A 230,686-nucleotide genomic window follows, 5' to 3' on the forward strand; every position below is an offset into this window, starting at 1 on the left:
TTACCATGCGTCATCGCGTAGGCGGCCGTAAGCTGCAACGTACCTCCAGCCATCGCGCGGCCCTGTTCCGCAATATGGCCGCTGCTCTCATCAAGCATGAGCAGATCACCACCACGGTGGCGAAGGCCAAGGAACTGCGTCCCTACGTTGAGAAGCTGGTGACGCTGGCGAAGAAGGGCGGCTTGTCCAACCGCCGCCTCGCGCACTCGCGCCTCTTGGACGACGCGCAGTTGGTCAAGCTGTTCGACGTGCTGGCCGAGCGCTACAAGGATCGCGCTGGCGGCTACACGCGTGTCATCAAGGCTGGCATTCGCGCATCGGATGCTGCCCCGATCGCGATCATCGAGTTCGTCGACCGTGACGTGGACGCCAAGGGCCAGGACTCCGGCCCGGTCCAAACGGCTGATGAGGACGAATACGAAGCCGCATAATGTGCCTGCCGGCGTTTTAGTCCGGCACGACATCGCTTCACAAACGGGCCGCCGCTTTCTAAGCTGGCGGCCTGATTTGTTTGGGGAGAGCAATCATGTCGTTCCGAAGCGCGCTACGCGCGCTCGCCCTTACCCCTGCGTTATTCGCGCTGTCACCGGCCTATGCTGAAGCGCCTTCCGACAAGCCCGATACGACTGTCTTGATAAAGGAAGCCATGCTCTCCTACCCGCAAACTCGCCGCCTGGATCTGACTGAAGATCACTTTGGCGCGAAGGTCATCGATCCTTATCGCTGGCTCGAGAACGACGTGCGGCAGGACGATGCCGTGCGCCAATGGGTGACGGCGGAAAACGCCGTGACGGAGGATTATCTCAAAACAGTGCCCGGCCGCGAGATATTCAAAAAGCGCATGGCCGCACTGTACGATTATGGCCGCTATTCCGCGCCCACAAAGGCTGGCAACCGATATTTCTTCACTTACAACACGGGCCTGCAAAACCAGTCCCCCTTGTTCGTCCGTGAAGGTCTGAGGGGAAAGCAGCGGATGCTACTCGATCCCAATGCGTTCTCCAGAGACAATGCCACGGCGCTTGCGGAGTGGAAGCCGTCGCCGAATGGCCGCTATCTGCTTTATGCCGTGCAGGACGGGGGCACCGACTGGCGTACGCTGGCGCTGATAGATGTGGCTTCGGGCAAGGCGCTGAGCGATCGAGTGGAATGGGTGAAGTTTTCAAACCTGAGTTGGGATGCAGAAGGGCAGGGGTTCTTCTACTCGCGTTTCGCGGCTCCCGAACAGGGCGCGACATTCCAATCGCTCAACGAGAATCAGCAAATCTATTATCACCGTGTCGGCTCTGAACAGACTGAAGACCGGCTGATCTACGAAACGCCCGACCAGCCGAAACTGGGCCACAGCGCAAAGGTGACAGACGATGGCAAATGGCTGGTCATCACGTCGCGGGCCGGGACGGACGAGAAGAACGATGTCACCTTGGTTTCGCTTGCCGGCAGCTGGCAGAATATGCCTATCACGCCACAGAGCCTCATCAGGGGCCGCGCGAATGAGTGGACGCTCGTTGGCAGCCGGGGCGACACTTTGTGGTTCATCACCGACAAGAGCGCGCCGCGCTCGCGCATTGTGACGCTGGATGCCGGGAACCCACGGCAGCCCGCAAGCGAGATCGTGCCGCAGGGCAAGGACACGCTGGCGGCCGGATCGCTCGTCGGCGACAGGATCATCCTAGCCTATCTCGAAAACGCGCGCACGGTCGCGCAACTTGTGGAGCTGAACGGCAAGCCCGTTGGGGATGTGCCGATACCGGGCGTGGGTACAGCGGCGGGTTTTGGCGGCAAAAGTGGCGACCCAGAGACGTTCTTTAGCTTCTCCAGTTTCACCCGGCCTTCCACCGTCTTTCGCTATGACACGGCGACGGGCAAGATCGAGATCTTCGCGCAACCCGATCTTGCCTTCGATCCGGACAACTTCGTCAGCGATCAGGTTTTTTACCCGTCCAAGGACGGCACGAAGATCCCGATGTTCGTGATCCGGCGCAAGGATATCGCGGCATCGGCGCGTCCCGCCCCGACGCTGCTATATGGCTATGGCGGCTTCAATATCTCGATGACGCCAGGCTTTTCGCCCACCCGGCTGGCGTGGCTGGAGCAGGGCGGGGTGCTGGCGATCGCCAATCTGCGTGGCGGCGGCGAATATGGGAAGGCTTGGCATGATGCCGGACGGCGCGAGAACAAGCAGAACGTGTTCGATGACTTCATCGCGGCTGGCGAATTTCTGAAAGCCAGTGGCATTACCGGACAGGATCAACTCGCGATCGAAGGGCGCTCCAATGGCGGCTTACTGGTCGGTGCGGTGGTCAACCAACGGCCGGACCTGTTCGCGGCGGCGCTGCCCGGCGTAGGCGTCATGGACATGTTGCGTTTCGACCGGTTCACGGCGGGGCGCTATTGGGTGGACGATTACGGCTATCCCTCGAAGCGGAAGGATTTCCGGGTACTCTACAGCTACTCGCCCTATCACAACATTGCACCCGGCAGGGAGTATCCTGCGATCTTGGTGACAACGGCTGATACTGATGACCGGGTGGTGCCCGGCCACAGCTTCAAATATGCGGCGGCCTTGCAGGCGGCCGATATCGGCCGCAAGCCTCATCTGATCCGCATTGAAACTCGCGCCGGGCACGGATCGGGAAAGCCGACGGACAAGGTGATCGAGGAGTTCTCTGACATGTACGCGTTTATCGCGCAATGGACGGGGTTGAAGATCACCGATCCGGCGAGCTAAGCTTTGGCTGCATGTTCAGCCTCGCGACAGCAGTCGCCTGCTATGTTGATAATCTTGCCGTCACAAAGGACCGGACAATGAAGATCAAGCGCGCTGTCATGGGAATGTTGTTGGGGGCGAGCCTGATCGCCGGCAGCGTCCAGTCGGCCGAAGCCCGTCCGCGCGGCTGGCATGGCGGGGGCGGGCATCACGACAACTGGCGGCGGCATCGCGGGAATGGTTTCGGCTTTGGCGACGCCATCGGCGTAGCGGCTCTCGTCGGAGCCGTCGCGATCGTCGCCAACTCCATGTCCAAGGATCGCGCAGCAACCCGCTCCGGCAGGAATGACGGCCCGCCCGATGATCTGCCGGAAATAAACCGAGGTGACGATTACCGCTTATCCGACACGGATTTTCTCGCGAGCGAAGGCCACGCCATCGACACCTGCGCCAACGCGGCGCGAGAGGAGGCTACCGTCAGCGGCGGCTATGCGGAAATCCGTACCATCGGCGCGCCGCAGCCGATTGGTGGCGGCTACAACATCGACGGTGAAGTGGAGCGTCGCGACTCCTATCGCGATGCCGCCGGGGAGACGCGCCGCTTCACTTGCACTGTGCATGGCGACAAGGTGACGGACGTGTATCTCAGCCGAGATCTGGTCAGCAACTGACGCCGCTGGACACATCGCGCGGCTCTCTTTATCGCGCAGCCATGACAGACCAGCATCCCGACTCCATCCTGATCGTCGACTTCGGCAGCCAGGTCACGCAGCTCATCGCCCGCCGCGTGCGAGAAGCGGGAGTATATAGCGAGATCGCGCCCTTCAACAGCGCTGCCGAAGCGTTCGAGCGCCTGAAGCCGAAGGGCATCATCCTCTCGGGCGGGCCTTCGTCAGTCATGTGGGACGACAGCCCCCGCGCCCCGCAGGCGGTGTTCGATGCAGGTGTGCCGGTCCTTGGCATTTGCTACGGCCAGCAGACGATGATGCAGCAGCTTGGCGGCAATGTCGAAGGCGGAGAGAGCGGCGAATTCGGCCGTGCCTTCATCGAAGTGCATAAATCCTGCGCCCTCTTCGACGGCCTATGGCAAGCCGGCGAACGGCATCAGGTGTGGATGAGCCATGGCGACAAAGTCACGCGCCTCGCCGAAGGCTTCGAGGTCGTCGCTACCAGCGAAGGCGCGCCCTACGCGATCGTCGCCAACGAAGCCAAGCGTTTCTACGCGATGCAATTCCATCCCGAAGTCGTCCACACCCCTGACGGTGGCAAGCTCATCGCCAACTTCGCGCGTCATGTCTGTGGCCTCGCGGGTGACTGGACCATGGCGGAATTCCGCGCGACGAAGATCGCCGAGATTCGCGCGCAGGTAGGTTCGGGTCGCGTCATCTGCGGTCTGTCGGGCGGCGTCGACTCCGCTGTGGCGGCTGTGCTAATCCACGAAGCCATAGGCGACCAACTCACCTGCGTGTTCGTGGACCACGGCCTGATGCGGCTGGGCGAGGCGGAGCAGGTGGTCTCCCTCTTCCGCGAACATTATGGCATTAAGCTTGTCCATGTGAACGCGGAATCGCAGTTCCTGAGCGGCCTCGCGGGTCTCACTGACCCGGAAAAAAAGCGCAAGTTCATCGGCGGCGCCTTTATCGCATTGTTCGAGGAACAGGCGCGCGCAGTCGGGGGCGCGGACTTTCTGGCACAGGGCACGCTCTATCCCGACGTGATCGAAAGCGTGTCCTTCACCGGGGGACCCAGCGTCACCATCAAGAGCCACCACAATGTCGGCGGCCTGCCCGAACGCATGAACATGAAGCTGGTCGAACCGCTGCGCGAATTATTCAAGGATGAGGTTCGCGTATTGGGCAAGGAACTGGGCCTGCCCGACATCTTCGTTGGCCGCCATCCGTTCCCCGGACCGGGCCTCGCCATCCGCATTCCCGGCGAAGTGACCAAAGACCGCTGCGACATCCTGCGCAAGGCCGACGCGATTTATCTGGAGGAGATCCGGATGGCGGGGCTATACGATGCTATCTGGCAGGCGTTCGCCGTACTGTTGCCGGTCCGCACCGTAGGCGTGATGGGCGACCTGCGCACCTATGACAGCGTATGCGCCCTGCGCGCTGTTACCAGCACCGACGGCATGACCGCCGACATCTACCCCTTCGATGCGACCTTCCTCAGTCGCGTAGCCACCCGCATCATCAACGAGGTGAAAGGCATCAATCGCGTCGTTTACGACTATACGTCGAAACCACCGGGCACAATCGAGTGGGAATGATTTAGGCCCCTCCAGAGGGGTCCGGGGCTACGCTATTGCACGACGTAAGTAACTGATAAAATAGACTGTTGCCAGCCCTGGTTCACCCATGACCGTGCCACCTTCGATTTCGGCACTTTCGACGCGCATGGCGTGGGATGCCTTTGAGGGGCGAGTAGGTGTGTGCCGCGACTATGCGCATCTCGCAATTGCGCTGTGTCGCTGCATGAACGTGCCGGCACGCTATTGCACTGGCTATATGGGCGACATGGATCTGCCCGCGCTCGAAAGTGAAATGGATTTTTCAGCTTGGTTCGAAGCCTATCTCGGCGGCCGTTGGTATGTTTTCGACGCCCGTCATAACCGGCCTCGTAAGGCCGTATTCTGATGGCGCGGGGGCGTGATGCGACGGATGCTGCACTGACGACGGCTTTTGGTTCCGCGATCCTTACTCGGTTTCAGATTTATACGGACGAAAATCGACTGCCCTACCCGGACCTGGCGGTGATCTCATGACGACCGGCGGAGGGAACGAATTTTCCCTGGAAGATGAGAGCTCCGCCGATGCTGCCGACATCCTAGTCGGCGATATTGTTTCCTGGGAGGGCGACGATCGCCATGAAGTGATCTCGACCAATAGCGTGCAAGGCCAGCGGCCGACGCTGATCGAAATACGCTGTCTCCAGCCATCGGCAGGTTGGCTGAATGATGAAGCAACGGCGCGTGACGCGCCTTGGGCGACGGACGGGGACGTTAATTCGCTGGGCGCAGACGAGGTCGACCTCGTTTTGCGATTACCACTTCCGGTTCAGACGTCAGACTTATCCGATTGACCCATTAGTCGCCGACGACCATCTGAACTGTTTCCAAAAAGGTCGGCCGCTAAGTACGCCAGTTACTGAGAGGCAAAGCGCATCGCCGCGTAACCTGAGACCCCTTTGATGACCGCGAGCAGCCACCGCCTATTTCGCGGCGTAATCGCCAACTGCTGCTCCGAAATTGTCGCGGGCATGTACTTTGGCCGCCGACGCCGTTTTGAACGTTTCGGCTTGCAGTGTTGCGGTGACCAATGGGTAGCCTTGCGAGTTATAGCGCGTTTCCCTGACCGTGAGGCGGAACAGGCCGCTCTCATCTTTGCTGACAAGGAAGGGGCGAACTGGATGTTTCGACATGGTATTCTCCGGTGGACCCAAACAGATCCTATGTTGAGGCAGGACATCCGCTTCAGAATTGCACAGCCAGTTTTTGAAGAAGACTGCCAATGCGCGAACGCTGAAGTATCGCGGGCTTACGCTGCCTATAACGCATATGGCCGACTTAACAACTACTGGAGGCCATCGCTGCACCGCGATCGCGGCGATCAATGCCCCAGTATCTGCCGGTATAAATTGATATAGGCGTCCGCCATATGATCGATCGTGAATTTGTCTGCGACGGCCTGACGCACGGCAACCCGATCAATCTCGTCCACGCGCTCGATCGCTGCAAGAACCTCCCCCGGACTGTCAACCAGAAAGCCGGTAACGCCGTGTTCGATGAGCTCGCGCATCGATCCCCGCCGCGTCGCAATCACCGGCGTCCCCGACGCCATGGCCTCGACGACGGAAAGCCCAAAAGGCTCATCAAAGTTGATGAGGTGCAGAAGCGAAAGAGCCGATCCCAGAGCGCGCAAGCGTGCCTCGCCGCCAATGGCGCCATGGTAGCGGATGGAAGCTCCATCGACAGCAGGGGCGACGTCCCGTTCGTAATAGCTCTGATCCTGCACGATACCGTAAAGGTCGAGTGCACGGCCCGACGCCCGTGCCGCAGCAATCGCTTCCTTTGCACCTTTGTCGGGATGGATACGTCCGAAGAACAGCAGGTCATCGCTGCCCTGTGCGTTGAAGTGGAAGGCGTCGAAGGGGATGCCATGGTGGATGGTCGCGGCATAGCGCAGGGCCGGGTGCCGGTCTGCGGCGCTGATCGCGACATAGTGCACACGATCCTGGAACGGCACATACATTGGCAGGATACGGTCGGACGAGAAGCCGTGGATGGTGGTAACTATCGGCGTATCTACAAGCCCGGCAAAGGCGTGGGCAGGGAAATCGGCTTGGTTGTGGATGATGTCAAAGCGATCAGCTTGCCCGAACACATGCGCAAGATGCCGGAATTCCCAGACCTTCGCATCGACCGAAGGATCTTCCGAATAGGGTGCAGGGACCACCGCGTCGAGCTTCGCTGTCGTGATGCTGTCGCAGGTCGCGAACAGCGTGACATCTATGCCTCGGGCGACGAGGGCTTCGGTCAACATGCTGGTGACGAGTTCCCATGGACCATAGTGGCGCGGCGGCGTGCGCCAGGCGATCGGCGCGAGCATGGCAATCTTCACTTCAGCCGGTTTCCTTCAGGCGCAGCACTAGCCCCTCGTTGCCGAGCAATCGGCCCTCTAACGGGCGTGGGTCAAGTGTGGAAGCAAGCACGTCTACTACCTCCGTGTGAGATGGAAGCATTAACTCACGCGGCTGTGCAGAAAGGTTGAGCGCGATCAACAGCCGGTCCCCGTCATAGGCTCTTTCATAGGCCAGCACGTCGCGTTTGGCAGCGCCAGCGGCATAGCTACCGATAGAAAGCGCGGGCGTAGATCGTCGCAGGGCGAGCAGGCCGCGGTACAGCGTAAGCATCGATCCTGGATCGGTGGCTTGCCTTGCAACATTGCGGACCGGCCAGTCGGCATTGATCGGCAGCCACGGCTCGCCGGTCGTAAACCCCGCGTTGGCGGAAGAATTCCACGGCATCGGCGTGCGCGATCGATCGCGTCCTATGTCGAGTGCCGGTTGACGCAGATGTTGGGGATCGCGAATGCGCTCGGGCGGTATATCCACCTTCCCGATCCCGATTTCGTCGCCTTGATAGAGCGTAGGCGTGCCTCGTAGGGTGAGAAGCAACATCGCGGCGACGCGAGCCTGCGCCTCGCCGATCCGCGCGGCGATGCGCGGCGCGTCGTGACTTCCCATGACCCAATTGGGCCAGCCGGATATCGGCAGGGACGCCTCATATTCCGCAATCACGCTGGCCAGCCGTGCGGCGTCCCAGGCATTCTCGATAAGCTGAAAGTTGAAAGGCAGATGGACCTCGGGGCGTTCGGCAGTTCCGTACCAGCGCGCATGACGATCGTTCGGCAGGAATATCTCGCCTATCAAGACGCGATCCCCATAGCTATCGGCTAGGCCACGCATATCAGCAGCAATGGCATGGGCCTCGGGCTGGTCTGTCGAATAGAGTTGGATCAAGCGGTCGCGCTCGGTCTGGGCGGGTGTCCAGTCCGGATTGAGCGGATTGTCGGGAAGTCCCTCCGCCTTCACGATATGCCACAGCACGTCGATGCGAAAGCCGTCGACACCGCGATCCAGCCAGAAGCGTAGGACGTCCATCATCGCCGCACGAAGCTCTGGATTGCGCCAGTTAAGATCAGGCTGTTCCTTCAGGAAGGCATGCAGATAATATTGCCCGGTGGCCTCATCCCATTGCCAGGCAGACCCGCCAAAGTCGCTGATCCAGTTGTTAGGCGGCCCGCCATCGGGCGCTGCGTCTCGCCATATGTACCAGTCGCGCTTCGGATCGCTTCGCGAGGAGCGACTGGCGACGAACCAAGGGTGTTGGTCCGAACTGTGATTGGGGACGAAGTCCAGGATAAGCTTCAACCCTCGTGCATGAACGGCGCTAAGCAGGCGGTCGAACGCATTCAGATCCCCAAATATTGGATCGATGGCACAGTAATCTGCAACATCGTACCCGAAGTCCGCCATTGGCGAGGGAAAGATCGGTGAGAGCCAAATGGCGTCCACGCCAAGCGAAGCGATGTGATCAAGACGCGCTTCGATGCCAAACAAATCGCCCACGCCATCTCCACGGCTGTCCTGAAACGACCGCGGGTAGATTTGATAAATGACGCCCCTTTTCCACCATGCGGTAGCGGACTGCTCATCCCCAACTGACACCGACGATATAATCTGCAAAACTCCGATTGGACCACCACGGTTGCCGCCAACCACGGCCCGCCGCTCAATGTACGACGCATCCTCCTGCCTAGCTCGGTTCATGGTGGGAGGAAACCACCTACTCCTAGAAGTGGCATATGCGACTGCAACAGCCTGACAGCGCAACCGCTTCGCCACTTCATCTCTGCACAAACGATTGTTGACGCCAGCGGATAGAATTACGGACTGTCCGCTACCCGGAAGCTGGATTCGTCGTCTAATTGACCGCGATGGGGCGACCGATAGACCAGCGCAGCACGTTAGCATCACCACTCAGCAGTCATCTGGGCATTGTGCAGCTTCAGGTTTATTGCTGCGTTTGTAGTGGATGGCTCTGCGAGCCGTCGTAGCGAGAGGGATGCGTTGCTCAATTTGCACCAGAGGTTTGCCGAAGCCATTGGCATCAAAGTATCGACAGCCACCTCTATTCCAGATGGTCCCGTTAACGAAGACTGGTTTGTGCAGGATGTGTGTCGTAACTGTGGTGTGGCGATGTCGACACCCTATTGCCCACATTGCGAACAGAAGGCTGCGAAACGTTTCGCTTGGGGCGACATAACCGGCGAAAGCTGGGACAGGGTCCCACTATTTAAAAAATTTAGTTGATCCGCACGCTTGGTAATTTGTTGTTGTCACCTGGCTAATACCGCTCTCCGATGAGCCTGACTCATTTGGAGGATTTCCAGAGCGATGAATTTCTGAATCTATGTGTGCCGTTTGGAGGGTATTGCTATGGGTGCAGCGATTGTATTGCGGGACGACTTTGATGCGGCAGGCTTGAGACGACTAGCGCGCGGGACCAGAAGCGCAAACCAGGGTCGTCGGCTAGTGGCCCTTGGCGGAAATTTATGGTGGCGGGAGCCGCAGCGATGCGGCGCGGATCGGCGGGGTGACGCTACAGATCGTGCGGGATTGGGTCGTGCGGTTCAATGCCCAAGGCCCAATGGACTGTTTGATGGCAAGGCACCGGGCAAGCCCCCCTTGTTGAATGATGCCCAGCGCCAAGCTCTTTTAGAGATCCTTGAAAGCGGCCCGATCCCGCGATCCATGGGGTTGTCCGCTGGCGACTGATCGACCTGGCGCGGTGGCTCCATGACGAATTTGGGGTTTCCCTGACGGAAACGACCGTGGGGCGGGAGTTGAAGAAGTTGGGTTATGTCAAACTGACCGCGCGCCCACGCCACCACACCCAGAATGAATATGCTATGGAGGACTTCCAAAAAAAGGGGCTTTGCAGCCGAGTTGGCAAAGATAAAAGCAGCCCTCCCGCCCCGGCACTCGACCGTCGGCGCTGAAGGATCAGAGGACGAAATCAGCCTATATCTTTGGCGCTATCTGCCCCGAACTCGGCAAGGGGGCTGGCCTGATCCTTCCGTTCTGCAATACCCAGACCATGGCGCTGCACCTAGCAGAGATATCGCTCGCTATCGAGCCGGGCGCCCACGGCGTGCTGCTGATCGGTCAGGCCGGATGCACATGACCGGAAAGCTGGAAGTGCCCGAGAATACCAAAATCGTTCCGCTGCCGCCGAAATGCCCTGAGCTCAACCCGGTAGAAAATGTCTGACAGTTCATGCGCGAAAACTGGCTATCCAACCGTATCTTCACATCCCATGACAATATCATCGACCTCTGCTGCGAAGCTTGGAACAGGCTTGTCGATCAGCCGTAGCGCATCATGACAATAGGACGCCGCAAATGGGCACAGGTCGTGATCAATGCAGAGTGGTATTATGGGGCGGGTTCATGCTGCGCGCGGCTGGCAAATTGATCTATTTCGCGGGTGATACCGGCTATGGCACGGGCAGTATATTCCGGGCGATGCGCCAGCAATTCGGGCCGGTCGACCTGGCGTTGCTTCCCATCGGCGCTTACGATCCCCGGTGGTTCATGGCTGCCCAGCACGTCGATCCCGAAGAAGCGGTGCAGATCATGCTAGACCTGGACGCAAAGGCCGCCTTGGGCATCCATTGGAGCACGTTCAGACTGACCGATGAGGACCGCGATGAACCTGCCACACGGCTCGCGGCCCGAATGGCGGAGATCAATGCTGCGCCGGGCCGCTTCGTCGCCATGGCACCTGCGGACGTTTTTCAATTCGTTTGAGGACATCCGCATGGCGGCGCCAATCAGCGCGCCGCGTAGCTCTCCATGATATCCCGGCGCAGCGCTGCGCCACTGTCGTCGCGTGAATAGAACATGTGGCCACCCGGATACACGTGCAGCTTGACACGATCTGTGACGCCATAGCCCGGCATCTGGTCGATCAACAGGCGCGATCCGAAATAGGGGCACGACAAGTCGTTCCACCCATGCACAATCGCGACGTGCATCTTGGGATCGATCGAGATCGCCTTTCGCAGGTCGGTGACGGGGCTGTCGCTGTTGTCCCGATCCCACTGCCGGTTCACGTCGTATGAGAGAGCATTGTAACGGCCATCGACTTTCCATCCTACCTGGTTGGTGACGAAGTCGACCATAGCCGAAGTGGTCGGCGCGATCAGCGTATCGAGCAGTGGGTCGTTGTAATTGGCCTGCGCGCTGGCCGGAAAGGGATCATAGGCAGTGACGTTCGAGTCATAAACCGAGCCGATCTTGCCCTCTGCACGATGAATTTCGCGTAAGTAGGTCGCGATATCGACCCGGCCGTTCATCCGCCGAACCAGTACGGGATCGAGACCAGTCAGCTCGGCGACCTTGGACGAAAGCCGATCCGTTGCTTGCTTGTCTCTTGGGCCTGCAAGGAAGTCCGCAACAAACTCCGTGCGATCATATTGCTCAACCGCAGCCATGGTCTGCTCGTTCAGCGGCGTGCCTTTCCGCTCGAAATTGCCCGCCGCCATGGCCGTGAGGTTAATCATCCAGGGCAGGGGCGAAAGCGCGTCGGCCTCACCGATCGCCGGCGGGTCGAGATACGGCGACACCAGCGTCATGCCCGAAATTCCGACGCCAAGCTGGGTCTGAAGATAGAAAGCCAGCCGGGGAACGCGATAGCCGCCATAGCTCTCCCCGACGAGATACTTCCGGCTGGTCATGCGCTTATTGGCGAGCAGCCAGTCATAGACAATGCGGCTGAGATAATGAATGTCCTCGTCGGACTTGAAGAAGGCTTTCTTCGTCGCTTCCTCATCCACCCGGCTGCGGGAGAACCCCGTGCCGATGGGATCGATGAAAACAAGGTCTGTGAAGTCCAGCCAAGAATTATTATTGTCGCGCAGCACAGCCAGATCAGAGGGCGCGTCTCCCGCGTCGCCGAAGCGGACCTTCTTCGGCCCGATTGCACCCAGGTTCAGATAGACCGACGATGCGCCGGGTCCACCATTGAACGCGAACGTCACCGGGCGGTCGGGCGCGGCGCGGCCGGGAACCGTGTATGCGGTGTAGACTACTTCGCCGAGAACCTTACCCTTGGCGTCTTTGATGGGGAGTGATCCGACCGTCGCGACATATTCCAGCCGCCGTCCGCCGATCGTTGCAGACTGCCTGGCGGATTTTGGAGCAGGAAAGTCGGCGAGGTCAGTGTCGGCTTTCGCGGCTTCCTTAGCCGCTGTTTTGACCTCGTCCTTCCCCTCGTTATCGGCAGCGTAGGCGGAGAGCGATCCTGACACTGCAAGGAGGGCGGCACAGGAAGCGAACATGGTCTTCAGCATCGGAAACAGGCTCTTAATGAATGGGTTATGGAATTTGACTGAGTGAGTGACCTTAATCATGCAAGGCGGCGGCTTGCAACTGCCGATCGAGTGATCGACCTTATACCAAGCAACCCGTGGTTAGTTTCGTTAGCGATCGGCAAAGATGCTTAGGAATAGCAACTTACTCGCGCATCGATCGTTACTTGGTGATCGTGACAGGTCGGACATGAAATGCCCTCAATCAGAAAATGTCGCGCCCAAAAGCCTTAGGAGCCGAAATGCCGAAAAAGATAGCGCCCAAGAAAAGCTCCAACACGTCCAAGGCACCTAAGGACATCGCCCCCGGCGCCCCACTTTCCGGGGAGTCTTTACAGAAATCATCGCCCATCCCTGCAGACGCCGAAATATCGATGTCCTACGCGGAAGCTCAGGCTTCGGGCGGTGAGACACATCAGGTCGCGGGCGGGGGCGTCCCTGCTCTTACGACGCAGCAGGGCGTGCCGGTAGCGGATGACCAGAACAGCCTGAAACAAGGCGCGCGCGGTCCGACACTTCTTGAGGATTTTCACTTCCGCGAAAAGATATTCCACTTCGATCATGAACGCATCCCTGAACGGGTGGTCCATGCACGGGGTTATGGCGCGCATGGTTACTTCGAACTGACCGACAGCCTGTCGGACGTCACACGTGCGGATATCTTCCAGCGAGTAGGCGAGCGTACGCCTGCTTTTGTCCGTTTTTCGACCGTTGCAGGCTCAAAGGGGTCCGCCGATCTCGCGCGTGATGTCCGCGGCTTTGCCGTGAAGCTTTATACAAAGGAGGGCAATTGGGATCTTGTCGGCAACAATATTCCCGTCTTCTTCATTCAGGACGCGATTAAATTTCCCGACTTGATCCACGCGGCCAAGCCTGAGCCGGATCGTGCGTTTCCGCAGGCGCAGACGGCGCATGACAATTTCTGGGACTTCATCAGCCTGACGCCAGAAAGTATGCACATGGTCATGTGGATCATGTCGGATCGGACTATTCCGCGCTCCTTCCGTACTATGGAGGGCTTTGGCGTCCATACCTTCCGCCTCGTCGATGCTGAAGGTCAATCCACGTTCGTGAAGTTCCACTGGAAGCCAAAACAGGCGCTTCAGTCCGTGCTTTGGAACGAAGCGGTCAAAATCAATGGCGCAGACCCGGATTTCCATCGGCGCGATTTGTGGGACGCGATCAATGCCGGCGATTTTCCCGAATGGGAACTGGGCGTCCAGTTATTCGACCAGGCGTTTGCCGACCAGTTCGCGTTCGATGTTCTGGACGCGACCAAGATCATCCCTGAAGAGATATTGCCTGTCCGCCGCGTCGGGCGCCTCGTGCTCGACCGGGTGGTCGATAATTTCTTCGCTGAGACAGAACAGGTCGCTTTCTGCACCCAGCATGTGCCACCCGGCATCGACTTTACGAACGACCCGCTGCTTCAGGGCCGCAACTTCTCCTATCTCGACACTCAGTTGAAGCGGCTCGGCGGCCCTAACTTCACGCATATCCCAATCAACGCGCCGAAATCCCCGGTCGCGCATTTCCAGCAGGATGGGCATATGGCGATGGCCAATCCGCGAGGACGGGCGAATTACGAACCTAATAGCTGGGGCGCTTCCATGGGTGGCCCACGGGAGGATCCGGTCCGCGGCTTCACCAGCTTTGCCGCAAGCGAGGATGGCCGCAAACTGCGAATCCGGCCGGAGAGCTTTGCCGACCACTACAGCCAGGCCAGGCAATTCTATGTCAGCCAGCTTCCTATTGAACAGAAGCATATCGTCGATGCGCTGGTGTTCGAACTGAGCAAAGTGGAGCGTCCCGATATTCGTGCACGCATGGTCTCGCACTTGCTCAACATCGACGAGACACTTGCAGCAAAAGTCGCGGATGGCCTCGGTCTGCCGGAATTGCCTACCCCTGCACAGGCGGCGAGTCCCACTATTACCGATCTCCCACCTTCGGATGCACTCTCGATTGTCAAAAACGGTCCTCCAACCTTCAAGGGCCGGAAGCTTGGCATATTGCTAAGCGACGGTGCGGATGCGGCCTTGTTCAATGGTCTGGTCAAAGCGATCGACAAGGTGGGAGCGATGTACGAAGTCGTGGCTCCAAAGATAGGCGGGGTGAGCCTGTCCGACGGGACCAAGGTCGCCGCCAAGCAGAAGATCGATGGCGGTCCGTCGATATTGTTCGACGCGGTGGCGGTGGTGGTATCAGAGGCGGGTGCCGGTCTGCTGGCGTCCGATGCGGCTACGCAGGATTTTGTGCGCGATGCCTTTGGACACTGCAAATTCATCGGGTTGACGAAGGAAGCCGAGCCAATCTTCGTAAAAGGCGGCATCCGGGATGACCTCGATGAAGCCTGTATTCCGCTCGCAACAGCCAAGGACGCTTCCGCATTTGTCGATGCAATCGCGGCTCTCCGCTTCTGGCCGCGTGAACTGAAGGTTGATCTTGATGCTAAATGACGCGCGGACGGGCGAGGTGGCGGACGACCCGGTTCTGCCGCCTCTGCCGTCAACCGGACGCCTTCAGGAACTGTTGTTCGACGCTGCGCGTCTGGGGCGGGTCGATGTCATACCGGCGCTGCTCCAGGCCGGGGCTGACATAGGCGCGAGCGATGCCAAAGGATACACGCCTCTCATCCTCGCCAGCTACAATGGTCATGAAGCAGCCACTGCGCTTTTGCTGTCAAATGGGGCCGATGTCGATCAGGCTGATGAGGGGCGGGGCAACACCGCGCTAATGGGCGTCGCGTTTAAAGGGTATGAGCACGTAGCTGCATTACTTCTCGACGCCGGCGCACTTCCAGACGCGAGGAATAATGCTGGGCAGACGGCGCTGATGATGGCCGCTCTGTTCGGCCATCATGCGATCGTGGATCGCCTGCTTGCAAGTGGAGCCGACCCGCACGCGAGAGATATAGCCGAAAACAGCGCGATCACTGTGGCTAAGGCGCAAGGAAACGACGCGATGGTATCAAGGCTGATGTCCGTTCAGATACTTTAGTGAGCAATCGCTCCAGTTGCCCAGAACTGGTCCATTCCTAAAGGCGCCGCTTTCCACTAGATTTAATCATGTGACCGCTGGAGGAGAGCTATGGGCGACATTCGTGTGGGTATCGGCGGCTGGACGTTCGAGCCGTGGCGGGGAACATTCTACCCCGCAGATCTTCGTCAGAAGGACGAGCTTGCCTACGCGTGCCAGCACTTGACGACGATAGAGATCAACGGCACCTATTATCGCTCGCAGAGTCCCAAGACCTTCGCAGGTTGGGCGGATACTGCGCCGGATGGCTTCGTGTTTGCCGTCAAAGCTTCACGATATTGTACCAATCGGAAGGTGCTTGGAGAGGCCGGCGAGTCCGTCGACAAGTTCGTGAAACAGGGCATTGCGGAGCTTGGAGCGAAACTCGGGCCGATCCTTTGGCAGTTCGCACCGACAAAGGCCTTCGACGCGGAGGATATGGGTGCATTTTTAGCGCTGCTGCCAACCAGCGTCGACGGTGTACCTCTGCGACATGCGCTTGAGGTGCGGCACGAAAGTTTCCGCGATCCTATTTTTATCGATCTGGCTAAGAATGCCGGAGTTGCCATCGTTCTTGCCGATCATGAGACCTATCCGTTGATCGACGCAGCCACTACCGATTTCACTTATGCGCGGCTGATGAGATCGGTGGAAGAGCAACCGACCGGCTACACTCCGGACGAGATTAATCACTGGGTCGACCGCGCTAAGGAATGGGCGACCAAAGGCGATGTCTTCGCCTATTTCATCAGCGGCGCGAAGGTGCGGGCACCCGCCGCCGCGCAAGCCCTTATCGGCAAGCTCGGCGGCGTGTGAGTATCAGACCCTAGCGAGTCCGCCCAAAACCTTGTCCAGCGTCATCGGATATTCGCGGAGGCGAACGCCCGTAGCATTATAGATCGCGTTGGCGATCGCTGCCCCCGCGCCGCAAAGCCCCAGTTCGCCCACACCCTTCGCCTTCATCGGCGAGGATTTGTCGTCCAGTTCATCGATGAACAGCACGTCCTGCTCCGGAATGTCGGCGTGCACGGGCACATGATATTCCGCCATGTCATGATTGACGAAGTAGCCGAAGCGCGTATCGACGACGAGTTCCTCCATCAGCGCTGCGCCGACCCCCATCGTCATCGCGCCGATCACCTGGCTCCGCGCCGTCTTGGGATTGAGGATACGCCCTGCCGCGAAGGCGCCACTCATCCGGCGCACGCGCGTTTCGCCAGTGTAGATATCGACACCGACTTCGGCGAAATGCGCGCCGAAGGTTGCTTGCGCGTACCGGTCGCCCAAATCACCGAATTCGATTTTGTCCTCGACAGTGAGGCCTTCACGTCCGGCCGCTTGGCCAATCGGAATGGCTTTGCCAGCGGCCTTTATCATGCCGTCTTCGAACACGGCATCCTGTGCATTGAACCCGGCGCGCTGCGCCAATAGACCGCGCAGGGTGTCGCACGCCGCATACACGCCCGCCGTCGAGCTGTTCGCGCCCCATTGGCCGCCGGAACCCGCAGACGCAGGGAAGCTGCTGTCGCCCAGGTTCACCGTGACCTGATCGATGCCGACACCCATCATCTCCGCAGCCGTCTGCGCGATGATGGTATAGGTGCCGGTCCCGATGTCGGTCATGTCGGTTGAAACGGTGATGTGCCCCTTGCCGTCAATGGCGACGCGCGCGCCGGACGTATTTGTAAGGTTGTTCCGAAATGCCGCCGCGACGCCCATGCCCACCAGCCATTGTCCATCGCGCACTTGGCCGGGCTTCGGGCTGCGTTTTGCCCAACCAAAGCGCACAGCGCCCTCACGAAGGCATTCGACGAATTTACGGCTGGAGAAGGGGCGTTCAGGGCCTGCTTCCGGATCGAATTGAACATCGTTCCTGATGCGCAGTTCGACCGGATCGACGTTACAGGCTTCCGCTAGTTCGTCCATCGCGACCTCCAGCGCGAGCAGGCCTACTGCCTCGCCGGGCGCTCGCATCGCATTGGCTTCCGGCAGGTCGAGCACCGCGAGGCGGTGCTTCGTCATCCGGTTCTTGCCCGCATAGAGAAGGCGCGTCTGCATAGCAGCGCTCTCCACATCGCCACCGGGCAAATCGCCTGCCCAAACCTCATGTCCGATTGCCTGAATGATGCCATCGTTCGATGCGCCGATCCGCAGCCGCTGGATCGTGGCGGGGCGATGCGTAGTGTTGTTGGGGATCTGCGGTCTCGCCAAGGCGACTTTCACGGGACGGTTCACAGCGCGCGCGCCAAGTGCCGCCAGCAGGGCGTCTGCTCGAAGAAACAGCTTCGATCCGAACCCACCGCCGATATAGGGGGACACGACGCGCACGTTTTCTGGCGGAATTTTGAGCGTCTTGGCAAGTTCCTTCACCGCCCACGTCACCATCTGGTTCGATGTCCAGACCGTCACCTTGTCGCCCGACCACGCCGCTGTCGTTGCGTGAGGCTCCAGCATGGCATGGCTCTGATCGGGCGTGGTGTAGGTCTGATCGACTTTCACTGGAGCGCTTTTGAACGCCCCGGCAAAGTCTCCAACTTCGGTATCTGCGGGCGAACCCTGAACCTTCTTTGGCGCGAGCGCAGTTGACTTCTGCGCTTTCAAGTCGAACTTTCCGGTGTCCAACGCATAGTCGATCCGAACCAACTTCGCGGCGTCGCGCGCCTGTTCGAATGTCTCCGCAATAACGAGGGCGACTGCCTGATCGTAATGCTGGATATCCGGCCCGCCGAGCAGGCGGGCTGTGTTCATATTCCCCTGACCTAAAGCGCCTGCGTTTGCGTGCGTGACTACGGCCAGCACGCCGGGCGCGGCTTCAGCATCCTGGGTGTCCATCGCGCTGATCGTTCCCTTGGCAATGGCCGAGCCGACCATGAAGCCGTAAGCTGCGCTTGGCGCGACGTCATGCCGTTCATAGGCGTAGGGAGCGGTGCCGCTGACTTTCAAAGGCCCGTCGATGCGGGACAACGGCTGGCCCACGACACGGGCACGGTCGATAGGGTTTTCCGCTGCGGCTGGTTGATCGAACTTCATGCTACGGCGTCCTTCTGCGCAAACACCGATGCAAGGGTGCGTTGCGTCAAATCTATTTTGAAGGCGTTGAGCGGCGTCGGCTTCGCGCCGGCCAGCGCCGTTTCGGCAACAGCCGCCGCGCCCCGTGAAGCCACGGCGTCCGCTGCTTCGACGCGCCAGGGCTTGTGCGCAAGGCCGCCAAAAGCGAAGCGCGCGCCGCCGTCTTTATCGAAAACCGCTGCGACCGAGATCACCGCGAAGGCGTAGGACGCTCGATCGCGGACCTTGCGGTACATCTGTATCCCGCCAAGCGGCTTGGGCAGCGCTACCGAAGTGATGAGTTCGCCGGGCGCAAGCGCCGTGTCTATATACGGCGTATTGCCGGGCAGGCGATGGAAGTCCGCCATCGGGATCGCCCGCGTTGTGCCATCCGCAGTGACTGTTTCCACCGTAGCGTCGAGCAGACGCATCGCGACCGCCATGTCGGAGGGATGCGTTGCAATACAATCCGCGCTGGCGCCCAGGATCGCCATATTGCGATTATACCCAGCGAGCGCCGCGCAGCCGCTGCCGGGCTTGCGCTTGTTGCACGGTTTGGTCGTGTCGTAAAAATAGGGGCAGCGGGTGCGCTGGAGCAGGTTACCCGCAGTCGTCGCCTTGTTCCGCAACTGTCCTGATGCGCCCGATAGCAGTGCCCGGCTTAATACGGCGTAATCCCGCCGCACGACCTTATTAGCCGCAAGATCGGTGTTGCGAACGAGCGCGCCAATGCGCAGACCGCCGTCTTTCGTTTCCGTCACCTTATCCAGGCCAAGGCGATTGACGTCAACCAAGTGCGTCGGCGTCTCGATCTGCAACTTCATCAGGTCGAGCAGATTGGTGCCGCCCGCGATGAACTTCGATCCGGGGTTCCGGACCGCAGCCGCAGCCGCTTCAGCGGGATTGGAAGCGCGCTCGTAAGTGAAGGCCTTCATGCCTTTGTTCCCTGCGCTACGTCGCGGACCGCCGCGATGATGTTGGGGTAGGCGGCGCATCGACAGATGTTGCCGCTCATGCGTTCGCGCACTTCGGCGTCGGAATAGCTGACTTTGTCCAAATCGGCGGTGACGTGACTTGGAATGCCAGCGTCTATCTCGCCCAACACCGCTACGGCGGAGCAAATCTGGCCTGGCGTGCAATATCCGCATTGATATCCGTCATGCTGCACGAATGCGGCTTGCATCGGATGGAGCTTCTGCGGCGTTCCCAGCCCCTCGATTGTCGTAACCTCATCGCCATCATGCATGACGGCCAGCGTAAGACAGCTATTGATGCGTCGGCCTTCGACGATGACAGTGCAGGCGCCGCACTGGCCATGATCGCAGCCCTTCTTACTGCCGGTCAGGTGCATATGCTCGCGCAGGGCATCAAGCAGCGTGGTACGCGGGTCGAGTGACAAGCGAACGTCCTTGCCGTTCACCTTCAACGTTGTGGGTATAAGGTCCATCTTGCCCTCTGCTGGCTTCGGCGCGGCTGCGGTGGCAAAGCCGGGCGTGGCACACAACGCGGCGCTACCTCCGAGCATCGCCCTGCGTGACACGGTGATCGAACTGTCTGTCATTTCAATTCCCCCCAAATCTGATGCAGATGCATTAACGTAACAAAGCGGAATATTATCCATGCAGAGCGTAAAATGCAGGTGCGGGCATGATGCCCCCTTTGTGAGCTGTCGTCGAGTGCGCCGCATTGTGGAAGGCGGTTGCGCGAAATGAAATCTCCGGCCAGAAGTTATGGCGGGATATCTGATGGTATGTAAGCCGATGATTATGAAAAGGCGCGAACTGCTGGCGGGGATGGGCGCCTCCGCGTTGCTTGGTACGCGTGCCGCGGCAGAGATGGTCAAGCTTCCGTTCGCCAATGGGGAGCGCCCACTCGTGCAGTATCCCGGCAAGCGGCCCATGATCGGTCTGACCGCTCGCCCGCCGCAACTTGAAACGCCGTTCAGCGTATTTGACGAAGGAGTGCTGACGCCGAATGATGCCTTCTTCGTGCGCTATCATCTTTCGGATATACCGTTGTCGATTGATATGTCGGCTTATCGTCTGGAAATTGGAGGCCATGTCGAGAAGACACTGTCGCTTTCACTGGCTGATCTGAAACGTATGGCTGCTGCTACGGATTTGGTGGCAGTCAACCAATGTTCGGGGAACAGCCGCGGCTTTTTCGAGCCGCGCGTTGCGGGCGGCCAGTTGGCAAACGGCGCGATGGGCAACGCCCGCTGGACAGGCGTGCCGCTGAAAGCCGTGCTGGAGCGGGCAGGGGTCAAGCCCGGCGCACAGCAGGTCAGTTTCAATGGTCTCGACAACCCGCCGGGACAGGGCGTAGCGGACTTTGTAAAGGCGCTTGCAATCGATCATGCACGCGATGGCGAAGTGATGCTGGCTTGGGCGATGAACGGGGAGGATCTGCCGTTCTTAAACGGCTATCCGCTCCGGCTGATCGTGCCGGGTTACTTCGGCACATACTGGGTCAAGCATATTTCCGAAATCCGAGTGCTCGATGCGCCATTCGACGGCTACTGGATGAAGACTGCGTATCGCGTGCCTGACAACGACTGTCAGTGCGTCCCCGTCGGCACCAAGCCTGCCAGCACGCGGCCGATCGGCCGGTTCGCCGTGCGCTCCTTTATCACCAACCATAGCGATGACGCGCGCATGACAGCAGATAAGCCGACCCCGTTTCGTGGCATCGCCTTCGACGGGGGCGCTGGCATAACGAAGGTGGAAGTGTCGCTGGATGCCGGGAAAAACTGGACGACGGCGGAGTTGGGCGAAGACCTCGGCCGCTATTCGTTCAGGCCTTGGACGGCGACGCTGAAGCTTCCTCGTGGCGAGCAGACCGTGCATGTCCGCGCCACCAGTCACAGTGGCGAGACGCAGCCAATGGAAGCGCTCTGGAATCCCGCAGGCTATCTCCGCAACGTTGTCGAGAAGGTAAGGGTGCAGGTCGCATGAATGCCCGGTTCCTGATGCTCGCTTTGCCCGTCGCGGCTATAGCGTCGATGGCGGCGACACCGGCCAAGGTCATGACGTACACACTTCCGGACACGGAGGATCTCACACTTCCGGCAGGAGAGGGATCGGACCTGGCGGCAACCAACTGCGCCGCATGTCATTCGCTCGACTATATCCGTTCCCAGCCGCGGGGGAAGGGCGCGCAATTCTGGGCCGACGAGGTGCACAAGATGATCGCAGTCTATGGTGCGCCGATCGAACCGGCTGATGAGAAGATCATCGCAGCCTATCTGGTCAAGACTTACGGCGAGCCGACCTCCTAAGCCCTATTCTACGTCTTCCGTCTGCCGCACCTCGGCGGCTTCCTCCAGCCGTTGCGAGAAGGTGGCGCGCCACCAGGATACATCCTGCTCCTGCACGGATTGCATCATCGCGGTCCAGCGGCGTTTGCGTTCTTCCAGCGGCATCGCCAGCGCCTTGCTGATTGCGTCGGACATTTCCTCCGGCGAATACGGATTGATGAGGAGCGCATCCTTCAACTGATGCGCAGCGCCCGCAAATCGCGACAGGATGAGAACCCCAGGATCAGCCGGATCTTGGGCCGCGACATACTCCTTCGCGACCAAATTCATCCCATCGCGCAAGGGCGTCACCAGACCGATCCGCGCGGAGCGATAAATACCCGCGAGCTTTTCGCGTGGATACCCTTGGTTGACGTAACGAATGGGCGTCCAGTCGACATCGCTATACTCGCCATTGATCCGGCCAGCGAGCGAGTCCAGCGTTGCGCGTATCTCCTGATAGCTCGCGACGTCACTGCGCGAGGGCGGCGCGATCTGCACCAGCACGACTTTCCCCTGCATCTGCGAATTGTCTTTCAGGAACCGCGCATAGCCGTTGAAGCGCTCTTCAAGACCCTTGCTGTAATCGAGCCGGTCGACCCCGACGATCATCGCGCGCTCCTGCAGCGAGTCGCATACGCGCTTGTACATTTCTGCCGCAACCGTCCCGTTGCTCGCTGCGACAAATTCCGGCGCATCGATGCCTATCGGGCAGGCAATGGCCTGTATTGTTCGGCCCCCGGCCGTGATGAAATCGCCATCGACGCGACCGCCCATCTCCTTCTCGACATAATGGCGGAAGGATTCGAGCCATTCTTCGGTATGGAAGCCCACCACGTCGTAAGCGAACAGCGCCTCTACCAGCTTGCTATGGTGGGGAAGGGAAACCAGCAGGCGGGTAGGCGGCCAGGGGATGTGGAGGAAGAAGCCTATCCTGTTTTTAAGCCCCTTCTTCCGAAGCAATTGCCCAAGCGGGATCAGATGATAGTCGTGAATCCAGACAACATCGTCAGACTCGATCAAAGGGCTGGCCGTATCCGCAAACCGCTGGTTTACGCGGTTATAGCCCCCCTCGAAATCGCGGGCATATTCGGCCAGGTCGATGCGGAAGTGAAATAACGGCCACAGCGTCCGGTTGGCATAGCCGTTGTAATATTCGTCGACGTCCTGCTCTTCCAGGTCGATGGTCGCAGTCCTGACGCCTTCATCCTCGTTGAACGCAATCTGGCCGGTGAACTTGTCGGTCGTATCGCCTGACCAGCCAACCCAGATGCCGCCCCTCTGCCGCAGCGCAGCCGCCAAAGCGACAGCCAGCCCACCCTGTTCGCCGTTCTTGTTGGGGCGACTGACGCGGTTGGATATGACAATCAGGCGGCTCATCGACATTCACTCCAGGGCTTGCTCAGCAGAACTGCGCAATTGATAATCCCGACCAACGAATAGGTCTGCGGATAATTCCCCCATAATTCACCGGTTTCCGGATCGATGTCCTCCGACAGGAGGCCAGCCGGCGTCCGGCGCGACAGCATTTCTTCGAACAATGTCCGCGCCTCTTCCCTTCGACCTGTACGATGCAGCGCCTCGATCAACCAGAAGGTGCAGACGTTAAACGCGGTGACAGGTGCACCGAAGTCGTCCGGCGCACTATAACGTAGCATATTGGAACCCCGGCGCAGGTCCGCCTCCAGCGCTTTCAGAGTGCCGAGGAACTGCGCATCGTCTGGTGCAAGGAAGCGCAGATCCAGAAGTTGCAGTAATGAAGCATCGCGCGCGTCGTCTTCGAAGTTCGCCGACAAGGCGTTGCTACCGGGCCGCCACGCCGCCTTCAATATGTCCTCACGCATGATGCTCGCGCGTTCCGACCAATGGGCTTCGCGATCCTTCAGGCCGAGCGCATTGGCGGCGTGCGCCAACCGGTCGCACGCCGCCCAGCACATGACGGCGCTATAGCTGTGGACATGCGTGCGATTACGTAGCTCCCAAAGCCCGGCATCAGGCTTGTCGTAGACAGCCCATGCCCGTTCGCCCACAGCCTCCAGCGCTTCGAAATCGGACTCACCCGCCATGCGCAGAAGACGGTGATCGATGAAGCCCTGCACGGACGACAGCACGATCTGTCCATAGGCGTCATGCTGGATCTGCTCGTAAGCGGCATTGCCGACGCGGACCGGTCCCATGCCGCGATAGCCCGGCAGCGACTTGGCTTCCCATTCATCGAGACGCGCGTTTCCGCGCACATCGTAGAGCGGCTGGATATGCCCGCCCTTGGCGCCGTCGACAATGTTGCGCAGATAAACGAGATAGCTTTCCAGCACGTCGAGCGCGCCGAGGCGGTTCAACGCCTCGACAGTATAATAAGCATCCCGCACCCAGCAGTGCCGATAATCCCAGTTCCGTCCACTATCGGCATGTTCGGGAATGGAAGTCGTCAGCGCAGCTACGATCGCGCCGGTCTCCTCATGCTGGCACAACTTTAGAGTAATGGCGCTACGGATCACTGCTTCCTGCCACTCAGGCGGGATCGCCAGCCCCCGCACCCACATGCGCCATTCAAGGACGGTGTCCTCCATCATCCGCTGCACGGCGGGACGAAGCGCGTCGGAGAAACTCTCGTCCGGTCCCAAAAAGAAATGCACGTCCTGCTCCAGCCGGAACCAGCTTTCCTGATTGATGAGGCCGATCGGCGCGTCGGTGCTCAGCCGCATCGCCATATAGGACAGGACCATCCGGATATGGTTCGACCCGTAGCTGACCGGCACTTCTTCGCTGTTCCACGCAGTGGTGGGGCGCAGGCGGACGCGGATACGCGGGCTGCCGGACACCACCCGGACGATCCGCGCGAACGCGACCGGACGGTACATGCGGCCCTTATGTTTGAACCTAGGGCAGAAATCGAGCGTCTCTATGGCATTGCCGGATGCGTCAGATTGCCGTGTCAGCAGCACCGCGCTGTTGCGGACATAAGATTGATCGACGGTCACGCAACCTTCAAGATCAATGCTCCAAAAACCGCGCGCCTCCGGGGAATCCCAACCCTTGTCATCCAGCAGTGCGGAGAAGACCGGGTCACCATCCACTCGTGGAACACAGGCCCAGACGAACCGGCCCTTGCTGTCTATCAAGGCCGAGGCTTGGCAATTGCCAATCGGCCACAGGTTCAAATCTCGATGTGTCATATATCCCCCTGAATGTGAAAAGCGTCACGCATCAAGAGGACGTAAGAGCAACCTTCCCGCAAAGGTGTGCGACACTTGTCGATAGGTAATGCCGGACGGCATCGACATGTTCCAGATGCCATTGCGCATCGGTTCTGCGATCCGGCCCAACTAAGACACCATTACCGCCCAGCCCTGCCGCAGCGGCAAAGCCATCTTCGTCAGTAACGTCGTCGCCGAAAAACAAAGGCAAGCCTGTTGAGAGCGGGAGTTCTTGCATAAGCAACCGGATCGCTGTTCCCTTGTCCGCTCCACCGGGCCGCAATTCGTAAACCATTTTGCCAGCCTGAAGATACAGCCCGGTCTCTTGCGCCAGAGCCTCTGCGATCGTTCTGCACGCGTCTGCGAAGCCTGGCGCCTTACGGAAATGAAGCCCGACGCTCAGCGTCTTGCGCTCGACACGCAGGCCGGGTTTGTCGGCAATGAAGGCCTCCAGTTCCGCTTCGGCAATGTCGACTTCATGCTGGCGAGTTGGTGCTCGTGTGGGTTCACCGGGGTGCGCGAACTCCAGCCCGTGACTGCCCGAAAGGATGAAGCCGCCAAGCCCAAACCGATCACGAAGCGTCTCCACCGACCGCCCGCTGACAATGGCGAGCCGACCGGACAGCGCCTCCGCCAAATCTGCGAGTAAAACCCGCAGCTCGTTATCTACCACTACGCTGTCAGGTTCATCGGTAAGCGGCACCAATGTGCCGTCAAAATCCAAAAAGAGCGTCGCTCCGTCCAGCAACGTCATCGGGGGCGGGGTCAAAGGTCTCTCGATTTCGGCCATGGCACCATAATGGCGTTGGCAGGCGATATCGCAACCCCGTCACCCGATGTTTCGTCGATCAGCATCTGCCCTTACGCCACGGCGCAGACCATTCGATGCGATGAAGTACCCGGAAAGCCTGCATAATCTTCTGGAAAAGCTCTCCTATCTCTACCGTAAATGCATGGCCATGTTCCTGCCACATCCGCATCTCCTGTTCGTCTCTCATCTTTGCCTCCTGTTTCGCAGTCACGATGACCGCCGTGCAGTGATGCCCCACATGACGTTACGGAAGCCAACAAAGAGATAGACGATGAGATAAGGCACGCTTATGGATGGGGAATGGCTAATCTCCCACCCCTTGCCGCCATCCGCGTGTTCGAATCAGCCGCACGGTTGGAAAATTTCACTGCTGCAGGGCAGGAACTCGGCATGACACAGGCGGCTGTCAGCTATCAGATCAAATCGCTGGAAGACCGCCTCGGTGTGTCGCTCTTTCAGCGCGTCGGACGGCGCATTGTTCTAACGGAGAAGGGGCGGATGCTCGCGCCGTTCCTAACCCGCGCCTTCAACGAAATGCGGTCCGGATTTGCGGCCCTGGCCGGAGAAGACTCGTCCGTACTTACCATAAGCACGACCGATAGTTTCGCGACGCTGTGGCTCGCGCCGCGCCTCGGTGCGTTCCAGATGCAGCACCCCGATCTCGCGGTGCGTCTCCATACGTCCGACAAATGGGTGGACTTTGCGCGGGACGGCATAGATCTTGCGATCCGGGGCGGGCAGGAAGGCCAATGGCCCGGCCTCGACAGCCGCAAGCTCATTTCGATCCGGGTCGCCCCCCTTTGCAGCCCGACCTTCCTTGCCGAGCGGGGGCCATTCACGCATCCGCAAGACCTTCACGATCTGCCGCGCATGACGCCTGACGATATATGGTGGCATTATTGGTTTAAGGAGATGGGCGCACCTCTGCCGGGCGAAGGCACTCGCGGCGGCATCCAGTTGGACTCGCAAATAATGGAAAGCCGCGTCGCTCTTGCAGGGCAGGGGATTGCGATCCTTAGTTCATTTTTATGGAAAGCGGAACTCGATGCGGGGCTGCTCGTGGAGGCTTTCCCGTCGGACGCTATTTATCCGATGTCTTATTGGACCGTGCATCCGTCACACAATCGAAACGTGCCAAAAGTGAAGGCCTTTCGCGACTGGATCAGCGCCGAATTCGTGGCGCACGCCGCCTGACCGGCCGATCAAAAGCGCACTGGCGGGACACGCATTTTTCCCTATGCTGATCGCAGTCAAGGGAGACTGAAATCGATGCGCATCAACACGGCCGTTCTGGCCGCAATACCGCTTTTGTTTGTTGCGCCCGCTTTCGGGCAGGACATCGCCTCCACGATCAAGGCCGACACGCCGGCGATGATGACGCTATATCGCGATCTCCACAGCAACCCGGAATTAAGCGGTCAGGAAGTAAAGACAGCCGCTAAACTCGCCGGGCAGGTAAAGGCTCTGGGCTTTACCGTGACGGAGAAGGTGGGCGGCACTGGAGTTGTAGCCGTCATGAAAAATGGCAATGGCCCGGTCCTGCTGATTCGCGCTGACATGGACGGCCTGCCGGTAGTCGAGCAAACCGGGTTGCCCTTTGCGTCCAAGGTTCGCGCTTCGACGGAGGGCGGCATAGAGAGCGGCGTCATGCATGCCTGCGGTCATGACACGCACATGACCGCTTGGCTGGAAGCCGCCAAGCTGCTGTCCGCTCGTAAGTCCGAATGGTCGGGTACGCTCGTCATGATCCTGCAACCTGCGGAGGAAACCGGCAGGGGTGCGCGGATGATGCTGGAGGATGGTCTCTTCAGGCGTTTCCCCAAGCCCACACATGCGATCGCCTTTCACGACGCCGCTAATTTCGAAGCGGGCAGGATCGCCTGGACGCCAGGATTTGCGCTGGCCAATGTGGATAGCATCGACATCATCGTGAAGGGCGTAGGCGGTCACGGCGCCTATCCGCAGACAACTCGCGATCCCATAGTGTTAGGTTCAAAGATCGTGATGGCGCTTCAGACGCTCGTAAGCCGGGAGCGTGATCCGCAAGACCCTGCGGTGGTGACGGTCGGCAGCTTCCGCGCAGGTGCGAAGCACAACATCATTCCGGACGAAGCGACGCTGTTGCTTACCGTCCGCAGCTATTCTGACCAGACACGTGCGCAGTTGATCGACGGCATCAAGCGGATCGCCCGTGGGGAAGCGATTGCATCGGGCGTGCCGGAGGATCGGATGCCGGTTGTCACCGTGAAGGACGAGTTCACGCCCGCCACCTACAACCCGCCCGAGTTCGCACAGGAAATGGCAAAGTTGTTCACTATGCATTTTGGCGTGCAGCGCGTGCTGCAGGCTCCCGCCGTCATGGGTGGAGAGGATTTCGGCCGATATTACCGCGAAGACAAATCGATCAAGAGCTTCATCTTCTGGGTAGGAGGCGTGCCTGCGCCGTTGATGGCCAAGGCGGCGAAGGGGGAAGCCTCGCTTCCATCGTTACACAGTGCGTTCTGGGCGCCAGACGCGGAAAAGGTCGTGACCACGGCGTCGGAGGCTTTGACCATCGCAGCGCTGAATATCCTGAAGAAGTAGGTCAGCTATCCGGTCGATCGTCGTTGGAAGAGTCCGGCACCTCAACTGGTGCGGTTTCGGAAGCTGGCGTGTCACTACTGGTTTCGCTGCCTTCAACGGCTTGCGGCGTGGGATCTATTCCCCGAGGGTCAAGCATGGGAGCTGCAGTGGCGAGAGCCGCGCCATCCGCCACGGGTGGCGGCGAAGGCAAAGGTTCGAACGCTGGCGCTGTAACTGGAGCGCTGGGCGGCACCGTAACTGTTTCGACCGGTGAAGACGCCACAACCGGAGCAATTGCCGTTTCGGTCGAGGGTACAAAACTTGATACCAGGGTCACGGCAATCGGCGCTAGCATCAGAACGACGAGGGCGAATATCTTGTACATCATGGCCTGCTGAACATGTCAGCGGCCAGTTTAGCAGGGCATGGTTAATCAAAAACTATGATCGCCTGAAAGTACAAACCCGTCGCAATGCATTGAAGCATTGCGACGGGCTGCCTTCCTCCCCAGGAAGCTCGAACGTCGGGTTGGCTGTTAGCCCAGGCGGCCCAGACGGTGATACAGGTTGCTGAACTTCGATGATTCCGGCTTATCCTGAATCTTCTTGATGTAGTCGGCGATCGCTTCCTTCATCAGCGAAAAATCCTCAGTCGAAAAGACTGCGCGAGAACGGGTGGGTTCGGTCATTGCCTTCTCTCCTTGATGGCGTTGCACCGTATCTACGTATGAGAACCCATTGCAGCCATACCTTTTGTAAAAATTAGAAGTCGATCCGTGCGGCAAAATGCCAATAGCCTTGTCATCTTGTAAATTATATGACAAGCATTGGATATGGCAGACAAACTTCTGGCGGGTCATGCAGTTCGGCGATTGCGGCGCGGGGCGGGACTGACGCAAGTCGCGCTTGCGGCGGCGCTCGACATCTCACCCAGTTACCTGAACCTGATCGAACGAAACCAGCGCCCCTTGTCGGCGGGCCTGATGCTGCGCCTCGCCGATCGGTTCGACTTCGATCCTCGCGCGCTTGGGGCCGATGAACCCGGCGGCGGGATGGAGGGTATGCGCCGCCGCCTGAGCGATGCGATGTTCAGCGATCTAGCGATTGATCGAACTGAGATCGAGGAATGGCTCGCCGCTGCCCCACGGGGTGCCGAAGCCTTCGCGCGCGCCTTCGATCGCGTGGCGCAAAACGGTGGCGATGTGTTGAGCGACGAAGCCGCGCCTATCGCGCTGGTCCGGCGCGAGATTGAACGCTGGCGCAACCACTTCGCCGATCTGGACACGCAAGCCGAAGAGCTTGCCGATGAATTACGCCTCAGTTCGGGCGATCTCTACGGTGCCATTGCGGAGCGGCTGCGCGTCAAGCATCAGTTCGCGATCCGCATTCTGCCCGCGGACGTGATGCCTGACCGCGTGCGGCGGCTCGATCTGCACGCGCGCCAGCTCCAGATTTCGGAGATGCTGGATGGGCCGTCACGGTGCTTTCAACTCGCCTATCTGCTTGGCGATCTTGAGGCGAAGAAGGAGATTGGAGCGCTCGTCGCAGGCGCAAGCTTTACCGACCGGACGACCGACAGGCTTTTCCGCAGGCATCTGACCGGCTATTTCGCCGCCGCGCTGATGATGCCCTACGCGCGCTTTTTGCGAGCATGCGAGAGCAGCGGTTATGATCTGCTTCTCTTGCAACGCCGCTTCAATGCAGGGTTCGAGCAGGTAGCACACCGCTTGACCACTTTGCAGCGCGTGGGCGCGCGCGGCCTGCCATTCTTCATGCTGCGCATTGATCGGGCCGGACAGTCCTCAAAGCGGTATGCCGGCGCCAGTGCGTCGCTACTGGTGGAGGCGGAGGGCCGCTGCCCCCTTTGGGACATTCACGCCGCGTTCGGCCGACCCGGTGAGATCGTGCGACAATTGGTCGTGCTGCCCGACGGCGACCGCTGGTTCACCGTCGCCCGCACGGTCGCGGCGCAGGGTGCTGCATTGCAGGGCGGCAATGCGATGTTCACCGTGGCCGTGGGTCTGAAGGCGGAGTTTGCCGCGCCCTTGCTGGCGGCGCGGGGTCTCGATCTGGTGGGCGGAGAGGCGCAGCCAGTAGGGCCGGGTTGTTCGGCGTGCGTCCGGGATTTGTGCGCGCAGCGCAGCGCTCCGCCACGCGGGCGCACCTTGCGTTTTGACGATCGGGAGCGCGGACTGTCGCCTTTTACTTTCGCGGCCGATTAACAATGACTTACAGAGTGGAACGACGAAGCTCCCCAACCGTTGATGTTAGTATTGTGCCGGGAGAATTTCGATGGCCCATCCTCTATTCAGGTCGCGCACCAGCGATGCGCATCCTCACTCGCTAAGCCTGAACGACCAGCGCGGTGTGCGTCTGGTGGTGCCGGCTATCGTCGCCCTGTCGCTGGTCGTGGCCGTAGGCTATTTCCTGGCGATGCCATAAGACCTGTCGACAAAAGAAACAGGATCAGGAGGTCGTTCAGCAAATCTTTGTGATTTTGCGAGAGACTGCTTTGCGTGTCGGGAATATTGACAGTCTGCTGTAAAGCGCAGGGGCTGGCCTTTTTCCGTCGTTGCCGACCGGATCACGGCTCCGGATGAACGCAAGCAGGGAAGTGCGCCGCGAATGGTCCGGTTGTTCAAACATTACGTCCCGCACGCCGTGCTACTGTTGGGCGTCCTCGACTTTCTGATGCTGTTGTGCGCGGCCGAGTCTGGCTGGGTACTCCGCGCGCAGCAGATCGGGATGGAAGTCGATTACATAACTACGCGCGCCGCGCCGCTTTTGAGCTTCGCATTAGCGCTTCAGGTCGCGATGATCGCAGTGGGCGTCTATGGAGTGGAATCGCTCCAGTCGCTCCGCTTCGCTTTTGTGCGCATCGTCGTCGCGATATCGCTCGGCGTCATCTTCCTGTCCGTCATGCACTTTCTCCTGCCCGGTATCACGCTGTGGCGTTCCAACTCGCTTTACGCCATGGGCTTTGCCGTCCTGTTCCTGATCGTGTTGCGGATGCTGCTGGGTTCGATGCTGGGCGGGGAAAGCTTCAAGCGTCGGCTCGTGGTGCTTGGCGCAGGCAGTCGCGCCGATCGCATCCGCCAGTTGGAGCAGCGCAAGGGCGCGGGGTTCCTCGTGGTCGGCTACATCGGCATGAACGACGGTCCGCAACAGATCCCCGAGGCCATCAACCGCAGCGCGATCTACAACCTCGCCGATTTCGTGATGCGGCTCGCAGCGACCGAAGTCGTGCTTGCGCTTGAGGAGCGGCGCAACTCGGTGCCTATGTCGGATCTGTTGCGGATCAAGACGACGGGCGTCCATGTCAACGACCTCTCCACATTTCTGGAGCGCGAAACGGGCCGCGTCGATCTCGACAGCGTCAATCCAAGCTGGCTGATCTTCTCGGACGGATTTTCCGCAGGCCGCCGTTTGTCGTCCATGGCCAAGCGGCTGTTTGACGTCATCGCCAGCGCCATTCTGTTGATCCTGACGGGACCAGTCATTCTGCTCGCCGCGCTCGCGGTGAAGCTCGACAGCAAGGGGCCTGCTTTCTACCGCCAGCAGCGCGTGGGACTCTATGGCCAGGAATTCTGGATATTGAAGCTGCGCACCATGCGGCAGGACGCCGAGGTGGCGGGTCAAGCGCAATGGGCGGCGCAGGACGATCCGCGCATCACGCGTCTTGGTTACTGGCTGCGCAAGCTGCGCATCGATGAACTGCCTCAGACTTGGACGGTGTTGAAGGGTGAAATGAGCTTCGTCGGTCCGCGCCCTGAACGGCGGCAATTCGTCGAGGATCTGGAACAGCATCTGCGTTATTATGCCGAGCGGCACATGGTGAAGCCGGGGATCACAGGCTGGGCGCAGATCAATTATCCCTATGGCGCGTCGATCGAGGATAGCCGGCACAAGCTGGAATATGATCTTTACTACGCCAAAAACTACACCCCGTTCCTCGATATACTCATCCTTATCCAGACGCTGCGGGTGATTTTGTGGCCCGAGGGCGCACGCTAGGTCGTGGCGATGCTCTACCAGTTCATGGGAGATGGTGGCCACGCGCTTGCGGCGGCGATGTTCGCGGCGCTCACCATCTATATCCTCCGCAGTCATGCGGCTACGCTGGAGCGTAACCTCCTGTGCGCCGCGATATTCATGACGGCGTTCTGGGCACTGCATACGGCTTTCGGCGGTGTTACCGAACCTTTGTCCGGCATCTCCGAAAGCGTCCGCAACGCCGCATGGCTCCTGTTCATGTTCGTGATGCTGCGGCGGGGGGAGGGGCGGCTTTCGGATCATCCGGCGTCCATCACGGTCATTTACGCGATCCTTGGATGTGTGCTCCTGCTTCAGATGACGGCAGAATTTGCGCCGCGCGAATATCTCGCCTCCTCCTTCGAAGCGTTGGTGATGGCGAGCCTGATGCTGCACATGGTGTTCGCCGTGGGCGCGCTGGTGCTGGTCCATAATCTTTACACTATCTCTGCCCCCGAAGGGCGCGCCCGCATCGCGCTTATCATGGCCGGGCTGGCGGCGATGTGGACCTATGACCTCAATCTTTACACGCTGACCGCGATCACGCAGGGCAGTTTCGCCGAACTCTACGCCATGCGTGGGCTGTTCATGACGATGGTCGCGATGGTGATGGGCCTTGGGCTGCGCGGCGGTGGAGAGTGGCGGCTGCGCGTTTCCCGTACAGTGGCGTTCCGTTCGTTCTCCCTCGTGGCGGTCGGCGTATACCTCAGCCTGCTGGGATTTGTCGTGGCGGCGATCGAGTGGATATTCGGCCCGCAGGCGCACCTGATCGAGACGGGCATATTGTTTGCCGCGCTCGTCACATCGCTCGTATTGCTGCCTGCGCATCGTGTCAGGGCGCGGGTGCATGTGCTGATCTCCAAGCATTTCTTTCAGCATCGCTATGACTATCGCGTCGAGTGGACGCGCTTTATCGATACGATCGGCGCATCCGGCGCGCCCCTGCACGAGCGCGTTGTCAAGGCAGTTGCCGACATCACTGAGTCCTCCTCGGGACTTCTCCTCCTGCGCGACGACAATGGCGGCCTGTCAGTCGAATGCCTCTGGAATTGGCCCGAGATGGCCTGTGCTTACGAGGCGCTCAGTCCGCATGATGCCGCAGCGCTGGAGCATAGCGGGTGGATCGTTGACATCGATGCGGCACGTATCGGCGGGAGTCCGCTTAAGGTCGCACCATGGATGCTCGCGGATCACGGCGCGTGGGCGCTGGTGCCACTCATTCACTTCAATCGCTTGGCTGGAGCCATATTGCTGGGCCGCCCGCTCGTGGATCGCCGCCTCGACTGGGAGGATTTCGACATGCTCCGCGCTGCCGGACGGCAGGTCGCGAGCTACATCAGCGAGGCGCAGGGGCAACAGGCGCTGGAGGACGCGCGCCGCTTCGACGAATTCAACCGGCGCTTCGCGTTCATCATGCATGACGTCAAAAATTTGGTGAGCCAGCTATCGCTCTTGTCCCGCAATGCAGAGCGCCATGCGGAAAACCCGGCTTTTCGCGCCGACATGCTGCTCACCCTGAAGGACTCGGTTGGCAAGATGAACGATCTGCTCGCGCGTCTTTCGCAGCACAACAAAGGGCGGCAGGAAGAACCGACAGCGATCGACATAGCACCCATTGCTCGCGCCGTCGCGGCGACGCGCGCGCGGCAGCACCCGGTGGAAATCATGGGAACGTCGCCGGACGCGCTGGCGGACCCGCAACGCGTCGAGCAGATACTCCTACACCTCATCCAGAACGCCATCGACGCCAGTCCTGCCAACGTGCCCGTGATCGTCCATCTGGGGGAACGCGACGGCGGTGTCACCGTGCGTATCGCTGACAAGGGCTGCGGCATGACCGCCGACTTCGTGCGCCGCGACCTGTTCAAGCCCTTCGCCTCCAGCAAGGCGGGCGGCTTCGGCATCGGCGCGTTCGAAGCGCGCGAGCTTGCGCACAGTATGGGCGGACGCATCGACGTGGAAAGCCGCCTTGGCGAAGGCAGCAGCTTCACACTCACGCTGCCGCGTGCGCCGCAGCGACATGCACTACAGGAAAGGGCAGCTTGATGGCGGACACGCGTCCCAAATTGCTCATCGTCGAGGATGATAGAGGGCTTCAGCGGCAGTTGCGCTGGGCCTATGACGATTATCAGGTCTTCATTGCGGGCGACCGAGAAGAAGCCATCGAATTGCTTCGCGCCGAAGCGCCCGATGTCGTGACGCTGGATCTTGGCCTTCCGCCGGACCCCGATGGCACCACCGAAGGCTTCGCCACGCTCGCGGAAATCCTGCGCGTGAAGCCGGATACGAAAGTGATCGTCGCCTCCGGCCATGGCGCGCGTGAAAGCGCGTTGAACGCGATTTCGGGCGGTGCATACGACTTTTACCAGAAGCCAGTCGATATCGACGAATTGGGCCTCATCGTCAGCCGCGCTTTCCATGTGCATGCACTGGAACGCGAAAATGCGCGGCTGGTCGATCAGCCCGGAGCCGACAATCGCGTGCTGGGGAGCCTCATCACAGGTGCCCCTGAAATGCTGAAAGTCGCGCGCACGGTGGAACGCGTAGCTTCCGCCAACGTGTCGGTCATGTTGTTGGGGGCAAGCGGAACAGGCAAGGAACTGCTCGCACAGGGCCTGCACGACGCCAGCCCGCGCAAGCATCAGCCTTTCGTCGCGATCAACTGCGCGGCCATTCCGGAAACCCTGCTCGAGTCAGAACTTTTCGGCCATGAGAAGGGCGCGTTCACTGGTGCGGTGAAGGCAACACCGGGCAAGATCGAGATGGCGCAGGGCGGCACGCTGTTTCTCGATGAAGTCGGCGACATTCCCCTGCCGGTACAGGTAAAGCTGCTCCGCTTTCTTCAGGAACGCGTGATCGATCGCGTGGGGGGCGGCAGGCGATTCCCGTCGACACGCGAATCGTATGCGCCACCCATCAAAACCTGGAGTCGATGATCGCTGCAGGCACTTTTCGCGAAGACCTTTACTACCGCCTCGCCGAAATCGTCATCGCGATTCCCGCTCTGAAAGACCGCTCGGGCGACCCGCCCCTGCTGGCCAAGCATTTCCTCACGCGATTTGCACGCGACATGAACCCTTTGGTCAAGGGTCTCGCGCCTGATGCGCTGGCGGCGCTGGACGCATGGCACTGGCCCGGCAATGTCCGGGAACTGGAGAACCGGATGAAGCGCGCCGTCATCATGGCCGACGGCAAGCTGGTGACGGCCGCCGACCTCGACTTGCCTGATGACGGGCAGGGCGTCGAACTCGTTAACCTGCGCGCTGCTCGCGAAGTCGCTGACCGGCGCGCGATCCGCCGCGCCATCGCAACGTCGCAGGGCAACATCTCGAGCGCTGCAAAGATTCTCGGGATCAGCCGACCGACGCTCTACGACCTCCTTAAACAATACGAAATCCAGGCGTCATGAAGCGGCGCTGGATTGTTTCGGCGGGTGCAGCGTTGCTCGGGGCCGTCGCCCTTATTGCGCCAATCCAGACGCTGCTCGCCGGGAACAGCGACGATGCGCGCGCCATGGTCCAGCGTGGGATCGCGGCTCTTGCGAAGGGCAATCCGCGCACCGCGCGCGTCGAACTGATGAACGCCATCCGCGCCGATCCCGACTGGGCCGACGCGCGCGTCGCACAGGCGCGCGTGCTGCTGGCGCTGGGCGATGGCGCGGGCGCAAAGGGTGAACTCGACCGCGCCAGAACATTGGGCGCGCCGCCGCGCAATACGCGGCACCTGATGGCTCATGCCTTACTGTTGAGCGGCGAACCGGAAGCTGCCCTGAAGGAAGCGCAGGCAAACGACGTCATTCCGCAGCAGGCCGCCTATGCTGCGCGCATCGCCGCCTGTGCGTTCCAGGCGCTCAGCCAAATCCCGCAAGCCGCCGCCGCGTTCGACAAGTCGATCGCTCTTGATTCCAACGACGCCGACACATGGATCGACCTTGGCCGCTTTCATTTGAGCACCGGAGATCGTGCGGCGGCGCTCGTCGCCAGCGATCGTGCCATGGCGCTTGCTCCACGGCGGCCTGCGGCCCTAACCCTGCGTGCGGAACTGATCCGCGATCAATATGGAGCGAAGGCTTCGCTTCCCTGGTTCGAACAGGCGCTGGCATCGGACGCCCACTATCTGCCTGCGCTGGTCGAATATGCCGCAACGCTGGCCGACATGGGTCAAGCGCAGCGGATGCTCTCCCTGACGCGCCGTATACTCGCACTCGACCCGAACAATCCTCGCGCTTATTTCATGCAGTCCGTGCTGGCTGCGCGCGCGGGGAATATGGACCTTGCGCGACAGATGTTGGAGAAGGTCGGCAACAGGCTCGACGATCAGCCTGCCACCCTATTGCTGCGCGGTGTCCTTCATCTGGACAGTGGGAATGCGAGGCTGGCGGCCGACCAACTCGCATCCCTTGTCCAGTGGCAACCCTTCAACTTTCAAGCGCGGCTGCTTTATGCGCGCGCGCTGTTTCAGGCCGGCGAATTCGGCGAGGCTGATGCGACGGTGACGCCGCTTGCATCGCGTGCGGATGCCGACAGCTACACCCTGCTGCTCGCAGGCCGTGTGCACGAGGCCTTGGGCGATGCCGGTGCGGCGCAGTCTCTGCGCGCGCGGGCATCGCGTCCAGATCTCGGCTCATCGGCGTTGCTGCCGCTTGACCCCGACCTGCCTTCTCTTGCCGTCGCCGCCAATGCGGACATGCGGGTCGCGCCCACCAATATCTCCTATGTGCGCGTGCTTCTGGCGCAGGGCGACGCGAGCGTTGCATTGTCCCGTGCAACGATCCTGCGCGACGCCAACCGGGGTGCGCCGGAAGCCTATGTCGCGGTCGGCGATGCGCAGGCGGAGGCGGGACGCTGGGATCAGGCCGCGCGCAGCTATGCCGCCGCCGCCAATCTGAGTTATTCTGAGGGCATCGCGTTGCGTCTTGCGGCAGCATGGAACCGCGCCGGACAAACCGCACAGGCGGAGGAGGCGCTGGCGCTGTACCTTGAACAGAACCCGGACAGCATTGCGGCCAATCGGCTGGCGGCTACAGCATGGATGCGGGCGGGCGACTGGAAGCGCGCCGCCGCTGCTCTTGAGTCCGTTCGGGCAAAACTGGGCAATAACGATGCTTATTTGCTGACGGATCTTGCATGGGCGTATCTAGGGCTAGGGGACGCGCGGCAGGCAAGCGTCTACGCCGCCCACGCCTACCGAATGTTCCCCTCATCGCCCGTGACGAGCGATGCCTATGGCTGGATGCTGTTCAAGGCCAGGGGCCGCAATCAGGCGAGTTTGGACCTGCTGGAAAAGGCAGTCGCTTTATCGCCGGGAAATACAGTCGTCAGAGGCCATCTCGCCACGATAAACGCCGCGACACGCCGCAAATCTTAAGCATTTTCCTCGATCGACAGATCGTTGAGCGACACCCCGATTCGTCGCATCTGCGCCGCCACAGGGGGCCAGACATTCTCGAGGAAATGCGCCCGCTCCGCGCGGCGCAGCCGTCTGGAAGCGCCTTCCGCTACGAACATGCCCACGCCACGCTTCACCGTAATCAGTCCGTCATCCTGAAAACTTTGATAGGCTTTTGCAACAGTTAGGGGGTTCGCTCCCTGCTGGGCGGCAAAGGCACGGACCGAGGGAAGCATGTCCCCGTCTCCATATGCACCGTCCAATATCGATGCGGAAATTATCTCTCGAAGGCGCAGATAGACGGGTTTAGTTTCATCAGCCATAACTGATGCAGTGCCATAATACAGCCGCTCACGTCAAGGTAGGATTGCTATCAAATCCCAATATTGAAGGTAATTATCTGTCCCATTCCGTGACGATTTTATCATATTCTGGCCGTGGCCGTTCTTCCAGCGCGCGGCTAGGTGTTCCGATGAAAACAAACCCGGCGATGCGTTCATTTCCCGCTCCAAACGCATCACGCACGGCCGTGCTATAGCTCGGCCAGCCGGTCAGCCATCCGCCCGCAAATCCGCTGGCATGGGTCGCGTTCAGCAAATTCATGATCGCGGCACCGACCGACAGCTCCTGCTCCCAGACGGGAATCTTGCTCCCCGCCTTCGGGCAAGACAGCACCACGACCAAGGCTGGGGCTTGCTTCGCGAACTGCTCCATTGAGTCCAGTTCCAGTCGCCCCGCCGAGGGGTTCTCCACACGGTAGGCCTGCCGCAACAGATCACTGAGCGCTTCGCGCTGGTCGTCGCGCACGATGACGAACCGCCACGGCGCAAGTTTTCCATGGTCCGGCGTCCGCATGGCCACTTCGAGGATGGACTTAAGCTGCCCCGCATCGGGACCGGGGGCCACCAGATCGCGCGGCTTGCCGGACCGGCGCGTTCTTAACAAGGCGAGCGGGGAAGAGGTGTCGTTGAACATCCGCGCTAAATGGGGAATGCTACATCGGCGCGCAAGCGTACCCTTGCTCTTGGAATATTATTCCCAACTAAAGCAACATTTTGACAGACAGCGATTCCTTGCGTTAGGCTGCATACACATGCCGCTATCGAGCAAGCGGCAAATCACAAGAACAGGGTTTAGCCGCATGGCGACGCAATATGATCTGACCGGAAAGTCGCAAGCGACATTTCTCGGCCACCCGACGGGCCTCTTCGTCCTCTTCTTCGCGGAGATGTGGGAGCGCTTCTCCTACTACGGCATGCGGGCGCTCCTGATATTCTATCTGACAAAGCACTTCCTGTTCGGCGACGACAAAGCCTATCTGATCTACGGTGCCTATACGTCACTGGTGTATATCACCCCGGTGATCGGGGGATATCTGGCTGACCGCTATCTCGGCGCGCGCAAGGCTGTACTCTGCGGCGGCATCTTCATTGCCATCGGTCATTTCCTGATCGCGATTACCGAGGGGCCGACCGGGCAGAACATTTTCCACCTCAATGGCTTCTATCTCGCACTATCCTTCATCATTATCGGCACTGGCTTCCTAAAGGCCAATATTTCCGTGATGGTGGGGCAGCTTTACCCGCGTGACGATCTGCGCCGCGATCCGGCCTATTCGATCTTCTACATGGGCATCAACATCGGCGGCATGCTGGGGCCGATCGTGTGTGGCGTGCTGGGCGAGACGATGGGTTGGGCCTGGGGCTTTGGTGCCGCGGGCGTCGGGATGTTGCTGGGTCTCGTTGTGTTCGTCCTCTGTCGCCCCACATTGCGCGGTGCGGGCGAACCGGGCCAGCCGCTCCGCCTGAAAGAGCGATCGGGCCTGGGCATTAGCCAAGAATGGACCATCTATCTCGCCGCTGCCCTGTCGGTGGTCGGGATTTGGGGCCTGATCCGTTATCAGGACGTGGTCGGCTATGCGTTGCTCGTCTTCGCTTTGGCAACGGTAGTCTATATCCTGTACCGGATATTCACGACTATGACCAAAATCGATCGAGACCGCATTCTCGCCGCGCTTTTCCTGATCGCCCTCAATCCGCTGTTCTGGGGCCTCTTCGAACAGGCAGGCTCCTCACTGAACATCTTCACCGACCGGCGTGTCGATCGCAGCATCCTTGGCTGGGACGTGCCTGCCTCGGTATTCCAATCAGTGAATTCGCTCTTCATCATCCTGCTCGCGCCCCTGTTCGCCGTGTTGTGGACATGGCTAGGCCGGCGCGGGAAGGAACCCAACACTGCCGCCAAATTCGGTATCGGCCTGATCCTCATCGGCGTCGGCTTCCTGGTGCTGGTAGGCGGCGCGGCGGCGGCTGGCGCGAACCTGACGCCAGTCATCTTCATCCTTGGCATCTACCTTTTCCACACCATGGGCGAACTCTGCTTCTCGCCCGTCGGCCTTTCGGCCATGACGCGCCTTAGTGTCGGCGGCATCGCAGGCTTGATGATGGGCACCTGGTTCCTGGCGACTGCGGCGGGCAACTTTGTCGCGGGACTGATCGCGCGCGCTACCGGCGGCGAAGGAGCAGGCCCCGACACGGTTCTGGAGGTCTATAGCCGATTGGGTTGGGCGGTCATGGTCGTGGGCGTCCTCGTGGTGCTCGTCTCTCCCGTCATTCGGAAGATGATGCATCTCGATACTTTGACCGAGACTGGCCCTCTGCCCGGCGCAAACGAAATCGCCGAACCGGCGGCCGTCGGCTATTCCATCAACGGAGAACAACGTTAATGCGCCTTCCGGCAATATCACTGGTCCTGCCGATCCTGCTCGCCGCCTGCGCCACTACTGGCGAAGAGCCAAGGACTGCCAACTCCAAAGCGCCCGGCTCCTCGACCGAACCGGAAAATCCCTATCCCTCTACTTACGTCGCCTATCCAGGTGTGCCGACAGCGATCAGGGGCGCGACTATCCTCGACGGAGAGGGTGGCCGCATCGAGAACGGCGTCGTGTTCCTCTCCGGCGGGAAGATCACGTCGGTGGGTGGTTCCGACACACCGATCCCCGCCGATGTCGCGGTGTTCGATGGCACGGGCAAATATGTGACGCCCGGCGTGATCGATATCCACAGCCATCTCGGCGACTATCCTTCGCCGCAGGTCGATGCGCTGAGTGACGGCAATGAAGCGACCTCACCTGTCACCGCAGACGTGTGGGCGGAACACAGCATCTGGCCGCAAGATCCCGGCTTCTCCCGCGCGCTGGTCAATGGCGGCGTCACCTCGCTGCAGATATTGCCCGGCTCGGCGAACCTGTTCGGCGGGCGCGGCGTGACACTCAAGAACGTGCCTGCCCGCACGCAGCAGGGCATGAAGTTCCCCGGCGCACCTTACAGCCTCAAAATGGCGTGCGGCGAAAACCCAAAGCGCGTCTATGGCCGCAAGGGGCGCGAACCCAGCACGCGGATGGGCAACATCGCCGTCGATCGCCAGACATGGATCAAGGCCCGCGCCTATCAGATCAAGCGCGCCGCCAACAAGGACCAGACGCGCGATCTCGCCATGGAAACGCTGGCCGACGTTCTGGAGGGCAAGATCCTCGTCCACAACCACTGCTATCGTGCCGACGAAATGGCCAACGTCATCGATATGAGCAAGGAGTTCGGCTATCATGTCACGGCGTTCCACCACGCCGTCGAAAGCTACAAGATCGCCGACCTCCTGAAGCAGAACAACATCTGCTCGGCACTGTGGGCCGACTGGTATGGCTTCAAGATGGAAAGCTATGACGGCATTCGTGAGAATATCGCCCTCGTCCACAATGCGGGCGCCTGCGCCATCGTCCACAGCGATGACGAAAACGGCATCCAGCGTCTCTATCAGGAAGCGTCCAAGGCCCGCGCCGCAGGAAAGCGCATGGGCATCGACATCCCCGAGGAGATCGCGTGGGAATGGCTGAGCTATAACCCTGCCAAAGCCATGGGCATTGCCGACAAGACGGGTAGCCTCAAGCCCGGCAAGATGGCCGACGTGGTCCTGTGGAACGGGAACCCCTTCAGCATCTACACGCGCCCCGAACGCGTCTGGATCGACGGCGCGCTGATGTATGACGCCAACGATCCCAAACGCCGTCCGGTGAGCGACTTCGAACTCGGCCAAGTCGGCGCGGGAGACACGAAATGAACCGCAAGACTCTTATCGGGCTCTCCTGCGCCGCGGCGCTTTCGGCATTGTCACTGCCGCTCATGGCGCAGACTATTGCCATCACCGGCGGAAAGCTGGCCATTGGCGATGGCTCCGAACCGATCGACAACGGTACGGTCGTCATCATAAATGGCAAGGTCGCTGCGGCAGGTGCGAATGTCGCCATACCCGCCGGCGCGCAACGCATCGACGCATCGGGCAAGTGGATTACGCCGGGCATCATGTCGGGCTTTTCGCGCATCGGGCTGGTCGAAGTGGACGCCGTAGACGAAACCGAAGACAGCGATTCACCGAAGTCGCCATTCTCGGCCGCGATCGATGTCGCAACGGCGATCAATCCGGAAGCAAATCCGATTGCCATTAACCGCACCAGCGGCATCACGCGCGCAGTCGTCGTCCCCACCGCAGGCGGCAACATCTTCGCGGGGCAGGGCGCCGTTATCGATCTGGGCGCGGATATGGATGCCGTCACGAAGGCGCAGGCGTTCCAATATGTCGAACTGGGCGAGAGCGGTGCGGCCAAGGCAGGGGGCAGTCGCGCTGCTGCTCAATTGCTGTTCCGCAGCCTGCTTGGCGAGGCGCAGGATTACGCACGCAATCCCGCCAGCTACGACGGCCGATCAAAGGACAGCCTGCTGCTCCGCGCAGACGCGAAGGCGCTGGTGCCGGTTATTCAGGGCAAGGTGCCGTTGCTGGTCCATGTCGAGCGGAGCGCCGATATCCTGAGCGTCATCGCCCTGCGAACGGAGTTCCCGACGCTGAAGTTGATCCTCGTGGGCGCGTCCGAAGGCTGGCGCGTCGCACCACAGATCGCCGCTGCGAAGATCCCGGTCATCACGGCGGGCCTTACCGATCTGCCCGCCAGTTTCGAGAAATTGGCCGCCACGCAGTCGAACGTCGGCCGGATGGTGGCCGCTGGCGTGCTGGTCGCGCTCGGCATGACGGAGGGCAACGACGCCACACAACTGCGTTGGGCCTTGCAGCAGGCAGGGAACATGGTCGCATTGCAAAAGATCCCCGGTGCGACGGGCCTTAGTTGGGGACAGGCGCTCCGCGCCATCACCTCCGCACCTGCCGAAGCCATCGGCATGGGCGATCGCTTGGGGTCGCTGAAAGCAGGGCACGTCGGTGATGTGGTGATATGGGACGGTGATCCGCTGGAACTCACATCCGCGCCGACAGCGGTGTTCATCGACGGCCAGCAACAGCCGCTCGACAATCGACAGCTAAGGCTGCGCGACCGTTATGCGACGCCTGCTCCAGGCGAATTGCCCAAGGCTTACCAGCACTGATTGGTGAAGCGGTGGCGGCGCGAGCCTATCGCGCCGCCACCGCTTTGCCGCGCACGCGCATCCAGTAATCCCGCACGTCGCGCCGCAATTCGCCCGCGCAGAGATACAGCGCAACCACATTGGGAATGGCCATCAGGAAGAAGCTGCAATCGACGATGCTGATGACGCGGCCTAAGTCGATCACGGCGGCGGGCGGCAGCGCGACGATATAGAGTATCTTGTAGGTCAGTTGCGTACCCGGCTTGTGGCCGAACAAATAGCCCCACGCCTGCAATCCGTAGAAGCCCCATGCTACCAGCGTCGAATAGGCGAACAACACCACCGCGACGGCCAGCACATAGGGAAACCATCCCGCCACGCCCGCAAAGGCGGCGGTGGTGATGTTGATCCCCTCCAGTCCCGTATTCCACGTCCCTGCGACCACCAGCGCCAGGCCACCGAAAGCGCAGACGATCATGGTGCCGAGCAACGGCTCCAACAGGGCGACCATGCCCTCCGACACTGGCTCATCGGTGCGGGCGAGGCTATGCGCCACCACTGCCGATCCAACACCTGCTTCGCTCGCGAACACGGCGCGGCGCATACCTGCAACGAATGCGCCAATGGCGCCGCCCGCCGCCGCTGTGCCGTTCCACGCCCCGTCCCAGATTTGCGCCAATGCACCCGGAACAGCCGTCCAGTTCAGGATCAATATCGCAAACACGCCGACAAGGTAGACCGCCACCTTGAGCGGCGTCAGTCGGCTCGCCACGCACCCCAGCCATGCCGCGCCGCCCAACGTGACCAGCGATACCGCCAGCGCCAGCCCGATCCCGTACACCCAGCCGTTGGTAAATCCCGTCACCGCCGAAACCGCCGCATAGCTCTGATTCACCTGCACCATCGGGATCGCGCCGAACAACGCGAAGAACGCATAGAGCGCGCCGATTGCAAACCCTGCGCGCGGCCAGCCCTTGCGCGCCAGCACGGCCTTCAGCACATACATCGGCCCGCCATGCGCATGGCCTCGCGCGTCCAGCACGCGATATTTAAGGCCAAGCGTCACCTCCGCCATCTTCACCGTCATCGCGAACCAGCCGATGACGAACATCCACAGGATCGCGCCCGGCCCCCCCATCGTCAGCGCAACGGCAACGCCCGCGATATTGCCCAGGCCGATCGTGCCCGCCAATGCCGTGGTAAGCGCCGCGAACTGGCTGACGTCGCCCTTCGCCTCTCCCTCGCGCGGTTGCGTCCGCAGCACATGAAACGCATGGCCCACGGCCCGCAAATTGGGAAAGCCCAGCCACACCGTAAAGAACAGCATCGGCAGCGCCAGATAGAGGACGATCAACTCGATCTGCACGCCGAACATCGGGATTTTGAAGAAGACGGCGGCAGAGAGCGCGTCCACGGCGCGGTTGAACGATTCCATGCCATCTGAATGGCCGCACGGTGGTGGATTGTCGATCCGGTTTCGGTATAGGCTATTGAAAGACCGGCTATGTTGCGCCTGTCGAGCGACACGAATTGCGGAGCGTCCATGAGCAGGCAGTATTTCGGCACCGACGGTATCAGGGGCCGCACGAACGCATGGCCGATGACGCCGGACCTCGCCATGAAGGTCGGCATGGCGGCGGGCACGCACTTCCTGCGCGGCAAGCATCGCCATCGCGTGGTGATCGGCAAGGATACGCGGTTGTCGGGTTATATGGTGGAGAATGCCCTCGTCGCCGGGTTCACAGCGGTCGGCATGGACGTGGTGCAATTCGGGCCGATCCCGACGCCTGCCGTGGCGATGCTGGCCCATTCGATGCGCGCGGACCTTGGCGTGATGATCTCGGCCAGTCACAATCCTTATTATGATAACGGCATCAAGCTGTTCGGCCCCGATGGCTACAAACTCTCCGATGCCGACGAGATGAAGATCGAGGCGCTGCTTCAGGGCGATATCGCACTCGCGCCCTCCGCCGACATCGGCCGCGCGCGCCGCGTGGAAGATGCGCGGGGCCGCTACATTCATGCCGTGAAGTCGAGCTTTCCGGCGGAACTGCGCCTCGATGGCTTGCGCATCGTCGTGGATTGCGCCAATGGCGCCGCCTATCAGGTCGCGCCGTCCGCACTCTGGGAACTTGGTGCGGAGGTCATCGCTGTGGGTGTGACGCCGAATGGCATCAACATCAACGATGGCTGCGGCTCCACGTCGCCGCTGCTGTTGCAGGAAACGGTGCTGACGGCGGGCGCGGATATCGGCATCGCGCTGGATGGCGATGCGGATCGTCTCATCATCGTGGACGAGAAGGGCAAGATCGTCGACGGCGATCAGATCATGGCGCTGATCGCCGCCAATTGGGCACGCGAAGGCACGTTGCGCGGCGGCGGGCTGGTCGCGACGGTCATGTCCAACCTCGGCCTCGAACGATTCCTGGGCGGCCAAGGGATCACATTAGAGCGTACCAAGGTAGGCGATCGCTACGTGCTTGAAAGAATGCGCGAGGGCGGGTTCAATGTCGGCGGCGAACAGTCGGGCCACATGATCCTGTCGGACTATGCGACCACCGGAGACGGCACCATTGCCGCGTTGCAGGTTCTCGCTGCCCTCGTGCGCAGCGGCAAGCCCGCCAGCGAATTGCTGGACCAGTTCGATCCCGTGCCGCAACTTCTCAAGAACGTCCGATTCTCCGGTGGCAAGCCGCTGGATCATCAGGACGTGCAACGCACCATCGCGCAGGCTGAAGTCGAACTGGAAGGCACAGGACGGCTGGTCATCCGCCCGTCCGGCACCGAACCCGTCATCCGCGTCATGGCCGAAGGCGACAGCGAAGCGCAGGTGAAGGATGTCGTGGACCGCATTTGCGCCGCCGTGGAAAAGGCGGCCGCCTGAGATGCTGGACATGCGTCCCGATTGCGAACGCTGCGGCACGGACCTGCCTGCCGATGCGCCCGGTGCGTTCATCTGCTCGTTCGAATGCACCTTCTGCGCGCCCTGTGCGGAGGCGCTGGACGATCGCTGCCCCAATTGCGGCGGCGAATTGATGGATCGCCCGACGCGCATGGGCAAAGCGCTCGCCGCCAATCCTGCCTCCACGAAGCGTATGTTCAAAGGCTGATGATCCCGCGCGTCCTCATCATTGCCGGGTCGGACAGCGGCGGCGGCGCGGGTATTCAGGCGGACGTCAAGACCGTGACGATGCTCGGCGGCCATGCGATGACGGCTATCACCGCCATCACGGCCCAGAATACCCTGGGCGTGCAGGGCGTCCACGCCATTCCCGCGCCCATGGTGATCGACCAGATCGACAGCGTCGCCAACGATCTTGGCATCGACGCAATCAAGATCGGCATGATCGGCTCGCCGCAGACCGCGCATGCCGTGGCGGATCGCCTGGCCGATTTGCGCGACATTCCCATCATTTTCGATCCCGTAATGGTCGCGACCAGCGGCGCTACGCTGGCGGATACCGCCACGGTTGCCGCGTTCGAGAGGCTGATGGGCATGGCGCTGCTCATCACGCCCAATGTGCCGGAACTCGCCGCGCTGACAGGCATGGACATCGAGACTGTCGACGCGCTGGAGGAAGCTGGGCAGGCACTGGCCCGCCGCTTCGGCTGCGCAGTGCTGGCCAAAGGCGGCCATCTTCCCGACCAGCCGCAGGACGATGAACCCAGTGTCCACGACCTCCTGATCCGCGCGTCGGGCGTGTCAGAATATCGCATGGCGCGGATCGAAACCCGCCACACGCATGGCACCGGCTGCACTCTCGCAAGCGCTATCGCGACCGGGATAGCGCGCCGGCTGTCGGTTGAAAACGCAGTGGACCGTGCCGAAGCCTTTGTTGCCGGAGCCTTGCACCATGCACCGGGCCTTGGCAAAGGCCACGGCCCCCTTGGTCATGCGATGGGCACGACGCCCTTTTACTACACCCTTGCTACGACCAACGAGCAGGGCTTCGATGCAGCGGCATTGGCCGCGCAATGGGACGACCATGCCTGATTTCTCCCATGAATCGCGCCATGCGGGCCATGTCGCCGGCGTCGATGAGGCGGGAAGGGGGCCGCTCGCCGGGCCTGTGGTCGCCGCCGCCGTGATCCTCGACCCGGCGAATTGCCCCGATGGCCTGGACGACAGCAAGGTGCTGTCCCCCGCGCGCCGCACCGCCCTCGAAATCGAAATCCGGGCAAGGGCGATATGTTTCGGCATCGGCATGGCCAGTGTCGAGGAAATCGACAGCCTCAACATATTGTGGGCCAGCATGCTTGCCATGACGCGCGCGGTCGAGGCGCTCAGCCACCATTGCGTCCACATATTGGTCGATGGCAATCGCTGCCCGAAATGGCACTATCCATCGACACCCGTGATCGGTGGCGACGCGCTGTGCCTTTCCATCGCCGCCGCTTCGATTCTTGCCAAGGAGGAACGGGACCGCATGATGGTCGCCGCCGCCCGCGAGCATCCGCATTATAGCTGGGAGAGTAACAAGGGCTATGGCAGCGCGGCGCATCTGTCCGCGCTACGCGAACATGGACCTACGCCGCTGCACCGCCGCAGTTTCGCACCCGTGGCGCAGCTTCTCCTGCTGTAGCCCCATAAAAAAATGCGATCGGCGGCGAAGTGAGTCCTGCCAGTCACACCACGACATATGGAGTCCCGCTAGCCACACCGGACTCAACATCTCGTGGCTACCGCTTTCGTTCCTGCGCGTTCCTCCATAGTATGAACACCGACGCTTAAGTTTTTGAACTTGACGGCGACTCCGGGAGGACTCATCCATGCCTCACGACTAAACGGGGGCAGTAAGATGGGTGTGATGGAGCGCGTAGCTACGCGGCAGAAGAAGAGCGTTGCGCAGCCCGCCGTCGCCGCACCGATCGAAGCCGATCGCCTGATCCGGGGCGATTGCATCGCGGAAATGGCGAAACTGCCCGACGCCTGCGTGGACATGATCTTCGCCGATCCGCCGTATAATCTGCAACTGGGCGGCGACCTGTTCCGGCCTGAAGGCGGCCGCGTCGATGCCGTTGACAATGACTGGGACAAATTCGATACGCTCGCGGCCTATGATCGTTTCACGACGCTCTGGCTCAAGGAAGCCCGCCGTATCCTGAAGCCCAATGGCACAATCTGGGTTATCGGCAGCTATCACAACATCTTCCGCGTTGGCGCGACATTGCAGGATCAGGGCTTCTGGATTCTCAACGACATCATCTGGCGTAAGGCCAACCCGATGCCCAATTTCAAGGGCACGCGGTTCACTAATGCACATGAGACGCTGATCTGGGCCAGCCAGGGCGAGGACGCGCGCTATACATTCAACTACAAAGCAATGAAGACGCTCAATGACGAGTTGCAGATGCGCTCCGACTGGGTTCTCCCAATCTGCGGCGGGCAGGAGCGACTGAAGCGCAACGGCACCAAGGCGCATCCGACGCAAAAACCCGAAGCGCTGCTCTATCGCGTGTTGCTCGCCTGCACGAAGCCGGGCGATGTCGTGCTCGACCCGTTTTTCGGCACCGGCACTACTGGCGCGGTCGCCAAGCGTCTGGGCCGTAAGTGGATCGGTATCGAGCGTGAGGACAGCTATATCGAGGTCGCGCTGCAACGCATCGAAGAAGCGCTGCCGCTCGATGAGTCCGCGCTCACCATCATGCAATCTTCCCGACAGGCACCCAAGGTGGCGTTCGGAACACTGGTCGAGACCGGCTATCTTGCGCCGGGGACAATCCTGACGGACGCAAAGCGGCGCTGGCAGGCAGCAGTCCGTGCCGATGGCTCGTTGATGGTCGGCACCGAAACGGGGTCGATCCACAAGATCGGCGCTACGCTACAGAATGCGCCGTCCTGCAATGGCTGGACGTTCTGGCATTGCGAAGTCGAGGGTAAGTTGAAGCCGATCGACACGCTGCGTCAGACATATCTGCTCGCGACACAGCCCTGACGTCGGGCCGCGCCAGGGCCTCGACCTTTAGCAACTAATCCTGATCGCCGGCATTTTGCGCTGCGGGAGAGGCTGGGCGTTTGTCCAGCATCTCGGCGGCGTCGTTTAGTGCGCGCGCCTCACCCGCCGTCACCCCGCCCACGCCATCGCCCGAGGCGCTCTCACCGCAGGCGGCGAGCATGAGCGGAAGTCCGATGCCAAGCAAAATCCCTAAGCGCATTTTCACGACCCTCCGCATGTCTTGAACCTAACCACCCTATGGCGAAGATTTCGCCCAATAAAAAAGGAGCCGCTTCCCAAAAGAAGCGACTCCTTTTTAGCGTCATCCGTCGCCGGACGACGGCGAATTACATCGCGTTGGACGCATTCATGGCGTTCGCCGCGTTGGTAGCGTTGCCAGCCGCATTGGTCGCGTTCTCGGCCGCATTCATGGCGTTCTCGGCTGCGTTGGAAGCATTTTCCACTGCGGCGTTGTTGGTGGCGGCGGTGTTGTTTTCCGCGGCACCCGAGCAAGCGGCGAGGCCAAGCGAAGCGGCAAGAACGAGCGACAGAGAAATAGACTTGGACATGGGCAAACCCCTCTAATGATAAAAACCGTGCAGGTTCGCTAAATGGTAGCTCACCCCCGAAGCCTGCAACAGCGTTATCTACTGGCTTGCTTAGCTTAAGGCAATCCCTATCCTGCACTGCACCATCAATATGGTTGCAGCCCGAGATAACAGGCTCGTTTGCAGATTGACGCATATAAAGAAATCTTTATATAGCCATTATGGCTTTGCTGGATCTCTTTCACGCCTTGGGCGATCCGACTCGTTTGCGGATCGTGCATCTTCTGCGCGCCATGGAACTCGCAGTGGGGGAAATCGCGCAAGTCGTTGGGCAGAGCCAGCCTCGCGTATCCCGCCACGTTCGTATCCTTGTCGAAGCGGGCGTAGTGGAGCGCCGCAAGGAAGGTAATTGGGTGTTCCTGGCGCTCAGCCGCGACGAAAATCTTACGCCGCTCTTTGCGCTGTTCGGCAAGGTGACGCCATCGGACGGCGAAGCCTTATGGCAGGCGGCGGATCTCGCGCGGCTCGCAGCGGTCCGTAACGATCGCGCCCGTGCGGCGGACGAATATTTCACGCAACATGCAGAGGAATGGGATGCGATCCGCTCGCTCCACATTTCCGAGGGGGAAGTAGAGGCGGCGATGCGCAGCGCGCTTTCCGGCGAAGCGATCGGTCATCTGCTCGACATCGGCACCGGGACCGGCCGGATGATCCAGCTTTTCGGGCCGGAGGCCGAGCGCATCACGGCGATCGACCGCAGCCCCGACATGCTCCGGCTCGCCCGCGCGAAGCTGCCCGGCGACACGCCCGATCGATATCGCCTCGTCATGGGCGATTTCACGGCACTGCCGCTGGAGAATGCGGAGGCCGATACGGTGATCTTCCATCAGGTGTTGCATTATGCGCAGGCACCCGAGACCGTGATTGCGGAAGCCGCGCGCGTGCTGAGCGACGATGGCCGCCTGCTGATCGCCGACTTCGCACCGCATCAGCGCGAGGATTTGCGCGTGCGTGACCAGCATGCCCGTCTCGGCTTTTCCGACGCACAGATCAAAACATGGTTCGCGGCGGCGGGCCTCGATATGGTATCCGAACGCACGCTGCCCGGCGGCGAACTGACAGTGAAGATTTGGTTGGGGCGCAGGCATAGGGCGCAAGTGGTGCCCATCGATGCCGCTGCCCTGAAAGGACGTACAGCATGACATTCTCGCTTTCCCAGATGGAGGAAGCCCGCCGCGCGCTCGATGTGCCGTTGTTCGCCGATCTCTCCGGCGACGCGCAGGTCAGCTTCGAATTCTTCCCGCCCAAGAGCGAGAAGATGGAGCAGCAGCTTTGGAGCAGCATCGAAACGCTCGCGCCGCTGGGGCCGCGTTTCGTCTCCGTGACCTATGGCGCGGGCGGTTCGACGCGGGAGCGTACGCATGCGACCGTTGCCCGGATCGCAAAGGAAACAGGCCTTTCGGCTGCGGCGCATCTCACCTGCGTCGGCGCGAGCAAGGATGAGATCGCCGAAGTCGCCGACGCCTATTGGCAGGCGGGCGTGAGACACATCGTCGCGTTGCGTGGCGATCCGCCGGAGGAAGGGCAGGCGTTCGTTCCGCATCCCCATGGCTATTCCAGCGCCGCTGATTTGGTGACGGGACTTAAGGCGCTGCATCCGTTCGATATTTCCGTGGCGGCCTATCCCGAAACACATCCTGAGGCCTCTACTTCACAGTCCGACCTGGACAATCTGAAGCGCAAGATCGACGCTGGCGCCAGCCGCGCCATCAGCCAGTTCTTCTTTTCCGCCGACGCCTATTTCCGCTTTCGCGACGCCGCCGCAGCAGCAGGGATCGACGCGGAGATCGTACCCGGCATCCTGCCCGTGTCCAACGTCAGCCAGACCCGCAAATTCGCCGCGATGTGCGGCGCGGCGATCCCGCCATGGATGGACCGCCTGTTCGAAGGGCTGGACGATCACCCGGCTACACGACAACTCGTGTCCGCCACGATCGCGGCTGAGCTTTGCCGCAAACTTTATGCAGGCGGAGAGCGGCATTTCCACTTCTACACGCTGAACCGAGCTGAATTGAGCTACGCCATCTGCCATTTGCTCGGCCTTCGCCCGACCGTGGCCGCGAAACCGAAGGAACTTGTCGCATGAGCATTCGCGAAACATTCCTCGCCGCCGCCCGCGAACGCATCCTGATGACCGACGGGGCATTTGGGACCGAGATCCAGAACTGGAAGCTCTCCGAAGCCGATTACGCAGGCACCCTTGGCCTTACCAAGGACCAGAAGGGCAACAATGACATCCTGGCCCTGACCAAGCCGCAGGTGCCCGAGAAGATCACGCAGGATTATCTCGATGCGGGATCGGACATCGTCTCGACGAACACCTTCAGCGCCAATCGTATAAGCCAGGCCGATTACGCCGCCGAGCATCTGGTGGCCGAGATCAACATCTCGTCCGCGCAGATCGCCCGCCGCCTCGCCGATGCTGCCGCCGCAAGGGACGGCAAGCCTCGCTTCGTCGCCGGCGCGATCGGGCCGACGAACAAGACGCTCTCGCTCTCCCCGGACGTCAACGATCCGGGCTATCGCGAAATCGATTTCGACGAACTGACGGCCGTCTATCGCGAACAGTGCGATGCGCTGATCGTCGGCGGAGTCGATTTCATCCTGATCGAAACGGTGTTCGATACGCTGAATGCCAAGGCCGGAATCATGGCCGCGCAGCAGGCTGCCCAAGCCGCTGGCAAGGACGTGCCAATCATGATGTCCATGACGTTGACCGACCTGTCGGGCCGCAATCTTTCCGGGCACACCGTCGAGGCATTCTGGTATGCGGTGCGCTACGCCAAGCCGATTACCATTGGCCTCAACTGCTCGTTCGGCGCGGAGCAGTTGCGGCCGCATGTGAAGACGCTCTCCGGCATTTGCGACACGCTGATCATGGTCTATCCCAATGCGGGCCTGCCCAATGAACTAGGCGCATATGACGAGTTGCCGGAAGAAACGGCGGGCCTAGTGCGCCAATGGGCCGCCGAGGGGCAGGTGAACATATTAGGTGGCTGCTGCGGATCGACACCCGCACATATTTCGGCGATCGCCAAGGCGGTGTTCGACTTATCTCCTCGCGCTATACCGGTGCCGCCCGTGTTCACGCGCCTTGCGGGCCTGGAGCCCATGAACATCGCTGCCTGAGTTTTCGCACTTCGCGCTACAGCTTATTGAAAAGATTGCCTGAATGAACCAGCCTGCCACCGCCCAATTCGTCAATATAGGCGAGCGCACGAACGTCACCGGATCGGCGAAGTTCAAGAAGCTCATCATGGCGGGCGACTATACGGCCGCCGTCGAAATCGCGCGGCAGCAAGTGGAGAGCGGCGCGCAGATCGTCGACGTCAACATGGACGAAGGCCTGCTCGACGCCGAGTTCGCAATGACGACGTTCCTCAAGCTGATCGCGGCCGAACCGGACATCGCCCGCGTCCCGCTGATGGTCGATAGCTCGAAATGGAGCGTGATCGAGGCGGGGCTAAAATGCGTGTCCGGCAAGCCTATCGTCAATTCGATCAGCATGAAGGAAGGCGAGGAGGCTTTCCTGCATCATGCGCGCCTCTGCATGGCGTATGGCGCTGCCGTGGTCGTGATGGCGTTCGATGAAGTGGGCCAAGCGGACACCAAGGAACGCAAAGTCGAAATCTGCGGCCGCGCGTACGACTTGCTGACCGGCATCGGCTTTCCGCCCGAAGACATCATCTTCGATCCCAACATCTTCGCCGTCGCAACCGGCATTGACGAGCATCGCCGTTACGCCATCGACTTCATCGAGGCATGCCGCGAGATCAAGGTGCGCTGCCCGCACTGCCATATCTCGGGCGGCGTCTCGAACCTGTCGTTCAGCTTCCGCGGCAACGAACCCGTCCGCCGCGCGATGCACAGCGTCTTCCTCTACCACGCCATTCAGGCGGGCATGGACATGGGCATCGTCAATGCGGGCCAGCTCGACGTATATGACGCCATCGATGCGGAACTGCGTGAGGCGTGTGAAGACGTCATCTGGGACAAGCGCGAAGACTCTACTGATCGCCTGATCGCGCTGGCCGAGAAATATCGCGGTACCGACGCGGTTGCCGAAAAAGCCGCCGAGGAATGGCGCGGATGGGTGGTCGAAAAGCGCCTCGAACATGCGCTCGTCAAGGGCATCGACATGTATGTCGTCGACGACACTGAGGAAGCGCGATTGCGGTTCGCCAGGCCCATCGAAGTCATCGAAGGTCCGTTGATGGACGGCATGAATGTTGTCGGCGACCTGTTCGGATCGGGCAAGATGTTCCTGCCGCAGGTCGTGAAATCCGCGCGCGTGATGAAGAAAGCCGTCGCGCATCTGCTCCCTTACATTGAGGCCGCGAAGGAACCCGGCGCCAAGGGCAAGGGCAAGATCATCATGGCGACCGTCAAGGGTGACGTGCATGATATCGGCAAGAACATCGTCGGCGTGGTGCTTCAGTGCAATGGCTTCGATGTAGTCGATCTGGGCGTCATGGTGCCCTGGACGACGATCCTTCAGGCGGCGAACGAGAATAATGCGGACATGATCGGTCTGTCCGGACTAATCACGCCGTCGCTGGACGAGATGGTCACGGTCGCCGAGGAGATGCAGCGTTCCGGCATGACGATGCCGTTGCTGATCGGCGGCGCGACTACGTCGAAGGTGCATACCGCGTTGCGTATCGCGCCGGCTTTCACTGGGCCGGTCGTGCATGTTCTCGATGCCAGCCGCGCCGTGGGTGTCGCAACCGCACTCGTGAGCGATACCCAGCGTGACGATTTCGTGGCGAAGGTCGCCGATGAGTATGAGCATGTCCGCATCGCCCGCGCGGGCAAGGCGCAGAGCGCGCTCATCAGTATAGAAGACGCCCGCGCCAATGCATTCGAGATTGACGAGGCGCTGAAGCCGCCGCCGCCGATCAATCCTGGCGTCCATGCCTTCCCCAATTGGGACTTGGCGGACCTGCGCGAGTATATCGACTGGACGCCATTCTTCCGCGCCTGGGAGTTGGCGGGCAATTATCCCGCTATCCTGACCGATCCGGTTGTCGGCGAAAGCGCGAGCAGCCTGTTTGCCGATGCGCAGAAGATGCTCGATCGGATCATCGAGGAGAAGTGGCTGGTCGCTAAGGGCGTCGCTGCGCTTTGGCCGTGCCGCCGTGAGGGCGACGATGTCATCATCCATGTCGAGGATGAGAAGCATATCCGCATGCCGTTCCTGCGCCAGCAGATCGCCAAGCGGGAAGGCCGGGCCAATATGTGCCTGGCCGACTTCATCAGCCATGACGGCGATTGGATCGGAGGATTTGCGGTAACGACAGGACATGGCATCGAGCCGCACCTCGCCAATTTCAAAGCGCATTACGACGATTATTCGGACATCCTGTTGAAGGCTTTGGCGGACCGTCTGGCCGAAGCCTTCGCCGAGCGGCTACACAAGCATGTCCGCACCGATCTGTGGGGCTATGCGGCGGGCGAGCAGCTCGACAATGAAGCGCTGGTGCGCGAGCAATATCGCGGTATTCGCCCTGCGCCGGGCTATCCTGCCTGTCCGGATCACAGCCAGAAGCCGATATTGTTCAAGATGTTGGACGCGGTTCATAACACCGGCATCACGCTCACCGACAGCTTTGCGATGCTCCCAACGGCGGCGGTCAGCGGCTTCTACTTCGGTCATCCGCAGTCGGAATATTTCGGCGTCGCGCGCGTTGGCCGCGATCAGCTTGAGGAATATGCGACACGGCGGGGCGTTGATGTGCCGACTGCCGAGCGCTGGCTGCGCCCCAATCTCGACTAGGCATTGCTCCCAATGGTTAACAGGAAAGATGGTTAAGTCATTGGATAGGAACTGACATCACGCGCTATGGTGGCGACATGAAATTGCCAGCCATAGCCCTTGTGATCGTCACGGCCCTCGCCTCCACTGCGCTAGCGCAACAGCGGAGCGGTCCCTTCGTCGTAGCGGAGAGCGGAAGCGGGTTCGGCAGTCTGGCAGACGCCGTCACTGCCATTGGCGGCGGTTCCGGCACGATCGTCATTGCACCGGGCACCTATCGCGACTGCGCGGTGCAGACCGAAGGCGCGATCACCTATCGCTCCGCCACGCCCGGCAAGGCGATCTTCGACGGCGGCATTTGCGAGGGCAAGGCGGCGCTCGTCCTGCGCGGACAGTCCGCCAGCGTGGACGGGATCATCTTCCAGAACATGCGCGTGCCCGACGGCAACGGTGCGGGCATCCGCCTTGAAAAGGGCGATCTCACCGTCGACAACAGCCTGTTCCGCAATAGCGAGGAGGGCATCCTCAGCGCTGACGATCAGGCCCACACCGTCCGCATCGACCGCTCGACCTTCTCACACCTCGGACGCTGTGATCGCGATCTGGATTGCGCGCACGGCATCTACATTGGCCAATATGGCAGCCTCACCGTCACGCGCTCGCGCTTCGAAGCCGGCAATGGCGGCCATTATCTGAAAAGCCGCGCCGCCCGTGTGACGATCCGCGACAACAGCTTCGATGATAGCAAAGGCCACCTCACCAACTACATGATCGACTTGCCCAATGGCGCGGCGGGCACGATCAACGGCAACGAGATGGTGCAGGGGAAGGACATGGACAACTGGTCCGCGTTCATCACCATTGCCCCGGAAGGCCGCGCGCATGATTCCTCCGCGCTGGAAGTAAGTGGCAACAGCGCGTCCTTCGTGCCCGGCGTCCAGCGGCAGAGCACCTTCGTCGCCAACTGGACCGACGATCGCGTGCGCATCGGCGCGAACAAGCTGGCGGCCGGGATCAAGATAACCGACCGCCGATAAGCGCCTTACCGGCCAGCGCAGCTATCCCCCGCCGTCGCGTCGATATCCAGGCACCGCCCGTCGATCTCGTTCTTCGGCACGGCGAGGCCAATCTGCGCCGCCAGCGTTGGCAGAATGTCCACCGTCTCTACGCCCAGCGCCTGCTCGAACGGCACGATGCCCTTGCGCCAGAACAGGATCGGCACGCGCCGGTCATAATCCCATGGGCTGCCATGCGTCGCGACATAGCCCTTGGTCGGGTCGGAGATCGGCGTTACGCGGGGTTTCAATATCACCAGAAAATCGCCGGAACGCGGTTCATAATAGCTCGCCCGCGCTTCCTGGATCAGCGACCAGCGCTCGGGCGGGCCGGAGGGGGAGGGCGTCGCTGCGATCTGCTCGGCGGTGAACACCGCCTCCACCTGCGGCTGCGCACGGATCATCGCCAGCGCTTCGGCCTTCACCTTCGCGCGCTGCGGCGCGGTCAACGCCTTCGAGATGTAGAAATCGCCCGCCGCGCCGTCGCCATAGAGCAATTGCCCGCTCAGCCCCAGCTTCGCGCCGATCGCTGCGCTTAAAGCTTTCGGTGCCAGCGCTTCGGTGACCCGCTGCGCGTCGGGAGCGCCATGCTGGCGGTTCCGTTCCGGCAGGTCATGTCCGCCATGGTCGGCGGTCAGCACGACTTCATAATCGACGCCGCTTTTGTCCAGCCGATCGAAGAATGCGCCGAGTTCCCGGTCCGCTGTCGCCACTTGCAGGCACATCTCGGTGCCTTCGGTGCCATAGGTGTGGCCGACATAATCGGTCGCGGAGAGCCCGATGGAAATTATGTCCGTCTGCGCCTGCCTGCCAAGGCCCATATCCTCGATCAGCGCCGCCGCCAACACGAGGGTCGCGGCGTCCATCTCGGGCGAAGCGCGGAACGCCTTCGTGTCTCCAGCGGCGCGCGCAAAGCGTCCCGTGCCGACGGTCTTGCCGCCGCCAATGTCGATGGCGACGTCCTTTGGCGCGCAGAAGTCGGGCAGTTCCATAGGCGGGCGATCCTGCGCGAGCAACGTCGCGACTCCGGCATTCACCTTCGCCACCAGCGGCGTTTCGGCTACGCCTTTCAGGCCCACATAGTTCTTGCCGCCCCAATACCAGAGCTGATCGGCAGTCGAACCGCCCATCATGATTGCCGCGCGGTCCTTGCCCGCCACGGAAACGACGCGGGTCGCCGGGTTCGCCTTCTTCATGCGCCCGCCGAGCGTCGGCACGAGCAGATGGTTAGGCGACGCCACATAGTCGCCGCTGCTGCTGCCCGGCTGCGTCTCGTCTTCGGCGCAGTAAACCGCCTTGTCGCTGCGTGCGATCGACAGATCGAAATAGGTGTTGGCGATGATGCCGGTGCGCGACGGGCGGCTGCCGGTAAGGATCGTGCTGTGGCCTGGGCATGTTTCCGTGGCGGCATGGCTCTGATAGCCGTGCGGGAAGACCACGCCGTTCGAGAGCCGCGCAAGGCCGCCGGTGAAATGCTGGCGATACTCCTCGAACAAATTGCCCGAAAACTGATCCATCGAGATCGCGACGATCAGCTTGGGCGGGGTCGATGGCGCCGCACTAACAGGAGCAGGCGATTGCGCCGAAACGGGCAAGCCGATGGCAAGCGCTGCAAGGGCAGTCGAAGCGAGAATGAGGCGACGCAATGGGGAACTCCTTGATCAGTCTTTCGCCAGCTATCCGGCGACGTGCGGCAAGTCTCTTCTTTCTTGCCCGGAATGAAAGTAAAGGCATCTCAACCGCGCCGCGCGGGCAGGCGAATAGTTCCCTGTCGCCACGTCGCTTACGAGACTCAATGCGAACCATTTATGTCCTCCTGATGACGTTGGCGAGCCTGTTCGTCGCTGCGCCCGCGATGGCGCAGATCGGCGCGTTCGGCGGTGGCGAACCGAACATCGCGGCTAAGCTGGAGGCGGAGAGCGGCAGCCCCGCACCGGGCAGGCCCGTCACGCTCGCTTTCGTCATGACGCCGAAGCCGGGCTGGCATGGATATTGGGAAAATCCGGGCGATGCTGGCATCGGCATGACGGTGAAGTGGACGCTTCCGAAGGGAGTCACGGCGGGGCCGCTGCGCCATCCGGTGCCGGAAACGCTGATGATTTCGGGCCTGATGAACTATGTCTATGAGGGCCGTTACGCGATCCTTGTGACGCTGAATGTGCCTGCGACGATGAAGGCGGGCGATCCCCTGCCGATCCGTGCGCGAGGCGATTGGCTCGCCTGCACGCGCGAGATTTGCGTTCCCGGCGGCGGCGACTTGGCGCTCGATCTGGTCGTTGGCGATGGTGGAGTCGGGGCGGAGAGACGGAAAGCATTTGACGGCTATCGCGCGCATTTGCCGCGTCCGCTTGGCAGCGAAGGGCGGTTTGCCATCGATAACGGACAGTATCGGATGGCGATCCCCTATCCGGCCGCGGCCCCGCTAGCCGACGCCTATTTCTTCCCGCTGAAGGAAGGCGCGATTGCTTTTGCCAGCGCGCAGAAAGTCACGCGCGACGGCGATACCCTGATCATCGAGACCAAGGCGGCTGGTTCCGCTTTGAAGGGGCCGGTCGCGGGCGTGCTGCGAACCGCGCCCCATGTGGGATTCGCGCTGACGGCCACGCCCGGAGTTGTGCCCGCGGCAACATCCAACACATTGGGTGGCGAGGCTTCGGCAGTATTTCTCGCGCTGGGCGGCGCGTTGCTGGGCGGCATCTTGCTCAACATCATGCCCTGCGTGTTCCCGATCCTCAGTCTCAAGGCGCTGAGCCTCGCCAAAGCTGGCGGCGATCCCCGCGTCGCGAAGCGGGAGGCCGTCGCCTATGCGCTCGGCGTCATCGCCGCCTGCCTTACGCTGGGCGGCGTGCTGCTCGCCCTGCGCGCGGGCGGCGCTACGGTGGGGTGGGCGTTTCAGTTGCAAGACCCCCGCATCATCCTCGGCCTGCTGTTGCTGGTCACGGCCATCGCCTTCAATCTCGCCGGACTGTTCGAGTTGCGCGCAATCGACGCGGGCGGTGCGCTCGCGGGGAAGGGCGGCGTGCAGGGCAGCTTCTGGACGGGTGCGCTCGTGGCATTCGTCGCGACGCCCTGCACCGGGCCGTTCATGGGCGCGGCACTCGGCGCGGCGCTGGTGCTGCCGGTCGGCGCGGCTTTGGCGATTTTCGCAGGGCTAGGCCTCGGACTGGCGCTGCCGTTCCTCGCCATTGCCTTCGTGCCTGCCATCCGGGCGCGGATGCCGAAGCCGGGTCCGTGGATGCGTCGATTTCAGCATATACTTTCCGTTCCGATGTTCCTGACGGCGCTCGCGCTTGCATGGCTGCTGGGTCAGCAACTCGGCATCGGCGGCATGACGATCGGCATTGCCGCCGCGATGGCCACGGCGCTGTTGCTATGGTGGTTGGGTGGCCGGCAACATGCAGGGAAGAGCGGGGTCTGGGCGGTGGCTTTGGCGACGGTCGTCGTCCTCGCCGGAGGGATTGCCGCCCTTCCTCAACCGGGCAAAGCCGAAGCAAAAGCCACAGGCACGGCGGTCCCGTTCGACGAAGCGCGCCTCGCGCAACTGCGCGGGCAGGGCAAGCCCGTGTTCCTCTACTTCACCGCCGACTGGTGCCTCACCTGCAAGGTGAACGAGGCAGGCGCGATCGACCGTGCGGAGGTCGCGAGTGCATTCGATAGGGCCGGCGTCGTGACCATGGTCGGCGACTGGACGAACAGCGACCCCGCCATCGGCCGTTTTCTGGAAGGGCAGGGCCGCTCGGGCGTGCCGCTCTATTTGTTCTATCCTGCGGGCAAGGATGCGCAGACCCTGCCGCAAGTCCTGACTCCAGCCACCCTGACGGCGCTCATAAGCTGATGGCGAAGCAGCGCGCCGATCAGATGCTCGTCGATCGCGGGCTGGTGGAAAGCCGCTCCCGCGCGCAGGCGCTGATCCTTGCAGGCATCGTCTTCACGGGCGAGCGGAAGATCGAGAAGGCGGGGCAGCAATTGCCGGAGGATGCGCCGCTCGATGTGCGGGGCCGCGATCATCCCTGGGTATCACGGGGCGGTATCAAGCTCGCCCATGCTCTCGCGCATTTCCAGTGGGATGTGACCGGCGTCGTGGCGATGGACGTGGGGAGTTCGACCGGCGGCTTCACCGATGTCCTCCTCACCAACGGGGCGGCGAAAGTCTACGCCGTCGACAGCGGCACCAACCAGCTCGCGTGGAAAATCCGCAACGATCCGCGGGTGATTGTTCACGAACAGACCAGCGCCCGCATCCTGACGCCCTCGCATATCCCGGAACCCATCGACATGTTCGTGTGCGATGCCAGCTTCATTGCGCTGGCCAAGGTGCTGGAACGCCCGCTGAGCTTCGCGGCGGACCATGCGCGCCTCGTCGCCCTCATCAAGCCGCAGTTCGAGGCCGGGCGTGAAGAAGTGGGCAAGGGCGGCGTCGTGCGCGATCCGGCCATCCACCAGCGCGTGTGTGACGCTGCGGCAGAGTGGGTACAGACGCTAGGCTGGCAAGTGGTCGGGATCGTACCCAGCCCGATCACCGGACCTGAGGGAAATATCGAATTTCTGATGGCTGCGTCGCGCGAGTCGGGCCATCCGTGACTGTGCTATACTGAACCACTGCCTATTCGCGGGTTGCGCGACGAAGTGTTTCACCGCACACCAACGCACATCTGCCGGATTCGATACTTAGGAGTCGTCCTGAGCATTTCTCCGTGTCCGGCTAGAAAATGGTGACCGGCGCATCCGCGCCGCGCATATGAGGGAATAGCCGCGGATGAATGAAATCGCGTCGAAGGGTCAGTTGCGGCTCTCCTACTTGCGATGGGCGCTTTTCATAGTTCCTACAGTCGTTTTCCTGGGTTTTCTCTCCGGACGTCTTGCAAATAGCGGATATGGCAATCCCTGGTTCGATGCCTTGACCAAGCCCGCAGCGATGCCTCCGGGCTGGGCTTTCGGCGTTGCGTGGACGATCCTGTATGTCCTTATGGCGCTCGCGCTGGCGATGGTGCTAGACGCGCGTCGCGCGAAGGGGCGGTGGACTGCGGTGGCTTTGTTCGTGGTGCAGCTTGGCGGCAATCTTGCCTGGTCGCCCCTGTTCTTCGCGGCGCATAAGGTTGATGCTGCGCTCTATCTGATCGTAGCGATCCTAGTCCTTGCGACCGTCACGACGGTGCTGTTCGGGCGTATTCGCAAGGCGGCGGCGTGGTTGATGGTGCCCTATCTGTGCTGGCTCGGCTTTGCCGCCGGTCTCAACTATGACATTGGCCGGCTCAACCCGGACGCGGAGACCCTTGCCGCGCCCTCGTTGAGTACCCAGATATAGCGTGTTGCTGGCATAAGCCACGCGCGCCTTCAATTGCTACAGGTGACCTATGCAAAGCGAAAACCGTCTGTTCGATGACCTTGCCAAGCTGATCAATGGCGCTGCGGGAACGATTGCGGGCGTCGGCCGCGAATTCGAAGCGAATGCGCGCGAAAAGGCCAAAGAGTGGGTCGGTGGGCTCGATGTCGTATCCCGCGAAGAGTTCGATGCGGTAAAGGCGCTCGCCGCCGCCGCCCGCGAAGAAGTGGAATTGCTGAAAGCGCGCATTGATGCGCTGGAAGGCAAGACCCCTACGAGCGTCAAGGCGAAGGTTGGGGCGAAGAAGCCGCCTCTTGCCGACTAAGCTGGCAGCGGCTTGTAGTTATCCACATTCCGTCCACAATTACTACATTTCGGCTTCACGAGCCATTGCTGATGCCTGTCCTTTGCCGGGCTTGGGTGCTAGGGCGGGCTTTGGCGCTTGAGGCGAATTGACGTAAGTGAAGTGATGGACAGCGACGAATTCGAAAATAGCGAGCAGGAAGCTGCGCCGATCGACATGCTGGCGGCCTATTTCGAGGCGCATGGCTGGTCGTTCGAACATGCCGGTGAAGATGAGATCGCCGCGACCACTCAGGGAAGCTGGGCGCAATATGAATTGCGCGCGATCTGGCGGGAGGAGGATCAGGTTCTCCAACTCCTCGCGCTACCCGATATCAAGGTCGCCGACGACAAGCGCGCCGCGATCTACGAGACGATCGGCCTGATCAACGAGCAGATGTGGCTTGGCCATTTCGAACTTTGGTCGTCGAGCGGTATCGTGCTGTTCCGGCATGGCGCGCTGCTGGGGCAGGGCGACAGCATGACCTTGGATCAGGCGCAAATATTGGTCGAGACTGCGCTGGACGAGTGCGAGCGCTTCTATCCTGTGTTCCAGTTTGTCCTGTGGGGCGGAAAATCCCCGTCCGAAGCCATCAGCGCGAGCCTTATCGAGACACGCGGAGAAGCATAAGACCTCGATCTGCCTCTGCGGGATCGGGAATGCTGCTCCCTTCGGAGATTTCACCATGACGCAATGGCCTTCGCATCTGTTCATGATCGGGTGCGGAAACATGGCGGGAGCCATGCTCTCGCGCTGGCTCGATAGCGGCCTTGATCCGGCTTCGGTGACGGTGTTCCGTCCGAGTGGCAAGCCCGTCGCACCGGGTGTTGAGGTAGTGAGCGCCGCCCCGGACACTCTGCCTCTTGGCACAATGGTCCTGCTGGGCATGAAGCCGCAGCAGATTTCCGCTGTGGCGGACAGCTTCGCGAAGTTGCTAGGCGCGGACATATTGTTGGTGTCGATGCTGGCAGGCACCACTACGACAACGCTGCGCGATTACTTCCCGGCGCCTGAGAATGTCGTGCGCGTGATGCCGAATACGCCGGTGGGAGTAGGGCAGGGCGTATGCGCTCTCTATGCTGACAGTGCGACCGCGCCCGATGCGCGCGACCATGTGGCGGATATGATGCAGCCGCTAGGCCTCGTCGAATGGGTCGAGGACGAGAACGCATTCAATCTCGTCACGGCGCTGTCCGGCTGCGGCCCGGCCTATCTCTTCCGCTTCATCGATGCGCTCGCAAAAGCGGGGGAAGCGATAGGGCTTGAACCCGTGCAATCCGCGCGCCTCGCGCTCGCCACGGTGCAAGGTGCATCTACGCTGGCGACTCAGGCGAGCGAAAGTCCGGCCGCGCTAGCGGATCGGGTTGCCAGTCCCGGCGGAATGACGCGAAAGGGCATGGACGTTCTGGACCAGGACGACGCTCTGAACCGTTTATTGGCTGACACGCTCATCGCTGCGCGGGACAGGGGCATCGAGATGGCCGAGGGGAAATGATTCCCGTTCGGGCGTCAACTTCACAGTACGGAACCCTATTTCGCTGACGATAACTCCCGCCACGATCAGCGCCGCCCCAATCAAGGCTGAACCTGGAAGCCGCTAGGACCGATGCAGGTGAACAGCTGGTTTGGAGCGCATGCGCAAAGGCCAAGGGTGAGCGAATCGTGCCGCCCACGGTGCTTCGCGAAATCGACGAGCCTAAACATGATGGAGATGACGACAGCCTGCGCGGACAGCTATTCCCGAACTTCCGCAGACCGCTCTGTGGAGTTCACAGCGCCCGGGCGGCGGATGGCCGCCGGCTCCTAGCTCGAAAGCGGCAGAGCAGACGACCTTACGAAAGAGTTTAAGAAACGAGGCGCGTTATCCGGCTGCTCGCTCCGCTACCGGTCGGCGTCGCAGCGATGGCGTGGCTAACGAAGGCGGAACATAGGCTGCGCCCTCCAACGGAGCGACATCGGTCCCCGGCGGTACGATCACGTCGATCTTGTCGAGTATCTCGTCGCTCAGCACCACCTCTATTCCCGCCAGATAGCTGTCGAGCTGCTCGGGCGTGCGGGGCCCCATGATGGCTGACGTAATAGCAGGATGCGCCACGACGAAGGCGACCGCCATGTGGATCAGCGAAATGCCGGCGCTCTCGGCGAGCGGGATGAGTTGCTCCACTTTATCGAGACTGGCTTCGTCGCTCATCGCAGTCGGGAAATATTTCGCGCGCATGCTGTCAGGTGTTTTCTCGCCCTGGCGATACTTGCCCGTAAGCATCCCTTTTGCCAGCGGGCTCCAAGACATAACACCCATGCCAAACCGCTGGCACGCGGGCAGGACGTCGCGCTCAATTGCGCGATTGAGGATCGAGTAGGGCGGCTGTTCGGTACGGAAACGCGCAAGACCACGACGCTCGGCGACCCACTGCGCGTCCACGATGTCAGCAGCGGGGAAAGTCGATGCGCCGATGGCGCGCACCTTTCCTTCGCGCATCAGGTCCGATAGCACCGACAATGTCTCCTCAATATCGGTATCCGGGACAGGACGGTGAAGTTGATAGACGTCAATATAGTCGGTCTGCAGCCGCCGCAGCGAGTTTTCGACTGCCCGCGTCAGCCAGCGCCGCGATCCGCCGCGATCGTTCGGATCATCGCTCATGGGCTGATACGCCTTGGTGGCGAGTACCACGCTGTCTCTTCGCCCCTTAAGCGCCTTCCCAACGATCTCTTCTGATTCGCCGCGGCTGTAAGCGTCGGCAGTGTCCACAAAGTTGATGCCCGTATCGAGCGCCTTGTGAACCATACGGGCGCACTCGTCATGATCTCCATTGGCCATTTTTCCAAACATCATCGCGCCCAGACAGTAGGGGCTGACCTTGATGCCGGTGCGGCCGAGCGGACGATAGTGCATGTCAAATCTCCTGATGTGGCTCTGGCAAAATTCCGCCGGATGAATTACATCCTCTGAAACGGAACATGTGTCCGTTTATATGGAACAATGTTCCGTTTAGCAATACGCTCAAGGAATTATGATGGGGCATGACGGCGAAAAAGGTATAATCGGTGAATTAGGCCCATCGCTTCGGGCTGATGCGCGCCGCAATGTTGATGCGCTGCTGGGAGCCGCGATGGCCGTTTTTACCGAATTGGGTGTCGATGCACCAATGCGGACGGTTGCGACGAAGGCGGGGGTCGGCGTCGGCACGCTTTATCGTCACTTTCCGCAACGATCGGACCTTATAAAAGCTATTATCCGCCGCGAAGTCGATGCTTTGGTGGAAGCGGCCTCCAGCTTGGCCGAGGAATCGGGACCGAGCGAAGCGCTTGCGTCGTGGATGAACCGCCTCGTTGATTTTGTCGCCACCAAACGTGGGTTGGGACCGGCTCTCCACTCTGGCGATCCCGCCTATCAGTCGCTTCCAGATTTCGTCTTCGGTCAGATCACGCCGGCATTGGGTGGGCTGCTCAACGCAGCGATGCACAGTGGGGTAATACGGTGCGATGTGAACGCCACCGACCTTTTGAACGCGGCCCTGCGTCTCGCAACGCCCGCGAGTAACGGCGAAATCGATCATGCTAAGCGCATGGTTTCTCTTCTTATCGATGGTCTGCACCGTCGAGCGGACCTTCCGGACACTTGAGCCTGACCACAATCGGAGCCTGAGGTACAAGCGTTTCAAGTCGATTGAGTGTTTTCGAGGCGGCGGCCTCAAGACCTGCGGCTTACTGTGAGCTGTTCCCAGGGTATGGTGCCCGGTGTATGTCCCAGTCTCGACCCCCGCCCGTGTGCAGTGCAAGGGATAGCAGCTAAGGCGAGTCCAGGACTGATGGGCGATACGGCATGGCCCAGTCCAACGGGCAGGCTGAAGCCATTCTGCTATCCACCCATATGAGGGGATTGATGGACGGATTGTTCACGATGCGGCTGACCTCGCCGATGAACAGGGTGTGAGTCGCGACCAAAGCCAATGCCCCGCAGCAAGCGTTCCCCAATAGCATTGGCAGCCTGATAACATTATATCAGATGCAGGTACGTTATGAGTTGCGGATGACGAGCAGGTAAATAGCGAACTGAGAACCTGAAACCATCGCCCTCGACGCCATTTACAGGACGTTTGACTAGTGAGTTGAGCGCGACTTGCCACCCGATATCGAGAGCGACGCGCTGGGCGGCCAACATGATTGACGTTACCGCCGAACTGCGCGCTGGGGAGACCGATGTCGCATGGGAGCGGGCATAGCTCGCAGCCTACTGCTGCCTGCCAGGCTGGTCCGTAGGCAGACGTCTCCGCCAGAACTTGCCCCCAAGCTCATAAACGGCAGGTCGCCTCATAAAAACCGCTTGAGAATACTCCTTCACCTTGAGGATACTCTTCACGATGCAGACATCGAAGGTTCTTCAAGATGTCGAGCGCCCTTGAACCAACGCAGAGGTAACTTTCTCGGCTGATGAGCATATGCCTCAGCGTCTTCGCCTGGCGACTGAGTCACTGTCTCGGCGCTAATCGAGTTTAGCTCTACAACATCCCCTTGCGAGGAATATGGCTCTTCAAGCCAGCCGGGCAACCCTTGAGCTCAAGCAGTAAATGCCCAAAGGCTAGAGATACGCTTGAGCTCAAAATTCAGTCCCGGCTGACCAAATCAGGACACCATATAAGTGGCTATTTTCTGCTCGAAAATGGTGGACGCACTTGGGCTCGAACCAAGGACCCGCTGATTAAGAGTTTTGGAATCATGCCCTTGCGCTAGATTGCTCTAGCTTGTTCTAGCAGACGTAACCATTGATATTGCGCTGTTTTCGCCCTTGCTTTTTTGTGGTTCCTTGTCGTAGCTGTAAGCTCCTTGCTAGAAATATGCTAGAATCTAGCAGCCAAGGAGCAGTATGGCCAAGATTACTAAGACCTTCGTGGACAAGGTGGCACCGCCCCCCGAGGGCTATGCGGTCCATTGGGATGACAGCGTGAAGGGCTACGGTCTGCGCGTCTCCGAGCAGGGCAAGCGGGTGTTCATCGTCATGGGACGGGTCGCCGGTAAGTCGATCCAGTTCACGCTCGGCCCATACGGCACGCTCACCGAGGACGCCGCACGCAAGCGGGCGCAGAAGGTGTTGCAGGACATGCGCGAGGGGATCGACCCGCGCGCTGTGGTCAAGGCAGACGCCGCCATGAAGGTCAGCCTTCAAGACGTGCTTGAGGCGTATGTCGGTCGTCCGGGCAAGATGAAGGACAGCACTGCGCGCGAGTATCGCCGCCATGTAGAGAAGACCTTCGCCAAGTGGGCACCGCTGCCCCTCGCCAGCATCACCCGTGACATGGTGAAGGAGCGCCATGCTGCGCTGGTGAAGGGCGGTCTTGAGGGCAAGAAAGCTGCGCCTGCGAGCGCCAATGCCGCCTTCGTTACGCTCCGCATCCTGATCCGCTTCGCGATAGACGAATACCGGCAGGCAGACGGGAAGCCGCTAATCAGCGACAATCCAGTGGACGCGCTCAAGCACCATTGGGCCAAGCTGGGCACGCGCACCGAGCGGTATATCGACAAGCGCAAGATCGGCGCGGTCTGGAACCGGCTGCACGAGATGCGCGGCGAGGTGCAGGGTTACGAGGCGCTGGCCTCGGTGGACCTGACCATTTTCGGACTGCTGACCGGCGCGCGCCGGGATGAGATGGCGACGTTAACGTGGGATCGCGTGAACATTGATGACCACGACCCGTCGAACTGCTGGTGGCATCTGGACGACCGCAAGCGCGGCGATCCGCTTTGGCTTCCGCTCAGCAGTCAGGCCGTCGCGCTGCTCAAGTCGCGCCCGCGCCTCAAACTGGAGGACGGCAAGGAAAGCCCATTCGTGTTCCCATCATGGGGCAAAACCGGCCGCATAATGGACGCGCGCGCTCCGATGGAGACGATTGGCGAGATCGCTGGGAAACACCTTTCCCTCCACGACCTCCGCCGCACGTTCACAAACATCGCAATGCGCGAATGCCTCATTGAGAAGTTCCGCACGGACCTCCTGACTGGCCACAAGCCTGCGTCCGATGACGTTACCTCGCGCTCCTACTTGGACCTGGCTCGCCTCGATTGGCTCACGCCCGAGGTGCAGAAGGTCGGCGACTGGATCGAGCAGCAGGCAGCTATCGCAGCCAGCAGGAACGTGGTGCCGTTGCACGCCGCAGGGTGATGCACGCGGTAGGCCGCGCAGCCTCGCGCACAGGGGTGAGGCCGGGGTCGCTGCCGGGTTAGGGGCGGCCCAGTACCGATCGTGCCCCACGCCGCCTTACAGCGAGGCTGGTCTTGGTCGGTCAAATCGAACTATCCTGAGCAAATCGGTCCTAGCCGGCGAATGTCAAATCGCCCCCTGATCGGTTTACGGATTAAAAATCTGCCGTTGCTTTTCTTGGTCGAATCGACTTATCAAGCGAACACCCACAGCCAGACGCTCGCACCGAGCGTTGGAAACAGCCGCAAGGCAGGCGTTGATGAAGCAATCGCTCATCCGTCTGCCTTTTTTATTGGCATTCGCGGATCGAGCTTCTGAGTGGAGAAGTTCAGTGAAAGAAGCGCAATCGAAAATAGAGTCGGTCGTAGTGACGGTTGAGCAATCGTTTGCAATGGAAGAAGACGACTCGATCTACGTATTTATGACCACACCGCTGCCATGGACGGGGAACCGAGAAGCTATAGTCTCGTTCTGGCGGAAATCTTCGCCTCCTCCTTGGGTAAAGGCAGCGTAATTTTATCCAACACTGGCGCTTTTGTTTGCGCTATAACTAGCTTGCTGGCCCGCTACTATCCTTGATAGGGCGGGCCGGTTGCCTATCGGCTCCACAGTGGAGTGTTCACCCCGGCGCTAGGTTGCAGCGCGTGGAGTTGAACCATGAGCGAAATGACTTTCGACCAGCTCTGCGAGCTGTTCGCCTACGTCCCGCAGCGCCGCCCGCTCGACACAAAGGAGACCGCCGCGCTCCTTGGCGTGCACTTCAATACACTTGAGCAGTATCGCTTCCGAGGCGAAGGGCCGCGCTTCTTCTCCCCGCCCGGCACGCGCCGCGTCTGGTACGCGGAACTCGACGTGCTGCGCTGGCTCGCCTCCGGGGCGAAGCAGAGCACCAGCGAACAGGCTGCGGCCTAATCCCATCCCGTCATGAAAAGCGGCAGGAGTGCCAATCCTGCCGCTGGAGTATCGATGTGAACACCAGCAATTTACTAGCCCCCGCTGAGGGTCCGCAATCCCCGAATGTTTTCCTGCAAAATTCAGCGCCGCGTAAAAATAGTCGGAGTGTGACTGGCTTGGCCCGCAGATTGACTGGTAGCCCGACCCGGCGGGAGGCTCATCATGGATGACAATGAACGCGAGGCCATTGAGGCGTTCCTCGCGCCCACGCCCGCTGAAGCTATGCGACAGGCCGCTTCTCAGGGGGTGCTACCCATGCCACCGGGGTTCGTCGGCTACCTAGCGGGATACATCTTGCAGCACGCTATCCGACCCGTTCGCGAGGTCGCCGTTGTGGCAGCACTTGGGATCATGGCGGGGCTGGCCGGTCGCGAGTGGACCACGTTCACGAACAGCGGTCTCAACCTGTATATTGTGCTGGTCGCTCGATCCGCTGTCGGCAAGGAGGCCATGCACACCGGGATCGCTACCGTCATGCGTGCGGTGGAAGCCCATCACCCGGCCGCACGGGATGCCTTCGACTTCAGCGAATATGCGTCAGGCCCCGCACTCATCAAGGGTATCAACCTTCATCCATGCTTGTTGAACATCATGGGCGAGATTGGCCACAAGTTCTTGGCCATGTCGAAGGGCAAGGAGAGCGCGCTTAACAGCCTGCGGAAGACGTTGACCGACCTCTATAGCAAGTCAGGGTCCAGCGGCATCGTTGGTGGCCTCAGCTACAGCAGCCAGGACAACAACATCCAGTCGGCAGAAGCGGTTGCATATAGTCTGGTTGGCGAGACGACGCCGGGGACATTCTATCAGTCTATCACCGATGAGATGATGAGCGATGGTTTCATGTCGCGCTTCCTCGTGATCCAGTATGAGGGCGACCGTCCCCCGGAGAACCCCGCGCCCCAGCATGTGCCGCCTGTCGAGATGGTCAAATGGCTGGCTGGGATCGCGCAGCACGCCACGACCATGCGGACTCGGCAAGTGTTCTGTGCAGTGCCGCCACTGCCAGACGCAAAGCAAAGGCTCGACGCGTTCCGTGATGAGTGCGACCGTCATATCAACGAGGCGGGCGATGACGAACGACTGCGCCAGTTGTGGAGCGGGCGCACCTAAAAGCGCTCAGGGTGACCACACTGCTGGCGGTTGGCGATCAGCCGTTCGCGCCCAAGGTGACACTGGAACAGGTCGAATGGGCGATCGCGCTAGTCCGGCACGGCAACGCCGCCTTCCTCAAACGCATCGACGCGGGCGAGGTTGGCGAAGGCACGGCCGGAGGGCGCGAGCGGAAGGTGATGGATCTTTGCCGGGAGTTCCAATTCCTGCCCCCGGACAAACTGCCGGGCTGGCTGAAGAATGGTAAAGCAATGCAGGACGCGAACATCGTGCCGCGCCGCTACCTCCAGCAGCGCACTCAGCGCCTCGCCGCATTCGAGGGTCACAAGCTGCGCCATACCCCCGCGCTCAACATGGCGATCAAGACGGCAACCGATAACGGCAATCTGATGGAGGTGAAGAAGGACAAGCTAGTTGAGATGTTCAGTTTCCACGGGCAGGGGTATCGCGTGCTTTGCTCGACCTGAATGACCACAGGGCAGGGCTACAGCCGGTGGCTTCGTTAGCCGCGCTAGCCACCCCGCCAAGTGGACCTCCCGCTAACATAGCCCGCCGTAGCCCGACCGGCGCTAACGCCCCAGTCCCGCGAAAATCCTCGGGAAACGTTATATAATACACACTACGTTAGTGCGTTAGTGTAGAGTAGGGTGTCCCAGCCATATTCAGCCGTATTGGGGTATGTATGGGTATAGGAGGGGCGCTAACGGCTACTGCGCTACCGCCGCGCTAGGTCGTTGTGGTAATAGTCTGCAATGAGTTCGCGCATCACCCAATACCGTGGCGCTTTGACGCCCGAGCAGGCGGCCGAGGGGATCGCTCTTGCTCGGGCCAACGCCAGCCGTCTGATTGCTGATGCCGAATTGCTGCTCGGTGCCGAAAGGCACCCGTCCGCTATTGGACTGGCGATTCTGGCAATCGAAGAGCTGGGCAAGGTTCAGATTATCAAGATGATCGTACTGCACTCCGAAGAGGCTGCGCTCAAAAAGAGTTGGAGGGAGTATCGGAGCCACCGAGCTAAGAATGTTCAGTGGATCATTCCGACCTTGGCTGCTGAAGGTGCGCGGACGCTTATCGACCTAAAACCTGCAACCGATATCGACGGTGAGCATACCGCAATGCTCGACGCGATCAAGCAACTGGCCTTCTATACTGACTGTCTGAACGCCACCCCGCGCTGGACCGAACCTGTCGATGCTATCGATCCGAAGTTCGCCGAGAGCATCATTGCTGTGGCCAAGCTGCTGAACCGCGACAGGGTCACCGAGGTGAAGGAGCTGGAGCTATGGGTCGAGTTGTTCGCTCCCTTCTATGAGAAGCCCGGCATGGTGGAGGCTCTGTTGCGCTTTCAGCAGCGTATGGTCGAGGAAGGTTTGACCGACACCCCCGTCGCCACGATGGAGGCGTTCTTTAGAGGACAGCCCATCGCAGCCACCAGTGCTGAGGCCAACGAGAGGGGGTAACTGCGGGCCGCGCTGGGGTGCGGCAGCAGCACCGTCGCCAGCAGGGGTAGGGCAACCCCGTGCCACCGCTACAGCGCCAGCACAGCGGCCCGTCTGCATGTGGTCATCACCCGAAAATCGCTGACCCACAAATATGCTATGTGACAGTCCGTCGCGCCTGAACCGACCTAAGCGATTGTAATAACTAAATAATTCCTTGCATGACCTCCACCGGCCTCCCTAGCTTGTAGCCAATGTCTAGCCACATCCAGCTTGGGAGTTCGATAAATGGCCGATGATACCGACACCCGCATTTCGCCTACGTTGCACCCCGGCATCGCTGGTGAGATTGCAGATTACGACGACGAGACGCGGCCTCTGCTCGGTCAGACCGAGACGGCGGTTGATGCCGCATTCAAGGCATTGCAGTCTATTCACAATGCCAAGGAAGGCGCTGCGCTCAATCCTTCGCTGAACCCCTTTGAGCAGCTAGTCGCTGTAGATGACCATGCCAACAAGGTGATGAGCAAGGTCTATGGCTCGTGGTCACGCGCGGTCGATGCGCTCAACAACAATGTCACGGCAATGGAGAAAGACCTTTACGCGCCGGTCGAGAGCAAAGCCTCCCGCGCGATGGCGACCGAAATCCGGCAGCACTTCGCGGGCCTCGAAACCGATGGCAAGCGGATGGGCGCGCTGCGCAAGGCAATTGAGGCAGGCGACGAGACGACCGCGACCGCCGTGCTCGGTGCGCCCAGCTACCTCTCGGGTCTGTCGGAGGAACTGCACGCGGAATATCTGCGCGACTGGCACAATGCCCAGCGCCCCGTGGAAGCGAAGAAGATCCGCGCGATGCGCGCGGCGGCTGACATGCTCAACAACCGCTATCAGCTTCTAACGAAGGCAGTCGAAAAGGCGGTCGGTGTTCATGAGGAATATCATGAGGACCGGCAGGGTCGCCGCACCCTCGCTCGGACGTGGACGGCCGGGGAGATACGCAATCGCGTAAAGGCGTCAAATGAACGCTTCGCGGTGCCGGTCTGACGCTTGTTCTAATCAAATCGAGATAGTTCGATGAACACCGACATCACACCCCCGTGGGGGACCGATTGGAAGCCTGCGCCTCCGCCCGTTCCATCGGAACCTCGCGGTCCCGGCAACCCCTCATGGGTGCCAGGCGGACCATCGCCAAACCCTTCGGGACGACCGGCGGGCATTCCAGATCGGCGCTTGCTGGCCACACAGCAGATGCTCGATGAGATGCGCAACATTGTGGCGGTGCTGATCGGCAAGGCGCTGGAGGGCGATAGCAACTCGGCAGCGATCTTGATGGCGAAGTGCCTGCCCAGCATCAAGGCGCAGGCGGAGAAGGTGAACTTCGAGTTCGATGCGACCGCGCCGATCAGCGATCAGGTTGCTGCCGTGCTCGATGGCGTAGCACAGGGACAACTCGCCCCCGATGTGGCGCGGCTCATCATCGACAGCATCAAGTCGCTGGCTGACGTTCGGGCGACCGAGGAGCTGGCCGCTCGGATCGAGGCTCTTGAGGAGGCTTCCGATGCCCGAAGGTAATTCCGAACATTTTGCGCGCCGCTTGCAAAAAAGCCGAGTGCGAACGGCGTCCATGCAGATTGACCCATACCCCGACGGAGACCGCTCATGACGACGATAACCACACAGCGGAACAGGGTCATCACGGAGGAACCGGAAGCGGACGACGTGTTCGTGCGCGTGTCCTTAACGGTGCCCGGTGACGAACCCGGCAGGCTGTCAGTGCGCCACCTGCCATACCAGCCCATCAGCGACTACGACGCTGCGGTGGCATGGGCAGTGAGTATGGCGGACCAGCTTGCCTACCCCATCCATGTCGTCCCGCTCAGCTACAGCGACATCCGCAACACCGGGCGCTTCCAGCCCATCTGCGATGCGGTCGCCAGCATGGACGATCAGCAGCGCGGAGCCATGCGCGCCGTTGTGGTCACCACATGCGCAGAGGTGATGCGCGACTGCGACGACTTGCAGGTCCGCGCTGATTGCTACGACATTCTAACCCAACTGAAAGTGATTACATCATGACTGACAAGACAGCAGAACTAGACGGCTTCGCTGACGTTTCCCTTGAGGAGCGCCAGCGTATCGACCGCGTGAAGCAGAAGGAAATCCGCGAGGGCCTTCGCAATCGGCACCTGAACTTGCCCACCGAGGCATGTGCTGTGGATCGCCGGACCTGACCACATGAGCCTCCGCGCCCTCCAACGTCGCGTGAAGCGGATAGAGGCGGGCCGGAAACCGCGACCATCGCCCATCGTGATTTGGTTTGGTTCATGGGACGCCTTTGTCGATGGGGCATATTCGGCGGTGAGCGCGGGCGCACTGGACAGGGACTTCCTTGACGTTGTTGATGCCCTTCGCGCTTGGGAGGCCAGCGGGGTCTGCGGTGGCATATGCTCGCTGACGGTGAGCCAGCATGGCTACTAGCGTGGCGGCACCAGCAGAGTCAGCCACTGGCGAAGCCACTCACCGCAGTCCTTGACTACTTCGAATGCCGAAGCTTGGATGTGCCGCGATAAACTTGGTGGAGCCTAAGGACGTCGAAAAGACCGCGCTTGCGGATGGTTTCGGTCGACTCGCCTCTGTCGATTGCGCAGTCCAGTCTCATTCTACTGCGATCTATTATCCAGCGACCATCCATATGACGGTCGGCCGGGCTTCGGAAAAGTCTTCGCCAGTCTCGCCAAGATAGCTCCTCCCCGCGCAGCAACTTGCGGTGAACATTCCTCAACTGTGAAACGTATCTCTGCGCCTTAGTTGCCTGATGCATTCCGTGAGCGCGCGCTGCCAGGCTATGCTGGCACTGCCATCTAAACCTATAGGTGTAATCGTCGGGGTCGAGCCAGCTCATATCGCCATCCTTGCCATCGACGGTCTTAATGTCCAGTTTCCTTCCCTGACGCTGTGCAACGCCTCGTGCCCTAGGGTGCGGGGCGTTGCTGTGAGGGCGCTAGCCGCCCCGTGCGCCGCTAGAAATACGCTAGAGCGCAAAACGCATGGCCGCTTGGAGCGACCCGCGTTCCTGCGTAAGTTCTTGTATTTGCTAAGGAAATTTGGTGGACGCACTTGGGCTCGAACCAAGGACCCGCTGATTAAGAGTCAGCTGCTCTACCAACTGAGCTATGCGTCCACATTGCCTGGAGGGCCCGCCGCAGATCGGCGGTTCCGTTGGTCAGGGCGCGGCAATTACCATTTTGGCAGCGCTTTGCAAGTGGCAAATTGCCGTTCTGGGATTTACTTGACAGGAATTCTCAACTCCAGTCGCGGCGGCTTTGGCGGCGCGATCGGTCGATGGCCATGATAAGGCCGATGCACAGCATGACGGTGAGCATCGAGGAACCACCATAGGACATAAAGGGCAGGGGAATGCCTACTACGGGGGCCAGCCCCATGACCATCATCAGGTTGATGGCGACATAGAAGAACACGGTGGTGGTAAGTCCCGCAGCGGTCAGTCGCGCGAACTTGTCCTCCGTGCGCAGGGAAACGCGGATGCCCCAGCGAAACACGAGCAGGAACGCTGCGATCAGCAGTACGCCGCCGACCAATCCCCACTCTTCGGCCATGGTGGCAAAAACGAAGTCGGTGTGACCCTCGGGCAGATAATCGAGGTGACTCTGAGTTCCGTTCAGGAAGCCCTTGCCGAAGATGCCACCCGATCCAATCGCAATCTTCGACTGGCTGATGTGGTAGCCTGCGCCAAGCGGATCGCTTTCTGGGTCCATGAAGATCAGGACACGTTTTTGCTGATAATCGTGCAGGAAGCTGAACGCGATGGGTATAATGGCCGCACCTGCCAATGCCGTGCCGATGAACAGGCGCAGAGGCAATCCGGCAAGGAACATGACCGTGACGCCGCCTGCCAGGATCATTGTTGCGGTGCCTAAATCGGGCTGCACCAGGACCAGCGCCCAAGGTAATCCAATCAGTGCCAGCGCAGGCCAAATGGCATTCCATGTCCGGACTTCACCCACCGGCAGACGTGCGTAGAACTGCGCCACGGCGAGCACGATCGCCAGCTTCATGAACTCCGATGGCTGCAACTGCATGAAGCCCAGGTTGATCCATCGCTGACTTCCGCCAGCCACCCCGCCGATCAGTTCCACTAACACCAGTGATACAAGGATCGCGCCGTAGAGCGGAAACGCGAGGCGGCTTATCAAGGACAGCGGTGTCCGCGCTATCAGCAGTGCAAGGCCCATGAAAATGCAGAACCGAACGCCTTGATTGATCGCCCATGGCGTGATGCTGCCCCCCGCCGCGCTGTAAAGGACGACGGTGCCGAACAGTGCAATCGCCGTGAGCAGGATCATGACGCGCCATGGCAATGCCGCAACTGGGGCGGGGATAATGCTCAATCCGGTTGCTCCAGTACAGTATTCTCAGCAGGCATCATGGAGTTGGCAACAGTCGCGACGGTGGCGTTAGCGGCGTTCATGGCTTCGGGCGAGAGCGTCGTTTCCAGCCCCTTTGCGGCGCGGAAGGTGGCCATCTGTGCGCTCATGCGCTCGGCGGGAGTGCCGCCCCAATCCTTCTCAAGTGCCACCAGCTTTTCCGTGGCTTTCTTGGGATCGAAAAGGAACGACAAGGTATCGCTGGCAATCGGGCCGGCATCCTGATTGCGGATCATATGTCCGCCATGCTCCAGGATGCAGGCGACTGCATAGCGGGGATTGTCAAAGGGCGCGAACCCTTGAAAAAGCGAATGATCGCGCAGGTTGAACGGCAGCGAAGCATCTCGCCGCACGCCTCCGCGGCGTTCGGCCATGGTGATGCGGCGCACTTGCGCGGTGCCGGTTTTTCCCGCGAGCAGGACGCCTGGAATCTGCATACGTGCGGCCCCGCCAGTGCCTCCGCCATTTACTACCGCGCTCATCGCCTGACGGATCGTCACGAGGTGCTCGGGCAACACGCCGATCGATTGTGCCTCCGCTCGTTTCTGGTCCATCAGAAAATGCGGCATCAGCATTTTGCCCGTAGCCAACCGTGCCGCCATCACTGCCATCTGAATCGGGTTGATGAGCATATAGCCCTGACCGATAGTCGCGTTAACTGTGTCGTAAACCTGCCATTTTTCGTTGTATTTCTTTAGCTTCCAGGCCGGATCTGGCACCGTGCCATAGCTTTGGCTGGGGAAGGGCATGGCAAACTTCTGCCCCATGCCAACACGTCGCGCCATGTCGGCAATGACATCCATGCCGACGCGCTGAGACATCTGGTAAAAGTAGATGTCGCAACTCTGGGCGATCGCACGTTCCATGTTGACGCCGCCATGGCCGCGGCGCTTGTGGCAGTGGAACAGCGTATTGCCGACGCGAAGCGCTCCTGAGCAATTCACGCTGTCATTGGGGCTGATGCCTGCTTCCAGCAGCGACAGCGCGACCATCGGCTTCACGGTCGAACCGGGCGGGTACAGGCCCTTCAGCGTCTTGTTGCGCAGCGGGATATGATCGTCCTGCGACAGCATTTCCCATTCCAACTGGCTGATGCCATCGGAAAAGCTGTTGGGATCGAAGCTTGGCATAGAAGCCATTGCCAGCACATCGCCATTGCGGCAGTCGATTACGACGACGGAACCCGACTGTGTAGCCAGTCGCCGTCCGGCAAAGTCCTGCAACCCGGCGTCAATTGTCAATTTTATATTGTGTCCAGGCTGATCGGGCCGCGTGGTGAGTTCTCGCACGATCTTACCTCGCGCCGTCACCTCAACTCGCTTGGCTCCCGGTTTCCCTGTCAAATGGTGATCGAAAGCCTTTTCCAGGCCGTCCTTTCCTAACTTATATCCCGGCGTGATGAGCAGCGGGTCTTTGTTCTCCTCGTAATCCTTCGCCGAAGCCGTGCCGACATAGCCAAGCAAATGGCCTACCGATGCACCGGCCGGATAGAAGCGCGAAAACCCTTGTGTCGGCGCGACGCCTGGCATTTCCGGAAGGCGGACGCTGATGGCGGCGAACTGATCGTAGGTTAGGCTTGCAGCGACCTGTACAGGCTGAAATCCGCTGGCCTTGTCGATATCGCCTTGAATGCGCTCCACTTCGTCCGTTGGCAGGTCCAGCAGCTTGGCAAGCGTCGAGATCGTACCCTGCCTGTCGCGCAGCCGGTCGGGAATGATGTCCACCCGGAAATCGGTCCGGTTGTTCGCTAGCGGACGGCCATTGCGATCCACTATCCAACCCCGGCGGGGCGGGATCAGCGTCAAGTTGACGCGATTGCTTTCGGCAAGGAGCTGGTACTTCTCGTTCTCCGCGACGCTGATCCACGCCATGCGCGCGGCCAAAAGCGCCCCCATTCCGCCCTGAATGCCGCCCACGACCATGGCGCGGCGCGTGAAAGTGAAGGATTGGCTGGCTTCGGTGACAGTCTTGCGGTTCGACTTCGGGAATTTCATGCCATGATGCGCCAGCGGTCTAGCCACGCGCATTGTCGCGCGACGAAGGGGTAAAGTAATACAGACCAGAGGATCTGCGGCGCCACGAGCGCGATTGTACCGCCACCGCCCGTCAACCGCGCAAACCACAGGCCACCGATTGTGCAGAAAATAACCGCAAATGAAGCGATTAGCCAGTCCTGCCAATAATCTCTCCAGATCAGGCGCCGTTCCACCACGTCAATGCCTATCATCGTGATAGTCCAAAGGCACATGGCACTGCCAAGCGGCTGCCCAGTCATCATGTCGTCGAAGAAGCCAAGGGGGAGGGCAATCCATGCCGCCCATAGCTCCGGCCGCAGCAGCCGCCAGGACAGCAGCAGCAACAGCCCGACGGGCGGCAGCACCGGCGATTGCGCGATAATCGGCAGCGACGTCAGCATGGAGCCGAGCATGACGGTGATAAACGGCGTCCCCTCCAGGCGAAGGCGCGAAGGGTTGCCGCCAAGGCGAGGACCCTGCGGTATCATGGCGCGCTGGTTGTGGTGGCCGCGTTCGCCGCGTCAGCAGTCGGTACGACGGGTGGGGGCCGCGTGACGGTCGCCTCGTAGGCCCGCTGAACGATCACAGCCTCTACGCGCGCAGGGTTTGCTAACGGTGCCGCAATGGCCTTGTCCCCATCGACGCGCACGATAATCGCGACCGGGATATTGGGACGATAAAGCCCCCCTGTACCGGATGTCACCATGATGTCGCCGGGCCGGAATGGTATGTTCCCCGCATTCAACGAGCGGATTTCTAGCGATCCGTCGTCAAGGCCGGTGCAGATGCCGGCGATATTATCCTTGGCGCGGCGGACCGGCACGATGCTTTGGCTGTCGCTTAAAAGAAGCACGTCGGCGGTGTTTGGCCCGGCGGTCTGGATGCGGCCGATCAGGCCCTCTGGCGCGCGCACCGGCATGCCGGGATACGCGCCCTGCAACCGTCCGGCATTGAGGCGAGCGAGGCGGCGCGTGCTGCTGGACGATGAACTGATGAGGCGCGCGGCGACGACTTCGCCTTCCTCGTCATCCACAAGTTTCAGCAGCTTCTTGAGCCGCATGTTTTCCTGTTCGATTGCGGCGGCCTCGATCAGGCGCGTTCGATTGGCGTCGACCTGACGGCGCAATCCGACGTTTTGCGATCCCGCGCGGAAATAGGCGACGATCTGCTCATCCACTGTGCCAACGCCGCTTACCAGTTGCCGGAGCGTCGCCGAAACGGGTCGGGTAATTTCACCGGCAACCGAGCGTATCGCCGAAAAACCCGTCGGATCGAACATGGCTACGATTACCAGCAGGAGGCCGATACATGCACCCGACACTGCAACGACGTAGCCAGCAAACAGGCCATATTGCGCCTTCCGGTCATAGCCGGGGCGCCGGCTGGGTGGCCGCGCCATCGCTTAACCTTTCCTCAGCCGGTTTGCAGGACGCCCCGGAACATCGGGTCTTCCATGGCGCGGCCGGTGCCGATCGCGACACAGGTGAGCGGATCTTCGGCGATCGTGACGGGCAGCCCGGTTTCATCGCGCAATTCGTCGTCCAGACCCTTCAGCAGCGCGCCGCCGCCGGTCAGCACAATGCCCTGATCGACGATATCGGCGGCCAGTTCCGGCGCGGTGTTTTCCAGCGCGATGCGTACCCCCTCGACAATGGTGCTAATCGGCTCGGCCAGCGCGTCCGCGATTTGGCCCTGGTTGATCGAGATTTCCTTGGGTACGCCATTCACCAGGTCGCGGCCCTTGATATGGATCGTCTCGCCCACGCCATCGGCGGGGGACTGCGCAACTCCATATTCCTTCTTGATCCGCTCGGCAGTCGCTTCACCGATCAGCAGGTTATGGTGGCGACGGACGTAAGAAACAATCGCTTCGTCCATCTTGTCTCCGCCGACACGCACGGATGTGGTGTATGCAAGGCCACGTAGCGATAGCACCGCGACTTCGGTGGTGCCGCCGCCGATATCCACAACCATGGAGCCGATCGGCTCGGTGACGGGCATGTCGGCGCCGATCGCCGCGGCCATCGGCTCCTCGATCAGGAACACCTGGCTCGCGCCTGCATTGCTGGCGGCGTCACGAATGGCGCGGCGCTCGACCTTGGTGGAACCCGACGGCACGCAGATAACGATTTCAGGGAAGCGCCAGGGCCGCGCCTTGCCGCCATGCACCTTCGTGATGAAGTGCTTTATCATCTGCTCGGCGACATCGATGTCCGCGATCACGCCGTCGCGCAAGGGACGAATCGCTTCGATGCTGTCGGGCGTCTTGCCCATCATCAACTTCGCATCATCACCCACGGCCTTGACGCGCTTGATGCCATTCAAAGTCTCGACCGCGACGACTGAAGGCTCATTCAGAACGATACCGCGCCCGCGCACATAGACCACAGTGTTGGCCGTCCCCAAGTCTATCGCCATATCCTGCGAGGAAAATTTGAATAAACGCGAAAAGATCGACATGCTTTTCCCTAGTCCAGACCGCCCACCCGGAAGGGGCAGCAGCCGCGATACGTATCAGTTTCCCCACCTGCGCTCGGCCAGCCTCTAAATATGCAAAAATGTCGGGCAGCGGGTCGCGGAAGGCGTTCGATTGGGCTAGTCACTAACCAATGTCAATACGCCGCCTGCCCGAACATCTGGTCAATCGCATCGCTGCGGGCGAAGTGGTGGAGAGACCCGCCAGCGCGCTGAAGGAGCTGGTCGAGAACGCGGTAGACGCGGGCGCTCGGCGCATCACCATCCGGCTTGCATCGGGCGGTCTGGACCGGATCGAAGTGCTGGACGATGGGTGCGGCATGACGCGTGAGGACATGGCGCTCGCGCTGGAGCGGCACGCGACATCCAAGCTGCCCGACGATGCGATCGAGAACGTCGCGACTTTGGGCTTCCGGGGAGAGGCGCTGCCATCCATCGCCAGCGTCGCGACCGTCACTATCGAAAGCCGCACGCGTGATGGCGATGGCTGGCAGCGGGTGATTGATAATGGTGCGCTTATCTCGGAGGGGCCGACGGCCGTTCCGCCGGGGACGCGCATCGGCGTCGAGCAACTCTTCGGCAAGGTGCCGGCGCGTCGCAAGTTCCTGCGGTCGGCGCGTTCGGAATATGCGGCATGCCTCGATATCATTCGTAGGCTGGCGATGGCGCGGCCGGACATCGCCTTTACGCTGGAGCATGATGGAAGACGCGCCATCAGCGTACAGGATGGCGAAAGCCGCGAGGATCGTGTGGCGGCGCTCACCGACCGGGCGCTGGCCGATAACCATGTGGTGATCAGTCTGGAGCGCGAAGGCATCCGGCTGGCGGGCGTCGCAGGCCTGCCGACTTATCATCGCGGCGTTGCCGATCACCAGTTTCTGTTCGTCAATGGCCGTCCCGTCCGTGACCGCCTGCTGATCGGCGCAGTGCGCGGCGCCTATGCCGACTTGCTGGCGCGGGACAGGCATCCGGTCGTGGCGCTGTTCCTCGATCTGCCGCCCGGCGAGGTGGACGTGAACGTTCATCCCGCCAAGAACGAAGTGCGCTTTCGGGAGCCCGCCATGATCCGGGGCATGATCGTCAGTGGCCTCAAGCGTGGTCTTGATGAGGCGGGGTTCCGCTCCGTCCAGCGCGCCGATCCTTCGGCACTTGGTGCATGGCAGCAGGAGCCCGTCTCACCGACTCCGATCGGTGCCATGCCGATCTTCGAGGCGATGAGTGCTGCGCCGTCATCGGCCTTTGTGCCAAGCTTCGGCGATCGCCGCGCCACCTTCCTCCCGCCGCCCCCCGCAGCGCGCGCAGAGCCTGCCGCGCAACCGCCGCCCCAAGCGCATAGCTTTCCGCTGGGCGTAGCGCGCGGGCAGGTCGCCAAGACCTATATCGTGGCGGAAGCGGAAGATGGGCTCGTGATCGTCGATCAGCACGCCGCGCATGAGCGGCTGGTCCTGGAGCGGATGCGCCGTGCATTGGAAGGGGCGGGGGTCGCCTCGCAGGCGCTGCTACTACCCGAAGTGGTGGAGCTGGACGAGCCCGCCTGCGACCGGCTTGAGGCACGGATCGAGGAGCTTTCGGAGTTCGGGCTGGACCTCGAACGCTTCGGTCCCTCGGCAATGTTGGTGCGCGCGACGCCCGCGATGCTGGGGGCGGGTGACGTGCATGGCCTCGTCACGGACCTGGCGGACGATCTTGCCGCTTACGACAGCACCTTGTCGCTCAAGGAGCGGTTGGATCATGTCGCGGCCACCATGGCTTGCCACGGGTCGGTGCGGGCAGGGCGGGTACTATCCGTGGCGGAAATGAACGCGCTGCTCCGCGAAATGGAAGTGACTCCGCACAGCGGACAGTGCAATCATGGCCGCCCGACATGGGTGAAGCTCGATCACGGGTCGATCGAAAAGCTGTTCGGGCGGAAGTAGGAGCCATCAGGTCAAATCGGGCGCGTCCGCCACATTGCAATCGGTATGAGTGTCATCACCGGCTCGTCGCGCTGATTGAAGACCGTGACCTTAGTCCTGATGATGCCCATCTCTGGCCGGCTCTTTGATTGGTTCTTCTCAATCACTTCGGCCTCACAATGCAAGATATCTCCTGGGTAACAGGGCCGGAGCCAGCGTAGTTCATCGACGCCTAGGGCACCGAGGCTGGCTTCCTGACGCGCAGGCTCCTTTTGCATGTGGGCGACGAACATGGCCATGAACATGCCCGTGGTGTGCCAACCGCTTGCCGCCAGCTTCTTGAAGTGCGTTTGCGCTGCCGCGTCGTCCAACAAATGAAACGGTTGTGGATCATATTTGCCCGCAAATGCGATAGCCTCGTCCCGTTCGACCACATAGTGGCCGAATCGCTCCACCGATCCAACCTGGATATCTTCGAAATAGTGCGTCATACGAGTTTCAACCTGCAACGGAAAAGCCGTTATCTAGTCGTGCCTGACGTTCACGTCAATCAAGCTACACATTGAAGCGGAACAGCATGATGTCGCCGTCTTGCGTCACATATTCCTTGCCTTCTGCGCGCCACTTGCCGGCTTCCTTGGCACCCGCTTCACCGTTGTATTTGACATAATCCTCATACGCCATGGTCTCGGCGCGGATGAACCCCTTTTCGAAATCGCTATGGATCGCACCAGCTGCCTGCGGTGCCTTGGAGCCGCGATTGACGGTCCATGCGCGCGCCTCTTTGGGGCCGACCGTGAAGAAGGTGATGAGGCCGAGCAATTCGTAGCCGGCGCGGATGATGCGCGCGAGACCTGCTTCCTTCAGCCCTAATGCTTCGAGGTATTCGCCGCGCTCTTCCACTGGCATGGTGATGAGTTCGGCTTCAATTGCGGCGGAGACGATGACGGCGCTCGCACCTTCGGCCTTAGCCTTCTCGAACACGCGTGTGCTGAACGCATTGCCTTCCGCCGCACTGCCTTCGTCTACGTTGCACACGTAAAGGACCGGCTTGCTTGTCAGCAATTGCGCCTGCGAAAATAACCGTTCTTCTTCCTCATCGCGCGGCTTCGCCAGCCGTGCGGGCTTGCCTTCACGGAGCAACTCAAGCGCCTGACCCAATACGGCCGCCGCTGCCTTGGCTTCCTTGTCGCCCTGCTGGCCCTTCTTCAGGAGTGCCGGAACGCGCTTTTCCAGCGAATCCAGATCAGACAGCATCAATTCGGTCTCTACGGTCTCCGCGTCGGCGATGGGGTCGATCTTGCCTTCGACATGCGTGATGTCATCGTCTTCGAAGCAGCGCAGCACATGGACGATGGCGTCAACTTCGCGAATGTTGGCAAGGAACTGGTTGCCCAGGCCTTCGCCCTTGGACGCGCCGCGCACCAGCCCGGCAATGTCGACGAACGCCAGTTGCGTCTCGATGATCTTGGCGGACCCGCCGATCTTGGCGATCTCGTACAGGCGTGGATCGGGCACGGCAACATTGCCGACATTCGGCTCGATCGTGCAGAACGGATAGTTCGCCGCCTGCGCCGCCTGCGTTTCCGTCAAAGCGTTGAACAGAGTCGACTTGCCCACGTTGGGAAGCCCGACGATACCGCATTTGAAACCCATATTCCTGGTCCCTGCCTTTAAAACTTACTCTACAAACCGCACTTGCCTTGCAACCGAAGGGCGACATCATTCGCAAACCGCACATCGTCGCCCGCCGCCAGCCAATGCGCCTCCGCGCCAATCGCGCCTAGCAGGTCCGACAGCGGGTCCATCTCCGCTTTGGCATAGTTGCCCAGCACATAGCCGTGCACGCGATCCTTATGCCCCGGATGACCGATCCCAATCCGCACCCGGCGAAACTCCGGCCCGATATGCGAATCCATCGACCGCAGGCCATTATGCCCCGCCGTACCGCCGCCACGCTTCACCTTCACCTTGAAAGGCGCGAGGTCCAACTCGTCGTGGAACACGGTCACGTCTTCCGGCGTCAGCTTGTAGAAGCGCATTGCCTCTCCGACTGCCCGGCCACTCTCGTTCATGAACGTCGCGGGCTTGAGCAACAACAATTTCTCGGAGCCTAGCCGACCTTCGCTGGCCCAACCCTGAAACTGACGCTTGGGCGCCGTGAAGCCATGCAGTTCCGCAATGATGTCAGCCGCCATGAAGCCCACATTATGCCGGTTCAGGGCATATTGCGCACCAGGATTGCCGAGGCCGACCCAAAGCTGCATCTCGTCAGGCTCCAAACGCAAACCCCGTCCGTTCCGAATAGAACGAACGGGGTCTGTTCAGCGTCACGAAGGGAAGGCAGCTTAGGCTGCGGCTTCGCCTTCCGTAGCATCGGCGGCATCGCCGTCGCTGCTCTTCAGCGCGGAGGGAGCGACTATGGTAGCGATGGTGAAGTCGCGGTCTTCGATGGCCGACTTTGCACCCTTCGGCAGCGTAACGCTGCTGATATGGATCGAGTCGCCCACTTCAAAGCCGCTCAGGTCGACAACGATATCGTCCGGAATTTCCGATGCATCGACGATCATTTCAAGCTCATGACGCACGACGTTCAAAACGCCGCCGCGCTTCAGACCTGGCGATGCATCTTCGTTCTCGAAGCGGACGGGGACGTTCACATGCACAGCGGCATGTTCGGACACGCGCAGGAAGTCCGCATGTAGCGGGCGCTCGCTTACAGGATGGAAGGCAACGTCCTTGGGAAGCGTGCGAACGGGCTTGCCGTTCACTTCGACCATGACGACCGAGTTCATGAAGTGGCCGGTGCCCAGCAGCTTGTTCAGCGCCTTCTCCTCCACATGAACCATGGTGGGTTCTTCGTTCATTCCGTAAATGACGGCTGGTACGCGGCCCTCGCGGCGGAGAGCGCGGGAGGCTCCCTTGCCTGCCCGATCGCGTGCCTCGGCCGACAGCGTAAGCTGATCGCTCATTGCGTGTCTCCAAAACTGGTAAGTGGTTACATTTGCCCGTCACGCCTCCAGGGATGACCATAACGGGAGCGGGGCCATTAGCAGAAACCGCGCGAAAGGCAAGCGCGGCGTGGGCGGCATCACTGGATGCGCTTGATGGTGTAACCCTGACGCTGAAGTAGAGACAGAAGATTATCCGGTCCGGCAAGATGCGCCGCGCCCACCGCGATGAATGGGCTGCCCTTCAACTGCGGAATACGCGCCGCCCAGGCGCGGTTGCGGTCGGTGAGCAACGGTCCCGCCAGTTCCGGTTCGGGCGCAAGCTCTGCCACAAAGTCCCGGGCAATCGCTTTCGTGTCGCCGGTGAGCCATGCGCGCATCATCTTGCCATATTCGGCCCGGCTGTCCTTGGCATCGTTGATGCTGTCGACGAGGAGGCGCTGTTGCACGGCGTCCGGCAAGCGGTCGAACAAGGAGAACTGCTCGGTGACGGTTTCAAGGCCTGACACAGGCTTACCCGCCGCCCGGAATGTCGCCGTCAGCGAAGGCTCGACGCCTTGCGCGCCGGAAAGCCCAAGTTCGCTTTGCGCAACCGTGGAGAGCAGCAGCGACGCAGCCCAGCTTTCATATCGCGACAGATCCGCCTCTTTCAGCCCACCACGATCCATCAGCGCGCTGAGCGCAGGGCGATCCGACGCGGCGACGCGCTGGGTCAGGCGCGGCAGGTTGGGACTTTGGCCTAGACGGTTGAAGATCTTCCGCGCCGCTGCGTCATCATCCAGGCCTTCCGCTTCGAGAACCAGACCGTCCGACGCCGCCATTGCCTCTGCCAATATTGGCGTCTGCCAGTCGACATTCTCAGGCAGCACATGGATCGTACCAAAAACAAAGGCTTTCTGCCCTTTGTTCTCGATCTTCCATAAGGCAGGTGCGCCTCGCTCGTCTTTTGGCGAACGCTCTCCGGAACAGGCATTCAGTAATAGGAGCACAAGCCCAATGACGGTCAGGAAAGGTTTTTGCATCCTGATCCATGTAAGCCGCCGACGCCCACGATCAACGGCCCATCAATGCGCTACGAGGTTCGCCTTGGGCACGCGGTGCGTCTCGATGCCCAGCACTTCAAGTTGATCCTGCACATCCTTGGCACCCGCAAGATGTCCGGCGCCCACCGCCATGAACACCGTCCCAGGCTTGTCCAGCCGCGCCTTGATCCACTTCGCCCAGTTGGCATTGCGATTATAGAGCAGCACTTGCGCCAGTTCCGGCGTCGCTTCCAGCGATGCGTTCATTTCCGCCGCTAGTGCGTCAACTTTACCCTCACTCCAGCTTGCGATCATCCGGGCGAAGGTGCTCTCCGCCTCGGGCAGTTCGGCAACGGTGGCATTGAGGAACGCGACTTGCTGCGGTTCCGGCAAGGTCGCGAAATAGCCCAGTTGCTGCTCGGGTGTTTCCAGCCCCTCGATCGTCTTGCCAGCCTGCTTCGCCGCTGTAGTCAGGATCTTCTCCACTCCCTGATCCGCGGCGTAACCCAGCCGCCCAAGTGGTGCGACGGACAAAGTAATCCCGGCCATCCACGGCTGAAACTTCTCCAGCGCCTGCCACGGAATGCCATTTGCGGTCATTGCCGCAATGTAGGCGGCGCGCGGCTTTTCCTCCAGCTTCTCGCTCAGTGGTGGACCATCTGGATCGACGCCCAACGACGCGACCTTCTGCATCATCGTCGCCTGATCCGGTTCCACCATTTCCAGCACGAGTTCATCCGACTTGTCGAACGCCGTCTTTATCTCGTCATCAAACCAGACCGTGCCGGGTTTCAGAACATGGACGCTGCCGAACAGGTAGATTGTCGTGTCGCCGTCCTTCACCACCCAAAGCGCGGGATCGGCACCAGCCTCCGGCGCAGGCGTCTGAGCCAAGGCAGGCGGAGACACCGCAAGGAGCAGCAAGGCAGCCAGGGATTCTAAGCGAAACGACACAGGTGAACTTTCTGAACTGGAATGCGAAGTAGATGCGTCGCGCCACGCCGCACAGCAAGCGCTTTTACCATCTTGCCCGCGTGCCCCGACTTGACCCGTCCGGCCCCATGCGCCAAGGCACCGCCACGCTTTTTTCCAGTAGCAGGCGCAATACGACCATGGCCGCAAAGCCCGATACGCTCAGCTTTCAGGACTTGATCCTGACCCTCCACGCCTATTGGAGCAAGCAGGGCTGCGTGATCCTGCAACCCTATGATATGGAAGTCGGCGCGGGCACCTTCCACCCGGCCACCACGTTGCGCAGCCTCGGGCCGAACCCCTGGAACGCCGCCTATGTGCAGCCCTCGCGTCGCCCCACCGACGGGCGCTATGGAGAGAACCCGAACAGGCTTCAACATTACTATCAATATCAGGTGATCATGAAGCCATCGCCGCCGAATCTGCAGGATCTGTATCTCGACAGTCTGCGGGAAATCGGGATCGACCCGCTGCTGCACGACATTCGCTTTGTCGAGGACGACTGGGAGAGCCCGACGCTCGGCGCATGGGGATTGGGTTGGGAAGTGTGGTGCGATGGCATGGAAGTCACGCAGTTCACCTATTTCCAGCAGATGGGCGGTTATGACTGCAAACCGGTCGCGGGCGAACTGACCTACGGGCTGGAGCGGCTCGCCATGTATATTCAGGGCGTCGACAGCGTCTACGACCTGCGCTTCAATGACGCGGGCGTGACCTATGGCGATGTGTTCCTTGAGAACGAAAAGCAGATGTCGAAGTGGAACTTCGAAGTCGCCGACACCGACAAGCTGTTCCGCTGGTTCAAGGATGCCGAAGCCGAATGTCAGGCGAGCATCGCCGCCGATGTGCCGCTGGCCGCCTATGACCAGGCGATCAAGGCGAGCCATGTGTTCAACCTGTTACAGGCGCGCGGCGTCATCTCCGTGCAGGAGCGCGCCAGCTACATCGCCCGCGTCCGCGACCTCGCCAAGGGAAGCTGCGACGCGTGGATGAAGATCAACGGATGGGCCGCGTGATTATGGTCGGCCTTAAAAATCCGTTCGCCCTGAGCCTGTCGAAGGGTTCTGCTGAGCCGCGGGCGAAGCATACTTCATTTCGTTCAGTAGAAGGCTTCGACGAGCTCAGCCCGAACGGTATTGAGAGTGCCGCGCTATGACTGACTTCCTCTTGGAACTCCTGTGCGAAGAAATCCCTGCGCGGATGCAGCAGAAGGCATCCGAAGACCTCGCGCGCCTGTTCACCGAGAAGCTGGCCGAAGCCGGGTTGAAGCCCGACAGTATCCAATCCTTCGTCACGCCCCGTCGCCTTGCCCTGATCGCAAGCGGCCTGCCTCTCCAGACGCAAGCCGTGAACGAGGAATTGAAAGGCCCGCGCGCCGACGCGCCACCACAGGCGCTCGCCGGGTTCCTTGGCAAGACCGGCCTGACGCGGGAACAACTGGTTGAGCGGCCCGACGCAAAGGGCAACGTCATCCTGTTCGCGGTCATCGAAAAGCCGGGTCGCGCCACCGCTGACGTGCTGGCCGAAGCGATCCCCGCGATCGTCCGCGCGTTTCCATGGCCGAAATCGATGCGCTGGGGCAAAGCCAGCCAGACGACCGAGAGCCTGCGCTGGGTGCGCCCGCTACAGGGCATCGTCGCGATCCTGGGCGAAGACCTCGTCGATATCGAGATTGAGGGCGTCCGCTCCGGCTTCGCGACGCTGGGTCATCGCTTCCACCATCCGCATCAGATCACCATCGGCGGCGCGAGCGACTATGTCGAGAAGCTGCGCGCCTGCCATGTCATCGTCGATCATGCCGAGCGTATGGCGATCATCGAAGCGAAGGCGCAGGAAGCCGCCGCCGCCCACGGCCTGATGCTGGTCGAGGACAAGGGACTGGTCGCGGAGAATGCGGGCCTGACCGAATGGCCGGTGCCGCTGTTGGGTGATTTCGACCCGGCGTTTCTTGAGGTGCCGCCTGAAGTTATTCAGCTAACTCTGCGCACTAACCAGAAATATTTTGTTTTGCGCAACGCGGCTGGTGCATTGGCGCCTGCGTTCATATGCACCGCGAATATAGAGGCGCATGATGGCGGCACGGCGATCGTCGCGGGCAACCGCAAGGTTCTCGCCGCACGCCTGAGCGACGCGCGCTTCTTCTGGGAGCAGGACAAGAAGACGCGGCTTGAGGATCACGCGAAGAAGCTGGAGCGGATCACCTTCCACGAGAAGCTGGGCACCGTCGCCGACAAGGTGGAGCGGGTGGCGAAGCTAGCGCGGTGGCTGGTGGAAGAGGGCATCGTGACGCCCTCGTCGGCATCTCAAACCGTCACCCCAGCGAACGCTGGGGTCTCAAGCGGCGGCGCGCCATCGCCTGAGATGCCAGCCCACGCTGGCATGACGAAGGCTGAGTTGGCCGACATGGCCGAACAGGCGGCGCGCCTGTGCAAAGCCGATCTCGTCACCGAAATGGTCGGCGAGTTTCCGGAACTGCAAGGCGTCATGGGCGGCTACTACGCCCGCGCCGAGGGACTGCCCGATGCGGTGGCCGACGCCATCCGCGATCATTACAAGCCGGTGGGTCAGGGGGACGAAGTGCCTACCGCCCCGGTGACGGTGGCGGTGAGTTTGGCGGATAAGTTGGATACGCTCGTGTCGTTCTTCTACGCTGACATGCCGCCAACTGGCTCCAAAGATCCGTTTGCGCTTAGAAGAGCCGCACTTGGTGTACTAGAGTTGCTGACCCGAAACGTGGTGCGCTTGAGCTTGTGGGAATCAATTACCCGCGCACTCGCTGGTATGACAGACCTGCATTGCGCTCCAGGTATCGGGGATGCCGAATACGAACTGCATTTGCGGTCCATGAATAAGACTTTCGAAACGCTGCCTGACTTCTTTGCCGACCGCCTCAAAGTGCAGCAACGCGAGGCCGGTGTCCGTCACGACCTTATCGACGCAGTGTTCGCCCTCGGTGGCGAGGATGATCTCGTCCGCCTTCTCGCCCGCGTGCGGGCGCTACAGGCATTTGTCGAAACGCCGGATGGCACCAACCTGCTCGCCGGATACAAGCGCGCCGCGAATATCCTCAAGAAGGAAGCGCCTTTCGCCACTGCCGTCACCCCAGCGCAGGCTGGGGTGTCAGGCGATGGCGCGCTGCCTCATGAGACACTAGCCGAGGCTGGCATGACGGCAACCGCATACACCCCCGAACCCGACGAAGCCGCGCTCATCGCCGCCCTCGACGCCGCTGAACCACGCGCAACCAAAGCCATTGCTCGCGAAGACTTCGCCGCCGCCATGGCTGCCCTTGCGACCCTGCGTGCGCCTATCGACGCGTTCTTCGAAGTCGTCACGGTGAACGATCCCGATCCTGCCAAGCGATCTGCCCGCCTCGCACTGCTGGCGCGGATGCGGGACGCGGTGCATGGCGTCGCAGATTTCTCCCGCATCGAAGGCTGATGTGAGGTGATAATCTTTCAACCTTGCAGGGACGACAGCACCAAAATAGCGGTTCATCCTGAATCGAGTTGCAAAAGTCGCAACTTCCTGCCTTGAAGGAATCCGTGTTGCAACGCACAATGCGTTTTAAACTTCCCAGTGCAGAGGGACATCCATGGCTACCGCTTTGAAGACCAACGACACCACCACGGGCAACGAACCCCGCTACGTCTATCGCTTTGGCGGCGGTGTGGATGATGGCGGGAAGGGCAACAAGAACCTGCTGGGCGGCAAGGGCGCGAACCTTGATGGCATGGCGTCGATCGGCCTGCCGGTGCCACCGGGCTTCACGATTACGACCGAGATGTGCACGCGCTATTATGTCGATGGCGAGGTCTTCCCCGACAGCCTGCGCGCGGAAGTCGCGAACGGCATTGCCCATATCGAGGGGATAACGGGCAAGACGTTCGGCAATGCCGCCGACCCGCTGCTCGTCTCCGTTCGTTCCGGCGCGCGCGTGTCGATGCCGGGCATGATGGACACCGTCCTCAACCTCGGCCTCAACGACGAGACCGTGGAAGGCTTGGCCGCGACCTCCGGCGACGCGCGGTTCGCGTGGGACAGCTATCGCCGCTTCATCCAGATGTATTCCGACGTCGTGCTGGAACTCGATCACGGCGCGTTCGAGGAAGCGCTGGAGATCGCCAAGGAAGACAATGGCTATTCGCTCGACACCGAACTGACCGCCGACGATTGGCGCGCGCTGGTGGCCGAGTACAAGAAGATCGTTGCGGACCAGTGGAAAAAGCCTTTCCCGCAGGATGTGCACGATCAGCTTTGGGGCGCGATCAGCGCCGTGTTCGGCAGCTGGCAGGCGGACCGCGCGAAAGTCTATCGCCGGTTGAACGACATTCCGGGCGACTGGGGCACCGCCGTCAACGTACAGGCGATGGTGTTTGGCAACATGGGTGACACTTCCGCCACCGGCGTCGCCTTCACGCGCGACCCTGCAACCGGTGAGAACGTCTATTACGGCGAATTCCTGATCAACGCACAGGGCGAAGATGTCGTTGCGGGCATCCGGACGCCGCAATATCTGACGCTGGCCGCGCGCGAGCGGGCAGGGGCGAAGGCCGCTTCGATGGAAGAGGCGATGCCGGAAACCTACGCCGAGCTGGCGAGCGTGTTCCAGATCCTGGAAAAGCATTATCGCGACATGCAGGATATCGAGTTCACGGTGCAGCAGGGCAAGCTGTGGATGCTCCAGACGCGGTCGGGCAAGCGCACCGCGAAGGCTGCGCTCAAGATGGCGGTCGATATGGCGGGCGAGGGACTGATTACAGAGGAGGAGGCCGTCGCGCGCGTCGATCCGTCGGCGCTCGACCAATTGCTGCACCCGACGCTGGATCCCAAGGCACCGCGCGATGTGCTGACCAAGGGGCTGCCGGCGTCGCCCGGTGCCGCGTCCGGCATGATCGTGTTCGACGCCGACACCGCAGAGCGTCGCAACGAAATGGGCGAGGCCGTCATCCTCGTGCGCACGGAGACGTCGCCTGAGGACATCCACGGCATGCACGCGGCCAAGGGCATTCTGACGGCGCGTGGCGGCATGACGTCGCACGCCGCCGTGGTGGCGCGTGGCATGGGCCGCCCGTGCGTGTCCGGTGCTGGGAGCCTGTCGATCGATGCCAAGGCGAAGGTGCTGCGCGTAGCGGGCCGTGAGCTGGGCGAGGGCGACATCATCACCATCGACGGCTCGACCGGGGAAGTGATGGCGGGCGCCGTTCCCACCGTGCAGCCTGAGCTTGCCGGTGATTTCGGTGTGCTGATGGTATGGGCAGACAAGGTGCGTCGCCTGAAGGTGCGCGCCAACGCCGAAACCCCGCTCGACTGCAAGACCGCGCGGGAATTCGGCGCGGAAGGCGTGGGCCTCTGCCGTACGGAGCATATGTTCTTCGACGCGGCGCGCATCACCGCCGTCCGCCAGATGATCCTGGCCGACAACGAGAAGGGCCGTCGCGAAGCGCTGGACAAGCTGCTGCCCGAACAGCGCAGCGACTTTACCGAGATTTTCACGGTGATGGCGGGACTGCCCGTGACGATCCGTCTGCTCGATCCGCCGCTGCATGAATTCCTGCCGCATGAGGAGAGCGAGTTCTCCGAAGTCGCAAAGGCTGCGGGCGTGGGCGTGGACGAATTGAAGCGCCGCGCGTCTGAGTTGCACGAGTTCAACCCGATGCTGGGCCATCGCGGGTGCCGCCTGGGCGTGACATATCCTGAGATCTACGAGATGCAGGCGCGCGCTATTTTCGAAGCGGCGATCGATGTCGCCGCGCAAAGCGGCACGGCCCCGATCCCAGAAGTCATGATCCCGCTCGTCGCCACCGCGAAGGAACTGGAACTGATGAAGGCGATCGTCGATCGTGTCGCCAAGGAAGTGTTTGCCGAACGCGGCAAGACGATCGAGTATCTGGTGGGCACGATGATCGAGTTGCCGCGTGCAGCATTGAAGGCAGGCGAGATCGCGCAGGCGGGCGAGTTCTTCTCGTTCGGCACAAACGACCTCACGCAGACCACGATCGGGATCAGCCGCGACGACGCCAGCCGTTTCCTGGGCACCTATGTCGATAAGGGCATCTTCCCCCGCGATCCGTTCGTCAGCATCGATGTGGAAGGCGTAGGCGAACTGATCCAGATCGCGGCCGAACGCGGTCGTGCGACGCGGCCTGACATCAAACTCGGCATCTGCGGCGAGCATGGCGGCGATCCTGCCTCCATCGCCTTCTGCGAAACCGTGGGTCTCGACTATGTTTCGGCGTCGCCATACCGCGTGCCGATCGCGCGTTTGGCGGCTGCTCAGGCGGCTTTGGCGGCTCGAAAATAACGCCTACGCAAATAAAGCGCGTCAAGCGGTAAAAGGGGGTTGCCAGATCGGACGCCCCCTTCTATCTGCGCACTTCCCTGACGCACCCGTAGCTCAGCTGGATAGAGCATCAGACTACGAATCTGAGGGCCGGGCGTTCGAATCGCTCCGGGTGCACCAGGGACAAACCGCTTCGGCGGGCGAGGGCTGGCCGAAAGGCTGGCCCATTTTGTTTTGGGCCGCCGTAACAAAGGCATCCTTGCTGCCGCTCGCACGTTAAGCGGCAAAATAGGTGGAGAAGATGAATGACCGAAGGATCGACAGAAGCGGCTGAAAATACGCCATTTCCGCCGACGAATGCGGCAGCGGAAGCGGGAAGCCGACCCGTGGACGAAAACAATGGCCCTTCAAAAAAATCAGTCGCGATCGGCGCGGCCGTAGGCATAGGATCTGCGGCGATTGTCGCTGCGCTGCTTTATACACGGCGGCGCTAACAGCCGACTGCCGCACAAGGATTTATTAATGCACGACGATCCCCGCCTGCGCAGGCTAAGCTTCCGCGCATCTCATCGCGGCACCAAAGAGGCGGACCTGATGATCGGCGGTTTTTTTGATGCCTATGGCGCGACATGGACTGAGGAACAGCTCGTCTGGTTTGAGACCCTGATGGACGAGCAGGACGTGGATATCATGGCATGGGCGCTCGGCACATTGCCTACTCCGGCGCAGTATCAGGGACCGATGATGGACGCGATGCGCAAGCTCGATTATGTGCCGGTCGCCGAATGACGTGTTTCCGTAAATAGTGACTGACCTCCAGAAGATACTGAAATCCAAAACTCCCCTGACGCTCTCCGGCGTTCCGGCGGGGTTTCAGCCATGGCTGTTAGCCGATATCGCGCGGGCCGCATCGACGCGCGCGGTGTTCATCGCCCCTGACGAGCAGTTGATGCAGGCGGTGGCGGACACCGCCGCCTATTTCGCGCCGGAGCTGGAGATCATCCGCATTCCCGCCTGGGATTGCCTTCCCTATGATCGCGCGTCGCCTTCGCTGCGCGCCGCGTCGGAGCGGCTGGCGGGGCTGAATGCGTTGCAGGCGAAGCCCAAAGGGTCGCAGCTCGTCGTCACCACCGTCAATGCCTTTACGCAGCGGACATTGACGCCTTTTCGCATCCGGCAATTGGTCGCACGACTGGCGCCGGGCGAACGCATTGCCATATCGAAGCTGGCTGAGATGTTGCAGGCCAATGGCTATGTGCGCACCGACACCGTGCATGACGCGGGCGAATTTGCTATCCGAGGCGGTATTGTCGACCTTTACCCCGGAGGCGAAGCACAGCCCCTGCGTCTCGATTTCTTCGGCGAGGAGATCGAGACCGTCCGCCGCTTCGACCCCGGCGATCAGCGCACGACTGGTGCCGTCGAAGGCTTCACGCTGCTCCCCGCTTCCGAAGCGTTGCTGGACGAAGACACGATCAAGCGCTTCCGCAGCCGGTATCGTGAGATATTCGGCGCGACTGCCACAGGCGATCCCCTGTACCAGGCGGTCAGCGAAGGACGCAGGCTTGCGGGCATGGAGCATTGGCTGCCGCTCTTCGAAGAGCGCCTCGTCCCGATGTTCGAGCATTTGGGCGAGGGCGCTGTCATCATCCGCGACCATGGCGCGACGGCGGCCGCTGAGTCACGGCTGGAGGCGATCCGTGATTACCACGCGAACCGCATCGAAGCGCGCTCCGCCGATCCCGGCTCCTATCGTCCACTTGACCCCGCACAGCTTTATCTGACCGCGGACGAGTGGTCAGGCGCAATTGCCACCAACGCGCTACACATCACCAGCCCTTTCCATGAACCGGAAAGCGCGACGGTACTCGACTTCGGCGTGGACGGCCCTCGCGATTTTGCGCCGGAACGGGCGCAAAATGCAAACGTCTACGAAGCCGTGGGCAAGCATATCGCCAAGCTGAGCAAAGATCACAAGATCGTGATCGCCAGCTATTCGGTCGGCGCGCGAGAACGTCTCTCGGGGCTTCTGCTTGATCATGGCGTCAAGCGTCTCGCTGCGGCCGATAGCTGGCAGGAAGCGTTCGGTCTCGCCGCTACGGGATCGGTGGCGCTGATGGTGCTGCCGCTGGACCACGGCTTTACGGCTCCGGACGTGGCGGTGCTTACCGAGCAGGACATGCTTGGCGATCGCCTCGTGCGCCGGGCCAAGCGCAAGAAGAGCGCGGATGCGTTTCTTTCCGAACTCGCCACGCTTACGCCCGGTGATTTGGTGGTTCACGCCGATCATGGGATCGGGCGCTATGACGGGCTCACGTCGATTCCGGTCGGGAAGGCACCCCATGATTGCGTGGCGCTGGTCTATGCGGGCAACGACAAGCTCTATGTGCCGGTCGAGAATCTCGACGTGCTCTCGCGCTACGGATCGGAAACCGATGGCGTATCGCTCGACAAGCTGGGCGGCGAGGCATGGCAGCGCCGCAAGGCCAAGATGCGCGAACGTATCCGCGAGATCGCTGGCGAATTGCTCAAGACAGCGGCCGCGCGCGCGTTGCGTCCTGCGGCCATCGCGGAACCGGACGCGGCAGGCTATCCGGCCTTTGTCGATCGCTTCCCCTATGATGAAACCGACGATCAGGACCGTGCGATTTCGGACGTGTTGCAAGACTTGGCGGCGGGCAGTCCGATGGACCGCCTTGTCTGCGGCGATGTTGGTTTCGGGAAAACCGAAGTTGCGCTGCGGGCCACTTTCGTTGCCGCCATGGCCGGGATGCAGGTCGCGCTGATCGGCCCGACCACATTGCTGGCCCGGCAGCATTTCAACAATTTCGAAGAGCGCTTTCGCGGCTTTCCGATGAAGGTCGGGCGGCTGTCTCGGCTCGTGCCTGCGGCGGAAGCGAAGGCGACCAAGGCGGCGCTGGCGGACGGCACGCTTGACATCGTAGTGGGCACGCATGCGCTATTGACGAAGGGGCTGGAATTTAATCGCCTCGGTCTCGTCATCGTCGATGAAGAACAGCGTTTCGGTGTGGTGCATAAGGAGCGGCTGAAGCAGCTCAAGTCGGACGTGCATGTCCTGACATTGACGGCCACGCCAATTCCCCGAACGCTGCAGATGGCGATGTCAGGCCTGCGCGAATTGTCGGTGATCCAGACGCCGCCGGTCGACCGCCTTGCCGTGCGCACCTACATCATGCCTTGGGATGGGGTCGTCATCCGCGAGGCGCTGCTGCGTGAACATTATCGTGGCGGCCAGAGCTTCTTCGTTGTCCCGCGCATCACCGACCTCAACGAGATTGAGGAATTCCTGCGCAACGAAGTGCCCGAAGTCCGCGCAGTGGTGGCGCACGGCCAGATGTCGCCCACTGAAGTGGAAGAGCGCATGTCGGCCTTCTATGACAAGCGTTACGATGTGCTGCTTTCGACCACGATCGTCGAAAGCGGACTCGATATTCCGAGCGCCAATACGCTCATAATCCATCGCGCTGATCGCTTCGGCTTGGCTCAGCTTTATCAGTTACGCGGGCGTGTCGGGCGGTCGAAGACGCGGGCTTATGCTTACATGACCACACCGGCTGACCGGATCATCACGGAAACGGCCGAAAAGCGGCTCAAGGTGCTGTCTGACCTCGACACGTTGGGCGCAGGTTTCCAGTTGGCCAGTCATGACCTGGATATTCGTGGGGCGGGCAATCTGGTGGGCGACGAGCAGTCTGGCCATATCCGCGAAGTGGGTTTCGAACTCTACCAGTCGATGCTGGAGGAGGCGATCCTGGATGCTAAGGCTGGCGGGATCGCGTCGGAGAGGGCGCGTGACGCGTTCTCGCCGCAAATCACCATTGATGCGCCGATCATGATTCCGGACGATTATGTCCCTGATCTCGATTTGCGCATGGGGCTCTATCGCCGAATCAATGAGTTGGAAGATCGGCAAGGCATCGAAGCTTTTGCCGCAGAACTTATCGATCGCTTTGGAAAGTTGCCACAACCTACGCAGAACTTGCTCAAGCTTATCGAGATCAAACAGAATTGTCTTAGGGCCAACATTGCCAAGATGGATGTAGGCGGCAAGGGCGCGCTGGTCAGCTTCCAAGATGACAGTTTTCCTAATCCAGGAGGCCTTATTGCTTATGTGCAGAAGCTGGAGGGAACGGCAAAATTGCGGCCCGATAGCAAACTGGTGATTACGCGGACCTGGAACGATCCCGTGGCGCGCCTGAACGCCGCGGTTCAACTGTCCAAGGGGTTGGCGAAGGTCGCGGCGTGAAACGACTGAAGCCGGACCTTTTGGGGTCCGGCTTCAGCATTGCCGACAGTTCAGATCATGTTGTTGCGGGACGACCAAAGCCGCGACGCTGTGTCATGCCCCCACCGAAATCGTAAACCGGCGACAGGCGGCGCTGTTCCTGAACAAACGCCGCATCGGGTGCCGCCGCAGTTTCGCGGTTCTGACCGACTTGATGCTGACGCTGCATGAAATGCGCCCGACGCAGGCGGTTTTTCCGCGTGAGGAATGGATTCTCGGCTGAAGGTGCCGCTGCTGCCAATGCCTCTAGAGATTGATCTTCAGTGTGTGCGTTCGACATCGCAGGCGCTATGCGAGGTGACACAAAGGCTGGTGTATCGCGGTAAGCCGAGGGAGCCGCGGTAGCAGGTGAAGGCATATACGTACGTTCAGCAACGGGCTCCAACGGAGCAGGTTCTGCAGCGCGATCAAGCAGCAACTCGTCAGCACGATCGGGATTGCGACGACGGCGAGCGGCCATCAAACCCAGTCCTCCCAACAGCACCGCTGCGCCACCAACCAGTCCCCATTCAAGGCCATTGCCGGTATCAGCGTTCGCTGTTTCTGTCGGAGCCGAAGCAGCGACCGGTGCGGGGGCATCCTTCTGCGTGGCAATTGGTGCCTGTGGCTCCGGCTGGGGTGATACTACCGCAGGAGTAGCTGCAAGTTCTGCCTGGGATGAACCTGGCACCGCTTCACGTGCACTGGTCCGGGGCGCTGTACGTTCGGCTGACTTCACCGAGGCAGCGCGGGCGGGCTGGGCCGCTTCCTGTTCTGGCGTGGAAACAATGGGGGCTGGGGTTGGAGTAGCTTGAACGACAGGCGACGGCGCCGCCATTACAGGCGCGGGCGTAACTGGAGTTGCCGTCGATGCTGCGGGGGCTGCAACGAGGGGAGCGGCGATGACCGGTGCGGGCGCAGTCTGCGTCACCGTAACCGGCGGCGGGCCTGAAGGCGCGGCAACCTGCGCTAACACTGGCGTTGATGCAAAAGCGAGAACAGCGGCAATCGCGGCCCTCGCCGGGCGAACGGTGGGTTGTTTCATCATAGCAACCAAGCAACGTGATTATCCCGATTTTAGTCGTACCGCAGCGCAGCAATTCACGATAAGGCGTTTCGATGAAACGTTGAGCTGGTTCTTATGCCTACCCGTTCATCTAAGGTTTATCTGGTGTCTGTGTGAAGCTGAACATCTTAACCGTGAAGAAGTAAGGACGCGGATTTGACGGTTGCGCACGAGCAAGTCATGCATGCTTAAAGATCGGAGTAAATCGCATGACTCATGGTATTTCGTCAGAAAGGATACTTGGAGCGGTGCTGGCGGGAGGACAGTCCAGCCGCTTTGGATCAGACAAAGCTTTGGCTTTATTAGGAAATAAGGCGCTTCTTGTTCACGCTACCGAGCGGCTCGCGAAAGTTTCAGACACAGTCATCATCTGTGGCCGCACAGAGGGTAAAGGCATCGCTATTCCGGACCGTCCGGCAGGTAACCTTGGCCCCCTTGGCGGTTTGAATGCCGCACTACATTATGCACGCGACCATGGCTTTGACCGAGTTCTTTCGGCAGGATGTGACACCCCAATATTGCCGGATCATCTATTGCGACGTCTTACAGAGCAGCCCGACTCCACAATCTTCGACCACATGCCGATCGTTGGAATTTGGTCATCAAATCTTGCGGACGCACTCGACAGTCATTTGGAGCACGGCGATGATCGATCCGTCAAAAGATGGGCGCGCTCGATCGGGGTTCGCGTTCTCTTATCCGAAGAAGCGATCCCCAATATCAATACGCCAGACGAACTTGATGCGATCAGCGTGGCGCAAGGCGGCGTGCAATCACCGCGCAGGCGATAAGCTGGATTTGGTGAAACAACATCAGGGGGAGGATCAAGAGGCCCACCTGCGACGCCGGAAATAACGCACCGGCCATCGGTACGCCGGACGCCAAGCTCTTCTTGGAACCGCAGAACAACAGAACGATCCGGTCCTCCACGGCTAACCCAGCAGCCTTGCCTAGAAACCAGCTAAGCGTCAGCACAACGGCGAGCAGGGCAATGCAAAGCCCGCAGATCACCAGCACCGCCGCCGGAGACAATTTCTGCCATAGTCCTTCGACCACCGCCGCGCTGAAAGCCGAATAGACGATGAGCAGGATCGCGCCCCGATCCACCCGCCCGACAAGTGCACTATGGCGCGCAACGAAGCCGCTGATCCATGGCCGCGCCAGATGGCCGAGAACGAAAGGCAGCAGAAGATGCATGGCGATGACTTCCGCCGATGCCCATATATCGCTCTGCCCTGCTGCCGAGAGATGCATCAGCAAGCCGGTCAGTAGCGGCGTCAAAATGATGCCTGCGATGTTGGAAAATGATGCCGCACAGACGGCGGCGGCTACATTGCCTCCTGCAATTGAAGTGAAGGCGATGGACGATTGCACCGTTGATGGCAGCAGCGTCAGGAATAGCAGTCCGCTGGCAATCATCGGAAGCACAATGCCTGTGCTGTATGCCGCCTCGGACAAGCCGATCCCGAGCAGAGGAAAGATTGCAAACGTCACCAAGGGCGTCAGAAGCTGCAGCCGCCAGTTCGAGGCGCCAGCAATGATGGCGCTGCGCGACAGCTTGGCGCCGTGCAGGAAGAAGAGAAGAACGATGCCCGCGTCCGCGACGCCGTCGACGATCCGGGCGGCGTCCCCCTTCGCGGGAAGGAACGAAGCGAGCGCTACAGTCGCCAGCAGCAGGACGACAAACGGATCAAGGAGGGAGCGGAGCAAGGCCATGCGCGACAGACTATTCAGCGGATCAGGATTGTTGCGTGTCGGGCAGATGGGGATTGACCGCCTCGAGAGCCAGGGCCGCGGCATCGATACGGCGAAGAGTCGCTACGAACCGGTCCAATTCCTCACGATCAAAGCTGTCGAACAAAGATCGTTCGAGCGCCAGCGCCCTTGGCGCTACATCGGCGTAGAGTGCTCGGCCCGCATCCGTCAGCACCAGAAGATGGGAACGCTTGTCCGCCGGATTAGGCACGCGCTCTACAAGATCGCGGCTTACCAGTGCAATTGCTGCGCGGCTTACCGTCACCTTGTCCATACGTGAACGCTGGCTGATGGTCTGCTGTGTCACGCCTTCACTCTCCGCCACGATCGCGATCATCCGCCACTCAGGGATCTTAAGCCCGAAGAGTTTGTCGTAGCTATGCGCGACAACGTCGCTGACGAGGTTTGATGTGTAAGAGAGCCGATAGGGAACGAAATTGTCGAGCTTCAGGGAAGTGGCCATTCTTTACTGGTAGCAGCCACGCTAGCGTGAACAAGTGCAGATCAGGACTTGGCACTTAGCGTTCCCCTAGGGAAAGCTAGGTTCTACAAAAAACCTCAATTTTTCTATGGTTCCATATATTGTCATAGGCATGCCTCTGTGATTTGGGGACCCAAATCCGGAGGACTGCATTATGAGCTACGTTGCCCCTACTGCCGAACAGAAATTCCTGCTCAAACATATCGTCGGCATCGACGCACTGGCGCAGAATGCGCGCTATTCAGGCGCTGACGCCGACACCGTGGAGGCAATTGTCGAGGGCATAGGCGAATTCGCGGCCTCGGAATATGCGCCGCTCGCCAAAATCGGCGACACGGTGGGTGCCCGTTGGAATGACGGTGTAGTGACGTTGCCGCAGGGGTTCCGGGATGCCTATCAGGCTTTCGTAGCAAATGGCTGGGGCACCATCGACGGCCCAACGGAATTTGGCGGGCAGGGTCTACCCTTTGCTCTTACTACGGTGGTAATGGAGGATTTAGGCAGCGCCAATCTCGGCTTCTCGTTAATCAACATGCTGACCATGGGCGCCGTCGAAGCGCTGGACCATCATGGATCTCCGGAGCAGCAGGCGAAGTGGCTGCCAAAGATCATCACAGGCGAATGGCCAGGCACGATGAACCTGACCGAACCGCAAGCTGGCTCTGATGTCGGCGCGCTTCGCACTACGGCCACGCCAGTGGGCGACGGCACCTTTAAGATCAAGGGACAGAAAATCTACATCACCTTTGGCGAGCACGACCTTGCCGATAATATTGTTCATCTGGTTCTCGCCCGGACCCCAGGGGCGGCTCCGGGAACCAAGGGCATTTCCCTGTTCGTGGTACCCAAGCTCCGGCTGGATGAGCAGGGCAATCCCAGCGCTTTCAACGACGTACGCTGCGTGTCGATAGAGCACAAATTGGGTATCCACGCTTCGCCTACTTGCGTGCTTTCCTTCGGCGATAATGACGATTGCATCGGTGAATTGGTGGGAGCCGAAGGGGCGGGCATGCGTGCGATGTTCACGATGATGAACAATGCGCGGCTGAACGTCGGCAGTCAGGGTGTGCAGGCGTCGGAAGCCGCAACCCAGATGGCGCTGGCCTACGCTCGCGAGCGCGTCCAGACGCCGCGCGCGGATGGCAGTTCTGGCACGTCACCTGTTCCGATCATCGAACATCCCGATGTTCGCCGTATGCTGCTCCGGATGATCGCGCAGACTCAGGCGGCGCGAGCGCTGATCTATTATGCTGCGGGCCAAGTCGATCGCGCCCGCACCGGGGATGCTGCCGCAAAAGCCCGCCTGGATCTGGTAACGCCGCTCGCGAAGGCGCACGGCACCGATGTCGGCTGCGAGGTGGCTTCTCTTGGCGTTCAGGTACATGGCGGAATGGGCTTTATCGAAGAAACAGGCGCAGCCCGACATTATCGCGATGTGCGGATCACCCCGATCTATGAAGGCACCAACGGCATTCAGGCGGCCGATCTCGTCGGGCGGAAGCTTGGCGGCGACAGCGGTGCCGCCTTGCGCGCATTGATCGCCGACATTCGCGGGGAAGCTCGCGATGCCGAACTGCTGAAGTTGGCTGATGAGGTTGAGCAAATAGCGGAATGGATGCTGACCGAGGCTTCGGTCAACGATCGTTTGGCAGGCAGCTATCCGTTTCTGACGATGCTATCGACGCTTACATGCGGCTGGCTGATGGAGCGCCAGCAGCGCATCGCTGGCGAAATGCTGACCAATGGGGAAGGCGATCCCGACTTCCTGAAGGGCAAACAGGGCGCTTCGGACTTCTACTTCAAGTGCATAGTGCCCGAAGCGCGGGGGCTTTATTCAGCAGCCAAGGCAGGATCGGCGCTCCTTTACGAAACGGCACTTTAAATAGTCGGGCGCGGCTTCCTGCCGCGCCCCGCATTTTCAGGTAGGCGTATTAATCGCAGCAGGGCTGGCTCCAGCCGTACGCTGCGCTTGCTGATCTACCCAGACGTTCCAGAAGTTCGCGACAGTGGCCCAGCTACCTGTCGCCTGCGCCAAAGATGCCTTCGCACCAGGCAGATCGCCTGATCGCGCCAAGGCGATGCCCAGTCTCGTGCTGACTCGCGCCATGTCCACACCGCCTTTGCTCAGTGCAAGGCGGTATTGCGTCACCGCCTGAGGAAACTGACTCAGCGAGAAGTACGCGTCACCAGCGTTCGAAGCGGAGGTGCCGTCTTTGGCCGTCTCCGCTTTCTTCACGAGCGCGGGCAGGGCGGCGATATTCTTCTTCGCCTTGACGGAGATCGATTTCACGAGCGCTGCAGTGACAGCCTCTGTCGACGTCAGCTTCCCGCTCGTCCGCGCCGCTTCGATAACGGCCATCGCCTCCGCTTCATACCCATTGCGCGAAGCCAGCGTCGCGTAAGCCTGTACATCGCGTTCGCTGGCGATAGCGCCCGTGGCCGATTGCAGCCGGTAAAGATCAAGCTGAACTTGAGGGTCGAGACCCGGAGCCGCTTCGAAATTAATCAGACCAGAGCGCCAGTTACCGGGCGTCGGATAGAGCGCCAATTTCTGCTGGCTCCACTTTGCGACATCAGCCCATTTGCCCGCCTGATAGGACATGGCGATGGCGCGATCAAACCATGCTTCAGGAACGGGCTTGCCGCTCGCCCGCTGTTCCGTCACGGCCTGCTCTAGCAATGCCAGACCTTCTGTCGACTTCTTCTTCTTGATATTGGCATCGGCCAGCAGGACCGTAGTTTCTACAGGAGCATAACCAAGTTGCCGCGCATAATTGACTTGCGCAATGGCGTCGCCCTGCTCGCCCAGGTAGTAAGAGTAGTAGCCCGCGAGATACCGCAGATATGGAACCTGCGCCTCGGGCGTTGCACCGCTTTCGAGCATGTCAGTCAAAGCGCGGCGGATCGCCTGTGGATCGCTGCGGCGCGATGCATAATCATATTTCAGCGATCCCGCGATGTACTTTTCGAGCGGAGTAGCAGGTTGAAGGGTGGTTATTTGCGCATTGGCGGTATTCACGTCTCCGCTGTCCAACGCCGCTCTCGCCGCGCGAGATGCGGCACGGAACGTGTCAGACAAAGTAATTTCGGTTGGTGGATCCTTGGGCTTTGCTACGGCCGGCGAAGCCATCGCTACCGTCAATCCGACCGCTGATCCTGCTGCTATTATGTTTTGAACGACATCAATGCGACCGAAGCGCATATTCTCTCCATTGATCTTGCGGGCCGCATAAGCGTGCCAATGGGAATGCGCTATAGGCTGGATCGCGCCAATACAAGCGCTTGTCGATCAATTGCTTAGTTATGTTGATCCGAAAAAAAGGCGGCGCATTCCTGCGCCGCCTCGGTCGATGATTTACGCAGCCGCTTTCTTCGATAGCCACAACAGCCAGAACTGGGCGATCTCTTTGCGCGCGCCCGTGTTCACCTGCTCGAACGCCGCCTTTGCGCCTGCGGTGTCCCCGGACATGGCAAGGGTTATGCCAAGGCGCGTGTTGACCTCACCGGCGTCTACTGAGCCCTTCTGCAAAGCAACCTTATAGAGTTCGGCGGCCTTCGCATATTCGCCGTAACCCTGATAAGCGCCAGCGGTGAACGCGGCGGTCCGGCCATTTGCCGCCTTCGACGCGTCTGCCGCCGCAGAGGTTAGGGACGCTTTGTCAGACGTCATCTTGCCGGTAGCCTGCGTGTAGAAGTCGTTGAGCTTTCCGGCAGGCAGCTTACCATTGGAACGACCCTGATCGATTACCGACTTCACTTCGCCGAACAATGCCAGCTTGGATGCCGTATCGGCATATTCGGCATAGTCATATTCGCTCTGCAACGCGCCGGTCTGGTACATGAGGCGCATTACATCCAAGTTCTCACCTGCGGTCAGTGAGCGGTTGCGATCCTGGAACGTGCGCAACAACTGACGCCAGTTCTCGCCGGTCGGATTGGTTTCAACCTGAAGCATCGCCCACTGCGGCGCATCCGGAGCGCCGGCCGTGTAGGCCATGGAGAACCCGCGGCTCAACCATGCAGCAGGCACTGGCCGTCCCGCAGCCTTCTCCAATTCGATAGCTTTCTTAAGAGGCGTTAATCCCTGGAGCGCTACTGGCTTCGCAGCAGCCGAGAGTTGTCCCGTATTACCGCTCAGTGCGATGGCCTTCTGGAAGTTGGCTTCAGCCAGCAGAAGGTTGGAATTGCTGCCGTCATAGTTCGCTTCCGCCGCTTTCTGCAGATAGGTTATCGCGTCATCGTAGTCCTTCTGGTTGAAGGCCAATTGACCCGCGAAGAAGTTGAACTTGGGAACATCAGCGGCCGGCGTAACGCCGCTGGCAAGCATCTGCTTCAATCCCTGGCGCTGCATCGCCTGGTCGTTCAAGCCAAGTCCGGCGGCAAGGCGGAAATTGCCCGCCGTGTATTTGTCGCCCGGCGTGGTCGCAGCAGCATCAGCCGCTGGCAGAGCTGCGGACATAGCAGCGAAATCCTTGGCGGTGTTTGCCTTCTGCACAGCTTGCGCAGCTTCGATGAAGCCCTTGCTCATTTCAAGCTTCGGGGCTTCAGGCGCCTTTTCCTTCTTCGCGGCCATGGCGGGTGCTGAAGTCATGGCTACGCCAGCGACGCCAAGCATCAAACTACAGGCCAATTTGGAAATAGAACGCATCAGACTACTCTCCTTAACGACAATGATATCTAAACCGCTTCTAACGGGGCTGAACCCCCACGCGCATTGCCATGTTCCGTATCCGATTAGGCATCCGCGCGTGAATAACCGTTGAACAAGCGATATATCGGCGCGGGTCGCATCTGTCATGACTGATAGCATCGATCTATGCTGTTTCGCATCTCTTCATCGCTTGCGAAGCTCATTTCGTCGATCACCTGGCAAATTCACTCAGCACATTAGCCTCGCGTACGTGTACGCGTACGCGCGAGGGGTGACATAGCCTGCGTGCTAGGCTAGGGTCGCGCAGACACAGAAATGTAACGCAACACCCGGAAAAGAGAATTGCTTTGACCGACGAGACCCTCCTCGCCGACCCTTCGGATATCAGCCCGATCAGCATCGTCGACGAGATGAAGACGAGCTATCTGGACTACGCCATGTCCGTGATAGTCAGCCGCGCGCTGCCGGACGTACGCGATGGCTTGAAGCCTGTTCACCGTCGCATTCTCTACGCCGCCCATGAAGCGGGCTATGTTGCCGGACGACCCTATCGCAAATGCAGCCGCATCGTCGGCGATGTCATGGGTAAATATCACCCGCATGGCGACAGCGCGATCTACATGGCCTTGGCGCGCCTTGCGCAGGATTGGTCGATGCGCGTCATGCTTATCGACGGTCAGGGCAATTTCGGGTCGATGGACCCCGATATGCCCGCGGCCATGCGCTACACCGAAGCGCGGCTTGCCAAAGTGTCGAACAGCCTGCTGGAAGATCTCGACAAGGATACCGTCGACTTCACGCCCAACTACGATGCCTCGGAGAGTGAACCGCAGGTTCTGCCCGCGCGCTTCCCGAATCTGCTGGTCAACGGCGCGGGCGGCATCGCGGTCGGTATGGCCACCAACATTCCGCCGCACAATCTGGGCGAAGTCATCAACGCCTGCCTTGCCTATATCGATAACGGCGGCATCACGATTGACGAGCTGATCGAGATCGTGCCCGGTCCTGACTTTCCGACTGGCGCGCTGATCCTCGGTCAGTCCGGCGCGCGGCGAGCCTATCATGAAGGTCGCGGTTCGATCATCATGCGATCTCGCCATGTGGTCGAGGAAGGGCGTAACGATCGCCAGTCGATCGTGCTGACCGAAATCCCGTATCAGACCGGCAAGAACAATCTTGTCGAAAAGATCGCGGAGGCCGCCAAGGACAAGCGGATCGAAGGCGTAAGCGACATCCGCGATGAATCCAGCCGCCTGGGCGTACGTATCGTCATAGAATTGAAGCGCGACGCGACGCCTGAAGTGGTGCTCAACCAGTTGTGGCGGCACACGCCTGCGCAGGCGAGTTTTCCGGCAAACATGCTGGCGATCCGTGGCGGCCGTCCGGAAACGCTGAACCTGCGCGACATCATCGAAGCGTTCGTGAAGTTCCGCGAAGAGGTTATAACTCGCCGTACCAAGTTCGAACTGAACAAGGCCCGTGAGCGGGCGCATCTGTTGCTCGGCCTTGTCGTCGCGGTCACGAATCTCGACGAAGTTGTCCGGATCATCCGTGCCTCGTCCAGCCCGGCCGAAGCGCGAGAGGCGTTGCTGACGCGCGAATGGCCTGCCGAGCAAGTCGCGCCGTACATCCGCTTGGTGGAAGCCATTGAGACCGAGATTTCCGGTGACGTGTACCGCCTGTCGGAGCTTCAGGTCCGCGCGATCCTTGATCTTCGTCTGCACCGCCTGACCGCATTAGGCCGGGACGAGATAGGCAACGAACTGGCGGGTCTGGCTGCCAACATCGCGGAATATCTCTCCATCCTCGAAGATCGCGTAAAGCTTTACGCAGTGATGCGTGATGAGCTCGTAGCGGTGCGCGATGAATTTGCGACGCCGCGCCGCTCGACGATCACTGCCGCTGCCGACGGCATTGACGACGAAGACCTGATTGAGCGCGAGGAGATGGTCGTCACCGTCACGCATCAGGGCTACATCAAGCGCACACCGCTTGAGACTTTCCGCGCGCAGGCGCGTGGCGGCAAGGGCCGCTCCGGCATGGCGACCAAGGATGAGGATGCTGTCACCAACCTGTTCGTGACCAGCACGCATACGCCAGTGTTGTTCTTCTCCACCCATGGCAAAGTGTACCGCATGAAGGTGTGGCGCCTGCCCGAGGGCGGGCCGGCAACACGCGGGCGACCGATGGTGAACCTGCTGCCGCTCGCCAATGGCGAGACGATCCGCACTGTCCTGCCGCTGCCAGAGGACGAAGATAGCTGGAAGGACTTGTCGGTCGTGTTCGCGACAGCGCATGGCAATGTCCGCCGCAACAGCATGGACGCCTTCGCCAATATCCCGAGCAACGGCAAGTTCGCGATGCGGTTCGACGAGGATGCGACCGATCGCCTGATCGGCGTAGCGCTGTTGTCCGAAACTGACGACGCCCTACTCGCCACACGTCAGGGCAAGGCTATCCGCTTTGCCTCGACCGATGTTCGGGAATTTCAGAGCCGGACCTCCACGGGCGTGCGTGGTATGACGCTGAAGGACGGCGACGAAGTGATCTCCCTCTCCATCCTGCATCGCTCCGGTGCGACGCAGGAAGAGCGCGAGGAATATCTGCGTTTCGCCCCCTGGAAGCCCGAAAAAGAAGGGGAAATGAGAGATCAGGACCGCTTCGCCATGATGCGGGAACATGAGCAGTTCATTCTTACCGTCTGCGCAAACGGCTATGGCAAATTGTCGTCGGCTTATGATTACCGCCGCACCAACCGGGGCGGGCAGGGTATCACCAACATCGACAATATCGGCCGCAATGGCCCTGTGGTCGCCAGCTTTGCCGTTGTGCATGACGATCATCTGATGCTGGTCACCGACCAGGCGAAGCTCATCCGCATGGGCCTTTCCACCATGCGCGTCATCGGTCGTAATTCAGCGGGCGTGCGCCTGTTCAATGTCGCAGAGAACGAGCATGTCGTCAGCGCCGCCCGCATCGAGGACAGCGACGAAGACGAGGTCGTCGTCACCGAGGCAAATGATTAACGGGCTCTTTTTTCCGATCTTCCTAAGCTGGACTTGATAAGCTCAGGAAGATCGGTCTGAGATTAGGCGGCGCGCACCAGAGTTACCTGAGCCACATCGATCCCGCCGCCACGAAATCCGCCCTCGCAGTACATCAGATAATAGCGCCACAGCTTTACAAAACGCGCATCAAAAGTCGCCGGAAGCTGCCCGGTATCGACGGCGGTATCGAACTTTTCCAGCCACCGGCGCAGCGTTTCGGCGTAGTGTGGCCCGAAATTATACTGGTCTCGCCACAGAAAGCCTTGGGCTTCCGCTAAGGCACGGAAGCGGCTCTCCGATAGAAGCAGGCCGCCCGGGAAAATATACGCCTGGATGAAGTCGATGCTGGCCGCATAGTTTTCGAAAATTGCGTCATCGATGCAGATATACTGGATCGCGGCGCGGCCGCCCGGCTTCAGCAGGCGATGGATCGCGGCGAGATAGTCGGGCCAATAGCGCTGGCCCACGGCCTCCACCATTTCGACGCTGGCGATGGCATCATAGGTGCCGGTCGCGTCGCGATAATCCGTCAGATGCACCGTAGCGCGGTCGGCAAAACTTGCCCTTGCAAGGCGCTCCGTAGCGAAGGCCTTTTGCTCCGATGATAGCGTCAGGCCGTCGTAACGAATCTGTATCCGCTTCAGTGCTTCTTCGGCCAGCGCCCCCCATCCGCAGCCGATCTCCAGCAACGCGTCGCCGTCCTTCAACGCCAACCGATCGAGGATAGCTTTCGCTTTGCGTTCCTGCGCCGCTTCGAGAGGTTCGGACACATCGGACGGATCAGCGAACAGCGCGCTGGAATAGTGAAGGTTCTCGTCCAGCCAGAGGCGGTAGAAGTCATTGCCTAAATCATAATGGAACGCGATATTTCGCTTCGATCCGCTATGACTGTTTCGCCGAAGCAGTTGGACGGCTTTACCGATCCAGCGGTTCATCCCGCGGGCGCGCGCCGTCCGGCCCAGCGTGCGGGCGTTGGCCATGAACAGGGCGAAAAGCGGCACGGGATCGGGGCTATCCCATTCGCCGCGCGCCCAGGCACGATACCATCCGACCGATCCGCCAAGGGCCAGCCGCACCAGCGCCCGCCAGTCGCGCAAATGCACGATGCAGTTCGGCCCCTGGGCGCGTCCGCCGAGGATGCGTGTGCTGCCGTCGGGAAGATGCGCCTCCAGCGATCCCACCTCCAGTCCCTCATCGATGCGGTCCAACACGCCGTGGAAACGTCCGGCAATCAGGCGCGCAAAAGGGCTGCCGCCCGGAAGAAAGGCGCCGCCAGCCGTCACCAGATGGCGACCGCGTTTGGGAGGCTGTGCGTTCATAAGCTTCTCTAGCGTCAGCGCGGGCTCTCGATCAATCAGGCTCTGACATGCGCATAGGCTGATAGCGCCCGTTCGCGTGCTTCGCGATGACCTATGATCTTGCGGGGATAGACTTTCGGGCGACAGCCATGGTCTTCAGGATCATGTATGGCCGCGCCTTCGACGGCTGCCAGTTCGGGCACCCACCGGCGGATGTAATCGCCTGCATCGAACTTCGCCGATTGCGTCAGTGGCGCCATGATCCGCGTGAACATGTTGGCATCCACGCCGCTTCCCATCACCCATTGCCAGTTGACGGCGTTACTGGCATAGTCCGCATCGACCAGCGTGTCCCAGAACCACTGTTCGCCGACGCGCCAGTCGGCCAGCAGATGTTTGACGAGGAAACTGGCGGTAATCATCCGCACGCGATTATGCATCCAGCCGCTCGTCCAGAGTTGCCGCATGCCCGCATCGACGATGGGATACCCGGTTCGGCCTCGCTTCCAGGCGACAATATCTTGCTCCGCCTCGGGACCGGAGCGCCACGACAGTGTGTCGAACTGTGCTTTAGCATTGGTCTTGCCGTATTCGGGGAACGCAAGGATCACGTTCTCGGCATAATCGCGCCAGACAAGTTCCTTCAGGAATGTGTTCTGGTCGCCGGGCAAATCACTGATCGCGTGCCACACTTTTGCAACAGAGATTTCCCCGAAATGCAGGTGCGGGGAGAGCCGGGACGATCCTTCGACTGATGGCAGATTGCGCCCGTCGTCATAGGAATCCGCTTGCGGCAGAAACGCCTTCAGTCGCTTGGCTGCGCCTTTCTCGCCGGGCATCCATTCGTCGGCAAGCCCCTTTGACCAATCGGGCTTTGTCGGCAGCAATCCCCAATCGGATAGAGTGTCGCTCCTCGGCCAGGACTCCGGCGCGGGAACGACGCGTGGTGCCGGGTGAGGCGCTGGCGGCGGCATATGCTGCCACAGCGCCCTCATGAACGGCGTGTAGATTTTGTACAGCCCACCGCCACCCGTGCGGATCGTGCCTGGCGGCGTCAGGTAATTGCCGTCGTGCAACACGAGGTCGAGTTGCCCGGCCAGCGACTTCTCAGCATTAAGCCACCATGGCTCATAATGATGGAGCGCATGGACGCGAGTGGCTCCGATCTCCTTGGCCAGCGCGGGCAATAATTCGGCACAGATCCCGCGTCGCAGGATGAGGCGGGAGCCTTTTTCGCGCAGCGCCGCACCCAAATTTGCAAGGCTGTGATGCAGCCACCATAGAGATGCGCCGCCCATCTTGCGGTGCTTGGGCGTCTCTTCATCCAGGATGAAGACGGGCACGACTGGCCCTTCCGCCGCTGCCGCGATCAAGGCAGCCTGATCGGACAGACGCAAATCCCGGCGGAACCAGAGAATGACAGGAGCGCTCATGGACGTGCTGATGCCCGCATTTTCCGCTCGGTGCCAGCCTTCCTTACTGGTAGTAGCTCATTGCCAGCACGCGCATGGCATCGGCATGGCGGCGGGCGACCGCGTGCTGGTCTGTCCCGTAACCACCTCCCAGAGCAGAGGCGAGCGCGATTCCGCGCTTGCGGGCGAGCCCGCCGACAAAGCTGTCGCGCGCCACCAGCCCGATGTCGGATAACGCGAGCCGTCCCAATCGATCCTCTCCGTGAACATCCACACCCGCCTGATAGAGGATAAGGTCGGGGGCGCTGGAATCGATAAGGCGCGGCAGATGATGCTCCAGCGCGTCCAGATACGCGTCATCTCCGGTAGCGTCCGGTAACGCTACATCGAGCGTCGATTGCGCTTTCCGGGCCGGAAAATTCTTTTCCGCATGTATCGAAAAAGTCGTCACGTCGGCGCGTCCGGCCAGCAGCGATGCGGTCCCGTCTCCCTGATGCACGTCAAGATCGACGATCAGTACATGCTGCACGCGCTTCTCGGCCAGTAGGCGGTGCGCCGCGATCGCCAGGTCATTGAAAATGCAGTAGCCCGCGCCGGTATCAAACAGCGCATGGTGACTGCCGCCAGCACCATTGGCTGCATAGCCGCGATCCAGCGCCAGCCGCGCCGCCATCCATGTGCCGCCGCTGGTGCGCAAGGCACGCCGCGCCAGCCGTTCGGTAATCGAAAAGCCAATTCGCCGCGCCTTTTCCGCTGGCACCTCAGCCCGCATGACTTCGTCGACATAGTGGCTGTCATGTACGGCATTTACCCATTCCACCGGCATCAGCGGCGCTTCATGCTCGACCGGTGGATCACGATCCGCGCGCAACAAGTCGCGGACCAGCGTGTATTTATCCCACGGAAAGCGCGTGGTGCCTGATGTATCGGCATCCTGCCGCAAACTGTAATCCGGATGATGGACGAGCGGGAACATGCGGCCTATCTACCCACCAAGAGGGATAAGTGCCTGTGCGCCGATTCCCTGCCAACGTCCAACGATTATGCTGGGCGCGCCAACGAAACAGAGACATGGGGATATATGCCCAAGACATCAGACCTGCCTTATCGCCCCTGTGTGGGAATCATGCTCGTAAATACGGACGGCGATGTGTTCGTAGGGCAGCGGCTGGATAACAAGGTTGAGGCTTGGCAGATGCCGCAAGGTGGTATCGATCCGGGTGAAGATCCCCGGGCTGCGGCAATGAGGGAGTTGGGCGAGGAAACCGGCATAGTGCCGGAGCTGGTCGACATCATCGCGCAATCCAAGGACGAATATTTCTACGATCTTCCTGACGAACTGGTGGGTAAGGTATGGGGCGGGAAATTTCGGGGGCAGCGCCAGATCTGGTATCTGGCGCGCTTTGGGGGCAGCGACGACGCCGTCAATATTCAGACAGCCGATCCTGAATTCCGGGCATGGAAATGGACCCAGCCCGAAACCCTGCCTGATCTGATCGTGCCTTTCAAAAGGAAGCTGTATCGCGACCTTTTAAAAGAATTTGGCCATTTGATTTAAGCGGCGCTCGGGTTTGCGTTCGGCTGTGAGTAACGGTCGATCAACTGAGTTCAAGTCGCCGACAAATTCTGTACGGTGCAATCCATGTTCAAGCGTCACCGTCTGCTATTTCTCGTTTGCGCCATAAGCTGTTTGAGCGAAACCGGCTTTGCGGAAACTTCCAATCCCGCGGATGCAGCGCCTTCCACTGCAAAGGCTCCTGCGCCTCCGCCATTGTCCGAACCTGTCAGGAAAATGCTGGAAGCAGCGATCGCCAGCCGCAACGATGCGGACATCAACGCAGTGGCCAGAATTGCGCAACAAACCAATCCCCAAGCCCGCGCTGAGATCGCGGCGATGGTCAACCAGTACCGGGTTACAATGGAAACGGCGCGCAAGGAGAAGTTGAGCGATCCGCATGTGTTGGCGCTGTGGGACGGGCGCGGCGAACTGGGCGGGTTCCTCTCGACCGGGACAGCGGAAGAAGTCGGCATCAGCGCCGGCCTCAGTTTGCAACGTCAGGGCCTTAGATGGTTGCACAAACTACAGGGAAGCGCCGACTACCGCCGCGCTAACGGCGAAACCTCGCGGGAGCGCTTTCAGGGATCCTATGAAGGGCGCTATCAGTTTGATCCGAAGGGCTACGCCTACGGCTTGGCCCAATATGAGCGCGATCCGTTCCTGGGGTACGACAGCCGCTATACGACCTCGATCGGAGTCGGTTATCGGCTGTTGCAGAACAAGAAGATGGACCTTTCCGTAAACGTCGGTCCGTCGCTGCGACTGGTGGATTACACGCTGGACGAGAGCGAGAACAAGCTTGGCGCGCGTTCCTCTTATGACCTTGCCTGGAAGCTCACGCCTGCACTGACGTTTCGACAAAACGGGTCGGCTTATCTTGAGGACGAACTTAAAAGCGCTACGTTGCTGACCTCGCTCGACGCCAGACTTATATCGAAGCTGACGGCGCGGCTCTCCTATAACGTGCAGCGCGAGGCCGACACCATATTGATCGACGGCCATACCGACACGCTCAGCAAGGTGACACTGGTTTACGACTTCTGATCGTCGATTGATGGTTGAGGGGTGGAGCCGTTGAAACGGCTCTGTTACACTGTTGCCGATGAGCGCAATATCCTTATCCGAACAAATAGTTGTCGATGCCGCTGCCGCAGCGCCGATGTTGGCACAGGTGGAGGCGTGGGCGGCGCTCAATACAGGCTCGCGTAATCTTGATGGGCTGCGGGACATGGCGGCGGTGCTGGCGAATGCGTTTTCAGCACTTCCGGGCGACATCGCCCTCATTGATCCGGCACCGGTCGATACCGTTGCTCCGGATGGACAGGTTCTTCCGCTCAGCCATGGCCAACATCTTCACATGACCGTTCGTTCGCAAGCACCGGTACAGATATTGCTCACGGGCCACATGGATACGGTTTTCGCCGCGACAGACGGCTTCCAGGCGCTGAAGTGGCTGGAGCCCGGTGTTCTGAATGGTCCTGGCGTGGCCGATATGAAGGGCGGCCTCGCCATCATGCTCGCTGCATTGAAGGCGCTGGAGCACAGTCCGATTTCTCAGAGCATCGGCTATGAAGTCGTCATCAATAGTGACGAGGAAGTCGGTAGCGCGTCGTCATCCGCGCTCATCGCCCGCGCGGCCAGGGGCAAGATCGCTGCGCTAACTTATGAGCCAGCGCTCCCGGATGGCACGCTTGCTGGAGCGCGCGCGGGAAGCGGCAATTTCTCAATCGTAGTGCTGGGGCGCAGTGCCCATGCAGGGCGCAATCCAGAGGATGGGCGTAACGCAGTCGTCGCTGCGGCAGACATCGCCCTGCGGCTGAAAGCAGCCAGTGGCGTCAGGCCGAACGGGCAGGGTTTTTCCTGCAATCCGGCGAAGATCGATGGCGGTGGGCCGAACAATGTCGTGCCCGATCATGCCGTCCTTCGCGTCAATTTCCGCCCGCGAACGCCTGCCGATGAAATCGCGGCGAGTATATTACTCGATCAAGTGATCGCGGACGTGGCAGCGCTGCATGATGTGCTGATCCACCGTCACGGCGGCTTCGGACGTCCCCCCAAACCCATGGACGAAAAGACGGAAGGCTTGTTCGGTCTCGTGAAGCGATGCGGCGAAGACCTCGGCATTGCGATCGGGTGGCGCGATACCGGGGGCGTCTGTGACGGTAACAACATCGCGGCTTGCGGTGTCCCCGTCGTCGACACCATGGGCGCGCGGGGCGGGAGCATCCACAGTCCGGACGAATTCCTGATGACGGACAGCCTTCCTGAACGCGCGCGGCTCTCGGCGCTGACCATGATGCGGATCGCGAAACATGCGCTGCGCTAGGGCCGGTCGTTCGGGAACAGAGATACATCAGGCAAGGAACAGGCATTGAGTTTCTTCATGCGACCGGCGCGGCTGGACGACCTTCAGACGCTGTATGAAATGGCGAAGCTGACGGGCGGTGGCTTCACTAATCTGCCGCCAGACCGCAAGGCGCTGTCCTCCAAACTCGAACGCACCGCCGAAGCCTTGTCCCGAACAGAGGACGATCTGGCGGACGAGATGATCGTGCTGGTCCTTGAGAATAGCGAGACGGGCCAGGTTCGTGGCACCTGCCAGCTTTTCAGCGAAGTCGGGCAGAAATTCCCGTTCTACTCCTACCGTCTCGGCACTTTGACGCAGCATAGCCGGGAACTCGCTCGCACATTTCGCGCAGAAATGCTTTCGCTGACGACGGACCTTGAAGGCTCCACCGAAGTGGGGGGGCTTTTTCTGCACCCGCGCGAGCGCGCCGAAGGATTGGGGCTGTTGCTGGCACGCAGTCGTTATCTCTACATCCGGCAGCACCGCGCGCGCTTCGGCAACCGTATCATCGCCGAATTGCGAGGCGTGATCGACGAGGCGGGTGGGTCGCCGTTCTGGGACGGCCTGGCCGGGCGGTTCTTTGGCATGAGCTTTCAGGAAGCGGACGAATTCAATGCGATCAATGGCTACCAGTTTATCGCCGATCTGATGCCGAAGACGCCAATCTATACAGCGATGTTGACGGATCATGCGCGATCCGTAATCGGCCTTCCGCACCCAAATGGCCGCGCCGCGATGCGGATGCTGGAGGCGGAGGGCTTCAAGAACGCCGGCTATGTCGACATCTTCGATGGCGGCCCCACGATGGTCGGAAACATCGACGCGCTTCGCACGGTATCGGAGTCCCGGGAAGTTACCTTGACCGATATACATGGTGAGAAAGGCGCAAAGATGCTCATCGCTCGCGGCAAGCTGTCCAAGTTCAGATGTGCATATGGTTCGGTGATCGAGCAAGGCGACGGGACTGCGGCGCTCGATAGCGCCAGTGCCGCCCTGTTAAGCGTGGACATCGGCGATTCGATCACCATCGTGGGACGCTGAGCGATGCCGGCTATCGAGATCAACTTCGACGGGATCATTGGTCCCAGCCACAATTATGCAGGCCTCAGCCTGGGCAATCTTGCATCGGCGGGCAACTCCGGCTCGCCGTCCTTCCCACGCCAGGCCGCGCTTGAGGGAATCGCCAAGATGCGTGCGAATATCGCGCTCGGGCTGACACAGGGTATATTCCTGCCGCATCGTCGCCCGGACACAGCGTGGCTTAGCGCGCTGGGCACCAGCATGGCCGATGCCGAGCCGCATATCCGTGCCGCGGCCTTCTCCGCCTCTGCAATGTGGGCCGCTAACGCTGCGACGGTTTCTCCGGCGGCGGACACTTTGGACGGCAAATGCCATCTGACCGTCGCCAACCTCGTGACGATGCCGCATCGCAGCCACGAGTGGCCGCAGACGCTTGCTCAGTTGCGCACGGCGTTCGCGTCTGATCGTTTCTCCGTGCACGACCCCGTGCCCGCGCCGTTCGGTGACGAAGGCGCGGCCAACCACATGCGATTGTGCGAGAGTCACGATGCGCCTGGGGTCGAAGTCTTCGTGTACGGCCGATCAGGAGGAACGTTCCCCGCCCGCCAGCATCCGGAGGCCAGTAAAGCCGTTGCGCGCAAGCACCGGCTCGATCCCGGCCGCACATTGCTCGTCCAGCAATCCGCCGAGGCAATAGAAGCGGGCGCCTTTCACAATGATGTCGTGGCGGTGGCGAACGAGCGCGTGCTGTTCGCGCATGAGCAGGCCTTTGCCGACAAGTCCGCCTTCTTCGCCGAGCTAAGCCGGTTGATCCCTTCGATCGAGATTATCGAAGTTCCCGCCAGCCAGATCAGCCTCACGGACGCCATCCAGAGCTATCTGTTCAACGCGCAACTCGTGACCTTGCCGGACGGTGCGGGGATGGCGCTGATAGTGCCGACCGAAACCCAGGCGACGCCTGCGGTGTGGCAATGGCTTGAAACTTTGCTCGCAGGGAATGGCCCGATCAGGCGGGTCATGCCGGTTGATGTAAGGCAGTCCATGGCGAACGGCGGTGGTCCGGCCTGCCTGCGGCTTCGTGTGGTGGCTGATCCTGCGGATATCGATGCTCGTTTTCTGGTCGACGGCCCGAAACTCGATAGAATAGCGGCCATAATCGAGCAGCACTGGCCCGAACGGATTACGCCCGATGATTTGCGGAATGCCGACTTGATCGCGCAGGTCGAACAATCGTGGTTAACGCTTGTTGACCATTTGCAGCTTTCACGCGAACTGTGTGTTTAGCACTGAAATGGAGGCAATTCTCCAGCTACGCACTCGGACATCATGCAGAAGATCAAGCGCCTCTTCACGATCAAGACGAAGTTCGAGGCGTTTCTCGTGATCTATGCCCTCGCGCTTGGCGCGGCGGAGCGGGGCATCGTGTATATGGATCAGTATCCGGGCTTCGGGGGCAAGCTTCTGGCGCTTTGCTGTACCGGAGCGGTCTTCATGGCTGGCGGCAAGGTGATTGACGCTGTGGACATGCAGCGCCGCTGGCAATTCTGAGCGGCGTTCAGATTTCGTATTCCGGTAGAAACTGCGGCAGAGGCATTGACGCCTGACTGGCGCGCTCTGCGCGAGGCTGCATTTTGCTGTAGAGTTGCCGTACCGTCGAGCTACCGGTCTTTACGAAAAGAGTGGGCAGAAGCCCGTGGATCATACAGGCGACGCCGCCCAGCATCATACGCGCGCCAAATGACGCGGCAGTGTGCATATGGCCGAGATAGGATTCTCCGACGTGGCGAGGATGTTCAAGGAAAAGCTTCTGAAACATGGCGGCTCCGGCTCCTGTCGACTATGCTTTGATAGAGCAACTACGCGACAAGAACCAGAGCCGACAGAATTCCTCAATTCGTCGTTGGCTGAGTGTCGGCTTTCTGGCCAAAGAGGATCTTGCGTTCTTCCTCGGTTCTTATGCCTGGCGGGTTCGGGTTGATCTCCGCTGCACGCGCATAGGCGCGTACCGTCGCCGGACGCGCGGCAATCGTATCGAACCAGCGACGAATGTTCGGAAAGTCATCAAGGTTCTGGCCCTGTGCTTCATAAGGCACAATCCAGGGATAAATTGCCATGTCCGCAATCGAATATTCTTCGCCCGCCACAAATCGGCGATCCGCGAGCCGCTTGTTCAGAACGCCATAAAGGCGATTGGTCTCGTTGACGTAGCGGTCGATAGCGTAGGGGATCTTTTCCGGTGCATAGTTGCGGAAGTGATGATTCTGCCCGGCCATCGGACCAAGTCCGCCCATCTGCCAGAATAGCCATTGCAGCACTTCGGCGCGACCGTGGAGATCGACGGGGATAAACTGCCCGGTCTTCTCGGCCAGGTACAGCAGGATCGCGCCCGATTCGAACAGAGACACAGGAGCGCTCCCCTCGACCGGTTCATGGTCGACTAGCGCGGGGATGCGGTTGTTGGGGGCGATTGCGAGGAATTCGGATGCGAACTGCTCGCCTTTGCCGATGTTGATGCCGTGCAGATTGTACGACAGGCCTGCTTCTTCCAGAAAAAGGGTGACCTTGTGACCGTTCGGCGTGGTCCAGTAATAGAGATCGATCATCGGGAGGTTTCTCCATAGCGCGACGGGTCGCTGCGCTCGCCCTGCCAAGCTAGGAGATGTATTCTGCGGTTCAACCTGCTGTCTGCCGGTTAATAAGTCGCAAGCCACAGCCATTTGCGGACGTGACGCCTTCTGCTAGGCGGGACGCACTGGATTTATGAGGTGCCCGTGACGGTCGTTGCTGCCTATCTTTATCAAAACGGCCGGCAGATCCGTCCGATCTCCATTGATGAGATCAGCCCATGCACGGGCGGATCAGATGAATTCGTCTGGATTGGTCTGTTCGAACCTACCGAGGATGAACTGCGCACCTTGCAGACGCAGTTCGGCCTTCATCCTCTGGCGGTCGAAGACGCGCTCCTTGCGCATCAGTTGCCCAAGGTGGACGTGTATGGCGACCAGTTATTCGTCGTGTCCCGGACGGCTCATCTGGAAAAAGAGAAGATCGCCTATGGCGAGACTTCGATTTTCGTTGGGCGCAATCACATCATCTCCGTTCGTCATGGGTCGGCCCGCGCGCATACCGAACTGCGCAGTCATTTGGAGGCGGCACCGTCCTTGCTCGCCCACGGCGTTGACTATGTGCTGCACGCGATCATCGACTTTATTGTCGATGGCTATCTGCCCATCGTCGAGACCATCGAAGAGGAAGTGCTGGAGATCGAGCAGCGGGCGATGGACGCCTTCCTGGCGCGGGAGGATGTCACGCGCATCTTCGGCCTGCGTCGTGAGACCATCCGCTTTCAGCGCATACTGGGACCAATGGCGGAGCTATGCAGCAAACTCGTCCATCTCGACATGCCCTGCATCGACAAGGATACGCGCCCGTATTTCCGCGACGTGCTCGATCATGTTCGGCGAGTCGAGAACATGGCCGGCGGCTTGCGTGACAATCTGGCGTCGGTGTTCGAAGTCAGCAGTTTGCTGGAGCAGCAGCGGCAGGGCGGCATCACACGCCAACTTGCTGCATGGGCGGCCATATTGGCGGTGCCGACGGCAATCGCGGGCATCTACGGCATGAATTTCGAGAACATGCCGGAGCTAAAGACCGAATATGGTTATTATGTCGTTCTGATTGTGATCGCCGTGATCTGCGCCGTTCTTTATGCCCGGTTCAAGCGCGCCCAATGGCTTTGATCCACTAATTAGATCAGATCAGGGCGAATGCGCCCGCGATTCCCGCCCAGAGCAACAGCGACGATCCGATGATAATCGGAATACCCCGCGCCATGCGCGACCGGTCGGGCGCATCCTGCGCGAAATCATTGCCGGGCAACACAGTGGATTCCGGAATGATCGGATCGCTTTTCAACAAGGCGGCGCTTATCATCGCTTCGGTAATTGGCTTTACGAACTGACATCCGGCCAGCGGGCCGCTGCTCCACGTCACGCGCGCTTCGGCAGCAGGGCCATGCGGCAAGTTGATGGTGATGCTGTCGCCGATCGTCAGTGGCTGCGACGTGCGAAGCAGCGCGCCGCCGACGGAAATGTCCATGATGACGGCCGTATCCGGCCCTGAATCGGCGATGCGCAGCATAAGCGGCTTGCGTTCTTCACGGCGCGATTGCTCCTGCGGTGTGCCGCTGGGCAGTGAGAGAGAAGGTTCGGCCACGTGCTTGCTCCGGGAAATTGCTTCCGATCCCTAACATCGTGATGGTTGCGAAACCGTTTATAACTGCGCGCAGACAGCGCCGCATTTGATCGGGCGTGCCGCCTGAGATAGAGGCTGGATCAGCCATGCGACCCGACATCCTCAACTCGCTATTTGCCGAGATTTCGGCCCTGAAGGGGGTGGGCGCTGCGCTCGCCAAGCCTTTGGAGCGGCTGGGCCTGGCGCGGGCAGTCGACGTGGCGTTCCATTTGCCGGTGGCCTGGGTCGATCGACTGATCGTCGACGAACTGGACATGAGCCAATCGGGGCGCATCGTCGGCACGGTGCTGACGCCCGTGGAGTATAAAGCCGGCGGGGGCACGCGCGCGCCTTTCCGGGTGCATGCTACCGATGCCCGGGGCAATTATGTGTCGCTCATCTATTTCGGCAAGAACAGCGGCTGGCCCCGCAAGATGCTGCCGCTGGGTGAGCCTAAGTTCGTTTCGGGGAAGCTCGACCTGTACGGGCAGGAATTGCAGATGGTGCACCCGGATGTGCTGCCCGTCGAGGAAGCAGCGTCGGTGCCTGCGCAGGAGCCTGTCTATCGCCTGTCGGAAGGGCTTTCCAACAAGCGGATGCGTGATCTGGTTGGACAGGCGTTGGATCGCGCGCCCGACCTGCCGGAGTGGGTGGAGCCAAGCCTGCTCGACCGGCGCGGCTGGCCGAAATGGCGCGAGGCGTTTGGTGAAGTACATGGTAAAGCTGAGGCATTAAAAGCACGTGAGCGGCTGGCCTATGACGAGATATTCGCGGGCCAGTTGGCGCTGATGCTAGTGCGCGGCGCATCGCGCAGGCGGCGAGGCGTGCCGATCCAGGGTGACCATCAACTTCGCAATCAACTTAAGCTGCCCTTCGCCCCCACAGGCGCGCAGCAGCGCAGCATGAACGAGATCGAAGGCGACATGGCGCAGGCCACGCCGATGCTACGCCTGCTTCAGGGTGATGTGGGGTCGGGCAAGACTTTGGTTGCGCTGATGGCGCTCCTCAATGCGGTTGAGGCCGGGATGCAGGGAGCGATGCTGGCGCCGACCGAGATTCTGGCCCGCCAGCATTTTGCAACCTTGCAGAAGATGCTGACCGGCCTGCCCGTCAATGTCGCGATCCTCACTGGACGCGAAAAGGGCAGGGCGCGCGAATCCACGCTGATGGGGCTGGCGGACGGGAGCATCCATATCCTCGTCGGCACGCATGCGATCTTTCAGGAGGCCGTGCAATATAAGGCTTTGGCGCTCGCCGTGATCGACGAGCAGCATCGCTTTGGCGTTGCGCAGCGCATGATGCTCTCGGCCAAGGCGGAGCGGACGCCGCATCTGCTGGTGATGACCGCGACGCCCATTCCGCGCACGCTGACGCTCACTTATTATGGCGAGATGGACGTGTCCCGGCTGGACGAGATGCCGCCCGGTCGCCAGCCGATCGAGACGCGCGTGGTGTCCGCCGAACGCGTGGATGAAGTGGTCGAGGCGCTTGGACGCCATATAGCGGCAGGCGGCCAAGCTTACTGGGTGTGCCCGCTGGTCGAGGAGAGCGAAGTCAGCGACCAGACGGCGGCTGAGGTGCGCGCGGAAACGCTGCGGATGCGTTTCGGTGACGCGATTGCCATGGTGCACGGGCGGATGAAGGGACCGGAGAAAGACGCCGTCATGGACGCTTTCTCCCGGAACCTGACGAAGGTTCTGGTGGCGACGACGGTAATCGAAGTCGGGGTGGATGTGCCCAATGCGACCTTGATGATTATCGAAGGTGCCGATCGTTTCGGACTGGCGCAACTGCATCAACTTCGCGGGCGAGTAGGGCGGGGCGATAAGGCGTCGGTGTGCCTGCTTCTGCGCGGCAATGCGCTGTCCGAGACATCGCGGGCGCGGCTTGCCCTGATGCGGGAGACCAATGACGGGTTCCGCATTGCAGAAGAAGATTTGCGGCTTCGCGGTGCGGGCGAATTGCTGGGCACGCGGCAATCGGGTGAAGCGCAGTTGCGGTTGGCGACGCCGGAGCATCTGGCGGACCTGATTGACTCGGCGCGGGACGATGCGCGCCTGCTGATCGAGAGGGACGGCGGCCTCGACTCGCCGCGAGGTCAGGCGGCCCGGACATGCCTATATCTGTTCGAGCGGGACGCCGCGATCGGCTTGCTGAGAAGCGGCTAACCGGCGTCGCCACTATCATCCCACGCGATGTCTCTGAAACGTCATCATGATTACACACAATCGACACGGCTAAGACCTTAGCCAGTCATGCAGCCCTGCCAATGCCGCTGCGACCACGCCGCTAACGTGGGACGTAATCACAGGGGAAATACCATGTCCTATATTACCGATGAGGCGCGTGCCGCCTCGCGCGCCGCGCTGCCCACTATTGATATGGGCGACCAGACCCTTGAAGCCATCGTCGCGGCAAATCCGGCCCGCCGGACTATATTGCGCAACGGCCTACTGGGACTGTCGATCCTGCCGATGATGAGCGTATTATCCGCATGTGGCGAAGATGATGGCTCATCCGTTCCGACTGGCCCTTCGCCCGCGCCGACACCTACGCCGACGCCCGCCGTCAGCTACGCGATCAACTTCGCCTCCGTGCCCGCCAATCTGGATGACAAGGTTACTGTCCCGGCAGGTTATACGGTGGACGTGATGTTCTCCGCAGGCGACGTCGTTGAAGCAGGCGCTCCGGGATACAAGGGCGCATTCCAGCCTTCCAGCGAAACCGAAAAGCAGGCAGGCGGCAATCATGACGGCATGGAGTTCTTCGAACTTGCCGGTGTCGACGCCAACAACGGCGGCCTGCTGGCCATCAATCACGAAGTGGCCGATTACAACATCCTGTTCACCGGCGACTACAACGCCGCGACCGCGACGCCCGAACAAAAGGCGCTCGCGCTCTCCGGCGTCGGCGTTTCGGTGATCGAGATCGCCAAGGCGAGCGACGGCAAATGGGCCGTGAAGCAGGGCTCGAAATACAATAAGCGTTATACCGGCAACAGCACCTATCTGCCCTCCGGTCCTGCGGCGAGCCGGCTTTCCGCCAGCATCAAGGGCACTTTGAACAACTGCGCGAGCGGCCGCACGCCTTGGGGCACGTACCTGACATGCGAGGAAACGACCGACAACTATCTCGATCCCACGCAGCCAGCGAACAACTACGGCTGGGTGGTCGAGATCGATCCGTATCAGGAACTGGCGAAACCCACCAAGCGCACTGCCATGGGCCGGTTCGATCACGAGAACGTGGCGCACATGGTCGATTCCAACAATCGCGTCGCCTTCTACATGGGGCATGACGGGACGCCGGGTTGCATCTACAAGTTCGTGCCCAGCGCCGCGTTCTCGCGCAATAACCGTTCGGCAAACACGAACCTGCTGGATAACGGCACGCTGTATGTCGCGCGTTTCAACGCGGACGGAACAGGCGAGTGGCGGGCGCTGGTGCAGGGCAGCAATGGCCTGGTCTCTGGAGCGACCGATCCGGGCGATGTGAGCCAGGGACCGCAGACCCCCAGAATCGTTAACTTCGCCACGCAGGCCGACGTGCTGATCGACACCATCTCGGCCGCACGTGTGGCGGGCGGTACTGTGATGGATCGTCCCGAATGGATCACGGTCGCGCCCGACAACAGCTCGATCTATTGCACGCTCACCAACAACAGCAGCCGCCGAGTCGTTGATGCCGCCAATCCGCGCGTCACCAATCGCCATGGCCACATCATCCGCTGGAAAGAGGCGGGTAACTCGCCGCTCGCCACCACTTTTACTTGGGAACTGTTCGTGCTGGCGGGCGATCCTTCGCTGTCAAGCGGCGGCGATAATCTCGTCGGCGACATCAAGGGCGACACTTACTCCAGCCCCGACGGTATCCGCATCGATCCGCAGGGCCGCTTGTGGGTGCAGACCGACCACAGCATTCCGGGAACTTCCGGCGTCACCGGTAGAAGCATCGAGGATGTATTTGGCCACAATGCGATGTTCTACGTCGATCAGGTGACGAAGCAGAGCAAGCGCTTCCTGGTCGGACCTGAAGGCTGTGAAATCACCGGCATTGCCTATACGCCGGACCTCAAGAACTTCTTCATCAACATCCAGCATCCGACCAAGGCATGGCCGGTGGCAGGACAGCAGCCGCGTTCGTCCACCATCGTCGTACGCCGCACCGACGCACAGCCGGTCGGCAATTAACGGACAAGGCCTGCCCCGTCGTGACCGCGGCGGGGCAGGCTGCATCTAATGCGCGCTCTCACAGATCGTTACGCCTTCGTAAAATCTTAAGACCTCCTCGCCATGCTAGAAAGGTTGGCCTGACTATGCTGACATAATGGCGGCAAGAGGCAGGAGTTATGCCGCCTTCAGAAAGAGGGTGAAGACATGAGCGAAGGCATTGAAACGGATCGCAGATCCATGAACCGAAGAGCCACGGATCGTCGTCAGGACGCTGATCCCAATTATTCTGGCCCCGAACGCCGATCAGCGGATCGCCGGGCGAGTACCCGCCGCCAGTCCGACTAATCCGGGGCGCACCGACGCCCGCCGATTAGCCTACGCGTATGCGGTGCCCCGTTGGGGCGTCTTCCTGCACCAGCGCCAGTATCGCTTCGGCAACGGTTTCCGGTCCTTTGAGCGTGGCGGGATCTTCGCCCGGAAATGCCCTTGCGCGCATTGCCGTGCGCGTGGCACCGGGGTCCACGATATGCGTGCGGATGGCGGAGATGTTCTTCACTTCCTCGCCATAGGCATTGACGAGAACTTCCAGCGCCGCCTTTGAAGCGCCGTAAGCGCCCCAATAGGGCCGAACCGTCGTACCGACCGAGCTGGTTATGACGATCACGCGCGCGTCGCTGCTGGTGCGAAGGAGCGGATCGAAGGCCGCGATCAATGCCTGCTGCGCGCCCACGTTGAGCGTCAGCAGTTTGGCGAACTCCTTGGGATCAATCGCCTGCACCGCGGCGAGGCTTCCCAATGTCGCTGCGTTCAGCACCAGATAATCCAGCGCCCCCCAACGCTCGCTAACGGCCGCCGCCAGTCTTCCAATGCTTTCGCCGTCAGTAAGGTCGAGTGGCGCGATCGTGGCGCTGCCGCCTGCGTTGTGGATTTTATCCTCGACCTCTTCAAGTCCGCCGGTGGTGCGCGCCGTCAGCACGACATGCGCGCCTGCCTTGCCCAATGCCTCCGCCGTGGCCGCGCCAATGCCGCGACTTGCGCCAGTGACGACGGCTAGCTTTCCGGTGAGGGGCAGGGTGGTCATGATCTCTTCTCAACTAGGGGTCGAGCGATCGCAAGGACGCTCAACCAGTCATCGCATGGGGGATGATAGTGGTTAGACGACGCGCTCGGCAAGCAACTCGAACTGGTCGCGAACGGCGGCTTCGTCCTGATCCGTGAGTGTCGTCGGATAATCGCCCGTAAAGCAGGCGTCGCAATATTGGGGGCGGATGTCCGCGCGTTTAGCCTGACCCAATGCCTTGTAGAGGCCGTCGATCGACAGGAACGACAGGCTGTCGGCATGGATGAAATCCTGCATCCCCGGCACGTCCAGCTTATGCGCGAGCAGCTTCGTGCGCTCGGGCGTGTCGACGCCATAGTAACAGCTATGCTTCGTCGGCGGGCTGGCGATGCGCATATGGACTTCGGCGGCGCCGGCTTCGCGCATCATCTGCACGATCTTGAGGCTGGTGGTGCCGCGCACGATCGAGTCGTCGATGAGGACGATCCGCTTGCCCTGGATGAGCGCGCGATTGGCATTGTGCTTGAGCTTTACGCCAAGATGACGAACCTTATCGCTCGGCTGGATGAAGGTCCGGCCGACATAGTGCGAGCGGATGATACCCAACTCGAACGGAATGCCGGACTGCTGCGCGTAGCCGATGGCGGCAGGCACGCCGCTGTCGGGCACGGGGATGACATAGTCCGCGTCCACCGGGTTCTCGATGGCCAACTGCGCGCCGATCGCCTTGCGAACCGAATAGACGCTGCTGCCTTCGACAATCGAATCTGGGCGCGAGAAATAGACATGTTCGAAAATACAGGGCCGCGGCGACACTTCGCCAAAGGGCCGATGGCTGCGAATCTCGCCGCCATTAGTGACGATCACCAGTTCGCCCGGATCGATGGAGCGGACATATTCCGCCCCGACCACATCGAGCGCCACCGTCTCAGACGCGAAAATCGGGGAGTCGCCGAGCATGCCCATGACGAGGGGACGAATGCCGAGCGGGTCGCGGCAGGCGATCATGCCCTCCGGCGTCATGCAGATGAGGGAGTACGCGCCCTCGACCTGCTTCAACGCATCGATGAACTTGTCGAGCAAGGTCCGGTACGTCGATGTTGCGACCAGATGGATGATGACCTCGGTGTCCGACGTCGACTGGAAGATCGATCCGCGCCGCACCAGATCGCGACGGAGCTTAAACGCGTTGGAGATATTGCCGTTATGCGCAACGGCAAAGCCTCCCGACGCCAGATCGGCATAGAGCGGCTGCACATTGCGCAACGAGGTTTCGCCGCTGGTCGAGTATCGGACGTGACCACAGGCGGCCTCGCCAGGCAGTGCGCGAATCACTTCGTCCCGATCGAAATTTCCTGCCACATGGCCCATAGCCCGGTGCGTATGGAAATCGTGACCGTCCCAGCTGGTGATCCCGGCCGCTTCCTGGCCGCGATGCTGAAGTGCGTGGAGGCCAAGAGCGACAATCGCCGAAGCTGATTCTGCGCCGGAAATGCCGAATACGCCGCATTCCTCCCGCAACTTGTCGTCATCGAAGGGGTTCGTGGTAAGCATGTGCTGTTGGGTCCGCTGCCAAAGCGTGGAGCCCCATGGGGCATCGTCTGCCGCGCATATAGGGGCTCGAGTCCGATTTGTCGCCTCCTGTTACAACCTATGTCATAAAAAAGCGTTGGAGGTTCGTCGCAACGTCAAGGCCACTGGTCTTAACCCATGTGCGCAGCTAAAGACGCCGGGCATGCATGCTTTCGCCAATCCAGCCCGATTCCTGTCCATAGCGCGGCCGCTGACGCCCTGGCTGTTCTGGATCGGCATCGTCCTGCTTCTGGCGGGTTGCGCGTGCGGATTGTTCCTGACGCCTGCCGATTATCTTCAGGGTGAAACGGTGCGCATTCTCTATATCCACGTGCCCGCGGCGTGGCTCGGGATGGGCGGATGGAGCGGGATCGCGATCGCTGCCCTAATGCAACTCGTCTGGCGGCATCCGCTGGCGGCAATCGCCGGGCGCGCCATAGCAGTGCCCGGAGCGCTGTTCACCGCGATCTGCCTCATCACTGGCTCGATTTGGGGCCGCCCGACATGGGGCACTTGGTGGGAATGGGACGGGCGGATGACCTCGATGCTCGTGCTGCTCTTCCTGTACCTCGGCTATATCGCACTCGCCAACGCCAGCGCCGTGAACAACGGCGCGGGCGGCGTCAGCCGGGTAACGGCGATCTTCGGGCTGGTCGGGGCCGTCAACATCCCGATCATCAATCGCTCGGTCGTCTGGTGGAACAGCCTGCATCAGGGACCGAGCATCACTTTGACCGGATCGACGATCGACGGATCGATCCTGTGGCCACTCGGCTTCACGCTGATAGGTTTCACTTTGTGGTTCGCGGCCATCGTGCTGATGCGAATGCGAGCGATATTGGCGGAGACGAAAGTCGAAGCGCGGATGCAGCGGCTGGCGCGTGGTTGATTTCACGATGAACCCCTGGCCTTTCATTATCGCCGCCTACGCGCTGACCCTTGTCGGGGCTGCCGGATTGTCGGTGGCGAGCCTGCGCGCGATGATCGCTGCCGAGCGCCGCGCCGATGCGTTGAAGCGGGATCGCTGAAGGCGTGGCGACCATCATGAAAGCCAAACATCAGCGGCTGATCCTTGCTTTGGTCGCGCTCGCTGCGTTGATCGGGGCGGGTCTGCTTGCGGCTTCGGCGTTGCGCGACGAGGCGGCTTATTTCTACACGCCCCATGATGCGCTGACGAAGCATGTCGAGCCGGGTAAAGCCATTCGGCTGGGCGGTATGGTCGTCAAGGGTAGCTTGAAGCGTGCTGCCGATGGCGTAACGATCCAGTTCAACGTGACGGACAACAAGGCGACTGTACCCGCGACCTTCAGTGGGATCGCGCCCGACCTGTTCAAGGAAGGCAGCGGCGTGGTTGCCGAAGGCGCTTTCGATGCGCGTGGATCTTTTGTAGCGACCAACTTGCTCGCGAAACATGACGAGCGGTATATGCCGCGGGAACTGGACGGCATGAAATATGACGAGAAGTCGCACGAGTTGACGGCCAAGCCCGTTCCGGCGGCAAAGCCATGATCGCCGAGGCCGGTTTAGCCGCGCTCTGGCTCGCCGCTGCGCTGGCGTTCCTGCAACTGAGCCTCGTCTACTTCGGCCTCACGGACAAGGGCGACCTTCTTGCCGCCGTCCGGCCCGTCGCCGTGGTGCAGGGATTGTTGACGGCACTCTCCTTCCTGTTGCTCGTGACGCTTTTCCTGCGCTCGGACATGTCAGTGGCTCTGGTCGCGACGAACAGCCATTCGGCCAAGCCCTGGCTCTACAAATTTGCAGGCACATGGGGCAATCACGAAGGCTCCATGCTGTTGTGGGTGATGGTGATGGGAATCGCCGGCGCGGCGGTGGCGCTGTTCGAGCGGGCGCTGCGGCGCGATACGCATATGGCGACGCTGGGCGCGCAGGCGCTAATCAGCCTTGGGTTTTATGCGTTCCTGCTGTTCTCTTCGAATCCCTTCGCACGGATCAATCCGGCGCCGGCGGACGGGCAGGGGCTTAACCCGCTGCTGCAAGACCCAGGCCTCGCTTTCCATCCGCCCACGCTTTACCTGGGCTACGTTGGCCTGTCGGTGGCGTTCTCCTTTGCCGTGGGCGCGTTGATGACCCGCAATGTGGACGCCACGTTCGCGCGGGCAATGCGGCCATGGGTTCTGGCAGCGTGGATTTTGCTGACTCTGGGGATCACGGCGGGAAGTTACTGGGCCTATTATGAACTCGGCTGGGGCGGCTGGTGGTTCTGGGATCCGGTCGAGAATGCATCGCTGATGCCGTGGCTGGCGGCGACGGCGTTGCTGCACAGCGTCACCGTGCTTGCGACTCGCGACGCCTTGCGCGCGTGGACGATCATGCTGGCGGTGGTGGCATTCTCCATGTCGATGGTCGGCACTTTCCTCGTCCGCTCAGGCATTCTGACCAGCGTCCACGCCTTCGCTGTGGACCCGGAGCGGGGGACGTTCATTCTCGGACTGCTAGCGCTGTATATCGGCGGGGCGCTGGCGCTGTTCGGGCTTCGGATCGGTACGGTTCGGGAAGGCGCACAGTTCGAGTTGGTCAGCCGCGAGACGATGCTGGTCGTCAACAATCTGCTGCTCTCGGTAATATTGGGACTCGTCCTGATCGGTACGCTCTATCCTCTGATGACCGAAGCCTTCGGACATAAGGTGTCGGTGGGGCCGCCTTATTTCGACCGGATCGCTGGGCCGATTGCTCTGGCGCTCGTGATCGCGATGGCCGCCGGGCCGCTGACGCGTTGGCGCAAGGATCAGGCGCGTGCCGTGGCGCGGCGGCTGCTGCTTCCGGCCGTGGTGCTGCTTCTGGCGCTCTCCCTGGTGAGCGTGCTGGCGTGGGGGCGGATCGGCGTGTTGCCTTTCCTCGGCCTCGTCATTTCTGCCGGTGTCGCGGTCGGAAGCCTCGCGCCGTTGTGGAAGCGCAATCTGCGCCGCACGCCCCTTTTCACATTCGGCATGGTGGTAGCCCATCTGGGTTGCGCGGTGAGTCTGGCGGGCATGGCGGCGGATTCGGCCTTTACGGTCGAAAAACTGGTCGCGGCGCGGCCTGGGGATACGATCCAAACGGCAGGTTGGACCCTGCGGTTCGACGACATCAGGCCCATCGCGGGCGATAACTGGACGGCCCTGCAAGGCGACATGACAGTGTCGCGCGGCGGTGGCGCTGCCGTGGACATTCATCCGCAGGCGCGCTTCTTCACGACGCCGCCCACAAACACAACCGAGGCGGCGTTGCTTACGCGATGGGATGGACAACTCTACGTCGTCCTGGGTCAGGAGACGGAGGATGGCCGCTGGCAGGTGCGGATCTGGTGGAAGCCGTTCGTGACGCTGATCTGGCTGGGCGGCATCATGATTGCGTTCGGCGGGGCGCTTTCGCTCATCGGGCGGGAGCGGCGTGGGTGGCTCCAGAAGTTGCGGCGGCGTGAGGCAGTCGCGTGAGTCGCTGGGCGATCTGGCTGCCGCTGGGCTTGTTCCTGGCGTTCTTCGCCTTGTTCGCCAGCGGCTTGCTGAAGCCGGACGACCGGCTCATCACGTCGAAGATGATCGGGAAGCCGATCCCCCAATTCGCTCTTCCCGCAGCGGCGAGCGATCGACCGCCTTTGTCCAATGCTGATCTCGCAACGGGCAAGCCGCGCCTTCTCAATATCTTTGCAAGCTGGTGCGTGCCCTGTGCGGCGGAGTCCCCGCAATTGATGGCGCTGAAGCAGGCGGGGGCGGAGATCGACGCGGTCGCGATCCGCGATGCGCGGCCTGACGTTGACCGCTTCCTGAAACGCTGGGGCAATCCTTACACGCGCATCGGTCTGGACGCTCGCAGCAGCTTGCAGATTGCGATGGGATCATCGGGCGTTCCGGAGACGTTCGTGATCGACGGCAAAGGCACCATCGTCCACCAGCATATCGGCGACATCCGCGAAGAGGACGTGCCGTTGCTGTTGCAGAAGCTGGCGGAGGCGGGGCAATGAAAGCGGTTCTCGCTCTGCTGTTGATGCTGTTCGCGACGCCGCTGGCCGCGCAGTCTGCCTTGCCGCCTGCCCCTTATGCGGACCGCCAGCTGGATGACCCGCGTCAGGAGGCCAAAGCCCGCGACCTGATGCTGACGATCCGCTGTCTCACCTGCCAGAGCCAGTCCATCGCGGACAGCAATGCAAGCATGGCGAGCGACATGCGCTCGCAAATCCGGGAGCGCATTGCCGCTGGCGAGGACGCGGAGCATATCCGCGCGTGGCTGATCGATCGCTATGGCGATTGGGTGAGTTATGAGCCGACGGCCGCCCCGATCCTGTGGCCGCTGTGGGCCGCGCCTCTCATTCTGCTGGCGCTCGGCTTCTGGCTGATGCGCGGGCGCATCAGGCGGGGGAAGGGAGCGTCATGATTAGCTGGGTGATTGCCTTTTCGATAGCTGTGGTCAGCTTCGCCGCACTGGTAGGGCCGGGACGGGTGCCGCGCACCACATGGGAACTGCTCGGTGCGGCGATCTTGTGCGGCGTTGCGGGATATGCGTGGCAGGGGTCGCCCGGATTAGCCGGGGCGCCTCGCACCGTCACCGATCGGGCCGTGCCTTTCAATGAGGATCTGGCGGAGCAGCGTCGCGGCATGGCGGAGCGTTTCGGCAAGGCCGGACAATGGCTGATCCTGTCCGACGGCCTTGGTCGGCAGGGTAAGACGCAGGAGGCGGCGAATGTGCTCGTTGCCGCCGTGCGCCAGGAGCCCAAAGACCCGAACCTGTGGCTGGGGCTGGGCAATGCACTGGTCGCTCATGGCAGCGGGATAATCTCCCCCTCGGCGGAGTTTGCGTTCCGCCGTGCGATGGCGATAAACCCTCAGGCGCCCGCCGCACCCTATTTCTATGGATTGGCGCTGGCGCAGTCAGGGCAGCTTGATAGCGCGCGACAGATTTGGGGGCCACTTGCCGAGCGCCTGCCAAAAGGCAGCAAGTTGCGCGGCGAACTGGAACAAAATCTCGCCACGATCGATAGTCGTACGGGCGGTCAATGACATTCCTTCTCCACAGTGGCGCGTGTTGCACTGTATGACAGTGCGTGATAGGCGCGGCGCGCAGATCGGGCCGACGGCGTTGTGCCATCCCATGTGCCGGACACACATCATCATGACATTCACTGCATTGCTTCATGGCTGACACTGGGATCGATCCCCCGGCTGTGGGTGCCGACATGCCGACAGATGGCGCGCAAGATGTCGACGTGCATGAGGGTCATGGGCAGCAGGGCGCTACGGCCAAGCTGGTGGTGGGCGCGATCGGTATCGTGTTCGGGGACATCGGCACCAGCCCGCTTTACGCTTTCCGCGAGACATTTGCGGGGCACCACAAGCTGACGCTCGATCCAGATCACATCCTTGGCGCCATTAGCCTGATGTTCTGGTCTATGATGCTGGTCGTGACGCTGAAATATGTGTCGATCATCATGCGCGCCGACAACAAGGGCGAGGGAGGTAGCCTAGCTCTGCTCGCGCTTATTAGCGGGCAGACGAAGACCCGTCGCTGGTCCTCGGGCATCGTATTGCTGGGCGTTTTCGCTACGGCGCTGTTCTACGGCGATTCGATGATTACGCCTGCGGTTTCGGTGCTATCCGCCGTGGAGGGCTTGGCCGTTTACAATCATGCGCTAAGCCCCTTGATCCTGCCTGCGGCGGTCGTAATCCTGGTCGGACTGTTCTGGATTCAGAGCGCCGGGACCAATCGGGTTGCGACCATGTTCGGCCCGATCATGCTGCTATATTTTGCCGTAATCGCTACGCTAGGCGTACTCAGCATCTGGCAGACGCCGGGCATATTGGTTGCGTTCAACCCCTATTGGGCGCTGATGTTTTTCGTTACCGATCCCCTGCCTGCCTTCCTGGCGCTGGGATCGGTTGTGCTGGCGGTAACTGGGGCCGAGGCTCTTTATGCCGACATGGGACATTTCGGACGCAATCCTATTCGCATCTCATGGCTGTTCTTCGTCCTGCCTGCACTGATGCTTAATTATATGGGGCAGGGCGCGCTGCTGTTCCGGGAAGGGCATGATGCGCTCATTAGCCCCTTCTACAATCTAGCGCCGCAGTGGCTGCAACTTCCCCTTATCGGCATAGCGACATTGGCAGCGATCATTGCGTCGCAGGCGGTGATTTCGGGGGCATTTTCAGTGACGCAGCAGGCGATCCAACTCGGCTTCATGCCGCGCCTTCGGATAGCCCACACCAGCGCGTCGACCGCTGGACAAATCTACATCCCCATTATCAATTGGGGCCTGATGATTATGGTGATCCTGCTTGTGTTGAGCTTCCGCACATCGTCCAATCTGACGGCGGCTTACGGCATTGCGGTGACTGGAGCGATGTTCATCGACAACGTGCTGCTCACGGTATTGATCTTCCGCCTGTGGAAGTGGAACCGGGGGTGGGCAGTGTTGCTATTGTCGGTATTCTATATCGTCGATGGCGCGTATCTGGCGGCCAACCTGACCAAAATCCCGGCAGGCGGCTGGTTCCCGCTGTTGATTGGCTTTGTGGTTTTCACGCTGCTCACCACATGGTCGCGCGGGCGGCAGTTGATGATCGAACGGATGCGCGAGTCGGCTATGCCAATTCCTGTGTTCATCGCGTCCGCCGCCAACAGCGCCGTGCGCGTGCCAGGGACTGCGGTGTTCATGACATCGACGCCCGATGGCGTGCCGCACGCGCTGCTCCACAACCTCAAGCACAACAAGGTGTTGCATGAGCGCGTCGTCTTGCTGACGGTCAAGATCATCGGTGTGCCGGTCGTGCAGGAGGAAAAGCGCGCTAAACTAGAGGATTTGGGCAGGGGCTTTTTCCGCTTGGTTCTACATTATGGCTTCATGCAGGAGCCTGACGTGCCATTGGCGCTCAAGAACGTCACCCAGTGCGGGCAGGCGTTCAAGATGATGGAAACGAGCTTCTTCCTCGCGCGCCAAACCCTGTTGCCATCCGCACGTCCAGGTATGCCGATCTGGCGCGAGAAGATATTCGCGTGGATGCTGCGAAACGCAGAAAGCGCGATGGAGTTCTTCCGGCTGCCCACCAACCGTGTGGTCGAATTGGGCAGCCAGGTCGAAATCTAAGCGCTTGGCGAAAGGTCAGTGTCGCCGCGCTGCCAGGCCGTTCGCGGCTGACAATACCGCCTGCACCGATGCCGTGGCGACGTCGGTGTCCATGCCCACACCAAAAACGGTAACGCCATCGGGCGTCCGGCATTCAACATAGGCGGCGGCGTTAACGTTGGACCCGACGCCGATCGCATGTTCACTGTAGTCCACGACATCCAGGTCGATGCCTAATTCGTCACGCAACGCACACAGAACGCCCGAGATAAGGCCATTGCCGCGTCCGGAAATGCTACGCTCCCCGCCCTCATGGCCGATCTTGCCGACGAACACGCGATCACCCGCAGCGCCAGTTTCGTGATAGTCGATCAGCTTGTAAGGCTGGCCGGAGCCCAGGGCATAGTGCTTCTCAAATGCCTGCCAGATGTCGGCCGCGACCAATTCGCGGCTGGTATTGTCGGCCACCTCCTGCACTACGCGGCTGAAGTCGGCCTGCATGCGCTTGGGGAGCTTCAGGCCCTTATCCTGCTGCAAGACCCACGCAACGCCGCCCTTACCGGACTGCGAATTGACGCGGATGACCGCTTCGTAGCTGCGGCCAAGATCGGCGGGATCGATCGGCAGATAGGGAACGTCCCAAATCTCGTCATTGCGCGTTTCCTGCGCGGCGAAGCCCTTCTTGATCGCGTCCTGATGACTGCCGGAGAAGGCAGTGAACACCAGTTCCCCTGCATAGGGATGGCGGGGATGCACGGGCAACTGATTGCAATATTCGACTGTCTGGATAACGTCGTCGATATCCGAGAAGTCCAGTTCCGGCCGCACGCCCTGCGTATAGAGATTGAGGCCCAGCGTCACCAGATCGACATTGCCGGTGCGCTCGCCATTGCCGAACAGGCAGCCCTCGACACGATCCGCGCCCGCCATCAGGCCCAGTTCGGCAGCGGCGACGCCAGTGCCGCGGTCGTTATGCGGATGCAGCGAGATCACGACATGATCGCGCTTGCTGATGTTCTTGCACATCCATTCGATCTGATCGGCGTAGATATTGGGGGAGGCGGCTTCGACCGTAGCGGGCAGGTTCAGGATCAGCGGCTTGTCGGCCGTCGGCTGGAGGATGTCCATCACCGCCTCGCAACATTCAAGGCTGAAATCGAGTTCGGCGGTGGAGAAGGTCTCCGGCGAATATTCGAAATGCCAGTCGGTGTTCGGTTGCTTGGCGGCTTCGTCGCGCAGGATCTTGGCGGCGTCGATGGCGATCTGCTTGATCTCGCTGCGCTCCATACCGAAGACGATGCGACGCCACGCAGGCGACACGGCGTTGTAGACGTGCACGATCGCGGAGCGCGCGCCTTGCAGGCTTTCGAAGCTCTTCTCGATCAGATCGCGACGTGCCTGCGTCAGAACCTGAATCGTCACATCATCAGGGATTTTGCCCGAACGGACGAGGCCGCTGATGAAGTCGAACTCGGTGGCTCCGGCCGAGGGGAAGCCGACTTCGATTTCCTTGACGCCCACGCGCAGCAGCAGGTCGAAAAAGCGCTGTTTCTTCTCCGCGTTCATCGGATCGATCAGCGCCTGATTGCCGTCGCGCAGATCGGTGGAGAGCCAGCGCGGCGCGTGCGTGATGGTGCGGCCCGGCCATTGCCGGTCGGGCAAGTCAACTTGCGGAAACGGGCGGTACTTTTGTGAAGGATCGGTCAGCATCATGGAATTTGGCACTTCTTCATATGGCGGCGTCGTGACGCTTCGCCTTGGTCTGCGACATTTGCGATGGAAGCCCTTAGGCGCTGGTTGCTGCTTTCATGCGAAAGGCAACGCAAAAAACACGCCTAAGGGCGTGTAAGTCGTAGCAGGGGTAGAAGCGCGCGCTGCATGATGAGGCGCTTTTAACGGCAAGTGGTTAAAAAGGTCCAGCCGTTTTTGTCGAGGCGCGAAATTGTTTCGCAGACGCTCGTAATCGACTGCCCATTATGCCGGAGAGAGAGGGGGAGAGCCGTTCCAACGTCTCCCCCGAATCGCTTATTCCTTCTGGAACGCGGCGGTGATCTTCAACTCGATCTCGTCGCCCACCATCGGCACGCCATAGCCCATGCCAAAGTCGCTGCGCTTTATCATGGTGGTGGCATTGAAACCGACATTTTCCTTGCCGCCCATCTGCAGCACGCCCTTGCCCGCGCCATAGAAGGTCGCGTCCAGAACGACGGGCTTTGTGATGCCCTTGATAGTCAGATTGCCGCTAATGTCCGCAGTCGTGCCTTCGACCTTTACCGACGTGGACACGAAAGTCGCCGTCGGGAATTTGGCGCTGTCGAAGAAGTCCGGCTTCATCAGATGCTCGTCCAGCTTGGGGATGCCGGTCTTCAAATTGGCAATCGGAACCGTGATCGAAACCTTGGCAGCGGCGGGGTTCTTCGGGTCGAGCGCCAGCGTGCCGGTGGGCGCCGAAATCAGGCCCATATTGTTGCTGAAGCCCATGTGATCGTAGGCAAACAGGATTTGCGTGTGGCTGGATTCAACAGTGTAGTTGCCGGCGGTCACCAGCGCGGGGTTGGGGGAACCGGGCTTTGCGGGCGCGCTTTGAGCGACAACGGCGGCGCTGCCAAGCAGGGCAAGTAAGGCGGCGGCGGGAAGCAGGGACTTGTGCATGGCCATCTCCAGTTTAAAACAAAAAGGACGCCGCCCTGAATAGGCGACGTCCCCGAAACATTCCAGTTGCAAAACGGAGTTGAACGGCAACTCAGCGTTTCAACACAGGGTCAGTTCTTTTCCTTGTCCACCAGCTTGTTCGCGCCAATCCATGGCATCATCGCGCGGAGTTCTGCGCCCGTCTTTTCGATCGGATGCGCAGCGGCGAGCTTGCGGCTGGCCTTCAGTTCGGGCTGGCCTGCACGGTTGTCGAGGATGAAGCGCTTCACGAAGCGTCCGGCCTGAATGTCTTCCAGAACGCGCTTCATTTCCTTCTTGGTCTCGTCGGTGATGATGCGGGGGCCGGTGTGGATGTCGCCATATTCGGCGGTGTTGCTGATCGAATAGCGCATGTTGGCGATGCCGCCTTCATACATCAGGTCGACGATCAGCTTCACTTCGTGGAGGCATTCGAAATAGGCCATTTCAGGCGCATAGCCCGCTTCCGTCAGCGTTTCGAAACCGGCCTGGATCAGGTGAGTCAAGCCGCCGCACAGAACGGCCTGCTCGCCGAACAGGTCGGTTTCGCACTCTTCCCGGAACGTCGTTTCGATAACGCCCGAGCGCCCGCCGCCTACGGCAGAGGCATAGGACAGCGCAACGTCATGCGCATTGCCGGTCGAATCCTGCGCGATGGCGATCAGGCAGGGAACGCCGCCGCCGCGTACATATTCGCTACGGACGGTGTGGCCCGGACCCTTGGGCGCGATCATGAAGACGTCGAGGTCGGCGCGCGGCTCGATCAGGCCGAAGTGAACGTTAAGGCCATGGGCGAAAGCAAGCGCCGCGCCCTGCTTCATATTGGCGTGCAGATCGTCCGCATAGATCGCGGCCTGATGCTCGTCCGGCGCCAGGATCATGACGATGTCGGCCCATGCGGCGGCTTCGGCGTTGCTCATCACCTTGAAGCCTGCGCCTTCGGCCTTCTTCGCGGTGGCCGAGCCGGGACGTAGCGCGATCGCGACTTCGGTGACGCCGCTGTCGCGCAGGTTCTGCGCATGGGCGTGACCCTGGCTGCCATAGCCGACGATGGCGATCTTCTTGCCCTTGATCAGGCCGATGTCCGCATCACGATCATAATAAACGCGCATGGTAAGTGTCTTCCCTCTTAAGCTGAAACAATAGTGTGAAGTTGATGCCCGAACGGGCGGATTTTAGATGGCGTCCTTGCCCCGGATCAGGCCCACGACGCCAGTGCGGCCGATCTCCACCAGGCCGATCTGCCGCATTAATCCTGCAAAGGTGTCGATCTTTTCGGTCGTGCCGGTGATCTCGAAGATGAAGCTTTCGATGGTCGTGTCGACCACCTTGGCGCGGAACACTTCGGCGAGGCGCAGTGCTTCGATGCGATGATCGCCGGTGCCCGCAACTTTCACGAGCGCGAGTTCGCGCTCCACATAAGGGCCAGCTTCGGTGAGATCGACGACCCGGTGCACGGGAACCAGCCGGTCGAGCTGCGCGATGATCTGGTCGATCACGCGCGGCGGGCCGGCCGTCACGATCGTGATGCGGCTGATCGAATGGTCCTGCGTGATGTCCGCGACCGTCAGGCTCTCGATATTATAGCCGCGCGCGGTGAACATTCCCGCAATTCGCGCGAGGATGCCCGCTTCGTTGGCGACGGTGAGCGAGAGGACGTGCCGTTCGCTCTGTTCCTCGGTGATGTGCATCAGATCGTCTCTTCTTTATCGTCTTTGTCTTCGTAATGGCGTTTGACGGAGAGCATACCCGCAAAGGCGAAATGCCAGCCGCCATCGCCGCTGCGATGGGCAATCCTGACGGGGAAACCTACTACCGCATCGAAGATACGGGAGAGGTGTTCGCCGACATAACGGGGGCTTACCAGCAACCGCGCAAAGCGCCGCCCGTGATAATCAAAGCCCTCGTCTAATATGATCTCCCATTCCGCATTCGCCTCATCTTCGTGATCGACGCTCCACCCGCCGAGTTCCTGGACGCCTGTCTTGCGTTCAAAATCCCATGGTTCGGTGATGTGGATCGCGAGCTTCAGATGGCTGGTCACATGATGGCTTTCAGACGAGGGCCTTCGCTTCGTCGTCCATCGTGCCCGAAACCATTGTCGGATCAAGCAGCATGTCGATATGCGCCGCACCCGATGGTATCATCGGGAAACAGTTCGACAGCTTCGCCACGCGGCAGTCGACCAGCACGGGGCCGGGCGTATCGATCATTTTCCGGATGCCCGCCGCCAATTCGTCATGCGTTTCGATCCGCAGCGCGGTCCAGCCATAGGCTTCGGCGAGCTTCACGAAGTCGGGCAGACTGTCGCTGTAGCTTTCCGAATAGCGGCTTTCATAGGTCAGTTCCTGCCATTGCCGGACCATGCCCATATATTCGTTGTTCAGGATGAAGATCTTGACCGGCAGACGATATTGCGTCGCGGTGCCCAGTTCCTGAATGTTCATCTGGATCGAAGCGTCGCCCGCGATGTCGATGACCAGCGCATCGGGATTGCCGAGTTGCGCGCCGATCGCTGCGGGCAGGCCATAGCCCATGGTGCCAAGGCCGCCGGAGGTCAGCCACTTGTTCGGATCGTCGAAGTGGAAGTGCTGCGCCGCCCACATCTGATGCTGGCCGACTTCGGTCGTGATGACGACATCCCGCCCGCGCGTCGCGGCATAGAGGTCCGCAATCGCGCGCTGCGGCATGATCTCGTCGCCGGTCTCGACATAATCGAGGCTGCGGCGTGCGCGCCAGCCTTCGATCCGCGCCCACCATTCGGAGAAATCCGGCTTGGCGTAACCGCGCTTCTTCAGCAGGGCGATCATGTCGGCCATGACGCTGCCAACGTCGCCGATGACTGCCAGATCGGCGATGATGTTCTTGTTGACCGAGCTTCGGTCGATATCGACGTGGATTTTCTTGCTGTCAGGCGAGAAGGCGTCGATGCGACCGGTCACGCGATCGTCGAAGCGTGCGCCGAGGCAGAGAATCAGGTCCGCCTTGTTCATCGTGAAATTGGCTTCGTAGGTGCCGTGCATGCCGAGCATGCCGAGCCACTGCTTGCCAGATGCCGGATACGCGCCAAGACCCATCAACGTCGAGGTGACGGGCGCGCCGGTCATCTCCGCTAATTCACGCAGCAATTCGGACGCATGCGGTCCCGAATTGATAATGCCGCCGCCAGTGTAGAGGATGGGGCGTTCCGCCGCCATCAGCATGTCCACAGCGGCTTCGATCACGCGCGTTTCGGCCTTGAACTCAGGGCGATAGCTTGGATGCTCGACAGGCTCCGGGCGGCCATAGGGCGCAGTCGCGACCTGAACGTCCTTGGGGATGTCGATCACGACGGGGCCGGGACGCCCTGACGTAGCGATGTGGAACGCTTCATGGATGATGTGGGCGAGCTTGATCGGCGACTTCACCAAATAGTTGTGTTTGGTGCAGTGCCGCGTCAGGCCGACGGTGTCCGCTTCCTGAAAGGCGTCCGTGCCGATCAGATGCGTGGCGACCTGGCCCGTGATGACGACCATTGGAATGGAGTCCATCAGCGCATCGGTGATGCCGGTGATAGCGTTCGTCGCGCCGGGGCCGGATGTGACGAGGACGACGCCGGGCTTGCCGGTGGAACGCGCATAGCCTTCGGCGGCATGGGTCGCAGCTTGCTCATGACGGACGAGGATGTGCTTGATCTTCGGATGCGCATAGAGCGCATCGTAAATGGGCAGCACTGCGCCGCCGGGATAGCCGAATACGACTTCCACACCCAGATCGACCAGACATTCGCACAAGATGTCGGCGCCACTGCGCTCCCGCTGTTTTTCCGGCTCGGGATTGCCCGCGCCATATTCAGCCTGCGCAACGGCCTGGAAGTCGGCCACGTGAAATCTCCTGTCTGCTGTGAATGTGCGCCATGGGCCAGTCCTGACGGGATGACAAGTGCACGTTACGGAAGGGCCTCTATGTGTTATAAAGTGCCATGTCAACAGCTTTTATTGTAATAAAGTTATAACATTGTCTGTAATATTATTATCGATTGCTTCTCTTGCCCGTGTCCAGTTGGGAGGGGGCTGATTGGAGAACCAGGTATATTGCCGCTTGGCATATTGCCGCGTTGCCAGCCGCCCGCGCTCAAGCATGGTTTCGCGATCTATTTCGCTCGACATCCAGGCTGCCACTTCGCGAACGCCAATTGCGCGCATGACAGGCAATTCAGGCATCAACTTCCTAGTCAAGATCGCGCGTACTTCGTCGGCCGCGCCGTGCGCAACCATGGCCTCAAAGCGAGCGTCGCATCGATCGAGTAGCCAATCACGCGGGGGCAGCAGGATCAGCGGACGCAAAGCGATATCCTTGCCGATGCCACCTACCTTATCCGCCTGCCACGCGCTGATCGGGCGGCCTGTGGATCGCACGACCTCCAGCGCACGGGCGACGCGCGTGGTGTCGGCGGGGGCGAGGCGCTGTGCCGCTTCGGGATCTTCCCGGCCTAGAGCGGCATAGGCATCGGCGACCGGCATCGCCCGAACTGCCATGCGAATCTCCGGGTCGATATCGGGGACAGGGGCAATGCCGTCCAGCAGTGTTCGTATATAAAGCCCCGTGCCGCCCACTAATATCGGTAGCTTGCCTGCCGCGTGGGCGCTGGCGATCTCCGCTTTGGCTTCTGCCGCCCACCGGGGAGCGGAACAGGCCTCCGCTCCGTCGATGTGGCCGAAGAGGCGGTGTGGTACGCGCGCCATTTCTTCGGGCGAGGGGCGGGCGGACAGGATCGCGAGATCACGATAGACCTGGCTCGCGTCGCAATTGATGACGACGCCATCGGCCCGCTCGGCGAGCGCAATGGCGAGCGCGCTCTTGCCGCTGGCGGTCGGCCCGGCAATAAGCGCCAGCGGCGGGCGGGATTCGCCGGTTCTGATATTGGGAGTGTCCATGTTCGTTGCGACCTTAGTGGCAAGCGCCGCGATCGGGCAGGGGGATATTGCAGAAGCGCGGGATCGGCTGTCGGCGGTGGGCTGCGCGCCCGGAGACAGCCAGTGGATCGAGGCAGAGAAGGCGTTCGACCTGTTTTTTACTGCCGATCCCCTAGCGGCGCGGGGTGCCTTGTCCGGCGTTGGATCAGGGATCGACGTGATCGTGCAGCCGGTCGCTTCGCGTCAAAAGAAGCTGATCGTTGCGGACATGGATTCGACGATGATTACTGTCGAGTGCATCGACGAACTGGCGGATTTCGCCGGGATCAAGGCGCAGGTGGCGGAAATCACCGAGCGCGCCATGCAGGGCGAGCTTGATTTCAAAGCGGCGTTGCGCGCGCGGGTGGCCCTGCTGAAAGGACTGGACGACGCGGTGATCGACCAGTGTCGGACCGAGCGCGTCAAGATCATGCCGGGCGCGAAGGCGCTGATCGGGACGATGCGGTCGCGCGGTGCGCGGGCGATACTGGTGTCGGGTGGCTTCACGCGGTTTACCGGGCCGGTGGCGGCGGAAATCGGCTTCGATACGGCGGTGGCCAATGTGCTCGAGATTGCCGATGGTAAGCTCACGGGCACTGTGCAAAGCCCCATCGTCGACGCGTCTCGCAAACGGTTCGAGTTGGGAGCGGCCATGGCGCAGCTTGGCCTGGCGCGCGAGGAGACGCTGGCGGTCGGCGATGGCGCTAATGACATACCGATGATCGAGGCTGCCGGGCTAGGGGTGGCTTACCATGCTAAGGCGAAGGCACGCGCCGCCGCGGATGCAGAGATCGTGCATGGCGACTTGAGCGTGCTGCTTTATGCGCAGGGCATCCCGCAGGCGGATTGGGTCGAAGTCAATGCCTGATTACCGGTCCAGCCCAGGCACGATTTCCACGATCTGATCGCCAGCCTGCAACGCCTGCGCGCCTGACTCCCAATAGCCGACTGGGCGGCCGTCGCGGTAAATCCGCACGGCGATGCCCGTCGACACGGCTTGCAATGGTTTGCCGACTTCCTCTGACGTGACAGACCGTTCCGAAAGCTTTACGCCGCCGCCCGCCGCTGCAAGGTCCGCCATATAGTGCGCGATGTGGTGGCCGGTGCAGCTACTGGCGAGCAGCAGTCCGGCGAAGCTGACGGGGTTAATGACGGTAGTGGCCCCCGCTTGTCGCGCGGGAAGCTCATTGTCTTCGTTGCGCACGACGATGCTGATCGGAATGTCCGGCGCGAGGTGGCGTGCCGTCAGAGTTATCAGGATGGACGCATCGTCCCGTCCCGCCGACACGACCATGGAGCAGGCGCGATCTATGCGAACGTCGGTCAGGGTGCGGTCACGCGTCGCGTCGCCGCACAGGATATTGCACCCCAGCGCTTCGGCTTCGGCAAGCGCGGTATCGTTGCTGTCGATGACGACGATCTCATGCGGATCGTGGCCACGGGCGATGAGTTCGCGCACGGCCTCGCTGTTGCTCGTCCCGAAACCGGCGACAATGATGTGGTTGTTCAGTGCTTGTTGGATGCGGGCCATGCGCCACCTGTAAAGCGTGTTGCGAAGGAAGAAGCTGTACGCCGTGCCGAGGAAGATCAGCCAGACGAACAGGCGGATCGGCGTGACGATGAAAGTCTCGAACAGGCGCGTCTGCGGGCTGATGGGCACAATGTCGCCGTAGCCGACGGTCGTGACGGTGACGGTCGTGAAATACAGGACGTCAATGAAGCTGATGTGATTGTCGAGATTGTCCTTCAATCCATCGCGGTCGATCCAGTGGATGAGCAGCACGATGGCTATCAGCACCAGTATCAGCGCCACGCGCCACGCGAAGTCCGCCCATGCCGGAAGCGACGACCGGCGCCTTAGAAAATGGGACAGTCCCGGACCGGAGGGGCGCGTATCAAGGCGCATTAGAAAATCGGGGACACGCGCAACATCACACTGCCATGGTAGCAGGTCGAAGAGCGGACGCTATCGGAATTGCAGTTGCCTTCAGCTTCCGGAAAATGCCGCCGCCACCGCATCCATCGATCCGCCATGCGTAAGGTCGTAATGGAGTGGCGTGACGGTGATGTAGCCCTGCGATATGGCTTCCAGGTCGCTGCCTTCCGGCACCGCGTCGCTGTTGCCGAGGCCGAACCAGTAATAGCGATAGCCCCGCGGATCGGTGCCTTCGATGATGCGGGTGCGGTCGATATCGTGGAAGCCCTGACGGACGACGCGGATGCCTTTCACGTCCTCCGGACCGATGGCGGGGAAGTTGACGTTGATCAGCATCCGTTTGCCCGCAGGCATGGCGATTAGCGGGCGGATCACTTTCTCGCCCCATGCTTCGGCGCAGGCGAAGGGGACATTGTCGCCCATGCCTTCGCGCGAGTAGACTTGACTCAATGCGATCGATCGCACGCCGGAGATCGCGCCCTCCATCGCGGCGGCGACGGTGCCGCTGTAGGTCACGTCCTCGGCAAGATTCGCGCCGCGGTTGACCCCGGACAGGATGAGGTCCGGCGGGCTATCCTTCATCAAATGCCCAACAGCCATCATCACCGCATCGGTGGGGGTGCCGGTGACGCTATAGTGCTTTTCGCCATGCTTGCGGATGCGCAACGGGCGCGTGAGCGTCAGACTGTGGCCCGCGCCTGATTGCTCCTCTGACGGCGCGACGATCCAGATGTCGTCGGACAAGGTGCGGGCGATCTTCTCCAGAACCTTGAGGCCAGGCGCGTGCACGCCATCGTCGTTCGTCAGCAGGATGCGCATGGGAATAGCCTCAACTTACTTGGGATCGAGCTGCGTCACGCCGCCCATATAGGGGGCAAGGACTTCGGGGACGAGGACGCTGCCATCGGCTTGCTGATAGTTTTCCAGCACCGCAACCAGCGTGCGTCCGACTGCAAGGCCGGAGCCGTTCAAGGTGTGCAGGAACTTCGTGGCTTTCTCGCCCTCAGGCTTGAAGCGGGCATTCATGCGGCGTGCCTGGAAATCTCCGCAGTTGGAGATGCTGCTGATCTCGCGATAGGTCTGCTGGCTCGGCAACCACACTTCGAGATCGAACGTCTTGCGCGCAGAAAAGCCCATGTCACCGGTGCACAGCAGCACTTTGCGGTAGGGCAGGTTCAGTGCTTGCAGGATGCCCTCCGCTGCGTCGAGCATGCGGTCATGTTCGGCTTCGGACTGGTCTGGCGGGCAGATCGCGACAAGCTCGACCTTCTCGAACTGATGCTGGCGAATGAAGCCGCGCGTGTCGCGACCGGCCGATCCTGCCTCGGACCGGAAACAGGGTGTGAGCGCCGTGAACCGCAGCGGCAGGGTGTCGAGCGGCACGATCTGTTCGCGGACGAAATTGGTGAGGCTGACTTCCGCCGTGGGGATCAGCCAGCGGCCATCGGTGGTGTGGAACAAATCCTCGGCGAACTTGGGAAGCTGCCCGGTGCCATAGAGAGCCTCGTCGCGTACCAGCAGCGGCGGATTGACTTCTTCATAGCCATTATCGCCGGTCTGCGTGTTCAGCATGAACTGCGCCAAGGCGCGGTGCAGGCGCGCCATCGGCCCACGCAATGCGGTGAAGCGCGCGCCGGACATGTTGGCAGCGCTTTCGAAATCGAGGCCCAGCGCGGGTCCGAAATCGGCGTGGTCGCGGGGTTCGAAGTCGAAGTCGCGGATTTTCCCCCAGCGGCTCACTTCCACATTGTCGTTTTCGTCGGCACCTTCCGGCACGTCTTCGGCCGGAAGGTTGGGGATGGCGAGCAGCAGCGCGTCGATGGCTTCGGCGCTCTCACGATCCTGCTGCTCCATTTCCGGCAGGTTGGCCTTCAACGCGGCGACTTCCGCCTTCAGTGCTTCGGCGCGGGCGCTGTCCTTGGCGGCCATGGCCTGACCGATCGCCTTGCTTGCTTCGTTGCGGCGGGCCTGGTTGACCTGGAGTTCCGTTGCGACGGAACGGCGTCTCTCATCGGCCTGCAAGATCTCGGCCGATAACGGAGCCAGCCCCCGCTTCGCAAGTGCGGCGTCGAAGGCGGCGGGATTGTCCCGGATAGCGCGGATATCATGCATCGCTGCCCTATGCCGTTGGGCGAGGAGGAGGGCAACCCCGCTGGGCGGCGGGATGCCAAGAAAGCCGCCAAGAACGAGAACGCGAACGAGAAGGGGTGGCCACGCATTTGCGCGACCACCCCTTCATCCCCCACGGACAAGATTCATCAGGCTGCCTCGGGTTGGCCCTTCTTCGCGAAACGGCGGCGGGCGACGAGCGCGGCCGCTGCGGCGCCGAACAACAGCACCATCGGCGGAGCGGGAACATCGGTGCCGCCCGTGCTGCCGCCATGATGGCCACCGCTGCTGCTGGAAGAGGATGATGAGGAGCTTGAGGAACTACTGCTCGAACTCGAACTGGACGAGGAACTGCTGCTGGTCGAACCGAAGCTGGACGAGGAGGTCGAGCTGGATACGTTGCCTGAAGAGGACGACGTCGAACTCACGCCGCCGGTCGAGGTGCTGGAGCTTGAGCCGCCGCTGGACGTGCTGGAGCTGGACCCGCCAGTCGACGAGGTGGAGCTGACGCCGCCAGTGGACGTGCTGGACCCGCCGGACGTAGAACTGACACCGCCGGTCGACGTACTCGAACCGCCGGAGCTGCTTGAGCCACCGCTTGTCGAAGTGGAGCCGCCGCTGGTGGTCGAGGAAACGACTACGCTGCCGCCGCCGCTGCCGCCGCCACCGCCGAAAAACCCTCCGAAGAAGCCACCGCCGCTGCCGCCGAAGCCGCCGCTTCCGCCTACAACGACCGGATATCCGCCGCCGCCGCCCGACACGAATGGCGCTTCAGGTGCTGCAGGCATTGGAATGGGTGGGTTCTGTGTGGTTACAGTGATCGTCTGCGGCGCGCAGGTGGCGGTGGTGCGGACGATCCGCTTTTTCACCGTGCGTACCGGATGTCGGACGACCTTGGCGTGCTTTACCATCTTGAGGCTCTGCACATTAGCCGGGCGTGCCGATTCAGCGACGTGGACAGCGCCCCCGCCGATCAGCGCTCCCCCGCATGCGCAGGCACTAAGTTTGGCTAGAGCCATCCGAACCGACATAGCTTCACACTCTTATTGTTAGTCGCTTCACGCCTGCATCCGAAGAAGGTGGCGAGGAGCAATTCCTATGCGAACAAAGGCAAAAGAAAGCATTAACCGCAACGTTGTTAACCCACTTTCCACAGCCCAAATCGGGAAAGTCGTAAATCATTTGCGAACGAATATGGTTAATGTCCCTGCGTGGCACAGCATAAAGGCGGCAGCTTCTCCATTCGGCGATGACCCGTGCATCGAGAGGATCGTAACGCGGGCGGTACTTTCCCCGTAATGCCGCTTGTGTCCTTTCTGTGCGGTGGCTATAGGCCCGCTCAATCATCATTAAGGCGGCCGGGTTCCCGCCCCGCGCTGGCCCTCGTGTCGGAGAGCCCAATGGCATTGGTCGTTAATTCGGGAAGCGGCGATGGCGCGTCGGCAAAAGCGCCCGTCAGCCTCCCGGAAAATTACCGTCCTTCCGCGGACGAAGAGTTCATGAACCCCCAGCAACTCGAATATTTTCGTAGGCGGTTACTGGATTGGAAGAAGCAAATATTGACCGAAGCGGAGGGCACGCTGGCCGTGCTCCAGAACGAACCGCTCCGGGAGCCTGACCTCAACGATCGTGCGTCGAGCGAGACGGACTGGTCCATCGAACTGCGTACCCGCGACCGTCAACGTAAGCTGATTTCCAAGATAGATGCGGCGCTGCGCCGCATTGACGATGGCGAATATGGCTACTGCGAAGTAACAGGCGAACCGATTTCGCTTGGACGGTTGGAAGCCCGGCCCATCGCGACAATGACCGTGGAAGCGCAGGAACGGCACGAGCGGCAGGAAAAGGTTTCACGCGACGATTAACGCTTCATCCACTCTCGATCGTTATCTCAAACACATCGCATAACGATTAATCTGGATAGTGTCGCATTATGACTATGGGCGCAGACGAAGCCGGAGAGCGCGGCCCCGCTCGGGGGTCCCGGCGGGACAGCCTTTTTCTACTTACAATCTTGAGCGCCCCGGATGGCCGTAATTTGGGTAGCGCGCGCGTCAGGAATCTCTCCGCCACTGGCCTGATGGCAGACTGCGAAAAGCCGTTTTCGCAAGGCGATCGAGTTACGATGAAGTTGCGCGGAGTCGGGAGTGTCGAAGGCACGATAGCTTGGGCCAAGAGCGATCGCATTGGAGTCAGCTTCGACGCCCCTATCGACCCGCAGCTTGCAAGACGGCCAGTATCGGACACGGCATCATCTGCGATACTGCCCGAATATTTGAGGGTGCCTGTCGCGGCGCCACGTGGGCGCCGCTGAGGCATTCTCGTAATAAGGATAATAGAAAATTGTGTCTGCTTCGCTGGCCCGGCAGAGCCGGGACCAGCCTATCAGCAGAAGATCAATGGGCTGAGGACAGTTCTTCCTTCACCCGCAATTTGCGTTTTTTGAGTGTCGCAAGCAGGACGGCGTCAGGCATGGGGCGGCTTGTTTCCGCCTTGATGCGCGCTTCGATTCCCGCATGCTTGGCTTGCAGGGCAGAGATGTGACTGTTGTCCATGTATGTCTCCTTCACTCATGTGCCGGATGAAGGAATAGATCATGATTCGCGCGACCTGTCTCGTCAGAATCAAGTCCTTGCGACAAAATCATTTTCTTTTGCGATGGCTTGCGTGTTGCCTTTCCCGCGGCAACACGGATTGCGTGTCGTGAAAGCTTGCGCAATGATAGTGAAATGAACCTCGAAGATATCATGCGCAGGCTCGAAGTGCTGCGAATCGAGCATCGCGATCTCGACTCGGCGATCCTTGCCCTGTCGTCCAGTGGCACTGGGGATCAGTTACAACTTGCGAGGCTCAAGAAACGCAAGTTGCGGCTCCGTGACGAAATCGCGGCGCTGGAAGATGCGCTTGTGCCGGATATCATCGCCTGAACCGGCCTCCGTCGAGTAGACGAAAAACGATCCGAAATGACACATATCCATAATTGCCGCCGTCCTCGCCAATAACGCGCCTGACAAGGCGAGGCCCATGTGTCAGGGTAATTCATGCATTCTACTCTTTACGGCCTGGATGCCGGATTGCACCGGCGGCTGGTGGACAGCCTGTACATCGAAGCCATGGTAATGGCGGATGAGGCGCGCGCCTATTTCGACAAGGCAGGCGCGGAGGATCGTGAGGCGCTGGAACCGTTGGATCGCATCATGTTCTCCTGCGAGTCGCTGAAGGTCACGACGCGGCTGATGCACGTCATCGCCTGGCTTCTGGCACAACGTGCATGGCAACGGGGCGAGATCGACAGCGAGGTGTTAGCGGATAAGCGGTTTCGATTGGGTGAGGCGTCGGCGAGCGAAGCCGATGCGATATGCCATTTTCCTTTCGCCGCACGGTCCTTGATCGACGGTAGCGCCGACCTGTACGAACGCGTCGCGAGGTTTGAGGCGCGAATACTGGCTGGGCGGACGCGCGCGTCGGGCGACGAATTCGGTCCTGCACAGGCGTTGATCGATCGGCTGGCGCAGTCCCTGTAAGCAAAAAGCAGCCAGTTAAGCATCTTGGGTGGCGCGCGGCCAACCACATGCGCTAGAGCGAGACGATGTTGCAAGGCGCGCGGCCCCGTTTTCGTTCTGATTTGTGCTTGCGTGCTGCCTGGACGACCCTTGCCATATTGACGATGACGCCGGCTGCGTCCTGGGGGCAGGATACCGCGCAGACCATGCCGCTACCGCCTGTCGTGCCTACGATCGGCAATCCGTTAGAGATCGATCCAAATGCGCCGCTCGCGCCGATGTCTGACATCGGCGTGGCTTGGCCTGAAATGGACGCGCCTGATGCCACTGCTCCACCTGTAGCGGAAATTCCCGATATCCAGCCCGGCGATCCGGTGGCGGAGGAAGTCGCGACAGCAGGGGCGGCTGATTCCCAGCCCGAGGCTCCCGCTGCCGAAACCGCCCAGTTCGACGCCGGGGCGGAGCATCGCTATCGCGTGCAGTTGCAAGGGCTGGATGGAATATCCGACACATTGTTCGTGACCCGGTTCGATGAACTGTCGGTGCTGAAGCAGGGTGACAATAAGCCCGCAAATCTTGCCCAGATCAATCGGCGGATAAAGGAAGACACCGAACTGCTCGATCGGTTAATGCGCGCAAAGGGCTACTACAACGCGCGTGTTAGAGGCGCAGTCTCTCCGTCGGCAGCGTCGGAGGAACGGCTTCGGGTGACCATGGACGTGACGCCGGGGCCGCAATATCTGCTGGCATCGATCGATCTTCGGGGATTGGCTGAAGCCGGGCCGAAGGAGCCGGTGTTACGGGACGCTTTTACCGTCAAGACAGGCGATCCCATCGATGCAGATAGAATCGTTGGCGCACAGGAAACTCTTGCGGGGGCTTTATCAAACAACGGTTTTCCCTTCGCCAAGGTAGAGGAACCTGTCGTTCGCGTGGACCATGAGGCGCGTCGGGGTGACCTCGATGTTATAGTTGCGACAGGCGGCTACCGGACGTTCGGAAAAATTGTCATGCCGAACGACGATCTGTTCAGTGCAAGGCATGTTCAGCGTATCGCCAGATTTCATCCCGGCGACACCTACATGGCGTCCGATGTGGAGGATCTGCGCCGCGCTCTGGTGGCGACGGGGCTGGTTTCGACCGTCGCACTGACTCCCAGGGATGCGGGAGACGGCGAGCATGTGGACCTAGGCGTTGAGATCGTGGCGGCCCCGCCCCGCACGATTGCGGGCGAGATCGGCTATGGCACCGGCGAAGGCGCGCGTGTCGCGGCAAGTTGGCAGCACCGCAACTTCTTCCCGCCAGAAGGTGCCGTCACGGTACGCGGCGTACTGGGCACGCAGGAGCAAACCGGGTCGTTCACCTATCGCCGCAATAACTTCAAAAAACGCGATCAGGTGCTGACCGGGTTGCTGTCCATCAGCAACATCAAGCGCGACGCGTTCGATGCGCGCACCGTACAGCTCTCCGGAACGATTGAGCGGCAAACCAACATCATTTTCCAGAAGAAGTGGGTGTGGAGCGTTGGCATGGAACTGGTCGCGTCCGACGAACGCGACAGCTTCAGCCGCATCACTGGCGGACGGCGGACATTCCTGATCGGCGCGACGCCGACGAGCCTTACTTATGACGGTAGTGACGATCTGCTCAATCCCACGAAAGGGTTTCGTCTGGGCGGGCGTTTGAGTCCGGAATTGTCCTTCCAGAACAGCACTTTCGGCTATGTCCGGGCGCAGATTGATGGCAGCCTTTATCAGCCAGTGACGGAGCGGGTTGTGTTGGCAGGACGCACCAGGATCGGCACGATATTGGGTTCGAGCGTCAGCCGCATCGCGCCTTCCCGGCGCTTCTATGCGGGCGGCGGCGGATCGGTGCGCGGTTATGGATTTCAGGCGATCGGACCGCGAGACATCAACAACGATCCAATCGGCGGCAAGAGCTTGGCCGAATTCTCGTTGGAGGCACGGGTGCGGTTCGGCAATTTCGGCGTCGTGCCGTTCGTAGATGCCGGCAATATATCGACACAGGCACTGCCGCACCTCAATGATCTACGCGTCGGCGCAGGATTAGGTTTGCGCTATTACAGCAATTTCGGGCCGATCCGTGTCGATGTCGGAACGCCGATCAATCCGCAGCGGGGCGACTCCAAGATCGCGGTGTATGTGTCTCTCGGACAGGCGTTCTGATGGCCGAAGAACCGACCGATATTGAGCAGCCCGCTATACGTGTCCGGCAACGCAGTGCTTGGCAGCGCTGGGTTGTAGGCGTCTTGCTGGTAGTTTTGCTGGCAGTCGCGGGCGCGGCGGTTTGGCTCGATACGGGGGCGGGGCATCGGTTTCTCATCAGCCGGATCGAACGCGTCGCGCCCAAATCGGGCTTGCGAATCAAGGTTGGCGGCATTGAGGGCAGCATCTACAGCAAGGCGCGGCTACGCAATCTTCAGCTCTATGATCCCAGTGGACTATTTTTCTCCGCGCCGCTCGTTTCCCTCGACTGGTGGCCAGTCGCGTGGATGTCCAACAGGCTCGACATCGACCGTCTGCTGATCCCGCAAGCCACGCTCTACAAACTGCCGAAGTTGCGCCCAACAGAAGTCAAAGGTCCGATATTGCCGGACTTCGATATTCGCCTGATGCAATTGCGCGTCGAGCGGCTGACGCTTGCCAAGTCGGTGATCGGGCGTGAGCAGGTGGCGACACTGCAAGGCGATGCGGATATCCGTTCAGGCCGGGCCGTGATCGACTTGCAGGCGCGCGTGCTGAACGGATCGGATGCGATCATCCTCGCGCTCGATAGTCGGCCTGATGACAACAGGTTCGATGTCGATGTCACTGTGAACGCGCCGAAAGGCGGCGTGCTGGCAGCTATGGCGGGACTGCGCCAGGACGCCAATCTGCGCGTGCAAGGGGACGGAAGCTGGGCGCGCTGGAGCGGGACTGCGATTGCCACGCTGGACAAGATTCCGGCGGTGTCGCTGCGGCTAGGTGCGCAGAAGGGGCGGTATCAACTAACGGGAAACGTGGAAGGGCAGGCGATCGCCGGGAACAGCCTGTTGCGCAGGTTGGCCGCGCCGCGCCTTGATCTGAGCGCTACCGGCACGCTGGAAAACAGGGTGCTCGACGGTGTGCTGAAGCTCAGTTCCGCGGCAATAGACATGACGGCCGATGGCGCGATCGACCTGCGCGGCAATGGCTTCGACAACATGCTGATCGACGTGAAGTTGGCGCGACCGCAAGCGTTGCTCAAGACGATGACGGGGCGCGACGTGGTGGCGCGCGTGCGGCTGGATGGTCCGATGCCGACCGCCGGCTTCGAATATTTGCTTACGGCCAAGCAGTTGGCGTTCGGCAAGACGATCCTGCACGATGTCCGAGCGAAAGGCGAGGGGCACAGGGCAGCGGATCGTGCGGACGTCGTGCCGATCCAGTTGTCGGCACGCGAACTGGAAGGGCAGGGGAATGTGGTCGCGAGCATCCTGCGCAACTTTACGTTGGCGGGCGCACTTCAGATCAATGGGCAGACCATTACGTCCACGCCGTTGCAGATCCGGTCCGACAAACTGCGTGGCGCTGTGGTCGTTCTGGCAGATCTGAAGACAGGCCGATACGACATCGCTTTGACCGGGGACATAAATGGGCTGTTGATCCCGGGTCTCGGCGTTGTTGACGTGCGCTCGAAGATCAAAGCGGTGCCCGGCGCGCGGGGGACGTTCAGTCTGCAAGGGCAGGCACAGGCGAACATGCGTAGGCTGGACAACAGCTTCTTCCGCACGCTTGGGGGTGGTTTGCCTCGACTGCGTTCCAATCTTTCGCTTGGGACGGACGGGCGATTGCTGCTGACAGGATTGAAGCTGGACGCGCCGCTCCTGTCGCTTTCCGCTAACGGATATCGCCGGCCCGACAAGACCTTCCATTTCGAAGGTGCGGGATCGCATAGGAAGTACGGCCCAGTAACCTTGGTTCTCGACGGCCATATCGAAAAACCAATGGTCGACGTAATTCTAGCAAGGCCACTAGACGCTGCGGGACTGCGCCAAGTGACGATCCACCTCGATCCGGACCCGATCGGGTTCCGGTATACCGTTGCGGGCGGGTCTGTAATCGGCGCCTTCACGGGCAACGGCACGATAGCACTGCCGAAAGGCGCACAGGCAGTCATCAACGTCGAACGGCTGGATGTGGCAGGGGCCGTTGCGAAGGGTCGTATCTTCCCGGTCACTGGCGGGCTTGAGGGGAGGCTTGACGCTACAGGCCCAATGGTCGGGTATGTCGCCTTGAAACCGGTGAATGATATTCAACAGATCAGCACCGAACTGACGGCGACCAACGCACGGTTCGATGGACCGACAAAGATCGGCGTGCGGCGTGGCACGCTGAAGGCGACGATGCTTCTCGCTCCTTCCGGAACGACGATTGACGCTAATCTTTCGGCACGAGGGCTTCTGATTGGACCCATGCGCGTCAATCGCATGGAGGGAACTGCGAAGCTGGTCGACGGCCGGGGCAAGGTTACGGCTAACATGGTCGGCCAGCGCGGTCGGCTATTCGACCTGCGCGCCAATGCAGAAGTCGCGCCGGGCAGAGTTGCTGTCATGATAACAGGAACGCTGGATCGTCAGCCGATCAGGCTGTCGCGCGCAGCAGTGCTGACGCAGACGGATGATGGCTGGCGACTGGCCCCCACGACCGTCACGTACCGTGGCGGGAGCGCACAGTTGGCAGGGCGGCTTGGCGGCGAGGCTACGGAGATCGAAGCGCGGCTCAACAAACTGCCCTTGGGACTTCTCGATATCGTCAACGATACGCTGGGTCTCGGTGGTCAGGCGACCGGCACGTTGAGCTACGCCAAACCGAGGGATGGCGCGCCCGCTGGCACCGTGAACCTGCGCATCAGAGGGCTGACGCGCTCGGGTCTGGCGCTAACGTCGCGGCCTGTGGATGTGGGCCTCAATGGTGTGCTGACGGCGGCCCGCCTGGCTGCGCGGGCGACAATCAGCGCAGAGGGTAAGATCATCGGACGCGGACAGGCGCTGATGACGCCGCTCGGTTCAGGCGACCTGATGCAGCGCGTGCGCGGCGCTCCGCTGCTGGCGCAGCTTCGCTATAATGGCACCGCCGATACGCTCTGGCGTCTAACGGGCGTGGAGATCATCGATCTCAGCGGTCCGGCGGCGGTCGCTGCCGATGTTCGAGGTACATTGGATAATCCAATTATCATGGGCGCGATCGCCAGCGACAATGCCACGATAGACAGTCCGGTGACTGGCATGCGGCTGACCGGCGTAAAAGCGCGAGGGCAGTTCGGTGGATCAAAGCTGGCCATATCGAGCTTTTCTGGAACCGCGCGCGGCGGCGGCACAGTAACGGGCCGTGGCACGTTCGACTTTGGCGGCGGCAAGGGCGTGGCCATGGATCTCGCGTTGCAGGCGGACAATGCGGCCCTCCTGGCGCGTGATGATCTTGGTGCGACGGTCACTGGGCCGATCAACATCAAGTCGAACGGCGTGGGCGGCACCATTGGGGGTGATCTCGCCCTCAACCGCAGCCGCTTCACGCTGGGTAAGGCAGCTGCCGTTGCCGCCATACCGGAACTTCGGGTGATTGAAGTCAATCAGCGCGGCGAAGAATTCGAGCGTCCCGTGGCGGACGCGCCATGGAACCTCGACATCAAGGCGAGGGCGCGTAACCGACTCACAGTCACTGGCCTAGGCCTCGATAGCGAATGGCGCGCAGACCTCGATATCGGCGGTACGGTCACCAATCCCGCCATTCGTGGCGCGGTGGATCTCGTCCGGGGTGGTTATGAGTTTTCCGGACGGCGTTTCGACTTGGTTGAAGGCCGCATACGGTTTGACGGATCGACACCGAATGACCCGACGCTGGACATCAGCGCGCAGGCTAACATCAACGGCATCAATGCAACGATCCGCGTCACCGGCAGCAGCCTGAAACCGCAGATCAACTTCACCAGCATACCGGCGCTACCCGAGGATGAATTACTCTCACGGCTGCTGTTCGGCACATCGATCACAAATCTGTCCGCGCCCGAGGCGTTGCAACTGGCCTCGGCCGTGACGGCGTTACAAGGGGGCAAAGGCGGGCTGGATCCGATCAATGCCGTTCGGAAGGCGGCCGGGCTCGACCGCCTGCGTATCCTGCCGGCCGATCCGACGATAGGGCAGGGAACTTCGATCGCGGCTGGTAAATATCTGACGCGCAAGACCTATGTAGAGCTTATCACTGACGGGCAGGGTTACTCGGCCACGCGCATCGAATACCAAGTGACGCGCTGGCTTTCGTTGCTCTCAAGCGTATCGACGATCGGGCGACAGAGCGTGAACGTCCGTGTTTCGAAGGATTATTGACGTGCCACTGTCCATCTCGGCTCGTATTTCCCGACAGGAAGTTGATAGCCTCAACATAGCGCATTTTCGCGCTTCCGCAGCTCCGCTACAGCCCCGCGCATGACCACGCCAGCCACTTACGCCGCACTGCCCGAAGAAAGCCGGGGCCGCCTGTATGCCGAACCGGGCGGTGAGACGCGCGGGCCGCGTGATGTATTTCAGCGCGATCGCGATCGAATCATCCACTCGATTTCCTTCCGCCGTCTACGCCACAAAACGCAGGTGTTCGTCGCGCCCGACGGCGATCACTACCGCGTGCGGCTGACCCATAGCCTCGAAGTTGCGCAGATAGGCCGCACGATTGCGCGCGCGCTCGGTCTTAACGAAGATCTAACGGAGGCGCTGTGCCTCGCGCATGACATCGGTCATCCGCCCTTTGGCCATGCAGGTGAGGATGCGCTGGAAGAGGCTCTGGTGGAGCAGGGTGGGTTCGACCACAATGCCCATACTCTGCGCACGCTGATGCTGCTGGAGAGTCCCTATCCGCGCTTCACGGGACTGAACCTGAGCTGGGACATGCTGGAGGGGTTGGCCAAGCACAACGGCCCGATTGACCGGCCAAGCTGGGCGATGGCCGATGTCGATGCGTTGTTCCCGCTCGATCTGCATAGCTGGCCCAGCCTTGAGGCGCAGGTGGCGGCGATTGCGGATGACATCGCCTACGACAATCACGATATCGACGATGGGCTGCGCGCCGGGTTACTGACGCTGGATCAATTGCTGGAGGTGCCGCTGGTCGCCGGTTGCTGGGCGAGGGTGAAGATGCGGCATCCCGATGTTCCCGAAGGGCGGTTGCTAGGGGAATTGGTGCGCGACCAGATCGGCATCATGGTGAACGATGTGCTGGAAACGACGCGGTCGGCGATCCGCGATAGCGGCGTCCGGAGCGTGGCCGACGTGCGCGCCGCCGGACGAGCGCTGGTCGGATTCTCGTCCGCCATGGCAAAGGAGGAGCGCACATTGAAACGCTTCATGTATGCGACGCTCTACCATCATCCCGAACAGCTTGCCGCGGCCGAGCGCGCCCGGACCATCGTGTCGGAGCTATTCACGGCCTATCGTGAAGATCCGGCACGCATGACGGCGAACTGGACGGACAATTGCGTGACGGAGGAACCCCAGCGCAGTCGCCATATAGCCGACTTCATCGCGGGCATGACCGATCGCTATGCGCAAAACCGGCACCATGAGTTGTTCGGACGTCCGATCGCTCTGCTAGCGGATTGACGCGCGAGAGGCTTTGGGCAAAAGGTGTGGATGTCTCCGCGCCGGATTCGGGGCGGGCATGATACGGGAGAGCGCCGTTGCAGACCTAGTCTGTGGCGGACACCGAAGGAGCAACCGCCCCGGAATCTCTCAGGTGACAAGGACCGTATCATGGGCAGACACTCTGGAAAGTGAACGGCGTAACCCGTTCCACCGAAGGTGTAAGCCGCGCCTTTGCTTCTTTGAAGCGAGCGCTGGTCAAAGCTCTCAGGTTCCGTGACAGAGGGGGTGATGCCATGACGTGCCGCGCTATGTGGTTCGTTCTGTCATTGCAGCAACCCTTTGTGACCGGAGACCAGGATGACCATCTCGACCAGCGACGCTCTGGCAGACTCCGATCCCAGTTTGCCGTCTCCCATCCCTGAGAAACTGCCGCTTGATACCTGGCACCGCGCGCGCGGCGGCAGGATGGTCGCGTTCGCAGGCTATGAGATGCCGATCCAGTATGAAGGCATCATGGCCGAACATGCCTGGACGCGGACCCATGCAGGCTTGTTCGATGTCAGCCATATGGGACAACTCAGCTTTAGCGGCGAAGATGTCGATGCGGCGCTGGAGACAGTGCTTCCCGGCGACATTCTGGGCCTCAAGACCTTTCGCCAGCGTTATTCGCTGCTGCTGGATGAAGATGGCGGCATTCTCGATGATCTGATGGTCAGCCGCCGCCCAAACGACTTCTACATGGTCGTGAATGGCGCGACGAAGTATGATGACATTGGCTGGCTGCGCGAGCAGTTGCCCGATGCGATCACGATGAACCATATGGAGGATCAGGCGCTGCTGGCTCTCCAAGGCCCGGAAGCGGGCGCGGCATTAGCGGAACTGATCCCGGCGACCGCAGACCTGTATTTCATGCAGTGCAATGCGTTTGAATACGAGGGCGTACCGCTCTGGATTTCGCGTTCGGGATATACCGGCGAGGATGGATTTGAGATCAGTATTCCCGCCGAGGCCGTAACCGCATTTGCCGATGCGCTTTGCGCGTTGCCTCAGGTGAAGCCGATTGGGCTGGGCGCGCGTGATTCGCTCCGGTTGGAAGCAGGCTTGCCGCTTTATGGGCATGATATCGACACCAACGTCAGCCCTGTCGCCGCTGACCTTGGCTTCGCCATTTCCAAGCGTCGGCGGGAGCAGGGCGGGTTCATGGGCTATGACCGCGTCGCCAGGGAACTGGCGGAAGGCGTGCCATCCCGCAGAGTCGGTTTGGCCATAGAGGGTCGTTTGCCTGCGCGCGAGGGATCGTTGATCTTCGTCGGAGAGGAGCAGGTCGGCAACGTAACGTCGGGCGGATTTGCGCCTACCGTCGGCGCGCCCATTGCCATGGGCTGGGTGGCCACGCCGCACGCCGCTATCGGCACGGCACTTGAAATTGAAGTGCGTGGCAAGCGACTCGCCGCGACCGTCGCGCCGATGCCCTTCGTTCCACATCGTTATCACCGCTTGAAATCGGGAGCCTGAAGATGAGCCGTTATTTTACTGACGAACATGAATGGATCGACGTCGATGGCGACATCGCGACCGTTGGCATCACTGACTATGCGCAGGAGCAACTGGGTGACATCGTGTTCGTCGAATTGCCCGTCGAGGGCGCGAAGTTCGACAAGGGCGATGATGCTGCCGTGGTCGAGTCCGTCAAAGCCGCGTCGGACGTCTACGCCCCGATCTCCGGTGAAGTTATCGAAGCCAATGGCGCGCTGGAAGACGAACCCGCGCTGGTCAACAGCGATCCCGAAGAGGACGGCTGGTTCTTCAAGTTGCGGATTGCCGACACTGCCGAACTTGATGGCCTGATGGACGAAGCAGGATATCGCAAGTTCGTGGCCGGTCTCTGATTTGCAGCAAGGAATATCGATGCGTTACCTGCCCCTGACCGATGCCGACCGCAGCGAGATGCTGAGCGTTATCGGCGCGCCCTCGATCGACGCGCTGTTCGTGGATGTTCCCGCCGAAGCGCGGCTTTCGGCCAAGATCGAGGGACTGCCGGATCACTCCAGCGAAATGGCGGTCGAGCGGCATATGGGCAGGCTTGCGCGACAGAATGTCGCTGCGGGTGACGTGCCGTTTTTCCTCGGCGCAGGCGCGTATCGGCATCATGTGCCCGCCAGCGTCGATCATCTGATCCAGCGTGGCGAGTTTCTGACGGCCTACACGCCCTATCAGCCCGAGATTGCGCAGGGGACGTTGCAGGTTCTATTCGAATTCCAGACGCAGGTTGCGCGGCTGTTCGGATGCGACGTCGCCAACGCGTCGATGTACGATGGTTCCACCGCGTGCTGGGAAGCGATCGGCATGGCGCGGCGTATCACCAAACGGGGGAAGGCCATTCTCTCGTCCGGGCTGCATCCGCACTACGTGTCGGTCGCCAAGACCATGGCGAAGTTCACGGGCGATCAGTTGGTATATGAGACGCCTGAACTTGATGCCGAAACTGATGCATTGAATCTCTGTTCCGCAATCGACGAGGACACGAGCTGCGTCGTGGTTCAGTATCCCGATATCCTGGGTCGTATCAGTGATTTGTCGGCGCTTGCTGCGAAAGCGCATGAAGTCGGAGCACTGCTTGTTGCGGTCGTCACTGAACCTGTTGCCCTCGGAGCAATCACGCCTCCGGGAGACATGGGCGCGGACATCGTCGTCGGGGAGGGGCAGTCGATTGGCGTCGGTCTCCAGTTTGGCGGGCCATATCTGGGGCTTTTTGCGTGCAAGCAGAAATATCTGCGGCAGATGCCGGGGCGGTTGTGCGGTGAGACTGTCGACGCCGAAGGGAAGCGCGGTTTCGTACTGACGCTTTCGACGCGGGAGCAGCATATTCGCCGCGAGAAGGCGACATCGAACATCTGTACCAACTCGGGCCTTTGCGCGCTGGCTTTCTCAATCCACATGACGTTGTTGGGCGAGCGGGGGCTGACAGAACTGGCAGCATTGAATCACGCGCGGGCGGTGCAGGCGGCTGAGGCGCTGGAGCAGGTGCCTGGTGTTCGGTTGATGAACAATAGCTTTTTCAATGAGTTCACGATTGTCCTTGAAAAGGATGCGCGGGAAGTTGCGCGGACGCTGGCGGATCGTGGGATATTGGGCGGCGTGTCGCTAGGCCGACTTTTCCCGCAGGCGGAGGCACTGTCCGGCGGTCTTGTCGTCGCCGTGACAGAGACCACGACCGAGGACGACATTGAAGCATTGTGCGCCGCGCTGAAGGATGTGCTGGCGATGGAGGTGAGCGCATGACCATGTTGAAGGAAGGTCGCCCCACACGGCCCGTGCAGGTCGCCCATCAGGGCCGTCAGACCACGACCGGCAATAAAGCGCTGATGCTTGAAGAAGCGCTTATCTTCGAGATTGGATCTCACGATACGACCGGCGTCGATATCGCTCCTGCGCCGGAAGTGAAGAGTCGTCTTGGCGGACTTGAGCGCCGCAAGCCGATAGCGCTTCCGGGTTTATCCGAGCCTGAAACGGTGCGGCATTATACGCGGCTCTCGCGGCAGAATTACGGAATCGATCTTGGCTTCTTCCCGCTGGGTTCCTGCACGATGAAGCACAATCCGCGCCTGAACGAGAAAGTCGCGCGGATGCCAGGCTTTGCCGATATTCATCCCCTCGCGCCGATTTCAACGGTGCAAGGCGCGCTGGGCGTCATTTACGAATTGGCCGAGTGGCTGAAGACGCTGACGGGCATGGCCGCCGTCGCGATGAGTCCCAAGGCGGGCGCTCATGGCGAATTGTGCGGGCTGCTTGCAATCCGCGCGGCTCTGGAGGCGCGCGGCGACGCACGGTCGGTCGTGCTTGTGCCGGAGAGCGCACATGGCACCAATCCTGCAACAGCGGCATTCTGCGGCTATGCGGTCGAGGACATTCCCGCAACGCCAGAAGGGCGCGTCGATCTGGCGGCGCTAGAGGCGCGGCTGGGGCCGGACGTCGCGGCGGTTATGATTACGAACCCGAACACCTGTGGGCTGTTCGAGCGCGATCTGAAGAAGATTGCCGATGCCGTGCATGCTGCTGGCGCGTTGGTCTATTGCGATGGCGCGAACTTTAACGCGATCGTTGGGCGCGTGCGTCCGGGCGACCTGGGCGTCGATGCGATGCACATCAACTTGCACAAGACCTTCTCCACGCCGCATGGTGGTGGCGGGCCAGGGAGCGGGCCTGTCGTGTTCAGCGAGGCGCTGGCGCCGTTTGCGCCGTTGCCGTTCGTCGAGAAGACCGATGATGGCTATGTCCTGATCGAGGAAGAGACGGCGGGCGAGCATCATGCGGGCAGCTTTGGCCGGATGGTGGCGTTTCATGGGCAGATGGGCATGTTCACCCGCGCGTTGACGTACATCATGAGCCACGGCGCGGATGGCCTGTGGCAGGTGAGTTCCGATGCGGTGCTCAACGCCAACTACATCCTGCGGAGTCTTGAAGGCGTGCTGGACGCACCCTTTGCAGCGTCCGGGCCGTGCATGCATGAAGCGCTATTCAGCGACAAGGGCATGGCGGAGGGCTTCACCACGCTCGACATTGCCAAAGGACTGATCGACGAGGGCTTCCACCCGATGACGGTGTACTTCCCGCTAGTGGTGCATGGCGCAATGCTGGTCGAGCCTACTGAGACCGAGAGCAAGGCGGCACTGGATCAATTCATCGCGGCTTTCCGCTCCGTTGCAGAGCGGGCAAAAGTCGGCGATGAAGCGCTGAAGGGCGCACCGCATTTTGCGCCCCGTCGGCGTCTCGATGAAACTCTCGCCGCGCGTAAGCCAGTACTGGTGTGGAGTGAGCCTGAAGTGGTGGCGGAAGCCGCTGAATAATGGCGGGTTGGTTGCTGCCGAGGTGTTATCCGGTGGTCAAGTCATCGGTGTCCGGAAGGTCACAATCAGGTGCATCGCTCGCTGAGCAGGGGACATCCTGTTTTCCCAGCGTCAGACGTGGCTTTGGCGGGGGAACTGGTGCCACGTGCGCTTCGTAACTGACTGATGTTTTTGGAGCCGCGGCATAGTCGTAACTGCTGTCACTGCCGTAAATCCGGTCGAGCTGCGAGGAACTGTCGTCGAAGTACATCGCAGATTGCCGGTCGCTTAAAGTACGGCCGCATCCTTTGTAGCACACGGGAACATGGTCCGGGGTCAGGTCGGTCGTTTGGTCGGAAACGGATGCTGCATAGCTCATATCTACCGAACTCGGCGGTGTGCTCGCTTCCACCACCTCAGTCGCATCGATAGCCGGTTGTCTGGCCGTTGTGGCATAGTTACCGAGTGCAATGCCGGAGAGGGTGCTCGCCCCTACGACGGACGCCACGAATATCGCGATTTTTCCAGCCATCACTCGCTCCGTTCAGCCTGTGTCGGTTAAACCCAGTGCAACGACCAATGTTCCGGAAGCGCAATCTTAGCTGCGGGGCACAAAAAAAGAGGCGGACCTAGTGGCCCGCCTCTTTTATCTTGCGCAAAGCGCCAGATTACATCGCGTTTGCGCTGTTCTCTGCACTGTTCTCGATCGCGTTCGCAGCGTTCTGCGTGTTGTCGGCAGCGTTGTCCATCGCGTTTGCAGCGTTTTCAACGACGTTCTCGACAACTGCGTTCGAAGCGTTCGCGGTTTCGTTCTTCGGAGTACCACCGCAAGCGGCGAGTGCCATCAGGCCGGCCGAAGCGAAAACAACAGCGATCTTCTTCATCTTGTAGGCTCCCATAGCATTAGCACGCGACAGGTTTTTCATGCCCTTGCGCGAGCGACCCGCTTTAGTGTGTGCTTTTTACAAATCAACGCATTTTTTGCCGTCGATGAACCGATAGAATCAAGCGACAACACGTTCTCTACTACAGGAGTTTACTTTTCTTTCAAGTTTTCCCGAGCGTTTGCCGCGATCGTCAACATTGTTGTCCAGGCTGCAACATTCTGTCGCAATTGCTCGGGATCGATCTTATCAATCGTGTCGTCCGCCGTGTGATGCAGATCGAAGTAGCGCGTACCGTCCTGCTGGAGATCAATCGTGCCGATGCCGGCCTTTACAAATTTCTCATTGTCCGCGCCGCCGCCTGCGGGCTGCTTGCCTGCACCGATGCCTAGGGGGGCAAGGGCCGCAGCTATGCGATCAGAGACGGGTTTGGCTTCAGCGGGAAATTTGAAATCGACGCGCCAGATGCGATCGGCCCCGAAGTCCGATTCCGATGTTAGCACATGAAGTTCGTTCTTATGCGCCTCATAATAAGCGTCGCCGCCGAAGCCGCCGACTTCTTCTGCCCCCGCGAGCATTACCCGGATCGTCCGGCGCGGCGTGCCTGCGTCCATAACGCGTTTGGCAGCGGCGGTGATGATGGCGACGCCCGACGCGTCGTCTATCGCGCCGGTGCCCAGATCCCAGCTATCGAGATGCCCCGTCACCATGATGATGCCTGCGGACGGGTCGCTGCCCGGAACTTCGGCAATGACGTTGCCCGATTGCTGCGTGCCGTTGAAGCGCGGAGTAAGGAGCAGCGACAGCGTGACCGGTTGTCCGCGACTGAATACGCGCTCAAGCTGCTCGGCGTCCGGAACCGACAGGGCGGCGGCAGGGATGGGCGTGACGCCCTTCGGAAAATCGGTGACGCCCGTGTGCGGCACGCGATGGTGATCGGTGCCGATGGACTTGATGACGATCGCCGCGGCGCCCTTTCGCGCCGCAATGCCCGGTCCTGCGAAGCGCGCTGTGCCGTACTCGCCGTAGCTCGATCCGTCCTGCGTCGGCTTCATCGCGTGGCTTACGAAAGCGATCTTTCCTTTCAGGCTACCATCCGGCACTGCTTGCAGGTCGGCGATCGTAGGGAAATAGACGACCTCGGCCTGCAAGCCCTTCTTGCCTGTTGCGCCGCTGTTGCCGAGTGCGGTGATTGCAAGTTTTTGCGGGAAGGGAGAAATGAGGCTCGCGGTTTCCTCTCCGCGGACCCACGCGGGCATAGAGTAAGGTTCGATGTGCACATTGCTGAAGCCCAGCGATTTCAGTTTTGCTACGGCCCATTCGCGCGCCTTGGCTTCCTGCGCCGTCGCGGCGGGGCGAGGGCCAACTTCGGTTGTAAGACCTTCCACGATGTCCATGGCGATGTCGTCCTTCAGCGCCGCCTCGCGCAACGCTGCCACGCCCGACTCAGGAGCGGCTCGACCGGCGGGAACCTCCGTCAGTGAAGGGGGAGCGGCGGGCGCTCCGGTGGCAGCGAGTAGGAAGGGAAGGGCGAGCGGGATCAATCCGATTTTCTGCATGGTTGAAGGATGGCACGCATCTGCCCATTTGCCAATAACCACGCGCTCCGCTAACCGGACGCCAAACCTTACGCACACTTATCCGATAGCGGAGAGACTTCTCAAAATGGCCGTCCAATACAGCTACGTCATGAAGGGCCTGACCAAGACCTTCCCTGGCGCGAACAAGCCCCTGTTCAACAACATCCACCTGCAATTCCTGCCGGGCACGAAGATCGCGATCATCGGCGTCAACGGCGCGGGTAAATCGACGTTGATGAAAGTCATGGCCGGGTACGACAAGGATTATCAGGGTGAGGCATGGGCCGCCGAGGGCCTGCGCGTTGGCTATCTGGCGCAGGAACCGCAGCTCGACAACAGCAAGACGGTGAAAGAGAACGTCATGGACGGCGTTCGCCCCGTCGCGGACATGATGGATCGCTTCAACAAGATCAGCGAAATCATGGGCGATCCGCCGGAGGACGCCGATTTTGACGCGCTGATGGAAGAAATGGGCACGCTCCAGGAGAAGATCGACGCGGTCGATGGCTGGACGCTCGACAACCAGCTTGAGATCGCGATGGAAGCTTTGCGTTGCCCGCCCGGCGACTGGGGTGTCGAGAGCCTTTCGGGTGGTGAAAAGCGCCGCATCGCGCTGTGCCGCCTGCTGCTTGAAAAGCCCGACATCCTGCTGCTTGACGAACCTACCAACCATCTGGACGCGGAGAGCGTGCAGTGGCTGGAACAGCATTTGATCCAATATGCTGGCAACGTCATCCTCGTCACCCATGACCGCTACTTCCTCGACAATGTCGTCGGTTGGGTGCTCGAACTCGATCGCGGCCGCGGCATCCCTTATGAAGGCAACTACTCCGCATGGCTGGACGCAAAGGCCAAGCGGATGGAACTGGAGGAGCGCGAGGACGCTGGGCGCCAGAAGGCGATCAAGGAAGAACTGGAGTGGATCCGGCAATCCCCCAAGGCTCGCCAGACCAAGAGCAAGGCGCGTATCCGGGCGTTCGACGAACTGGTCGAGAAGCAGGAAAATCGCGCACCCGGCAAGGCGCAGATCGTCATTCAGACCCCGAAGCGCCTTGGCGGCAAGGTGATCGAGGCGCATGGCCTCACCAAATCCTATGGCGACAAACTGCTGTTCGAGGGGCTGGACTTCCTGCTGCCGCCCGGTGGTATCGTCGGCGTGATCGGGCCGAACGGCGCGGGTAAATCGACCTTGTTCAAGCTGATCACCGGACAGGAGCAGCCCGATGGCGGCGAAATCCAGGTCGGTGAGACCGTTCAGCTTGGCTATGTCGATCAGAGCCGCGATTCGTTGGATGCCAATCACAACGTCTGGGAGGAAATCTCCGGCGGTCATGATCTGATGACTATCGGCAAACATGAAATCCAGACGCGCGCTTATGTGGGTGCGTTCAACTTCAAGGGGCCGGATCAGCAGAAGAAGGTTGGGCAGCTTTCGGGCGGTGAGCGCAACCGCGTCCATCTTGCCAAGATGCTGAAGGAGGGGGGCAACGTCCTCCTGCTTGACGAACCGACCAACGATCTTGACGTCGAAACCTTGCGCGCGCTGGAAGATGCGCTGGAGAATTTCGCCGGTTGCGCCGTGGTCATCAGCCATGACCGCTTCTTCCTCGATCGCCTCGCCACGCACATCCTGGCGTTTGAAGGTGACAGTCATGTGGAATGGTTCGAAGGCAACTTCGAGGCTTACGAGGAAGACAAGCGGCGTCGTCTGGGCGATGCGGCGGATCGGCCTACGCGGTTGGCGTATAAGAAGCTGACGCGGTAGGGGCCTGACTCGGTAAGGTGTGAGCTAGCCGCTGTAGCGCCGACCACGACCTTGTACGGTAACACCTTTATTCCGTTCGGGCTGAGCTTGTCGAAGCCTTCTCCTGAGCTTTAGCGAAGGATACTTCGCTTCGCTCAGCAGAGCCCTTCGACAGGCTCAGGGCGAACGGAATAGGGGTATTGTCGCGGGTGGGCCAGTGCCACTACACGCCTGCCCTACTTCCGCGCCGCCATCCCGCCAAAGGTGACGATGCTCTCCGCGCCGTCCGCGCTCACCGCCGACACCCCAATGAAGGTGTCGTCGACGATTACATCCTTCAGCACCGTCTCCGTGGCGTTCTTCACGATTCTGCTCTCGGTCCAGTCCTGCGCATCTGCCCGACGCCAGCGCACTCGGTAGGCGGTGGCACCGGGCACCGCGTCCCACGTCACCTTGGTGTCGGTCGATAGAGCACCATCAAGGCTCACTGACGCGGGCGCGGCAGGCGCAGCCGCTAATTCCCGCAATGTCGCAACGTTCAACGCCGTCACGCGGGCGAGGTACGGAAAGTCCATCGCCGCGGCGGTGTCGCCATATTCGCGCCCCCCTTCGGTGCGCAGATCCTGATGCTGGCGATCGTAGTTTTCGACCCCCACAGAGAATCGCGCTGCCGGGAAGCCTGCTTCCAGAAATGGGGAATGATCGCCGCCGCGCCCGAACCTGTCGGGGCGGCGAACGGCGAACACGTCTAGGCCGATGTCGGGGTTATCTTCCGCGATGCCGTCCACCTTCTTTGCAAGGGCGCGCGATGGACTGTCATCCTCGCCACCGATGCCGCGGCGAGTCAGTGCCGCCTTGATGTCCCCCGCTGCGCCGATGCCTTCGGAGAAAACGCGCACCCGTCGATCGACGATCGTCCCATTCTGTCCCACCGTATTGCCGACGATATCGTTGTTGAGCATTGCCCGCACGTTCCAGCCGCGCGCCTTCGCCGTCGCCGCCAGCAGCTTCCCGCCCCACAAGCCCTGTTCCTCGCCGGAGAGCAGCGCATAAACGATCGTGCCGTCGAACCTCTCACCAGCCAGCACGCGCGCCGCTTCCAGCACCAGCGCTGAACCCGATGCGTTGTCGTTCGCGCCCGGCGCGTCGCTGGTGATATTCATGACGTCACTGACGCGACTGTCGATATGCCCCGCGACGATTACCACCTGGTTGGGATCGCCGGTGCCGCGCTGGATTGCGAGCACATCCACGACTTCAACTCCGTCCGGCGCACGCGGGCCGCTGAAGCGATCTGCTACGGTCTCCACCGTCAGGCATCCGCCGCAGGATTTGGAGATGCGTGCAAACTCCGACGCACCCCATTTCCGCGCCGCACCGATGCCGCGTCTTGGATCGGTTGCGGAGGACAGCGTGTGCCGGGTGCCGAAGCTGACCAGCTTCTCCACGGTTATCTTCAATCGGGCAGGATCTGGCGCTTTCGTTCCGGCAAAGCTGGGCATAGCAACGAGGGCAAGGGCCGTAGCGGCTGACAAAGATGCAATTCTCATGACCCCGTTGTGCAATGCCATCGAACGCTTGGCAATGCCGTTAAGTCGTTCAATCGGCAGTGGAAAGGAACCAGTGCTCCTCGCCCTGCAGGCCAATGGCAGTAAGCTTCCCGCTCATATAAGCGCCGGTATCGATGCCTATGCGGTTGGCATGTTCGTCCACATCCTGCGTGATAGTATGGCCGTGGATCACGACCTTGCCGAAGGCTTCCTTGCTCTTGAGGAACTCAGCGCGAATCCATCGCAGATCTTCGGGCTCCTGCGCATTGAACGGCACGCCTGGACGGATGCCGGCATGTACGAAAACATAGTCGCCAATCTCTATCAGGTCTTCGAAGCTATCTATGAAGTCGATGTGCGAACGCGGGATGTTGGCAAGCATCCAGTCGGTCATCCGTTCCGCGCTCATCGACGCATAATCGGCGTATGACAGGCCATAAGAGTACAACGTCTGCTCACCGCCGATGCGGCAGAAGAAACGGGTTGCCGCTATTTCGCCGCGCGCGGCGCGGATGAATATCTCCTCATGATTGCCTTTTAAACATCGCATCGCGCCGGACTGTGACAGGGCGAGCGCATGCTCTACGACCTGACGCGATGATGGACCGCGGTCGATCAGGTCTCCCAGCAATATCAATTCAGTAGGGCAAGGAATTGAGTCCGCATCGTCATTGTCGATTCGCCGCAGCAAGTCAGCGAACAAGTCAGCGCGGCCATGAATGTCGCCGATGGCATAGACGCGCTTGTTCTCGCCGATGCTGGCGGCGCGCGTCTCCGGCGCGTCTTCGACTTCGGAGATGTCTGGCTCGGCGGACCTACGAAACAAGCGCAGCATGATCGATTCCTTGGCCAGCATGGCGTCGACCCATGCGGATCGAAATCTTGGCTAACTCAAAGCTTTGGCAGCGTCACGCCCTTTTGGCCCATATATTTGCCGGCGCGGTCGGCGTAGCTCGTTTCGCACGGCTCGTTGCCTTCCAGGAAGAGGAACTGGCATGCGCCTTCATTGGCATAGATCTTTGCCGGAAGTGGCGTGGTGTTGGAGAATTCGAGCGTCACATGCCCCTCCCAGCCCGGCTCCAGGGGTGTCACGTTCACGATAATGCCGCAGCGAGCGTAGGTCGATTTGCCGAGGCAGATGACCAGCACATCGCGCGGTACGCGGAAATATTCAACCGTCCGGGCGAGCGCGAAGCTGTTCGGGGGAATGATGCACACGTCTGTTTTGCGATCGACGAAGCTGTTGGCGGCGAAGTCCTTCGGGTCCACCACGGCACTGTCGACATTGGTGAAGATCTTAAACTCGTCGGCCACGCGGGCGTCATAGCCATAGGAGGAAAGGCCGTAGCTGATGCATCCATCGCGCCGCTGGCTCTCCACGAATGGCTCGATCATCTGGCTTGCCAGAGCCTGTTGGCGAATCCACTTATCGGACATTACGCTCATGATTTTGCTGTTCTTTCTGGACCAAATCCAAGATCGGCGGGGCCGAAGGCATGGGGGAGCAGATCCGCCACTCGATGTTCCTGTATGGCATCGCCAACGGGGGCAACGCAGTAGATCGCCAGTTCGCGGCCCGCCATCTGTTCCACTTCGTTCATTACCTGCCGGCAGCGCCCGCATGGCGTCACGATTATGGATCGATCCGTCGCGTCCATCGCACCGCCGCTGACGACTATGGTGGTAACGTCCGCCATTCGCCCTTGTGCGTTGACGCTCGCCAGCGCAACCGTCTCGGCGCAGAGCGAAAGCCCATAACTTGCATTCTCGAAATTGCTGCCGGTGACGATGCTGCCATCAGTCAGCTCCACCGCAGCGCCTACCGCAAACCGACTGTAGGGTGCATGGGCATGCGCCATCGCGCCACGCGCGGCGGCGATAAGGGCGGGAAGGGCGGGCGGGGCGCTCATGGTGCTACGACATCCCATTCCACCGGGCCGTCGATGCCGTCAAGATGTCGCATGTCGGATGCGGTCCACATTACCCATGGGCGACCGGCATAATCGGGCTTGAAGAAATTGCCTTCCAGCCAGAGCGTGCGGTAAATTCCCGCGCTTATCCGGTATTCCATCTCGAATGCTTTCGACACGTGGATCACGGCGCGCTGCCCTACATGCTTCTCTATCAGGTTCAGGAAGGTATTGAGTTCGGACAGCAGCTTGTCGCGACCAGGGCGACGTATGCAGTTGGGCGAGAAGTCCAGGCGGACGACGGGAGGCAAGGCGGCATTGTCACGCGGCACCGTCGCCACGAACAGCGTCGCCTGATCCACGGCTCTGTCGCAGAGGTTGAAGAGATGGGCCGCGCCGTAGCGCAGCCCGGCATCCCGCGCGCCCGACCAGTTGGCGGCAAAGAGGTGGTCGCGCCGTCCCGCTCCTGCCGACGCCAGCACATAGGCGAAGTCGGCGTGGCGTGCGCGGACGGTGCGCCAGTCGAGTGGGCCGTTGGCTTCGCTGACGGAGATGCCCTGCATCGGAAACTCGGACCGCGCAGGCGCCCATCGCATCGCGTAGAGCCAGCCGCCGATCGACAGCACTGCGATCAAGAAGATGAGCGCGCCGATTCGCCCGAGAGTGCCGCGATAGGTGCGGCCACGTCTTTGCCGGATTTTCAACGAACTAACCCTTGATATGCAGAACGCACAGCAGCGTGAAAAGCCTGCGTGCCGTGTCGAAATCGACGTCGATCTTGCCGTCCAGCCGTTCCTTTAGGATTTCGGCGGCTTCGTTGTGGATGCCGCGCCGGGCCATGTCGATCGTCTCGATCTGTTGCGGCGTTGCAGCGCGGATCGCCTGATAATAGCTATCGCAGATCGCGAAATAGTCTTTGATGGGCCGACGGAAGCGGGCGAGACCCAGGATGATCGTTTCCAGCGGCGTCCCATCCTCCCGGCCGATATCGATCACCAGTCGGCCTTCTTCGACACCTAGCCGAACTTTATACGGTCCGGCATATCCGTCGGCGTGGCTCCGCAGGGGCGCAAAATAGTTTTCTTCGAGCAAATCGAAGATCGCGATACGTCGCTCCTGCTCCACATCTGCATTGCGCCAGATGATTGTACGCTGGTCCAGCTCGATATCTATGATGCGGGGATCGGCCATATTGGATTGCTGTCAGTGCGGCGGGGCGTGCGTAAAAGCAAGAGGCAAGCTGCGAGCGGAGAGTTACCCACAGCATCGTCCACATATGGTCCACAGCACCCTGCCGCATCGCCCTTGCTCCGGCTGCCTAACAGGTGGATAATCAAGTCCATGGTCGAACTGATGAGAGTGATACCGGGCGGGGAAGCGCCCGCGCAGGAACTGCCGCGCAACGTGGAAGCCGAGGCGGCGCTGCTTGGCGCGCTGATGATCGACAATCGCATTGCCGAAGACGTGCAGATGAAGTTGCGTGCGGAGCATTTCTTCGAGCCGCTGCACGGGCGAATCTACGATGCCATCATGCGGCTGCTCGAAAAGAACATGGTCGCCAATCCGGTGACTCTGAAGCCGCTCGTCGAGCAGGATCCCGCGCTGAAGGAATTGGGCGGTGCGGCCTATCTCGCGCAACTAACCGGCAATGGAGCGGCGCTGATCGGCGCGCGTGACTTCGCGACCCAGATTTACGACCTCGCATTATTGCGAGAACTTGTCGGGGTCGGCCGCGAACTCATTGAAAACGCAATGGATACCAGCGAGGAAGTCGATCCACGTGGGCAGATCGAGGCGGCGGAAGTCGCGCTCTACAAGGTGTCCGAGGGTGAAGGCGAAACCGGTTCGGTCAAGAGCTTCCTGACCGCCAGTACGCTGGCCGTGAAGCAGGCGGAGCGGGCGCTGAATAGCGGCGGGCATCTCTCTGGTATTACCACGGGACTCAATTCGCTGAATGAGAAGATCGGCGGCCTGCACAATTCAGACTTGATGATCCTGGCGGGGCGTCCAGGCATGGGGAAGACATCGCTTGCGACCAACATCGCTTATAACGCGGCGTCGCGTTGGGTGCGGGACGACGCGGACGGGATCGAGCCTGCGAAGAATATGGGCGCGAAGACTGCGTTCTTCTCGCTCGAAATGTCTGCCGATCAGTTGGCGACACGCGTTTTGGCCGAGCAGTCCGGTATCAGCGGGGAAGCACTGCGCATGGGTAAGATCAGCCATGCGGATTTCCAGAACCTGTCACGCGCTGCCCGTGAGTTGCAGGATCTTCCGTTGTTTATCGACGATACGCCGGGCCTCACCATCGCAGCGCTACGCACCCGCGCGCGCCGGTTGAAGCGGCGTCATGACATCGGCTTCATCGTCATCGACTATCTTCAACTTTTGCAGGGGACCGGCAAAGGCGGCGACAATCGCGTTCAGGAGATTTCTGAAATCTCTCGTGGTTTGAAGACCTTGGCGAAGGAACTTCATGTTCCGGTGCTGGCATTGTCACAGCTCAGCCGTGCGGTGGAACAGCGCGAGGACAAGCGTCCGCAGCTTTCCGATCTTCGCGAATCCGGATCGATCGAGCAGGACGCCGATATGGTGTGGTTCGTGTTTCGCGAGGACTACTACGTCTCCGCCAAGCAACCGCGCGATGTGGAAAGCGAAGAGCATCGCGTCTGGGCCGAGGAGATGGAAAAGGTCTACGGTCTGGCTGAGTTGATCGTCGCCAAGCAGCGCCACGGCGCGACCGGGCGCATCCGCATGAAATTCGACGCGAAGATCACCAAGTTCAGCGACCTTGCCGAGGACAGCTATGGAGCCATTGCCTATGAATAAGTGGCTGCCCCTGTTGGCCCTGGCGACGCTTGCAGTTCCTGCAATAGCACCCGCTGCGCTTTCTCCGACACTGGCAAAGAGCGGCGCTTCCACATTAAGGGCAGGGCAGTTCCTCTGGGACGAGAGCAGTAGCGGGACCGGCCCGTTGGCCATCATGGTGAGTATCGATCGCCAGCATCTCTACGTCTATCGCGGCGATACACTCATCGGCGTGTCGACCGTCTCGACTGGCAAGCCGGGTAAGGCCACGCCGCTGGGGGAATTTCGCATCCTTCAGAAGAACGTGTTTCACCGCTCCAACATCTACAGCAATGCGCCGATGCCCTATATGCAGCGGCTGACCTGGGGCGGGATCGCCATTCACGGCGGAGAGCTTCCGGGCTATCCGGCCTCGCATGGCTGCATCCGCGTGCCGCTGGAATTCGCAAAGAAACTTTTCGCGGCCACGGACATGGGCGGTATCGTTAGCGTTTCAGATGGTCAGAGTGGTCCGTTTCTGCGCGTCGAGGTAGATATGGCGGCGCTCGAAACCGATGGCCGCCCGGCTTGGACGATTGGCAGTCAGGCGGTTCAGTTCGCCGCCAATACGCTCAAAGAGAAGCACGCACCTCTTCCTGCCGTAGCGGTTGTGAGGCAGTCGACAACCCCTACGGCGCGTCCGGTCCGTCTCGCGCTGGATGAGGCAGCATTACAAACGCTGGCGCCCACCGAGGTTGTCACTGCCACCGCTGAGCCGCAGCCGCATTGGGTGGTGCCTTACTATGCCGACGGCACCGGCGAGATTCGCTGATCCCTTTGTTGTTAGCGGGCGACGCTTTGACCGGGCCTGTGCAGGGTCGCGGTCGTCTCGAAGAGCGCGCGAGTCGACGGGTCCGTGTCCGCCAGCAGCCGGCCGATCCGCTCGCGCAAGTCCGCTTTACCCGAACCATCGTCAAATGCCATCGCCCATGAACCGAACTGTCGCGCCTCGATGGCTCGGTGGTTCAGCATAACGACCGCGGCGTGGCGGGGGTCTGCGCTGATCTTCTCGAACAGCGGCTTGATCACATGTTCTTCACCTTCCAGTGCCTGAAGGAAGCGTTTGGAATTGAAAAGCAGGACGCCGGAGACGTCTAGACGACGATTGTTGATCCGCGATTTCGCCAGAATCGCATTGCATTCCTCGATGGTGATGTTGCCACGCACGCTACTGATGTAGGTCAACTGGTAGAGATCGGGCACCTTGCCACTCCGCTGGTTTCGATGCCGCGACCGTATCAGGCGCAGGTTAACGCCGTGCTTAGTAATTCCAAAAAAAACGCCTAACCTAAATCAGATAGGCGATCTTAGAAGGACGGCAGGTTTGCCGGATCGTTCGGATCGACAGCCGGAATCGGCGAGTGAATCCCGCATTCCACCTTGTCCCAACCGCGCCAACGGCCTGCGCGCGGGTCTTCGCCCGGCAACACTTTCGAAGTGCACGGCTCGCATCCGATCGAGGGGTAGCCCTGTGCTTCCAGCGGATGACGTGGCAGGTCGTTAGCCTCGAAATAGGCGTCAAGATCGGCCTTGGTCCAATCACCCAGCGGATTGAGCTTCATCTGCCCGTCTTCCACCTGAAAACGAGGGATATTCTGCCGGGTTGCCGCCTGGAACGCCTTGCGTCCGGATATCCATGCGTCCAGCCCGCGCTTGGCACGCGCCAGCGGCTCTACCTTGCGGATTGCGCAACAGCCGTCGGGATCATAGGACCAGCGCAAGCCCGTTTCGTCCTTCTTCGCCAGCATATCGGGATCGGGCGTCACGGTCTCGCTGTTGCGGATTCCAAAACGGGCGATCAGTTCGTCGCGATAGGCCAAGGTTTCCGGGAACATCTTCAATGTATCGACGAAGATCACCGGTACGTCGGGATCGGCCTGCGCCACCAGATGCAGCAGCACGGCGCTTTCGGTACCGAAGGACGAAACCGTCGCGATGCGCCCCAACGTCTTTTCGGCGAATAGCGCGCGCAGCATCGGCAGGGTGTCGACTCCGGCGAAACGCGCATTAAGCGCGTCTGCATCAGCCTGCGTAAAGGCGGGGGCCGTGTCGATGATGTCCAGCTTGCGCGCAGCTTCAGCCATGGGTGGTCTCCGGGTGGCGCTTGGCCCAGATGGGCGTGCGACCGTCGATGGATTTCTGGTAGACGTCGTCGTACCGGGCCAACGTTGTATCTACGACGGCCTGATCGAGCGGATGATCGGGCTGAAAGCTGTCGAAGCCACAGCGACGCATGGCCATCAACTGATCGACCAGCACATCGCCGACGGCGCGCAATTCACCCGTATAACCAGCCTCGCGCAGGATACGCGCCGCCGAATAGCCGCGCCCGTCACCGAACCCAGGGAAATTCACTTCCACCAGCGAAATGCGATCGAGCATCGGCAGCAATTCGCGCGCGTCCTCACCCGGCTCGATACGCACCGCCGTGGCGTTCGTCTGGCCGGAGAAGGATTCGAGCGTGACGGCCGGTTCCTGCGCCGGTTCGTCGTCACGGAAGGACAGGAAATCAACCATATAGCGCGTCCTTGAAAGGCTTCATGCCAAGGCGGCGGTAGGTGTCGAGGAAGCGTTCGCCCTCGGCCCGCTCACGCACGTAGATGTCCGTCACCTTCTCGATCGCATCGACCACGCCATCCTCGTCGAAGCCAGGGCCGGTGATGCTGCCAAGGCTGGCATCCTCCGCGCCGGAACCGCCGAGCAGCAGTTGGAAGTTCTCGGTGCCGCGCTTGTCGACGCCCAAGATGCCGATGTGCCCGGCATGATGATGCCCGCAGGCATTGATACAGCCGGAAATCTTGAGCTTCAATTCGCCCAAGTCACGCTGCCGCGCCGGATCGGCGAACCGTGCCGCAATCTTCTGCGCGACGGGTATCGAGCGTGCATTGGCGAGGCTGCAATAATCGAGGCCGGGACAGGCGATGATGTCGCTGATGAGGTCGAGGTTCGCCTCCGCCAGTCCCACGCCGTCCAGCGCCTGCCACACCGCGAACAGGTCCGCTTTCTTGACGTAAGGCAGGACGATGTTCTGCGCATGGGTGACGCGCAGTTCGTCGAACGAATACCGCTCCGCCAAATCCGCGATGAGATCGATCTGCGCGGAGGACGCGTCGCCAGGAATGCCGCCAGTCGGCTTCAGGCTGATGTTGACGATCGCGTAGCCCGCCTGTTTGTGCCGCTTGACGTTCTGATCGAGCCACAGTGCGAATGCCGGGTCCGAACGATCCACGTCCTCGGACAGGCCGGTTTCATAGGCGGGATCGGCGAAATAGCTGCGGATGCGGTCGAGTTCTGCGCGCGGCGGATCGAGGCCGAGCAGCTTGATCGCGGCGAACTCTTCCTCGACCTGACGGCGATATTCGTCCGCGCCAAGGGCATGGATCAGGATTTTGATCCGTGCCTTGTACTTGTTATCGCGACGGCCATAGCGATTGTAGACGCGCAGGCACGCTTCGACATAGGAAATCAAATCATCTTCGCTCACGAAGTCTTTGATTTCAGGCGCAACCATCGGCGTGCGGCCCATGCCGCCGCCCGCAAAGATTCGCGCGCCGACCACGCCGTTGCGCTTCACCAGTTCAATACCAATGTCGTGCAGGCGCATCGCCGCGCGATCTTCCGGCGTGGCGATCACGCAGATCTTGAACTTGCGCGGCAAGTAAGTGAACTCGGGGTGGAAGCTCGACCACTGACGCAGCAGTTCCGCCCAGGGACGCGGGTCGGCGACTTCGTCCGCCGCTACGCCCGCATATTGGTCGGACGAGATATTGCGGATGCAGTTGCCGCTGGTCTGGATAGCGTGCATCTCGACCGTCGCAAGTTCCGCGAGGATATCCGGCGCGTCTTCCAGCTTGATCCAATTATATTGAAGGTTCTGGCGCGTCGTAAAATGCCCATAATCACGATCATATTTGCGCGCGATATGGGCCAGCATCTTCATCTGCTTCGCCGACAACGTGCCATAGGGAATGGCGACACGCAGCATGTAGGCGTGCAGTTGCAGATACAGGCCGTTCATCAGCCGCAACGGCTTGAACTGATCCTCAGTCAGAGCACCGGCGAGGCGGCGCTTTGTTTGGTCGCGGAATTCCTCGACGCGGGCTTCAACCATCGACTGGTCATATTGGTCATAACGATACATGTCAGATCACCCACTGGCCGACATCGGGGTCGGCGGGTTTCAACGTCAGGTCGGGCCGCACGGTGGGGCCGAGCGCCCGGATGCGGTCCTTGATATGGGCGGGGCGGGGGCCGTCCTCGGTCGCCGTCGCGTCGATCACATAGGCGCCGATGACATGCCGGGCCGCTTCTTCGCGCCGGGCGAGGTCGTCGCCTGCTTCGCCTACATCTACCGAATCGGCGACACGGCGCGACCAGCCATCGCCGGCCCACCAGATCACGTCGCCTGTCGGCAAATCGTTGCCGGTCAGTATTTTCACGAAAAGCTCTCCAATTGCGCAGCAAACGCCGCCAGCCTGTCATGCGCATTACCACGCAGAACGACGTCGCCAACCACAATCAACGCCGGGCTTTTTACATTTTCACGCGCGACCATTCCGCCCAAGTCGGCCAGAATCGTGCGAATGGCGCGGCTGTCGTGGCGCGTACCCTTCTCCAGAACAGCCACCGGCGTTCCGGGGGAGACGCCATCCGCCATCAGCTTGTCGGCGATATCGTTCGCGGTTGCGACGCCCATGTAGATCACCAGTGTCCGGCCTACGCCCGCCAGCCCTGACCAATCCTGATCGGTGAGGCCTTTGCACTGGCCCGCTACGAAGGTGACGGCGCTGGACGCGTCGCGGTGAGTGAGGGGGATCTGTGCTTCGGCAGCGCAGCCGATCGCGGCGCTGATACCGGGGACGATCTCGACCGGAATGCCTGCTGCGCGGCAGTCCTCCGCCTCTTCGCCACCGCGTCCGAAGATGAAGGGGTCGCCACCTTTCAACCGCACGACATCGTGGCCGGCGCGGGCTTCCGCGATCAACAGCGCGTTGATCTGATCCTGCGGCATCGAGTGGCGGCTACGGCTCTTCGCAACGGAAACGAGCCGTGCGTCCGGACGTGCCATCGCCAGGATCGCGTCGTCCACCAGGCCGTCGTGCACGATCAATGACGCTTTTCCGATCAAGCGCGCCGCGCGCAGAGTCAGCAGATCGGGATCGCCGGGGCCGGCGCCAACCAGATAAACCGTTCCAGGATTGAGTGCTTCCATGACGAGCAGATGGCGACTGCCCCGGAATATCGCAACCTATAATGGATTGCGCGGTCGGTAGGAAAACTTTGGGGCCGCCCTTACGTCAGTCGCCCATCGCGGCGACGTCTACTTCCTTGACGCCGACGCCCATGGTCGCCCGCGGCTGTTCGGATTCCGAAGATACCACCGGATAGGCGCAATAGTCGGCCGCGTAATAGGCGCTGGCGCGGTGATTGCCGGACAGCCCTACGCCACCGAAGGGGGCAGCGGAGGATGCGCCATTCGTCGGCCGGTTCCAATTGACGATGCCAGCGCGGATATTGGCCCAGAACTGGTCATATTGCTCGGGCGATCCGCCGATCAGCGATGCAGAGAGGCCGTAGCGGGTGTTGTTCGCTTCGGCGATCGCGCTCTCGAAATCAGGCACTCGCACCACCTGCAACAGCGGCCCGAACAGCTCTATGTCGGGTCGTTCGCTCATCTCCGTCACGTCGATGATTGCGGGTGACACGAAGGGTAGATCCTGATGCGGACGGACCATATGCTTGATTGGCCGTCCACCATTGCTCATCAGGATCAGGAAGCTGTCGGTCAGGCCATCCGCCGCATGATTGTCGATCACCGGTCCCATATACGGCGCGGGATCGGCGTGTGGATGATCGACGATCAGGCGATCGGCCAGTTTCTTCACTTCCTTCAGAAGCTCAGGCGCAAGGCTGTCACGCACGATCAGCCGCTTGGCGGCGGTGCAGCGCTGGCCCGCAGACAGGAACGCGGACTGCGCGACGAGCACGGCGGCGCTGGCGATGTCGGGCGTGTCCCACACGATAATTGGGTTGTTCCCGCCCATCTCGAGCGCCAGTATCTTGTCCGGCTGCCCCGCAAACGCCTTGTTGATCGCGATGCCGGTGGAGGCAGAGCCGGTGAAAAGGATACCGTTCACGTCGGGATGCGCTGTCAGCGCCCTGCCTTCTTCCGGCCCGCCGACGATCAGGCGCACCAAACCCTCCGGCACACCCGCCTGATGATAGAGATCCACCAGCATCGCGCCGACCGCGGGCGTTTTCTCCGAAGGCTTGAACACCACCGCGTTGCCCGCGATCAACGCAGGGACGATATGGCCATTAGGTAAATGCGCAGGAAAATTATAGGGGCCAAGCACCGCCATCACGCCATGCGGCTTGTGCCGAACGGCCTGTTTCATGCCCATCGCGCCTTCCAGCCGCTTCATGCCGGTGCGTTCGGAATAGGCGGCGATCGAGATATCGACTTTGCCGATCACGGCCGCGACTTCGGTCTTGGCGTCCCACAGCGGTTTGCCCGTTTCCCGTGCGATCAAGTCGGTTAGCGCGTCTTCTTTGGCCCGCACGGCGTTGGCGAAGCGGCGCATCGTTTCGATGCGGATCGCAAGAGGCTTTGCCGCCCACAGGGGCCAAGCTTCCCGAGCGCGCGCCACTTCGGCGGACACGTCGCTAAGGGGCTGCTCCCACAAATGGGCGCCAGTGGCAGGTTCGATGGAAATCAGGGTTGATGACATGACAAGGATATGGCCCAAACGCATGTTGGATAAAAGGGGTGCAGCGTGGGCATGGCTAACCACGGCTTAACGCAGGCAGAACGATAACACGGCAGTCATTCGCAGGTTGCGATAGGCGGCGCATGAAGCGATAGAGGGTACGCAGCGCGGAGGGTTGAGCGTGTCAGGGTATCGCGACGGTTTCTGGTGGTCGAACGACGGACTGCGGCTGCATTATCGGGATTATTCCGGGGACGGGGATGACCGGCCTGCATTGTTGTGCCTGCCCGGATTGACGCGAAATGCCCGCGATTTCGAGCCGCTTGCCGGTCGCCTTGCGGGGCAGTGGCGGCTGATTTGTCCGGATTTGCGGGGGCGTGCCGAAAGCGCCTATGCGAAAGATCCGATGAGCTATGTGCCCCTCATGTACTTGCATGATCTTGAGCGATTGCTGGCCGATCTTGCTCTCGCCCGTTTCGTGGTGGTGGGCACGTCGCTTGGCGGCATCATCGCGATGTTGATGGCGGCGACTCGGCCCGACCGATTGGCGGGCGCAGTGCTGAACGATATTGGTCCGACGATCGAGGAAGAGGGCCTTGCCCGGATCAGGGGCTATGTCGGCAGCGGCAGCACGCATTCGACGTGGGTCCACGCGGCTCGTGCGCTCTCCGAAGTTAACGCTGAAGTTTATCCTGATTTCACATTGCAGGACTGGCTCGGCATGGCCAAGCGCCTGTACCGCCTCAATAGCGGCGGCCGGATCGTGTTGGATTATGACATGCGCATCGCCGAGCCATTTCGCGTGCCGGGCGGAGAGGCGGGCGTCGACCTGTGGCCTTCGCTGGCCGGGTTCAGGGGCAAGCCGACGCTGATCCTGCGTGGCGAGCGGTCCGACTTGTTCAGTGACGCGACGGCGAGGCGGATGGTGGAAGAGATTGGCTCTTCCGCGGCTTACGTCACGGTTCCTCGTGTCGGCCATACGCCCGTCCTTTCGGAACCCGTCGCGACGCAAGCCATCGACACGTTGCTAGGCCGCATCCTCGCCGATGGATGATCGCCCGCGCCTGCTGCATCTCCACAGCAGTTTCGATCTGGGCGGCAAGGAAGCGCGCGCCGTTCAGTTGATGAACCAATGGGGCAATCGGGCACGGCACGGCATCGTCAGCGGCGTGTCTGGCGCAATGAGTGCGCGAGAGGCGATAGCGCCGGATTTGGAAGTTGATTTCCCCGAAGCACCCGCGCTTCAGGGTCGGCCCAGCATCGCGCGGTTCCGCGACCTTGCCCGGTTCATGTGCAATTACGATCTGGTGCTCACATATAATTGGGGCTCGATGGATGCCGTCATGGCGCATCGGCTTTTCGCCCGCACGATGCGGCTACCGCCGTTGATCCATCACGAGGACGGCTTCAGTTCGGACGAGGCAAATAGCCTCAAGTTCACTCGCAACTTGTATCGGCGCATAGCACTTGCCCGCGCCGATGCACTGGTCGTGCCGTCGACAGTGCTGGAGAGAATTGCGCTTAGGCAGTGGCATCAGCCCCGCGCTCGGGTACATATCATCTCCAACGGCATAGATGTGGACCGGTATGCCACGACACCGCAGCCAGATGCGCTGCCCGGCTTTACGCCCACCCCCGGCAAGGTCGTCGTCGGCACGTTAGCGGGTCTGCGCACTGTCAAGAACATTCCCCGCCTCGTCCGCGCGGTTGCGACTCATCGGGATCGCCTGCAACTGGTGATCGTAGGAGAGGGGCCCGAGCATGAGACGATCCAACGCGAAGCCGCTCGACTGGGCCTGAATGACATGCACATGGCGGGCTTTCAGTCGGAACCTTGGCGCTTCATGGGCCTGTTTGATATCTTTGCGTTATCATCAGACAGCGAACAATTTCCGATCTCGCTGGTGGAGGCTATGGCGGCGGGCCTTCCTGTCGCATCGACCGATGTCGGTGACGTCGCTGCTATGGTTTCCCCAGAGAATTTGCCGTTCGTTGTCCCTGACGAAGCGGCATTGTGCGCTGCTCTCGGCCGCCTGGCAGATGATCCGGGATTGCGCAAATCAGTGGGTGCCGGGAACCGCATTCGGGCGCAGGCGCTGTACGGCCAGGACGCGATGTTCGACGTCTATGGCCGCCTTTATGGCACGGCACTGGCAAGGCCGAACGTTTTGCGCTAGGGGGCGCCAGATTTTCCGATCACCGCCACGCAAAAACTTGGTATAGAGGCCAATCTTTGCAGTTTGTGTTGCGGCACTGTTTTGACCCGAGCGTTTGGGAGAGTATATTGTTCAAGGGTTTGAAACCCATCGTCTATGGCGGGCGCGAAGTGTGGCCGCTGGTCGAAGGCGGCAAGGGCGTTGCGGTGTCCAACCATATGAGTTCGGGCGCTTGGGCGGCGGCTGGCGGCATCGGCACGGTGTCGGCGGTGAATGCCGACAGCTATGATGCGACCGGCAAGATAATACCCCAGATCTATCACGCCAAGACCCGGCGCGAGCGTCACGAGGAACTGATCGCCTACGCCATCGAGGGTGCAGTCGAGCAAGTGAAGCGTGCCTATGAAATCGCCGGTGGCAAAGGTGCGATCAACATCAACGTGCTGTGGGAAATGGGCGGTGCACAGCGTATCCTGCACGGCGTGCTGGAGCGGACGCGCGGCATGGTCGCAGGCGTTACCTGCGGTGCAGGTATGCCGTATAAGCTCAGTGAAATCGCTGCATCGTACAATGTGAGCTATTTGCCGATCGTCTCCTCCGGCCGCGCTTTCCGCGCGCTATGGAAGCGCGCCTACAGCAAGGCAGCGGAGTTTCTTTCCGCCGTGGTGTACGAAGATCCTTGGTTGGCGGGCGGCCACAACGGCCTTTCAAACGCCGAAGATCCCCGTAAACCGGAAGACCCTTATCCCCGCGTCAAGGCGCTGCGCGACACAATGCGCGAGGGCGGCATTTCGGATGATGTGCCGATCGTCATGGCAGGTGGTGTCTGGGCCTTGAAGGACTGGAACGACTGGATCGACAACCCGGAGCTTGGCGCGATCGCCTTCCAGTTCGGCACACGTCCCTTGCTGACGCAGGAAAGCCCCATTCCGCAGGAGTGGAAGGACCGCCTGCCGCTGTTGCAGGAAGGCGATATCCTCTTGCATCGCTTCTCGCCGACCGGTTTCTATTCATCGGCGGTGCGCAATCCGTTCCTGCGCCACCTCGAATCGCGGTCCGAACGGCAGATCGCTTTCAGCCTCGAACAGGCGGGCGATCACACGCATCAGCTCGATGTGGGCGTGAAGGGCAAGAATTTCTGGGTGACGCGCAACGACCTGTTGCGCGCCCGCCAGTGGTTCGGCGAAGGTTTCACCAGTGCGCTGAAGACGCCGGACAACACGCTTGTTTTCGTGACGGAGGAAGACAAGGGAGTCATCCGCAAGGATCAGGCCGACTGCATGGGTTGCCTGTCGCAATGCGCCTTCTCAAGCTGGATGGACAGCGACACCAATTCGACAGGTCGTCTGGCCGATCCGCGCAGCTTCTGCATCCAGAAGACGTTGCAGGACATCGCGCATGGCGGGCCGATCGATCAGAACCTGATGTTCGCAGGCCACGGCGCATATCGCTTCGGCAAAGACCCGTTCTACTCGAACGGATTCGTCCCGACCGTCAAGCAACTGGTCGACCGCATTCTGACGGGTGACTGATCGCGTGGCGGATATACCCGGCCTGGCCGTCCTCCATTATGATACGCCGCATTGGGAAGTCGTGAAGCCCGGTAACTTCGTGCTATGCGCAATCAGTGGCGAACGCATTCCGCTCGATGACCTGATGTACTGGAGTGCCGAGTTTCAGGAAGCCTATCGCAGTGCGCCGGAGGCGACGGCGGGATTCTTGCGGCGGCGGAAGAGCTAAACCCAACCCTCCAGCACCTGATCGGGCGGGCGATGTCCGTCGACCCAGGTGCGGATGTTGGCAATGACCCGTGCGCCGGTTGCATCGCGGCCTTCGATCGTTGCGGAACCCACATGCGGCAATAGCACGACGTTCGACAGCGCAAGCAAGCGAGGGTCAACTGCCGGTTCGTGCGCGTATACGTCCAACCCCGCACCGGCGATCCGGCCATTCGCCAGCGCGTCGACCAGCGCTGCTTCGTCGGCGATCTCCGCACGCGATGTATTGATGAAATAGGCCGATGGCTCGATCAGCCCGATCCGCCGCGCGTCGATCATGCCTCGAGTGTCGGCGTTGAGCGGGCAGTTCACCGAGATGATGTCGCTCGTTTCAAAAAGCATATCGAGTTCCGGCTGCCACAGGGCACCCGTTTCGCGTTCGACCGCTTCGGGCAAGCGGTGGCGGTTGTGGTAGGAAATCGAAAGTCCGAACGCTGCTGCCCGTCGCGCTACCGCCTGACCGATGCGGCCCATACCGACAATGCCAAGCCGCTTGCCGCCGATGCGGTGACCGAGCATCGCCGAAGGACTCCACCCGGCCCATGTTCCGGAGCGTACCAGCTTCTCGCCTTCTGCCAGGCGACGCGGCACCGACAGGATCAGCGCCATCGTCATGTCGGCGGTGTCTTCGGTCAGCACGCCGGGCGTGTTCGTGACAATGATGCCCTTTGCCCGCGCCGCGCGCAGATCGATATGATCGACGCCGCTACCGAAGCTCGCGATCAATTGGAGCCGTTCCGGTGCGGCAGCGATTAACTCCGCATCGAGATGATCGGTGACGGTAGGTACGATCACATCGCACTGCGTCATAGCTTCGGCCAGTTCCCCGCGCGTCATCGGCGTGTCATCAGCCCGGATCTGCGTGTCGAACAATTCGCTCATCCGACTCTCCACCGAAGCGGGAAGGCGCCGCGTCACTAGGACTGTGGGTTTCACCGGGCGAGGTCTTTTGGCCATGTCCTGCCGCTATGCCGGGGTTCAGCACAGGTCAAGCTGTTATGGGACAGTTGTTGACACCAACGCTGCACAGCATGATTGAACAGGGCTGCGGGCAGTGGCAATCAGGCCGCAATATGTTGGATCAATTGAGGACGCCGGCGATGCTGGGATGGAAAAGGGGAAGCGCGATCGCATTCCCGCTGCTGGCGCTGGCGATGCTTGGCGGCACCCCGGCCAGTGCACAGTCGCGCAAGCCGCTTCCCTATTGGGCGTCGATTTCTGAACCTGAAGCGCGGATGCGGGTTGGCCCGAACCTCGATTATCCGAGCAACTGGGTGTATCGTCGCCGCGACTTGCCGGTGAAGGTGGTGCAGGTATTGGGCAACTGGCGCAAGATCGAGGACAGCAGCGGTACGCGGGGCTGGATGCACGTCCGCCTGCTGAGCGACGCAGCGACCGCCATCGTCAAGGATGGCGTTACCGAGATGCGTGATCGTCCTTCCGACGACGCAAAGCTGATTTATCGTGTGCAGGCGGGCGTCGTAGGCCGTGTTGCCGATTGCGGGTCGGGCTGGTGCGCATTCGATGTGGCGGGCAAGAAGGGGTACGTGCGCGCCAGCAGCCTTTGGGGCGCAGTGGAGTAGCCGTCATTTTCGCCAACTTTCGTAGCCTGCTCGGCTTATTAGCCGCCGTTCTTATTACATCAGGTGCACATGGGGCTGGTAAGACCGAGGGCACAGTGCGCGTCCGGCTGGTGACATCGAGCGGGCCTATCGTACTGGAACTGGATGGTCGTCACGCACCGAAAACCACGGCGAACTTCATGGCCTATGTCGATGACGGACGTTTTGACGGCACGACCTTCTACCGTGCGGCGCGGCGCAAGAGTATGCCGACGCGCGGTCTTATCCAGGCCGGGATCGGCACCAACGCTCGCCGCAGCCTTCCTCCGGTCGCGCATGAACCGACCAGCCAAACCGGCATCCGCCATCTCGATATGACGTTGTCCATGGCGCGCGGCGGCAAGCCTGGATCGGCGATGGGCAACTTCTTTATTACGGTTGGGCCGATCCCCAGCATGGATGCGCAGGGCGACTATGCGGGCTATGCCGCCTTCGGCCATGTCGTTGCGGGTACGGACGTAGTGCGCAAGATCCTCGCCATGCCGAGTGGCGGCGGGGAGGGGCAAATGCGCGGGCAGATGATCCTGAAGCCTGTGCGGATCATCAAGGCGGAGCGATTGACTGGCGTCGCAAAACCGACTGGTCAGCCGAAGCCGTGGCTGATCGAATTATTGCCTAAAAAACGTCCGCCGGGTTAGGCCACCATGCTCAACGCAACCGCTTCGGCAACCTTGATCCCGTCCACTGCCGCCGACAATATCCCGCCCGCATAGCCTGCGCCTTCACCCGCCGGGTACAACCGGGCGGTGTTGAGGCTCTGCAAGTCCTTGCCGCGCGTGATGCGGATGGGGGAGGAGGTGCGCGTTTCCACGCCCGTCATCATCGCATCAGGATGCGCATAGCCCGGTATCTGTCGGCCGAATACCGGCAGCGCTTCCCGCATCGCTTCGACCACGAAGTTGGGCAGGCATTGCGCCAGATCGGTGAGATGCACGCCGGGTTTGTAGGAAGGCACCACTTCGCCCAATTCGGTCGAAGGCTGGCCGGCAAGAAAATCGCCCAGCTTCTGCCCCGGCGCTTCATAGTTGGACCCGCCCACCACATAGGCCAGCGACTCCCAATGCTGTTGCAGGGCGATCCCCGCCAGTGGCCCGCCCGGATAATCGCGCGATGGGTCGATGCCGACTACGAGGCCGGAATTGGCATTGAATTCCTGTCGCGAATATTGGCTCATGCCGTTGGTCGCGACGCGGCCTTCTTCGGATGTCGCCGCCACCACGCGCCCGCCCGGACACATGCAGAAACTGTAGACCGTTCGCCCGTTAGTGCAGTGATGCGACAGGCTGTACGCCGCTGCGCCGAGGTCTGGATGTCCCGCACACGACCCAAACCGCGCCTTGTCGATCCAGCTTTGCGGATGCTCGATTCGTACACCGATAGAGAAGGGCTTCGGCTCGATGAACACGCCCCGACCGTGGAGCATGTGGAAGGTGTCGCGCGCGCTGTGCCCGATGGCCAACACGACATGATCTGCCTCCAGATAGTCGCCGGTGTGCAGGTGCAGACCGCGAATGCTGCGGCTGCCATCGGGGCCCACATCCACCTCAATATCTTCTACGCGTTGCCCGAACCGATATTCGCCGCCCAGACTCTCGATAGTGGCGCGGATGTTCTCCACCATCGTCACTAGTCGGAACGTCCCGATGTGCGGATGCGCCTCGGTCAGGATTTCCGGCGGTGCGCCTGCCTTGACGAATTCGGTCAGCACCTTGCGCCCCAGAAAACGAGGGTCCTTGATCTGGCTCCACAACTTGCCATCGGAGAATGTGCCCGCGCCGCCCTCGCCGAACTGGACGTTGGATTCAGGGTTCAAAACACCGCGCCGCCATAGCCCCCAGGTGTCCTTGGTCCGCTCCCGCACGACTTTACCGCGATCGAGAATGATTGGGCGGAAACCCATCTGCGCGAGGATCAGCCCCGCGAAAAGACCGCACGGCCCGGTTCCGATCACGACCGGGCGCAAATAGTGCGGCGGGGCAGGGGCCTGCGCCACGAACCTGTACGTCGTGTCGGGGGTGAGCCGCACATGAGGGTCGCTGGCAAAGCGCGCCAGCACGGCTGCCTGATCCGCCAGCGTTACGTCTACAGAATAGACCATCAGAATTGCAGACTTGCGCCGGGCGTCGTTCGCCCGCCGTGCAATCGTGTAGCTCAACAAGGCGTCCGCCTCGATCTCGAGGCGCGCGCAGATCGCGGTGGGCAGCGCTTCGGGTGGATGGTCGAGGGGAAGCTTCAATTCAGTAAGACGCAGCATAACTGCGCCTGTACCGGGAACCGCTGCGTCGCGCCAGCGTCAAGGCCGTCGTGCATTACGCTCGACCCAGCGCATTTGCGACATCCCTATCGACTTTGTTAACCTAAACGTCCGTATCGAATGGCTATGGAAAACGCGCGGCCGAATTTTTCAATCATCGACGAATTTCGCCGTTTACAGGTTCTTGCCGACCTTCAGCTTCTGGATACCGATCCGGAGCCAGTTTTTGATAATCTGACGAACCTCGCGCGCCGGATCACCGGTGCCCCGATCGCCTTATTGTCTCTCGTCGATTCCGAGCGTCAATGGTTCAAAGCGCGTTGCGGTTTGGATGTCGCTGAAACATCGCGCGATGTCGCCTTCTGTAGCCATGCGATTCAGAACCCCCATATGATGATCGTAGAGGATGCGCGTCGCGATCCGCGTTTTTCCGATAATCCCTTGGTAATCGGAGACCCCAACATTGTATTCTACGCCGGCGTACCCCTGGTTGTGCGTGGCAATGACGAGAATGAGTTCGCCCCTATCGGTACAATATGCGTAATCGATCATGTGGTCCGTTCGTTGACCGTCGATCAGCGGGAGGCATTGATCGAATTGGCCAACATCGCAATGTCGTTGATCGAGGGCAGGCGGCTGGCGTCGCAGGCGGTCAAGCAAACTGAGCGGCATCGTCAACTTACGCACCGGCTTGTCTATGAGCAGCGGAAATTCGAGCAGGCGGAACGCATGGCCGGCATTGGCTCCTGGAGGCTCAATCTGGCGGATGAGAGCATTTCCTGGTCGCCCCAAGTTTATGCGATCCACGGCTTGCCAGTCAGTGAAGCGCCGCCTCTTGGCGCAGCCTATGACTTTTATCCGGTCCATGCGCGAGAGGTCGTGCAGAAATCCGTTGAGCACACGATCAGAACGGGGCAGCCCTTCGATTTCGAGACTGATTTCCTGACCGCGCAGGCTAAGCTCCGGCGCGTGCGCAGTATGGGCGAACTTGAAGTCAGCGACGGAAAGCTAGTAGCGGTGTTCGGCGTTGTCCAGGACGTCACCGACCGTTACCAGGCAGAGCAAATATTGCGGCGGTCAGCCTACTCGGACACGCTGACGAAGCTTCCCAACAGGGCAGCGCTTAACGAGGAACTGGAAACGCGGATCGCCATTGCGCAAAGCGGTGGTGTGGGTCTCGCGGTTCTGCTGATTGATCTTGATGGGTTCAAGGCAGTCAATGATGGCCAGGGGCATTTGGCAGGGGATGAATTACTGCAAGCAATTGCCCGACGCTTCGCATCTCCCAATTATAAGGATTGTTTCGTAGCACGGCTTGGCGGGGATGAATTCATTGTGATCCCCAATCTTGCAAGCGATGTTCCGGCACTCGAAACCTACGCGCGTCAGATCATGTACGATCTCAGCATTCCCATTACCACCGGTGAGTGCGAGGCCAAGATATCGGGCACTATCGGCATAGCAATATTGCAGGCGGGCGACAGCCGGAGCGACATGTTGCGGCGCGCCGATCAGGCGCTTTATGCGGCAAAGAACAGCCAGCGCGGGACGGCGCGGATCTATGGCAGTCGCCGCGTCATCCATCCATACGACTTTACGATACGCAAAACAGGATAACACAAAAAAAGGGCGGCCCCGCAGGACCGCCCTTTCTTGTATCGAAGCGCCCGTAAGGGGCGCGCGCCGGTAACCGAATTACTTCAGTTCGACGGTCGCACCGGCTTCTTCGAGCTGCTTCTTGACCTTCTCGGCCTCGTCCTTGCTCACGCCTTCCTTGATCGCCTTGGGAGCGGATTCGACCAGCGTCTTCGCTTCGGTCAGGCCGAGACCGGTAAGGGCGCGGACTTCCTTGATGACGTTGATCTTCTTGCCGCCATCGTTGACGAGCACGACGTCGAATTCGGTCTGCTCTTCAGCAGCAGGCGCAGCAGCGGCAGCAGCCGGGCCAGCGACGGCAACAGCAGCGGCAGCCGAAACGCCCCACTTTTCTTCCAGAGCCTTCGACAGGTCGGCGGCTTCGAGAACGGTCAGGGCCGAAAGCTGATCGACCAGTGCATTGATGTCTGCCATGTTACTTCACATTACCTTTCTGGGCGGAGGCTTGAGGCCCCCTTAAACTAGAGTATATTCGAACGATCGGAGGGGAGAACCGCTTACGCGGCATCCTTCTCCGCATAGGCGTTGAAGACGCGCGCCAACTGCGAAGCCGGGGTCTGGATGACCGTTGCGAGCTTGGTTGCCGGAGCCTGGATAAGGCCGACAATCTTCGCGCGCAGTTCGTCCAGAGACGGCATCGATGCGAGGGCTTTGACACCTTCCGCATCAAGCAGCATGCTGCCCATCGCACCGCCAACGATCTCAAGCTTGTCGTTGGTCTTGGCGAAATCGATCGCTATCTTTGCAGCAGCGACCGGATCGGCCGAAGTAGCCAGCGCAATCGGACCGGTCAGCAAATCGCTGATCTGTTCGTACTGCGTGTCCTTCAGCGCGATCTTGGCGAGGCGGTTCTTCGTAACCTTGAAGGACGCACCGGCGTCACGCATTTTCTGCCGCAGATCCGTCGACTGGGCGACGGTCATACCGAGGTTGCGTGTAACCACGACAACGCCGATTTCGGCAAAAGTAGCGTGCAGCGTGGTAACGACTTCGGATTTCTGATTACGATCCATGCCATTCTCCACTTCATATCTTCCGGACTATCCGGAAGCGCACAAAACCCGCACGCCGACGCGAACGCCAACAGGCGGGGGTATTGGTCCGAAGGGGAGAGGTTGCCGACCGTATCGTTCGTATAAGGCGAACAATGGGCAGACCCGAATGCGTGAAGCACCCGGCAAAGAACTTTTCCCCGTCTAGGCTGGACATTAAGAGAGGCAAATTCCTCTCACCAACTGTCTCGGACGGACGAACCCGAAGGTTCGGTGACGCGCCGTTAGCCGAAGCGCGACGGATTGTCACGAAATTTTTCAGTGATGTGGCGCGCTCGTTCCGTCAGGCAGTTGAGAACACTTAACTCACTTTGGTGAGATAGGTGTCCCCTGCCGATAAAGCCTCCTAACTTCTTTAATTGTCGCCAGAATTCCCATTGCCATGTTGGCAGGCGTAAATGGATTTACTCTCAACCTTGGGGGCTGCGGAGCCGGATTATGGCACTGTACTACAGGCGTAGGCGCCCTGTGGGAACGGTTCAGAGGGGATAGCGATCTGATCCACTCGACATCGCCTGAGCTTCGGGTTCACTGGGAACTACCAGCTTTACTGTCCGACACGCTCCGCAGACCACTGCGCGATGCCCTTTCGTGCATCCTGCACGAATCTAGAGCGGCGCACACCTTCCAGAAACAGATTGCCGACGATTTTGCCGATGATACCGACAGGCCGCTTGAACTGAACGAGGAGGATGATGCGCGTCTCGTCCGTATCGTTCAGGACTTCATGGTCGTAGCAATCGTCGAAAACCAGCGCTCTGCCCTCGGTCCAATGCACATACTGGTCGACAACGCGCATCCGGCACTTCTCCCGCTCATGAGGCACTTGAATGCCCAGGTGGCAGGTCAGGAACGCCTTCGTAACGCCGGTATGCGGTGGGATGTGCGTACCTCGAACCAGTACCGAAAAGAAAGCGGAATTGAGACCCGGAATCTTCTCGATGATCGCCGTAGTCTTGGGGCATTTCGCGCAATTGGCCTCGTCGCGATAGCGATAGCCGATCAGGAAGAAGGACCGCCAGCGTCCGGCAGGGGCGATGCGTCGATGATCGGGGGATATCGTCGCGAGCGGCGGCACTTTTTCCAGATCCTGAAGCGCAACCGCTGCCTCCGCGCGAATGGTCTCCCAATGCGACTCCAGTTCCTTGATCCACGGGAATACCGCCGTATCGTACACCGGGGGATCGCCAAGCTTGGCACTGTTCGCGATCCAACGGTTCGTTTTGGGCTGCATCCATTTGCCGAACCGCATGATAAGCGGTTTTCTCGGCACCAACTTCGAACTCGGCGGCAACGTAGCGTTTATGGCATCGGGTATCTGAGCAGACGAAGGCGCGGTAGCAGCGGTCAGAGAGCGATCGAGGTCAGTCACACAAAATCCCATGGCGCCATCACATTGAAGACGTGTCCGTTACAGCCTGTTCCCCGTATCCGCCAGATCATAAAGACGCTTTCGCCAACGAACACTTCAGCATAGCTACTGCCCTGCGTTACCTGATGAAACTCTCCGGGAACAGAAGCTGTAATAAAGTGTAACCAAGCTATCGCTATGGGTTGAACCACCTCGTTCGTTCATTCAGATCAATTGCTCCTCCTTCCGTAAGCAGACACCGACTTGAACCAAAGATCCTTCCGGCCGCGTTTCGTCCATTTCGCACTCATGGCATCCGCCTCCGCTATGCTGCTGTCGGCGTGCGGAGGAGCGAGTAATGGGGACAGGAAAACGCCGCCCGTGCCGCAGGTCGGTTATGTGCTGGTGCAGCAGAAGAACGTACCGCTTACCGTCGAACTCACCGGTCGCGTCGCGGCTTATCAGATGTCGGAAGTCCGGCCACAGGTGAGCGGCATTATTCGGCGGCGCTTCTTCACCGAGGGATCGCTGGTGCGTGCCGGACAGACGCTTTACGAGATCGATCCACGGCTTTACCGGGCGAGCGCCAACGAAGCGCGAGCGAATCTTGCGAGTGCGCAGGCCAATGCCGAAGCCACGCGCGTCCGTGCTGAGCGCTATCGTCCGTTGGCCGCCGCGGAAGCGGTGAGCAAGCAGGATTATACCGATGCCGCAGCACAGGCGCGGCAGGCGGCCGCCGCCGTTGCGCAGGGCCGGGCGCAACTGGAAACTGCGCAGATCAACTTGCGGTTCACCAGCGTGCCTGCACCAATATCAGGACGGATCGGCCGGTCGCTGTTCACCGAAGGTGCGCTAGTGACGAGCAATCAGGCCGATCCATTGACGGTGATTCAGCGTCTGGACCCCATTTTCGTGGACATCCAGCAATCCAGCGCAGACTTGTTGGCCCTACGCCGCTCTCTTGCACAACGGGGTACTATTCCATCCAGTGCGACCGTCCGCCTCCTGCTTGAGGATGGGAGTGAGTATGGACAGACAGGAACGGTTCAATTTTCCGAAGTGATGGTCAATGCCAGCACCGGCACGGTGACGCTGCGTGCGCGTTTTGCCAATCCTGATGGCCTTCTCCTGCCCGGCATGTTCGTGCGTGCACGCTTCGCTCAGGCGATCGACCAGAATGCGATCCTTGTCCCGCAACCGGCGGTCAGTCGCACCACGCGCGGCGCGGCCAGCGTTTTCGTCGTGGGTGCGGACAACAAGGCAGTGGAGCGCTCAATAATCGCCGACCGAACCCAAGGCCAATACTGGGTTGTGACCAAAGGGTTGAGGCCGGGCGATAAGGTCATCGTTCAAGGCTTGGCAAACGTGAAGCCCAATGCCCCCATCCGGCCCGTGCCTGCCGACAGTCCCGAACGCGTCGTGCCGCCCCCGCCGGGGCAGGCATCTGCCGGGCATAAGGGCGGCTGACGGATCGATGTCCAGAATATTCATCGAGCGACCCATCTTTGCATGGGTCATAGCGATCATCATCATGCTGCTTGGCACCGGCGCGATCTTTTCACTACCCATTGCGCAATATCCCGACGTCGCGCCGCCGCAAGTGAACATCCGCGCGACATATCCGGGCGCATCGGCGGAGACGATCCAGAACAGCGTAACGCAGATCATAGAGCAGCAACTGACTGGCATCGATGGCCTGTTGTATTTCAGTTCGTCCTCCAGTTCGCGCGGACAGGTGACGATCAGCGCTACCTTCACCAAAGGCACCGATCCCGACATCGCGCAGGTTCAGGTCCAGAACCAGGTGCAGCAGGCGATATCCCGACTGCCTCAACAGGTGCAGCAGCAGGGCTTGCGCGTCACCAAATCCAACCCCGACTTCCTGATGATCGTGGGCGTTTATGACGAGACCGACCGATCGACCAATCAGGACGTTTCGGACTATCTGGTGTCGAACCTTCAGGATACGCTTGCGCGCACTGCGGGCGTGGGCGACACGAACGTGTTCGGCTCGCAATACGCCATGCGCATATGGCTCGACCCCGATAAACTTGCGAGCTTCTCGCTCATTCCTGCCGATGTCGTGACGGCTATAACCAACCAGAATACGGAAGTCGCCGCGGGTGAGATCGGTGGTCAGCCGCAGCCGACCACGCAGATGCTGAACGCGACCGTGACTGCGCAGTCGCGCCTGCAGACCCCCGATCAGTTTCGCGCCATCATCCTGAAGAACGATCCAAGTGGCGCGGTCGTGCGTCTATCGGATGTCGCAAGGATCGAGTTGGGAGCGGAGAGCTATGCTGCGGTCAGTCGTGTCAACGCGCATCCGGGCGCGGGCATGGCGATCTCCGTGGCTCCGGGCGCCGATGCCCTAACGACGGCCGAACTGGTGAAAGCGCAAGTGGAGAAGGCGGCCCGCAGTTTCCCCTACGGCTACAAATTCGCCTATGCCAATGACACCACGGCCTTCATCAAGCTGTCGATCGATGAAGTCGTCAAGACCTTGATCGAAGCGATCATCCTGGTGGTGATCGTGATGTTCGTATTTTTACAGAATTGGCGCGCTACGCTGATCCCGACGATCGCGGTGCCAGTCGTGCTGCTCGGCACATTTGCGATCTTCTACGCGGCGGGCTTTTCGATCAACACCATGACTCTCTTCGGCCTCGTTCTCGCAATCGGACTGCTGGTCGACGACGCGATCGTGGTGGTCGAGAACGTCGAGCGCCTACTGCACGAAAATCCGGAGATGACGCCCAAGGAAGCGACCATAGAGTCGATGGCGGAGATACAGGTGGCGCTGATCGCCATTGCTGTGGTTCTTTCGGCGGTGTTCCTTCCCATGGCGTTCTTCGGCGGATCGACGGGGGTGATCTATCGTCAATTCTCGCTCACCATCGTGTCGGCCATGGTGCTCTCCGCGCTAGTGGCGCTTATCCTGAGTCCAGCGCTGACATCGACCTTGCTTAAGCAGAAGTCGCGCGAAAGCCAGCAGACGCAGGGTTGGTTTACGCGTCGCTTCCCCGGCGTCAGCAGCTTCGTGATACGCGGAAGAGACAAATTCAACCGAGGATTCGAGCGAGGCACTGACAAATATGTTCATGCCGTAACGCGCGTTATCGACCGAAAATGGTTGTTCCTCGCAATCTATGCGGTGGTGGTCGCGTTGTTGATCGTCCTGTTCGTCCGTCTACCCACCAGCTTCCTGCCGACCGAAGACCAGGGCGCTGCGCTCGTACAGTTCCAGTTGCCGGCAGGCGCGACGCAGGGTCGCACCACGCATGTGCAGCGACAAGTCGAGCAATATCTGCTGAAGAACGAAAGCAAGAACGTGAAGACGCTGTTCACCGTTGCAGGTGGCGGTGGCGGCGGCGCAAGCGGCCAGAATACAGGTCAAGGCTTCATGAACTTCGCTGATTGGGACGATCGCAAGGGCAAGCAGAATTCGGCAGACGCGATCGTGAGACGGGCGTCAGGCGCATTCTCGAACATTCGCGATGCCCGTGTCTTCGCACTGGTGCCGCCCGCTATTCGCGGCTTGGGGCAGTCAAACGGTTTCACCATGGAGTTGCAGAACGCGAGCGGGATGCCACGCGAGCAATTCCTCGCTGCCCGCGACAGGTTGCTCGCCGAAGCCAATAGAGATCCCATGCTAAGCTCGGTGCGCATTACGGAGCTTCCCGATGTGGCCACTCTTAAGGTCAATGTCGATCAACCGAAGCTCGCGGCATTGGGATTGGGGCAGGCGGACGTGAACTCAACATTGTCGACTGCCTGGGGTGGCCGCTACGTCAACGATTTCGTGGATCGTGGCCGTGTGAAGCGGGTCTATGTGCAAGGCGATGCGGCGTTCCGCGATTCACCTGATGATCTTGATCGCTGGTTCGTCCGCACATCCGATGGCCAGATGGCGCCATTCTCGTCCTTTGCGCGGACGGACTGGGCGACCGCGCCGACGACGCTTTCGCGTTTTCAGGGTATTCCCTCTTTCGAGTTCCAGGGACAGGCGGCGGAAGGCACCAGTTCTGGAGATGCCATGGATCGCATGGCGCAACTCGCGTCGAGAATACCCGGCACGACGATAGCCTGGGCCGGCCTGTCGTTTCAGGAGCGCCTCTCCTCCGGGCAGGCACCCTTGCTGTACGGACTATCTTTGCTGGTCGTCTTCCTATGTCTGGCCGCACTTTATGAAAGCTGGACGATCCCGGTCGCCGTGCTGCTCGTGATCCCTCTGGGGCTGGTGGGCGCTGTATTTGCAGTTACTTTGCGTGGCCTCAACAACGATGTCTATCTTCAAATCGGGCTTCTCACGACCATGGGGCTGGCAGCGAAGAATGCCATTCTGGTCATCGAATTCGCCGAGCGCGCCGAAAAGGAAGGGAAGCGAGTCATCGACGCTGCACTCGAAGCGGCACGGCTTCGCCTGCGGCCTATCCTGATGACCAGCCTGGCATTCATCTTCGGTGTTCTGCCGCTGGCCATCTCGACCGGAGCGGGCGCGAATAGCCGTATCGCCATCGGTACGGCGGTGATTGGCGGCATGTTGACGGCGACAATCCTTGCGATCTTCTACATTCCACTCTTCTTCGTACTGGTGCGCCGCACTGTGCGGGACTCCTTCAAGAAGTGGCGGAGGCAGAGAAGGGAAGCATCCGGCGGATCATCTGCCGGGGGAGCGGCCGCATGAGGTGTTCGGTTCTCCTGCTCGCGCTGCTCGGCACTGCCTGCAGCATGGCGCCTAAATATGTTCGACCCGAAGCGCCCATTCCGGCGTCCTGGCCAGTTGGCGACGCTTATCTCCGGCAATCTGAGGCAGTGCTGCCCATCGTCACGTACCGCGACATATTTACGGACACGCGTTTGCAGAGCCTTGTCGAGCAGGCACTGATGAACAATCGCGACCTGCGCGTAGCCGCCGCCAATATTGCTACGGCCCGCGCGCAGTACCGCATCAATCGCGCCGACATTTTTCCTCAGATCAACGCGGGCGCTGGCTATACGCGATCCGATAATGGGGGGGGCGGGCAGGGGACCGGAACCGGCTCGTCGTCGACCAATCGATATACAGCCGACGTGGGTACGACGGCGTTCGAGCTTGACCTGTTTGGCCGCTTGCGCTCGCTATCCGACGCAGCGCTGCAACGCTACTTCGGCACTGAGGCGGCTGCGCGCGCCACACGCCTGACGCTGATCGGCGACATTGCCGACGCATGGCTGACTTATGCCGCCGATCAAAGTCTGCTCAAGATCGCCCAAGACACCACCGTAAGCGCCGAGCGAAGCGTGCGGCTCACGCGGATGCGGCTTGAGGGCGGCATCGCCCCGCGCACGGACTTGCGCCAGGCCGAGCAGATATTGGCGACTGCGCAATCCGACTTGGCTGAACAGCGGACTGCGATCGCACAGGATGTCAACGCGCTGCAACTGCTGGTCGGCGCGCCGATCGAAACCGCACTGCTACCTGCTGCGATCGAAGATGTTGCGCAAAGCGTGCGTGAACTGCCGGCGGGCCTCGACTCCGGCATCCTGCTGCGCCGCCCTGACGTCTTGCAGGCGGAGTATGAATTGCGCGCCGCGAATGCAGAAATAGGGGCAGCGCGTGCAGCCTTGTTTCCGCGTGTTTCGCTGACAGGTTTGGTGGGGCTGGCCAGTACGGCGCTGTCGTCGCTGTTCACCAACGGTGCGTTCAATTACTCGGTAGGCGCTGACGTGAGCTATTCGATATTCAGTGCGGGCGGCCTCCGTGCGGGTGTGGCGCAGAGCCGTGCGCAGCGGGAGGCCGCACTTGCCGCCTATGAGAGGTCAATCCAGACGGCGTTCCGCGAAGTCGCAGATGGACTGGCCCGTCGCGGGACAATCGCCGACCAACTGAGGGCCGACCGCGCATTCGCCGAGGCGGCACGCGATACCTATAACCTGACGGAGGCCCGGTATCGCGGTGGCATCGATACGTTCCTCGCCAGCCTTGACGCGCAACGTTCGCTTTATGCGGCGCAACGCAACTATGTTGGAACGCAGCTCGTCGGCGCCAGCAATCTCGTCACGCTCTATAGGGCCTTGGGCGGCGATGCGCTCACAGCACAGGACGGCAATGCGCCAGTGGAGAACGATCCACAATCATGAAGGGAGCGGCAACGCTCTGCCATCAGTGTGTTCCGTATCAGCACAACAACTCGCGTGGCCGCCGTTAACCCTTCTTTAACGTTACGGATGCGGCACGCCATCGCTATGCTTCAGGCAACCCTTTGATGGTCTGCCGGAAATTGGAGCCGTGACGATGAAATCTGTACTCACCCTGGCCGCGGTGCCCCTCATCTTCGCCTCCAGTTTGCCCACCCACGCAACAGCCGCGCCTTCTCGCGGTCAGGAAAGATGCTGGATGGCGAAGGACGGCGAACGATATTGCGGGGTAATGTCGACGGTGAGAATGCCCGCCCACCGGCCGCGTGCAACCCCTTATGCGCGCAGACCTTCAAACCCGCATCCAACGGTTGCTTTGCCTGGAGACCGGTCCGTCTATCAATCGCCACGACAGGTCTGCCGGTTCGAGGACCGAAGCCGTTACTATGGTTATACCGATTATTACCGGGGCTATCGCGGCTATAATGCCGAACCCAGGATCATTGATGTCGACAATGAACTACGCAAGCGGGAGATGCCGGTGTGCCTGCCGGGCCAATATCCCTACGCCCGCTGACGATCAGCGCGGCGGGCCACGCAGTGACGAGGCCGCGCGCGCCAACTCCTCGATCCGATGCGCGTCGACCGGTCCCTTGGGAACCAGCCAGCTTCCGCCGACACATTTGACTGCTGGCTCCGCGAGCCAGTTTCCTGCCGTCTCGAACCTGATCCCGCCTGTGGGGCAGAAGCGGGCCGTGTGAAATGGCGCGGCCAAAGCCTTGAGAGCGGGGAGTCCGCCCGATGTCTCAGCAGGGAAGAACTTGAAGCGCGACAGGCCCATGTCCATGCCCCGCATGATATCGGCGGCAGTCGCAGTACCAGGTAGAAACGCCACACCGCTGGCAATCGCTGCCTTGCCGAGCGGTTCGGTCAGGCCCGGACTCACTATGAATTGAGCGCCGGCTTCCAATGCCTGGTCGAGTTGCGCCGGGTTCAACACTGTGCCGGCGCCGACCACCGCACCGGGCACTTTGGCCATCTCGCGCATAACGTCCAATGCCACGGGCGTGCGCATCGTCACTTCCAGTGCGGGCAATCCGCCCTTCACCAGTGCCTCGGCAATAGGCGCAGCATCTTCTATCCGCTCGATAACCAGCACGGGGATCACCGGCGCGAGTTCCATCACCTGATCGACAGTCAACGTCATGTCACTAATTCTCCTTGCCCGTGCGGGCCTGTGCTGGGAGGAAGGCGGCTGCCGCTCCGTAAAGTCCGATCTCATCATGTACGGCAAGGCGTACAGCCGTCTGCGCCATCAGGTTCTGAAAACGGCCCTTTGCCTTGAAACGATCATGAAAGCCGCTTTTGAGCAAAACTGACTTCATTCGCTGCGTGAGGCCGCCTGCCAGTACGACGCAACCCGGACCATGCGCCAGAGCCAAGTCGCCAGCAACCGACCCATAGCTGAGACAAAAGCGATCAAGTGCGTCCCGTGCAAAGCGGTTGCTGCCATCAAGCGCAGACTGCCAAAGCTCGGCATCCTCCATCAGCTCGACGCGGGCATGGGATATCGTCGCCATCGCCTTGTAGAGATTGTTGAGGCCGGGGCCGGATACGATCCTCTCGGTCGACACGCGCAGGAACTTGTCGCGCAGATAATCGACGATGCGGCTTTCCATCGCGTCCAGCGGCGCAAAGTCCATGTGGCCGCCTTCCGTGGCGATGACATGGGCCACACCATTTTCGAAAGAAATGAGCGCGACGCCAAGCCCTGTTCCCGGCCCCAGCACTGTCACCGACCCGCGATTGGGGAAGGGCACGTCCGGGCCGAAGAGCAGCTCAAGATTGCCGGTAGGCAGCTTTGCTACCGCATAGGCCACCGCCTCAAAATCGTTGACGAGCCGCATCCGGTCCAGCCCAAGTTCCTCGTCCAGCCGATCCGGACGAATAACCCAGCTACTGTTGGTGAGCTTGATGACATCCCGGCCGATGGCGGTCGCGAAGGCAATCGAGGCGGAGCGGGGCAGCGGCTCCGCCTCGTCATCAGCGAACGCTGCCCAGCACGCCTGAAGGCTGGGATAATCGGCCACCTTATATTTGCGCACTTGGCCGAGCGTCGGCACGCCTTGAGGCGTAAGGGTAGCGCGGGCGAAGCGGGCGTTGGTTCCACCGATGTCGGCTGCAATGATCTCCGTCATGGCTCAGATTTCCGCTTCCATGGCAGCGAGGATAGGCGATGCTCCTGCCTCGGCAAGGTCGCTGTTTTCCCGGAAAAGCGCGAACAATTCGCGTCCGGTGTCATAGGGGGCCGGTGGCGGAACAGGTGCTTCGCGCGCCTCCCATTCCGACGCATCGACCAGCGCTTCGACAACGCCAGCGTCGGCGCAAACTCGAACAATATCGCCATCGCGCAGCTTGCCGATCGGTCCGCCGCCAAGAGCCTCTGGCGAGAGGTGGATCGCGGCGGGCACCTTGCCCGATGCGCCGGACATGCGACCGTCGGTCAGGAGCGCCACGCGGAACCCGCGATCCTGCAACACGCCCAGCGCTGGCGTCAGCTTATGGAGTTCGGGCATACCGTTCGCCTTCGGTCCCTGAAACCGCACGACGACCACGACATCCCGTTCCAGTTCGCCTGCCTTGAACGCGCGTAGCACGTCGTCCTGATTGTGGAACACGCGCGCGGGAGCTTCGATGGTCCAGCGGTCGGGATCGACGGCGCTGGTCTTGATGATGCAGCGGCCGAGGTTGCCTGCCAGCAACCGCATCCCGCCATCGGGACTGAACGGATCGGAAACGGGCCGCAGCATTGTCGGGTCGCGTGATTCCGCCGGCGCGTCTTTCCAAGCCAGCGCATCGTTTTCCAGCACCGGCTCCTGCCCATAATCAGTGAGATCGCGCCGGGCGACCGTCTTAATGTCCCGGTGCAGCAAGCCGCTATCGAGCAACTGCGAGATGATCCATGCCATCCCGCCCGCTGCCTGAAAATTGTTCACGTCGCCTGCGCCATTGGGATAGACGCGCGCGAGCAGCGGAATAACATCGGACAGTTCGGCGAAGTCCGTCCAGTCGATGCTGATTCCCGCAGCGCGTGCGATAGCGGGCAAGTGGATCGCGTGATTGGTCGAGCCGCCCGTCGCCATCAGTCCGATGATGGCATTGACGATCGCCTTTTCATCGACACACTCGCCAAGTGGCCGATAATCGTCGCCGTCCCAGCCGATGCTCGCCACGCGATGCGTAGCCGCCCGCGTCAGTTCGCCTCGCAGCTTTGTGCCCGGATTGACGAACGCGGCATTGGGCATGTGCAGCCCCATGATCTCCATCATCATCTGGTTGCTGTTAGCCGTGCCGTAGAAGGTGCAGGTGCCTGCGCCATGGTAGCTTGCGGACTCTGCTTCCAGCAGCTCTGCTTTGCCGACTTTACCCTCGGCATACAGCTGGCGGATGCGAACCTTCTCCTTGTTCGCAAGGCCGGAGGGCATGGGGCCTCCGGGAACGAGGATCGTCGGCAGATGCCCGAAACGCAATGCGCCGATCAGCAAGCCCGGCACGATCTTGTCGCAAATGCCCAGCAACAAAACGCCCTCGAACATCGCGTGGCTCAGCGACACGGCGGTAGCCAGCGCGATCGTGTCGCGGCTGAACAGGGACAAGTCCATGCCCGCCTGTCCCTGCGTCACACCGTCGCACATCGCGGGCACGCCGCCCGCGACTTGGGCCGTCGCGCCGACTTCGCGCGCGGCGATCTTTATGGCTTCGGGGTAGCGGCCATAAGGCTGATGCGCAGACAGCATGTCATTGTAGGAAGTGACGATCCCGATGTTCATGGCGCGGCCGGACCGGATGGTCGGCTTGTCCTCCTCGGACGCGGCAAAGCCGTGCGCCAGATTGCCGCAGGACAACTGATCGCGGTTCGTGCCCGCATCGCGCCCGCGGCGGATCAGATCGAGATACTTCTGTCGGCGCGGCGCGCTGCGCTTGATAATGCGTTCGGTGACGGCGGCGATCGTGGGGTGCAGATCAGTCATGCCAGCTTGCTCCATCGCGTTCGATCAGCGCAATGGCCGAGGATGGCCCCCAGTTCCCCGAAGCATAAGGAACGGCCTTCATACCTGCCTCTTTCCAGCCACCGATGATCGAATCGATCCACACCCACTGCGCTTCCACCTCGTCACGGCGAACGAAGAGCGTAGGATCGCCCTCCAGCAGATCCAGCAGCAGTCGTTCATAGGCGATCCGCCGCCGCTGTCCTTCAAACGCGTGAGCGAGAGACACGTCGAGGCCAACTTCCTGCAACTTCACGCCGCCGCGATCCAGCCCTGGTTCCTTCGCCATGATGAGCAGCCGGATGTTTTCCTCCGGCTGAAGGCGAATGATAAGCGTGTTGGGTTCCAGGCCCGAACCATGGCCGCGCTTGCCGAATATGCTATGCGATACAGGTTTGAACTGGATGAGGATTTCCGATTGCCGCGCAGGCATCCGCTTTCCTGTGCGCAAGTAGAAGGGAACACCCGTCCAGCGCCAGTTATCGATATGGGCTTTGAGCGCCACGAAGGTTTCGGTGTCGGAGGGTTTGCCCAATTCATCTGCATAGCCCGTGACGATCTGACCCGCGACGGCGCCAGGCGTATATTGCCCGCGCACGCTACACATTTTTACGGTTTCGGCATCCATCGGACGTAGCGAGCGTAGAACTTTGACCTTCTCATCGCGCACCGCCGTCGAGTCGAGGCGGGCAGGGGGTTCCATCGCGATGATAGACAAAATCTGGAGGACATGGTTCTGCACCATGTCCCGCAGCGCGCCCACCCCGTCATAATAGGAGACGCGTCCCTCCAATCCTACGGTTTCGCCGACAGTGATCTGCACATGGTCTATAGCGGTCGCGTTCCACAACGGCTCGAACAGCATGTTGCCGAAGCGAAGTGCCATCAGGTTCTGAACGGTCTCCTTGCCCAGATAGTGATCCACACGGAAGATCGACTGCTCGTTGAACAGCGATCCGATGGCGTCGTTCACTTCACGTGAAGAGGCCAGATCCTTGCCAATCGGCTTTTCCATCGCGATGCGAGTCTTGGGGCCGACTAGGCCCGCTTCAGCAAGTCCCTGCGCGGTTGGCGCGAAAAGCGAAGGCGGCGTGGACAGGTAGACCGAAATGCCACGGTCCATCCGGGCACGGACTCGCTCCGCCAAAGCGTTGAACTGTTCAGGATTTCCGGTCTCTACCGGGCAATAAATGATGATGTCGAAGAGGCGCTTGGCAACCTCTTCATCATAGCGGTCGGACGGAAGAAACTTTTGGAGCGCTTCAGCGACATCCTTGTGAAAAGCCGCGTCGTCCAGAACGGTGCGCCCTGACGCTACAATAAGGAAATCGTCGGGCAGAAGGCCATCGCAGAGCAAATTGTAAAGTGAGGGGAAGATCATGCGATGCGCCAGATCACCAGTGGCGCCAAACAGAATGAGCGTAGCAGATGGTTCGGCCAAAAGGTTTTCCCCTTACCGTTGTTGAAGTTGTCCTATCTGCACGACAGTGATCGATATAGCGAGGCAGTTCATCCTAGCAAGTGGGATCGGCCGCAGCGATCCTCATCACGGCGAAAAAGTTGCGAGTGAAATTGAGGCATCATAGCGCGACGGTTCCATCGAAAACTTCTTTCGTCCAGCTATGGAAATCGAAATTCATCTCCCTTATAGAGCCACGACCATCGATCGAATCCCTATTTATTGCGGCGATCGTCCACGCGGGCGTGGTGAAACTGGTAGACGCGCCGGACTCAAAATCCGGTTCCGAAAGGAGTGTCGGTTCGATTCCGACCGCCCGCACCATCTCTAAAGCTGCTGAATTCGAGCAACGCTCCTCCACACAGCGCTAACCTGAATTCACGATAACATCAGCGGCCGGCGATCAGGTCACTGTGCAGCTTATGTTGGCGCACCGCGGCCTACTTTCACTCAGATCGAAGCCTGTGGCTTTCGTTGGAGGTGGAATGGACCCGCTGATGCGCATGATGGGCGGCCTTGCTCTTGGTCTAGTCAGTCCGGCGATTGCGCAGGGCGGGCGGGGAGCGCAGGCCGACCGCGAAGTGGAGCACGACCCGTCGCCATCCCCCGCCACTGCGGACACACAGGAGCGTCCTGGCGAAGGTCTTCTTGAGGATTCTGGCGGCGTCCGTTCTCGCCTGGCAGCATCGGGGTTACTCATCACCGCACGTTATGCCTCCGAAAGTGCGTATAACATCGCTGGCGGTGACCGGAAGCTTCTGCGCGAAACCGGCCAGTTCGATGTGTCTGCGCGATTTGACCTTCATCGGCTGGCCGGTATCGAAGGCGGTCGCGTGCAGGCCGCGATCACCTACCGCCGAGGGCGTGATCTTGGAGCCGATGCCAATCTGGGCGTTCTACAGCAAGTGCAGGAGGTCTATGGCCGTGGACAGACCTGGCGATTGACGCAATTCTGGTACGAGCAAAGCTTCGCCAAAGGCCACGTTGCGATCAAGGTCGGGCGCAGTAATCCGGGCGAGGACTTCGCTGCATTTTCCTGTCATTTTCAAAATCTGAGCTTCTGTGGATCGCCGCCCGGCAACATCGTTGGCGATTACTGGTACAATTGGCCGATAAGCCAATGGTCGGCGCGGGTGCGGGTGAACTTAGCCAATGGTGCCTTTGCTCAGGTCGGTGGCTATGAAGTCAATCCGCGTAACCTGCGCAATCGTCTTTTCAACTGGCACTTCCATGGCGCCAGGGGCGTGCTTGTTCCGATTGAGTTGGGATGGAGCGGAACGTCTTCACGCACTGGTCGCGTGAGCGCTGTGCGCATCGGCGGCTGGTACAGCAGCGCCGATGCCGACGACCTGCTGCTTGATATTGATCGCCAGCCGCGCCTGCTCACCGGGCTTGACCCGCTGCGCCGCTCATCCCGCTACGGTGTGTGGGTGATGGGGCAGCATCAACTGACGGGTCGAGCGGAGAATGGAAAGTCTGTCACTGGCCTCAGCGTCTATGTAAATCTCACGCAAACCGACCGGCGCACGGCAATCACAGATAATCAGATTGCAGCCGGGCTTTTCCATAAGGGGCTGATCCCGCGACTGCCCGGCGACGTGCTCGGGATCGGCGTCGCCCGGACCAACGTCAATGGGCGGGCTGTGCGCGGAAGGATGTTGCCAATCGGACCTGGTGGACTTGATGCCGAATATGCGGCGGAGGTCTATTACAGCCTGCATCCCACGAAATGGCTTGAGCTTCGGCCGAACCTTCAATTCGTCAACCAGCCCGGCGGGCAGCGGAACGCCCCAAACGTCGGGATCATTGGCCTCAAAGGGGCGATAATATTGTGAGCAGGGATCAACGGCGCATGAAAACCGGGAGCATTTGATGACTGACACCAAAACATCGAACAATCGGCCGTCAGCCGGGCGAGGCAGCCTGCTGCTGCGTATCACTGCCATACTCATCGGGCTTTTCGGGCTGGGACTTCTCGGCGGTGGGGGCTGGCTGATCGTGTTGGGCGGAAGCGCCTATTACGCAATTGCAGGTGTCGTGATGCTGGCGGTCGCGTTGTTGCTGTGGCGGAAGAACGCCGCAGCGCTTCACTTGTTCGCCTTGCTGGTGATCGGCACGATCATATGGGCGATCGCGGAAATCGGCTTCAACTGGTGGCGGCTAGTGCCGCGTGGCGACGTGATCTTCCTGATCGGCCTGTTCCTGATTACCCCGTGGGTCACACGGCGTCTGGACTCCGGCAAGTGGCGCAAGACGGCCGCGCCACTTGCGGCCTCTTTGGTGGTGGCGGGCGTCGTTGCCATTGCCTCCATGTTTACGCATCCGAACGAGTGGGACGGGCAACTGCCTGGCGCGCGAACGTCGGTTCCGGTCAATTACGCTGGTGTACCGAATGACGACTGGACCGCTTATGGCCGTAGCTGGCGGGGCGACAAATGGTCTCCGCTGACGCAGGTCACGCCGGAAAATGTCAATCGCCTGAAACTCGCCTGGCAAATCCAGACTGGGGATACCAAACGCCCCGGTGATCCAGAGGAAACCACATACGAACTGACGCCCATAAAAGTGGGCGAAACCCTTTATGCCTGCACGCCGCACAACATCGTACTTGCACTGGATGCCGAGACCGGCGCGACACGCTGGCGGTTCGATCCCCATATCGGCCCGCCAAAGAACCTCCAGCACCTTACTTGCCGGGGCGTTTCGTATCATGATGCCGCATGGCCGGGAGCGACCCGTGCAGCGGGGGGCGACTGTCCGCAGCGGATCATCATGGGGACCAACGATTCACGCCTGATCGCGCTGGATGCCCGCACGGGACGCCTATGCCGCAGTTTTGGCAATAACGGCACCGTCAATCTCTGGCCGGGAATGCCCGGTTATCAGGAAGGCTGGTATCAGTTCACATCGGCGCCGCTCGTCACGCGCGGGCTGATCGTGGTCGGTGGTGCGATCTTCGACAATGCGGCGGTCCACATGCCGTCGGGCGTGATCCGCGCCTATGATGTGGCGACTGGCCGACTGGTCTGGAACTTCGATCCCGGCAGGCCCAATTCCACGGCGCCGCTCGCACCGGGACAGCATTATGTGCCTTCCACTCCAAATAGCTGGAGCACATCTGCGGCTGATGAAGCGCTCGGCATGATCTACGTGCCGATGGGTAATGGTGCGATCGATCAATGGGGCGGCAAGCGATCCCCTGAGACCGAGCGGTTCACGGCTACCATTCTGGCCCTCGACATAGCAACGGGACGGCCGCGATGGACATTCCAGACGGTGCACCATGACCTTTGGGACATGGACGTACCTTCGCAGCCCGCACTCGTCGACCTGAACATACCAAAGCGCGGCGTCGTGCCGGCACTCGTTCAATCGACCAAGACAGGCAACATCTTCGTGCTCGACCGGAGGACCGGCGTCCCAATCCACCCAGTCACTGAACGGCCTGTTCCGAGTGGCCCCGCGCCCGGTGATCGCCTGTCGCCGACTCAGCCTTTTTCCTCAGCATCCTTCATGCCCGACCGCCTCGTTCGTGAATCGGACATGTGGGGAGCAACCATGTTCGACCAACTGGCCTGCCGCATCGCCTTCAGGAGCCTGCGCTACGATGGTCCTTTCACGCCGCCATCGCTCAAGGGGTCGCTGGTGTTCCCCGGTAATTTCGGAGTAATGGATTGGGGCGGCATGGCGATCGATCCCGTTCGGCAGGTCGCCTTCGCCCATCCTAATTACATGGCATTTGTCGACAAGCTTATCCCTCAGCATCCGGCCGGGCCACAAAACCATCGCAATGGGGGGCCTGCGGGATCGTCCGACCGTGGCGGGTCGTCGGAACATGGTTTTAATCCCAACGCCGGCGCGCCGTTCGCGGTGTCCCTCAACCCGTTCCTGTCGCCAGTCGGCTTACCCTGTCAGGCGCCACCATGGGGCTATGTCGCCGGGATGGACCTTGTGACCGGCAAAGTGGTTTGGCGTCACAAGAATGGCACCATTCGAGACGAAACGCCCTTGCCGATGCCGTTCAAGCTCGGGGTGCCGACGCTCGGCGGCCCTATGATGACGGCTGGCGGCGTAGCCTTCATGAGTTCGACGCTCGACTATTACTTGCGTGCGTACGACGTGACGTCCGGAAAGGTGCTATGGCGGGCGAGGCTTCCCGCCGGCGCACAGGCAACGCCGATGACGTATCGGTCTCCCAAGAGCGGGCGGCAGTTCGTTGTCGTGGTTGCGGGTGGACATGGCTCACTGGGCACCAAGCTGGGCGACTCCATTATCGCCTATGCCCTTCCTCGTTCCTGATGTTCTTGAGGTGCCCCAAGATCACGGACCAAGAAACTATTGAGGAACAAAAGGTTTCGAACTGCGTCTCTACGTCTGAAGCCGGCGAGTATGTGAAAGCATACCGTTGGAGAGGGGCGTTCTTGAAATCATGCAGTTGCGCGTAACGGGATTGAAGATCTGGGCCTTGGCGGCTTCGGTAAGCATTGCTGCGATCGCTAGTGCTCAGGAACAACCTGCGCCCGCTACGCCGCCCGCCGACGTTATCATCGACGATCAGTCCTTCAACGCGCAGCTGCCCCCGCTCGGCGAGGATTTGAACGCGCCATTACCGAGCATCGACACTTATCTGGATAATGATGCGGCGACCGCACCGAGCGCAGTGACGCAATTGCCTCCTGCACAAGATCCTAAGACAGAGGCGGAACTCGCGCAGCCTCTGGTTCCGCTGAACAATGTCGACGTGCAACCTGTGGAAGTCGCCCGCGACGACGATGCACAAAAACCTGCTGAAGTGCGTTACAGCTTCACGGTGCAGGGACTTGACGAGGTCGGCCTGGACGACCGCTTCAAGGAACTATCCGCTTTGCAGGACGGCAAGGGCAAGGCGGATACTGCCGCCATGATCCAGGCGCGAGCGAGGGAGGACGAGGCTCTCGCCGTCCGCCTGCTGAAGTCTGAAGGTTATTACGATGCCACCGCCCTTGCCTCACTGGATAGGGGTTCGGGTGAGAATGCGGGACTGGTGGCCGTCCTGACCGTCACGCCGGGCAAACAGTATAAGCTGGGCGAGATTGTGGTGACTGCGCCGCCAACCACGCCCCCCGATCTCATCCGCAAGAACCTGCCGCTGAATACCGGCGACCCCATCATCTCGGAACGTATCGAGGCGGCGGAGGCCAATGTGGCGCTGGAACTGCCGCGCAATGGCTATCCGTTTGTCGACATCGGTCAGCGCGACATCGTGCTGGACGGCGCCAGTGTGACGGGTGACTATACCCTTCCGGTCGAGACCGGACCGCGCAGCCGGTTTCGGGGCATAACGACCAGCGGCAAGCCGGCGTTTGGCGCCGATCATATCGCGGTGCTGGCGCGCTTCGACCGTGATGACCTTTACGATAGCCGCCAGGTCGATGATTTGCGTCGCGCGCTCACCGCGACGAGCCTTTTCTCCAGCGTGTCGGTAGAACCGGTGCGCACTGGCGAGATCGCAGCCGACGGCACTGAATATGTCGATATGCAGGTGGAGCAGGACGCCGGACCGGCGCGGACGCTTGCCGGCGATGCCGGGTACGGGACGGGTCAGGGTTTCCGCGCCGAAGCGACATGGACGCATCGCAACCTGTTTCCGCCCGAAGGCGCGCTCATCCTGAACGCCGTTGGCGGCACGCAGGAGCAAGGCGTCGGCGCAACGTTCCGCCGGTCCAATGCAGGCCGCCGTGACCGCACCGTGCAAGCTTCCATCTCCGCTAACCATCAGGATTACGCCGCCTATGAAGCGTTCACTGCGACGCTGGCCGGAAGCATCTCGCGGGTATCCACGCCGATCTTCCAGAAGCGCTGGACATGGTCCTATGGATTTGAAGTGCTCGCATCGAATGAAAAGACGCTGAATCTGGCTACAGGCGACAGCTCCCGGCTAACATACTTCATCGGCGCTCTGCCGGGTCAGTTGGGGTATGATCTCTCCGACGATCTGCTTAACCCGACCAAGGGAATGCGCGCCACCATTCGGGTTTCGCCCGAGGCTTCGCTGCAAGGGAATGTGTCTCCCTATGTCCGCGCGTCGTTCGACCTGTCGGGCTATTACCCGGTTTCGGACAGCCTCGTCATCGCGGCGCGGACCCGGCTTGGTACGATCAGCGGCACTTCGCTCGACAATGTCGCGCCGTCCCGCAGGATATACGCGGGCGGCGGCGGATCGGTGCGCGGGTTCGGATTTCAGGAACTGGGACCAAAGGACGCGAACAATGATCCGGTCGGCGGACGTTCGGTGAACGAGTTCGCTGTCGAGGCGCGCTATCGGTTCGGGAACTTCGGGATCGTGCCGTTCCTTGATGCGGGCCAGGTCTATAACGGCTCCATACCCAAATTCTCGGACATCCGGTTCGGGGCGGGTATCGGCGGTCGCTTCTATACCAATTTCGGACCGTTTCGCGCAGACGTCGCCATGCCGCTCAATCGGCAACCCGGCGAATCAAAGGTCGCCGTGTATATCGGCATCGGACAGGCATTTTGATGGCCGAGGAGCAAACCGCCACAGTCGCCCGTCGCCCGGCATGGCAGCGCATAGCCCTCTGGGTGGGCGGAGTCGTCCTCGCGCTGATCCTGCTGATCGCGGTTCTACTCGTCGGCCTCAACACCTCACCGGGCAAGCGCTTCCTGGTCAAGCAGATCGCGGCGCTGCAACTCGAATCCGGTATGCGGATCGGGATCGGGCGGATCGATGGGTCGATCTACAGCGATATGGTCATTCACGACCTTACGCTGCGTGATCCCAAGGGCATCTTTGCGACAAGTCCGGAGGTGCGCGTCGACTGGTCTCCATTTCAGTATATTCGCAACCATATTCAGGTGCGCGCCGTCACGTCGCCGCGCATCCTCATCCTGCGTAGCCCGCAATTCAATCAGACGCCGTCCGATCCGAACGCGCCTTGGTTGCCAAATCTGGATATCGACATCGATCGATTGAAGATCGACCGCCTTGAACTTGCGCCGCCTGTCACCGGGGCACGGCGGATCGTCGCGATATCGGGCGCTGCTCATATTGCAGATGGCCGAGCACAGATAAACGCCGATGCGCGCGCCGACAGTGGCGATCGCTTGCGGGCTTCGCTCGACGCAGTGCCTGACCAGAACCGGCTGACGATGCAGGGGCGGCTGGATGCGCCCGGCAACGGCATTGTCGCTGCTATGACTGGCATCAAGCAGCCGCTGACGATGACGCTTGATGGCAAAGGAAGCTGGCAGGCGTGGAATGGCAAGCTGCTGACCACGGCGCCGCAGGGCCGCTTGGTCGACATCTCGCTGGCGGCACGCAACGGCACGTTCACCGCCAAAGGTCCGCTGCGTCCCGGATTGGTTATGGAAGGGCCGGTTGAGCGCCTGACGTCACCTGAACTTGCGCTCGACATGACAGCGACGTTGGCGGAGCGCCGCATGAACCTGCGCGGAAGCCTTCGGTCTTCGGCTTTGGCAGCGAATGTGGACGGATTGATCGACCTCGCGAAAAGCCGCTTCGGTAATTTGAAGGTCAACGCACAGTTGCTGACGCCCGGCGCGATCATGGAGAAAGTGCGTGGCCGCGATGTGCGCGCGGCGGTCGTGCTCGACGGCCCATTCGCAACACCCTTCATCGATTACGATGTGACTGCCGCGCAACTGGCGTTCGATGCGACGGGTATCGAGGGTCTGCGCGCCAGCGGGCGCGCGGTGATAGACGCCGATCGCATCCGTATTCCGCTTACTGCGCAGGCGCGGCGGGTGACTGGCCTTAACGCGGCGGCGGGCGGGTTGCTCCAGAATCTCCGCCTCAAGGGGGATTTCGCCTATGCTTCGGGCAAGCTCATCAGCGATAATCTCAAGATCGACAGCGACAAGGTGGACGCAACTGCCATCGTACTGGCCGACTTGCCGAACGCGATCTACCGGGGCGCGCTTAAAGGGCGCGTCAATGACTATCGCATAGATGGCGTGGGCATCGTCAACCTGACGACCGATGTCGAACTGGTGCCGGGCGCGAAGGGCGGCTTCGGCTTGTCGGGTCGCTTCGGTGTGCGTACCGCGCGCCTCGACAACGCAAGTGTGCGTGATTTCCTTGGCGGCAATGCATTAATTACCGGGCGGATCGGCATGACGCCCGAAGGCACGTTCACGCTGGCGCAGTTGAAGGGTGCTGCGCCAAGCTTCACGATATTATCGGGGTCGGGCCGTTACGCGACTAACGGCGCGGTATCCTTCGATGCAGCCGCAACGTCGCGTCAATATGGGCCTCTCGCGCTTTCGGTCCGGGGAACGCTTGATCGGCCGCAGGCGGTGCTGCGAGCGGCGCGGCCCAATGTGGGCGTGCAACTGAACAATGTCGTCGCAAAACTGAATGGCGAGGCCGCAGGCTATCGTCTGGAGGCAACCGGCGGCTCGCCCTATGGTCCGTTCTTCGCGAATGTCTTGATCCGCACCGCGCGTGGGCCATTGACCATCGACATTTCGAAAGCGCGGTTTGCGGGTGTCGACTTCGCCGGAACCTTACGGCAGAGCGCCCAGGGTCCGTTCACGGGCCGACTGAGCATGAATGGATCGGGCATAGCGGGCGCTGTCCTGCTGGCCAATGCCGGCGGTGTGCAGGGCGTGGATGTCAGCGCCACTGCCAGTAACGCAAAACTGCCCGGCGACCTCAACATCGTCATCGGTCGCGCCATCGTGAATGCGTCGATCATGCTCTACGAAACGCCGCAAGTGGTTGCCGACGTGCAGTTGGCCAACACCGCTTATGGCGAATATGTCGTGCGGCAGGCGCGGGGCAAGGTGAATTACCGTGGTGGTCGCGGGACGGCACAACTGGTCGCCAATGGCACCAGCGGCGTGCCTTTCAACATCGCCATGAACGCGGCGTTGCGGCCCAACCTCTATGCCGTTGCGCTGAAAGGTCGCGCAGACCGCGTGGATTTCAGGCTCGCAAAGCCTGCGATCATCCGCGCCGATCGCAATGGCTACCGTCTTGAACCCGCGACCCTCGTCTTGCCTCAAGGGTCCATCAACTTCGCAGGCAAATTTGGCGACGAGACGACGCTACAAGCGCGGTTCAAGGACTTCGACCTTGCCATCGCCAACATCTTCACGCCGGGTTTGGGCGTGGGAGGAACAGCGACCGGAACACTCGACTATGTGCAGCGAGGCGCGGCATTCCCGACTGCTACGACGCGGGTGTCTGTTGCCAACTTCACGCGCAGCAGCTTGTCCGCTGTGTCCGAGCCCGTAGCGATCGCGATGGAAGGTAAACTCCAGAACGGTAACGGTGATTTGCGCGCGCTCATCCGCAAAAATGGCACATCGGTAGGTCGCGCCATCGTGACACTGCGCGGTGCAGGCGGCGGAAGCTGGACGAACCAGTTGATGCAGGGTGCACTGGGTGGAGGCATCCGTTACAACGGGCCTGCCGATGTGCTGTTCTCCTTTGCAGGACAGCCCGACCAGCAATTGACCGGCGGCATAGCGCTGGCGGCAGACTTCAGCGGACAAGCCAATGACCCGAGGTTCAATGGCCTGGTCCGCGCCAATGCGCTGACGTATGAGAACGAGACGTTCGGCACCAAGGTTACAAGCATGCAGTTGGATGGCCGCTTCACACGCGATCTGCTTGAAATCCGCCGCTTCAATGGCCGCGCAGGCGATGGCAGTGTGCAGGCTTCCGGGCGCGTCAGCCTGTCAGCCGCCAGCGGATTTCCGATGGATATTCGGGTCGTGCTCGACCGTGCACGACTGGCGCGCAGCGATGCACTTGGAACTGTCGTATCGGGCAATCTCGCGATCACCAATTCTCCCGCCAATGGAGCGCTCGTCGCGGGTGACTTGCGCTTGCCGGAGTTGCGCTACCAGATCATCCGGCAGGGTGGCGCACAGATCCGCGAACTGACCGGTGTGAGGCGAAAAGGCGAAGCCCTCACTCCGGTGAACGCTGTCAGCACCGGCGCGCCGCCCAGCTTGTTCAAACTCAACATTCGCGTGCGCGCCGACAATCAGATTTTCGTAAGCGGCATGGGTCTGGAATCGGAGTGGAAAACCGACTTGCGGATTACCGGCACCACCGCCGCGCCAAAGATCGCGGGTGGACTGGATGTCATTCGGGGCACTTACAGTTTCTCGGGCAAGCGCTTCGAATTGACGAAGGGGAGCATCCGCTTCAACGGCAGCGATCCCTATAATCCGTCTATCGTGATATCGGCCAGCACCTCGGTGGAGGGCGTGACGGCGATATTGAATGTCACCGGCACGGCGCAACGACCGGAAATCGCCTTCACCTCCACGCCGAACCTGCCGCAGGATGAAGTCTTGTCTCGTATCCTGTTCGGCAGCAACGTCTCGAACCTGTCGGCAACGCAGGCGATCCAGTTGGCCGCTGCGCTGAACAGCCTGCGCGGGAGCGGTGGAGGGCTGAATCCGCTCGGCAAGCTTCAGGGCGCGTCCGGTATCGATCGCCTGCGCATATTGGGTGCGGACAATGCAACAGGGCGTGGCACAGCCCTTGCGGCGGGCCAGTACCTCACGAACAATGTCTATGTTGAGATTATCACCGACGCGCGCGGCTTCACTGCGACTCAGTTGGAGGTCGCACTTTCGAAGGCCCTGAGCGTGCTGTCCCAGACCGGGGGCGCGACGGGGACATCCGTTAACGTACGATATTCCAAAGATTACTAAGCGGAGAGGAACAACCGCCCGCGTGCAGCATTGCCCTGATGGGGTTGAACAGGGAGATATGCTGTGGGTTTTGTAGTCAGGCTTTTCGCAGCGACCGCCGGTACGCGTACTGCGGCTGCTGCGGGTAAGTACGGTATCATAGGGACTGCGGCGGGGCTGCTTGTCACCAGTGCGATCCTGCGCTGGCCGGGCAAAGCGTTTCTGCTGGGTACGGCCTATGGTCTGCGGAAGCTTTGGTTGAAGCAAAATGAGCCAGTCGCATTGCTGGAACACCGACCTGCGTCGGCAGACACCGTACCGCTGAATCAGCTCACGGAAAGCCCTAGTGCTGCAATCTGATCGCAAGGGAGCAGGCGCAACCAGCCCGCGCGAGTTACCCGGTCCCGCCTGGAAGGCGATATTGGGAAGAGTCTGGACGAACAGCGGCCGGCACAATCTTGGCCTCATGTCGGCTGGCGTCGCTTTCTATGCATTCCTTTCCTTCGTTCCGCTATTGGGCGCGCTGGTAATGAGTTATGGGTTATTGGCCGATCCGGCGGTGGTGGCTCAGCATATGCGCACGATCATCGAACTGGTGCCCAAGGACGCTGCCAAGCTTATCTATGAGCAACTGATTAACCTCACAACGGCGGCAGCGAGCAAGAAGGGCCTGGGGCTGATCGTCGCGTTGCTCGTGTCGATCTATGGCGCGACCCGCGCGTCCGGCGCGATCATCACCGCACTCAATGTCATCTATGAGGAGGACGACAAACGCGGGATCATCAAAGGCACGTTCACGGCCTTTGTGCTCATCGTCGCCGCTGTCATTATTGGGATCGTGGGTGTTCTTGCAGCCACCATGCTCGGCTACGCGCAGTCGCTTCTGAGCTTTCTGGGTCCAGTCGGTGTGACGCTCATTCGTATCGTCACATGGCTTGCCGCTGGCGCGCTTTGCTGCGTGACGATCGCGGGCATGTACCGGTTCGCGCCGGACCGGTCCGATGCCCGCTGGAAGTGGCTGAGCCTTGGGTCGGTAATCGCGACCTTGCTTTGGTTGGCGGCGACATTGGGGTTCGGGATTTATGCCGCGAAGTTTGGCGATTACGACGCGACCTATGGATCGCTGGGCGCGGTCGTGGTGCTGTTGATGTGGCTTTACGTGTCGGCCTACGCGATCCTGCTCGGCGGCCTCATCAACGCCGAAACCGAGCGCCAGACCGCGCGCGACACTACGACCGGGCCGGAGCGACCGATGGGAACACGCGGAGCCGTCATGGCGGATATGAGTGCAGCATCGAACAGCAAATCCGCCTCTGCTCATTAATGCATTTCACCAAAATGGATGGAAATAGTTACGGATAATCAATAATTTACTATATCTAAACACCATGATGGCATTCCGGTCGAAAGATCGAGCGGAAGGTCATCAAAAGTGCACAAGTCGAGCAAAGCCATAGTCTCAGTAGCAGCCATATTAGCGCTCTCCGCCTGTGGCGGTGGTGGTGCAGGGGAAAGCCAGCCCGCAGCGCAAGCGGGGGCAAACCCTGCCGCCGCCACAGTGACGATAACGCAGCCAGACGCTTCGGCGTCTCTGGTAACGATCCCGTCGCCGACGCCTCCCTCAAGCGCAAATACTGCCCTTCCGACGCTTTCCACGCCTCCCGCAACGGTGGTCGAGACGCCGACTTTGCCCACGAACTCTCCGTCGCAAGATGCTGAAGCGACAGCGGAAGTCATGTCGCCGGCAGGCTGGAGGGCCATGTCAACTATGACCCTTAATTTGCGTCAGCAAAATGCGGGGGCAGACTGGAACTATGCACAGATGAGCGGCGGTATCCGCCGCTATGAATTGCGTGATGGTGATGTCATTCCAGGAGAAAGATCCGTGGGGTCCGAAAGATCGGAATCCTATGACTCGAACCATTTCGATGTTGGCAAGACCTATCAGGCGACCTTCAAGTTTATGATTGAGCCGGGGGCCACGAATGCCGCGCCGTGGCTCCTTCTTTCTCAAATTGCTTCTCAGCTCGATCCAGGCGAGGCGGCGCACAGCCCGCCTTTCGCTATGGAATTGGCAGGAGACAAGCTTCGCATCGTGACCAGAGACTCAAGTGCTGCGCTTTCCACAGCTGCCGACGTTCGATATGTCAGGCAGTATGACGACAGCCAGCCCATGACCCGCGGCCGCTGGTACGACATCAAGATGCAATTTGCGTTCGGGCCGTCCGGTAACGGAATGCTCAAAGTGTGGCGAGACGACAAGTTGCTGGTCAACTTCACCGGCGCTTTCGGGTTTAACGACGTGGTCGGACCCTATTTCAAACAGGGCGTTTACCGCAGTGCCGCGCCACAGACCATAGCGATCCAGTTCAAGGATCTCGCCTTTGGAGCCGCAAAATAGACGGCGCGGCCTGCATCGCTATTGCCTTCGCACGCTGGCCTGTCACAGGGCGGGTGCATGATACCCAGGATATTGATCGACACCGCAGAGATTCCCGGCACCGCTGCCGAAGGCGGAGAGCAGCTTAAATTGTTCCAGCGTGGCGAGGAGTTCTCGATCATGCTGGGCAGCAATGAGTTGATGAACAGTCGGCTCAGCGGATCGGAGGAAGCTTTGGCCGCTATGGCCCATGCGCGCGTGGGCGGACGGCCTGCGGCATCGATCCTGATTGGGGGCTTAGGGATGGGGTTTACGCTTCGCGCTGCCCTGCGGCTGTTCCTAGAAGATGCACGCATTGTCGTAGCCGAACTCGTTCCTGCGGTCGTGACTTGGGCGCGTGGTCCGTTGGCGCCGATATTCGCCGACAGCCTCGCCGATCCTCGCGTTAGCATTGTAGAGCGCGATGTCGGCGACCTTATTGCTGAAGCGGATCGCCGACACGACGCGATCCTGCTGGACGTGGATAATGGTCCGGACGGGCTGACGCGGGCGAGTAATGACAGGCTCTACAGCGCGCGCGGCCTCGGCGCGGTTCGCAAAGCATTGCGTCCGGGAGGCGTGTTGCTGGTGTGGTCGTCAGGCCTAGACGCTGCCTTCACACGCCGCCTGCGAGATGCCGGTTTTGTGGTGGAAGAGCACGTCGTTCGCGCAGCCCGGAGTGGGAAGGGCGCGCGGCATGTCATCTGGATCGCCAAAGCGCCAGCCTAGCTGCCGAGGGAACGTCATCCGCCACGAACTGTTGATGTCCAAACTCTTGGAGAATGACATCATGATTAGGAAGCTGGCGTTGGCCGCAGTAGCGGTATTCGTGGGTAAGAAGCTGCTGAACAGCCGGCAGACAGGCGGAGGCACCGGGCTGTCCGGCGGCCATCAGGCGTCAGGCGAGCATGTCCCCACCGATCTGCTGGGGGATACGCGTCCAAGCCCGGATCATCGTGCGCCCGAAGCGTTCCGGCCCGATCCGCACGCCATTTCCACGCCCGAGGAGCGCGAGGCGATGCGGCCGGTGACTATTCCGCTTCGGCACTGAACAAGGCCGTTTTCAACGTCCAACCAAGCTATCCCGCCGACCATGTTGCAGAGTTGTGCGACCTGCCTTAACCGACCAGCAGAGGAAGGGCGGACATGACACAAACTGCGGTTTCAGCAGAATCAGTGGGCTTCGATGTCGCGCGACTGGCGCGGATCGTCCCCTTCCTTGAAAAAAATTTCATGGCGTCCGGCCTGCTTCCGCATGCCCAGTTGCTGATATCCCGGGAAGAGCAACCCGTGCTGTCCGCAAGCCTGGGGCAAGCGCGGGACGGCGGCCCCGCGTTAGGCGAAGATGCTTTGTTCAGGATCGCTTCCATGACGAAGCCGATAACGTCGGTCGCCTTCATGATGCTGGTGGAGGAAGGACTCGCTGCGCTCGATACGCCCGTCCACGACGTCCTGCCTGAGTTTTCTGAAATCAGAGTCAGAACCGGAGGCGGCGAAGACGGGACGCCGTTCACTACGCGTCGAGCAGACTCGCCGATGCGCATGATCGATCTGTTGCGGCACACGTCCGGCCTTACGTACAGCTTTCAGGAACAAAGTCCCATCGACGCCGCCTACGCCGCGCAAAAGCTGGACGTGTTCCATCAACCGCGTACGTCGGACGAATTCATATCCGCCGTATCCCAATTGCCGCTCGAATTTTCACCCGGCTGCGGTTGGAACTATTCCATATCGACTGACGTGCTGGGGATAATCATCGAGCGGCTTTCCGGGATCGCCCTCCCGGATTTCTTCTCTGATCGTATCTTTGCGCCGCTAGGAATGGCCGACACGTTCTTCACGCTGACAGCCAGCCATGAGCCGCGTCTGACCGATGCCTGGCAGATCGATGATGCTGGAACACGCACTCTTTACGATCGCGGCGCGAGCAGCCGTTGGCGTTTGCCGCTCAAATGCTATTCGGGCGGCGGCGGATTGATCTCTTCGACCAATGATTATCATCGTTTCTGCCAGATGTTGCTGCGTGGAGGCGAACTGGACGGCGCGCGTATCCTCTCGCCCAAAACCGTCGCACTGATGACGGCGAACCATCTGCCGGACGGCGGAGACCTTGCGGCCAATTCGCAATCCCTGTTCAGCGAAAGCCAGTATGCCGGAGTTGGATTTGGCCTCGGTTTTGCCGTCACTCAAGATCCCGCCGCCACGATGATCCCTGGGTCGGTAGGCGAGTATAATTGGGGCGGAATGCTATCGACCTTCTTCTTTGTCGACCCCGTGGAACGGCTGATTGCCGTATTCATGACGCAAGTCATGCCGTCCAGCGCCGTCCAGGTGCGCCGCGCACTGAAGACGCTGATCTATGCGGCGATGACGGAAAGTCGCGCGTAGCTACAAAGGGGCTGAAGTCGGCATTCGCATTAGAATTTAAGAAAGGCTTGGCGCGCTATCGAGTGCTGTGCAATCTTCCCCATTGATAAAGGGGAGGGTGCGGCTTCGTTTCCGCATGGGGTTTTCGCGATCATGAATCTTAACACGCTCAAGTCGAACCTTCCAAAGCCTGCGCCCCGACAGTCCGATCCTACGGCACTGGCGCATGAAATCGTCGAGCGGTTGACCTACCGGATCGGCAAGGATGCCGCAGCCGCCCAACCGCACGACTGGCTGCATGCCGTCATCCTTTCGATCAGGGATCGCGTGATCGAGGCTTGGATCACCTCGACACACAAGACGTATGAAGAGCGGGGGCGGCGGGTCTATTATCTCTCGCTGGAATTCCTCATCGGGCGATTGATGCGCGATGCAGTGTCGAACATGGAATTGCTCGACGAGATGCAGCAGGCGCTGGCGTTGCTGGATGTGAACATCGACGTGATCGCCGAACTGGAGCCGGATGCGGCGCTTGGCAATGGCGGCCTCGGACGGCTGGCTGCGTGTTTCATGGAGAGCATGGCGACCGTCGATGTGCCCGCTTACGGATATGGCATCCGCTATGTGAATGGCATGTTCCGGCAGGAGGTGTCTGACGGCTGGCAAGTCGAGCTTCCCGAAACCTGGCTAACGCATGGCAACCCTTGGGAATTCGAACGTCGCGAGGCCAGCTACGAGATCGGCTTCGGCGGCCTCGTCGATCCCGCCGAGGGAAACGACGCCAGCCCGCACCAGATGGCGTGGAAGCCGATCGAGCGCGTGATTGCTACGGCCTATGACACGCCCATCGCCGGGTGGCGTGGCAAGCGCGTCAACACGCTGCGGCTCTGGGAGGCGCAGCCGATCGATCCGATCCTGCTGGACCGGTTCAACGCAGGTGACCACTTCGGCGCTCTACAGGAAAGCAATCGTGCCGAAGCCCTGACCCGCGTGCTCTATCCCGCTGACAGTTCGCCAGCGGGCCAGGAGCTACGTTTGCGGCAGGAATATTTCTTCTCTTCCGCCTCGTTGCAGGACATTGTTCGGCGGCACATCCAGTATTTCGGCGATGTGCGTACCCTGCCGGACAAGGCAGCGATCCAACTTAACGACACGCATCCGGCGGTGTCCGTCGCGGAATTGATGCGCCTGTTGCTCGACGTGCATGGCCTGGATTTCGACGAAGCGTGGGACATAACGCGTCGCACCTTCAGCTACACCAACCACACGCTTCTGCCTGAGGCTTTGGAAAGCTGGCCCGTTCCTCTGTTCGAGCGGCTGCTGCCCCGGCACATGCAGATCGTCTATGCGGTAAACAGCCGTCTCCTGGCCGAAGCACGGCGCAAGGGCGGTTTCGACGATGCAGCCATCGGCACCATCTCGCTGATCGACGAAGGTGGCGAACGCCGGGTGCGCATGGGCAATCTGGCGTTCGCCGGATCGCACAGCATCAACGGCGTGTCGGCCCTGCATACTGACCTGATGAAGCAGACGGTGTTTGCCGACTTTCATCGTCTCTATCCCACTCGGATCAACAACAAGACCAATGGCGTGACGTTCCGCCGCTGGCTGATGCAGTGCAATCCGGGGCTATTCGGCCTGATCCGTGAGGCTATCGGCGACCGCTTCATGGACGATGCCGAGGCGCTGCGTGATCTGGACGCCTTTGCACATGATGCGACGTTTCAGGAGAAGTTCCTAGCCGTAAAGCGGGCGAACAAGGAACATCTCAGTCAGATCCTTCGCGAAAGGATAAACGCGCGGATCGATCCCGCCGCGATGTTCGATATCCACATCAAGCGCATCCACGAATATAAGCGGCAGTTGCTCAACATCATCGAGGGGGTTTCGCTCTACGACCAGATCCGATCGCACCCGGAGCGGGATTGGGTGCCCCGGGTCAAGCTATTCGGCGGCAAGGCGGCACCGAGTTACCATAACGCGAAGCTCATCATAAAGCTGGCGAACGATGTGGCCCGCGTGGTCAACCATGATCCGGCAGTGCAGGGCCTGCTGAAGGTGCAGTTCATCCCCAATTACAATGTATCGATGGCGGAGATCATGATCCCGGCCGCCGATCTTTCCGAGCAGATTTCAACGGCAGGCATGGAGGCTTCCGGCACCGGCAACATGAAGTTCGCCGTCAACGGCGCGCTCACCATCGGCACGCTCGACGGTGCGAATGTCGAGATGCGCGATCATGTCGGCGAGGATAATATCCTGATCTTTGGGCTTACCGCAGACGAGGTGAATGACCGGCGCGCCAATGGCTATGATCCGCGCGCGACGATCGCGGGCAGTACGGAACTGGCGCAGGCGCTGAATGCCATCCGCACCGGTGTCTTCTCGCCCGACGATCCGAATCGTTACGCCGGACTGATCGATGGAATATTCGACCGCGACTGGTTCATGGTCGCTGCGGATTTCGAGAGCTATGCCGCCGCCCAGCGCCGCGCCGATGCGCTATGGAACGACAAGGCGGCCTGGACATCGAAGGCCATCTACAATGTCGCGCGCATGGGCTGGTTCTCTTCGGATCGCACCATTCGCGAATATGCAAGGGACATCTGGAAGGTGCTGCCGTGACGGCCGCGTGCTGACGGCGGACGCTATCGCGGCATTAGTGGAGGGGCGGCACGAAGACCCGTTTTCGGTACTGGGCGTGCATTCGGAGGGCAGCGGTTATGTGGCACGTTGCTTCTTTCCGGATGCCGCTCAAGTCAGTGCCTCGACCCTGAAAGGCAAGCACGTCGGCGAACTCAGGCTGATCCATTTATCGGGTTTGTTCGAAGGCGAATTAGACACCCGGAAGCATCAGATTCTGCGCTACACCGTGACGTACCCGGACAGGAACAGCAGCACCGTCATTGATCCCTACAGCTTCCATCCCGTCCTGGGCGCGATGGACGATCATTATTTCGCAGAGGGTTCACACCTGCGCCTGTTCGACAAGCTGGGCGCGCATGTTCTGGAGCATCAGGGCATCCGTGGCACGCATTTCGCGGTGTGGGTGCCCAATGCGAATCGCGTTTCGGTGGTGGGCGATTTCAACCATTGGGATGGCCGCCGGCATCCGATGCGCTTCCGAGGCGACAGCGGTATCTGGGAGATTTTCTTGCCGGAGATCGGGGCGGGCACAGCGTATAAATATGAAATCCTGTCGGCTAATGGTGCGGTTCTGCCACTGAAGGCCGATCCCTTCGCCTTCAAGTCGGAGATGCGTCCGGCGACCGCTTCGATCGTCGCTGATCCGCTTGCCCACATCTGGGGCGACGCGGCGCATCGCGCGCACTGGAGGGATGTCGATCCGCGCAGGCAGCCGGTGTCGATCTACGAGGTTCACGCCGGATCATGGCAGCGCGACGAGGACGGCAACTTCCTGCACTGGGACGCGCTTGCCGAGCGGCTCATCCCTTACGTCGCGGATATGGGGTTCACGCATATCGAGCTGATGCCGATCAGCGAGCATCCCTATGATCCAAGCTGGGGCTATCAACCCATCGGATTGTTCGCGCCGTCCGCACGTTTTGGCGACCCAGACGGATTCGCGCGCTTCGTTGATGGCGCGCACCGTGCCGGAATCGGCGTAATCCTCGACTGGGTGCCCGCGCATTTCCCCATCGACGCGCACGGGCTGGCGCGTTTCGACGGTACTGCACTCTACGAGCATGAAGACCCGCGACAAGGTTTCCATCCGGACTGGAACACCGCGATCTACAACTTTGGGCGCAAGGAAGTGTCGGCGTTCCTGCGCAACAACGCCGTGTTCTGGGCCGAGCGCTACCATGTCGATGCGTTGCGCGTGGATGCGGTGGCGTCGATGCTCTACCTCGATTATTCGCGCGGCGCAGGCGAATGGGTCCCCAATGCACAGGGCGGGCGCGAGAACCGGGAAGCGGTGAATTTCCTGCAAGGCCTAAACCACGCTGTCTATGGCTTGAACGCCGGAGCGTTCACCATGGCCGAGGAGTCGACGGATTGGCCGAAGGTCTCGCAGCCCGTGCACGAAGGCGGACTTGGCTTTGGCTTTAAGTGGAGCATGGGCTTCATGCACGACACGCTGCGCTACATGCAGCGTGATGCGACTGATCGGCGCCATCATCACGACGATATCACCTTCGGCCTGCTTTACGCCTTTAACGAGAACTACGTCCTGCCTCTGAGCCACGACGAAGTCGTTCACGGCAAAGGCTCCCTGCTGAGCAAGATGTCCGGCGACGAGTGGCAGAAATTCGCCACCCTGCGCGCCTATCTCGCGATGATGTGGGGCTATCCCGGCAAGAAACTGCTTTTCATGGGGCAGGAGTTTGCGCAGCGGGCCGAATGGACCGAGGAGCGCGCGCTCGACTGGCATCTTCTGGGTCATGTAGCCCATCGCGGCGTCCAGTCCCTCGTCCGCGACGTCAACCGGCTCTACAAGAGCAAAGCTGCCCTTCACGCGCGGGATTGCGAAGGCGAAGGTTTTGAATGGCTGCTCGTCAATGCACATGAAGATTGTGTGTTCGCCTGGACGCGCAGAGCGCCCGGTGAGAAGCCGATAGTGGTCATCAGCCACTTTTCTCCCCTGTTACGCCACGGCTATGGAATGCGCCTTCCGCATGGCGGACGCTGGCGGGAAATACTTAATTCCGATGGAGCCGATTATTACGGGAGCGGAGCGGGCAACAACGGCGTTGTAGAGGCTGACGATGACGGCTGGGCGCATATCACGCTGCCGCCGTTGGCGACATTGATGCTGGAACCCGAATAGAACCGAAAGGATGCAGGAGAGAACAATGGACAGGAGAACGCATCCGATCGCACGCGACGCCATGGCCTATGTGCTTGCCGGAGGTCGAGGAAGCCGCTTGGGCGAACTGACCGACATCCGCGCGAAGCCTGCCGTGCACTTCGGTGGCAAGGCACGCATCATCGACTTTGCGCTGTCGAATGCGCTCAACAGCGGTATCCGCCGAATAGGTGTTGCCACGCAGTACAAGGCCCATTCGCTGATCCGCCATTTGCAGCGCGGCTGGAACTTCTTCCGGACCGAGCGCAACGAAAGCTTCGACATATTGCCGGCTAGCCAGCGCGTTTCAGAGAGTCAGTGGTATGAGGGAACTGCCGACGCGGTGTTCCAGAACCTCGATATCATCGAAGCCTACGCGCCCGAATATATGGTCATCCTGGCGGGCGATCACATCTACAAGATGGACTATGAGCTGATGCTCCAGCAGCATGTGGACAGCGGCGCGGATGTGACGGTCGGTTGCCTGGAAGTACCGCGATCCGAAGCGAGCGGCTTTGGCGTGATGCATGTCGATGAGCATGACGTGATTACCGACTTCATCGAAAAGCCTGCTGATCCTCCCGCCATTCCGGGGCATCCGGATCGCGCGCTTGCTTCGATGGGCATCTACGTCTTCCGCACCAAGGTGCTGGCTGAGCATCTGCGTCGGGACGCCGACACGCCGGACAGCAAGCGTGACTTCGGCGGCGATATTGTTCCTTACATCGTCAGGCATGGGAAAGCCGTGGCACACCGCTTCGCGAGCAGCTGCGTCCGGGCGGAGAGTGAAGTTGAGGCATATTGGCGCGATGTCGGCACTATAGATGCCTATTGGCAGGCGAACATCGACCTAACTGATGTGGTGCCACCATTAGACATTTACGACCGCAGTTGGCCGCTATGGACCTACGCCGAAGTCACCGCGCCTGCCAAGTTCGTCCATGACGAGGAAGGACGTCGAGGTTCAGCCACATCGTCGCTTGTCGCAGGAGGCTGCATAGTTTCGGGATCATCGCTACATCGGAGCCTGTTGTTCACGGGGGTCCGCACGCACAGCTTCTCCTCGATCACCGAGAGCATCATCCTCCCCAACTGCGAAATAGGCCGCGGCGCACGGCTGCATAAATGTGTGCTGGATTCAGGCGTGCGTATTCCATCGGGACTGATCGTTGGAGAGCAACCCGACGATGATATGAAGCGATTTCGCCGCACGGAAAAGGGCATATGCCTCATCACGCAGGCGATGATCGAAGCGCTGCCAGACATGCGCGCCGCATGAGGGTTCTAAGCGTCGCGTCGGAAATTCAGCCGCTCGTCAAAACGGGCGGATTGGCCGATGTCGTCGGCGCACTGCCGCTGGCGCTTGCTGGCGAAGGGGTTGCGACGCGTACCTTGGTGCCGGGCTATCCGGAAGTGCTCGCCAAAATAGGCGCGACCGAAAAGCTTCACCATTATGATGATCTGCTTGGCCAACCCGCCACCTTAGTCTCCGCACATGCTCATGGCCTCGACCTGATCGTCCTCGACTCCCCTGCTTTCTTCGCACGGGAAGGTGGTCCCTATGACGATCGTGCAGGCAATGGCTGGCCCGATAACTGGCGTCGCTTCGCTGCCCTCTCACGAGCGGGGGCGGACATCGCCGCTGGGCTGATAGATGGCTGGTCCCCCGATCTGGTGCACGCGCATGATTGGCAGGCGGCGATGACATTGGCGTACATGCGGTTCGGCGCCGCGCACGCCGTGCCCAAGGTCATGACCATTCACAACCTTGCTTTTCAGGGATGGTTCGATGCGGGGATATTCAATGCTCTAGGGCTGCCAGCAGGCGCGTTCAGCGTGGATGGCGTCGAATATTATGGCGGTGTCGGCTTCCTGAAGGCAGGGTTGATCTCCGCCGATGCGATCACAACGGTCAGCCCCAGTTACGCTATGGAAATCCAGTCGCAAGCCGAAGGCATGGGCTTGGAGGGCCTGTTAAGCGGCCGGGCAGATCGACTGCATGGCATATTGAACGGGATCGACACGCAGGAATGGAATCCGGCGGACGATCGTCTGCTGGCGGCGACCTATTCGTCGGATAATATTGCTGGGCGTGTCGCGAACCGGAAGCGCATCGAGGAGAGCTTCGGACTCGATCCTGACGACAGTCCGTTGTTCATCGTCATCAGCCGTTTGACATGGCAGAAGGGTATGGACCTCCTCGCCGACGTCATCGACCATCTGGTTGCGCGCGGAGCAAAGCTGGCGGTGCTCGGATCAGGCGACCGCGCGCTCGAAGCCAGATTTCTGGCGGCGGGGGAGCGTAACAAAGGACGTGTCGCGGTGCGGATCGGTTATGACGAGCCGCTGTCTCACTTGATGCAGGGCGGCGGTGACGCCATCCTCATCCCATCGCGCTTCGAGCCCTGCGGCCTCACTCAGCTTTATGGCTTGCGCTACGGCTGCGTTCCCGTGGTGGCGCGCGTGGGCGGCTTGGCGGATACGCTGATCGACGCGAATGAAGCGGCGCTGGCTGCCGGCGTGGCGACCGGCATCCAGTTCGCGCCGCCGAATGCAGAGAGCCTGCTCAGCGCCATTGATCGCGCGGTCGTACTACATGCCGATCCCTCGCTATGGAAGTCGATGCAGCGGGCAGGCATGGCGGCGGACTTCTCGTGGAGCAAGAGCGCCGCCCGTTATGCCGCGCTGTATCGGTCACTGGCAAAATGAACCCTGCCGACCTTCCGACACTTGGCGCGCAAGTGCAGGACGGCGGCACGCGCTTTGCCGTCTGGTCGGCAGCGGATGCGGTATGGCTATGCCTGTTCGAGGAGGAGAGGGAAGTCCTGCGCCTGCCGATGGGGCGGCATGAGGGGGTATTCTCGCTCTTCGCGCCAGGGATCGGTGCAGGGACGCGATATGGATTTCGCGCTGATGGCCCCTATGATCCGGGCGCCGGCCTGTGGTTTGATCCCGACAAGCTGTTGCTCGACCCCTACGCGACGCGCATTGATCGGCCGTTCATGCATGATGCGCGGCTGATGGCGCGCCGGGGAGAGGGCGGTGACACGGCGTCTTTAGTGCCCAAAGGGATCGTGGAAGTTGCCCCTCCGGTAGTCCCACCCCGCGCGCCGCTATTCCAGCCGGGTGGTCTAATTTATGAACTTCAGGTGCGGTCCTTCACCATGCTGCATCCCGACGTTCCGGAGGAGGAGCGGGGAACGCTGAAGGCGCTGAAGCACTCCGCGATCATCGATCATCTGAAGCGGCTGCATGTCAGCGCGGTCGAATTGATGCCTGTCCATGCCTGGATCGACGAACGGCACTTGCCGCCGCTGGGCCTCAGCAACGCTTGGGGCTATAACCCAGTGAGCTTTTTTGCCCTCGACCCCCGCCTTGCTCCGGGCGGTTTAGCTGATCTGCGCGAGGCGACGGCGGCGCTGCACGATGCTGGGATCGGCGTGATCCTCGACATGGTCTATAATCATGACGGTGAAAGTGATGCATTGGGCACGACCTTGTCGCTTCGCGGCCTGGATGCGCGCAGCTACTTCCGTCATGCCGCTGATGGGCAACTGATTAACGACACCGGCACTGGCAACAGCATCGATTGCAATCATCCGGTCAGCCGTCGGATGATATGCGATTCCATGCGTCACCTTGTCCGTCATGTTGGTGTGGACGGCTTCCGCTTCGATCTGGCTCCCGCGTTAGGCAGGCTGCCAGATGGCTTCAGCGCCAACGCGCCGTTGCTGAAAGAAATGGCACAAGATCCAATCCTGTCCGACCGCATCATGATCGCTGAGCCGTGGGATATCGGCCCAGGCGGCTATCAGCTTGGATCGTTCGGCGAGGGGTGGCTGGAGTGGAACGACCGGTATCGCGACGACGTGCGGCGCTTTTGGCGAGGCGACCCGCATATGCTGGGCGCGCTTGCCACACGACTGGCCGGATCGAGCGACGTCTTCGCGGGTGCGCATACCCGCACCGTCAACATCCTGGCGTCGCACGATGGCTTCAGCCTTGCCGACCTGACCGCCTATGAGGAGCGTCACAACCATGCCAATGGCGAGGATAATCGTGACGGGCATGGCGACAATTTCAGCTGGAATAACGGCGTCGAAGGCGCTTCGGATGATCCGGAGGTGGTGAACAACCGGCGTGCCGATATCAAGGCAATGCTCTCCACGCTATTCCTCTCGCGCGGCACGATCATGCTGACGGCGGGGGACGAGTTTGGACGGACGCAGCAGGGCAACAACAATGCCTATGCGCAGGACAACGCGATCACCTGGCTCGATTGGGAAGGGCGCGACCGCGAGATCGAGGAACATTGCGTTGTCCTCTCCGCAATTCGCGCAACATCGCGTGCGCTGATGGATATCCGACTGCTGGACGAGCACGGCATTAGCTGGCTGAACGCCGAGGGCCACCCCATGACGGTGCATGATTGGGAATCAGCGGCAGGGCAGGCGCTCGCATTTCGGTTGCTGCCCGAAGGCCCATTGGTGTGCATCAACCGCAGCCGGGAAGAGGTGACTTTCCGGATCGAGGATCACGTGATCCCCGTGCGCCCCCGCAGTGTGGAAGTGATCGCGTGACAGAAGCAAAAACCCCCGCGCCGGTTAGCGCGAGGGTATTGCATCTTACGAAGCGAATAAGTGGTCGGGGAAAGAGGATTCGAACCTCCGGCCCCTGCCTCCCGAAGACAGTGCTCTACCAGGCTGAGCTATTCCCCGACCGGAGCGGAACCGCGTGTCCTGCGATCCCGACAAGGCAGGCGGCGGTCTATAGTTTGGGGTTTCGCCCGTGGCAAGCGGCGCGTGCGGCATTTTTGCCAGCAGCCGATGAGTGTCCGGAGCGCACAGCCGGTTGGATCGCGCGCGCCTCTGCGATACACCGGCGGGAAGACTCCAAGGACTGAAGGTCGCGATTTCGCCTATGCCGCACTATGAACAACAATATCTGGATCTGATGCGTCAGATATGGACGTCCGGGGACGAGCGGGTCGACCGCACCGGCGTAGGTACGCGATCCATCTTCGGGGCTACAATGCGGTTCAGCCTGGCCGATGACGCGATACCGCTGCTGACGACAAAGCGGGTGTATTGGAAGGTCGCGGCGCGGGAGATGCTCTGGTTTCTGACCGGCGAGACGAACATCCGCCCCCTCGTAGAGCAGGGCGTGCATATCTGGACCGACTGGCCGCTAGACAAATATCGGAAGGCAACGGGGGAAGAGATCGATCGTGATGCGTTCGAAGCCCGGATCATCGCCGACGATGCTTTCGCCGCGCAATGGGGCGACCTTGGTCCTGTTTATGGTGCGCAGTGGACGAACTGGCCACGATATGAGGCGACTAGCGACGGGCTGTATCGGCGGATGGCGCAGGGCCATAATCAAATTGCGGAACTGGTCGAAGCGATTCGAAAGACGCCAGGATCGCGGCGGCTGTTGTTCACGGGATGGAATGTGGCCGATGTGCCCGACATGGCGCTTCCACCCTGTCATATGACGTACCAGTTTCATGTCGCGAACGGGAAGCTGTCGGGATTGCTGTTTCAGCGCAGTTGCGACCTAGGCCTTGGTTTCGCGTTCAACATCTTCGGGCTGGCGCTGCTCACGCGGATGCTGGCGCAGCAATGCAATCTGGAACCGGGCGAGGTCGTGTGGAGCGGTGGGGACGTGCATCTGTACCTGAACCATCGGGAACTGGTCGAAGTGCAGCTTGCCCGAATCCCCAGCGGAACACCGAAGCTACGGATCGTCCGAAGTCCAACGAGCATGTTCGACTATCGGATCGAGGACTTCGAGGTATTCGACTATGCACCGCAGGCTTCTATAGCTGCTCCGGTGGCGGTCTAACGCTTTTTAGGTCAGTAGCACTTGCCTTTTTCAAAGTGGGTAATAATATAGCGCCATAGAGCAACAATATTACGCCGCAGCATGCGGCGCTTGGAGCAGCGATGAACGACCAGCGCGATGGCCAATCAAGCGACCCTGCAACAATGGGGCGCAATCTTCAGCCGCTCACCTTGCATGTTCCCGAGCCGCGTTTTCGTCCTGGTGACGTTGCCGATTTCAGCGATATAGACGTTCCTGCTGCCGGTTCGACGCCGCTGCCGGACGAAACGGCGCCGGCCGCCTCAATGCGCGACATGGCCTATGGCCTCGTTCGCGTGCTGGATGAGTCGGCAACGGCAGTCGGTCCGTGGAACCCCAATCTGGATGCGGCCACGCTACTTAAAATGCTGCGATCCATGGCTCTGACGCGCGCGTTCGATGAACGCATGTTCCGCGCGCAGCGGCAGGGCAAGACCAGCTTCTACATGAAATGCACGGGCGAAGAGGCGGTTGCGGTCGCCGCAGCGCAAGCGCTCGCGAGCGACGATATGTGCTTCCCAAGTTATCGCCAGCAGGGGCTTCTGATTGCGCGCGACTGGTCGCTGGTCGACATGATGAACCAGATCTATTCCAATCGCGCCGATCGCATGAAGGGGCGACAGTTGCCGATCATGTATTCGGTGCGGGAGGCCGGGTTCTTTTCGATATCGGGGAATCTAACGACGCAATGGCCGCAGGCGGTGGGCTGGGCGATGGCGAGCGCAGCGCGGGGCGACACGCGGATTGCTGCAACATGGTGCGGCGAGGGCTCGACGGCGGAGGGGGACTTCCATTCGGCCTGCACTTTCGCCAGCGTCTATCGCGCGCCGGTGATCCTCAACATCGTCAACAATCAGTGGGCGATCAGCAGCTTTTCCGGCTTTGCGGGCGGCGAGAACACGACGTTCGCAGCGCGGGGCGTTGGTTATGGCATTGCCAGCCTTCGCGTGGACGGGAACGACGCGCTGGCCGTCTATGCCGCGACGCGCTGGGCAGCGGACCGGGCACGCAGCAATGCGGGGCCTACGCTGATCGAGCATTTCACTTAT

The 230,686-nt window shown here is 60.8% G+C and carries 201 protein-coding genes, 4 tRNA genes, 3 pseudogenes and 1 riboswitch (1 of these 209 only partly in view); of the genes and pseudogenes, 127 read left to right on the plus strand and 81 right to left on the minus strand.

Going from position 1 to position 230,686, the window contains the following annotated elements:
- Window positions 1–5 precede the first annotated feature (5 nt).
- The 6 genes and pseudogenes from rplQ to C1T17_RS09215 all read left to right on the plus strand — a co-directional run bounded on the left by rplQ (window position 6) and on the right by C1T17_RS09215 (window position 5,794).
- Window positions 6–431, plus strand: a complete 426-nt coding sequence (gene rplQ, locus C1T17_RS09190; RefSeq protein ID WP_104953190.1) for a 50S ribosomal protein L17 — start codon at window positions 6–8, stop codon at window positions 429–431.
- A gap of 95 nt (window positions 432–526) precedes the next feature.
- Window positions 527–2,731: a prolyl oligopeptidase family serine peptidase gene (locus C1T17_RS09195; RefSeq protein ID WP_104953191.1), complete on the plus strand. Its 2,205-nt coding sequence runs from the start codon at window positions 527–529 to the stop codon at window positions 2,729–2,731.
- A gap of 77 nt (window positions 2,732–2,808) precedes the next feature.
- The gene (locus C1T17_RS09200; protein ID WP_104955109.1) at window positions 2,809–3,381 is read left to right on the plus strand and encodes a hypothetical protein; all 573 of its coding nucleotides are present in this window, start codon (window positions 2,809–2,811) and stop codon (window positions 3,379–3,381) included.
- Window positions 3,382–3,422: 41 nt separating this feature from the next.
- Window positions 3,423–4,982, plus strand: a complete 1,560-nt coding sequence (guaA, locus tag C1T17_RS09205) for a glutamine-hydrolyzing GMP synthase (RefSeq protein WP_104953192.1) — start codon at window positions 3,423–3,425, stop codon at window positions 4,980–4,982.
- Between the two features lie 121 nt (window positions 4,983–5,103).
- A pseudogene (locus C1T17_RS09210) lies at window positions 5,104–5,477 on the plus strand (transglutaminase-like domain-containing protein); the annotation flags it as partial.
- On the plus strand, window positions 5,474–5,794 hold the full coding sequence (locus C1T17_RS09215) for a hypothetical protein (protein ID WP_104953193.1): 321 nt from the start codon (window positions 5,474–5,476) through the stop codon (window positions 5,792–5,794). The pseudogene C1T17_RS09210 and the gene C1T17_RS09215, both read left to right, overlap by 4 nt.
- Before the next feature lie 129 nt (window positions 5,795–5,923).
- Here C1T17_RS09215 and C1T17_RS21670 read toward each other — a convergent pair whose 3' ends face one another.
- From C1T17_RS21670 to C1T17_RS09230, 3 genes are read right to left on the minus strand one after another with little or no spacing between them, the layout of a single operon-like run.
- Window positions 5,924–6,325, minus strand: coding sequence for a hypothetical protein (locus tag C1T17_RS21670; protein WP_223262875.1), 402 nt, complete (start codon window positions 6,323–6,325; stop codon window positions 5,924–5,926).
- The gene (locus C1T17_RS09225; RefSeq protein ID WP_223262876.1) at window positions 6,322–7,332 is read right to left on the minus strand and encodes a glycosyltransferase family 4 protein; all 1,011 of its coding nucleotides are present in this window, start codon (window positions 7,330–7,332) and stop codon (window positions 6,322–6,324) included. The genes C1T17_RS21670 and C1T17_RS09225 overlap by 4 nt, the downstream gene beginning before the upstream one ends.
- Window position 7,333: 1 nt before the next feature.
- Entirely contained in the window at window positions 7,334–8,941 is a 1,608-nt protein-coding gene (locus tag C1T17_RS09230; RefSeq protein WP_223262877.1) for an alpha-amylase family glycosyl hydrolase, read from the minus strand.
- 771 nt (window positions 8,942–9,712) lie between these two features.
- Between C1T17_RS09230 and C1T17_RS09235 the strand changes: the two are divergent.
- Both C1T17_RS09235 and C1T17_RS09240 read left to right on the plus strand, forming a co-directional pair.
- Window positions 9,713–10,651, plus strand: a pseudogene (locus C1T17_RS09235) (winged helix-turn-helix domain-containing protein).
- The gene (locus C1T17_RS09240) at window positions 10,624–11,085 is read left to right on the plus strand and encodes an MBL fold metallo-hydrolase (protein WP_411269225.1); all 462 of its coding nucleotides are present in this window, start codon (window positions 10,624–10,626) and stop codon (window positions 11,083–11,085) included. The pseudogene C1T17_RS09235 and the gene C1T17_RS09240 overlap by 28 nt, the downstream one beginning before the upstream one ends.
- A 23-nt stretch (window positions 11,086–11,108) precedes the next feature.
- Here the strand turns inward: C1T17_RS09240 and C1T17_RS09245 are convergent, their stop codons facing one another.
- A complete protein-coding gene (locus C1T17_RS09245; protein WP_104955111.1) occupies window positions 11,109–12,629 on the minus strand; it encodes a S10 family peptidase in 1,521 nt (506 codons plus the stop codon).
- A 392-nt stretch (window positions 12,630–13,021) separates the two neighbouring features.
- On the opposite strand from C1T17_RS09245, the gene C1T17_RS09250 reads away from it, so the two are divergent.
- From C1T17_RS09250 to C1T17_RS09260, 3 genes are all read left to right on the plus strand, one after another.
- Entirely contained in the window at window positions 13,022–15,106 is a 2,085-nt protein-coding gene (locus C1T17_RS09250; protein ID WP_104953196.1) for a catalase, read from the plus strand.
- Window positions 15,096–15,647, plus strand: a complete 552-nt coding sequence (locus C1T17_RS09255; RefSeq protein WP_189338561.1) for an ankyrin repeat domain-containing protein — start codon at window positions 15,096–15,098, stop codon at window positions 15,645–15,647. Before C1T17_RS09250 ends, C1T17_RS09255 begins: the two co-directional genes overlap by 11 nt.
- A 90-nt stretch (window positions 15,648–15,737) precedes the next feature.
- On the plus strand, window positions 15,738–16,481 hold the full coding sequence (locus C1T17_RS09260) for a DUF72 domain-containing protein (RefSeq protein WP_104953197.1): 744 nt from the start codon (window positions 15,738–15,740) through the stop codon (window positions 16,479–16,481).
- A gap of 3 nt (window positions 16,482–16,484) precedes the next feature.
- On the opposite strand, the gene paoC is transcribed toward C1T17_RS09260, so the two are convergent.
- From paoC to paoA, 3 genes are read right to left on the minus strand one after another with little or no spacing between them, the layout of a single operon-like run.
- Window positions 16,485–18,695 (minus strand): aldehyde oxidoreductase molybdenum-binding subunit PaoC, encoded by a 2,211-nt coding sequence (gene paoC / locus C1T17_RS09265; protein WP_104953198.1) that lies wholly within the window; start codon window positions 18,693–18,695, stop codon window positions 16,485–16,487.
- Entirely contained in the window at window positions 18,692–19,648 is a 957-nt protein-coding gene (locus tag C1T17_RS09270; RefSeq protein WP_104953199.1) for an FAD binding domain-containing protein, read from the minus strand. The genes paoC and C1T17_RS09270 overlap by 4 nt, the downstream gene beginning before the upstream one ends.
- Window positions 19,645–20,274, minus strand: a complete 630-nt coding sequence (paoA, locus tag C1T17_RS09275) for an aldehyde dehydrogenase iron-sulfur subunit PaoA (RefSeq protein WP_104953200.1) — start codon at window positions 20,272–20,274, stop codon at window positions 19,645–19,647. The genes C1T17_RS09270 and paoA overlap by 4 nt, the downstream gene beginning before the upstream one ends.
- Before the next feature lie 205 nt (window positions 20,275–20,479).
- Here paoA and C1T17_RS09280 point away from each other — a divergent pair, with 205 nt between their 5' ends.
- Both C1T17_RS09280 and C1T17_RS09285 read left to right on the plus strand, forming a co-directional pair.
- On the plus strand, window positions 20,480–21,667 hold the full coding sequence (locus C1T17_RS09280) for a molybdopterin-dependent oxidoreductase (RefSeq protein ID WP_223262879.1): 1,188 nt from the start codon (window positions 20,480–20,482) through the stop codon (window positions 21,665–21,667).
- Window positions 21,664–21,990, plus strand: a complete 327-nt coding sequence (locus C1T17_RS09285; RefSeq protein WP_223262880.1) for a cytochrome C — start codon at window positions 21,664–21,666, stop codon at window positions 21,988–21,990. Before C1T17_RS09280 ends, C1T17_RS09285 begins: the two co-directional genes overlap by 4 nt.
- A gap of 3 nt (window positions 21,991–21,993) precedes the next feature.
- On the opposite strand, the gene otsA is transcribed toward C1T17_RS09285, so the two are convergent.
- The 3 genes from otsA to otsB are packed head-to-tail and all read right to left on the minus strand — an operon-like array spanning window position 21,994 to window position 25,995.
- Complete coding sequence (otsA, locus tag C1T17_RS09290; RefSeq protein ID WP_104953201.1) at window positions 21,994–23,388, minus strand: alpha,alpha-trehalose-phosphate synthase (UDP-forming); 1,395 nt, start codon at window positions 23,386–23,388, stop codon at window positions 21,994–21,996.
- Window positions 23,385–25,184: a glycoside hydrolase family 15 protein gene (locus tag C1T17_RS09295; protein WP_104953202.1), complete on the minus strand. Its 1,800-nt coding sequence runs from the start codon at window positions 25,182–25,184 to the stop codon at window positions 23,385–23,387. The genes otsA and C1T17_RS09295 overlap by 4 nt, the downstream gene beginning before the upstream one ends.
- A gap of 31 nt (window positions 25,185–25,215) precedes the next feature.
- Window positions 25,216–25,995 carry a trehalose-phosphatase gene (otsB, locus tag C1T17_RS09300; protein ID WP_223262881.1) on the minus strand — a complete coding sequence of 260 codons (780 nt, stop codon included), beginning with the start codon at window positions 25,993–25,995 and terminating at the stop codon, window positions 25,216–25,218.
- 321 nt (window positions 25,996–26,316) lie between these two features.
- Here otsB and C1T17_RS09305 point away from each other — a divergent pair, with 321 nt between their 5' ends.
- Together C1T17_RS09305 and C1T17_RS09310 are read left to right on the plus strand one after the other, a co-directional pair.
- Window positions 26,317–27,210: a LysR substrate-binding domain-containing protein gene (locus C1T17_RS09305; protein WP_104953204.1), complete on the plus strand. Its 894-nt coding sequence runs from the start codon at window positions 26,317–26,319 to the stop codon at window positions 27,208–27,210.
- A gap of 75 nt (window positions 27,211–27,285) precedes the next feature.
- Window positions 27,286–28,599, plus strand: a complete 1,314-nt coding sequence (locus C1T17_RS09310) for an amidohydrolase (protein WP_104953205.1) — start codon at window positions 27,286–27,288, stop codon at window positions 28,597–28,599.
- A gap of 1 nt (window position 28,600) precedes the next feature.
- Here C1T17_RS09310 and C1T17_RS21015 read toward each other — a convergent pair whose 3' ends face one another.
- Entirely contained in the window at window positions 28,601–28,966 is a 366-nt protein-coding gene (locus tag C1T17_RS21015; protein ID WP_145958983.1) for a hypothetical protein, read from the minus strand.
- A gap of 147 nt (window positions 28,967–29,113) precedes the next feature.
- Window positions 29,114–29,266, minus strand: a complete 153-nt coding sequence (locus tag C1T17_RS21280; protein ID WP_189338562.1) for a hypothetical protein — start codon at window positions 29,264–29,266, stop codon at window positions 29,114–29,116.
- A 144-nt stretch (window positions 29,267–29,410) separates the two neighbouring features.
- Between C1T17_RS21280 and C1T17_RS09315 the strand changes: the two genes are divergently transcribed.
- From C1T17_RS09315 to C1T17_RS09335, 6 genes and pseudogenes are all read left to right on the plus strand, one after another.
- A complete protein-coding gene (locus C1T17_RS09315; RefSeq protein WP_104953206.1) occupies window positions 29,411–30,799 on the plus strand; it encodes a short-chain fatty acyl-CoA regulator family protein in 1,389 nt (462 codons plus the stop codon).
- A gap of 70 nt (window positions 30,800–30,869) precedes the next feature.
- Window positions 30,870–31,019 (plus strand): hypothetical protein, encoded by a 150-nt coding sequence (locus C1T17_RS21285; RefSeq protein WP_189338563.1) that lies wholly within the window; start codon window positions 30,870–30,872, stop codon window positions 31,017–31,019.
- Between the two features lie 183 nt (window positions 31,020–31,202).
- Window positions 31,203–32,591 (plus strand): TIGR03013 family XrtA/PEP-CTERM system glycosyltransferase, encoded by a 1,389-nt coding sequence (locus C1T17_RS09320; protein WP_104953207.1) that lies wholly within the window; start codon window positions 31,203–31,205, stop codon window positions 32,589–32,591.
- A 3-nt stretch (window positions 32,592–32,594) separates the two neighbouring features.
- Window positions 32,595–34,655, plus strand: a complete 2,061-nt coding sequence (gene prsK / locus C1T17_RS09325; RefSeq protein WP_104953208.1) for an XrtA/PEP-CTERM system histidine kinase PrsK — start codon at window positions 32,595–32,597, stop codon at window positions 34,653–34,655.
- Window positions 34,655–36,018 (plus strand): annotated as a pseudogene (gene prsR, locus C1T17_RS09330) (PEP-CTERM-box response regulator transcription factor). Before prsK ends, prsR begins: the two are co-directional and overlap by 1 nt.
- Window positions 36,015–37,976, plus strand: coding sequence for a tetratricopeptide repeat protein (locus tag C1T17_RS09335; protein WP_104953209.1), 1,962 nt, complete (start codon window positions 36,015–36,017; stop codon window positions 37,974–37,976). The pseudogene prsR and the gene C1T17_RS09335 overlap by 4 nt, the downstream one beginning before the upstream one ends.
- Here C1T17_RS09335 and C1T17_RS09340 read toward each other — a convergent pair.
- Window positions 37,973–38,320 carry a GntR family transcriptional regulator gene (locus C1T17_RS09340; RefSeq protein WP_104953210.1) on the minus strand — a complete coding sequence of 116 codons (348 nt, stop codon included), beginning with the start codon at window positions 38,318–38,320 and terminating at the stop codon, window positions 37,973–37,975. The two genes, C1T17_RS09335 and C1T17_RS09340, sit on opposite strands and share 4 nt — an antisense overlap.
- A gap of 73 nt (window positions 38,321–38,393) precedes the next feature.
- The gene (locus C1T17_RS09345) at window positions 38,394–38,972 is read right to left on the minus strand and encodes a nitroreductase (protein ID WP_104953211.1); all 579 of its coding nucleotides are present in this window, start codon (window positions 38,970–38,972) and stop codon (window positions 38,394–38,396) included.
- A gap of 166 nt (window positions 38,973–39,138) precedes the next feature.
- Here C1T17_RS09345 and C1T17_RS09350 point away from each other — a divergent pair, with 166 nt between their 5' ends.
- Genes C1T17_RS09350 through C1T17_RS09360 form a run of 3 tightly spaced genes read left to right on the plus strand, consistent with a single transcriptional unit; the run spans window position 39,139 to window position 43,426 of the window.
- A complete protein-coding gene (locus C1T17_RS09350) occupies window positions 39,139–40,722 on the plus strand; it encodes a peptide MFS transporter (protein WP_104953212.1) in 1,584 nt (527 codons plus the stop codon).
- The gene (locus C1T17_RS09355) at window positions 40,722–42,113 is read left to right on the plus strand and encodes an amidohydrolase (RefSeq protein ID WP_104953213.1); all 1,392 of its coding nucleotides are present in this window, start codon (window positions 40,722–40,724) and stop codon (window positions 42,111–42,113) included. The genes C1T17_RS09350 and C1T17_RS09355 overlap by 1 nt, the downstream gene beginning before the upstream one ends.
- Window positions 42,110–43,426 (plus strand): amidohydrolase family protein, encoded by a 1,317-nt coding sequence (locus C1T17_RS09360; RefSeq protein ID WP_104953214.1) that lies wholly within the window; start codon window positions 42,110–42,112, stop codon window positions 43,424–43,426. Before C1T17_RS09355 ends, C1T17_RS09360 begins: the two co-directional genes overlap by 4 nt.
- A gap of 25 nt (window positions 43,427–43,451) precedes the next feature.
- Here C1T17_RS09360 and C1T17_RS09365 read toward each other — a convergent pair whose 3' ends face one another.
- Window positions 43,452–44,840, minus strand: coding sequence for an alanine/glycine:cation symporter family protein (locus tag C1T17_RS09365; protein WP_104953215.1), 1,389 nt, complete (start codon window positions 44,838–44,840; stop codon window positions 43,452–43,454).
- Window positions 44,841–44,948: 108 nt separating this feature from the next.
- On the opposite strand from C1T17_RS09365, the gene glmM reads away from it, so the two are divergent.
- The 5 genes from glmM (at window position 44,949) to C1T17_RS09390 (ending at window position 49,341) form a co-directional block, all read left to right on the plus strand.
- Window positions 44,949–46,289 carry a phosphoglucosamine mutase gene (gene glmM / locus C1T17_RS09370; protein WP_104955115.1) on the plus strand — a complete coding sequence of 447 codons (1,341 nt, stop codon included), beginning with the start codon at window positions 44,949–44,951 and terminating at the stop codon, window positions 46,287–46,289.
- Between the two features lies 1 nt (window position 46,290).
- On the plus strand, window positions 46,291–46,515 hold the full coding sequence (locus C1T17_RS09375; protein WP_104953216.1) for a DUF1272 domain-containing protein: 225 nt from the start codon (window positions 46,291–46,293) through the stop codon (window positions 46,513–46,515).
- Window positions 46,512–47,399, plus strand: a complete 888-nt coding sequence (thiD, locus tag C1T17_RS09380; RefSeq protein ID WP_104955117.1) for a bifunctional hydroxymethylpyrimidine kinase/phosphomethylpyrimidine kinase — start codon at window positions 46,512–46,514, stop codon at window positions 47,397–47,399. The genes C1T17_RS09375 and thiD overlap by 4 nt, the downstream gene beginning before the upstream one ends.
- The gene (locus C1T17_RS09385) at window positions 47,392–47,988 is read left to right on the plus strand and encodes a ribonuclease HII (RefSeq protein WP_104955116.1); all 597 of its coding nucleotides are present in this window, start codon (window positions 47,392–47,394) and stop codon (window positions 47,986–47,988) included. The genes thiD and C1T17_RS09385 overlap by 8 nt, the downstream gene beginning before the upstream one ends.
- 216 nt (window positions 47,989–48,204) lie before the next feature.
- Window positions 48,205–49,341, plus strand: coding sequence for a site-specific DNA-methyltransferase (locus C1T17_RS09390; RefSeq protein ID WP_104953217.1), 1,137 nt, complete (start codon window positions 48,205–48,207; stop codon window positions 49,339–49,341).
- 34 nt (window positions 49,342–49,375) lie between these two features.
- Here the strand turns inward: C1T17_RS09390 and C1T17_RS09395 are convergent, their stop codons facing one another.
- Both C1T17_RS09395 and C1T17_RS09400 read right to left on the minus strand, forming a co-directional pair.
- On the minus strand, window positions 49,376–49,561 hold the full coding sequence (locus C1T17_RS09395) for a hypothetical protein (RefSeq protein ID WP_104953218.1): 186 nt from the start codon (window positions 49,559–49,561) through the stop codon (window positions 49,376–49,378).
- Between the two features lie 127 nt (window positions 49,562–49,688).
- Complete coding sequence (locus tag C1T17_RS09400; protein WP_104953219.1) at window positions 49,689–49,910, minus strand: circumsporozoite protein; 222 nt, start codon at window positions 49,908–49,910, stop codon at window positions 49,689–49,691.
- A 197-nt stretch (window positions 49,911–50,107) separates the two neighbouring features.
- On the opposite strand from C1T17_RS09400, the gene C1T17_RS09405 reads away from it, so the two are divergent.
- From C1T17_RS09405 to C1T17_RS09425, 5 genes are all read left to right on the plus strand, one after another.
- Window positions 50,108–51,091 carry an ArsR/SmtB family transcription factor gene (locus tag C1T17_RS09405; RefSeq protein ID WP_104953220.1) on the plus strand — a complete coding sequence of 328 codons (984 nt, stop codon included), beginning with the start codon at window positions 50,108–50,110 and terminating at the stop codon, window positions 51,089–51,091.
- A complete protein-coding gene (metF, locus tag C1T17_RS09410) occupies window positions 51,088–52,035 on the plus strand; it encodes a methylenetetrahydrofolate reductase (protein ID WP_104953221.1) in 948 nt (315 codons plus the stop codon). Before C1T17_RS09405 ends, metF begins: the two co-directional genes overlap by 4 nt.
- The gene (locus C1T17_RS09415; RefSeq protein ID WP_104953222.1) at window positions 52,032–53,078 is read left to right on the plus strand and encodes a homocysteine S-methyltransferase family protein; all 1,047 of its coding nucleotides are present in this window, start codon (window positions 52,032–52,034) and stop codon (window positions 53,076–53,078) included. The genes metF and C1T17_RS09415 overlap by 4 nt, the downstream gene beginning before the upstream one ends.
- Before the next feature lie 43 nt (window positions 53,079–53,121).
- Complete coding sequence (gene metH, locus C1T17_RS09420; protein WP_104953223.1) at window positions 53,122–55,725, plus strand: methionine synthase; 2,604 nt, start codon at window positions 53,122–53,124, stop codon at window positions 55,723–55,725.
- A gap of 77 nt (window positions 55,726–55,802) precedes the next feature.
- A complete protein-coding gene (locus tag C1T17_RS09425; protein ID WP_104953224.1) occupies window positions 55,803–56,741 on the plus strand; it encodes a right-handed parallel beta-helix repeat-containing protein in 939 nt (312 codons plus the stop codon).
- Window positions 56,742–56,746: 5 nt separating this feature from the next.
- On the opposite strand, the gene C1T17_RS09430 is transcribed toward C1T17_RS09425, so the two are convergent.
- Entirely contained in the window at window positions 56,747–58,393 is a 1,647-nt protein-coding gene (locus tag C1T17_RS09430; protein WP_104955118.1) for an alkaline phosphatase family protein, read from the minus strand.
- Between the two features lie 161 nt (window positions 58,394–58,554).
- Here C1T17_RS09430 and C1T17_RS09435 point away from each other — a divergent pair, with 161 nt between their 5' ends.
- From C1T17_RS09435 to proC, 6 genes are all read left to right on the plus strand, one after another.
- On the plus strand, window positions 58,555–60,594 hold the full coding sequence (locus C1T17_RS09435) for a protein-disulfide reductase DsbD family protein (protein ID WP_104953225.1): 2,040 nt from the start codon (window positions 58,555–58,557) through the stop codon (window positions 60,592–60,594).
- Window positions 60,594–61,340: a TlyA family RNA methyltransferase gene (locus tag C1T17_RS09440; RefSeq protein ID WP_104953226.1), complete on the plus strand. Its 747-nt coding sequence runs from the start codon at window positions 60,594–60,596 to the stop codon at window positions 61,338–61,340. The genes C1T17_RS09435 and C1T17_RS09440 overlap by 1 nt, the downstream gene beginning before the upstream one ends.
- A gap of 175 nt (window positions 61,341–61,515) precedes the next feature.
- Window positions 61,516–62,064, plus strand: coding sequence for a TspO/MBR family protein (locus C1T17_RS09445; protein WP_104953227.1), 549 nt, complete (start codon window positions 61,516–61,518; stop codon window positions 62,062–62,064).
- 49 nt (window positions 62,065–62,113) lie between these two features.
- The gene (locus C1T17_RS09450) at window positions 62,114–62,407 is read left to right on the plus strand and encodes an accessory factor UbiK family protein (RefSeq protein ID WP_104953228.1); all 294 of its coding nucleotides are present in this window, start codon (window positions 62,114–62,116) and stop codon (window positions 62,405–62,407) included.
- A 141-nt stretch (window positions 62,408–62,548) separates the two neighbouring features.
- Window positions 62,549–63,055, plus strand: coding sequence for a YbjN domain-containing protein (locus tag C1T17_RS09455; protein WP_104953229.1), 507 nt, complete (start codon window positions 62,549–62,551; stop codon window positions 63,053–63,055).
- A gap of 55 nt (window positions 63,056–63,110) precedes the next feature.
- On the plus strand, window positions 63,111–63,920 hold the full coding sequence (gene proC / locus C1T17_RS09460) for a pyrroline-5-carboxylate reductase (RefSeq protein WP_104953230.1): 810 nt from the start codon (window positions 63,111–63,113) through the stop codon (window positions 63,918–63,920).
- A 366-nt stretch (window positions 63,921–64,286) separates the two neighbouring features.
- Here proC and C1T17_RS09465 read toward each other — a convergent pair whose 3' ends face one another.
- The gene (locus tag C1T17_RS09465) at window positions 64,287–65,321 is read right to left on the minus strand and encodes an aldo/keto reductase (RefSeq protein WP_104953231.1); all 1,035 of its coding nucleotides are present in this window, start codon (window positions 65,319–65,321) and stop codon (window positions 64,287–64,289) included.
- Between the two features lie 118 nt (window positions 65,322–65,439).
- Between C1T17_RS09465 and C1T17_RS09470 the strand changes: the two genes are divergently transcribed.
- From C1T17_RS09470 to C1T17_RS21295, 12 genes are all read left to right on the plus strand, one after another.
- Complete coding sequence (locus tag C1T17_RS09470; RefSeq protein ID WP_223262882.1) at window positions 65,440–66,051, plus strand: TetR/AcrR family transcriptional regulator; 612 nt, start codon at window positions 65,440–65,442, stop codon at window positions 66,049–66,051.
- Between the two features lie 1,241 nt (window positions 66,052–67,292).
- Complete coding sequence (locus C1T17_RS09475) at window positions 67,293–68,585, plus strand: tyrosine-type recombinase/integrase (protein WP_104953232.1); 1,293 nt, start codon at window positions 67,293–67,295, stop codon at window positions 68,583–68,585.
- 162 nt (window positions 68,586–68,747) lie between these two features.
- Complete coding sequence (locus C1T17_RS09480) at window positions 68,748–68,942, plus strand: hypothetical protein (protein WP_104953233.1); 195 nt, start codon at window positions 68,748–68,750, stop codon at window positions 68,940–68,942.
- A gap of 339 nt (window positions 68,943–69,281) precedes the next feature.
- Window positions 69,282–69,536, plus strand: a complete 255-nt coding sequence (locus C1T17_RS09485; protein ID WP_104953234.1) for a helix-turn-helix transcriptional regulator — start codon at window positions 69,282–69,284, stop codon at window positions 69,534–69,536.
- A gap of 204 nt (window positions 69,537–69,740) precedes the next feature.
- The gene (locus tag C1T17_RS09490; RefSeq protein WP_104953235.1) at window positions 69,741–70,688 is read left to right on the plus strand and encodes a hypothetical protein; all 948 of its coding nucleotides are present in this window, start codon (window positions 69,741–69,743) and stop codon (window positions 70,686–70,688) included.
- An 11-nt stretch (window positions 70,689–70,699) separates the two neighbouring features.
- Window positions 70,700–71,155, plus strand: a complete 456-nt coding sequence (locus tag C1T17_RS09495) for a hypothetical protein (protein ID WP_145958984.1) — start codon at window positions 70,700–70,702, stop codon at window positions 71,153–71,155.
- A 285-nt stretch (window positions 71,156–71,440) separates the two neighbouring features.
- A complete protein-coding gene (locus C1T17_RS09500; protein WP_104953237.1) occupies window positions 71,441–72,148 on the plus strand; it encodes an AbiV family abortive infection protein in 708 nt (235 codons plus the stop codon).
- Between the two features lie 267 nt (window positions 72,149–72,415).
- A complete protein-coding gene (locus C1T17_RS09505; protein ID WP_104953238.1) occupies window positions 72,416–73,171 on the plus strand; it encodes a hypothetical protein in 756 nt (251 codons plus the stop codon).
- 30 nt (window positions 73,172–73,201) lie between these two features.
- Window positions 73,202–73,699 (plus strand): hypothetical protein, encoded by a 498-nt coding sequence (locus C1T17_RS09510; protein WP_223262883.1) that lies wholly within the window; start codon window positions 73,202–73,204, stop codon window positions 73,697–73,699.
- A gap of 87 nt (window positions 73,700–73,786) precedes the next feature.
- Window positions 73,787–74,203: a hypothetical protein gene (locus tag C1T17_RS09515; RefSeq protein WP_104953239.1), complete on the plus strand. Its 417-nt coding sequence runs from the start codon at window positions 73,787–73,789 to the stop codon at window positions 74,201–74,203.
- Complete coding sequence (locus C1T17_RS21290) at window positions 74,200–74,358, plus strand: hypothetical protein (protein WP_189338564.1); 159 nt, start codon at window positions 74,200–74,202, stop codon at window positions 74,356–74,358. The genes C1T17_RS09515 and C1T17_RS21290 overlap by 4 nt, the downstream gene beginning before the upstream one ends.
- A 4-nt stretch (window positions 74,359–74,362) precedes the next feature.
- A complete protein-coding gene (locus C1T17_RS21295) occupies window positions 74,363–74,605 on the plus strand; it encodes a hypothetical protein (protein WP_104953240.1) in 243 nt (80 codons plus the stop codon).
- 627 nt (window positions 74,606–75,232) lie between these two features.
- Here C1T17_RS21295 and C1T17_RS09530 read toward each other — a convergent pair.
- The 6 genes from C1T17_RS09530 to C1T17_RS09555 all read right to left on the minus strand — a co-directional run bounded on the left by C1T17_RS09530 (window position 75,233) and on the right by C1T17_RS09555 (window position 81,047).
- Window positions 75,233–75,308 (minus strand) — tRNA-Lys (locus C1T17_RS09530).
- Window positions 75,309–75,429: 121 nt separating this feature from the next.
- Window positions 75,430–76,536 (minus strand): rod shape-determining protein RodA, encoded by a 1,107-nt coding sequence (gene rodA, locus C1T17_RS09535; protein ID WP_104953242.1) that lies wholly within the window; start codon window positions 76,534–76,536, stop codon window positions 75,430–75,432.
- A complete protein-coding gene (gene mrdA / locus C1T17_RS09540) occupies window positions 76,533–78,566 on the minus strand; it encodes a penicillin-binding protein 2 (protein ID WP_104953243.1) in 2,034 nt (677 codons plus the stop codon). The genes rodA and mrdA overlap by 4 nt, the downstream gene beginning before the upstream one ends.
- The gene (locus C1T17_RS09545) at window positions 78,563–79,075 is read right to left on the minus strand and encodes a rod shape-determining protein MreD (protein WP_104953244.1); all 513 of its coding nucleotides are present in this window, start codon (window positions 79,073–79,075) and stop codon (window positions 78,563–78,565) included. The genes mrdA and C1T17_RS09545 overlap by 4 nt, the downstream gene beginning before the upstream one ends.
- Window positions 79,072–79,986, minus strand: a complete 915-nt coding sequence (gene mreC / locus C1T17_RS09550) for a rod shape-determining protein MreC (RefSeq protein WP_104953245.1) — start codon at window positions 79,984–79,986, stop codon at window positions 79,072–79,074. The genes C1T17_RS09545 and mreC overlap by 4 nt, the downstream gene beginning before the upstream one ends.
- Before the next feature lie 14 nt (window positions 79,987–80,000).
- Window positions 80,001–81,047: a rod shape-determining protein gene (locus tag C1T17_RS09555; RefSeq protein ID WP_104953246.1), complete on the minus strand. Its 1,047-nt coding sequence runs from the start codon at window positions 81,045–81,047 to the stop codon at window positions 80,001–80,003.
- A 149-nt stretch (window positions 81,048–81,196) separates the two neighbouring features.
- Between C1T17_RS09555 and mutL the strand changes: the two genes are divergently transcribed.
- Window positions 81,197–82,978 carry a DNA mismatch repair endonuclease MutL gene (gene mutL / locus C1T17_RS09560; RefSeq protein ID WP_104953247.1) on the plus strand — a complete coding sequence of 594 codons (1,782 nt, stop codon included), beginning with the start codon at window positions 81,197–81,199 and terminating at the stop codon, window positions 82,976–82,978.
- 11 nt (window positions 82,979–82,989) lie between these two features.
- Here mutL and C1T17_RS09565 read toward each other — a convergent pair whose 3' ends face one another.
- The 6 genes from C1T17_RS09565 to C1T17_RS09590 all read right to left on the minus strand — a co-directional run bounded on the left by C1T17_RS09565 (window position 82,990) and on the right by C1T17_RS09590 (window position 87,884).
- Window positions 82,990–83,448 (minus strand): MaoC family dehydratase, encoded by a 459-nt coding sequence (locus C1T17_RS09565; RefSeq protein ID WP_104953248.1) that lies wholly within the window; start codon window positions 83,446–83,448, stop codon window positions 82,990–82,992.
- Window positions 83,449–83,512: 64 nt separating this feature from the next.
- Window positions 83,513–84,613: a redox-regulated ATPase YchF gene (ychF, locus tag C1T17_RS09570; protein ID WP_104953249.1), complete on the minus strand. Its 1,101-nt coding sequence runs from the start codon at window positions 84,611–84,613 to the stop codon at window positions 83,513–83,515.
- Between the two features lie 29 nt (window positions 84,614–84,642).
- Window positions 84,643–85,224 carry an aminoacyl-tRNA hydrolase gene (pth, locus tag C1T17_RS09575; RefSeq protein ID WP_104953250.1) on the minus strand — a complete coding sequence of 194 codons (582 nt, stop codon included), beginning with the start codon at window positions 85,222–85,224 and terminating at the stop codon, window positions 84,643–84,645.
- 81 nt (window positions 85,225–85,305) lie between these two features.
- Window positions 85,306–85,929 (minus strand): 50S ribosomal protein L25/general stress protein Ctc, encoded by a 624-nt coding sequence (locus C1T17_RS09580; protein ID WP_104953251.1) that lies wholly within the window; start codon window positions 85,927–85,929, stop codon window positions 85,306–85,308.
- A gap of 119 nt (window positions 85,930–86,048) precedes the next feature.
- Window positions 86,049–86,930 (minus strand): TraB/GumN family protein, encoded by an 882-nt coding sequence (locus C1T17_RS09585; RefSeq protein WP_104953252.1) that lies wholly within the window; start codon window positions 86,928–86,930, stop codon window positions 86,049–86,051.
- Window positions 86,931–86,972: 42 nt separating this feature from the next.
- A complete protein-coding gene (locus tag C1T17_RS09590) occupies window positions 86,973–87,884 on the minus strand; it encodes a TraB/GumN family protein (RefSeq protein ID WP_104953253.1) in 912 nt (303 codons plus the stop codon).
- Between the two features lie 158 nt (window positions 87,885–88,042).
- Here C1T17_RS09590 and C1T17_RS09595 point away from each other — a divergent pair, with 158 nt between their 5' ends.
- The 8 genes from C1T17_RS09595 to mfd all read left to right on the plus strand — a co-directional run bounded on the left by C1T17_RS09595 (window position 88,043) and on the right by mfd (window position 98,452).
- A complete protein-coding gene (locus tag C1T17_RS09595) occupies window positions 88,043–88,918 on the plus strand; it encodes a glycine--tRNA ligase subunit alpha (RefSeq protein ID WP_104955121.1) in 876 nt (291 codons plus the stop codon).
- Window positions 88,888–89,058 (plus strand): hypothetical protein, encoded by a 171-nt coding sequence (locus C1T17_RS21300; RefSeq protein ID WP_189338617.1) that lies wholly within the window; start codon window positions 88,888–88,890, stop codon window positions 89,056–89,058. The genes C1T17_RS09595 and C1T17_RS21300 overlap by 31 nt, the downstream gene beginning before the upstream one ends.
- Entirely contained in the window at window positions 89,055–91,343 is a 2,289-nt protein-coding gene (gene glyS / locus C1T17_RS09600; protein WP_104953254.1) for a glycine--tRNA ligase subunit beta, read from the plus strand. Before C1T17_RS21300 ends, glyS begins: the two co-directional genes overlap by 4 nt.
- A 154-nt stretch (window positions 91,344–91,497) precedes the next feature.
- Window positions 91,498–94,206 carry a pyruvate, phosphate dikinase gene (gene ppdK / locus C1T17_RS09605; protein WP_104953255.1) on the plus strand — a complete coding sequence of 903 codons (2,709 nt, stop codon included), beginning with the start codon at window positions 91,498–91,500 and terminating at the stop codon, window positions 94,204–94,206.
- An 82-nt stretch (window positions 94,207–94,288) separates the two neighbouring features.
- Window positions 94,289–94,365 (plus strand) — tRNA-Arg (locus C1T17_RS09610).
- Window positions 94,366–94,490: 125 nt separating this feature from the next.
- Complete coding sequence (locus C1T17_RS09615) at window positions 94,491–94,679, plus strand: hypothetical protein (RefSeq protein ID WP_104953256.1); 189 nt, start codon at window positions 94,491–94,493, stop codon at window positions 94,677–94,679.
- Between the two features lie 28 nt (window positions 94,680–94,707).
- Window positions 94,708–94,974 carry a succinate dehydrogenase assembly factor 2 gene (locus C1T17_RS09620; RefSeq protein ID WP_104953257.1) on the plus strand — a complete coding sequence of 89 codons (267 nt, stop codon included), beginning with the start codon at window positions 94,708–94,710 and terminating at the stop codon, window positions 94,972–94,974.
- A gap of 16 nt (window positions 94,975–94,990) precedes the next feature.
- Window positions 94,991–98,452, plus strand: a complete 3,462-nt coding sequence (gene mfd / locus C1T17_RS09625; protein WP_104953258.1) for a transcription-repair coupling factor — start codon at window positions 94,991–94,993, stop codon at window positions 98,450–98,452.
- A 55-nt stretch (window positions 98,453–98,507) separates the two neighbouring features.
- Here the strand turns inward: mfd and C1T17_RS21020 are convergent, their stop codons facing one another.
- Complete coding sequence (locus C1T17_RS21020; protein WP_145958985.1) at window positions 98,508–99,518, minus strand: LPXTG cell wall anchor domain-containing protein; 1,011 nt, start codon at window positions 99,516–99,518, stop codon at window positions 98,508–98,510.
- A gap of 227 nt (window positions 99,519–99,745) precedes the next feature.
- Between C1T17_RS21020 and C1T17_RS09635 the strand changes: the two genes are divergently transcribed.
- Window positions 99,746–100,327, plus strand: coding sequence for a molybdenum cofactor guanylyltransferase (locus tag C1T17_RS09635; protein ID WP_104953260.1), 582 nt, complete (start codon window positions 99,746–99,748; stop codon window positions 100,325–100,327).
- Here the strand turns inward: C1T17_RS09635 and C1T17_RS09640 are convergent.
- The gene (locus C1T17_RS09640) at window positions 100,284–101,252 is read right to left on the minus strand and encodes a bile acid:sodium symporter family protein (RefSeq protein ID WP_104953261.1); all 969 of its coding nucleotides are present in this window, start codon (window positions 101,250–101,252) and stop codon (window positions 100,284–100,286) included. The two genes, C1T17_RS09635 and C1T17_RS09640, sit on opposite strands and share 44 nt — an antisense overlap.
- A gap of 22 nt (window positions 101,253–101,274) precedes the next feature.
- Window positions 101,275–101,754 (minus strand): MarR family winged helix-turn-helix transcriptional regulator, encoded by a 480-nt coding sequence (locus C1T17_RS09645; RefSeq protein ID WP_104953262.1) that lies wholly within the window; start codon window positions 101,752–101,754, stop codon window positions 101,275–101,277.
- A gap of 172 nt (window positions 101,755–101,926) precedes the next feature.
- Between C1T17_RS09645 and C1T17_RS09650 the strand changes: the two genes are divergently transcribed.
- Window positions 101,927–103,654, plus strand: a complete 1,728-nt coding sequence (locus C1T17_RS09650) for an acyl-CoA dehydrogenase (protein ID WP_104953263.1) — start codon at window positions 101,927–101,929, stop codon at window positions 103,652–103,654.
- A 36-nt stretch (window positions 103,655–103,690) separates the two neighbouring features.
- On the opposite strand, the gene C1T17_RS09655 is transcribed toward C1T17_RS09650, so the two are convergent.
- Window positions 103,691–104,851, minus strand: a complete 1,161-nt coding sequence (locus tag C1T17_RS09655; protein ID WP_223262884.1) for a hypothetical protein — start codon at window positions 104,849–104,851, stop codon at window positions 103,691–103,693.
- A 276-nt stretch (window positions 104,852–105,127) separates the two neighbouring features.
- Window positions 105,128–106,420 carry a hypothetical protein gene (locus C1T17_RS09660; protein ID WP_104953264.1) on the minus strand — a complete coding sequence of 431 codons (1,293 nt, stop codon included), beginning with the start codon at window positions 106,418–106,420 and terminating at the stop codon, window positions 105,128–105,130.
- 350 nt (window positions 106,421–106,770) lie between these two features.
- Between C1T17_RS09660 and gyrA the strand changes: the two genes are divergently transcribed.
- Window positions 106,771–109,449 (plus strand): DNA gyrase subunit A, encoded by a 2,679-nt coding sequence (gene gyrA / locus C1T17_RS09665; RefSeq protein WP_104953265.1) that lies wholly within the window; start codon window positions 106,771–106,773, stop codon window positions 109,447–109,449.
- Between the two features lie 62 nt (window positions 109,450–109,511).
- Here the strand turns inward: gyrA and C1T17_RS09670 are convergent, their stop codons facing one another.
- The 3 genes from C1T17_RS09670 to C1T17_RS09680 are packed head-to-tail and all read right to left on the minus strand — an operon-like array spanning window position 109,512 to window position 113,156.
- Window positions 109,512–110,789 carry an SAM-dependent methyltransferase gene (locus C1T17_RS09670; RefSeq protein ID WP_104953266.1) on the minus strand — a complete coding sequence of 426 codons (1,278 nt, stop codon included), beginning with the start codon at window positions 110,787–110,789 and terminating at the stop codon, window positions 109,512–109,514.
- 35 nt (window positions 110,790–110,824) lie between these two features.
- Entirely contained in the window at window positions 110,825–112,201 is a 1,377-nt protein-coding gene (locus tag C1T17_RS09675; protein ID WP_104953267.1) for a cryptochrome/photolyase family protein, read from the minus strand.
- A 43-nt stretch (window positions 112,202–112,244) separates the two neighbouring features.
- Entirely contained in the window at window positions 112,245–113,156 is a 912-nt protein-coding gene (locus tag C1T17_RS09680) for a histone deacetylase (RefSeq protein WP_104953268.1), read from the minus strand.
- Between the two features lie 105 nt (window positions 113,157–113,261).
- Here C1T17_RS09680 and C1T17_RS09685 point away from each other — a divergent pair, with 105 nt between their 5' ends.
- From C1T17_RS09685 to C1T17_RS09710, 6 genes are all read left to right on the plus strand, one after another.
- Window positions 113,262–113,738, plus strand: coding sequence for an RNA pyrophosphohydrolase (locus C1T17_RS09685; protein WP_223262925.1), 477 nt, complete (start codon window positions 113,262–113,264; stop codon window positions 113,736–113,738).
- Between the two features lie 234 nt (window positions 113,739–113,972).
- On the plus strand, window positions 113,973–114,782 hold the full coding sequence (locus C1T17_RS09690) for a YdiY family protein (protein ID WP_223262885.1): 810 nt from the start codon (window positions 113,973–113,975) through the stop codon (window positions 114,780–114,782).
- Between the two features lie 58 nt (window positions 114,783–114,840).
- Complete coding sequence (locus tag C1T17_RS09695; RefSeq protein WP_104953270.1) at window positions 114,841–116,064, plus strand: hydrolase; 1,224 nt, start codon at window positions 114,841–114,843, stop codon at window positions 116,062–116,064.
- A 45-nt stretch (window positions 116,065–116,109) separates the two neighbouring features.
- A complete protein-coding gene (locus C1T17_RS09700) occupies window positions 116,110–117,126 on the plus strand; it encodes an arginine N-succinyltransferase (protein WP_189338565.1) in 1,017 nt (338 codons plus the stop codon).
- Window positions 117,127–117,129: 3 nt separating this feature from the next.
- On the plus strand, window positions 117,130–118,389 hold the full coding sequence (locus C1T17_RS09705; RefSeq protein ID WP_104953271.1) for an N-succinylarginine dihydrolase: 1,260 nt from the start codon (window positions 117,130–117,132) through the stop codon (window positions 118,387–118,389).
- Window positions 118,390–118,431: 42 nt separating this feature from the next.
- Entirely contained in the window at window positions 118,432–118,653 is a 222-nt protein-coding gene (locus C1T17_RS09710) for a hypothetical protein (RefSeq protein WP_104953272.1), read from the plus strand.
- 7 nt (window positions 118,654–118,660) lie between these two features.
- Here the strand turns inward: C1T17_RS09710 and C1T17_RS09715 are convergent, their stop codons facing one another.
- Both C1T17_RS09715 and C1T17_RS09720 read right to left on the minus strand, forming a co-directional pair.
- Window positions 118,661–118,921: a DUF6356 family protein gene (locus C1T17_RS09715; RefSeq protein ID WP_104953273.1), complete on the minus strand. Its 261-nt coding sequence runs from the start codon at window positions 118,919–118,921 to the stop codon at window positions 118,661–118,663.
- A gap of 73 nt (window positions 118,922–118,994) precedes the next feature.
- On the minus strand, window positions 118,995–119,708 hold the full coding sequence (locus tag C1T17_RS09720) for a glutathione binding-like protein (RefSeq protein WP_104953274.1): 714 nt from the start codon (window positions 119,706–119,708) through the stop codon (window positions 118,995–118,997).
- A gap of 168 nt (window positions 119,709–119,876) precedes the next feature.
- Here C1T17_RS09720 and corA point away from each other — a divergent pair, with 168 nt between their 5' ends.
- Complete coding sequence (gene corA / locus C1T17_RS09725) at window positions 119,877–120,845, plus strand: magnesium/cobalt transporter CorA (protein ID WP_104953275.1); 969 nt, start codon at window positions 119,877–119,879, stop codon at window positions 120,843–120,845.
- Window positions 120,846–120,858: 13 nt separating this feature from the next.
- Here corA and C1T17_RS09730 read toward each other — a convergent pair whose 3' ends face one another.
- A complete protein-coding gene (locus tag C1T17_RS09730; RefSeq protein WP_104953276.1) occupies window positions 120,859–121,320 on the minus strand; it encodes a PilZ domain-containing protein in 462 nt (153 codons plus the stop codon).
- Between the two features lie 125 nt (window positions 121,321–121,445).
- Between C1T17_RS09730 and recG the strand changes: the two genes are divergently transcribed.
- Window positions 121,446–123,506 carry an ATP-dependent DNA helicase RecG gene (gene recG, locus C1T17_RS09735; RefSeq protein WP_104953277.1) on the plus strand — a complete coding sequence of 687 codons (2,061 nt, stop codon included), beginning with the start codon at window positions 121,446–121,448 and terminating at the stop codon, window positions 123,504–123,506.
- A 153-nt stretch (window positions 123,507–123,659) separates the two neighbouring features.
- Complete coding sequence (locus C1T17_RS09740) at window positions 123,660–125,528, plus strand: PhoX family protein (protein ID WP_104953278.1); 1,869 nt, start codon at window positions 123,660–123,662, stop codon at window positions 125,526–125,528.
- 352 nt (window positions 125,529–125,880) lie between these two features.
- Here the strand turns inward: C1T17_RS09740 and C1T17_RS09745 are convergent, their stop codons facing one another.
- Window positions 125,881–126,591, minus strand: coding sequence for an SDR family NAD(P)-dependent oxidoreductase (locus tag C1T17_RS09745; RefSeq protein ID WP_189338566.1), 711 nt, complete (start codon window positions 126,589–126,591; stop codon window positions 125,881–125,883).
- 72 nt (window positions 126,592–126,663) lie between these two features.
- Complete coding sequence (purF, locus tag C1T17_RS09750) at window positions 126,664–128,124, minus strand: amidophosphoribosyltransferase (RefSeq protein WP_104953280.1); 1,461 nt, start codon at window positions 128,122–128,124, stop codon at window positions 126,664–126,666.
- A gap of 181 nt (window positions 128,125–128,305) precedes the next feature.
- Between purF and ccmC the strand changes: the two genes are divergently transcribed.
- The 8 genes from ccmC (at window position 128,306) to C1T17_RS09785 (ending at window position 135,220) form a co-directional block, all read left to right on the plus strand.
- Window positions 128,306–129,031: a heme ABC transporter permease CcmC gene (gene ccmC / locus C1T17_RS09755; protein ID WP_104953281.1), complete on the plus strand. Its 726-nt coding sequence runs from the start codon at window positions 128,306–128,308 to the stop codon at window positions 129,029–129,031.
- On the plus strand, window positions 129,024–129,170 hold the full coding sequence (locus C1T17_RS21305) for a hypothetical protein (RefSeq protein WP_189338618.1): 147 nt from the start codon (window positions 129,024–129,026) through the stop codon (window positions 129,168–129,170). Before ccmC ends, C1T17_RS21305 begins: the two co-directional genes overlap by 8 nt.
- Before the next feature lie 16 nt (window positions 129,171–129,186).
- Window positions 129,187–129,651: a cytochrome c maturation protein CcmE gene (ccmE, locus tag C1T17_RS09760; RefSeq protein ID WP_104953282.1), complete on the plus strand. Its 465-nt coding sequence runs from the start codon at window positions 129,187–129,189 to the stop codon at window positions 129,649–129,651.
- Window positions 129,648–131,576, plus strand: a complete 1,929-nt coding sequence (locus C1T17_RS09765; protein WP_104953283.1) for a heme lyase CcmF/NrfE family subunit — start codon at window positions 129,648–129,650, stop codon at window positions 131,574–131,576. Before ccmE ends, C1T17_RS09765 begins: the two co-directional genes overlap by 4 nt.
- Window positions 131,573–132,103, plus strand: a complete 531-nt coding sequence (locus C1T17_RS09770; RefSeq protein WP_189338567.1) for a DsbE family thiol:disulfide interchange protein — start codon at window positions 131,573–131,575, stop codon at window positions 132,101–132,103. The genes C1T17_RS09765 and C1T17_RS09770 overlap by 4 nt, the downstream gene beginning before the upstream one ends.
- On the plus strand, window positions 132,100–132,513 hold the full coding sequence (locus C1T17_RS09775) for a cytochrome c-type biogenesis protein CcmH (RefSeq protein ID WP_104953284.1): 414 nt from the start codon (window positions 132,100–132,102) through the stop codon (window positions 132,511–132,513). Before C1T17_RS09770 ends, C1T17_RS09775 begins: the two co-directional genes overlap by 4 nt.
- The gene (locus C1T17_RS09780) at window positions 132,510–133,136 is read left to right on the plus strand and encodes a tetratricopeptide repeat protein (RefSeq protein ID WP_104953285.1); all 627 of its coding nucleotides are present in this window, start codon (window positions 132,510–132,512) and stop codon (window positions 133,134–133,136) included. Before C1T17_RS09775 ends, C1T17_RS09780 begins: the two co-directional genes overlap by 4 nt.
- 176 nt (window positions 133,137–133,312) lie before the next feature.
- Complete coding sequence (locus tag C1T17_RS09785) at window positions 133,313–135,220, plus strand: potassium transporter Kup (RefSeq protein ID WP_104955126.1); 1,908 nt, start codon at window positions 133,313–133,315, stop codon at window positions 135,218–135,220.
- Window positions 135,221–135,235: 15 nt separating this feature from the next.
- Here the strand turns inward: C1T17_RS09785 and leuA are convergent, their stop codons facing one another.
- The 7 genes from leuA to miaA form a co-directional block, all read right to left on the minus strand.
- Window positions 135,236–136,912: a 2-isopropylmalate synthase gene (gene leuA / locus C1T17_RS09790; protein WP_104953286.1), complete on the minus strand. Its 1,677-nt coding sequence runs from the start codon at window positions 136,910–136,912 to the stop codon at window positions 135,236–135,238.
- A 312-nt stretch (window positions 136,913–137,224) separates the two neighbouring features.
- Window positions 137,225–137,851, minus strand: a complete 627-nt coding sequence (locus tag C1T17_RS09795; protein WP_104953287.1) for a YceI family protein — start codon at window positions 137,849–137,851, stop codon at window positions 137,225–137,227.
- A gap of 110 nt (window positions 137,852–137,961) precedes the next feature.
- Complete coding sequence (gene ilvC, locus C1T17_RS09800) at window positions 137,962–138,981, minus strand: ketol-acid reductoisomerase (RefSeq protein WP_104953288.1); 1,020 nt, start codon at window positions 138,979–138,981, stop codon at window positions 137,962–137,964.
- A 63-nt stretch (window positions 138,982–139,044) separates the two neighbouring features.
- Window positions 139,045–139,560, minus strand: coding sequence for an acetolactate synthase small subunit (gene ilvN, locus C1T17_RS09805; protein ID WP_104953289.1), 516 nt, complete (start codon window positions 139,558–139,560; stop codon window positions 139,045–139,047).
- A complete protein-coding gene (locus tag C1T17_RS09810) occupies window positions 139,560–139,913 on the minus strand; it encodes a hypothetical protein (RefSeq protein WP_104953290.1) in 354 nt (117 codons plus the stop codon). The genes ilvN and C1T17_RS09810 overlap by 1 nt, the downstream gene beginning before the upstream one ends.
- 10 nt (window positions 139,914–139,923) lie before the next feature.
- Window positions 139,924–141,732 carry an acetolactate synthase 3 large subunit gene (locus C1T17_RS09815; protein WP_104953291.1) on the minus strand — a complete coding sequence of 603 codons (1,809 nt, stop codon included), beginning with the start codon at window positions 141,730–141,732 and terminating at the stop codon, window positions 139,924–139,926.
- Window positions 141,733–141,843: 111 nt separating this feature from the next.
- The gene (gene miaA, locus C1T17_RS09820; RefSeq protein WP_104953292.1) at window positions 141,844–142,785 is read right to left on the minus strand and encodes a tRNA (adenosine(37)-N6)-dimethylallyltransferase MiaA; all 942 of its coding nucleotides are present in this window, start codon (window positions 142,783–142,785) and stop codon (window positions 141,844–141,846) included.
- Between miaA and serB the strand changes: the two genes are divergently transcribed.
- Window positions 142,784–143,671: a phosphoserine phosphatase SerB gene (gene serB, locus C1T17_RS09825; protein WP_104953293.1), complete on the plus strand. Its 888-nt coding sequence runs from the start codon at window positions 142,784–142,786 to the stop codon at window positions 143,669–143,671. The two genes, miaA and serB, sit on opposite strands and share 2 nt — an antisense overlap.
- On the opposite strand, the gene C1T17_RS09830 is transcribed toward serB, so the two are convergent.
- From C1T17_RS09830 to serS, 3 genes are all read right to left on the minus strand, one after another.
- Window positions 143,672–144,709 (minus strand): potassium channel family protein, encoded by a 1,038-nt coding sequence (locus tag C1T17_RS09830; RefSeq protein ID WP_104953294.1) that lies wholly within the window; start codon window positions 144,707–144,709, stop codon window positions 143,672–143,674.
- An 81-nt stretch (window positions 144,710–144,790) separates the two neighbouring features.
- Window positions 144,791–145,558 (minus strand): 5'/3'-nucleotidase SurE, encoded by a 768-nt coding sequence (gene surE, locus C1T17_RS09835; protein WP_104953295.1) that lies wholly within the window; start codon window positions 145,556–145,558, stop codon window positions 144,791–144,793.
- A 15-nt stretch (window positions 145,559–145,573) separates the two neighbouring features.
- The gene (gene serS, locus C1T17_RS09840) at window positions 145,574–146,851 is read right to left on the minus strand and encodes a serine--tRNA ligase (protein ID WP_104953296.1); all 1,278 of its coding nucleotides are present in this window, start codon (window positions 146,849–146,851) and stop codon (window positions 145,574–145,576) included.
- Here serS and C1T17_RS09845 point away from each other — a divergent pair.
- From C1T17_RS09845 to C1T17_RS09860, 4 genes are all read left to right on the plus strand, one after another.
- The gene (locus C1T17_RS09845; protein WP_145958987.1) at window positions 146,846–147,124 is read left to right on the plus strand and encodes a hypothetical protein; all 279 of its coding nucleotides are present in this window, start codon (window positions 146,846–146,848) and stop codon (window positions 147,122–147,124) included. The two genes, serS and C1T17_RS09845, sit on opposite strands and share 6 nt — an antisense overlap.
- 123 nt (window positions 147,125–147,247) lie before the next feature.
- Window positions 147,248–147,901, plus strand: a complete 654-nt coding sequence (locus tag C1T17_RS09850; RefSeq protein WP_223262530.1) for a hypothetical protein — start codon at window positions 147,248–147,250, stop codon at window positions 147,899–147,901.
- 347 nt (window positions 147,902–148,248) lie between these two features.
- Window positions 148,249–148,713, plus strand: coding sequence for an RNA polymerase-binding protein DksA (gene dksA / locus C1T17_RS09855; protein ID WP_104953298.1), 465 nt, complete (start codon window positions 148,249–148,251; stop codon window positions 148,711–148,713).
- A 74-nt stretch (window positions 148,714–148,787) separates the two neighbouring features.
- Window positions 148,788–149,162 (plus strand): PilZ domain-containing protein, encoded by a 375-nt coding sequence (locus C1T17_RS09860; RefSeq protein WP_104955127.1) that lies wholly within the window; start codon window positions 148,788–148,790, stop codon window positions 149,160–149,162.
- Window positions 149,163–149,244: 82 nt separating this feature from the next.
- Here the strand turns inward: C1T17_RS09860 and C1T17_RS09865 are convergent, their stop codons facing one another.
- On the minus strand, window positions 149,245–149,403 hold the full coding sequence (locus tag C1T17_RS09865; RefSeq protein ID WP_104953299.1) for a YdcH family protein: 159 nt from the start codon (window positions 149,401–149,403) through the stop codon (window positions 149,245–149,247).
- A gap of 174 nt (window positions 149,404–149,577) precedes the next feature.
- On the opposite strand from C1T17_RS09865, the gene C1T17_RS09870 reads away from it, so the two are divergent.
- The 9 genes from C1T17_RS09870 (at window position 149,578) to gcvPB (ending at window position 162,810) form a co-directional block, all read left to right on the plus strand.
- Complete coding sequence (locus C1T17_RS09870) at window positions 149,578–149,775, plus strand: YdcH family protein (RefSeq protein WP_104953300.1); 198 nt, start codon at window positions 149,578–149,580, stop codon at window positions 149,773–149,775.
- A gap of 114 nt (window positions 149,776–149,889) precedes the next feature.
- Window positions 149,890–150,372, plus strand: coding sequence for a DUF1465 family protein (locus C1T17_RS09875; protein ID WP_104953301.1), 483 nt, complete (start codon window positions 149,890–149,892; stop codon window positions 150,370–150,372).
- Between the two features lie 185 nt (window positions 150,373–150,557).
- Window positions 150,558–152,537 carry an autotransporter assembly complex protein TamA gene (locus C1T17_RS09880; RefSeq protein WP_223262926.1) on the plus strand — a complete coding sequence of 660 codons (1,980 nt, stop codon included), beginning with the start codon at window positions 150,558–150,560 and terminating at the stop codon, window positions 152,535–152,537.
- Window positions 152,537–156,715: a translocation/assembly module TamB domain-containing protein gene (locus C1T17_RS09885; RefSeq protein ID WP_104953302.1), complete on the plus strand. Its 4,179-nt coding sequence runs from the start codon at window positions 152,537–152,539 to the stop codon at window positions 156,713–156,715. The genes C1T17_RS09880 and C1T17_RS09885 overlap by 1 nt, the downstream gene beginning before the upstream one ends.
- A gap of 99 nt (window positions 156,716–156,814) precedes the next feature.
- A complete protein-coding gene (locus C1T17_RS09890; protein ID WP_104953303.1) occupies window positions 156,815–157,981 on the plus strand; it encodes a deoxyguanosinetriphosphate triphosphohydrolase in 1,167 nt (388 codons plus the stop codon).
- A 54-nt stretch (window positions 157,982–158,035) separates the two neighbouring features.
- Window positions 158,036–158,137: riboswitch (glycine riboswitch) on the plus strand.
- 183 nt (window positions 158,138–158,320) lie between these two features.
- Window positions 158,321–159,478: a glycine cleavage system aminomethyltransferase GcvT gene (gcvT, locus tag C1T17_RS09895; RefSeq protein WP_104953304.1), complete on the plus strand. Its 1,158-nt coding sequence runs from the start codon at window positions 158,321–158,323 to the stop codon at window positions 159,476–159,478.
- A 2-nt stretch (window positions 159,479–159,480) separates the two neighbouring features.
- The gene (gene gcvH / locus C1T17_RS09900) at window positions 159,481–159,852 is read left to right on the plus strand and encodes a glycine cleavage system protein GcvH (RefSeq protein WP_104953305.1); all 372 of its coding nucleotides are present in this window, start codon (window positions 159,481–159,483) and stop codon (window positions 159,850–159,852) included.
- Window positions 159,853–159,871: 19 nt separating this feature from the next.
- Window positions 159,872–161,245 carry an aminomethyl-transferring glycine dehydrogenase subunit GcvPA gene (gcvPA, locus tag C1T17_RS09905; protein WP_104953306.1) on the plus strand — a complete coding sequence of 458 codons (1,374 nt, stop codon included), beginning with the start codon at window positions 159,872–159,874 and terminating at the stop codon, window positions 161,243–161,245.
- Window positions 161,242–162,810, plus strand: a complete 1,569-nt coding sequence (gcvPB, locus tag C1T17_RS09910) for an aminomethyl-transferring glycine dehydrogenase subunit GcvPB (protein WP_104953307.1) — start codon at window positions 161,242–161,244, stop codon at window positions 162,808–162,810. The genes gcvPA and gcvPB overlap by 4 nt, the downstream gene beginning before the upstream one ends.
- Window positions 162,811–162,835: 25 nt before the next feature.
- On the opposite strand, the gene C1T17_RS09915 is transcribed toward gcvPB, so the two are convergent.
- The 3 genes from C1T17_RS09915 to C1T17_RS09925 all read right to left on the minus strand — a co-directional run bounded on the left by C1T17_RS09915 (window position 162,836) and on the right by C1T17_RS09925 (window position 165,232).
- Window positions 162,836–163,321 carry a hypothetical protein gene (locus C1T17_RS09915; protein WP_104953308.1) on the minus strand — a complete coding sequence of 162 codons (486 nt, stop codon included), beginning with the start codon at window positions 163,319–163,321 and terminating at the stop codon, window positions 162,836–162,838.
- 136 nt (window positions 163,322–163,457) lie between these two features.
- Entirely contained in the window at window positions 163,458–163,673 is a 216-nt protein-coding gene (locus tag C1T17_RS09920; protein WP_104955129.1) for a hypothetical protein, read from the minus strand.
- Between the two features lie 152 nt (window positions 163,674–163,825).
- Entirely contained in the window at window positions 163,826–165,232 is a 1,407-nt protein-coding gene (locus C1T17_RS09925) for a M20/M25/M40 family metallo-hydrolase (RefSeq protein WP_104953309.1), read from the minus strand.
- A 106-nt stretch (window positions 165,233–165,338) separates the two neighbouring features.
- On the opposite strand from C1T17_RS09925, the gene ettA reads away from it, so the two are divergent.
- Window positions 165,339–167,018 (plus strand): energy-dependent translational throttle protein EttA, encoded by a 1,680-nt coding sequence (gene ettA, locus C1T17_RS09930; RefSeq protein WP_104953310.1) that lies wholly within the window; start codon window positions 165,339–165,341, stop codon window positions 167,016–167,018.
- 215 nt (window positions 167,019–167,233) lie between these two features.
- Here the strand turns inward: ettA and C1T17_RS09935 are convergent, their stop codons facing one another.
- Genes C1T17_RS09935 through C1T17_RS09960 form a run of 6 tightly spaced genes read right to left on the minus strand, consistent with a single transcriptional unit; the run spans window position 167,234 to window position 171,648 of the window.
- Window positions 167,234–168,547: a M28 family peptidase gene (locus tag C1T17_RS09935; protein ID WP_189338303.1), complete on the minus strand. Its 1,314-nt coding sequence runs from the start codon at window positions 168,545–168,547 to the stop codon at window positions 167,234–167,236.
- 49 nt (window positions 168,548–168,596) lie between these two features.
- Complete coding sequence (locus C1T17_RS09940; RefSeq protein WP_104955130.1) at window positions 168,597–169,382, minus strand: metallophosphoesterase family protein; 786 nt, start codon at window positions 169,380–169,382, stop codon at window positions 168,597–168,599.
- Between the two features lie 56 nt (window positions 169,383–169,438).
- Complete coding sequence (dcd, locus tag C1T17_RS09945) at window positions 169,439–169,993, minus strand: dCTP deaminase (protein WP_104953312.1); 555 nt, start codon at window positions 169,991–169,993, stop codon at window positions 169,439–169,441.
- Window positions 169,990–170,457, minus strand: a complete 468-nt coding sequence (gene cdd / locus C1T17_RS09950) for a cytidine deaminase (protein WP_104953313.1) — start codon at window positions 170,455–170,457, stop codon at window positions 169,990–169,992. Before cdd ends, dcd begins: the two co-directional genes overlap by 4 nt.
- Complete coding sequence (locus C1T17_RS09955) at window positions 170,454–171,161, minus strand: GH25 family lysozyme (protein WP_411269187.1); 708 nt, start codon at window positions 171,159–171,161, stop codon at window positions 170,454–170,456. Before C1T17_RS09955 ends, cdd begins: the two co-directional genes overlap by 4 nt.
- Before the next feature lie 4 nt (window positions 171,162–171,165).
- Window positions 171,166–171,648 carry a UPF0262 family protein gene (locus tag C1T17_RS09960; RefSeq protein WP_104953314.1) on the minus strand — a complete coding sequence of 161 codons (483 nt, stop codon included), beginning with the start codon at window positions 171,646–171,648 and terminating at the stop codon, window positions 171,166–171,168.
- Window positions 171,649–171,798: 150 nt separating this feature from the next.
- On the opposite strand from C1T17_RS09960, the gene C1T17_RS09965 reads away from it, so the two are divergent.
- Both C1T17_RS09965 and C1T17_RS09970 read left to right on the plus strand, forming a co-directional pair.
- Window positions 171,799–173,286 carry a replicative DNA helicase gene (locus C1T17_RS09965; protein WP_104953315.1) on the plus strand — a complete coding sequence of 496 codons (1,488 nt, stop codon included), beginning with the start codon at window positions 171,799–171,801 and terminating at the stop codon, window positions 173,284–173,286.
- Window positions 173,279–174,076 carry a L,D-transpeptidase family protein gene (locus C1T17_RS09970; protein ID WP_104953316.1) on the plus strand — a complete coding sequence of 266 codons (798 nt, stop codon included), beginning with the start codon at window positions 173,279–173,281 and terminating at the stop codon, window positions 174,074–174,076. Before C1T17_RS09965 ends, C1T17_RS09970 begins: the two co-directional genes overlap by 8 nt.
- An 11-nt stretch (window positions 174,077–174,087) precedes the next feature.
- Here the strand turns inward: C1T17_RS09970 and C1T17_RS09975 are convergent, their stop codons facing one another.
- The 7 genes from C1T17_RS09975 to astD form a co-directional block, all read right to left on the minus strand.
- A complete protein-coding gene (locus C1T17_RS09975; RefSeq protein ID WP_223262531.1) occupies window positions 174,088–174,507 on the minus strand; it encodes a BLUF domain-containing protein in 420 nt (139 codons plus the stop codon).
- 104 nt (window positions 174,508–174,611) lie between these two features.
- Window positions 174,612–175,388: a phosphoadenylyl-sulfate reductase gene (locus tag C1T17_RS09980; protein ID WP_104953317.1), complete on the minus strand. Its 777-nt coding sequence runs from the start codon at window positions 175,386–175,388 to the stop codon at window positions 174,612–174,614.
- A complete protein-coding gene (locus tag C1T17_RS09985) occupies window positions 175,381–175,821 on the minus strand; it encodes a DUF934 domain-containing protein (RefSeq protein WP_104953318.1) in 441 nt (146 codons plus the stop codon). Before C1T17_RS09985 ends, C1T17_RS09980 begins: the two co-directional genes overlap by 8 nt.
- On the minus strand, window positions 175,814–177,445 hold the full coding sequence (locus C1T17_RS09990; RefSeq protein ID WP_104953319.1) for a nitrite/sulfite reductase: 1,632 nt from the start codon (window positions 177,443–177,445) through the stop codon (window positions 175,814–175,816). The genes C1T17_RS09985 and C1T17_RS09990 overlap by 8 nt, the downstream gene beginning before the upstream one ends.
- Before the next feature lies 1 nt (window position 177,446).
- Window positions 177,447–177,743: a DUF2849 domain-containing protein gene (locus C1T17_RS09995; protein WP_104953320.1), complete on the minus strand. Its 297-nt coding sequence runs from the start codon at window positions 177,741–177,743 to the stop codon at window positions 177,447–177,449.
- A complete protein-coding gene (gene cobA, locus C1T17_RS10000; RefSeq protein ID WP_104953321.1) occupies window positions 177,740–178,516 on the minus strand; it encodes a uroporphyrinogen-III C-methyltransferase in 777 nt (258 codons plus the stop codon). The genes C1T17_RS09995 and cobA overlap by 4 nt, the downstream gene beginning before the upstream one ends.
- An 85-nt stretch (window positions 178,517–178,601) precedes the next feature.
- Complete coding sequence (gene astD / locus C1T17_RS10005) at window positions 178,602–180,035, minus strand: succinylglutamate-semialdehyde dehydrogenase (RefSeq protein WP_104955133.1); 1,434 nt, start codon at window positions 180,033–180,035, stop codon at window positions 178,602–178,604.
- A 160-nt stretch (window positions 180,036–180,195) separates the two neighbouring features.
- Between astD and C1T17_RS10010 the strand changes: the two genes are divergently transcribed.
- The 4 genes from C1T17_RS10010 (at window position 180,196) to C1T17_RS10025 (ending at window position 183,910) form a co-directional block, all read left to right on the plus strand.
- Window positions 180,196–181,068, plus strand: coding sequence for an alpha/beta fold hydrolase (locus C1T17_RS10010; protein ID WP_104955134.1), 873 nt, complete (start codon window positions 180,196–180,198; stop codon window positions 181,066–181,068).
- The gene (locus tag C1T17_RS10015; protein ID WP_104953322.1) at window positions 181,061–182,191 is read left to right on the plus strand and encodes a glycosyltransferase; all 1,131 of its coding nucleotides are present in this window, start codon (window positions 181,061–181,063) and stop codon (window positions 182,189–182,191) included. Before C1T17_RS10010 ends, C1T17_RS10015 begins: the two co-directional genes overlap by 8 nt.
- 107 nt (window positions 182,192–182,298) lie before the next feature.
- Window positions 182,299–183,702, plus strand: coding sequence for an NAD(P)H-dependent flavin oxidoreductase (locus tag C1T17_RS10020; protein WP_104953323.1), 1,404 nt, complete (start codon window positions 182,299–182,301; stop codon window positions 183,700–183,702).
- Between the two features lie 4 nt (window positions 183,703–183,706).
- On the plus strand, window positions 183,707–183,910 hold the full coding sequence (locus C1T17_RS10025) for a DUF2093 domain-containing protein (protein ID WP_104955135.1): 204 nt from the start codon (window positions 183,707–183,709) through the stop codon (window positions 183,908–183,910).
- On the opposite strand, the gene C1T17_RS10030 is transcribed toward C1T17_RS10025, so the two are convergent.
- Window positions 183,907–184,905, minus strand: a complete 999-nt coding sequence (locus tag C1T17_RS10030) for a 2-hydroxyacid dehydrogenase (protein WP_104953324.1) — start codon at window positions 184,903–184,905, stop codon at window positions 183,907–183,909. The genes C1T17_RS10025 and C1T17_RS10030 overlap by 4 nt on opposite strands.
- Before the next feature lie 41 nt (window positions 184,906–184,946).
- Between C1T17_RS10030 and C1T17_RS10035 the strand changes: the two genes are divergently transcribed.
- On the plus strand, window positions 184,947–185,531 hold the full coding sequence (locus C1T17_RS10035; RefSeq protein WP_411269188.1) for an SH3 domain-containing protein: 585 nt from the start codon (window positions 184,947–184,949) through the stop codon (window positions 185,529–185,531).
- 53 nt (window positions 185,532–185,584) lie between these two features.
- Window positions 185,585–186,208 carry a peptidylprolyl isomerase gene (locus C1T17_RS10040; protein ID WP_223262928.1) on the plus strand — a complete coding sequence of 208 codons (624 nt, stop codon included), beginning with the start codon at window positions 185,585–185,587 and terminating at the stop codon, window positions 186,206–186,208.
- Here C1T17_RS10040 and C1T17_RS10045 read toward each other — a convergent pair.
- Entirely contained in the window at window positions 186,205–187,824 is a 1,620-nt protein-coding gene (locus tag C1T17_RS10045) for an NAD(P)/FAD-dependent oxidoreductase (RefSeq protein WP_104953326.1), read from the minus strand. The two genes, C1T17_RS10040 and C1T17_RS10045, sit on opposite strands and share 4 nt — an antisense overlap.
- Window positions 187,825–187,944: 120 nt before the next feature.
- Between C1T17_RS10045 and C1T17_RS10050 the strand changes: the two genes are divergently transcribed.
- A complete protein-coding gene (locus C1T17_RS10050) occupies window positions 187,945–189,441 on the plus strand; it encodes a diguanylate cyclase domain-containing protein (protein ID WP_104953327.1) in 1,497 nt (498 codons plus the stop codon).
- A gap of 78 nt (window positions 189,442–189,519) precedes the next feature.
- Here C1T17_RS10050 and rplL read toward each other — a convergent pair whose 3' ends face one another.
- From rplL to C1T17_RS10065, 3 genes are all read right to left on the minus strand, one after another.
- Window positions 189,520–189,894, minus strand: a complete 375-nt coding sequence (gene rplL / locus C1T17_RS10055) for a 50S ribosomal protein L7/L12 (RefSeq protein ID WP_104953328.1) — start codon at window positions 189,892–189,894, stop codon at window positions 189,520–189,522.
- Window positions 189,895–189,977: 83 nt separating this feature from the next.
- Window positions 189,978–190,493, minus strand: a complete 516-nt coding sequence (rplJ, locus tag C1T17_RS10060) for a 50S ribosomal protein L10 (protein ID WP_104953329.1) — start codon at window positions 190,491–190,493, stop codon at window positions 189,978–189,980.
- A gap of 586 nt (window positions 190,494–191,079) precedes the next feature.
- Complete coding sequence (locus C1T17_RS10065) at window positions 191,080–191,784, minus strand: aspartyl/asparaginyl beta-hydroxylase domain-containing protein (protein ID WP_223262532.1); 705 nt, start codon at window positions 191,782–191,784, stop codon at window positions 191,080–191,082.
- A gap of 408 nt (window positions 191,785–192,192) precedes the next feature.
- Between C1T17_RS10065 and C1T17_RS10070 the strand changes: the two genes are divergently transcribed.
- The 4 genes from C1T17_RS10070 (at window position 192,193) to C1T17_RS10085 (ending at window position 198,580) form a co-directional block, all read left to right on the plus strand.
- Window positions 192,193–193,350: an efflux RND transporter periplasmic adaptor subunit gene (locus C1T17_RS10070; protein WP_104953331.1), complete on the plus strand. Its 1,158-nt coding sequence runs from the start codon at window positions 192,193–192,195 to the stop codon at window positions 193,348–193,350.
- A 7-nt stretch (window positions 193,351–193,357) separates the two neighbouring features.
- On the plus strand, window positions 193,358–196,570 hold the full coding sequence (locus C1T17_RS10075; RefSeq protein ID WP_104953332.1) for an efflux RND transporter permease subunit: 3,213 nt from the start codon (window positions 193,358–193,360) through the stop codon (window positions 196,568–196,570).
- Window positions 196,567–198,006 carry an efflux transporter outer membrane subunit gene (locus C1T17_RS10080; protein ID WP_104953333.1) on the plus strand — a complete coding sequence of 480 codons (1,440 nt, stop codon included), beginning with the start codon at window positions 196,567–196,569 and terminating at the stop codon, window positions 198,004–198,006. The genes C1T17_RS10075 and C1T17_RS10080 overlap by 4 nt, the downstream gene beginning before the upstream one ends.
- Before the next feature lie 256 nt (window positions 198,007–198,262).
- Window positions 198,263–198,580: a hypothetical protein gene (locus C1T17_RS10085; protein ID WP_104953334.1), complete on the plus strand. Its 318-nt coding sequence runs from the start codon at window positions 198,263–198,265 to the stop codon at window positions 198,578–198,580.
- A gap of 3 nt (window positions 198,581–198,583) precedes the next feature.
- Here the strand turns inward: C1T17_RS10085 and eda are convergent, their stop codons facing one another.
- From eda to zwf, 4 genes are read right to left on the minus strand one after another with little or no spacing between them, the layout of a single operon-like run.
- Complete coding sequence (gene eda, locus C1T17_RS10090; RefSeq protein WP_104953335.1) at window positions 198,584–199,210, minus strand: bifunctional 4-hydroxy-2-oxoglutarate aldolase/2-dehydro-3-deoxy-phosphogluconate aldolase; 627 nt, start codon at window positions 199,208–199,210, stop codon at window positions 198,584–198,586.
- Between the two features lie 4 nt (window positions 199,211–199,214).
- Window positions 199,215–200,201 (minus strand): glucokinase, encoded by a 987-nt coding sequence (glk, locus tag C1T17_RS10095; protein WP_104953336.1) that lies wholly within the window; start codon window positions 200,199–200,201, stop codon window positions 199,215–199,217.
- Between the two features lie 3 nt (window positions 200,202–200,204).
- Window positions 200,205–202,034, minus strand: a complete 1,830-nt coding sequence (gene edd, locus C1T17_RS10100) for a phosphogluconate dehydratase (protein WP_104953337.1) — start codon at window positions 202,032–202,034, stop codon at window positions 200,205–200,207.
- A complete protein-coding gene (gene zwf / locus C1T17_RS10105) occupies window positions 202,027–203,493 on the minus strand; it encodes a glucose-6-phosphate dehydrogenase (protein WP_104953338.1) in 1,467 nt (488 codons plus the stop codon). The genes edd and zwf overlap by 8 nt, the downstream gene beginning before the upstream one ends.
- Window positions 203,494–203,750: 257 nt before the next feature.
- Between zwf and C1T17_RS10110 the strand changes: the two genes are divergently transcribed.
- The 16 genes from C1T17_RS10110 (at window position 203,751) to glgX (ending at window position 228,355) form a co-directional block, all read left to right on the plus strand.
- A tRNA-Leu gene (locus C1T17_RS10110) sits at window positions 203,751–203,835 on the plus strand.
- Window positions 203,836–203,996: 161 nt separating this feature from the next.
- Window positions 203,997–205,346 (plus strand): carbohydrate porin, encoded by a 1,350-nt coding sequence (locus tag C1T17_RS10115; RefSeq protein ID WP_189338304.1) that lies wholly within the window; start codon window positions 203,997–203,999, stop codon window positions 205,344–205,346.
- Between the two features lie 37 nt (window positions 205,347–205,383).
- On the plus strand, window positions 205,384–207,810 hold the full coding sequence (locus C1T17_RS10120) for a membrane-bound PQQ-dependent dehydrogenase, glucose/quinate/shikimate family (protein ID WP_104953340.1): 2,427 nt from the start codon (window positions 205,384–205,386) through the stop codon (window positions 207,808–207,810).
- A gap of 130 nt (window positions 207,811–207,940) precedes the next feature.
- Complete coding sequence (locus C1T17_RS10125) at window positions 207,941–210,028, plus strand: autotransporter assembly complex protein TamA (protein WP_104953341.1); 2,088 nt, start codon at window positions 207,941–207,943, stop codon at window positions 210,026–210,028.
- Window positions 210,028–214,203, plus strand: a complete 4,176-nt coding sequence (locus C1T17_RS10130; RefSeq protein ID WP_104953342.1) for a translocation/assembly module TamB domain-containing protein — start codon at window positions 210,028–210,030, stop codon at window positions 214,201–214,203. The genes C1T17_RS10125 and C1T17_RS10130 overlap by 1 nt, the downstream gene beginning before the upstream one ends.
- Before the next feature lie 63 nt (window positions 214,204–214,266).
- On the plus strand, window positions 214,267–214,542 hold the full coding sequence (locus C1T17_RS10135; protein WP_104953343.1) for a hypothetical protein: 276 nt from the start codon (window positions 214,267–214,269) through the stop codon (window positions 214,540–214,542).
- Window positions 214,529–215,506, plus strand: a complete 978-nt coding sequence (locus tag C1T17_RS10140) for a YihY/virulence factor BrkB family protein (protein ID WP_223262533.1) — start codon at window positions 214,529–214,531, stop codon at window positions 215,504–215,506. The genes C1T17_RS10135 and C1T17_RS10140 overlap by 14 nt, the downstream gene beginning before the upstream one ends.
- A 444-nt stretch (window positions 215,507–215,950) precedes the next feature.
- Window positions 215,951–216,583, plus strand: coding sequence for a heparin lyase I family protein (locus C1T17_RS10150; protein ID WP_189338305.1), 633 nt, complete (start codon window positions 215,951–215,953; stop codon window positions 216,581–216,583).
- A gap of 57 nt (window positions 216,584–216,640) precedes the next feature.
- Window positions 216,641–217,330: a spermidine synthase gene (locus C1T17_RS10155; RefSeq protein ID WP_104953346.1), complete on the plus strand. Its 690-nt coding sequence runs from the start codon at window positions 216,641–216,643 to the stop codon at window positions 217,328–217,330.
- A gap of 34 nt (window positions 217,331–217,364) precedes the next feature.
- Window positions 217,365–217,652 carry a hypothetical protein gene (locus C1T17_RS10160; RefSeq protein ID WP_104953347.1) on the plus strand — a complete coding sequence of 96 codons (288 nt, stop codon included), beginning with the start codon at window positions 217,365–217,367 and terminating at the stop codon, window positions 217,650–217,652.
- A 95-nt stretch (window positions 217,653–217,747) separates the two neighbouring features.
- Window positions 217,748–218,989 carry a serine hydrolase domain-containing protein gene (locus C1T17_RS10165; RefSeq protein ID WP_104953348.1) on the plus strand — a complete coding sequence of 414 codons (1,242 nt, stop codon included), beginning with the start codon at window positions 217,748–217,750 and terminating at the stop codon, window positions 218,987–218,989.
- 132 nt (window positions 218,990–219,121) lie between these two features.
- Window positions 219,122–221,593, plus strand: a complete 2,472-nt coding sequence (locus C1T17_RS10170; RefSeq protein ID WP_104953349.1) for a glycogen/starch/alpha-glucan phosphorylase — start codon at window positions 219,122–219,124, stop codon at window positions 221,591–221,593.
- 7 nt (window positions 221,594–221,600) lie between these two features.
- The gene (gene glgB / locus C1T17_RS10175) at window positions 221,601–223,757 is read left to right on the plus strand and encodes a 1,4-alpha-glucan branching protein GlgB (protein ID WP_223262534.1); all 2,157 of its coding nucleotides are present in this window, start codon (window positions 221,601–221,603) and stop codon (window positions 223,755–223,757) included.
- Window positions 223,758–223,782: 25 nt separating this feature from the next.
- The gene (gene glgC / locus C1T17_RS10180; RefSeq protein WP_104953350.1) at window positions 223,783–225,054 is read left to right on the plus strand and encodes a glucose-1-phosphate adenylyltransferase; all 1,272 of its coding nucleotides are present in this window, start codon (window positions 223,783–223,785) and stop codon (window positions 225,052–225,054) included.
- Window positions 225,051–226,484 (plus strand): glycogen synthase GlgA, encoded by a 1,434-nt coding sequence (gene glgA / locus C1T17_RS10185; RefSeq protein ID WP_104953351.1) that lies wholly within the window; start codon window positions 225,051–225,053, stop codon window positions 226,482–226,484. The genes glgC and glgA overlap by 4 nt, the downstream gene beginning before the upstream one ends.
- The gene (gene glgX / locus C1T17_RS10190; protein ID WP_104953352.1) at window positions 226,481–228,355 is read left to right on the plus strand and encodes a glycogen debranching protein GlgX; all 1,875 of its coding nucleotides are present in this window, start codon (window positions 226,481–226,483) and stop codon (window positions 228,353–228,355) included. The genes glgA and glgX overlap by 4 nt, the downstream gene beginning before the upstream one ends.
- 61 nt (window positions 228,356–228,416) lie before the next feature.
- Here the strand turns inward: glgX and C1T17_RS10195 are convergent.
- Window positions 228,417–228,493: transfer RNA gene (locus C1T17_RS10195), tRNA-Pro, on the minus strand.
- A gap of 202 nt (window positions 228,494–228,695) precedes the next feature.
- Here C1T17_RS10195 and thyA point away from each other — a divergent pair.
- A complete protein-coding gene (gene thyA, locus C1T17_RS10200; RefSeq protein WP_104955139.1) occupies window positions 228,696–229,619 on the plus strand; it encodes a thymidylate synthase in 924 nt (307 codons plus the stop codon).
- Between the two features lie 101 nt (window positions 229,620–229,720).
- Window positions 229,721–230,686, plus strand: partial view of a 3-methyl-2-oxobutanoate dehydrogenase (2-methylpropanoyl-transferring) subunit alpha gene (locus C1T17_RS10205; RefSeq protein ID WP_104953353.1) — the 5' portion only. The gene runs 333 nt beyond the window's last position; only the first 966 of its 1,299 coding nucleotides appear in the window; its start codon is at window positions 229,721–229,723; its stop codon lies off the right edge, out of view.

Source organism: Sphingobium sp. SCG-1 (assembly GCF_002953135.1).
Lineage (GTDB): Bacteria > Pseudomonadota > Alphaproteobacteria > Sphingomonadales > Sphingomonadaceae > Sphingobium.

Coding starts and splice junctions, on each gene's coding strand:
- rplQ (WP_104953190.1), top strand. CDS start 6: ATGCGTCATCGCGTAGGCGGCCGTAAGCTGCAACGTACCTCCAGCCAT.
- C1T17_RS09195 (WP_104953191.1), top strand. CDS start 527: ATGTCGTTCCGAAGCGCGCTACGCGCGCTCGCCCTTACCCCTGCGTTA.
- C1T17_RS09200 (WP_104955109.1), top strand. CDS start 2,809: ATGAAGATCAAGCGCGCTGTCATGGGAATGTTGTTGGGGGCGAGCCTG.
- guaA (WP_104953192.1), top strand. CDS start 3,423: ATGACAGACCAGCATCCCGACTCCATCCTGATCGTCGACTTCGGCAGC.
- C1T17_RS09215 (WP_104953193.1), top strand. CDS start 5,474: ATGACGACCGGCGGAGGGAACGAATTTTCCCTGGAAGATGAGAGCTCC.
- C1T17_RS09245 (WP_104955111.1), bottom strand. CDS start 12,629: ATGCTGAAGACCATGTTCGCTTCCTGTGCCGCCCTCCTTGCAGTGTCA.
- C1T17_RS09250 (WP_104953196.1), top strand. CDS start 13,022: ATGTCCTACGCGGAAGCTCAGGCTTCGGGCGGTGAGACACATCAGGTC.
- C1T17_RS09255 (WP_189338561.1), top strand. CDS start 15,096: ATGCTAAATGACGCGCGGACGGGCGAGGTGGCGGACGACCCGGTTCTG.
- C1T17_RS09260 (WP_104953197.1), top strand. CDS start 15,738: ATGGGCGACATTCGTGTGGGTATCGGCGGCTGGACGTTCGAGCCGTGG.
- paoC (WP_104953198.1), bottom strand. CDS start 18,695: ATGAAGTTCGATCAACCAGCCGCAGCGGAAAACCCTATCGACCGTGCC.
- C1T17_RS09270 (WP_104953199.1), bottom strand. CDS start 19,648: ATGAAGGCCTTCACTTACGAGCGCGCTTCCAATCCCGCTGAAGCGGCT.
- paoA (WP_104953200.1), bottom strand. CDS start 20,274: ATGACAGACAGTTCGATCACCGTGTCACGCAGGGCGATGCTCGGAGGT.
- C1T17_RS09280 (WP_223262879.1), top strand. CDS start 20,480: ATGAAAAGGCGCGAACTGCTGGCGGGGATGGGCGCCTCCGCGTTGCTT.
- C1T17_RS09285 (WP_223262880.1), top strand. CDS start 21,664: ATGAATGCCCGGTTCCTGATGCTCGCTTTGCCCGTCGCGGCTATAGCG.
- otsA (WP_104953201.1), bottom strand. CDS start 23,388: ATGAGCCGCCTGATTGTCATATCCAACCGCGTCAGTCGCCCCAACAAG.
- C1T17_RS09295 (WP_104953202.1), bottom strand. CDS start 25,184: ATGACACATCGAGATTTGAACCTGTGGCCGATTGGCAATTGCCAAGCC.
- otsB (WP_223262881.1), bottom strand. CDS start 25,995: ATGGCCGAAATCGAGAGACCTTTGACCCCGCCCCCGATGACGTTGCTG.
- C1T17_RS09305 (WP_104953204.1), top strand. CDS start 26,317: ATGGCTAATCTCCCACCCCTTGCCGCCATCCGCGTGTTCGAATCAGCC.
- C1T17_RS09310 (WP_104953205.1), top strand. CDS start 27,286: ATGCGCATCAACACGGCCGTTCTGGCCGCAATACCGCTTTTGTTTGTT.
- C1T17_RS21015 (WP_145958983.1), bottom strand. CDS start 28,966: ATGATGTACAAGATATTCGCCCTCGTCGTTCTGATGCTAGCGCCGATT.
- C1T17_RS21280 (WP_189338562.1), bottom strand. CDS start 29,266: ATGACCGAACCCACCCGTTCTCGCGCAGTCTTTTCGACTGAGGATTTT.
- C1T17_RS09315 (WP_104953206.1), top strand. CDS start 29,411: ATGGCAGACAAACTTCTGGCGGGTCATGCAGTTCGGCGATTGCGGCGC.
- C1T17_RS21285 (WP_189338563.1), top strand. CDS start 30,870: ATGGCCCATCCTCTATTCAGGTCGCGCACCAGCGATGCGCATCCTCAC.
- C1T17_RS09320 (WP_104953207.1), top strand. CDS start 31,203: ATGGTCCGGTTGTTCAAACATTACGTCCCGCACGCCGTGCTACTGTTG.
- C1T17_RS09335 (WP_104953209.1), top strand. CDS start 36,015: ATGAAGCGGCGCTGGATTGTTTCGGCGGGTGCAGCGTTGCTCGGGGCC.
- C1T17_RS09340 (WP_104953210.1), bottom strand. CDS start 38,320: ATGGCTGATGAAACTAAACCCGTCTATCTGCGCCTTCGAGAGATAATT.
- C1T17_RS09345 (WP_104953211.1), bottom strand. CDS start 38,972: ATGTTCAACGACACCTCTTCCCCGCTCGCCTTGTTAAGAACGCGCCGG.
- C1T17_RS09350 (WP_104953212.1), top strand. CDS start 39,139: ATGGCGACGCAATATGATCTGACCGGAAAGTCGCAAGCGACATTTCTC.
- C1T17_RS09355 (WP_104953213.1), top strand. CDS start 40,722: ATGCGCCTTCCGGCAATATCACTGGTCCTGCCGATCCTGCTCGCCGCC.
- C1T17_RS09360 (WP_104953214.1), top strand. CDS start 42,110: ATGAACCGCAAGACTCTTATCGGGCTCTCCTGCGCCGCGGCGCTTTCG.
- C1T17_RS09365 (WP_104953215.1), bottom strand. CDS start 44,840: ATGGAATCGTTCAACCGCGCCGTGGACGCGCTCTCTGCCGCCGTCTTC.
- glmM (WP_104955115.1), top strand. CDS start 44,949: ATGAGCAGGCAGTATTTCGGCACCGACGGTATCAGGGGCCGCACGAAC.
- C1T17_RS09375 (WP_104953216.1), top strand. CDS start 46,291: ATGCTGGACATGCGTCCCGATTGCGAACGCTGCGGCACGGACCTGCCT.
- C1T17_RS09385 (WP_104955116.1), top strand. CDS start 47,392: ATGCCTGATTTCTCCCATGAATCGCGCCATGCGGGCCATGTCGCCGGC.
- C1T17_RS09390 (WP_104953217.1), top strand. CDS start 48,205: ATGGGTGTGATGGAGCGCGTAGCTACGCGGCAGAAGAAGAGCGTTGCG.
- C1T17_RS09395 (WP_104953218.1), bottom strand. CDS start 49,561: ATGCGCTTAGGGATTTTGCTTGGCATCGGACTTCCGCTCATGCTCGCC.
- C1T17_RS09400 (WP_104953219.1), bottom strand. CDS start 49,910: ATGTCCAAGTCTATTTCTCTGTCGCTCGTTCTTGCCGCTTCGCTTGGC.
- metF (WP_104953221.1), top strand. CDS start 51,088: ATGACATTCTCGCTTTCCCAGATGGAGGAAGCCCGCCGCGCGCTCGAT.
- C1T17_RS09415 (WP_104953222.1), top strand. CDS start 52,032: ATGAGCATTCGCGAAACATTCCTCGCCGCCGCCCGCGAACGCATCCTG.
- metH (WP_104953223.1), top strand. CDS start 53,122: ATGAACCAGCCTGCCACCGCCCAATTCGTCAATATAGGCGAGCGCACG.
- C1T17_RS09425 (WP_104953224.1), top strand. CDS start 55,803: ATGAAATTGCCAGCCATAGCCCTTGTGATCGTCACGGCCCTCGCCTCC.
- C1T17_RS09435 (WP_104953225.1), top strand. CDS start 58,555: ATGCGAACCATTTATGTCCTCCTGATGACGTTGGCGAGCCTGTTCGTC.
- C1T17_RS09440 (WP_104953226.1), top strand. CDS start 60,594: ATGGCGAAGCAGCGCGCCGATCAGATGCTCGTCGATCGCGGGCTGGTG.
- C1T17_RS09445 (WP_104953227.1), top strand. CDS start 61,516: ATGAATGAAATCGCGTCGAAGGGTCAGTTGCGGCTCTCCTACTTGCGA.
- C1T17_RS09450 (WP_104953228.1), top strand. CDS start 62,114: ATGCAAAGCGAAAACCGTCTGTTCGATGACCTTGCCAAGCTGATCAAT.
- proC (WP_104953230.1), top strand. CDS start 63,111: ATGACGCAATGGCCTTCGCATCTGTTCATGATCGGGTGCGGAAACATG.
- C1T17_RS09465 (WP_104953231.1), bottom strand. CDS start 65,321: ATGCACTATCGTCCGCTCGGCCGCACCGGCATCAAGGTCAGCCCCTAC.
- C1T17_RS09470 (WP_223262882.1), top strand. CDS start 65,440: ATGATGGGGCATGACGGCGAAAAAGGTATAATCGGTGAATTAGGCCCA.
- C1T17_RS09475 (WP_104953232.1), top strand. CDS start 67,293: ATGGCCAAGATTACTAAGACCTTCGTGGACAAGGTGGCACCGCCCCCC.
- C1T17_RS09480 (WP_104953233.1), top strand. CDS start 68,748: ATGTCAAATCGCCCCCTGATCGGTTTACGGATTAAAAATCTGCCGTTG.
- C1T17_RS09485 (WP_104953234.1), top strand. CDS start 69,282: ATGAGCGAAATGACTTTCGACCAGCTCTGCGAGCTGTTCGCCTACGTC.
- C1T17_RS09490 (WP_104953235.1), top strand. CDS start 69,741: ATGGATGACAATGAACGCGAGGCCATTGAGGCGTTCCTCGCGCCCACG.
- C1T17_RS09500 (WP_104953237.1), top strand. CDS start 71,441: ATGAGTTCGCGCATCACCCAATACCGTGGCGCTTTGACGCCCGAGCAG.
- C1T17_RS09505 (WP_104953238.1), top strand. CDS start 72,416: ATGGCCGATGATACCGACACCCGCATTTCGCCTACGTTGCACCCCGGC.
- C1T17_RS09510 (WP_223262883.1), top strand. CDS start 73,202: ATGAACACCGACATCACACCCCCGTGGGGGACCGATTGGAAGCCTGCG.
- C1T17_RS09515 (WP_104953239.1), top strand. CDS start 73,787: ATGACGACGATAACCACACAGCGGAACAGGGTCATCACGGAGGAACCG.
- C1T17_RS21290 (WP_189338564.1), top strand. CDS start 74,200: ATGACTGACAAGACAGCAGAACTAGACGGCTTCGCTGACGTTTCCCTT.
- C1T17_RS21295 (WP_104953240.1), top strand. CDS start 74,363: ATGAGCCTCCGCGCCCTCCAACGTCGCGTGAAGCGGATAGAGGCGGGC.
- mrdA (WP_104953243.1), bottom strand. CDS start 78,566: ATGAAATTCCCGAAGTCGAACCGCAAGACTGTCACCGAAGCCAGCCAA.
- C1T17_RS09545 (WP_104953244.1), bottom strand. CDS start 79,075: ATGATACCGCAGGGTCCTCGCCTTGGCGGCAACCCTTCGCGCCTTCGC.
- mreC (WP_104953245.1), bottom strand. CDS start 79,986: ATGGCGCGGCCACCCAGCCGGCGCCCCGGCTATGACCGGAAGGCGCAA.
- C1T17_RS09555 (WP_104953246.1), bottom strand. CDS start 81,047: ATGTCGATCTTTTCGCGTTTATTCAAATTTTCCTCGCAGGATATGGCG.
- mutL (WP_104953247.1), top strand. CDS start 81,197: ATGTCAATACGCCGCCTGCCCGAACATCTGGTCAATCGCATCGCTGCG.
- C1T17_RS09565 (WP_104953248.1), bottom strand. CDS start 83,448: ATGACGCACTATTTCGAAGATATCCAGGTTGGATCGGTGGAGCGATTC.
- ychF (WP_104953249.1), bottom strand. CDS start 84,613: ATGGGTTTCAAATGCGGTATCGTCGGGCTTCCCAACGTGGGCAAGTCG.
- pth (WP_104953250.1), bottom strand. CDS start 85,224: ATGCAGCTTTGGGTCGGCCTCGGCAATCCTGGTGCGCAATATGCCCTG.
- C1T17_RS09580 (WP_104953251.1), bottom strand. CDS start 85,929: ATGAGCGATCAGCTTACGCTGTCGGCCGAGGCACGCGATCGGGCAGGC.
- C1T17_RS09585 (WP_104953252.1), bottom strand. CDS start 86,930: ATGCAAAAACCTTTCCTGACCGTCATTGGGCTTGTGCTCCTATTACTG.
- C1T17_RS09595 (WP_104955121.1), top strand. CDS start 88,043: ATGGCCGCAAAGCCCGATACGCTCAGCTTTCAGGACTTGATCCTGACC.
- glyS (WP_104953254.1), top strand. CDS start 89,055: ATGACTGACTTCCTCTTGGAACTCCTGTGCGAAGAAATCCCTGCGCGG.
- ppdK (WP_104953255.1), top strand. CDS start 91,498: ATGGCTACCGCTTTGAAGACCAACGACACCACCACGGGCAACGAACCC.
- C1T17_RS09615 (WP_104953256.1), top strand. CDS start 94,491: ATGACCGAAGGATCGACAGAAGCGGCTGAAAATACGCCATTTCCGCCG.
- C1T17_RS09620 (WP_104953257.1), top strand. CDS start 94,708: ATGCACGACGATCCCCGCCTGCGCAGGCTAAGCTTCCGCGCATCTCAT.
- C1T17_RS21020 (WP_145958985.1), bottom strand. CDS start 99,518: ATGATGAAACAACCCACCGTTCGCCCGGCGAGGGCCGCGATTGCCGCT.
- C1T17_RS09635 (WP_104953260.1), top strand. CDS start 99,746: ATGACTCATGGTATTTCGTCAGAAAGGATACTTGGAGCGGTGCTGGCG.
- C1T17_RS09640 (WP_104953261.1), bottom strand. CDS start 101,252: ATGGCCTTGCTCCGCTCCCTCCTTGATCCGTTTGTCGTCCTGCTGCTG.
- C1T17_RS09645 (WP_104953262.1), bottom strand. CDS start 101,754: ATGGCCACTTCCCTGAAGCTCGACAATTTCGTTCCCTATCGGCTCTCT.
- C1T17_RS09650 (WP_104953263.1), top strand. CDS start 101,927: ATGAGCTACGTTGCCCCTACTGCCGAACAGAAATTCCTGCTCAAACAT.
- C1T17_RS09660 (WP_104953264.1), bottom strand. CDS start 106,420: ATGCGTTCTATTTCCAAATTGGCCTGTAGTTTGATGCTTGGCGTCGCT.
- C1T17_RS09670 (WP_104953266.1), bottom strand. CDS start 110,789: ATGAACGCACAGCCTCCCAAACGCGGTCGCCATCTGGTGACGGCTGGC.
- C1T17_RS09675 (WP_104953267.1), bottom strand. CDS start 112,201: ATGAGCGCTCCTGTCATTCTCTGGTTCCGCCGGGATTTGCGTCTGTCC.
- C1T17_RS09680 (WP_104953268.1), bottom strand. CDS start 113,156: ATGTTCCCGCTCGTCCATCATCCGGATTACAGTTTGCGGCAGGATGCC.
- C1T17_RS09685 (WP_223262925.1), top strand. CDS start 113,262: ATGCCCAAGACATCAGACCTGCCTTATCGCCCCTGTGTGGGAATCATG.
- C1T17_RS09690 (WP_223262885.1), top strand. CDS start 113,973: ATGCTGGAAGCAGCGATCGCCAGCCGCAACGATGCGGACATCAACGCA.
- C1T17_RS09695 (WP_104953270.1), top strand. CDS start 114,841: ATGAGCGCAATATCCTTATCCGAACAAATAGTTGTCGATGCCGCTGCC.
- C1T17_RS09705 (WP_104953271.1), top strand. CDS start 117,130: ATGCCGGCTATCGAGATCAACTTCGACGGGATCATTGGTCCCAGCCAC.
- C1T17_RS09710 (WP_104953272.1), top strand. CDS start 118,432: ATGCAGAAGATCAAGCGCCTCTTCACGATCAAGACGAAGTTCGAGGCG.
- C1T17_RS09715 (WP_104953273.1), bottom strand. CDS start 118,921: ATGTTTCAGAAGCTTTTCCTTGAACATCCTCGCCACGTCGGAGAATCC.
- C1T17_RS09720 (WP_104953274.1), bottom strand. CDS start 119,708: ATGATCGATCTCTATTACTGGACCACGCCGAACGGTCACAAGGTCACC.
- recG (WP_104953277.1), top strand. CDS start 121,446: ATGCGACCCGACATCCTCAACTCGCTATTTGCCGAGATTTCGGCCCTG.
- C1T17_RS09740 (WP_104953278.1), top strand. CDS start 123,660: ATGTCCTATATTACCGATGAGGCGCGTGCCGCCTCGCGCGCCGCGCTG.
- C1T17_RS09745 (WP_189338566.1), bottom strand. CDS start 126,591: ATGACCACCCTGCCCCTCACCGGAAAGCTAGCCGTCGTCACTGGCGCA.
- purF (WP_104953280.1), bottom strand. CDS start 128,124: ATGCTTACCACGAACCCCTTCGATGACGACAAGTTGCGGGAGGAATGC.
- ccmC (WP_104953281.1), top strand. CDS start 128,306: ATGCATGCTTTCGCCAATCCAGCCCGATTCCTGTCCATAGCGCGGCCG.
- ccmE (WP_104953282.1), top strand. CDS start 129,187: ATGAAAGCCAAACATCAGCGGCTGATCCTTGCTTTGGTCGCGCTCGCT.
- C1T17_RS09765 (WP_104953283.1), top strand. CDS start 129,648: ATGATCGCCGAGGCCGGTTTAGCCGCGCTCTGGCTCGCCGCTGCGCTG.
- C1T17_RS09775 (WP_104953284.1), top strand. CDS start 132,100: ATGAAAGCGGTTCTCGCTCTGCTGTTGATGCTGTTCGCGACGCCGCTG.
- C1T17_RS09780 (WP_104953285.1), top strand. CDS start 132,510: ATGATTAGCTGGGTGATTGCCTTTTCGATAGCTGTGGTCAGCTTCGCC.
- C1T17_RS09785 (WP_104955126.1), top strand. CDS start 133,313: ATGCCGACAGATGGCGCGCAAGATGTCGACGTGCATGAGGGTCATGGG.
- leuA (WP_104953286.1), bottom strand. CDS start 136,912: ATGATGCTGACCGATCCTTCACAAAAGTACCGCCCGTTTCCGCAAGTT.
- C1T17_RS09795 (WP_104953287.1), bottom strand. CDS start 137,851: ATGCACAAGTCCCTGCTTCCCGCCGCCGCCTTACTTGCCCTGCTTGGC.
- ilvC (WP_104953288.1), bottom strand. CDS start 138,981: ATGCGCGTTTATTATGATCGTGATGCGGACATCGGCCTGATCAAGGGC.
- ilvN (WP_104953289.1), bottom strand. CDS start 139,560: ATGCACATCACCGAGGAACAGAGCGAACGGCACGTCCTCTCGCTCACC.
- serB (WP_104953293.1), top strand. CDS start 142,784: ATGTTCGTTGCGACCTTAGTGGCAAGCGCCGCGATCGGGCAGGGGGAT.
- miaA (WP_104953292.1), bottom strand. CDS start 142,785: ATGGACACTCCCAATATCAGAACCGGCGAATCCCGCCCGCCGCTGGCG.
- C1T17_RS09830 (WP_104953294.1), bottom strand. CDS start 144,709: ATGCGCCTTGATACGCGCCCCTCCGGTCCGGGACTGTCCCATTTTCTA.
- surE (WP_104953295.1), bottom strand. CDS start 145,558: ATGCGCATCCTGCTGACGAACGACGATGGCGTGCACGCGCCTGGCCTC.
- C1T17_RS09845 (WP_145958987.1), top strand. CDS start 146,846: ATGCATCGCTGCCCTATGCCGTTGGGCGAGGAGGAGGGCAACCCCGCT.
- serS (WP_104953296.1), bottom strand. CDS start 146,851: ATGCATGATATCCGCGCTATCCGGGACAATCCCGCCGCCTTCGACGCC.
- dksA (WP_104953298.1), top strand. CDS start 148,249: ATGGCATTGGTCGTTAATTCGGGAAGCGGCGATGGCGCGTCGGCAAAA.
- C1T17_RS09860 (WP_104955127.1), top strand. CDS start 148,788: ATGGGCGCAGACGAAGCCGGAGAGCGCGGCCCCGCTCGGGGGTCCCGG.
- C1T17_RS09865 (WP_104953299.1), bottom strand. CDS start 149,403: ATGGACAACAGTCACATCTCTGCCCTGCAAGCCAAGCATGCGGGAATC.
- C1T17_RS09870 (WP_104953300.1), top strand. CDS start 149,578: ATGAACCTCGAAGATATCATGCGCAGGCTCGAAGTGCTGCGAATCGAG.
- C1T17_RS09875 (WP_104953301.1), top strand. CDS start 149,890: ATGCATTCTACTCTTTACGGCCTGGATGCCGGATTGCACCGGCGGCTG.
- C1T17_RS09880 (WP_223262926.1), top strand. CDS start 150,558: ATGCCGCTACCGCCTGTCGTGCCTACGATCGGCAATCCGTTAGAGATC.
- C1T17_RS09885 (WP_104953302.1), top strand. CDS start 152,537: ATGGCCGAAGAACCGACCGATATTGAGCAGCCCGCTATACGTGTCCGG.
- C1T17_RS09890 (WP_104953303.1), top strand. CDS start 156,815: ATGACCACGCCAGCCACTTACGCCGCACTGCCCGAAGAAAGCCGGGGC.
- gcvT (WP_104953304.1), top strand. CDS start 158,321: ATGACCATCTCGACCAGCGACGCTCTGGCAGACTCCGATCCCAGTTTG.
- gcvH (WP_104953305.1), top strand. CDS start 159,481: ATGAGCCGTTATTTTACTGACGAACATGAATGGATCGACGTCGATGGC.
- gcvPA (WP_104953306.1), top strand. CDS start 159,872: ATGCGTTACCTGCCCCTGACCGATGCCGACCGCAGCGAGATGCTGAGC.
- gcvPB (WP_104953307.1), top strand. CDS start 161,242: ATGACCATGTTGAAGGAAGGTCGCCCCACACGGCCCGTGCAGGTCGCC.
- C1T17_RS09915 (WP_104953308.1), bottom strand. CDS start 163,321: ATGGCTGGAAAAATCGCGATATTCGTGGCGTCCGTCGTAGGGGCGAGC.
- C1T17_RS09920 (WP_104955129.1), bottom strand. CDS start 163,673: ATGAAGAAGATCGCTGTTGTTTTCGCTTCGGCCGGCCTGATGGCACTC.
- C1T17_RS09925 (WP_104953309.1), bottom strand. CDS start 165,232: ATGCAGAAAATCGGATTGATCCCGCTCGCCCTTCCCTTCCTACTCGCT.
- ettA (WP_104953310.1), top strand. CDS start 165,339: ATGGCCGTCCAATACAGCTACGTCATGAAGGGCCTGACCAAGACCTTC.
- C1T17_RS09935 (WP_189338303.1), bottom strand. CDS start 168,547: ATGAGAATTGCATCTTTGTCAGCCGCTACGGCCCTTGCCCTCGTTGCT.
- C1T17_RS09940 (WP_104955130.1), bottom strand. CDS start 169,382: ATGCTGCGCTTGTTTCGTAGGTCCGCCGAGCCAGACATCTCCGAAGTC.
- dcd (WP_104953312.1), bottom strand. CDS start 169,993: ATGAGCGTAATGTCCGATAAGTGGATTCGCCAACAGGCTCTGGCAAGC.
- cdd (WP_104953313.1), bottom strand. CDS start 170,457: ATGAGCGCCCCGCCCGCCCTTCCCGCCCTTATCGCCGCCGCGCGTGGC.
- C1T17_RS09960 (WP_104953314.1), bottom strand. CDS start 171,648: ATGGCCGATCCCCGCATCATAGATATCGAGCTGGACCAGCGTACAATC.
- C1T17_RS09965 (WP_104953315.1), top strand. CDS start 171,799: ATGGTCGAACTGATGAGAGTGATACCGGGCGGGGAAGCGCCCGCGCAG.
- C1T17_RS09970 (WP_104953316.1), top strand. CDS start 173,279: ATGAATAAGTGGCTGCCCCTGTTGGCCCTGGCGACGCTTGCAGTTCCT.
- C1T17_RS09980 (WP_104953317.1), bottom strand. CDS start 175,388: ATGGCTGAAGCTGCGCGCAAGCTGGACATCATCGACACGGCCCCCGCC.
- C1T17_RS09985 (WP_104953318.1), bottom strand. CDS start 175,821: ATGGTTGATTTCCTGTCCTTCCGTGACGACGAACCGGCGCAGGAACCG.
- C1T17_RS09990 (WP_104953319.1), bottom strand. CDS start 177,445: ATGTATCGTTATGACCAATATGACCAGTCGATGGTTGAAGCCCGCGTC.
- cobA (WP_104953321.1), bottom strand. CDS start 178,516: ATGGAAGCACTCAATCCTGGAACGGTTTATCTGGTTGGCGCCGGCCCC.
- astD (WP_104955133.1), bottom strand. CDS start 180,035: ATGTCATCAACCCTGATTTCCATCGAACCTGCCACTGGCGCCCATTTG.
- C1T17_RS10015 (WP_104953322.1), top strand. CDS start 181,061: ATGGATGATCGCCCGCGCCTGCTGCATCTCCACAGCAGTTTCGATCTG.
- C1T17_RS10030 (WP_104953324.1), bottom strand. CDS start 184,905: ATGGCCAAAAGACCTCGCCCGGTGAAACCCACAGTCCTAGTGACGCGG.
- C1T17_RS10035 (WP_411269188.1), top strand. CDS start 184,947: ATGGGACAGTTGTTGACACCAACGCTGCACAGCATGATTGAACAGGGC.
- C1T17_RS10045 (WP_104953326.1), bottom strand. CDS start 187,824: ATGCTGCGTCTTACTGAATTGAAGCTTCCCCTCGACCATCCACCCGAA.
- C1T17_RS10050 (WP_104953327.1), top strand. CDS start 187,945: ATGGCTATGGAAAACGCGCGGCCGAATTTTTCAATCATCGACGAATTT.
- rplL (WP_104953328.1), bottom strand. CDS start 189,894: ATGGCAGACATCAATGCACTGGTCGATCAGCTTTCGGCCCTGACCGTT.
- rplJ (WP_104953329.1), bottom strand. CDS start 190,493: ATGGATCGTAATCAGAAATCCGAAGTCGTTACCACGCTGCACGCTACT.
- C1T17_RS10065 (WP_223262532.1), bottom strand. CDS start 191,784: ATGCGGTTCGGCAAATGGATGCAGCCCAAAACGAACCGTTGGATCGCG.
- C1T17_RS10070 (WP_104953331.1), top strand. CDS start 192,193: ATGGCATCCGCCTCCGCTATGCTGCTGTCGGCGTGCGGAGGAGCGAGT.
- C1T17_RS10075 (WP_104953332.1), top strand. CDS start 193,358: ATGTCCAGAATATTCATCGAGCGACCCATCTTTGCATGGGTCATAGCG.
- C1T17_RS10080 (WP_104953333.1), top strand. CDS start 196,567: ATGAGGTGTTCGGTTCTCCTGCTCGCGCTGCTCGGCACTGCCTGCAGC.
- C1T17_RS10085 (WP_104953334.1), top strand. CDS start 198,263: ATGGCGAAGGACGGCGAACGATATTGCGGGGTAATGTCGACGGTGAGA.
- eda (WP_104953335.1), bottom strand. CDS start 199,210: ATGACGTTGACTGTCGATCAGGTGATGGAACTCGCGCCGGTGATCCCC.
- glk (WP_104953336.1), bottom strand. CDS start 200,201: ATGACGGAGATCATTGCAGCCGACATCGGTGGAACCAACGCCCGCTTC.
- edd (WP_104953337.1), bottom strand. CDS start 202,034: ATGACTGATCTGCACCCCACGATCGCCGCCGTCACCGAACGCATTATC.
- C1T17_RS10115 (WP_189338304.1), top strand. CDS start 203,997: ATGGACCCGCTGATGCGCATGATGGGCGGCCTTGCTCTTGGTCTAGTC.
- C1T17_RS10120 (WP_104953340.1), top strand. CDS start 205,384: ATGACTGACACCAAAACATCGAACAATCGGCCGTCAGCCGGGCGAGGC.
- C1T17_RS10125 (WP_104953341.1), top strand. CDS start 207,941: ATGCAGTTGCGCGTAACGGGATTGAAGATCTGGGCCTTGGCGGCTTCG.
- C1T17_RS10130 (WP_104953342.1), top strand. CDS start 210,028: ATGGCCGAGGAGCAAACCGCCACAGTCGCCCGTCGCCCGGCATGGCAG.
- C1T17_RS10150 (WP_189338305.1), top strand. CDS start 215,951: ATGACCCTTAATTTGCGTCAGCAAAATGCGGGGGCAGACTGGAACTAT.
- C1T17_RS10155 (WP_104953346.1), top strand. CDS start 216,641: ATGATACCCAGGATATTGATCGACACCGCAGAGATTCCCGGCACCGCT.
- C1T17_RS10160 (WP_104953347.1), top strand. CDS start 217,365: ATGTCCAAACTCTTGGAGAATGACATCATGATTAGGAAGCTGGCGTTG.
- C1T17_RS10165 (WP_104953348.1), top strand. CDS start 217,748: ATGACACAAACTGCGGTTTCAGCAGAATCAGTGGGCTTCGATGTCGCG.
- C1T17_RS10170 (WP_104953349.1), top strand. CDS start 219,122: ATGAATCTTAACACGCTCAAGTCGAACCTTCCAAAGCCTGCGCCCCGA.
- glgC (WP_104953350.1), top strand. CDS start 223,783: ATGGACAGGAGAACGCATCCGATCGCACGCGACGCCATGGCCTATGTG.
- glgA (WP_104953351.1), top strand. CDS start 225,051: ATGAGGGTTCTAAGCGTCGCGTCGGAAATTCAGCCGCTCGTCAAAACG.
- glgX (WP_104953352.1), top strand. CDS start 226,481: ATGAACCCTGCCGACCTTCCGACACTTGGCGCGCAAGTGCAGGACGGC.
- thyA (WP_104955139.1), top strand. CDS start 228,696: ATGCCGCACTATGAACAACAATATCTGGATCTGATGCGTCAGATATGG.